Annotated in this window: 210 protein-coding genes, 14 tRNA genes and 1 other RNA gene (1 of these 225 only partly in view); 128 read left to right on the top strand and 97 right to left on the bottom strand. The window is 35.9% G+C overall.

Features of this window, described 5'->3' with window-relative positions; all coding sequences use genetic code 11:
• On the top strand, positions 1-603 hold the 3' end of the coding sequence (ahcY, locus tag A1D18_RS06075) for an adenosylhomocysteinase (protein ID WP_071662885.1). The gene continues 714 nt to the left of window position 1, outside the view; the window shows 603 of its 1,317 coding nt (coding positions 715-1,317); the start codon falls outside the window, past its left edge; its stop codon occupies positions 601-603.
• Positions 604-608: 5 nt separating this feature from the next.
• Here the strand turns inward: ahcY and rpiA are convergent, their stop codons facing one another.
• Both rpiA and A1D18_RS06065 read right to left on the bottom strand, forming a co-directional pair.
• Positions 609-1,307, bottom strand: a complete 699-nt coding sequence (gene rpiA / locus A1D18_RS06070; protein ID WP_071662884.1) for a ribose-5-phosphate isomerase RpiA — start codon at positions 1,305-1,307, stop codon at positions 609-611.
• 121 nt (positions 1,308-1,428) lie between these two features.
• Positions 1,429-1,635: a hypothetical protein gene (locus tag A1D18_RS06065; protein ID WP_071662883.1), complete on the bottom strand. Its 207-nt coding sequence runs from the start codon at positions 1,633-1,635 to the stop codon at positions 1,429-1,431.
• A 512-nt stretch (positions 1,636-2,147) separates the two neighbouring features.
• Between A1D18_RS06065 and A1D18_RS06060 the strand changes: the two genes are divergently transcribed.
• The 7 genes from A1D18_RS06060 (at position 2,148) to murA (ending at position 7,336) form a co-directional block, all read left to right on the top strand.
• Positions 2,148-2,834, top strand: a complete 687-nt coding sequence (locus tag A1D18_RS06060; protein WP_084028770.1) for a thiol:disulfide interchange protein DsbA/DsbL — start codon at positions 2,148-2,150, stop codon at positions 2,832-2,834.
• A gap of 1 nt (position 2,835) precedes the next feature.
• A complete protein-coding gene (locus A1D18_RS06055) occupies positions 2,836-3,627 on the top strand; it encodes an ATP-binding cassette domain-containing protein (RefSeq protein WP_071662882.1) in 792 nt (263 codons plus the stop codon).
• Positions 3,628-3,631: 4 nt separating this feature from the next.
• Positions 3,632-4,420, top strand: coding sequence for a lipid asymmetry maintenance ABC transporter permease subunit MlaE (gene mlaE / locus A1D18_RS06050; RefSeq protein ID WP_143750438.1), 789 nt, complete (start codon positions 3,632-3,634; stop codon positions 4,418-4,420).
• Positions 4,421-4,891: an outer membrane lipid asymmetry maintenance protein MlaD gene (mlaD, locus tag A1D18_RS06045; protein WP_071662881.1), complete on the top strand. Its 471-nt coding sequence runs from the start codon at positions 4,421-4,423 to the stop codon at positions 4,889-4,891.
• The gene (locus tag A1D18_RS06040) at positions 4,888-5,490 is read left to right on the top strand and encodes an MlaC/ttg2D family ABC transporter substrate-binding protein (RefSeq protein WP_245756789.1); all 603 of its coding nucleotides are present in this window, start codon (positions 4,888-4,890) and stop codon (positions 5,488-5,490) included. The genes mlaD and A1D18_RS06040 overlap by 4 nt, the downstream gene beginning before the upstream one ends.
• A gap of 5 nt (positions 5,491-5,495) precedes the next feature.
• Positions 5,496-5,807 (top strand): STAS domain-containing protein, encoded by a 312-nt coding sequence (locus tag A1D18_RS06035; RefSeq protein WP_071662880.1) that lies wholly within the window; start codon positions 5,496-5,498, stop codon positions 5,805-5,807.
• 251 nt (positions 5,808-6,058) lie between these two features.
• A complete protein-coding gene (gene murA, locus A1D18_RS06030; protein ID WP_071663036.1) occupies positions 6,059-7,336 on the top strand; it encodes a UDP-N-acetylglucosamine 1-carboxyvinyltransferase in 1,278 nt (425 codons plus the stop codon).
• Positions 7,337-7,521: 185 nt separating this feature from the next.
• On the opposite strand, the gene A1D18_RS06025 is transcribed toward murA, so the two are convergent.
• Positions 7,522-8,253: a CADD family putative folate metabolism protein gene (locus A1D18_RS06025; RefSeq protein ID WP_216095024.1), complete on the bottom strand. Its 732-nt coding sequence runs from the start codon at positions 8,251-8,253 to the stop codon at positions 7,522-7,524.
• A gap of 439 nt (positions 8,254-8,692) precedes the next feature.
• Positions 8,693-9,334: a bifunctional 4-hydroxy-2-oxoglutarate aldolase/2-dehydro-3-deoxy-phosphogluconate aldolase gene (gene eda, locus A1D18_RS06020; protein WP_071662879.1), complete on the bottom strand. Its 642-nt coding sequence runs from the start codon at positions 9,332-9,334 to the stop codon at positions 8,693-8,695.
• Between the two features lie 106 nt (positions 9,335-9,440).
• Here eda and A1D18_RS06015 point away from each other — a divergent pair, with 106 nt between their 5' ends.
• The 6 genes from A1D18_RS06015 (at position 9,441) to manD (ending at position 16,086) form a co-directional block, all read left to right on the top strand.
• Positions 9,441-10,376: a sugar kinase gene (locus A1D18_RS06015; protein WP_071662878.1), complete on the top strand. Its 936-nt coding sequence runs from the start codon at positions 9,441-9,443 to the stop codon at positions 10,374-10,376.
• A gap of 7 nt (positions 10,377-10,383) precedes the next feature.
• Positions 10,384-11,436 (top strand): aldose epimerase family protein, encoded by a 1,053-nt coding sequence (locus tag A1D18_RS06010; protein ID WP_071662877.1) that lies wholly within the window; start codon positions 10,384-10,386, stop codon positions 11,434-11,436.
• 5 nt (positions 11,437-11,441) lie between these two features.
• The gene (locus A1D18_RS06005; RefSeq protein WP_071662876.1) at positions 11,442-12,305 is read left to right on the top strand and encodes an SMP-30/gluconolactonase/LRE family protein; all 864 of its coding nucleotides are present in this window, start codon (positions 11,442-11,444) and stop codon (positions 12,303-12,305) included.
• Between the two features lie 142 nt (positions 12,306-12,447).
• Complete coding sequence (locus A1D18_RS06000; RefSeq protein WP_071662875.1) at positions 12,448-13,875, top strand: sugar porter family MFS transporter; 1,428 nt, start codon at positions 12,448-12,450, stop codon at positions 13,873-13,875.
• 25 nt (positions 13,876-13,900) lie between these two features.
• Positions 13,901-14,689 (top strand): SDR family oxidoreductase, encoded by a 789-nt coding sequence (locus A1D18_RS05995; protein ID WP_071662874.1) that lies wholly within the window; start codon positions 13,901-13,903, stop codon positions 14,687-14,689.
• Between the two features lie 191 nt (positions 14,690-14,880).
• The gene (gene manD / locus A1D18_RS05990; RefSeq protein ID WP_071663034.1) at positions 14,881-16,086 is read left to right on the top strand and encodes a D-mannonate dehydratase ManD; all 1,206 of its coding nucleotides are present in this window, start codon (positions 14,881-14,883) and stop codon (positions 16,084-16,086) included.
• A gap of 188 nt (positions 16,087-16,274) precedes the next feature.
• Here manD and htpG read toward each other — a convergent pair whose 3' ends face one another.
• The 5 genes from htpG to A1D18_RS05965 all read right to left on the bottom strand — a co-directional run bounded on the left by htpG (position 16,275) and on the right by A1D18_RS05965 (position 20,985).
• Positions 16,275-18,212, bottom strand: a complete 1,938-nt coding sequence (gene htpG, locus A1D18_RS05985) for a molecular chaperone HtpG (RefSeq protein WP_071662873.1) — start codon at positions 18,210-18,212, stop codon at positions 16,275-16,277.
• A 144-nt stretch (positions 18,213-18,356) separates the two neighbouring features.
• Positions 18,357-18,896, bottom strand: a complete 540-nt coding sequence (locus A1D18_RS05980) for a hypothetical protein (protein ID WP_071662872.1) — start codon at positions 18,894-18,896, stop codon at positions 18,357-18,359.
• A gap of 27 nt (positions 18,897-18,923) precedes the next feature.
• A complete protein-coding gene (locus tag A1D18_RS05975) occupies positions 18,924-19,646 on the bottom strand; it encodes a cupin domain-containing protein (RefSeq protein WP_071662871.1) in 723 nt (240 codons plus the stop codon).
• A 24-nt stretch (positions 19,647-19,670) separates the two neighbouring features.
• Positions 19,671-20,369: a queuosine precursor transporter gene (locus A1D18_RS05970; RefSeq protein ID WP_084028769.1), complete on the bottom strand. Its 699-nt coding sequence runs from the start codon at positions 20,367-20,369 to the stop codon at positions 19,671-19,673.
• Complete coding sequence (locus A1D18_RS05965) at positions 20,323-20,985, bottom strand: helix-turn-helix domain-containing protein (protein WP_071662869.1); 663 nt, start codon at positions 20,983-20,985, stop codon at positions 20,323-20,325. Before A1D18_RS05965 ends, A1D18_RS05970 begins: the two co-directional genes overlap by 47 nt.
• A 276-nt stretch (positions 20,986-21,261) precedes the next feature.
• Between A1D18_RS05965 and A1D18_RS05960 the strand changes: the two genes are divergently transcribed.
• Positions 21,262-21,648 (top strand): response regulator, encoded by a 387-nt coding sequence (locus A1D18_RS05960; RefSeq protein WP_071662868.1) that lies wholly within the window; start codon positions 21,262-21,264, stop codon positions 21,646-21,648.
• 141 nt (positions 21,649-21,789) lie between these two features.
• Here A1D18_RS05960 and A1D18_RS06885 read toward each other — a convergent pair whose 3' ends face one another.
• On the bottom strand, positions 21,790-21,960 hold the full coding sequence (locus tag A1D18_RS06885; RefSeq protein ID WP_171910827.1) for a hypothetical protein: 171 nt from the start codon (positions 21,958-21,960) through the stop codon (positions 21,790-21,792).
• Between the two features lie 266 nt (positions 21,961-22,226).
• Positions 22,227-23,438 (bottom strand): amino acid permease, encoded by a 1,212-nt coding sequence (locus A1D18_RS05955; RefSeq protein WP_071662867.1) that lies wholly within the window; start codon positions 23,436-23,438, stop codon positions 22,227-22,229.
• A 468-nt stretch (positions 23,439-23,906) separates the two neighbouring features.
• Here A1D18_RS05955 and A1D18_RS05950 point away from each other — a divergent pair, with 468 nt between their 5' ends.
• Genes A1D18_RS05950 through A1D18_RS05940 form a run of 3 tightly spaced genes read left to right on the top strand, consistent with a single transcriptional unit; the run spans position 23,907 to position 25,503 of the window.
• Positions 23,907-24,296 (top strand): HesB/IscA family protein, encoded by a 390-nt coding sequence (locus tag A1D18_RS05950; RefSeq protein WP_071663033.1) that lies wholly within the window; start codon positions 23,907-23,909, stop codon positions 24,294-24,296.
• Positions 24,297-24,316: 20 nt separating this feature from the next.
• Positions 24,317-24,586: an HPr family phosphocarrier protein gene (locus tag A1D18_RS05945; protein WP_071662866.1), complete on the top strand. Its 270-nt coding sequence runs from the start codon at positions 24,317-24,319 to the stop codon at positions 24,584-24,586.
• The gene (locus A1D18_RS05940) at positions 24,583-25,503 is read left to right on the top strand and encodes an N-acetylmuramoyl-L-alanine amidase-like domain-containing protein (RefSeq protein ID WP_084028766.1); all 921 of its coding nucleotides are present in this window, start codon (positions 24,583-24,585) and stop codon (positions 25,501-25,503) included. The genes A1D18_RS05945 and A1D18_RS05940 overlap by 4 nt, the downstream gene beginning before the upstream one ends.
• Positions 25,504-25,543: 40 nt before the next feature.
• On the opposite strand, the gene pmbA is transcribed toward A1D18_RS05940, so the two are convergent.
• On the bottom strand, positions 25,544-26,908 hold the full coding sequence (gene pmbA / locus A1D18_RS05935) for a metalloprotease PmbA (RefSeq protein WP_071662864.1): 1,365 nt from the start codon (positions 26,906-26,908) through the stop codon (positions 25,544-25,546).
• A gap of 107 nt (positions 26,909-27,015) precedes the next feature.
• On the opposite strand from pmbA, the gene A1D18_RS05930 reads away from it, so the two are divergent.
• The 5 genes from A1D18_RS05930 to A1D18_RS05910 all read left to right on the top strand — a co-directional run bounded on the left by A1D18_RS05930 (position 27,016) and on the right by A1D18_RS05910 (position 31,286).
• Positions 27,016-27,441 carry a rhodanese-like domain-containing protein gene (locus A1D18_RS05930; RefSeq protein WP_071662863.1) on the top strand — a complete coding sequence of 142 codons (426 nt, stop codon included), beginning with the start codon at positions 27,016-27,018 and terminating at the stop codon, positions 27,439-27,441.
• A 29-nt stretch (positions 27,442-27,470) separates the two neighbouring features.
• Positions 27,471-27,728 carry a glutaredoxin 3 gene (gene grxC / locus A1D18_RS05925; protein ID WP_071662862.1) on the top strand — a complete coding sequence of 86 codons (258 nt, stop codon included), beginning with the start codon at positions 27,471-27,473 and terminating at the stop codon, positions 27,726-27,728.
• A 3-nt stretch (positions 27,729-27,731) separates the two neighbouring features.
• On the top strand, positions 27,732-28,229 hold the full coding sequence (gene secB, locus A1D18_RS05920) for a protein-export chaperone SecB (protein WP_071662861.1): 498 nt from the start codon (positions 27,732-27,734) through the stop codon (positions 28,227-28,229).
• A gap of 11 nt (positions 28,230-28,240) precedes the next feature.
• A complete protein-coding gene (gene coaE, locus A1D18_RS05915; RefSeq protein ID WP_071662860.1) occupies positions 28,241-28,927 on the top strand; it encodes a dephospho-CoA kinase in 687 nt (228 codons plus the stop codon).
• 136 nt (positions 28,928-29,063) lie between these two features.
• The gene (locus A1D18_RS05910) at positions 29,064-31,286 is read left to right on the top strand and encodes a hypothetical protein (RefSeq protein ID WP_071662859.1); all 2,223 of its coding nucleotides are present in this window, start codon (positions 29,064-29,066) and stop codon (positions 31,284-31,286) included.
• Here the strand turns inward: A1D18_RS05910 and A1D18_RS05905 are convergent.
• Positions 31,283-32,650: a TolC family outer membrane protein gene (locus A1D18_RS05905; RefSeq protein ID WP_071662858.1), complete on the bottom strand. Its 1,368-nt coding sequence runs from the start codon at positions 32,648-32,650 to the stop codon at positions 31,283-31,285. The genes A1D18_RS05910 and A1D18_RS05905 overlap by 4 nt on opposite strands.
• An 89-nt stretch (positions 32,651-32,739) precedes the next feature.
• On the opposite strand from A1D18_RS05905, the gene A1D18_RS05900 reads away from it, so the two are divergent.
• Together A1D18_RS05900 and parE are read left to right on the top strand one after the other, a co-directional pair.
• Positions 32,740-33,363, top strand: coding sequence for an NUDIX domain-containing protein (locus A1D18_RS05900; RefSeq protein WP_071662857.1), 624 nt, complete (start codon positions 32,740-32,742; stop codon positions 33,361-33,363).
• A gap of 10 nt (positions 33,364-33,373) precedes the next feature.
• Positions 33,374-35,278 (top strand): DNA topoisomerase IV subunit B, encoded by a 1,905-nt coding sequence (parE, locus tag A1D18_RS05895; RefSeq protein ID WP_071662856.1) that lies wholly within the window; start codon positions 33,374-33,376, stop codon positions 35,276-35,278.
• Positions 35,279-35,301: 23 nt separating this feature from the next.
• Here the strand turns inward: parE and A1D18_RS05890 are convergent, their stop codons facing one another.
• The gene (locus A1D18_RS05890) at positions 35,302-35,964 is read right to left on the bottom strand and encodes a class I SAM-dependent methyltransferase (protein WP_071662855.1); all 663 of its coding nucleotides are present in this window, start codon (positions 35,962-35,964) and stop codon (positions 35,302-35,304) included.
• A gap of 137 nt (positions 35,965-36,101) precedes the next feature.
• Between A1D18_RS05890 and A1D18_RS05885 the strand changes: the two genes are divergently transcribed.
• A tRNA-Glu gene (locus A1D18_RS05885) sits at positions 36,102-36,177 on the top strand.
• 380 nt (positions 36,178-36,557) lie between these two features.
• Entirely contained in the window at positions 36,558-37,166 is a 609-nt protein-coding gene (locus A1D18_RS05880; protein ID WP_071662854.1) for a carbonic anhydrase, read from the top strand.
• Here A1D18_RS05880 and A1D18_RS05875 read toward each other — a convergent pair.
• Positions 37,163-37,819, bottom strand: a complete 657-nt coding sequence (locus A1D18_RS05875) for an RnfABCDGE type electron transport complex subunit B (protein ID WP_071662853.1) — start codon at positions 37,817-37,819, stop codon at positions 37,163-37,165. The genes A1D18_RS05880 and A1D18_RS05875 overlap by 4 nt on opposite strands.
• A gap of 53 nt (positions 37,820-37,872) precedes the next feature.
• Positions 37,873-39,534, bottom strand: a complete 1,662-nt coding sequence (metG, locus tag A1D18_RS05870) for a methionine--tRNA ligase (protein ID WP_071663032.1) — start codon at positions 39,532-39,534, stop codon at positions 37,873-37,875.
• A gap of 83 nt (positions 39,535-39,617) precedes the next feature.
• Between metG and apbC the strand changes: the two genes are divergently transcribed.
• Positions 39,618-40,439, top strand: a complete 822-nt coding sequence (apbC, locus tag A1D18_RS05865; protein WP_071662852.1) for an iron-sulfur cluster carrier protein ApbC — start codon at positions 39,618-39,620, stop codon at positions 40,437-40,439.
• A 16-nt stretch (positions 40,440-40,455) separates the two neighbouring features.
• Positions 40,456-41,022, top strand: coding sequence for a dCTP deaminase (gene dcd, locus A1D18_RS05860; protein WP_071662851.1), 567 nt, complete (start codon positions 40,456-40,458; stop codon positions 41,020-41,022).
• A 12-nt stretch (positions 41,023-41,034) separates the two neighbouring features.
• On the opposite strand, the gene trpS is transcribed toward dcd, so the two are convergent.
• Positions 41,035-42,129, bottom strand: coding sequence for a tryptophan--tRNA ligase (gene trpS / locus A1D18_RS05855; RefSeq protein ID WP_071663031.1), 1,095 nt, complete (start codon positions 42,127-42,129; stop codon positions 41,035-41,037).
• Positions 42,130-42,327: 198 nt separating this feature from the next.
• On the opposite strand from trpS, the gene A1D18_RS05850 reads away from it, so the two are divergent.
• Entirely contained in the window at positions 42,328-43,902 is a 1,575-nt protein-coding gene (locus A1D18_RS05850) for a phosphoenolpyruvate carboxykinase (RefSeq protein WP_071662850.1), read from the top strand.
• Positions 43,903-43,947: 45 nt separating this feature from the next.
• Here A1D18_RS05850 and proC read toward each other — a convergent pair whose 3' ends face one another.
• Genes proC through A1D18_RS05835 form a run of 3 tightly spaced genes read right to left on the bottom strand, consistent with a single transcriptional unit; the run spans position 43,948 to position 46,476 of the window.
• Positions 43,948-44,769, bottom strand: a complete 822-nt coding sequence (gene proC / locus A1D18_RS05845) for a pyrroline-5-carboxylate reductase (RefSeq protein ID WP_071662849.1) — start codon at positions 44,767-44,769, stop codon at positions 43,948-43,950.
• Positions 44,770-44,776: 7 nt separating this feature from the next.
• Positions 44,777-45,457 carry an N-acetylmuramate alpha-1-phosphate uridylyltransferase MurU gene (murU, locus tag A1D18_RS05840; RefSeq protein WP_071662848.1) on the bottom strand — a complete coding sequence of 227 codons (681 nt, stop codon included), beginning with the start codon at positions 45,455-45,457 and terminating at the stop codon, positions 44,777-44,779.
• Positions 45,454-46,476, bottom strand: a complete 1,023-nt coding sequence (locus A1D18_RS05835; protein WP_071662847.1) for an aminoglycoside phosphotransferase family protein — start codon at positions 46,474-46,476, stop codon at positions 45,454-45,456. The genes murU and A1D18_RS05835 overlap by 4 nt, the downstream gene beginning before the upstream one ends.
• A 455-nt stretch (positions 46,477-46,931) precedes the next feature.
• Here A1D18_RS05835 and dapA point away from each other — a divergent pair, with 455 nt between their 5' ends.
• Positions 46,932-47,819: a 4-hydroxy-tetrahydrodipicolinate synthase gene (dapA, locus tag A1D18_RS05825; protein WP_071662845.1), complete on the top strand. Its 888-nt coding sequence runs from the start codon at positions 46,932-46,934 to the stop codon at positions 47,817-47,819.
• 326 nt (positions 47,820-48,145) lie between these two features.
• A tRNA-Ser gene (locus A1D18_RS05815) sits at positions 48,146-48,237 on the top strand.
• Positions 48,238-48,292: 55 nt separating this feature from the next.
• Here A1D18_RS05815 and thpR read toward each other — a convergent pair.
• Positions 48,293-48,886, bottom strand: coding sequence for an RNA 2',3'-cyclic phosphodiesterase (gene thpR / locus A1D18_RS05810; RefSeq protein ID WP_071662843.1), 594 nt, complete (start codon positions 48,884-48,886; stop codon positions 48,293-48,295).
• Positions 48,887-49,255: 369 nt separating this feature from the next.
• Here thpR and A1D18_RS05805 point away from each other — a divergent pair, with 369 nt between their 5' ends.
• Together A1D18_RS05805 and cydB are read left to right on the top strand one after the other, a co-directional pair.
• Positions 49,256-50,638 (top strand): cytochrome ubiquinol oxidase subunit I, encoded by a 1,383-nt coding sequence (locus A1D18_RS05805; RefSeq protein WP_071662842.1) that lies wholly within the window; start codon positions 49,256-49,258, stop codon positions 50,636-50,638.
• Positions 50,639-51,631 (top strand): cytochrome d ubiquinol oxidase subunit II, encoded by a 993-nt coding sequence (gene cydB / locus A1D18_RS05800; protein ID WP_071662841.1) that lies wholly within the window; start codon positions 50,639-50,641, stop codon positions 51,629-51,631. It abuts the gene before it with no gap.
• A gap of 126 nt (positions 51,632-51,757) precedes the next feature.
• Here cydB and A1D18_RS05795 read toward each other — a convergent pair whose 3' ends face one another.
• Positions 51,758-52,792 carry a hypothetical protein gene (locus A1D18_RS05795; protein WP_071662840.1) on the bottom strand — a complete coding sequence of 345 codons (1,035 nt, stop codon included), beginning with the start codon at positions 52,790-52,792 and terminating at the stop codon, positions 51,758-51,760.
• Positions 52,793-53,202: 410 nt separating this feature from the next.
• On the opposite strand from A1D18_RS05795, the gene def reads away from it, so the two are divergent.
• Genes def through A1D18_RS05775 form a run of 4 tightly spaced genes read left to right on the top strand, consistent with a single transcriptional unit; the run spans position 53,203 to position 56,512 of the window.
• Complete coding sequence (gene def, locus A1D18_RS05790; protein WP_071662839.1) at positions 53,203-53,709, top strand: peptide deformylase; 507 nt, start codon at positions 53,203-53,205, stop codon at positions 53,707-53,709.
• Complete coding sequence (fmt, locus tag A1D18_RS05785; protein WP_071662838.1) at positions 53,706-54,653, top strand: methionyl-tRNA formyltransferase; 948 nt, start codon at positions 53,706-53,708, stop codon at positions 54,651-54,653. Before def ends, fmt begins: the two co-directional genes overlap by 4 nt.
• Positions 54,646-55,959 (top strand): 16S rRNA (cytosine(967)-C(5))-methyltransferase RsmB, encoded by a 1,314-nt coding sequence (gene rsmB / locus A1D18_RS05780; protein ID WP_071662837.1) that lies wholly within the window; start codon positions 54,646-54,648, stop codon positions 55,957-55,959. The genes fmt and rsmB overlap by 8 nt, the downstream gene beginning before the upstream one ends.
• Positions 55,960-55,990: 31 nt before the next feature.
• The gene (locus A1D18_RS05775) at positions 55,991-56,512 is read left to right on the top strand and encodes an OmpA family protein (protein WP_071662836.1); all 522 of its coding nucleotides are present in this window, start codon (positions 55,991-55,993) and stop codon (positions 56,510-56,512) included.
• A 21-nt stretch (positions 56,513-56,533) separates the two neighbouring features.
• Here the strand turns inward: A1D18_RS05775 and A1D18_RS05770 are convergent, their stop codons facing one another.
• Positions 56,534-57,433: a GIN domain-containing protein gene (locus A1D18_RS05770; protein WP_071662835.1), complete on the bottom strand. Its 900-nt coding sequence runs from the start codon at positions 57,431-57,433 to the stop codon at positions 56,534-56,536.
• Positions 57,434-57,653: 220 nt separating this feature from the next.
• Here A1D18_RS05770 and argS point away from each other — a divergent pair, with 220 nt between their 5' ends.
• The 5 genes from argS to A1D18_RS05745 all read left to right on the top strand — a co-directional run bounded on the left by argS (position 57,654) and on the right by A1D18_RS05745 (position 62,636).
• Positions 57,654-59,417: an arginine--tRNA ligase gene (argS, locus tag A1D18_RS05765; protein WP_071662834.1), complete on the top strand. Its 1,764-nt coding sequence runs from the start codon at positions 57,654-57,656 to the stop codon at positions 59,415-59,417.
• Positions 59,417-60,088 carry an SPOR domain-containing protein gene (locus A1D18_RS05760; protein ID WP_071662833.1) on the top strand — a complete coding sequence of 224 codons (672 nt, stop codon included), beginning with the start codon at positions 59,417-59,419 and terminating at the stop codon, positions 60,086-60,088. Before argS ends, A1D18_RS05760 begins: the two co-directional genes overlap by 1 nt.
• 106 nt (positions 60,089-60,194) lie before the next feature.
• Complete coding sequence (gene hslV / locus A1D18_RS05755; RefSeq protein WP_071662832.1) at positions 60,195-60,752, top strand: ATP-dependent protease subunit HslV; 558 nt, start codon at positions 60,195-60,197, stop codon at positions 60,750-60,752.
• A 188-nt stretch (positions 60,753-60,940) separates the two neighbouring features.
• Entirely contained in the window at positions 60,941-62,281 is a 1,341-nt protein-coding gene (gene hslU, locus A1D18_RS05750) for an ATP-dependent protease ATPase subunit HslU (protein ID WP_071663030.1), read from the top strand.
• Between the two features lies 1 nt (position 62,282).
• Positions 62,283-62,636: a gamma-butyrobetaine hydroxylase family protein gene (locus tag A1D18_RS05745; RefSeq protein ID WP_071662831.1), complete on the top strand. Its 354-nt coding sequence runs from the start codon at positions 62,283-62,285 to the stop codon at positions 62,634-62,636.
• Here A1D18_RS05745 and tyrS read toward each other — a convergent pair.
• Positions 62,633-63,841 carry a tyrosine--tRNA ligase gene (gene tyrS / locus A1D18_RS05740; protein WP_071662830.1) on the bottom strand — a complete coding sequence of 403 codons (1,209 nt, stop codon included), beginning with the start codon at positions 63,839-63,841 and terminating at the stop codon, positions 62,633-62,635. The two genes, A1D18_RS05745 and tyrS, sit on opposite strands and share 4 nt — an antisense overlap.
• Positions 63,834-64,682, bottom strand: a complete 849-nt coding sequence (rsmI, locus tag A1D18_RS05735) for a 16S rRNA (cytidine(1402)-2'-O)-methyltransferase (RefSeq protein ID WP_071662829.1) — start codon at positions 64,680-64,682, stop codon at positions 63,834-63,836. The genes tyrS and rsmI overlap by 8 nt, the downstream gene beginning before the upstream one ends.
• Positions 64,683-64,763: 81 nt before the next feature.
• Between rsmI and A1D18_RS05730 the strand changes: the two genes are divergently transcribed.
• Genes A1D18_RS05730 through A1D18_RS05720 form a run of 3 tightly spaced genes read left to right on the top strand, consistent with a single transcriptional unit; the run spans position 64,764 to position 70,233 of the window.
• Positions 64,764-66,122 carry an amino acid permease gene (locus A1D18_RS05730; RefSeq protein WP_071662828.1) on the top strand — a complete coding sequence of 453 codons (1,359 nt, stop codon included), beginning with the start codon at positions 64,764-64,766 and terminating at the stop codon, positions 66,120-66,122.
• A gap of 8 nt (positions 66,123-66,130) precedes the next feature.
• A complete protein-coding gene (locus tag A1D18_RS05725) occupies positions 66,131-69,139 on the top strand; it encodes a mechanosensitive ion channel family protein (protein WP_071662827.1) in 3,009 nt (1,002 codons plus the stop codon).
• An 8-nt stretch (positions 69,140-69,147) separates the two neighbouring features.
• On the top strand, positions 69,148-70,233 hold the full coding sequence (locus A1D18_RS05720; RefSeq protein WP_071662826.1) for an undecaprenyldiphospho-muramoylpentapeptide beta-N-acetylglucosaminyltransferase: 1,086 nt from the start codon (positions 69,148-69,150) through the stop codon (positions 70,231-70,233).
• Positions 70,234-70,247: 14 nt separating this feature from the next.
• Here A1D18_RS05720 and A1D18_RS05715 read toward each other — a convergent pair whose 3' ends face one another.
• The 3 genes from A1D18_RS05715 to A1D18_RS05705 form a co-directional block, all read right to left on the bottom strand.
• The gene (locus A1D18_RS05715) at positions 70,248-72,671 is read right to left on the bottom strand and encodes a translocation/assembly module TamB domain-containing protein (RefSeq protein ID WP_071662825.1); all 2,424 of its coding nucleotides are present in this window, start codon (positions 72,669-72,671) and stop codon (positions 70,248-70,250) included.
• Positions 72,668-74,398, bottom strand: coding sequence for an autotransporter assembly complex protein TamA (locus A1D18_RS05710; protein ID WP_071662824.1), 1,731 nt, complete (start codon positions 74,396-74,398; stop codon positions 72,668-72,670). The genes A1D18_RS05715 and A1D18_RS05710 overlap by 4 nt, the downstream gene beginning before the upstream one ends.
• A gap of 168 nt (positions 74,399-74,566) precedes the next feature.
• Positions 74,567-75,652 (bottom strand): hypothetical protein, encoded by a 1,086-nt coding sequence (locus A1D18_RS05705; protein WP_071662823.1) that lies wholly within the window; start codon positions 75,650-75,652, stop codon positions 74,567-74,569.
• Between the two features lie 292 nt (positions 75,653-75,944).
• Between A1D18_RS05705 and A1D18_RS05700 the strand changes: the two genes are divergently transcribed.
• The 3 genes from A1D18_RS05700 (at position 75,945) to hemC (ending at position 79,134) form a co-directional block, all read left to right on the top strand.
• A complete protein-coding gene (locus A1D18_RS05700; protein WP_071662822.1) occupies positions 75,945-77,138 on the top strand; it encodes a D-alanyl-D-alanine carboxypeptidase family protein in 1,194 nt (397 codons plus the stop codon).
• Between the two features lie 144 nt (positions 77,139-77,282).
• Positions 77,283-78,176, top strand: a complete 894-nt coding sequence (locus A1D18_RS05695) for an acyltransferase (RefSeq protein WP_071662821.1) — start codon at positions 77,283-77,285, stop codon at positions 78,174-78,176.
• A 16-nt stretch (positions 78,177-78,192) separates the two neighbouring features.
• Positions 78,193-79,134, top strand: a complete 942-nt coding sequence (gene hemC / locus A1D18_RS05690; protein WP_071662820.1) for a hydroxymethylbilane synthase — start codon at positions 78,193-78,195, stop codon at positions 79,132-79,134.
• Between the two features lie 36 nt (positions 79,135-79,170).
• Here hemC and nth read toward each other — a convergent pair whose 3' ends face one another.
• Complete coding sequence (nth, locus tag A1D18_RS05685; RefSeq protein ID WP_071662819.1) at positions 79,171-79,809, bottom strand: endonuclease III; 639 nt, start codon at positions 79,807-79,809, stop codon at positions 79,171-79,173.
• A 166-nt stretch (positions 79,810-79,975) separates the two neighbouring features.
• Entirely contained in the window at positions 79,976-80,626 is a 651-nt protein-coding gene (locus tag A1D18_RS05680) for a S24 family peptidase (protein WP_071662818.1), read from the bottom strand.
• A 466-nt stretch (positions 80,627-81,092) separates the two neighbouring features.
• Between A1D18_RS05680 and rpsO the strand changes: the two genes are divergently transcribed.
• The 10 genes from rpsO (at position 81,093) to A1D18_RS05630 (ending at position 92,352) form a co-directional block, all read left to right on the top strand.
• A complete protein-coding gene (gene rpsO, locus A1D18_RS05675) occupies positions 81,093-81,350 on the top strand; it encodes a 30S ribosomal protein S15 (RefSeq protein ID WP_071662817.1) in 258 nt (85 codons plus the stop codon).
• A 113-nt stretch (positions 81,351-81,463) separates the two neighbouring features.
• Positions 81,464-83,578 (top strand): polyribonucleotide nucleotidyltransferase, encoded by a 2,115-nt coding sequence (pnp, locus tag A1D18_RS05670; RefSeq protein WP_071663029.1) that lies wholly within the window; start codon positions 81,464-81,466, stop codon positions 83,576-83,578.
• Positions 83,578-83,964, top strand: a complete 387-nt coding sequence (locus A1D18_RS05665; protein ID WP_071663028.1) for a rhodanese-like domain-containing protein — start codon at positions 83,578-83,580, stop codon at positions 83,962-83,964. Before pnp ends, A1D18_RS05665 begins: the two co-directional genes overlap by 1 nt.
• Before the next feature lie 29 nt (positions 83,965-83,993).
• Positions 83,994-84,078: transfer RNA gene (locus tag A1D18_RS05660), tRNA-Leu, on the top strand.
• Between the two features lie 262 nt (positions 84,079-84,340).
• On the top strand, positions 84,341-85,420 hold the full coding sequence (locus A1D18_RS05655; RefSeq protein ID WP_071662816.1) for a tRNA-dihydrouridine synthase: 1,080 nt from the start codon (positions 84,341-84,343) through the stop codon (positions 85,418-85,420).
• A complete protein-coding gene (gene carA, locus A1D18_RS05650) occupies positions 85,417-86,469 on the top strand; it encodes a glutamine-hydrolyzing carbamoyl-phosphate synthase small subunit (RefSeq protein WP_084028761.1) in 1,053 nt (350 codons plus the stop codon). The genes A1D18_RS05655 and carA overlap by 4 nt, the downstream gene beginning before the upstream one ends.
• Positions 86,470-86,474: 5 nt before the next feature.
• Positions 86,475-89,672 (top strand): carbamoyl-phosphate synthase (glutamine-hydrolyzing) large subunit, encoded by a 3,198-nt coding sequence (carB, locus tag A1D18_RS05645; protein WP_071662815.1) that lies wholly within the window; start codon positions 86,475-86,477, stop codon positions 89,670-89,672.
• Between the two features lie 52 nt (positions 89,673-89,724).
• Complete coding sequence (gene pyrB, locus A1D18_RS05640) at positions 89,725-90,648, top strand: aspartate carbamoyltransferase (protein WP_071662814.1); 924 nt, start codon at positions 89,725-89,727, stop codon at positions 90,646-90,648.
• 22 nt (positions 90,649-90,670) lie between these two features.
• Positions 90,671-91,129, top strand: coding sequence for an aspartate carbamoyltransferase regulatory subunit (gene pyrI, locus A1D18_RS05635; RefSeq protein WP_071662813.1), 459 nt, complete (start codon positions 90,671-90,673; stop codon positions 91,127-91,129).
• On the top strand, positions 91,126-92,352 hold the full coding sequence (locus A1D18_RS05630) for a dihydroorotase (protein ID WP_071662812.1): 1,227 nt from the start codon (positions 91,126-91,128) through the stop codon (positions 92,350-92,352). Before pyrI ends, A1D18_RS05630 begins: the two co-directional genes overlap by 4 nt.
• Before the next feature lie 46 nt (positions 92,353-92,398).
• On the opposite strand, the gene A1D18_RS05625 is transcribed toward A1D18_RS05630, so the two are convergent.
• The 3 genes from A1D18_RS05625 to A1D18_RS05615 all read right to left on the bottom strand — a co-directional run bounded on the left by A1D18_RS05625 (position 92,399) and on the right by A1D18_RS05615 (position 95,233).
• Positions 92,399-93,289: a heme biosynthesis protein HemY gene (locus tag A1D18_RS05625; RefSeq protein WP_071662811.1), complete on the bottom strand. Its 891-nt coding sequence runs from the start codon at positions 93,287-93,289 to the stop codon at positions 92,399-92,401.
• Positions 93,289-94,344: a uroporphyrinogen-III C-methyltransferase gene (locus tag A1D18_RS05620; RefSeq protein ID WP_071662810.1), complete on the bottom strand. Its 1,056-nt coding sequence runs from the start codon at positions 94,342-94,344 to the stop codon at positions 93,289-93,291. The genes A1D18_RS05625 and A1D18_RS05620 overlap by 1 nt, the downstream gene beginning before the upstream one ends.
• 88 nt (positions 94,345-94,432) lie before the next feature.
• Positions 94,433-95,233, bottom strand: a complete 801-nt coding sequence (locus A1D18_RS05615; protein ID WP_071662809.1) for a uroporphyrinogen-III synthase — start codon at positions 95,231-95,233, stop codon at positions 94,433-94,435.
• A gap of 158 nt (positions 95,234-95,391) precedes the next feature.
• Between A1D18_RS05615 and A1D18_RS05610 the strand changes: the two genes are divergently transcribed.
• The 3 genes from A1D18_RS05610 to pyk all read left to right on the top strand — a co-directional run bounded on the left by A1D18_RS05610 (position 95,392) and on the right by pyk (position 98,643).
• Entirely contained in the window at positions 95,392-95,940 is a 549-nt protein-coding gene (locus A1D18_RS05610; protein ID WP_071662808.1) for a hypothetical protein, read from the top strand.
• Positions 95,941-96,026: 86 nt separating this feature from the next.
• Complete coding sequence (locus A1D18_RS05605) at positions 96,027-97,226, top strand: phosphoglycerate kinase (RefSeq protein ID WP_071662807.1); 1,200 nt, start codon at positions 96,027-96,029, stop codon at positions 97,224-97,226.
• On the top strand, positions 97,213-98,643 hold the full coding sequence (gene pyk, locus A1D18_RS05600) for a pyruvate kinase (protein ID WP_071662806.1): 1,431 nt from the start codon (positions 97,213-97,215) through the stop codon (positions 98,641-98,643). Before A1D18_RS05605 ends, pyk begins: the two co-directional genes overlap by 14 nt.
• A gap of 35 nt (positions 98,644-98,678) precedes the next feature.
• Here the strand turns inward: pyk and fur are convergent, their stop codons facing one another.
• Positions 98,679-99,101 (bottom strand): ferric iron uptake transcriptional regulator, encoded by a 423-nt coding sequence (gene fur / locus A1D18_RS05595; protein WP_071662805.1) that lies wholly within the window; start codon positions 99,099-99,101, stop codon positions 98,679-98,681.
• Positions 99,102-99,235: 134 nt separating this feature from the next.
• Between fur and A1D18_RS05590 the strand changes: the two genes are divergently transcribed.
• Entirely contained in the window at positions 99,236-99,544 is a 309-nt protein-coding gene (locus A1D18_RS05590; RefSeq protein ID WP_084028759.1) for an outer membrane protein assembly factor BamE, read from the top strand.
• 36 nt (positions 99,545-99,580) lie between these two features.
• Here A1D18_RS05590 and A1D18_RS05585 read toward each other — a convergent pair whose 3' ends face one another.
• On the bottom strand, positions 99,581-99,868 hold the full coding sequence (locus A1D18_RS05585) for an RnfH family protein (RefSeq protein WP_071662803.1): 288 nt from the start codon (positions 99,866-99,868) through the stop codon (positions 99,581-99,583).
• 2 nt (positions 99,869-99,870) lie between these two features.
• Entirely contained in the window at positions 99,871-100,341 is a 471-nt protein-coding gene (locus A1D18_RS05580; protein WP_071662802.1) for a type II toxin-antitoxin system RatA family toxin, read from the bottom strand.
• Positions 100,342-100,421: 80 nt separating this feature from the next.
• On the opposite strand from A1D18_RS05580, the gene smpB reads away from it, so the two are divergent.
• The 4 genes from smpB to A1D18_RS05560 all read left to right on the top strand — a co-directional run bounded on the left by smpB (position 100,422) and on the right by A1D18_RS05560 (position 102,580).
• Positions 100,422-100,898: an SsrA-binding protein SmpB gene (gene smpB / locus A1D18_RS05575; RefSeq protein ID WP_071662801.1), complete on the top strand. Its 477-nt coding sequence runs from the start codon at positions 100,422-100,424 to the stop codon at positions 100,896-100,898.
• An 84-nt stretch (positions 100,899-100,982) separates the two neighbouring features.
• Positions 100,983-101,390: a transfer-messenger RNA gene (gene ssrA / locus A1D18_RS05570) on the top strand.
• A 173-nt stretch (positions 101,391-101,563) separates the two neighbouring features.
• Entirely contained in the window at positions 101,564-102,085 is a 522-nt protein-coding gene (locus tag A1D18_RS05565; RefSeq protein ID WP_071662800.1) for a glycine cleavage system transcriptional repressor, read from the top strand.
• A gap of 30 nt (positions 102,086-102,115) precedes the next feature.
• Positions 102,116-102,580, top strand: coding sequence for a peroxiredoxin (locus tag A1D18_RS05560; protein ID WP_071662799.1), 465 nt, complete (start codon positions 102,116-102,118; stop codon positions 102,578-102,580).
• 7 nt (positions 102,581-102,587) lie between these two features.
• Here A1D18_RS05560 and A1D18_RS05555 read toward each other — a convergent pair whose 3' ends face one another.
• The 3 genes from A1D18_RS05555 to guaB form a co-directional block, all read right to left on the bottom strand.
• Positions 102,588-103,664, bottom strand: coding sequence for an AI-2E family transporter (locus tag A1D18_RS05555; RefSeq protein WP_071662798.1), 1,077 nt, complete (start codon positions 103,662-103,664; stop codon positions 102,588-102,590).
• A 142-nt stretch (positions 103,665-103,806) separates the two neighbouring features.
• Complete coding sequence (gene guaA / locus A1D18_RS05550) at positions 103,807-105,378, bottom strand: glutamine-hydrolyzing GMP synthase (protein ID WP_071662797.1); 1,572 nt, start codon at positions 105,376-105,378, stop codon at positions 103,807-103,809.
• Positions 105,379-105,466: 88 nt separating this feature from the next.
• Positions 105,467-106,927, bottom strand: a complete 1,461-nt coding sequence (guaB, locus tag A1D18_RS05545) for an IMP dehydrogenase (RefSeq protein WP_071662796.1) — start codon at positions 106,925-106,927, stop codon at positions 105,467-105,469.
• 200 nt (positions 106,928-107,127) lie between these two features.
• Between guaB and A1D18_RS05540 the strand changes: the two genes are divergently transcribed.
• Positions 107,128-107,796: a S24/S26 family peptidase gene (locus tag A1D18_RS05540; RefSeq protein WP_071662795.1), complete on the top strand. Its 669-nt coding sequence runs from the start codon at positions 107,128-107,130 to the stop codon at positions 107,794-107,796.
• A 20-nt stretch (positions 107,797-107,816) separates the two neighbouring features.
• Here A1D18_RS05540 and A1D18_RS05535 read toward each other — a convergent pair whose 3' ends face one another.
• Positions 107,817-108,311 (bottom strand): hypothetical protein, encoded by a 495-nt coding sequence (locus tag A1D18_RS05535; protein WP_071662794.1) that lies wholly within the window; start codon positions 108,309-108,311, stop codon positions 107,817-107,819.
• A 149-nt stretch (positions 108,312-108,460) separates the two neighbouring features.
• On the opposite strand from A1D18_RS05535, the gene A1D18_RS05530 reads away from it, so the two are divergent.
• From A1D18_RS05530 to der, 8 genes are all read left to right on the top strand, one after another.
• Entirely contained in the window at positions 108,461-109,240 is a 780-nt protein-coding gene (locus tag A1D18_RS05530) for a glycerophosphodiester phosphodiesterase family protein (protein WP_071662793.1), read from the top strand.
• Between the two features lie 220 nt (positions 109,241-109,460).
• A complete protein-coding gene (gene ndk / locus A1D18_RS05525) occupies positions 109,461-109,895 on the top strand; it encodes a nucleoside-diphosphate kinase (protein WP_071662792.1) in 435 nt (144 codons plus the stop codon).
• Positions 109,895-111,016: a dual-specificity RNA methyltransferase RlmN gene (gene rlmN, locus A1D18_RS05520; protein ID WP_071662791.1), complete on the top strand. Its 1,122-nt coding sequence runs from the start codon at positions 109,895-109,897 to the stop codon at positions 111,014-111,016. Before ndk ends, rlmN begins: the two co-directional genes overlap by 1 nt.
• Before the next feature lie 25 nt (positions 111,017-111,041).
• On the top strand, positions 111,042-111,839 hold the full coding sequence (gene pilW / locus A1D18_RS05515) for a type IV pilus biogenesis/stability protein PilW (RefSeq protein ID WP_071662790.1): 798 nt from the start codon (positions 111,042-111,044) through the stop codon (positions 111,837-111,839).
• A 2-nt stretch (positions 111,840-111,841) separates the two neighbouring features.
• Positions 111,842-113,125: a histidine--tRNA ligase gene (hisS, locus tag A1D18_RS05510; protein WP_071662789.1), complete on the top strand. Its 1,284-nt coding sequence runs from the start codon at positions 111,842-111,844 to the stop codon at positions 113,123-113,125.
• Positions 113,122-113,751 carry a YfgM family protein gene (locus tag A1D18_RS05505; RefSeq protein ID WP_071662788.1) on the top strand — a complete coding sequence of 210 codons (630 nt, stop codon included), beginning with the start codon at positions 113,122-113,124 and terminating at the stop codon, positions 113,749-113,751. Before hisS ends, A1D18_RS05505 begins: the two co-directional genes overlap by 4 nt.
• Before the next feature lie 11 nt (positions 113,752-113,762).
• Entirely contained in the window at positions 113,763-114,923 is a 1,161-nt protein-coding gene (gene bamB, locus A1D18_RS05500; RefSeq protein ID WP_171910824.1) for an outer membrane protein assembly factor BamB, read from the top strand.
• Positions 114,896-116,272 (top strand): ribosome biogenesis GTPase Der, encoded by a 1,377-nt coding sequence (der, locus tag A1D18_RS05495; RefSeq protein ID WP_071662786.1) that lies wholly within the window; start codon positions 114,896-114,898, stop codon positions 116,270-116,272. The genes bamB and der overlap by 28 nt, the downstream gene beginning before the upstream one ends.
• 29 nt (positions 116,273-116,301) lie before the next feature.
• Here der and A1D18_RS05490 read toward each other — a convergent pair whose 3' ends face one another.
• The gene (locus A1D18_RS05490; RefSeq protein ID WP_071662785.1) at positions 116,302-117,102 is read right to left on the bottom strand and encodes a Dam family site-specific DNA-(adenine-N6)-methyltransferase; all 801 of its coding nucleotides are present in this window, start codon (positions 117,100-117,102) and stop codon (positions 116,302-116,304) included.
• 175 nt (positions 117,103-117,277) lie between these two features.
• On the opposite strand from A1D18_RS05490, the gene A1D18_RS05485 reads away from it, so the two are divergent.
• Positions 117,278-119,551: a hypothetical protein gene (locus A1D18_RS05485; protein ID WP_071662784.1), complete on the top strand. Its 2,274-nt coding sequence runs from the start codon at positions 117,278-117,280 to the stop codon at positions 119,549-119,551.
• Here A1D18_RS05485 and A1D18_RS05480 read toward each other — a convergent pair.
• From A1D18_RS05480 to hisC, 3 genes are all read right to left on the bottom strand, one after another.
• On the bottom strand, positions 119,548-120,333 hold the full coding sequence (locus A1D18_RS05480; RefSeq protein WP_071662783.1) for a class I SAM-dependent methyltransferase: 786 nt from the start codon (positions 120,331-120,333) through the stop codon (positions 119,548-119,550). The genes A1D18_RS05485 and A1D18_RS05480 overlap by 4 nt on opposite strands.
• Positions 120,330-120,887 (bottom strand): class I SAM-dependent methyltransferase, encoded by a 558-nt coding sequence (locus A1D18_RS05475; RefSeq protein WP_071662782.1) that lies wholly within the window; start codon positions 120,885-120,887, stop codon positions 120,330-120,332. Before A1D18_RS05475 ends, A1D18_RS05480 begins: the two co-directional genes overlap by 4 nt.
• An 80-nt stretch (positions 120,888-120,967) precedes the next feature.
• On the bottom strand, positions 120,968-122,035 hold the full coding sequence (hisC, locus tag A1D18_RS05470) for a histidinol-phosphate transaminase (RefSeq protein ID WP_071662781.1): 1,068 nt from the start codon (positions 122,033-122,035) through the stop codon (positions 120,968-120,970).
• A gap of 58 nt (positions 122,036-122,093) precedes the next feature.
• Here hisC and A1D18_RS05465 point away from each other — a divergent pair, with 58 nt between their 5' ends.
• Positions 122,094-122,882 carry a type III pantothenate kinase gene (locus tag A1D18_RS05465; protein WP_071662780.1) on the top strand — a complete coding sequence of 263 codons (789 nt, stop codon included), beginning with the start codon at positions 122,094-122,096 and terminating at the stop codon, positions 122,880-122,882.
• Between the two features lie 24 nt (positions 122,883-122,906).
• Here the strand turns inward: A1D18_RS05465 and A1D18_RS05460 are convergent, their stop codons facing one another.
• The gene (locus A1D18_RS05460; RefSeq protein WP_071662779.1) at positions 122,907-123,647 is read right to left on the bottom strand and encodes a YdcF family protein; all 741 of its coding nucleotides are present in this window, start codon (positions 123,645-123,647) and stop codon (positions 122,907-122,909) included.
• Positions 123,648-123,817: 170 nt separating this feature from the next.
• On the opposite strand from A1D18_RS05460, the gene A1D18_RS05455 reads away from it, so the two are divergent.
• The 4 genes from A1D18_RS05455 (at position 123,818) to A1D18_RS05440 (ending at position 128,768) form a co-directional block, all read left to right on the top strand.
• On the top strand, positions 123,818-125,698 hold the full coding sequence (locus A1D18_RS05455; RefSeq protein WP_071662778.1) for an IucA/IucC family protein: 1,881 nt from the start codon (positions 123,818-123,820) through the stop codon (positions 125,696-125,698).
• Positions 125,699-125,701: 3 nt separating this feature from the next.
• Complete coding sequence (locus tag A1D18_RS05450) at positions 125,702-126,898, top strand: MFS transporter (protein WP_084028758.1); 1,197 nt, start codon at positions 125,702-125,704, stop codon at positions 126,896-126,898.
• Between the two features lie 74 nt (positions 126,899-126,972).
• Positions 126,973-128,364 (top strand): ArnT family glycosyltransferase, encoded by a 1,392-nt coding sequence (locus A1D18_RS05445; RefSeq protein ID WP_071662776.1) that lies wholly within the window; start codon positions 126,973-126,975, stop codon positions 128,362-128,364.
• A gap of 14 nt (positions 128,365-128,378) precedes the next feature.
• A complete protein-coding gene (locus tag A1D18_RS05440) occupies positions 128,379-128,768 on the top strand; it encodes a GtrA family protein (RefSeq protein ID WP_071662775.1) in 390 nt (129 codons plus the stop codon).
• 61 nt (positions 128,769-128,829) lie between these two features.
• On the opposite strand, the gene A1D18_RS06880 is transcribed toward A1D18_RS05440, so the two are convergent.
• The 5 genes from A1D18_RS06880 to A1D18_RS05420 all read right to left on the bottom strand — a co-directional run bounded on the left by A1D18_RS06880 (position 128,830) and on the right by A1D18_RS05420 (position 129,703).
• Positions 128,830-128,985 (bottom strand): hypothetical protein, encoded by a 156-nt coding sequence (locus tag A1D18_RS06880; protein ID WP_171910823.1) that lies wholly within the window; start codon positions 128,983-128,985, stop codon positions 128,830-128,832.
• 163 nt (positions 128,986-129,148) lie between these two features.
• Positions 129,149-129,224 (bottom strand) — tRNA-Lys (locus A1D18_RS05435).
• Positions 129,225-129,229: 5 nt separating this feature from the next.
• Positions 129,230-129,305: transfer RNA gene (locus tag A1D18_RS05430), tRNA-His, on the bottom strand.
• A gap of 29 nt (positions 129,306-129,334) precedes the next feature.
• Positions 129,335-129,411: transfer RNA gene (locus tag A1D18_RS05425), tRNA-Arg, on the bottom strand.
• A gap of 215 nt (positions 129,412-129,626) precedes the next feature.
• A tRNA-Pro gene (locus A1D18_RS05420) sits at positions 129,627-129,703 on the bottom strand.
• 312 nt (positions 129,704-130,015) lie between these two features.
• On the opposite strand from A1D18_RS05420, the gene A1D18_RS05415 reads away from it, so the two are divergent.
• Positions 130,016-133,447, top strand: a complete 3,432-nt coding sequence (locus A1D18_RS05415; RefSeq protein WP_084028757.1) for an acyl-[ACP]--phospholipid O-acyltransferase — start codon at positions 130,016-130,018, stop codon at positions 133,445-133,447.
• Positions 133,448-133,456: 9 nt separating this feature from the next.
• Here A1D18_RS05415 and A1D18_RS05410 read toward each other — a convergent pair whose 3' ends face one another.
• The 10 genes from A1D18_RS05410 to rplM all read right to left on the bottom strand — a co-directional run bounded on the left by A1D18_RS05410 (position 133,457) and on the right by rplM (position 140,876).
• A complete protein-coding gene (locus tag A1D18_RS05410) occupies positions 133,457-134,755 on the bottom strand; it encodes a replication-associated recombination protein A (protein WP_071662774.1) in 1,299 nt (432 codons plus the stop codon).
• Positions 134,756-134,810: 55 nt separating this feature from the next.
• The gene (rimK, locus tag A1D18_RS05405; RefSeq protein ID WP_071662773.1) at positions 134,811-135,692 is read right to left on the bottom strand and encodes a 30S ribosomal protein S6--L-glutamate ligase; all 882 of its coding nucleotides are present in this window, start codon (positions 135,690-135,692) and stop codon (positions 134,811-134,813) included.
• Positions 135,689-136,138, bottom strand: a complete 450-nt coding sequence (locus A1D18_RS05400; RefSeq protein ID WP_071662772.1) for an ATP-dependent zinc protease family protein — start codon at positions 136,136-136,138, stop codon at positions 135,689-135,691. The genes rimK and A1D18_RS05400 overlap by 4 nt, the downstream gene beginning before the upstream one ends.
• Before the next feature lies 1 nt (position 136,139).
• Positions 136,140-136,526 (bottom strand): ClpXP protease specificity-enhancing factor, encoded by a 387-nt coding sequence (locus tag A1D18_RS05395; RefSeq protein WP_071663025.1) that lies wholly within the window; start codon positions 136,524-136,526, stop codon positions 136,140-136,142.
• Between the two features lie 4 nt (positions 136,527-136,530).
• Positions 136,531-137,181, bottom strand: coding sequence for a glutathione S-transferase N-terminal domain-containing protein (locus tag A1D18_RS05390; RefSeq protein WP_071662771.1), 651 nt, complete (start codon positions 137,179-137,181; stop codon positions 136,531-136,533).
• A gap of 37 nt (positions 137,182-137,218) precedes the next feature.
• Entirely contained in the window at positions 137,219-138,010 is a 792-nt protein-coding gene (locus A1D18_RS05385) for a cytochrome c1 (protein WP_084028756.1), read from the bottom strand.
• Positions 137,998-139,242, bottom strand: a complete 1,245-nt coding sequence (locus A1D18_RS05380; protein WP_071662770.1) for a cytochrome b — start codon at positions 139,240-139,242, stop codon at positions 137,998-138,000. Before A1D18_RS05380 ends, A1D18_RS05385 begins: the two co-directional genes overlap by 13 nt.
• Positions 139,243-139,329: 87 nt before the next feature.
• Positions 139,330-139,905, bottom strand: coding sequence for a ubiquinol-cytochrome c reductase iron-sulfur subunit (petA, locus tag A1D18_RS05375; protein ID WP_071662769.1), 576 nt, complete (start codon positions 139,903-139,905; stop codon positions 139,330-139,332).
• 77 nt (positions 139,906-139,982) lie between these two features.
• Entirely contained in the window at positions 139,983-140,435 is a 453-nt protein-coding gene (gene rpsI / locus A1D18_RS05370) for a 30S ribosomal protein S9 (RefSeq protein WP_071662768.1), read from the bottom strand.
• A gap of 3 nt (positions 140,436-140,438) precedes the next feature.
• Positions 140,439-140,876 (bottom strand): 50S ribosomal protein L13, encoded by a 438-nt coding sequence (gene rplM / locus A1D18_RS05365; RefSeq protein WP_071663023.1) that lies wholly within the window; start codon positions 140,874-140,876, stop codon positions 140,439-140,441.
• A 173-nt stretch (positions 140,877-141,049) separates the two neighbouring features.
• On the opposite strand from rplM, the gene hemB reads away from it, so the two are divergent.
• From hemB to A1D18_RS05310, 10 genes are all read left to right on the top strand, one after another.
• The gene (gene hemB / locus A1D18_RS05360; RefSeq protein ID WP_071662767.1) at positions 141,050-142,051 is read left to right on the top strand and encodes a porphobilinogen synthase; all 1,002 of its coding nucleotides are present in this window, start codon (positions 141,050-141,052) and stop codon (positions 142,049-142,051) included.
• Positions 142,052-142,091: 40 nt separating this feature from the next.
• Positions 142,092-142,178, top strand: a tRNA-Leu gene (locus A1D18_RS05355).
• Positions 142,179-142,221: 43 nt separating this feature from the next.
• Complete coding sequence (gene tig, locus A1D18_RS05350; protein ID WP_071662766.1) at positions 142,222-143,550, top strand: trigger factor; 1,329 nt, start codon at positions 142,222-142,224, stop codon at positions 143,548-143,550.
• An 88-nt stretch (positions 143,551-143,638) separates the two neighbouring features.
• The gene (gene clpP / locus A1D18_RS05345; RefSeq protein WP_071662765.1) at positions 143,639-144,304 is read left to right on the top strand and encodes an ATP-dependent Clp endopeptidase proteolytic subunit ClpP; all 666 of its coding nucleotides are present in this window, start codon (positions 143,639-143,641) and stop codon (positions 144,302-144,304) included.
• 203 nt (positions 144,305-144,507) lie between these two features.
• Positions 144,508-145,827, top strand: a complete 1,320-nt coding sequence (clpX, locus tag A1D18_RS05335) for an ATP-dependent Clp protease ATP-binding subunit ClpX (RefSeq protein WP_071662763.1) — start codon at positions 144,508-144,510, stop codon at positions 145,825-145,827.
• 20 nt (positions 145,828-145,847) lie between these two features.
• Positions 145,848-148,337 (top strand): endopeptidase La, encoded by a 2,490-nt coding sequence (lon, locus tag A1D18_RS05330; RefSeq protein WP_071662762.1) that lies wholly within the window; start codon positions 145,848-145,850, stop codon positions 148,335-148,337.
• A gap of 249 nt (positions 148,338-148,586) precedes the next feature.
• Entirely contained in the window at positions 148,587-148,865 is a 279-nt protein-coding gene (locus A1D18_RS05325) for an HU family DNA-binding protein (protein ID WP_071662761.1), read from the top strand.
• A 42-nt stretch (positions 148,866-148,907) separates the two neighbouring features.
• Positions 148,908-148,983: transfer RNA gene (locus tag A1D18_RS05320), tRNA-Val, on the top strand.
• An 11-nt stretch (positions 148,984-148,994) separates the two neighbouring features.
• Positions 148,995-149,071: transfer RNA gene (locus A1D18_RS05315), tRNA-Asp, on the top strand.
• A gap of 125 nt (positions 149,072-149,196) precedes the next feature.
• The gene (locus A1D18_RS05310; protein WP_071662760.1) at positions 149,197-150,657 is read left to right on the top strand and encodes a peptidylprolyl isomerase; all 1,461 of its coding nucleotides are present in this window, start codon (positions 149,197-149,199) and stop codon (positions 150,655-150,657) included.
• Positions 150,658-150,684: 27 nt separating this feature from the next.
• Here the strand turns inward: A1D18_RS05310 and ispD are convergent, their stop codons facing one another.
• Positions 150,685-151,392 carry a 2-C-methyl-D-erythritol 4-phosphate cytidylyltransferase gene (gene ispD / locus A1D18_RS05305; protein WP_071662759.1) on the bottom strand — a complete coding sequence of 236 codons (708 nt, stop codon included), beginning with the start codon at positions 151,390-151,392 and terminating at the stop codon, positions 150,685-150,687.
• Between the two features lie 165 nt (positions 151,393-151,557).
• Between ispD and cysQ the strand changes: the two genes are divergently transcribed.
• Together cysQ and A1D18_RS05295 are read left to right on the top strand one after the other, a co-directional pair.
• Complete coding sequence (gene cysQ / locus A1D18_RS05300; protein ID WP_071662758.1) at positions 151,558-152,355, top strand: 3'(2'),5'-bisphosphate nucleotidase CysQ; 798 nt, start codon at positions 151,558-151,560, stop codon at positions 152,353-152,355.
• A gap of 36 nt (positions 152,356-152,391) precedes the next feature.
• Entirely contained in the window at positions 152,392-153,384 is a 993-nt protein-coding gene (locus A1D18_RS05295; protein ID WP_071662757.1) for a malate dehydrogenase, read from the top strand.
• A 400-nt stretch (positions 153,385-153,784) separates the two neighbouring features.
• Here the strand turns inward: A1D18_RS05295 and A1D18_RS05290 are convergent, their stop codons facing one another.
• On the bottom strand, positions 153,785-156,091 hold the full coding sequence (locus A1D18_RS05290; RefSeq protein WP_071662756.1) for a DNA translocase FtsK: 2,307 nt from the start codon (positions 156,089-156,091) through the stop codon (positions 153,785-153,787).
• Positions 156,092-156,374: 283 nt separating this feature from the next.
• Between A1D18_RS05290 and trxB the strand changes: the two genes are divergently transcribed.
• From trxB to A1D18_RS05270, 4 genes are all read left to right on the top strand, one after another.
• Positions 156,375-157,334, top strand: coding sequence for a thioredoxin-disulfide reductase (gene trxB, locus A1D18_RS05285; RefSeq protein ID WP_071662755.1), 960 nt, complete (start codon positions 156,375-156,377; stop codon positions 157,332-157,334).
• A 28-nt stretch (positions 157,335-157,362) separates the two neighbouring features.
• On the top strand, positions 157,363-158,094 hold the full coding sequence (locus tag A1D18_RS05280; RefSeq protein WP_071662754.1) for an MlaA family lipoprotein: 732 nt from the start codon (positions 157,363-157,365) through the stop codon (positions 158,092-158,094).
• 99 nt (positions 158,095-158,193) lie between these two features.
• Positions 158,194-158,673 (top strand): Dps family protein, encoded by a 480-nt coding sequence (locus A1D18_RS05275; protein ID WP_071662753.1) that lies wholly within the window; start codon positions 158,194-158,196, stop codon positions 158,671-158,673.
• A 155-nt stretch (positions 158,674-158,828) separates the two neighbouring features.
• Positions 158,829-159,233, top strand: coding sequence for an RNA recognition motif domain-containing protein (locus A1D18_RS05270; protein ID WP_071662752.1), 405 nt, complete (start codon positions 158,829-158,831; stop codon positions 159,231-159,233).
• Between the two features lie 36 nt (positions 159,234-159,269).
• On the opposite strand, the gene A1D18_RS05265 is transcribed toward A1D18_RS05270, so the two are convergent.
• Positions 159,270-160,004 (bottom strand): ComF family protein, encoded by a 735-nt coding sequence (locus tag A1D18_RS05265; RefSeq protein WP_071662751.1) that lies wholly within the window; start codon positions 160,002-160,004, stop codon positions 159,270-159,272.
• 277 nt (positions 160,005-160,281) lie between these two features.
• On the opposite strand from A1D18_RS05265, the gene glmS reads away from it, so the two are divergent.
• The gene (gene glmS, locus A1D18_RS05260) at positions 160,282-162,108 is read left to right on the top strand and encodes a glutamine--fructose-6-phosphate transaminase (isomerizing) (protein ID WP_071662750.1); all 1,827 of its coding nucleotides are present in this window, start codon (positions 160,282-160,284) and stop codon (positions 162,106-162,108) included.
• Between the two features lie 8 nt (positions 162,109-162,116).
• Here glmS and glmM read toward each other — a convergent pair whose 3' ends face one another.
• From glmM to A1D18_RS05235, 5 genes are all read right to left on the bottom strand, one after another.
• Positions 162,117-163,457 carry a phosphoglucosamine mutase gene (glmM, locus tag A1D18_RS05255; protein WP_071662749.1) on the bottom strand — a complete coding sequence of 447 codons (1,341 nt, stop codon included), beginning with the start codon at positions 163,455-163,457 and terminating at the stop codon, positions 162,117-162,119.
• A 28-nt stretch (positions 163,458-163,485) separates the two neighbouring features.
• Entirely contained in the window at positions 163,486-165,399 is a 1,914-nt protein-coding gene (ftsH, locus tag A1D18_RS05250) for an ATP-dependent zinc metalloprotease FtsH (protein ID WP_084028755.1), read from the bottom strand.
• Positions 165,400-165,538: 139 nt separating this feature from the next.
• A complete protein-coding gene (rlmE, locus tag A1D18_RS05245; RefSeq protein WP_071662747.1) occupies positions 165,539-166,165 on the bottom strand; it encodes a 23S rRNA (uridine(2552)-2'-O)-methyltransferase RlmE in 627 nt (208 codons plus the stop codon).
• The gene (locus A1D18_RS05240) at positions 166,152-167,471 is read right to left on the bottom strand and encodes an MFS transporter (RefSeq protein WP_071662746.1); all 1,320 of its coding nucleotides are present in this window, start codon (positions 167,469-167,471) and stop codon (positions 166,152-166,154) included. The genes rlmE and A1D18_RS05240 overlap by 14 nt, the downstream gene beginning before the upstream one ends.
• 35 nt (positions 167,472-167,506) lie before the next feature.
• A complete protein-coding gene (locus A1D18_RS05235; protein ID WP_071662745.1) occupies positions 167,507-168,844 on the bottom strand; it encodes an MFS transporter in 1,338 nt (445 codons plus the stop codon).
• A 343-nt stretch (positions 168,845-169,187) separates the two neighbouring features.
• Here A1D18_RS05235 and A1D18_RS05230 point away from each other — a divergent pair.
• Positions 169,188-169,274: transfer RNA gene (locus tag A1D18_RS05230), tRNA-Leu, on the top strand.
• Positions 169,275-169,281: 7 nt separating this feature from the next.
• On the opposite strand, the gene ispF is transcribed toward A1D18_RS05230, so the two are convergent.
• Positions 169,282-169,767, bottom strand: coding sequence for a 2-C-methyl-D-erythritol 2,4-cyclodiphosphate synthase (ispF, locus tag A1D18_RS05225; protein ID WP_071662744.1), 486 nt, complete (start codon positions 169,765-169,767; stop codon positions 169,282-169,284).
• A 150-nt stretch (positions 169,768-169,917) separates the two neighbouring features.
• On the opposite strand from ispF, the gene A1D18_RS05220 reads away from it, so the two are divergent.
• The 6 genes from A1D18_RS05220 to A1D18_RS05195 all read left to right on the top strand — a co-directional run bounded on the left by A1D18_RS05220 (position 169,918) and on the right by A1D18_RS05195 (position 176,051).
• Positions 169,918-170,544 carry a YqgE/AlgH family protein gene (locus A1D18_RS05220; RefSeq protein ID WP_245756785.1) on the top strand — a complete coding sequence of 209 codons (627 nt, stop codon included), beginning with the start codon at positions 169,918-169,920 and terminating at the stop codon, positions 170,542-170,544.
• Positions 170,537-170,956: a Holliday junction resolvase RuvX gene (gene ruvX / locus A1D18_RS05215; protein ID WP_071662743.1), complete on the top strand. Its 420-nt coding sequence runs from the start codon at positions 170,537-170,539 to the stop codon at positions 170,954-170,956. Before A1D18_RS05220 ends, ruvX begins: the two co-directional genes overlap by 8 nt.
• Positions 170,953-172,485 (top strand): murein biosynthesis integral membrane protein MurJ, encoded by a 1,533-nt coding sequence (gene murJ / locus A1D18_RS05210; RefSeq protein ID WP_071662742.1) that lies wholly within the window; start codon positions 170,953-170,955, stop codon positions 172,483-172,485. The genes ruvX and murJ overlap by 4 nt, the downstream gene beginning before the upstream one ends.
• Complete coding sequence (gene ribF / locus A1D18_RS05205; RefSeq protein WP_171910820.1) at positions 172,482-173,414, top strand: bifunctional riboflavin kinase/FAD synthetase; 933 nt, start codon at positions 172,482-172,484, stop codon at positions 173,412-173,414. Before murJ ends, ribF begins: the two co-directional genes overlap by 4 nt.
• A 95-nt stretch (positions 173,415-173,509) precedes the next feature.
• A complete protein-coding gene (locus tag A1D18_RS05200) occupies positions 173,510-175,207 on the top strand; it encodes an SGNH/GDSL hydrolase family protein (protein ID WP_071662741.1) in 1,698 nt (565 codons plus the stop codon).
• A gap of 100 nt (positions 175,208-175,307) precedes the next feature.
• A complete protein-coding gene (locus A1D18_RS05195; protein WP_071662740.1) occupies positions 175,308-176,051 on the top strand; it encodes a ferredoxin--NADP reductase in 744 nt (247 codons plus the stop codon).
• A 67-nt stretch (positions 176,052-176,118) separates the two neighbouring features.
• Here A1D18_RS05195 and ribH read toward each other — a convergent pair whose 3' ends face one another.
• The 4 genes from ribH to mpl all read right to left on the bottom strand — a co-directional run bounded on the left by ribH (position 176,119) and on the right by mpl (position 180,331).
• The gene (gene ribH, locus A1D18_RS05190; protein ID WP_084028754.1) at positions 176,119-176,616 is read right to left on the bottom strand and encodes a 6,7-dimethyl-8-ribityllumazine synthase; all 498 of its coding nucleotides are present in this window, start codon (positions 176,614-176,616) and stop codon (positions 176,119-176,121) included.
• Positions 176,617-176,629: 13 nt separating this feature from the next.
• Positions 176,630-177,781 (bottom strand): GTP cyclohydrolase II, encoded by a 1,152-nt coding sequence (gene ribA / locus A1D18_RS05185; RefSeq protein ID WP_425429440.1) that lies wholly within the window; start codon positions 177,779-177,781, stop codon positions 176,630-176,632.
• Between the two features lie 109 nt (positions 177,782-177,890).
• Entirely contained in the window at positions 177,891-178,973 is a 1,083-nt protein-coding gene (gene ribD, locus A1D18_RS05180) for a bifunctional diaminohydroxyphosphoribosylaminopyrimidine deaminase/5-amino-6-(5-phosphoribosylamino)uracil reductase RibD (protein WP_071662738.1), read from the bottom strand.
• Entirely contained in the window at positions 178,970-180,331 is a 1,362-nt protein-coding gene (gene mpl, locus A1D18_RS05175) for a UDP-N-acetylmuramate:L-alanyl-gamma-D-glutamyl-meso-diaminopimelate ligase (protein WP_071662737.1), read from the bottom strand. Before mpl ends, ribD begins: the two co-directional genes overlap by 4 nt.
• A 197-nt stretch (positions 180,332-180,528) precedes the next feature.
• Here mpl and A1D18_RS05170 point away from each other — a divergent pair, with 197 nt between their 5' ends.
• Both A1D18_RS05170 and A1D18_RS05165 read left to right on the top strand, forming a co-directional pair.
• Positions 180,529-181,797 (top strand): 6-phosphofructokinase, encoded by a 1,269-nt coding sequence (locus tag A1D18_RS05170; RefSeq protein WP_071662736.1) that lies wholly within the window; start codon positions 180,529-180,531, stop codon positions 181,795-181,797.
• Between the two features lie 134 nt (positions 181,798-181,931).
• A complete protein-coding gene (locus A1D18_RS05165) occupies positions 181,932-182,594 on the top strand; it encodes a LexA family protein (protein ID WP_071662735.1) in 663 nt (220 codons plus the stop codon).
• Positions 182,595-182,610: 16 nt separating this feature from the next.
• Here A1D18_RS05165 and A1D18_RS05160 read toward each other — a convergent pair whose 3' ends face one another.
• Entirely contained in the window at positions 182,611-183,333 is a 723-nt protein-coding gene (locus A1D18_RS05160) for a 4'-phosphopantetheinyl transferase family protein (protein ID WP_071662734.1), read from the bottom strand.
• A gap of 423 nt (positions 183,334-183,756) precedes the next feature.
• On the opposite strand from A1D18_RS05160, the gene A1D18_RS05155 reads away from it, so the two are divergent.
• From A1D18_RS05155 to A1D18_RS05140, 4 genes are all read left to right on the top strand, one after another.
• Positions 183,757-185,451, top strand: coding sequence for a GspE/PulE family protein (locus A1D18_RS05155; protein WP_084028753.1), 1,695 nt, complete (start codon positions 183,757-183,759; stop codon positions 185,449-185,451).
• A 9-nt stretch (positions 185,452-185,460) separates the two neighbouring features.
• Positions 185,461-186,663 carry a type II secretion system F family protein gene (locus tag A1D18_RS05150; RefSeq protein ID WP_071662733.1) on the top strand — a complete coding sequence of 401 codons (1,203 nt, stop codon included), beginning with the start codon at positions 185,461-185,463 and terminating at the stop codon, positions 186,661-186,663.
• Positions 186,664-187,482, top strand: a complete 819-nt coding sequence (locus A1D18_RS05145; protein ID WP_071662732.1) for a prepilin peptidase — start codon at positions 186,664-186,666, stop codon at positions 187,480-187,482.
• A 145-nt stretch (positions 187,483-187,627) separates the two neighbouring features.
• Positions 187,628-188,620 carry an NAD(P)H-dependent glycerol-3-phosphate dehydrogenase gene (locus tag A1D18_RS05140; RefSeq protein WP_071662731.1) on the top strand — a complete coding sequence of 331 codons (993 nt, stop codon included), beginning with the start codon at positions 187,628-187,630 and terminating at the stop codon, positions 188,618-188,620.
• Between the two features lie 5 nt (positions 188,621-188,625).
• Here A1D18_RS05140 and A1D18_RS05135 read toward each other — a convergent pair whose 3' ends face one another.
• Positions 188,626-190,557, bottom strand: coding sequence for an aconitate hydratase (locus A1D18_RS05135; protein ID WP_071662730.1), 1,932 nt, complete (start codon positions 190,555-190,557; stop codon positions 188,626-188,628).
• Between the two features lie 248 nt (positions 190,558-190,805).
• Between A1D18_RS05135 and A1D18_RS05130 the strand changes: the two genes are divergently transcribed.
• A complete protein-coding gene (locus A1D18_RS05130; RefSeq protein WP_071662729.1) occupies positions 190,806-191,324 on the top strand; it encodes a disulfide bond formation protein B in 519 nt (172 codons plus the stop codon).
• 4 nt (positions 191,325-191,328) lie between these two features.
• On the opposite strand, the gene A1D18_RS05125 is transcribed toward A1D18_RS05130, so the two are convergent.
• The 4 genes from A1D18_RS05125 to gyrB all read right to left on the bottom strand — a co-directional run bounded on the left by A1D18_RS05125 (position 191,329) and on the right by gyrB (position 196,989).
• Positions 191,329-192,633, bottom strand: coding sequence for a protein kinase domain-containing protein (locus A1D18_RS05125; protein WP_071662728.1), 1,305 nt, complete (start codon positions 192,631-192,633; stop codon positions 191,329-191,331).
• A 184-nt stretch (positions 192,634-192,817) separates the two neighbouring features.
• Positions 192,818-193,411: a YggT family protein gene (locus A1D18_RS05120; RefSeq protein ID WP_071662727.1), complete on the bottom strand. Its 594-nt coding sequence runs from the start codon at positions 193,409-193,411 to the stop codon at positions 192,818-192,820.
• A gap of 6 nt (positions 193,412-193,417) precedes the next feature.
• Positions 193,418-194,344: an LD-carboxypeptidase gene (locus A1D18_RS05115; RefSeq protein WP_071663018.1), complete on the bottom strand. Its 927-nt coding sequence runs from the start codon at positions 194,342-194,344 to the stop codon at positions 193,418-193,420.
• Positions 194,345-194,574: 230 nt separating this feature from the next.
• Entirely contained in the window at positions 194,575-196,989 is a 2,415-nt protein-coding gene (gene gyrB / locus A1D18_RS05110; RefSeq protein ID WP_071663017.1) for a DNA topoisomerase (ATP-hydrolyzing) subunit B, read from the bottom strand.
• A gap of 432 nt (positions 196,990-197,421) precedes the next feature.
• On the opposite strand from gyrB, the gene alaS reads away from it, so the two are divergent.
• The 5 genes from alaS (at position 197,422) to A1D18_RS05085 (ending at position 202,010) form a co-directional block, all read left to right on the top strand.
• On the top strand, positions 197,422-200,037 hold the full coding sequence (gene alaS, locus A1D18_RS05105; protein ID WP_071662726.1) for an alanine--tRNA ligase: 2,616 nt from the start codon (positions 197,422-197,424) through the stop codon (positions 200,035-200,037).
• 30 nt (positions 200,038-200,067) lie between these two features.
• The gene (locus A1D18_RS05100) at positions 200,068-201,291 is read left to right on the top strand and encodes an aspartate kinase (protein ID WP_071662725.1); all 1,224 of its coding nucleotides are present in this window, start codon (positions 200,068-200,070) and stop codon (positions 201,289-201,291) included.
• A 197-nt stretch (positions 201,292-201,488) separates the two neighbouring features.
• Positions 201,489-201,707 carry a carbon storage regulator CsrA gene (gene csrA, locus A1D18_RS05095; RefSeq protein WP_071662724.1) on the top strand — a complete coding sequence of 73 codons (219 nt, stop codon included), beginning with the start codon at positions 201,489-201,491 and terminating at the stop codon, positions 201,705-201,707.
• 52 nt (positions 201,708-201,759) lie between these two features.
• Positions 201,760-201,849: transfer RNA gene (locus A1D18_RS05090), tRNA-Ser, on the top strand.
• A gap of 84 nt (positions 201,850-201,933) precedes the next feature.
• A tRNA-Arg gene (locus A1D18_RS05085) sits at positions 201,934-202,010 on the top strand.
• A gap of 211 nt (positions 202,011-202,221) precedes the next feature.
• On the opposite strand, the gene A1D18_RS05080 is transcribed toward A1D18_RS05085, so the two are convergent.
• From A1D18_RS05080 to A1D18_RS05035, 10 genes are all read right to left on the bottom strand, one after another.
• Complete coding sequence (locus A1D18_RS05080; protein ID WP_071662723.1) at positions 202,222-202,662, bottom strand: GNAT family N-acetyltransferase; 441 nt, start codon at positions 202,660-202,662, stop codon at positions 202,222-202,224.
• Between the two features lie 257 nt (positions 202,663-202,919).
• A complete protein-coding gene (locus tag A1D18_RS05075) occupies positions 202,920-203,576 on the bottom strand; it encodes an ankyrin repeat domain-containing protein (RefSeq protein WP_071662722.1) in 657 nt (218 codons plus the stop codon).
• A gap of 227 nt (positions 203,577-203,803) precedes the next feature.
• Positions 203,804-205,813: a glycosyltransferase gene (locus tag A1D18_RS05070; RefSeq protein WP_071662721.1), complete on the bottom strand. Its 2,010-nt coding sequence runs from the start codon at positions 205,811-205,813 to the stop codon at positions 203,804-203,806.
• Positions 205,814-205,815: 2 nt separating this feature from the next.
• Positions 205,816-206,856 (bottom strand): UDP-glucose 4-epimerase GalE, encoded by a 1,041-nt coding sequence (gene galE / locus A1D18_RS05065; protein ID WP_071662720.1) that lies wholly within the window; start codon positions 206,854-206,856, stop codon positions 205,816-205,818.
• A gap of 77 nt (positions 206,857-206,933) precedes the next feature.
• Complete coding sequence (locus tag A1D18_RS05060) at positions 206,934-209,129, bottom strand: hypothetical protein (protein ID WP_071662719.1); 2,196 nt, start codon at positions 209,127-209,129, stop codon at positions 206,934-206,936.
• Positions 209,130-209,215: 86 nt separating this feature from the next.
• On the bottom strand, positions 209,216-209,851 hold the full coding sequence (locus A1D18_RS05055; protein ID WP_071662718.1) for a class I SAM-dependent methyltransferase: 636 nt from the start codon (positions 209,849-209,851) through the stop codon (positions 209,216-209,218).
• A 74-nt stretch (positions 209,852-209,925) separates the two neighbouring features.
• A complete protein-coding gene (locus A1D18_RS05050) occupies positions 209,926-210,873 on the bottom strand; it encodes a glycosyltransferase family 2 protein (protein ID WP_071662717.1) in 948 nt (315 codons plus the stop codon).
• On the bottom strand, positions 210,842-211,987 hold the full coding sequence (gene wecB / locus A1D18_RS05045) for a non-hydrolyzing UDP-N-acetylglucosamine 2-epimerase (protein ID WP_071662716.1): 1,146 nt from the start codon (positions 211,985-211,987) through the stop codon (positions 210,842-210,844). Before wecB ends, A1D18_RS05050 begins: the two co-directional genes overlap by 32 nt.
• Positions 211,984-213,213 carry a glycosyltransferase family 4 protein gene (locus tag A1D18_RS05040; RefSeq protein ID WP_071662715.1) on the bottom strand — a complete coding sequence of 410 codons (1,230 nt, stop codon included), beginning with the start codon at positions 213,211-213,213 and terminating at the stop codon, positions 211,984-211,986. The genes wecB and A1D18_RS05040 overlap by 4 nt, the downstream gene beginning before the upstream one ends.
• Positions 213,191-215,302 carry a glycosyltransferase family 4 protein gene (locus A1D18_RS05035; protein WP_071662714.1) on the bottom strand — a complete coding sequence of 704 codons (2,112 nt, stop codon included), beginning with the start codon at positions 215,300-215,302 and terminating at the stop codon, positions 213,191-213,193. The genes A1D18_RS05040 and A1D18_RS05035 overlap by 23 nt, the downstream gene beginning before the upstream one ends.
• A 587-nt stretch (positions 215,303-215,889) precedes the next feature.
• On the opposite strand from A1D18_RS05035, the gene ku reads away from it, so the two are divergent.
• The 4 genes from ku to hemW are packed head-to-tail and all read left to right on the top strand — an operon-like array spanning position 215,890 to position 220,371.
• Positions 215,890-216,702, top strand: coding sequence for a non-homologous end joining protein Ku (gene ku, locus A1D18_RS05030; RefSeq protein ID WP_071662713.1), 813 nt, complete (start codon positions 215,890-215,892; stop codon positions 216,700-216,702).
• A gap of 6 nt (positions 216,703-216,708) precedes the next feature.
• Positions 216,709-218,253: a non-homologous end-joining DNA ligase gene (gene ligD, locus A1D18_RS06720; protein ID WP_084028749.1), complete on the top strand. Its 1,545-nt coding sequence runs from the start codon at positions 216,709-216,711 to the stop codon at positions 218,251-218,253.
• A 10-nt stretch (positions 218,254-218,263) separates the two neighbouring features.
• Positions 218,264-219,175, top strand: a complete 912-nt coding sequence (gene ligD, locus A1D18_RS06715) for a non-homologous end-joining DNA ligase (protein ID WP_084028748.1) — start codon at positions 218,264-218,266, stop codon at positions 219,173-219,175.
• A gap of 50 nt (positions 219,176-219,225) precedes the next feature.
• On the top strand, positions 219,226-220,371 hold the full coding sequence (hemW, locus tag A1D18_RS05020; protein WP_071662712.1) for a radical SAM family heme chaperone HemW: 1,146 nt from the start codon (positions 219,226-219,228) through the stop codon (positions 220,369-220,371).
• 15 nt (positions 220,372-220,386) lie between these two features.
• Here hemW and trmB read toward each other — a convergent pair whose 3' ends face one another.
• Together trmB and elbB are read right to left on the bottom strand one after the other, a co-directional pair.
• Positions 220,387-221,055: a tRNA (guanosine(46)-N7)-methyltransferase TrmB gene (gene trmB, locus A1D18_RS05015; RefSeq protein WP_071662711.1), complete on the bottom strand. Its 669-nt coding sequence runs from the start codon at positions 221,053-221,055 to the stop codon at positions 220,387-220,389.
• Positions 221,056-221,067: 12 nt separating this feature from the next.
• The gene (gene elbB / locus A1D18_RS05010; protein ID WP_071662710.1) at positions 221,068-221,733 is read right to left on the bottom strand and encodes an isoprenoid biosynthesis glyoxalase ElbB; all 666 of its coding nucleotides are present in this window, start codon (positions 221,731-221,733) and stop codon (positions 221,068-221,070) included.
• 127 nt (positions 221,734-221,860) lie between these two features.
• On the opposite strand from elbB, the gene A1D18_RS05005 reads away from it, so the two are divergent.
• From A1D18_RS05005 to A1D18_RS04995, 3 genes are all read left to right on the top strand, one after another.
• A complete protein-coding gene (locus A1D18_RS05005; protein ID WP_071662709.1) occupies positions 221,861-223,639 on the top strand; it encodes a glycosyltransferase family 39 protein in 1,779 nt (592 codons plus the stop codon).
• A 4-nt stretch (positions 223,640-223,643) separates the two neighbouring features.
• Positions 223,644-224,585 carry a glycosyltransferase gene (locus A1D18_RS05000; protein ID WP_071662708.1) on the top strand — a complete coding sequence of 314 codons (942 nt, stop codon included), beginning with the start codon at positions 223,644-223,646 and terminating at the stop codon, positions 224,583-224,585.
• Positions 224,586-224,664: 79 nt separating this feature from the next.
• The gene (locus tag A1D18_RS04995) at positions 224,665-225,684 is read left to right on the top strand and encodes a bifunctional UDP-4-keto-pentose/UDP-xylose synthase (protein ID WP_071662707.1); all 1,020 of its coding nucleotides are present in this window, start codon (positions 224,665-224,667) and stop codon (positions 225,682-225,684) included.
• Here A1D18_RS04995 and lpxK read toward each other — a convergent pair.
• The 4 genes from lpxK to A1D18_RS04980 form a co-directional block, all read right to left on the bottom strand.
• Positions 225,644-226,606 carry a tetraacyldisaccharide 4'-kinase gene (gene lpxK, locus A1D18_RS04990; RefSeq protein ID WP_245756784.1) on the bottom strand — a complete coding sequence of 321 codons (963 nt, stop codon included), beginning with the start codon at positions 226,604-226,606 and terminating at the stop codon, positions 225,644-225,646. The genes A1D18_RS04995 and lpxK overlap by 41 nt on opposite strands.
• A 29-nt stretch (positions 226,607-226,635) precedes the next feature.
• Entirely contained in the window at positions 226,636-226,779 is a 144-nt protein-coding gene (gene ccmD / locus A1D18_RS06970; protein WP_071662705.1) for a heme exporter protein CcmD, read from the bottom strand.
• Position 226,780: 1 nt separating this feature from the next.
• On the bottom strand, positions 226,781-226,948 hold the full coding sequence (locus A1D18_RS06875) for a hypothetical protein (RefSeq protein WP_171910819.1): 168 nt from the start codon (positions 226,946-226,948) through the stop codon (positions 226,781-226,783).
• Positions 226,949-227,030: 82 nt separating this feature from the next.
• Positions 227,031-227,107: transfer RNA gene (locus A1D18_RS04980), tRNA-Arg, on the bottom strand.
• A gap of 229 nt (positions 227,108-227,336) precedes the next feature.
• Here A1D18_RS04980 and A1D18_RS04975 point away from each other — a divergent pair.
• Complete coding sequence (locus tag A1D18_RS04975; protein ID WP_071662704.1) at positions 227,337-228,611, top strand: MFS transporter; 1,275 nt, start codon at positions 227,337-227,339, stop codon at positions 228,609-228,611.
• 18 nt (positions 228,612-228,629) lie between these two features.
• Here A1D18_RS04975 and A1D18_RS04970 read toward each other — a convergent pair whose 3' ends face one another.
• Both A1D18_RS04970 and ygfZ read right to left on the bottom strand, forming a co-directional pair.
• Complete coding sequence (locus A1D18_RS04970) at positions 228,630-229,040, bottom strand: hypothetical protein (protein ID WP_071662703.1); 411 nt, start codon at positions 229,038-229,040, stop codon at positions 228,630-228,632.
• Positions 229,041-229,050: 10 nt separating this feature from the next.
• Positions 229,051-229,983 carry a CAF17-like 4Fe-4S cluster assembly/insertion protein YgfZ gene (gene ygfZ / locus A1D18_RS04965; protein ID WP_071662702.1) on the bottom strand — a complete coding sequence of 311 codons (933 nt, stop codon included), beginning with the start codon at positions 229,981-229,983 and terminating at the stop codon, positions 229,051-229,053.
• Between the two features lie 171 nt (positions 229,984-230,154).
• Here ygfZ and A1D18_RS04960 point away from each other — a divergent pair, with 171 nt between their 5' ends.
• Complete coding sequence (locus tag A1D18_RS04960) at positions 230,155-230,658, top strand: Csu type fimbrial protein (RefSeq protein WP_071662701.1); 504 nt, start codon at positions 230,155-230,157, stop codon at positions 230,656-230,658.
• The last annotated feature ends 28 nt before the right edge of the window (positions 230,659-230,686 follow it).

The raw sequence follows: 230,686 nt of genomic DNA, 5'->3' as shown, positions 1-230,686 counted from the left end.
CTCCGCGCCTATGGCGCCACAGTTTGGATTACCGAAATTGATCCCATTTGCGCATTACAAGCGGCCATGGAAGGCTATCGGGTAGTCACTATGGATGATGTGGCAAAACTAGGAGACATATTTGTAACGGCTACTGGAAACAAAGATGTTATCACTTTGTCACATATGAAACAGATGAAAGATTTGGCTATCGTTTGCAATATTGGCCATTTTGATTCTGAGATAGATGTGGCTGGATTACGCCAATTCATTTGGCTAAATATCAAGCCACAAGTTGATCAGATAAATTTTCCTGATAAAAAGCGTTTACTATTATTAGCAGAAGGTCGTCTAGTTAATTTAGGCTGTGCGACAGGACATCCAAGTTTTGTTATGTCTAATTCATTTGCTAATCAGGTTTTAGCACAGATTGAATTATGGCAATATAATGATCGCTATGAAAAAGGTAAGGTTTATATGTTACCTAAAGCACTTGATGAACAAGTGGCACGTTTACATTTAGAAAAAGTGGGTGCTAAATTAACTGAACTGACTCCCGCGCAAGCTGATTATATTGGTGTTAAGCCCCAAGGACCTTATAAATCAGATTATTATCGTTATTAATAAAATTATGATGTTTCAATTGTTTTAATGCCACCTTGATTTGCTATGAGTAATCTATTTGCAGGACGCTGGGCGAATAATCCATTACCCACTACACCCGGAATATTATTTAGTAAACGTTCGAGTTTAATAGGATCAGTAAAATCCCAATGTTGAGTGTCTAATATAATATTGTCATTGTCAGTAATAAATTTTTCTCTATAAACAGGAAAGCCTCCCAATTTTACTAATTCTCTCGCAACATAACTACGCCCCATAGGAATAACTTCCAGAGGTAGGTTTTTTTGTCCTAGCATTTTGACATACTTACTTTCATCAACAATACAAATAAAATTTCTGCTTGCAGCCGCAATAATTTTTTCACGTGTTAATGCCCCTCCGCCACCTTTTATAAGTTGCAGTTGGGGATTGACTTCATCAGCACCATCTATATAAAGTGCCAACTCTCCGACACTATTTAGATCTAAAACTGGAATATTAAGCTGCTTTAGCCGCTTTTCTGTTTCTATGGACGCTGGAACTACGCCTTCGATTTTATGTTTGATAGAGGCTAACGCAGTAATAAGATAATTTATTGTGCTACCACTCCCTATACCCAAAACGGAGCCTGCTTTGATGTAGTCTAATGCAGCCTCTGCCACCTTACTTTTTAATAGTTCTTGGTTTTGTGTTGCCACTAAGATCTCCTCTGGCCAGATTTTCATAAAGTTACTTTGACATAAGCTTAAACAGCATGCAATTTCTAGTTATTAAAAGTTATGCGATATCTCTAAAAAGTTAGTATTCTTAATTAACTAGAAATAAAAACCTATTTTTTATCGAAATTTAGACTTTATGATTTTCTGAACCTACTATATAGCCTATTAAAGCGGCATCTTCTTGTGAAAATCCACTCATTAGTGTGGGTGCAGTAAAAATTTGATTAGCTGAACGTATAAAATATAAGCCTTGACCTAGAATATTGACCAAAATGGTATTGTCTCGATATTGGGCAATTATTTGATAACGTATTTGTTCGGATATATTCCACATAGTGTATCTCCATAAAAAAATAGTTAAATAAGAACTATTAATATTTTTTAAATCCTTATCGTATTCTATGAAGAAAATATTTGTCTCTTTGATTATCAGATTTTTAGATTCAACTTAAATATCTAAAAATGACAAAATACTATCTCTTTAAAACTATACTATGCGTTTATCAACTAATTCAATGTGCAAAAAACTTTAAATGTAATTAGAAAAACCACGTTTTTTACCTACTTGGTAAATCGAAAAGTGTCGTTAACCCTCAAAATAGATTTTTTCTTTAAGTCATAGTATTTCTCACTTAACGTTTTTTGATAAGCTGTGTTATGCTTGGCCATTTTTATAGATGCTACAAAACCTATTAGATTAGTTTAGTTGTTATTGGTGGTCCTTAAGAAAAAAGATTTTGCCTGCTATATCTATAATCTATAAGAGGCCATTGACTGGAATAAGCCAAACTAATAGTTTTGACAGAGTTTTACTTGTTTTTTTGTATTTTATTGAAAGAGGGCTGTATGCTTAGATTGAGATTACGTAGCCTATTGTTTTTAGCATTATCAATTATTTTAACCTCTTGTGGGAAAATGAATAATAATTCTAAAACACCCCCGCCGATGAGTTTTAAAGCGGGAAAGGATTATGAAGTCATTTCTACATCGGAGATTATTCCTAAATTAACTCCAAAGACACAGGTGCGAGTGGTTGAATTCTTTAGTTATGCTTGTTCTGCTTGCTATCATTTTGAGCCAACATTGGACAAATGGCTTGCAAAGAAACCAGAATATGTAAAATTTGAGCGGGTACCGATAGTATTTCAGCCTAGTTGGCGCAGTTTAGCTCGAGCCTATTATATTGCAAAAATGTTGGGAGTCGAAAAAAAATTGACGCCCGCTATATTTAAAGCTATCCATGTTGAAGGACAAGATTTATCAAATCCTAAACTTCAAGAAGAGTTCTTTATAAAGCACGGCGTTAAGCAACATGAGTTTGAAAGTATTGCGAGTTTTTCCCCAGGTATTGATGCGCAATTGTTGAGAAGTGATACGTTGATGCAAGAGGACAAGATTCTTGCAGCGCCTACATTAGTTATTGATAATCGGTATAAAGTTGATCCCAGCATGACAGGGATAGCTGGAGACCCTACGCGTTTTCTGCAGGTTACTGATTATTTGATAGAAAAAGTGAGAAAAGGGGACGAGTAACTTGAGTGATTTCGTCAATATCCAAAACTTATATTTTAATCGGAATGGACGTACTGTTTTTTCAGGGATCGAACTGAATATTCCTCGAGGTAAAATAACGGCCATTATGGGTCCTAGTGGTTGTGGAAAGACGACACTATTACGTTTAATAGGCGGCCAGTTAAAACCTGAGCGTGGCAATATCCATGTTGATGGGAGGTTAATTAATAAACTACCTAGAGAACAATTGTATGACTTACGTCGCAAAATGGGTATTTTGTTTCAGAGCGGGGCGTTATTTACCAATCTAAGCGTGTACGAAAATGTTGCTTTTCCTCTAAGAGAACACACCGAGCTACCTGATTTTATGATTCGTGATATTGTATTGATGAAATTACAGTCCGTTGGCTTACGGGGTGCTAAAAATCTTATGCCTAATCAGCTTTCAGGGGGGATGGCACGGCGTGTCGCTTTAGCGAGAGCGATTGCTTTAGACCCAGAACTCATTATGTATGACGAACCTTTTACGGGTCTTGATCCTATTGCTTTGGGCGTGATCGTTAAACTCATTTCTGATCTAAATGCTGCCTTAGGTATTACAACAATTTTAGTATCTCATGATGTAAAAGAAGCGCTAAGTATTGCGGATTATATTTATGTGATTGCTAGTGGAAAAGTTATTGGTCATGGTACTCCCGAAAAAGTACATGCTGATAAAGATCCAGAGGTTCAACAGTTTTTACAAGGGTTACCGGATGGCGTGGTTCCATTTCATTATCCCGCTATCGACTATACCCAAGATTTGCTGCATTAATGCTATGTTAATATTAGAAAAGTTACAATTATTGGGTCAGTTTGGTCTACGTCTATTAATGAGTTTTGGCCGTTCGGGACTATTTTTAGTACATTTATTAATTCGTAAGCCACGTTTTAAAAAAAGTTTTCCTTTATTAATCGAACAACTATATTTTATTGGCGTATTATCCTTAGTCATTATTATCTTGTCAGGATTATTTATAGGCTTGGTAGTGGGATTGCAAGGCTATAATACTTTAAATAAATTTGGTGCAAGTCAACAATTAGGTCAATTAGTGGCTTTAAGTGTGGTGCGGGAATTAGGGCCAGTGGTAACGGCATTATTATTTGCAGGAAGAGCCGGTTCAGCATTGACCGCCGAGATTGGTTTAATGAAATCGACAGAACAACTTACAAGCATGGAAATGATGGGAGTCGATCCACTATGGCGCGTTATTTCACCTCGTTTTTGGGGTGGTTTCATCAGTATGCCCATATTAATGATCATTTTTAGTGCGGTTGCAGTTTGGGGTGGATATTTAGTGGGTGTTGTTTGGTTAGGTGTTGATAGTGGAATGTTCTGGAGCGCTATGCAATCGGCTGTTCATTTTCATGATGATATAGTGAATGGAATTATAAAAAGTATCGTTTTTGGCGGCGTTGTTACATGGATAGCTGTGTTTCAAGGATATGATACGGTTCCTACTGCTGAAGGAATTGGACGAGCGACAACGCGTACCGTTGTTTATTCTTCCCTGGCTGTACTAGGCTTGGATTTTGTATTAACTGCAGTGATGATGGGAGGTTGGTAAGTGCGCGAGAGAATAATAGAAATTTGGGTTGGTTTTTTTATGTTATTTGGAATACTTGCTTTATTAGTTTTGGCTTTTAAGGTAAGTGGGTTAAGTAGCTCTATTGGTAGAGACGGTTATAATATAACAGCGGCTTTTGACAATGTGGGTGGATTGAAAATACGTTCGCCAGTGTCTTTAGCAGGTGTGCACATTGGAGAAGTAAGTGCAATAAAGCTCGATAATGTTCAATTTAAAGCTATTGTGACGATGAAAATTGATTCCAAATATAAACAATTGCCAGTTGATACTTCCGCAAGTATTCTAACTCAAGGTTTATTAGGGGCAAACTATATTAGCCTAACCCCAGGATTTTCCCATACATTTTTGAATAATAACGGTATCGTACAAGATACGCATCCCGCATTAATTTTAGAAGATCTTATCGGCCAATTAATATTTAGCTTAAAGAATTCAGGGGGTAAGAAGTGAAAAAGATAATATTCGTATTTTTTGGGTTATTAATTTGTACAATGGCATGGGCTATTTCTTCACCTGTAGACTTACTACAAAGTACTTCTAATCAATTAATTTCAGCTCTGCAACGAAATCAAGCGACACTTAAAACAAAACCTCAGATTGTTTACGGAATAGTTAATCAAATTTTGCTGCCGCATGTCGATGTCATGAGTATGTCAAGTAAAGCTTTAGGTCGTGAAGCTTGGTTACGTGCTACGCCGATGCAAAGACAAGCTTTTGCGCAACAATTTGTTACTTTGCTTATACGTACTTATTCGAGTGCTCTGGCCCAATACACCAATGAAAGAGTAAATTTTTTACCACTAAGGGGAGATTATAATAGCGAATCTCGTGTACAGGTTAATAGCGTGATTGTTCGCGAAACAGGCCCTTCGATTAACCTTAGTTATCGACTGATGAGAGTGAATGGACAATGGATGCTTTATGATTTTAGTGTAGGTGGAGTGAGTATTATAGAAAGCTTCCGTTCTCAATTTGCGCAAGAGTTGCAAAATAACGGTATTGATGGCCTGATTAATAAACTTGCTCAACATAATAATCAAAATTACTAATACAAATGAAAAAGCCATCTTTGCAATTTAAGAAAGATCATTATGTATTAACGGGCGCATTAAATATCCATACGGTACCTGGCATATGGCAGTTCAGCCAGAATACCTTAAAAAAAGATAAAGCCTTGTTACTGACTTTTAATTTAGAACAGGTTACTCAAAGTGATAGTAGTGGAGTGGCATTATTGATCACTTGGACCCGAATGCTAAAACAACGGGATCAAAAAATTCGTTTTGTGGCTTTACCTACACAAATGCTTGCCATTATTAGAGTATCTAATTTGGAAAAAATATTGCCCATAAACCGCTCGTTATGATGTTCAAGCCTAAAGTAAAGAAATAAAAATGTTCGTCACCAAGATAAATTTCGTGCTTAAGACTATCAATTGGTCTTTTGAGCAAGGCGCTGAAAAAATGAAGCAGTTTAGAAAATATATATGAGGATTGCGGGGCTGCAACACAAAAAAATCAACTGCGAAGAGTATCTTGGAAATCCTGCACTAAAAAGTAAGTATTTAAAGAATCACTGGGCATCGTAAGGTATAAAAATAGAGTAGAGAGATAAATGGTGGATAAACTAATTATTAGAGGTGGCATCCCATTACAAGGCGAAGTTCGAATTTCTGGTGCAAAGAATGCAACCTTACCTATTTTAGCAGCTTGCCTATTATCAGAGGAGCCCATTACTTTATTTAATGTTCCTCACTTACAAGATGTTACTACTATGGTGGAGCTTTTAAGTGGCATGGGGGCACAATTTACCATAGGCGAACGCATGAGTTTAGAGGTGCGTTCACGTGATCTAATTGATTCCTACGCCCCTTATTCATTAGTACGTAAAATGCGTGCTTCTATTTTAGTTCTTGGCGCATTACTTGCTCGTTGTGGTGAAGCGATAGTCTCACTTCCTGGTGGTTGTGCAATTGGTACACGCCCAGTCAATTTGCACATACAAGGACTTGAAGCCATGGGCGCTAAAATTGAAATAGAAAATGGTTATATCAAAGCTAAAACCAAAGAACGTTTGCAGGGCGCATTGATTGAATTAGATACTATCACGGTCACTGGGACTGAAAATTTAATGATGGCCGCGACGCTGGCCAAAGGTAAAACAGTTATAAAAAATGCCGCACGTGAACCTGAAGTGGTTGATTTAGCTAATTTTTTAAACAGTATTGGTGCGAATATTAGTGATGCAGGAACAGATACGATTACCATCGAAGGTGTTGAGCAACTAACAGGCGGTTATTATCGAATTTTGCCGGATCGAATAGAAGCGGCGACGTATTTAATTGCGGTTGCTTGCACACGAGGTTTTATTCGCTTAAAAGATATTCAGGCAAACACTTTAGATGCCGTTATTTATACGTTGCGTCAAGCAGGTGCAGAAATTGCTATTGGCGATCATTGGATCGAACTGGATATGCGGAATAAACGTGCCAAAGCCGTTAATGTGAGTACTGCGCCCTATCCTGCTTTTCCGACCGATGCACAAGCACAAATTATGGCGCTTAATATTACTGCGGAAGGAACTGGAATTATTACCGAAACAGTGTTTGAGAATCGTTTTATGCATGTCCAAGAAATGCGCCGAATGGGAGCTGATATTACTTTAAAAGGTAATGTTGCTATTTGTAAAGGAGTCAATAAGTTAATGGGTGCAGAAGTTATGGCCACCGATTTACGAGCTTCGGCGAGTTTAGTACTGGCAGGCTTAACTGCTGAAGGTGAAACAACTGTGAATAGAATTTATCATATCGATCGTGGCTATGAATGCATTGAAGAGAAACTATCACAGTTAGGCGGAAAAATTCGCCGTGTGTCTGTTTCAGATGGGTTTAATTGAGGATTAGAAGTTTATCAATTCAAGCTACCCTTAAGCATTTGAATTTTTGTCCGCTGCCGATCCACTCGGAATTCTTATGTATATTAATACATTTCCGTTGCTTTACTGAACACCTTATCAAAAATCCAATTGCTGCGAGTATAAAAACCAATAAACTTTCTAATTAAACCTTGTATGGTCGATAATTAAACGACTGTCGCTTCACAAACATTAGTCATCGTTCGTGCTTGTATGCCGCTTAGCATATTCCAAATAGATTTGGCTATTTTTTTTGCAGCTTTTTCTGCGGCTATTTTTTCTTCCATAGGTAAATTTTTTATTAGTGTTTTAGTTGCCTCGGCATGTTCTACATCGGCTTCAAGATGGACTAAGAAAAATTTCAAAGTAGCTTCATCGACAATATCATAAAATTGTTTCAACCCAGTGATTTTACTGGCAGCTGTTTGTGGAATTTGACGTTCATAAGCATACAAAGCCCCTAAGCCTTCTGCATACGATGAGCGTGATAGAGTCAGAAATTCATCAATAAATTGTTTGGTTTCTGGAAAAAGTGCACTATTAGCCACTGCAGCTTCTGATAAACCCAACCCTTTGGTAAATTGTAACCATAAGACCGGATGACTATCGAGGCCATTCATCCCTTCTTCGTCGTTTAGATTGCCTAATAAAACTTTTCGTGCCTCAGAATGCTGGCAATTGCTATGAGTGGCACTAATATATCGCGGAAAAGCATCTACATGGTGATAATATTGACAAGCATAATCACGAAGATTATCTATTGACAATTTCCCAGCAGACCAAGCTTGATAAAAAGGGTGTTTCAATAAATGATTTTCATTTAGTTGTCTATCAAGTTGCTGCATATAATTACTCTGCAAAATATCATTAAGCGTATTATCCACGGTTTGCATAGTCATAGTGCCTTTCTCCTTATTTGGTTTAGAGTGAAACATTATACCGAATTTAGTCCCAGATCTAAAACCAAGAGTATGTCTTAAATATTACCAACTTTTAAGTGCTTATTGTTTTAAAGATTTACTTAATAGATTGTAATATTAAAAAACGCAAATTTTATTTAAAAACAATAAGATTTGATTTATCTTTGAATATAAAATTTACATAACGTAAAGAAGAAGCGTAAGCTTTTTCCATTATGGCTGCTTGCTATCTGCGTCTGAATCGGATTAATCATCGGTTTTGCCTCGATAATACCCAAATGCTAATGAGTAGCTGAATAAACTGGTCCTGGGCTCTTTCTGGATGTTATTGCCGAGTTTAAATCGGTTGAATATTTTCGTAAGATTAGCTTATCCATAAGAAAAAACTACGAAAAGTTGAGTAGACTTTGCGGATTAATCAATAGCCTTGGGTCTTGTTTTTTAGAATTTTCTGAACTTGATAGGCGTTAGTTGAGATTTCATTAAATGCACCTTTGGCAATAAGTTTACGGGGGGCTATCCAGGTTCCCCCCACACAAGCGACATACGCTAAATTTAGATAATTAAAAAAATTATCAGCATGCAGGCCGCCTGTAGGACAAAAATGTAAAGGTAAAATTTCAGCGATTGCTCGTAGTGTTTTAATGCCGCCCATGCTTTCAGCAGGGTAAAATTTAAGAGTTTTTAATTTGAGTTGATGAGCAAACAATGCCTCACTAACCGTAGCAATACCTGGCATATAAGGAATATTATTCTTTTCAGCTTCAAGCACTAAAGTTTTATTTAAACCCGGGCTAACGGCGAATTTTGCCCCCGCGGATTTTATCTGAGAAAATTGCCTAGGCTCGACAATAGTGCCTGCCCCGACTATAGCTTCTGGAAATGCTGTATTTATTTTCTCGATAGCCGCTAAGGCACAAGCAGTGCGTAAGGTGATCTCTAAAACCTTAAATCCAGATTTCAGGAGTATTTCAGCTAAAGGGATTGCATGTTCTACGTTATCGATTACAATAATCGGTATAATGCGACTCTGGCCTAGAATATCAATTAAAGTAAGCATCAATGTCCTATAAATTTATAGTACATAATACCTTCGTCTTTTTTGCTAAGCAAATATTAACAAAGCTACACTATAATAAAAAAACCCAATTTAAATAAAGCCGCTTATGTCTAAAATTAAGCATATTGGTGTGATCGGTGAAGCAATGTTGGAATTATCACACCAAACGTCGACTTCATTGTCTCTTTCATTTGCAGGAGACACATTAAATTTTGCGATTTATTTACGCCGATTATTGAGAAACCAAGCTTTTGATATTCATTATGTAACCGCCCTAGGTCACGATGCCTATAGCGATCAAATGTTATCCGATTGGCAAACTGAGGGTCTTAAAACGGATTTAATTCGTCGCATAGAGAATAAATTGCCTGGTCTTTACTTAATTCGTACCGATAGTAAAGGAGAAAGAACATTCTATTTTTATCGATCTAACTCTGCAGCACGAGATTTATTTAAAGGTGATAATCAAATTGATTTATCTAAGCAATTGATAGGAATGGATTATTTATATTTTTCAGGGATTAGCTTGGCCATACTTGATGAAGCGAGTCGAGGATATTTAGAGAGTATTTTACAAAAAGCTAAGCAAAAAGGCTCAAAAATTATTTTTGACATAAATTATCGCCCTTCTTTATGGATTAATTCGGACTCTGCAAGAAAAGCCATACAACCTTTTTTAAAATATGTTGATATTGCTTTACCTACTTTTATAGATGATCAATTAGTATTTGGTGATGCAACACCAGAAGCTTGTGTCCAACGATTACTCGAAAATGGAGTCACTGAAATAGTAGTTAAATGTGGTGCCGAACCCGCTTTAGTCGCTACGGTTAATTATCAACAACGAGTTCCAACCTGTTTGGTTGATAAGGTTATTGATACTACTGCAGCTGGGGATTCGTTTAATGGTGCTTATTTAGCGGCGCGACTATTAGGGTTTGATCCCATAAAGGCTAGCTTATATGGCCATGAGTTAGCTGCAAAGGTTATAAAGCAAGCAGGCGCTATTATTCCTCGAATCATAATGCCAAATTTATTTTGAGAATAATATGCAGAAAATTGTTTGTCAGTCGTCTGCATTTGGAAAATTGCCTGATGGACAACTTATAACTCAATATACATTGCGTAATCCAAGTGGAATGTCTATTAGTATTATAAATTATGGTGCCACATTAAGCTCAGTACAAGTTCCCAATTCACAAGGTAATATGCAGGAACTTACTTTAGGATTTGATCATCTTGATGCTTATTTAGCACATGAATTTTATTTCGGAGCCACTATAGGACGGGTCGCCAATCGTATTGCTAACGCACATTTTAATTATCAAAAAAAAGATTATTTTTTAAGTAAAAATAAAAATTTTGCTCATCATTTACATGGTGGAGAAAAAGGTTTAGATAAAGTGGTTTGGCAATGTGAAGTTGCAATTCAGGAAAATCAAGCAAGTGTCAATTTTTTTTATATGAGCCCTGATGGAGATCAAGGGTATCCTGGAAGCCTTGATATAAAAATCACCTATACCTTAACTCTAGACAACGAATTAAAGATTTCCTTTCAAGCAGAAACGGATCAAGCCACACCAGTTGATTTGACTAACCATGCTTATTGGAATTTGGCAGGAGCAGGATGTGGAACCATATTGGATCACGTATTGCAAATTTTTTCTGATCGTTATGTTGTCACGGATAAAGATCTGCTACCAACCGGCCAAATAGCAGATGTGAAAGGAACCCCATTTGATTTTCGTAAACCTCATTCGATTGGTGAACACATAAAAGATATAGCTATAAAAGGTTATGATCTTTGTTATTTATTACCTCCTATAATAAACCATCAGCCTCAGTTCATTGCGAAAATTAAAGAACCTATAAGTGGGCGCATATTAGAAGTGTATACTACACAACCAGGTTTACAATTCTATATAGGTAATAGTTTGAGAGATTATCCGATTGGTGCAGGCTTACGAACACAACGTTATGGTGCTTTTTGTATGGAAACACAAAATCTTCCTGGTGCTGTTAATTATCCCAAATTTCCATCGCCTTTTTTATTGCCGGGCGATCGTTATCAACATGAAAGCATCTATCGATTAATTTGGTAACAAGTATGAAGCTTAATGTGGTATGTCAACAAATTATGGTATTAGGAGAAGGGCCACTTTGGCACCCTATTGAAAAGTGTTTATATTGGGTAGACATCGTAGCTGCAACTTTATATCGCTTAAATAATGATAACAGCATTGATAAATTTACTATGCCTAGTGAAATAGGCTCAATCGCTTGGTGTGCTAAAGGAAATTTAATTGCCGCATTAAGGGATCGTTTTGTGACTATTGATACCATTACGGGTATGGCAAAAAACATTGCTTTACCACTACAAGGAATAAAAAATGTCATGTTTAATGATGGTAAATGTGATAGACAAGGACGATTTTGGGTAGGGACAAAAGATATCGCAGAACAAGAGCCTATTGGTGCATTATATTGTTTGAATAAAGGCAATGTCACAGAAATGCTTAATGGTTTTACCGTAAGTAATGGTGTTGCTTGGAATTTAGACAATAGCTTAATGTATATTTGCGACTCCCCTGCTCGTCAGATTTATCAGTATGAATTTGATCCTATTCATGGGAGTTTGGGGCAAATGGAAATATTTGCACAAGTTCCCAAAGAAGAAGGTTTTCCTGATGGGCTTACCGTCGATAGTCAAGGTTATCTTTGGAGTTGTCATTGGGATGGTTGGCAAATTACTCGCTATACTCCAACCGGTGAAATAGATAGTATTATTCCTATGCCAATACCCAGACCTACGAGTTGTTGTTTTGGGGGCCCAGAGTTAACAACTTTGTATGTTACATCGGCTTCAATAGATTTAAACGCAGCACAGCTCACTGACGCTCCTCAATCAGGAATGCTTTTTGCCATAGAAACGGATATTAAGGGATTACCTGAACCTTCTTATTTAGCCTAATGAAAAGCCTATAATTGAAAAATATTAGCCGTAAGTACTGACACTTTTTCAAATAAGTGGTTAGTTTTTTTAGGCTTTAACTTGCTTTTAGTTTTGATAGAGGTAAAGTAATTATTAAATAGCATAAAAGAGATTATTTTTTATGATAAAAGTATCAAACCCTAATTGGTTGATTTATACCATTTCTGGATTTGCGGCTTTAGCAGGGTTGTTGTTTGGTTATGATACTGGAATTATTTCTGGCGCTATTTTATTTATTAAAAAAGACTTTATCCTAACTAATTTTCAAGTTGAAATGGTGGTTAGCGCCGTTTTATTTGGTGCTTTAATAGGTTCTGGTGTAAGTGGCAGAGTAAGTGATTTATTTGGCCGACGTAAAGTACTGGTTTTTACCGCACTCACTTTTATTATAGGTTCTTTAGCTACGGCATTTTCACCTAATTTAATTTTCTTAATTACAGGTCGAATAATATTAGGTATAGCTATAGGTATAGGTTCTTTTACAGCACCCCTTTATCTCGCTGAGATTGCTCCAAAACGAATTCGCGGGATGTTAGTTTCTTTGAATCAGCTAGCCATCACCATAGGGATTGTTTTTTCTTATTTAATTAATTATTATTTTTCTAACACTGGACAATGGCCTTGGATGCTAGGTTTAGGCGTTGTTCCAGCGGTTATTTTATTGTTAGGGACTATTTATTTGCCAGAAAGCCCTCGATGGGTAATTTTAAAAGGTTGGGATCAGAAAGCCCGTACAATTTTACAGCGTATACGCCATGGCGAAAATATCAATAAAGAATTTGATGAAATCCGTCAAACAGTAGAAATTGAAAAGGGAACACATCGTCAATTATTGGCAAAATGGTTGCGCCCTATTCTCTTTATTAGTCTAGGCTTAAGTTTTTTCCAGCAAGTTACGGGGATAAATGCCATTATTTATTACGCGCCGACTATTTTACAGATAGCTGGGTTTCAATATGCAAGCAATGCTATTTTAGCAACCCTAGGTATTGGAATAATCAATGTATTATTTACTATTATTGCTTTGCCGCTTATAGATCGATGGGGTCGCCGTCCTTTGTTACTTTATGGCCTTTTAGGTATGTTTACTAGTTTAGTTATTTTGGGAACAGCTTTTTACTTTCCTGTATTTACGTCGTTACGTTGGATAGCTGTAGCGAGTATGGTTATTTATATTGCTAGTTTTGCAATGAGTTTAGGTCCTATTATGTGGTTAATTATTTCAGAAATTTTTCCATTAAATATTCGTGGTGTAGGCGCTAGCTTAGCCATTTCTGCGAGTTGGGGTTTTAATATGCTGGTATCATTGACATTTTTGACCTTAATTCAGTTTATAGGCACTAGCCACACATTTTGGTTATATTCATTTCTGTGCGTGTTGGGTTGGATTTTTGTTTACTTGGTTGTTCCAGAAACAAAAAATTGTTCTTTAGAACAAATTGAAAATAATTTGCGTTTGGGTCGGCCTAGCCGTGAACTCGGTATGACACCCCGTGTCTCTAGTGTATTTTCAATACTAAAAAGGCCTTTTGTTTTTTTCTTTAATTAAAATAAAGTATAGGCAGAAAATTTAAATGATGTTAAAAGATAAAGTTATTCTGATTACCGGATCCACTAATGGTATTGGCGCTGCAATCGCTCGGCGTTGTGTTGCGGAGGGTGCTAAAGTCATGATCCATGGCCGTAAAGAAGATTGTGCTAAAAAATTAATTCAAGAATTAGGTGAAGTTAGTAGTTATTTATTGGCTGATTTAATGGATGAAAAATCCTATGTGTATTTAATAAAAGAAACAGAAAAAAAATTTGGCCGCTTAGATGGTCTTGTTAATAATGCAGGTATTTATCCACGCAACAATATTGACTCAGCCAGTTTGGAAGCTTGCGAAACGATTATGCGAGTTAATTTCTATGCCCCTTTATTATTATGCAAAGCGGCAGTAGAAATTTTTCGAAAGCAGAAAGTAGGTGGAACTATTGTTAATATAGGCTCTATGAATGCTTACACAGGCCAGCCTGATCTTTTGATTTACTCTGCTTCTAAAGGAGCACTCATGACGTTGACACGTAATTTAGCAGATAGCTTAGGTCCAGAATTGATTCGAGTTAACCAATTAAATGTTGGATGGACACCTACGGAGAATGAGGTTTGTTTAAAAATGTCAGAAGGCCTTCCAAAAAATTGGCAAGAAAGAATACCCAAAATGTATGCGCCTAGCGGTCGTTTATTATCACCAGAGAATGTGGCAGCCCATGTAGTATTTTGGCTTGCTGATCAATCGGCACCCGTTAGTGGTGCTGTGTATGAAGTCGAACAGTATCCAATCATTGGGCGTAACCGTTTGAATGATCTAGTCATTCAATAATTTTTAAATTTGAACTACTGACATAATTTTAAAGAAATATATAGTCACAGCAATAAGATTTTTGGCAAGGTGCCGCGAGAATGAAGCAACCGGAGTGTATTAAGATACATGAGGATTGTGAATTGAGCGATAACACAGACAAAAATTCAAGTGCGAAGAATATAAAACTAGATCTCGTCGAGGTTCCCGATATGAAAATCCAAGATGCTAAGGTGTTTGTGACTTGTCCCGGCCGTAATTTTGTGACACTAAAAATAATCACTGACGAGGGTTTATATGGTTTAGGTGATGCCACCTTAAATGGGCGAGAATTGGCTGTTAAAGCTTATTTAGAAGATCTTATCCCTTGTTTGATTGGTCGAGATCCTGCACAAATTGAAGATATTTGGCAATTTTTTTATCGCGGTGCTTATTGGCGTCGTGGGCCTGTGACTATGGCAGCTATCGCTGCGATTGATATGGCTTTATGGGATATCAAAGGAAAGGTTTTAAATACACCGGTTTATAATTTATTGGGTGGAAAAAGCCGTCAAGGGGTGATGGTCTATGGTCATGCAAATGGCAAAGATATTTCCGATACTATCGATCAAGTTGGAAAATATATTGACCTAGGTTATTTAGCGATACGGGCACAGACTGGTGTGCCAGGCTTGCCTAATAGCTACGGTGTTTCTAAGGATAAAATGTATTATGAACCTGCCACTAAAGGTTTACCGCAAGAGTGTGTTTGGTCTACTGAAAAATATCTTAATTATATTCCTAAATTATTTAAAGAATTGCGTAAAACCTATGGCGACAATCCTCATTTTCTGCATGATGCTCACCATCGTTTGACACCTATCGAAGCGGCTCGTTTAGGAAAAGAATTAGAGGCCTATCATTTATTTTGGCTAGAAGATACAGTGCCTGCAGAGTTACAAGAAGGTTTTCGAATTATACGTCAGCATACAACGACTCCTCTCGCGGTGGGAGAAGTTTTTAGCACGATATGGGATACACATATTTTATTTACCGAGCAGCTGATTGATTATATTCGCATGTCCGTTGTGCATGGTGGAGGAATATCACACATGAAAAAAATTGCAGCGATGGCTGAAGTTTATCATGTGAAAACAGGATGTCATGGCCCAACCGACGTATCTCCTATCACAATGGCGGCGGCTTTACATTTTGGCATTTCTATTAATAATTTTGGGATACAGGAATATATGCATCATACCGAGAAGACTAATGACGTATTTCCACATCATTATAGCTTTTCTAAGGGTTATTTATACCCCAGTAATCAGCCAGGTTTAGGCGTAAATTTTAATGAGAAATTGGCGGAAAAATACCCTTATGAACGCGCTTATCTTCCCATTAATAGAAAATTAGATGGTACTTTATTTAATTGGTAAGGCATATTCTTCACACTTGAATTGTTGTCTGTGTTACCGATCAACTCGCAATCCTCATGTATCTTGAATACATCCCACTTATTCTATGATAATTTAGCAAAAAGTCTATAGATAGCTGAATAAACCATTTTGATGTGTATAAGTCTCACATCTCGAAGAGACTTATACACATGTTTTAAAAGATAAGGTTATTGTTTACTTGCTGCTAATAGGTTAGTTAATGTTCTTACAAATCCAGCAGGATCATCCAGTTGTTCTCCCTCAGCAAGTATGGATTGCCCTAAGAGTAAGTGTGACCATTCTACTAAGCGAGTATCATCTTGTTCATCTCTCAAATCTTGTATAAATTTATGTTTGGTATTTAGTTCAAGTATCGGCTTACTTTCTGGTATTTTTTGCCCAGTAGCTTCTAGCATACGTTTTAGTTGACTATTTAAGGCGTTTTGTTCTTTTACAATACAGGCAGGAGAACTGGTCAAGCGTTGCGAAATACGAACTTCTTTAACTTTATCCTTAAGTATTTCATGGATCTGTTTTAATAAAGATCCAAATTCATCCTCGTATTGTTTTTGTAATGCTTCACTTCTTACTTCAGCTATCTCTGATATATCTGAATCTTTAGCTACCGATTGTAAAGTTTTGCCATCAAATTCGGTTAAATGGGCAACTAACCATTCATCGATACGATCATGAAGAAGCAATACTTCAATTTCTTTCTCACGAAAAATTTCTAAATTAGGGCTATGACTAGCGGCTGAAAAGTTTTCTGCGGTGATATAGTAAATTTTATCTTGCTCTGGCTTCATGCGAGCTATATAGTCTTCAAAACTAATGGTTTGCTCGCTTTTATTTAAATGGGTAGAGCTAAATCTTAAAAGTTTAGCAAGCAAATCGCGATTTGCAAAATCTTCAGCAAAACCTTCTTTTAAAATATTGCCAAACTCCTTCCAAAATTGTAAATATTTATCAGTTTGCTCTTTAGAAAGGTAACTTAATGTTTCTAATATGCGTTTAGTTATAGCCGAACGTAGGTTATCAATTTGCTTATTATTCTGTAAAACTTCTCGAGAAATATTTAGCGGGAGATCATTGCTATCTACAATTCCTTTTACAAAACGTAAATAACGCGGTAAAAATTGCTCAGCATCATCCATAATGAACACACGTTTAACATATAGTTTTAAGCCGCGTGGTTTTTCGTGATTCCAAAAATCAAAGGGCCCTGCCTGCAAGGGGATATACAGTAAAGTAGTATATTCTTGACTCCCTTCTATTTTATTATGAATCCAAGTAAATGGATCATTTTGGTCATGTGTGAGATGTGTGTAAAATTTCTTATATTTCTCATCATTAATCTGATCTTTAGATAATGTCCATAGTGCTGTGGCATTATTTACTGTCTCCCAAGTAGAACCAGTTTCTTTTTCAACAACTTTGCTTTCCGTCGTATCGGAAGAGATTTCGTTTGTAATGTTCTTTTTCATACTAATAGGTAAAGTAATATGATCAGAATATTTAGTAATAATGCCTCGTAAACGCCAGTCTTCTAAAAATTCTTCTTCATCTTTCTTTAAATACAAAATGATCTCGGTCCCTCGTTCAGGCTTGGTTATATTTTCTATAGTATATCCGCCTTTAGATTCTCGGTTATATTCCCAACAGACACCTTTTTCTGGTGATTCGTTTGCTGCGCGAGTTTTAACAGTTACTTTGTTGGCGACCATGAAGGCAGCATAAAATCCAACACCAAATTGACCAATAAGTTGAGTGTCTTTGCTAATATCTCCGGTCAAAGAATCTAAGAATTCTTTGGTGCCTGATTTTGCGATGGTGCCAAGATTTGAAATAACTTCATCCAAAGTCATACCTATTCCATTATCAATTAATGTAATAGTACGGTTGTCTTTATCAATGACTAAAGCAATTTTGGGTTCAGCGTCTTCTTCATAAATTTGAGGATTTGATAAGGCTTTAAAACGCAATTTCTCTATGGCATCGTGAGCGTTGGAGATTAGTTCACGTAAAAAAATCTCTTTATTTTTATAGATTTTATCAATCATTAAGTCTAATAATTGTGCGCTTTCCGTTTTAAAGCCCAATGTTTGTTTTTCAACAGTTGTCGTCATAAATCCAATACCTCTTAGGATAGTCAATAGGTCAATATGAACAACATGAGGGCAGAATTTTCAATTTCAAGTAGAAATTTTATTAAAAATAAGGATTTTTTATGCTTGTGTTTTAGGGATATAATTCTATTTTTCCGAAGGTTTTTAAAGACGAGATAAATAAAGTATTTCTCTAAGTATGGTTTCTGAACCTACGGCATAGCCCAAATCATACGTCTCTTGTGGCGTAAGTTTTTCTAAAATTAAAGGATTATTTGCAATGTCCAGCGCCGTTAATTTTTTCTGAGTAATCTTATTTGCATGGGTGATTTCTAAGGTAAAAATAGTTTGTTGAAGAATATGATTATAATCTTTAGCAATTAGTTTGTAATAAGCTTGACAAGGAAAAAGAATAATATTCTCTTTCTTGCATAGAAATTTTTTATTCGAGGCGTTTAAAATTTTTAATAAATCTATAGGCGATAATGACTTTAATAATTTTTTATCATTAGTAATTTCTACCGTATAAAGTTTAGAAATTATATTTTTTCCGACTAATTGCAATGTGAATATCGTTTCGCCATTTTTGGTACAAACTTCCTCATCAATAATACGTAATGAAAAAGGATGAGCATTAGCTTTTTGTAAGGATTTATATTTTGCTTTAATTGTTAAAATATAATTTTCTACGTATTTAAAATTCAATCTATATCTCCAAGCATTTCAGTCTAATTACCGATTAGTTTGCGATGGGTTAATTAAAGGAGTTTGTTCTTCATTTTTTTTTACACCAATACAGCAGGTAAAAATTTGAAATATTGATTGAAAAATATTTTTGTTAGTAGTCGAGATTTTCGGAGTAAGTTCTTGAATAGTTTGATTTTCTTCGGGATAAGTTTTAAGAAGTGTATAAATTTCTTCTTTAGATGGGTTGCAATAATGTTTTGGAACGAAACCAGGTTTGCATAAACAGGTTACCAATGCATAATCATTATCATCTATTAGATTAGTTATTTTAGCCCCAAATAATGTATTTTTATCAATTGTGTGAAGAGGATTCTTTTCACTTAAAGTGATTTTCTCTAGCCCCTGTGCTTTAAAAATAAAAATAGAAATCTCTTTGCCGTCAAGCCAATGCCATGTTTCAGTAGTACCTAGACTATGTAAGCATGATACTTGCTTTCCTTTTAAGAGATAAAATATTTCAGTTTGACTTTCCCGTTCATTCTTAACAATTGTATTTACAAATTCTTTAAAATAACCATCTTCGTCAGTAACACCTTTAATAGTTTTTAGATCGAGATGCTTAATTAGCCTCTCAGCTGTTATTTCATCTAATGATTCGATACTTTTTATGATCTCTGCGAAGCAAGTTTTTTTTTCAGGTACTGAATTCACCTCTGATTCGAGATTTTGTCTCAGCCTGTCTAAAAAATCTGGTTTATTTGTGGGCATTTGTTTTTCCTATTTGAAAAAAATCTATCTAAAAGGGTTAAAATCAGTTTCAGTATCATAGACATCGAGTTGCTCTTCCATTTTTAAGAACCCGGTAATTAGTGAAGCGGGCCATACACCTAGCAAAGAATATAATATTTCGATTGAATAAACGGATAAAATCATATATCCCAATTGTGAAAAATGTATATGACCACTAAATCCAAATAATATAGTGATGAGAACTAAAATAAAACCACCAATAGCAGATGATCCTAAACTGCGTAGCCAAAAGTGTCTACCTTTCATTAATATTTTCCATTTTGAAATTATATAGATATTGATAAAACTGCTACTTATAACCGCCAATATACCTGCTAAAACAAACCTTAATATAGGATCTATTACTTGATTATAAGAAGGTTGATCGTGCCAAAAATTGGGTGAAGGTAAATGAATAATTAATTTTATTGCAATCGAAAAAAATAATTCACAGATTAACGTAACCCATATAATTTGTTTAGCCGCATTATAACCATAAACTTCTGCTACTATATCTCCAATAATATAAGTTAAAGGAAAAATCAGCGGTGCGCCAGGCACTAATGCCGGACCAAGAAATACTAATTTATAGGCTACAACGTCAGCTGCTAAACTAATCGTAATGTTTATCATCCCTAATATAAGGATATATTGATTAATATTTTTGGGCGCTGTTGCCTTTTTCATCCTCGAAATTAACATAAAATTTACTTTTTTTATAATTCATTCTTATTTGTATAACTACCCCTAAAATTTTGTAGCACTTCGAAAATTTAATAATTTCAGATTTAGCATTTAAATTTTTCAAATAGATTTTATTTTCATAAATAATTTTTTGTATAAGCTGTGGTTTACGCATGCCTTTTTTATGTACAATTATAAAATCTCGATTGCGACCTCTTAAACTAGGATCAATGACTAATAAAGATCCAGCCAAAAAATTAGTGGTATTATTATCTTTTATTACTAAAGCAAAACTGTTTTCACTTAAACTTATATCGCTTATTAATAATGATGAAAAGGCTAGGTGATATCTATTTTTAGGGGTATTAATGATATCTTTCCAGTGTATCAAAGGGATCTTCAGGCCATTTTTTTTGGGTAAAATTTCCCTTCCCGTTAACTGATCGAGTGATACTGAGAAATAGTTCGCGATGGGAGCCAAGGATGCTAGTGTAGGATTATTTTCTTTGTTTAGTATTAATCGCTTTAGCGTAGAAAGAGGAATACCAGTATGCTTATGGAGTTGATTAATATTTATCCCCCACTTTTTTATTAGATATTCTAAAGTATTATTTAGCGTGTGCTTAAAGGGCAATTGAAATAAACCTCTGCAAAGTCTCTTTTCTTAATTTAATTAAGCGGTAGCATTATTTCTATTTGATAAAAACAACACAGAGCAAAAAAATTAAATAAGATCTTTGTTAAATTATTTTTTTAAAACCTAAAAAATTATGCCAGTAATCTAACTTTAAATCAAACTGCTTGACGACTTACATTTTTATACTGTTGCATCATAGTCCATTTATGGACTATGATTTAATTTAAATTTTTTAACAAGGAGAAAACAAAAAGTGGATAAAAAAAAAGAATTTTGCTAGTTGAAGATCAGCTGATTATTCAACGCGTGCATAGTATTTTTTTGAAAAAAATGGGCTATCAGGTTGATATTGCCGAAAATGGAAAACAAACATTAAACATGTGTTTAGATAGTACTTATCATCTTATAATTCTCGACGCCGGGTTACCTGATATGCAAGGTGTTGAAGTAGGAAAAAGAATTCGTATACTAGAAAAAAATAATAAAACAAACCGAAAACCGATAATATTATTAAGTGCATATCCTGCTAATGACTTGAAAAAATGGTGCCAAGAAGCCGAAATTGATAGTTTTTCAACTAAACCTATTCCATATAAAGATTTGTATATTATGCTGAAAAATATTTTTAATCGGAAAGCAGTTAATAATGAAATTATTTAATAACTAATTTTAATTAATTTATATATTAAATGAAAAACCCCTGAAAACTATTGAAGAATCTCCAGAGGGTTTTTGGTATTTTGATAAATTTTTTTATGTTTAAAACTGTAAATATAGTAAGCAGAGCAATGAGCTTAAATTTTATTTTAAATTAGCTAGATTAGCGAAATTTGCTGAAAAAGTAAGAGGGGGTTCTTTTTCCTCCTTTTTTTCAGATGAAGGCTCATGATTAATTACGCAAGCCAATATCCAAGCTATACCTAATTCCAGTCCTGCTAATACGACTCCGACTAATACACCATCTATTATCATATTTGTCCCCCATTTAATTGTTGAAATTTCTTAGTTAATTTAGGAAAATCTTAGTTATTTTTTCTACTATAAAGAATTAAAAAACTTTAAAAATCATTATTTTTTGAAAATAAAAATCTAATTTCTATTGATTGATTCCCTATTAATATTGGACTTTTACTTGGAAAAGGGGTAGCGGGCCGAGATGAAAGGGTTGTAAGTGGTTGGATAAGAAAGATGCAATTCAATGCCTATAGCAATTAGCTTATGTATTTGTAAGCTAAATCTTAGGTTAATGCTATTTGAACTCCATTACTAATGAATAAAACACCCGCAATACCAAGTCCTAATAATAAGGGTCTTCCTCCTTTTACTCTAAACCCTTTAGCCAAAGGATTTTTTCTATATCGTCCACGCCAAACCATTAGAGAAGGGAGCAAAATAAAAAGTATTGCACAATAAATTCCGGCATAACTTAATGCGCCAATAAAGGCACCTGGATAAAATAATACTACTGTCAGAGGAGGTAGAAAGGTAGCTAAATAAACAATAAGCCCACCTTTTCCTCGTTTCGTAGTCCGTAGACCATCTGCTAAAAAATCAGATAAGCTTAGTCCACTAGCAAGAAATGAAGTTGCTAAACAAATAGAAGTAAAAATTCGTGCCATAAAAGTAATAAGGGGATTGTTTAACCTATTACTTAATTGCATAACAAATTCACTGGTTGAATGTTTGGAATGTAACATATTAATTAATCCATAATTTCCTTCTCGAGGGAGTACACCCATAATACATAAATTCCAAAATAAATAACAAAATAATGGGATTAAACTACCTATTAAAATGGCTTTTCGTAATTTGGGAATATCATCTTTAAAATAAGTTCGTAGGCTTGGTATGATGTTGGCAAAAGTAAATGAGGTTATCATCACTGTTGCTCCGCTTGTTAAGTAGAGTATATTTCCATCTTTTAATTTAGTGTCGGAGACAGATGGAATAATAAATAAAATAAGTAAAACATAAATGCTAAGTTTACTAAACATTAGACCACGATTTACGTAATCAACATAATGAATGCCTTGGTAAACTATATAACTTAAAATAGCTATGAATAGAAGAATAGATGCCCAGCTAGGTATTTTAACACCTAAATTAAGCAATAAGCCGCTGAGAAAATCTCCACCGCCAGCCATATAGGCAGCAAGGACAGAATAAAATAATAAAAGATAACTTATCCATGCGATAGATTCACCCCAGCGACCTAATAAAATTCGTGACATGGAAATAATATTAGTATTGGCAGGAAGCCATAGATTAACTTCAAGGACCAAAAAAGCGCTGACGGTCATGATGAACCAGCATAGAAATAAAAGAATCAAGGAGTTTGTAAATCCAGCTTCAGCGGTTGCAATAGGTAGTGCTAACATTCCTCCTCCTATTGCTGTGCCCACTATGAGTAGAATCCCCCCAAGAAGCTTAGTATCTAATTTATTAAACATATAAAAGAGTTAAAAATGCAAATTAAATATATTGTAATAGCTAAAGTTAACCGTACAACAAACACTTTTACGACACAAGTAAAAAGTTCTCCGTTGTAAATTAGGTTCCAGTTTTTAATTAATTCATTTTAGAAAATCATGGTGATGAAGTTTTAATTTGGATAGCTTTTTGATCTAGAGGAAAAGTCTTTAATGCTTAAATATCCTTTAGTACTTGAACGATTTATAACCGCCATTTTTTGACTGGATACACAGAATGTAAGCTAATGAGAAAGGTATTTTTATCTGTAAAATTAAACAAATATACTTAGAGGCTGAAATAGAAAGCTTTATAATTTTGATTAAAAAAAGCCCTTTTTGCTTATTTTGTAGGTAAAATAACTACAAAAATGAGGTATATTACTATAAAGTAAAAGGTCTTTGACCACTACTTTGTTACCTAACTTATTAAGTGGTAATATGGAATTTATGACACAAGTTAATGTTCCTATCTACGACCCTGCTAAAAGTACAAAAAAGGGCAGTCATCTTTACTTAACCCCTTCAGCGATTAAACATGTTAAAAAGATTCTTGCTAAGCATTTAGGCGAAAAATGTTTCCGCTTAAGTGTTAAGCGTTCCGGTTGTTCGGGTTTTACTTATGTAGTGGATTATGTAGATAGCTTCCATTCTGAAGATTTACAATTTTCTATTGATAGTGATTTAGTTGTTTTTGTTGAGCGTGCTAGTTTTCCTATGCTTAAGGGGATGTGTATTGATTATATACAAAATGGACTTAATGGGGCGCTGAAATTCATTAATCCAAATCAAACGGCCGCCTGTGGATGTGGCGAAAGTTTTAGTATAGAGGAAAAATAGAGGATTAGTTTCCTCACTGTATGATATGTAAAATTATTACGATAAATAACAAATTGGGATTACATGCGCGCGCTTCTATGAAGTGGGTCAAAATCGCAAGATGTTTTATTAGCCAAATTACGCTCAAATGTAATGGTAAACAAGTCGATGGAAAAAGTATTTTAGAAGTAATGGGTCTTACGGCTCGACAAGGTAGCCCTGTTGAAGTCATCGTTCAAGGAGAAGATGAAGCGGCTGCTTTAACGGTGCTAGAAAAATTAGTTACAGACAGGTTTGGTGAAGAAGGGTGATAATACCATGTCGATTTTTCTATGGCCTAGCCGTGCTTTGTTTTTTGTTTACTCCTTTGAGTTTTGCAGACACTCAAGCGAGTGATGAAATTGTTAAACAATTAATCTCTTTAAGCCAGAATGATCCAATTCAGCGACGAATTGAAATTCAAAGTGCTGCATTACTAAATTTACCGTATTTAGAAGGAGCACTTGGTGAAGGCACTAAGGGTAGATATGATCAAAATCCCTTGTATCGTTTTGATTATTTTGATTGTGAAACTTATGTTGATACGGTTATGGCATTAGCCTTAGCTAAAAATCTTCCTGATTTTAAAAGCAAAATCAATAAAATTCGTTACAAGCAGGGTAGTGTGAGTTTTACGCAACGTAATCATTTTCCTAGTGCTGATTGGATTCCCAATAATAAAAGAAATGGGTATATTCATGAGTTAAGTTATTTAATTGCAGGTCAAAAAACTAGAATGACTAAAACACAGATAAACCTGCGAAGTTGGTATCACAATTTAACTGCAGATAGAATTCGAATTCCTTATTTAAGTTTCCAAGAAAAAGAAGCACGATTATTTCAATTAAAAAAAGAAGGTGAGGCATTATATGGAAGTAAAAGAGTTAGTATATCTTATATTCCAGTCTTTGATTTGCTACAAAATTCTGTATTAAGGCAAAAAATACCGACAGGAAGTCTAATTTTTTTTGTCGGCCATGATTCTTATCTAAGTTCCCGGATAGGAACTCCTATGAATGTACTACATATGAGTTTTGCTATTTGGAATAACGGCCAGCTTTATTGTCGTATGGCCTCATCAAAAGCGGGAAGAGTGTTAGATGTTCTTTTTCCAGATTATTTAAAAACCTATTTATCTCTCGGTACTTTAGACGGTATCAGTGTATGGTCTATAACTGAGCAAGCTTAGATTATGGTACCGATTTAATCTAGTGATTTAAGTTTATTTTTTATAATGTTCCTGCGATCATCATTTTTTCTAAAAAAATTGAACCTGTTTGAATAGAACTCTTATTATTAATATCATTACCTATAGCTACGATATTTTGAAACATATCTTTTAGGTTGCCTGCTATGGTAATTTCTTCTACAGGATATTGTATTTCTCCGTTTTCTACCCAAAAGCCAGCCGCTCCTCGAGAATAATCACCCGTTACTAAATTTATACCTTGCCCCATAACTTCAGTGACTAGTAAGCCTTTTCCCATTTGTTTTATTAGATCATTAAGTTTAAATTGGCTCGTTTCGAGTAAAATATTATGAAACCCGCCTGCATTTCCAGTGGTTTGCAAGCCTAGTTTTCTTGCTGAATAGCTGTTTAGTAAATATCCGCATAAAACCCCCTCCTCAACTAAAATTCGATTACAGGTACGAACCCCTTCGTCATCAAAGGGTGCACTTCCTAAAGCGCTTAATAAATGAGGTTTTTCATAGATAGAAATTTTTTTATCAAATACAGATTTTCCAAGATAATTGACTAAGAAAGAAGCTTTGCGATAAATATTCCCCCCCGAGATTGCTTCAAGAAAAGTTCTAATTAAGCGAGGGGCAATTTCTGAATGAAAAATTACCGGAACCTGGCAAGTGCTTATACGTTTTGCACTAAGTCGTTTAACTGTATTATCAGCGGCTTCTTTAGCCAATTTTTCAATTGCTTGTAGTTGGTCAGGATTGCGACTTATTGTGTCGCTACCATCACGCTGCATACCCATTTTATCTTTGGCTATAAGATTACAAGAAATATGGTGCAGCGAGCTAGGATACGCGGCTAAAAATCCATTACTATTAGCATAAACATAAATAGCTTCTTGTGTAGATAAAATGACTCCTTCTGAAAAGGTTAGTCGATTATCTATAGCGAGAGCATTCGCTTCACACTCTTTACCTAATACGATTGCATTTTGCGGATCGATCGACCAAGGATGATAAAGGTCTAAATCTGACGGGGTTTTTTCTAAAAAATTGGATTCTGCTAGGCCACTAAAGGGATCCTCGGTAGTAAAGCGTGCTATATGGCAAGCTGCTTCTAAGGTATTTTTAAGCGCTTTAGGACAGAAATCCGAGGTGCTTGCAGAACCTTTTTGACGACCAAAATAGACATTTATTCCTAAGCTTTTATTCCGATTATGTTCGATAGTTTCAACTTCTTGATTGCGAACAGTGACTGAAAAACCAGTATCATGACTAATACTCGCTTCAGTTTGGGTAGCACCTTGTTTTTTTGCCATATCCATCAGTTCAGAGAGCAAAGTTTTATAATGTGCTTGCTTATTTGTTAGCTCTAGTGGATGCTGATGTTCTATTTGTGTAGACATAAAACCGGTTTCTCAATATTAAAAATGTAAGAGAGTATAGCGATGGGTGTTAAATTTCGCTAGACTAGCGTACCTGAGATAAGGCAAATCTACAAAGGTTAAAGAAAATGCAGCAGTTCATTGAATTTAGTTTACGACATTGGGAGCTGTGGCTGGCTTTTTTTATTATTTTGATTTTATTACTGACTTTTGAATTACATGCTAAGCTAACCGGCACATTGCCCTTAACTGTCCAAGAAGCTATTTTTAAGATTAATCGAGAAGACGCAATTTTTTTAGACGTTCGTGATGTTCTCAGTTTTAAAAAAGGACATATCGCAGAGTCCATTAATATCCCTGTTTCTGAACTTAAAACTAAGCTAAACGAGCTTGACTCATATCGAGAAAGGCCTATTATCATTAATTATAGTCACGGACAGTCACATCATAAAATTGGTAGGCTGTTAAAAAATGCAGGGTTTACAAAATGTTACCATCTTAAAGGTGGAATTGTGAGCTGGCAAAACGCAGCTTTGCCTGTCATTAAAAGCTAATTCTTCAAGTCATTATAAAAGGGGATTTTATGCCAAAAGTAGTGATATATACCACATTAGGGTGTCCTTACTGTGCGAATGCTAAAGAATTGTTGACAAAAAAAGGAGTAAAATACGAAGAAGTTCAAGTTGATAAAGATGCTAATAAATTAGCAGAAATGGTGAAATTAAGTAACCGACGTTCAGTACCACAAATATTTATTAATAATAAATCTATCGGAGGATTTGATGATTTATCAAAATTAGCTGCCTCTGGTGAATTAGATACCTTACTAAAAGACGAGTAATTTATGAACCAAGCCAGCAAACCTACCCAACAACCTGAATTTGTTATTCAACGTGTTTATGTTAAAGATTTATCACTAGAGACTCCTCATTCTCCCCAAGCTTTTCAAGAGGAATGGCAACCGGAGCTCAATTTGCAGTTTACTATGAATACTACAGACATAGGCTCTGACAATCATGAGGTCATTTTACAAATTACTGTGACAGCAAAATCGAAAGATAGGACTTTGTTCTTGGTTGAAGTAAAGCAAGCAGGTCTTTTTACATTAAAGGGATTCACCCAAGAACAAAATCATCAGGTGATGAGTATAACCTGCCCTACTATTTTATTTCCATATGCCAGGGAAGCAGTTTCAGATTTAGTTGGTCGTGCGGGTTTTCCACCTCTTTACTTAGCTCCAGTTAATTTTGAAGCTTTGTATGCTCAGCAAATGCAAGAACAGGATGATAAAAGTGGTAATGGGCAAAAAGAAAATTCTTCCAATTCAATTATTACACATTAATATTTCCTAAGGTGTTTACTGTAGCGTTAACAGGCGGAATAGCAAGTGGTAAATCTACAGTGGCTAGTTACTTTGCAGCGTTGGGCGTAAGTATTATCGATGCAGACCAAATTGGTCGTGAACTCATCAATAATTCTTCGGAGATTCGTAAGAAATTAGTTGCCCGTTTTGGCGTTGACCTATTAAAAAAAAGTAACGAAATTGATCGGAATAAATTAAGAGCCGCTATCTTTAACAATCCGAAGGATCGTGAATGGTTAGAAGGGCTATTGCATCCTTTAATTTACCAACAAATACAAGAGGCGATTAAAAAAGCTACAGGAATGTATTGTCTCTTAGTGATACCATTATTATTAGAAGGAAGAACTTCTAGTTTACATAAAAAAAAACCTTCCACGCCTAATTATATTAAATTAAATCGTATTTTGTTAGTGACTACTTCGCGAGAATTACAAATTCAACGCGCAGAGGAGCGAGATCTTCTGGAAAAAAACCAGATCGATGCCATTTTAGCTGCACAAATATCACCAATAGAAAGTATCAAACGAGCTGACGATATCATTCATAATGAATCCAATTTGCAAAGCTTATATCAATCGACTCAGACAATGCACGAAAAATACTTGTCATTATTACACGCGCCAAAAAATTTTCTTGATGATTCAGCCTTTCTTGGTTATTATCTCGCCTTCAAATAGGAATGATTCTTAATATCATTTAATAGATCCTTAAGCTAATGAGATTAAAATAATTAATAGAGTTTCTAGATAAACCCAATAGGACTAATCTTTGAGATTAGAATCTGAATATTTATTGTGAGAGTGAGAGATTGACATGCGTTTAAAAAAAACTAAAGCCTTACGTTATGTAGTGGCCACATTTTTGACAATGGGCACGATTCTATCTGTGGGGTTTTTAAGTTTTTCCGGTTTGTGGATTATTTACCCATATATTATTCCGGCTATATTAGCTTTTTTTCTTTCGGGAGCGATTGAAGGAAAAGTTTTTGGAATCAGTATTTTTAAAGGATTAGCAAGATTAAAGTTGCTTACCTCAAATGCCCAGAAACATTTACTTTTTTCAGAGTTAAATAAATTTTTAAGTAAAAAAGATGAGATTGAGATTGCCAGTCAATGTACATTCCTACAAGATTATTGGAACCAAAGAAAAAAATATAAAGCATTAAAAAATAATCCTTCTGCCAATGAAGAGGACATAAAAGAAGCTAAAAAAAGACTAGAGGAACTAAAAAATTATTTTTATCAGCAAATAAATATATCAAATGATGCTAATAATGAAAATCACTATATTAGTCAAGTAATAAAAGATGTTAGCTTAATTGAACTGAAATCAGCAAAACGCAGTGTATGGTTTTTACGTTTTTTCTGGATAATTAGTATTTTAGTAGGAATTGTATCCGGATTTGTTACTGCTTTTGCAGTACAAGAAGCAATAACGGTGGGTTTAGCGCTGTCATTATCTGTAACAACCATATCGGCCATAGTATGGCCAGTTGCTATATTTGCTGCGATAGGAGCAACATTTTTACTCTATTATGCGATTACCGATATTGTAAAAAATGATGCCATCGAAAAGGCTTTTAGTAAAACTTTACAACTATTTAAAAGAAAAGATATTGATAATCACAAAGAACCTTTAGGTACTTATTTGTTACGCTTATTATCTTTATCTATAGTGGTAGTTGGAATTACTAGCTTAACAGTATTTGCAACGGCGGCTTCTGGCGGTACTTGTTGGATAGTTATGCAGAATGGGATAAAATTATTAGCGCCTAAGTTGCCAATTTTTGTTGCTTACTGTGCAAGTGCTATTTTAATACCTATAAATTTTGTGACAGATTTAATTTATGGATTTAGTACCACTTTACAAACTATTGCTAATTGTAAAAGCATATTTATTGCAATATTTGAGGGAATTAAACATCCTATTAAAGCTTTTAAATCTTTTTATTCTAATATACTAAGTAATTTAAAGAAGGTTAAGCGAGAAGAAACTTGGGTACAATTCTTTAACCCTTTTCGTATTCTAGCCAAATTAATTATTTCACCTTTACAATCACTCGTTTTTATAGGTCATTTGATTAGTATCGGATTCACTACGGATCGCTTTTTAAATGTGCCTCCTCCATTAGTAGCCGGTGTATGTGCTGTGTCAGAAGGTTTACAGGATCTTAGTTTTTTAACGACAGAAGATGATCATCATCATACGCAACAGGATCATGAAGGAGAGGATGATCACGATCATGGAAATCTATTACAACTTCCTTTGCAAGTACTTCTTTCACCTCTCCTTTTGTCAGGCGGGATCTTTTATTGGTTTTGTAAAAAATTTGGAAATAATATTGGTTTCTTTGAAGCTTTAGAAAATACTTTTGAATTGCCGTTGTTAAATATAGTTTTTTTTCCTTTGCTACTGCCGAGTGCATTTTGGAATTGGACTTTTAAAAAAGCCGAAAATAATTTAACTTTTTTTGAATCGATCAAGAAAAGTTTCGATATACATGCTCATGAACATAACTCACCAGACCAACCAGAAACACCTAAGGAATTATCTGCAAAATGGCGAGAAGAAGAACGAGTAGACTGGATATTGACTACAGCTGAAAAACGTTTAAATGGAGTTTGGATCGATAAGAGTAATGCCACAGAAAAGCAAAACAAACTAAAGTTATTAACTTCACATAGAGAGAAGTTAATAAACTACTTTAAAGAAAAACAACAACAACAGTCTACTATAAGCTTTCAGGAAGCAATGGGAATGTATTTTAAAGAAAATACTTCAAAGGAAAGCCTTGGAAATGGATTGATCAAATTTTCAAATCGAACATCCAAATCCAAAGAGTTCATTAATAATAGATTAGAAAAAAAACAAGTAGAAAATGGTCATTGCAATGGAAATGTTCCTATACGACAAGATTCTGTTAGTACTATTTTTAATAATCCGAGGACAATCTTTTTCAAAGGTGAATCTAAAGAAACCACGACATCAAGAAGTGTTAGCGAGGCGTTTTGCTTAGTAAATGCTGCTGCGGGTTAAAACCATTGATTAATTTCCAGCAAATCATCTGGCTTTAAACTACCTGCGGCTTGCTTTAGTAATAAAGTATCCAATAGATAATTATACTGATCACTTGCTGCAGTACGTTTTACATCGTAAAGGCTTTTTTGCGCAATAAGGACATCCACGATAGTTCGTGTTCCAGCTTTATAGCTTTCTTCAGTGCTGTCCAATGACAGTTGTGCAGATTTGATTGCTTCTTGTTCAGCTTTGATTTTACTGACATCAGCAAGTACATCATTATATTTTTGTCGTGTATTAATGATAAGCCTACGATAGGTATTATCTAAATTAGCACTGGCCGTTTGAAAGTCATATTGGGCTTGGCGGGTTTTGGAAGAAACTGCACCACCTGCAAAGAGCGGAATATCTAATTCTAAGCCTAAAGTTCCGACACGTTTATTAAGTGAGTTAGGGACATTATTAAAGGTATCAGTGTTTCCATAGTTACCTATTAAGCTTAAGCTAGGTAAATGCCCGGAAGCTTGCATCTTTATTTTTTCTCGAGAGATTTCTACGCCATAGCGTGCAGCTATTAGCTTGAGGTTGTTCTGAGTGGCTGCATTAACCCAATCTTCAATATTGTTTGGCTGAGGGGTTTGTAAAGGTATTTTCTTTGCAAAACGGTTTATAGAAGAATAAGTCTGGCCTGTTAATTGGCGCAGTGCCTCTTGATTATTGCGTAAATTATTTTCAGCACTTATTTCCGTAGCTACGGATTTGTCATATGCCGCTTTGGCTTCATAAACACTGGTTAAGGCATCTAAACCAACTTGGACACGTTTCTGAGCTTGATTTAATTGCTTACTATCAGCGGTTTTTTCTGCTTGATAAAATCTAAGAGTGTCTTGGGCAGATAAAACATTAAAATATGTAGATGCTACGCGAAAAATCAGATCTTGTGCAGCGGCTGCCAAGGTTAGATCAGCTTGTTTGCCGATACTACTCGCTTGTTTTAGTGCTAGCCAAGCATTGACATTAATTAAAGGTTGTCTAATAGAAATATTGTATCCCTGAGACTGGAGGTTGCTGATTCCATTCGGTTGCTCCGGAGTAGGAGGCTGATTAATAGTTTGATAATTATTAGAAATATTAGCTTGAGCTGAGATATTAGGCAAAAGGACAGCTACACTCTGAGGTATTGCTTCTCGTTGTGATAGTCGAGTGGATACAGCTGCCTGATAGGTAGGGTCACTATTTAAGGCCGCTTTATAAATATCCATTAAATCTGCAGCAAAAGTAGGTGTAAAATATGCAAAAAATAAATAAATACCTAATGCTAATTTAGAGCAAATAGATAGTTTTTTAGCAGATTTATCGATAAAAAAGTCGTGTATAGTCATTATTTTTTTTATACTAAAAGAAGAAAAACCTAGATTTTTCTAAGTAAGTGCCCCTATTATGCCAAATTTCATAATTAAGATATAGCTCTATGAATTCCAAATTCGATCGTTCAGATGTTAGAATTTTGCAGAAAGAAATAGTTTATCAAGGACACTTTCAGCTAGAACAATGGAAAGTAAAATTTCGTCTATTTAGCGGAGGATGGAGTGCAACACAAATTCGAGAAGTCTTTGAAAGGGGCGAAGCGATAGGTATTTTATTGTTTGACACAAATAGTAATCAGTTAGTTTTAATCGAACAGTTTCGCGTAGGTATTGCTGATAAAGCAAAAAATCCGTGGTTAATTGAAATAGTCGCAGGCGTTATTAATAAAGGTGAAAGTTTAGAGCAAGTAGCACGACGTGAAACACAAGAAGAAACTGGCCTAGAAATAACGAATTTATTTCCCATTTGCCAATATTGGGTGAGTCCAGGAGGAAGTTCAGAGCGTATTTATCTTTTTTGCGGGCAAGTTGATGCTGAATTGGCAAAAGGAATTCATGGTGTAGCTGAGGAAGGGGAAGATATTCGTTTGCATGTTTTAAGCCTAAAAGTTGCGTATAATTTACTCAATCAAGGAAAATTTAATAATGCCTCGACTATTATTGCTTTACAATGGCTACAACAGAATGAACAAAAGGTTAGAGACGCCTTTTTGAAAAAAAGCGAGTAACTATTATTTTATGAACGCAAAATCTTCTTCATCAAAAAAATATACTGCTGAAGCGATTGAAGTTTTAAGCGGCCTTGATCCAGTAAAACGACGACCGGGTATGTATACCGATACCTCTCGTCCTAATCATTTGGCGCAAGAAGTTATTGATAACAGTGTTGACGAAGCTATCGTCGGTTATGCACGACATATTGATGTGGTGTTATATTCGGATAATTCTTTAGAAGTGAGTGATGATGGTCGTGGTATGCCTGTTGATATTCATCCCGAAGAAAAAGTGACAGGTGTAGAGCTTATTCTCACAAGACTCCATGCGGGTGGTAAATTTAATCATAAAAATTATCGTTATTCAGGGGGCTTGCATGGTGTCGGTGTATCTGTAGTCAACGCTTTATCGCGCCACTTGGAAGTTACCATTAAACGAGATGGTTTTATTTACCAAATTCAGTTTGAACATGGCAGTAAAAAATCTAATCTAAAGAAACTAGGCAAAGCTGATCACGCAGTATCAGGGACCTCGTTACGCTTTTGGCCGGATAAGCATTATTTTGATAATGAAAAATTTTCAGTTAGTCGTTTAAAACATAGTTTGCGAGCAAAAGCCGTCCTTTGTCCGGGCTTACACGTTAGTTTTACTGACAAGCAAAATAATAAAAAAGAAGAATGGTTTTATGAGGATGGTGTTGTTAGCTATCTAAAAGATAGTTTAAGTCAATATGAACGTTTACCTATAGAACCTTTTCATGGTCATTTTGCTGCTGAAACGGAGGAAGTTGATTGGGCATTATGCTGGCTTTTAGAGAGTGGTGATGGCTTAATGGAAAGCTACGTCAATTTAATTCCAACTATTCAGGGTGGAACGCATGTCAATGGTTTACGTACCGGCTTACTAGAAGCAATGAGAGAATTTTGCCAATTACGTGATTTGTTACCACGGGGCTTAAAATTAGCACCTGAAGATGTTTGGGAAGGATGCCATTATATATTGTCTGTAAAATTATTAGAACCTCAATTTTCAGGTCAAACTAAAGAAAGACTTACTTCACGTCAATCCGCAGCATTTGTTTCAGGTGTCATCAAGGATGCTTTTAGTTTATGGCTCAATCAGCATATTTCTGAGGCAGAAAATTTAGCTGAATTAATGATAGCCAATGCACAAAAACGTTTACGTGTTAGTAAGCAAATCGCACGTAAGAAAATTTTAAGTGGGGCAGTATTACCAGGAAAATTAGCTGACTGTACGCAAACTGATTTAAGCCGTACAGAATTATTTTTAGTTGAAGGTGATTCCGCAGGTGGCTCCGCAAAACAAGCACGAGATAGAGAATTTCAAGCGATTATGCCGTTGCGAGGAAAAATATTAAATTCTTGGGAAGTGGCTAGTAATCAAGTATTAGGTTCGCAAGAAATTCACGATATTGCCGTGGCTATGGGTGTTGATCCAGGGTCTAGTGATTTATCAGGGTTACGTTATGGTAAGATTTGTATTTTAGCCGATGCTGATTCGGATGGTTTGCATATTGCTACGTTATTATGCGGGTTATTTTTAAAACATTTTAGTTTGCTAATTGAAGCAGGACATATTTATATTGCTATGCCGCCACTTTATCGTATAGATATGGGCAAAGAAGTTTTTTATGCCTTAGACGATGAAGAAAAACAAGGTATTTTAGATCGATTAACAGCAGAGAATAAAAAAGGAAAAATCAGCATACAGCGATTTAAAGGCTTAGGTGAAATGAATCCCATGCAATTGCGAGAAACAACGATGGCACCCGATACCCGACGTCTGGTTCAGCTTACCATCGATAATGAACAAAAAACGCTTTCTTTAATGGATATGTTGTTAGCCAAAAAACGCTCCGGAGATCGAAAAATATGGTTAGAACAAAAAGGAGATATCGCTACGATATAAACTTTTGCTAAAAATAAAAACTACTAACGTTTTCTTATTAAAGTCAGGCCATCACCTATTGGGATTAAACACACACTAATGCGCTTATCTTGATAAATAGCTTGATTAAATGTACGAATGGCTAAAGTTTGTTTGTCGTGAGCCTGCGTGTCAGCGACTCGACCACTCCAAAGTACGTTATCGACAAGCATTAGGCCTCCTGGTCGGAGTAGTGTTAATGAACGTGCATAGTAATTTAAGTAATTTTGCTTATCTGCATCAATAAAGATAAAGTCAAAACTATTCGAATGGTCTTGTTTAATTAAATTATCTAGAGTTTCTAATGCAGGTGCTAATTTTAGATCTATTTTATGCGCTATGCCCGCTTTCCGCCAAAAATCGAGTGCTATAGAAGTTGTTTCTTTATTGATATCGCAAGCAATAATTTTTCCTATTTCAGGTAAGGCTAAAGCCACGACTAAAGCGCTATAACCGGTATAGACACCTATCTCCAATGTTTTTACAGCGCTAGTTAATTCAATCAAAAATCCCATCAATTGGCCTTGCTCAGGTGAAATTTGCATGCTATGGGATGATAATTGATGAGTTGTTTCTCGGAGTGACTTCAAAATAGCAGGTTCACGTAAGGAAATAGATAACATATATTGGTATAGCGTATCGCTTAGGTTTATGTTTTGATTCGACATAGTTATCCTATATAAATATTATTAAGCTTAAATATACAGCGTAAAAATGAATTTTGTAATAATAGATTTGCGGTAGTTATTTTAGACATTGACATTCTAGCCAAGCGCAGCCAAAATAGCGGACCTTACAACCGCAGGTCCCCATCGTCTAGAGGCCTAGGACACCGCCCTTTCACGGCGGTAACAGGGGTTCGACTCCCCTTGGGGACGCCATTCTCTAAGATTTTGTAGTCATAAATTCTTCCTCGTCAGAGAGGTTATCTCAGATTAATTCATAAAAATTTAAATTTTTTAAAAAATACGCATAGTAATAGGTAGTAGGTATAAATCGACCAACCTATTGTTGATAGTTTTGTCGACTTTACATGTTTTAATTGCCTTTTCTATGATATATTTTTATCGAATATTACTAAAGATAATTATAAGATTATTAATACTAATAGCTCAATTATAGGAGTGAAATATTTTTAGCTGATTTTTCGTTTACTATGGTCTTTAACCAAAGATGCTTAAAATCTTTAGTTAAATTTTATAATAATAAGCTAGTCTCAAATTAAATATTTATTTCAAATAAATATTGACCGGAGAGAAAAATGACTCATCTATTTAGTAAAATATTGCATGGCTACAGCATTTTTAGAAAAAAATATGCTGTCGGTGATAATGCAGTAATGCGATATTTAGCCGATTCTGGTCAAAAACCTCAAATAATGGTCGTTTCCTGTTGCGACTCCCGAGTAGATCCAGCATTAATATTACAATGTAATCCTGGCGATTTATTTGTAGTGCGTAATGTTGCGAATATAGTACCGCCCTATCAAAAGGACGAGGCTTTGCATGGGACGAGTGCAGCCTTAGAATTCGGAATTTGCCTTTTGAATATTAAGCATCTTATTTTACTAGGACACAGTCAGTGTGGTGGAATAGAGGCATTATTAAATAGTCAAAATTTATCGCAAAATGATTTTATAACCGAATGGGTTTCTTCAATTAAGATCGCTGGTAATCAGATAAAAAATCCAGATGAATATGCAAAATTAGCTTTAACTCGATCTTATGAAAACTGTATGACATTTCCTTGGATAAAAGAAAAAACAGAAACTCAAGCATTAACTATCCATCGTTGGTTTTTTGATATTAAAACGGGCCAAATTTTTACTTATTCAGAAAACTATAATATCTATCAAGCATTAGATGTTTAGTTTAACAGTTCGCTAACAGATGTTGTAGCTTCGATCTGTAAACGTTGTTTTTTTTCTTTTGCACGCTTAATTGCAGCTTGAATATAAGCAACCTCCTCGTTTGGCGGCGAAATATTTTTAATAAGCTTAGTGGACTCTTTCTTTAATTGAAGACGTTGCTTTTTTGCGTAGTAACGTTGTCGTGCTTGTTGAGTTTTATAGTTCGGCCGATTTAATGCCAACAGATCAATACAATCCACTGGGCAAGGTGCAAGGCAAAGTCCACAACCAGTACATTCTTGCGTGAATACAACATGTATCTGTTTCGCAGCCCCTATGATAGCATCAACCGGACAAGCTAGGATGCATTTTGTGCAACCTATGCATTCGGATTCGCGTATAAGAGCTGTCATGGCAGGTCTTTCTTGCTTCTGCAAGTCTTCCATAAACGGCGCGGGATTTTTTTCTAACAATTTTGCTAACGCTAGCAACGTTTTTATGCCGCCCGGAGGACAACGATTTATTTCCGCCCTTTCTGCTACAATCGCTTCGGCATAAGGTAAACAACCCGAATAACTACATTGCCCACATTGCGTTTGTGGTAGTAAGGCATCTATTGCATTAACCAGCGTTTTTGAATTTCTTGATGAAAGAGTTAATTTATTCGATTTCATTTTTTTGATGAAGATAATGTGATGTCAGCAAAATTAGCCTGCTGAAAAATATATTAACCTGTTGCGATAGAGTCTGTTTTTTGCATATTCTTGATAGTTTCTTCAGGAATGCGCTGTAATAAAGGCGAAAAAGTGTTAATAGTATGATCAAATAAAATTTTTGGTCGTTGTGCCCAAGTCATTGAAGGGATATTCAGGAAATGTTCTACTTTTTTAGCTGTGATAGGAAGTACTGGCTTTAAATAGATCATTAGAATTCTAAAAAGATTTAATCCTAAACTACATACATCATGAGCACGCTCAATTGAATCGGAGTTTTTTATCAAGAGCCAAGGTTTTTCAGCATCAATCATTTGATTTGCTTGATCGGCTAATTCCATAATGTTTTTCATTGCTCGATTGTAATCACGCGTTTCATAATTATTCGCAATTTCATCACCTTTATTGATAAATTCTTGAATTAGTTTTGGGTTAAATGAATTCGCTGATAATTTATTAGTAAATTTTTTGTTAATAAAGCTGGAGCAACGACTGGCAATATTAACTAGTTTTCCAATTAAATCCGAATTAATTTTTTGGATAAAATCTTTCAAATTAAAATCAATATCTTCTGTTTTTCGACTAAGTTTTGTAGCAAAATAATACCGTAAATATTCAGGATCTAAATGATTAAGATAATGTCGCGCAGAAATGTAGGTTCCTCGCGATTTTGACATTTTTTTACCGTTGACAGTTACATAGCCATGTACAAAAATTGCTGTAGGCGTACGAAAATCTGCACTTTTTAGTATAGCTGGCCAAAAGATAGCATGAAAATTAATGATATCTTTACCAATAAAGTGATAAAGCTCGGTATTTGATGGGCTGGACCAATACTCATCAAAATTAAGTTTATCACGCTGCAAGCAAAGATTTTTAAAGATAGCCATATAGCCTATAGGTGCATCTATCCAGACATAAAAAAATTTATTTTCTGTGTCGGGAATTTTAAATCCGAAATAAGGTGCATCACGTGAAATATCCAGATCATGCAAACCCTCTTTAAACCATTCTAGAAGTTTATTACTTATTTCTTCTGTTAGGTGATGATCCTGAGTGATCCACTGACGCAAAAAATCTGAGTGATTAGAAAGTCGAAAAAAATAATGATCAGATTCTTTTGCAATGGGCGTAGACCCTGAAATAGTGGATTTAGGATCAATGAGATCCAGTGGAGAGTAGGTAGAGCCACATACCTCGCAATTATCACCATACTGATCGGGAGTTTTACAACAAGGACATGCGCCTTTGACATAGCGATCCGGCAAAAACATTTGCGCTTTAGAATCATAAGCTTGTTGAATAATTTTGTTATAGACATCTCCTGTGTCTTTCATACGTTTATAAATGAGTGTTATTAATGCTTCATTTTCTGGAGAATGAGTGGTATAAAAATTATCAAAATCGATATAAAACGCAGAAAGATCGCGTTTATGCTCATCAGCTATTTGATTGACTAAAGTCTCAGGACTGATACTGCGCTGCTGAGCGGCTAACATCACAGGTGTGCCATGGGCGTCTTCACCCGATATAAAAATACAATCACGCCCCAGCATTTTTTGAAAACGAACCCAAATATCTGCTTGAATATGTTCTAATAAGTGGCCGATATGTAAAGAGCCATTGGCGTAAGGCAAAGCGCTAGTGACTAATAGTTTGCGATGTGTTTGCTGCATACTCATCTTTTGCGTATTATTGATTCATTCACAGATTCTGCCTTTTTGCTAGGAGTGACGTCAAGTTATAATTAAAAAATGCTATGTTAAACATTACTGATCGGGTCAAACACATTATTGCTATTGCTTCTGGAAAAGGAGGCGTTGGGAAATCAACCACTGCGGTTAATTTGGCCTTGGCCCTCGCAGAAAAAGAAGGTGTAAATGTGGGGATATTGGATGCGGATATCTATGGCCCTAATCAACCGCAGATGTTGGGAGTCACTGAGAAGCCTATCAGTAAGGATGGCAAAACCCTAGAGCCTGTGTATGCCCACGGCATACAATCTATGTCGATAGGTTATTTAATTGATGTGAATACGCCTATGATATGGCGCGGCCCAATGGCGACAGGCGCGTTACAACAATTATTAAATGATACTCACTGGGATAACTTAGATTATTTAATAGTAGATTTGCCTCCCGGGACGGGTGATATCCAATTGACCTTAACTCAAAAAATTCCTTTAGCCGGGGCAGTGATCGTAACGACTCCTCAAGATATTGCTTTGCTGGATGTGCGTAAAGCGATAGGCATGTTCAATAAGGTTAAAGTACCTTTATTGGGTCTAGTTGAGAATATGTGTACACATATATGTAGGAAATGTGGTCATGAGGAACCTATTTTTGGTGATGGTGGAGGCGAACGAATTGCCAAAGAATGTAATATTAGTCTATTAGGTGTTTTACCTTTAGATAGTCGAATTCGTAAACAAGCTGACTCGGGGAAACCTATTTTTCTGGCAGAACCGCATAGTGCTATTGCTGACGTTTATCGAGAAATAGCCAACAAAGTAGTTGGTCAGCTGAGTCAGTCAAAAACTAAAGCTTTTCGATTTCCGAAAATCGTCATAGAGAAAAAATAGTATTAGGAAAATTATTATGTCTATTAAATCCGATGCATGGATTTGCCGTATGGCAAAAAATTGCAATATGATAGAGCCATTTGAACCTAAGCAGGTGCGTCAAACAGCGGCTGGACGGATCATTTCCTACGGCGTTTCTAGTTATGGATACGATGTACGTTGTGCCAATGAATTTCGTGTTTTTACCAATATCAATTCTGCTATTGTTGATCCTAAAAGTTTTTCCCAAGGAAGTTTTGTCGATGTAAAAAATGATGTGTGTATCATTCCTCCCAATTCCTTTGCTTTAGCGCATACTGTTGAATACTTTCGAATTCCACGGAGTATTCTTACTATTTGTGTCGGAAAATCAACCTACGCACGTTGTGGAATTATTGTGAATGTCACCCCTTTAGAACCGGAATGGGAAGGTCAAGTTACGTTGGAATTTTCCAATACGACGCCCTTACCCGCGAAAATATATGCAAATGAGGGTGTGGCACAGATGTTATTTTTAGAATCAGATGAGATTTGCCAAGTCTCTTATCGGGATCGTCAAGGTAAATATCAGGGTCAGAGAGGAGTAACGTTGCCAGTAGCTTAAGTTTTCTTATCTCTATTCTGTGCTAAGCTTAACAATACGTTTAAAGTAATCTTGTTTCATAAAGGTTTTAGCTTTGATTAGAGTGTCTTCAGCAATTTTATTGGCTTGCTCCGTTCCTTGCTTTAAAATCCGTAAAACCTCGGCTGGATCTTTTTCATAGATTTTTCGACGCTCACGTATAGGTTGTGTTATTTCAACCAATATATCGATTAACTTATGTTTGCATTCCACATCTTTGATCTGACCTTTACGATACTTATCTTTTGCTTCAATAACCCATTCTTTGTCAGGATTGAATATGTCATGGAATATCCATAAAGGATTATTTTCAACAGTCCCAGGATCCGTTGCTCGCAATCGATTTGGATCAGTATACATGCCCATTACTTTTTTCTTGATTGTGTCAGCAGCATCACTAAGATAAATGGCATTGTTTAAAGATTTGCTCATTTTGGGTAATATCCCATCCGCATTAGGTGGTCCGGTTCCGATTAATCGACGCACTGGACTGAGTTTTGCTTGAATGATAGGGAATAATCCACCACTCGAGACGTAATCTTCCTCTTTTGTTTGTGGATCGACACCACAATAAACTTGGTTAAAGCGACGTGCACATTCGCGCGCTAACTCTAAGTGAGCTATTTGATCTTCGCCTACCGGTACAATTTCAGGACGAAAACTAAGTATATCTGCTACCTGACCGACTGGATACAATAAGAAGCCAAAGGGATAATTATCCCCCAGGTTTTTTTGGCGGATTTCATCTTTGATAGTCGGGTTACGCATAACTCTAGGAAAAGAAATCAACATACTGAAAAAGCAAGTAAGCTCAGCAATAGCCGGAATTTCAGATTGAACAAAAATATAACTTTGTTTAGGATCGATGCCTGCAGCGAGATAATCTAACGCAATCTCTAGAGTATTTTGGCGAATTTCTTCAGGAAATTCAGCGCGGGTAGTAAATGCATGGACATTCGCAATAATAAAGTAACATTCATAGTTTTTTTGTAAGGACACTCGTAAACCTAGAGAGCCTACCCAATGACCAAGATGGAGCTTTCCCGTCGGGGTATCACCTGTGAGTAAACGTGGTTTTGATAGTGTCATAATCATGTTTAATTTTAACTTAATGTTATTTTGCTAATTTAATACATTTAATTCAAGTCTTTTATTTTTTCTTTTCAAACAGCAGAAATAATGAAAGGGCTGGTACACATGTTTAATGTAAAAAGCCTTATGTGGAATGTTATTGCTATTTTATCTGTGTTAACATGCCGCCTTCTGCTAAGTTAAGGAGTGTAGGCTATGTCAGCCGTCCAATCCAAAAATTCATCGAAAATCTTTGTTGATTTGTCTGTTGAAGAGTTGCTCAACTTTGCTGTAGAACGAAAAGAAGGGGTTATTGCAGCTAATGGTGCTCTGTCAGTTTCTACTGGTAAGCGAACCGGACGTTCTCCTAAAGATAAATTTATTGTTGCAGAACCAAAGAGTGAAAAGGACATCGATTGGGATTCCATTAACCAAGCTCTTTCAGAAGAACGTTTTCATGCCTTATGGCAGCGTGCTGAACAATATGTCAAAGATGCCGATCTATTTATTTCTAACCTACAAGTTGGGGCGGATCCTACCTATTATCTACCGGTTAAGGTCATTACTGAATATGCTTGGCATAATTTATTTGCTCGCCAACTCTTCATTCGTCCTGACGATTTTTATGGAAAAGTCAGTAAGCCAGAATGGACTATTTTAAGTGTTCCAGGTTTAAAAACCGATCCTCAACGCGATGGAGTTAACAGTGATGCCACTTTAGTTATTCATCTTACCGAACGTAAGGTTTTATTATGTGGACATAGATATGCGGGCGAAATCAAAAAAGCCATGTTTTCGGTAATGAATTATTTATTACCCGCAGTCGATGTTTTGCCTATGCATTGTTCTGCTAATGTAGGAAAAGAAGGTGATGTTGCATTATTTTTTGGATTGTCGGGAACAGGTAAAACAACTTTATCTGCTGATCCTGATCGTTTTTTGATAGGTGACGATGAACATGCTTGGAGTGAAACAGGCGTTTTTAACTTTGAAGGGGGGTGCTACGCTAAATGTATTGATTTATCTAAAGAGCGTGAACCTTTGATTTGGAATGCTATCCGTCATGGTGCAGTAATGGAAAATGTAGTGTTAGATCCGGAAACTTTAGATCCAAATTACAAAGATGCACGTCTGACTCAGAATACCCGTGTAGCCTATCCTCTTAATTTTATTGAATCTCGTTTTCGTGCAAATCGCGTTGATCGTTTGCCGGATGCCGTCATTTTTCTTTGCTGTGATTTATATGGTGTACTACCACCGATTGCTTGTTTGAACCATGAACAAGCGGCTTATTATTTTTTAAGTGGTTATACCGCATTAGTAGGTAGCACGGAAGTGGGCCAAACTGAACCCATCAAAACCACATTTAGTACATGTTTTGGCGCGCCCTTTTTTCCGAGACCAGCAAAAGTCTATGCTGAGTTACTAATTAAACGTTTGAAAAACAGTCATGCTAAAGTATATCTGGTTAATACGGGTTGGACTGGCGGTGCCTATGGGGATGGAGGGCAGCGTTTTTCTATTCCTGCAACGCGCGCTGTTATTAAAGCTATTTTGAATGATGAAGTAGGTAAAGCAGAATCTGAATTGTTGTTGGGATTTAATTTTTCTATTCCTAAGCAGCTGCCGAATATAGAGAATCATTTATTAAATCCAAAAAAAACTTGGAAAAATCCGAAAGACTATGATGTTAAGGCACACGAATTAATCAATAAATTCATTAATAACTTTAAACAGTTTGATGTGAATCCAGTGATTCGAGACGCTGGACCAGTTAGCTACAAGGATTAAGGTTTATGGCTCTGGGCAGAAAGCTTTTCTAAATTACATTTGAGTTTATTTAAAATCCTTAGATAGCTTTTCTGCACGATTTTGAGCTTCTTTAAGAGCTTTTTTCACAATATCGGGTAAATGTGAAGTTTTTAAAAATTCTAAAGCCCTTTCAGTCGTGCCACCTGGCGAAGTGACCTGGTGTCTTAATTCAGCCAGAGATTTTTTACTTTCAATGGCCATTCGAGCAGATCCCAAAGCAGTTTGTAGGGTTAGTGAATTAGCAATTTCTTTAGATAAGCCTAATTCAACCGCTGCTTCTTCTAAGGCCTCAATGAATAGAAAGAAATAAGCTGGGCCACTGCCTGATAAAGCAGCGACTACCTCGATTTGTTCTTCTTTAGGTAGCCAAACGACAGTTCCCACACTACGAAAGATAGATTCAGCGGCATTTTTTTGAGGTATTGAACAATTCAGATTTGCAAATAAAGCGGTTGCTCCACAACCTATTAAAGCAGGGATATTAGGCATACAACGTATAACAGGTAAGGCCTTGCTTGATAGATAAAGTTCTAAGCTTTTTAAATTTATACCCACAGCAATTGAAATGACTAACGGTTTTTTTTCTTGAATGAGATCAGCGATTTCCAAAGTAACGTTTTTCAATATTTGCGGTTTTACAGTTAAAACAACAATGTTTGCCATTTGTGCTGCGTATCGGTTGTCAGTCGTTAAGTTGATATTTAGGTTTTTTAGCTTATTCAGCCGTTCTACATTAGTATTCGTTGCCCATATGTTTTTGGCAGGATAGTTTTTTTTCAATAATCCTTGAATTAAGCTAATTGCCATGTTACCGGCACCAATGAAACTGATAATTGAATTTTGCATAGATACTCTATTTACTTTTTTGTTTCAAATGCTCATCAAGACGTTCCAATTCTGTAGGCGTGCCTATGTTAAACCATAAACCTTGATAATATTCCCCAGTTATTTTCTTTTCAGCAATATATTCATACAGTAGGGATGACAATGGAAAAGCGCCTGATTTACGTCGAAATAAATTTGGATGATAAATTCCAAGGCTAGCAAATGTAAACTTGCTTGAAGTATTATCTAAACTTAATAAACCACTTTGAGTAAGATGAAAATCACCTTGTGGATGAAAGCTTGGGTTATCCACTAAAATCAGATGGGCTAATGCAAATGAATCTAATGAGTGAGATAATAGGCATTCTAAGGGAAAATCTGACCAGATGTCAGCACTTATAACAATGAATGGATCAGAGCCCAAAATGGGTAACGCTTGGCAAATCCCTCCTCCTGTTTCAAGCGCTGTAGGTTCAAAAGAGTAATCAATTTTGATGCCGTAAGTGCGACCATCGCCTAGCGTGTCGATAATTTGTTTAGCTTGATAGGAGACATTAATCACTATTTCTTTGATGCCAATTTTTGCTAATTTTAACACTTGATGCACAATAAGTGGTTGGTTAGCAACTAATATCAATGGTTTAGGTGTTTTATCCGTTAAAGGTCGCAAACGCAAACCACGTCCTGCAGCAAGTATCATCGCTTTCATTTTTTTTCTTTCTCATACAATTTTGATTGAATCTTGTTTTGCAATAGTTCTTTAAAATGGAAAAGTTCTGCGTAATCTTCGCAAGTGTTATTAATGTAATTTAATAAGCGAGTAGTCATGGGTAAATAATGTGGTTTGTTATCCCGATAATTAAGTCGTGAAAAAATACCAAGTATTTTTAAATGTCGTTGAAGGCTGATGAAATCAAACCAGCGAACAAATTTTTCTTGAGTATATTGATGACTTATATTGATCATATCGTAAAATTTTAAAATCCATTGATCGACTTGATTCTTTGGCCAATCAACATAAGCATCGCGCAATAATGAAGCAGCATCATAGGTAACAGGTCCATAAATAGCGTCTTGAAAATCTAAAACTCCTACACTTTTGTTTTCTAGCAAAAGTAAATTACGCGAATGATAATCACGATGCACACATACCTGTGGTTGCTCAAGAGCAGCATTGATCAGTATCTTGAAAGTATTTTCAAGTATGTTGTTAATCTCAGGAGTTATGGTTAGTTCTAAATGCTTTTTTAGAAACCAATCAATAAAGAGCCCTAATTCGAAACGTATATATTTTTCATTAAACAAATCTAAGGATTTATTGTCTGGAAGTTTAGGGTTGCAAACCTGAATTTGATAAATAACCGAAAGAGCTCGACTATATAAATCATCAACAGTATTAGGATTTAAGATATTCAGGTATAAGTCGTTTCCTAGATCACTTAACAGCATAAAACCTTGTTCAAGGTTATATGCGAGTATCTCAGGTGTATAAATTCCTTGACGCGAAAAATCCTTTGCAATCGCAATAAAGGCAATTATATTTTCTTTATCAGGAGGAGCAACCATGACTATATGGCTAAAGTTACTTAGTCGCAAGCGAAAATATTGACGCGAGCTTGCGTCGTTAATCAATGGCTGTAGTTCAAATCTTGAGCTTGGTAGCGAACAAGATTCTTTTAACCATTTTTTTAGTAATGTTAATTGTGATGTAGGCTCAAAAATAGACATAATCTAAACCCTATCTTACAGTCCAAAATTTTCTATAGTTCTAAAATGTTCCTGTTACATTCCTATATTATATTTCTCCAAAATATCTTACATAAAAGAAACCCTATATCCTTAGAGAGATAAGTCAACTTGTAGTTCAAGGCTATCTTACACTGGAACTAACTTGCTTATCTACCAGTTCCAACAGTAGTATAGGTGGTCAGTATCCTCTATACTTATGCACTTCGAAGAAGTGCTTTTAAATTTCATTTTTGTTTATATCATTGATATAAAAGCTACGGAGTTGGTTCATCATATTCAAGAGGAATTTAAAAAGGATAGCCCCGATTTTTTTATTTTAAAAGACGGTGTTGGCTTGTTCCAACCTTGCGATCGTATATACTGCTCGCGGACTACTAAAAAATCACCTTTTAAAGTACGCAGGCTGTTATCTTGATAATAAGAGGAAAGCAAAGATGTTTCATGGCAGTATAGTTGCATTATTAACACCTATGCGACAAAATGGAGCGGTAGATTATGTTTGTTTACGTAAACTAGTTGACTGGCATATTGCGCAAGGTACGGATGCTATTGTTGTTATAGGAACTACCGGGGAGGCGTCAACCCTTAGTATAGACGAGCAAAATAATGTAATTAAAACAGTCGTTGAGCAAACCAATCGACATGCCAATCGGCATATCCCAGTTATAGCTGGTACAGGGACCCAGTCTACGCAAAAAACCATTGATCAAACTCAGATAGCTATGGAAATAGGGGTAAATGCTTGTCTATTAGTAACTCCGTATTATAACTGTCCTACGCAAGAAGGACTTTACCAACATTATAGTTTGATAGCAGATAAAGTACCTATTCCAATGATCCTATATAATATACCTAAACGTACGGGAAGCGATTTATTGCCTGAAACAGTGTCTAAACTGGCGGGTATTCCGAATATAGTGGGTATAAAAGAGGGTCAATCAGAGCGCGCGAAAAGCATTTTAAAATTATGTGGTAAAAACCTCGATGTCTATAGTGGAGATGATAATACAGCTTTAGAAATTATGCGTATGGGTGGTAAAGGTGTTATTTCTGTAGCGGCAAATCTTGTGCCTCAGTATATGCATAATCTTTGTGAATTAGCCAGAAAAGGAGATTGGGAAGCCGCTGAAAAAATTGACCGGCAGCTTCATCCTTTATATCAAAATTTATTTATTGAAACTAACCCTATACCGGTTAAATGGTTGGCTGCTGAAAGAGGTTTAATTTCATTTCCCACTTTGCGTTTACCCTTGACAACATTATCAGCCAAACATCAAGTAGATTTGAAACCTATTATCGTTTTATTAGAGGCTCTGTCCTAAGATGCGAACTAAGCTATTTTATTTAATATTAATTTTTTTTATTGTAAACTTAGCGGCTTGCTCTTCAGTTAATAGATATATAAAAACACAACGTTCACAATATTTGTATAGTCAAGAGTTACCATTGTTGAAAACCCCAGCGGGTTTACAGATTCCTAGGGAAGAAAGATATATTATTCCCCATGCTAGCCGCAGACCTACGAAATTACCCGATTTACTACCACCTACTAACTAATTCACTTTGTGATGATTGTATAGTTTGGTAGATTTACTGAAATCTAATGATTAAAAAGAATTAAAAAAATTTAAGCGAGAATAAATTGATTGGAGAGGTACCAAAGCGGCCATAATGGCGCCGACTCGAAATCGGATGGGGATTTAAAGTCCCACGTGGGTTCGAATCCCACCCTCTCCGCCATTGCTTGTTTTAATAAAATAGCTTAGTTTCTTCAGTAGAATTTTATTGCTTCACTTTAAACTTCCGTACTACTGCTTATTTTATATTTTTGCAACGAAATATATTCAATTGGCGTATAATTCTGACTATATTCAGTTTTTTTACTATTAAATAAGACGATTTCATTGACTATCATAGGGCTGGTATTTAAATTCAACTCTTCGCGTAGATTGGGCGTATGATGGTGAATAATTCGACCTAAAGTTAAATGAGGTAAATAAGGTTTAGTTTCCGGAGTAAAGCCTAGGTTCGAAGCAACTTCCTCTAATGCATTAGCAAGTTCAAACAGTTCCGAAGTAGGAATGATATCTGCGGCTATGGCGCGCGGAGCAGTAGGAGATGGAAAAAAACGAATATTATGCAACTGAAGGGGGAAAGGTTCGATCTTATTAATTGCATTATGGGCATGTTTAGCTAATTCTGAAATTTTTTCAGGATTAGTCGTACCTAAAAAACGTAAGGTGACATGTAGATTTTCTGGGTGTACCCATCTTACTCGGTGTCCCCAAGGCTCTTGTTTAAGTTCATCAATAAGTTGAGATAAGGCTTGACGTAGTTCAGAATTTAGTTCAACAGCAAAAAATAGACGTAAAGGATCGTGAGTACTCAAGTGCAACTTCCTTATTAAAGACTATGAGATTCAGGACAGCACGTTATTTTAATGGAAAAATAGGCAAGTTTCTATCTATGCTAGAACATTTATTTTTTCCAAGAAGTTTTCGAGCTGTGACCACAAATATTTTCACAACCATTCATTATAATCTTTTTTATAAGTTGAATTTTATCAGTGATTGACGATTCAATGTGTAAACCTAAACCTAAATTGGTTTTTATTATAACTTAAATCAATTCGTATAATATTATTTTTTGATTAAAATCTTTTGCCGTATAAATTTTTAATACGCTAATTAATCAATGGATTCGTTTTTTTAGAAATTGGAGTATACTAAGTGACAATTTTTCAATTTTTAAATGCATTATGATTATCGATACTACACTGCTTTCTCGGATTCAGTTTGGGTTTACGATTGGTTTTCATATTTTGTTCCCAACACTTAATATTGGTCTAGCCGTTTTTTTATCGGTGATGGAAGGGATTTGGCTAAAAACGGGGAATCCTGTTTATTTAAGAATTTGTCAATTTTGGACAAAGATTTTTGCTCTTACGTTTGGGATGGGTGTAGTTTCAGGTATTGTTTTGGCTTATGAGCTAGGAACTAACTTTGGACCTTTCATAAGTACGGCAGGAGGGGTCATAGGTGCACTATTCGTCTATGAAGTACTTTCAGCGTTTTTTCTGGAGGCGGGTTTTCTCGGCGTAATGTTATTTGGTTGGGACAAAGTGGGTCCAAGATTACATTATTTAGCTACCTTGCTTGTTACTTTAGGTACCTTATTTTCGGCGTTAGGAATTTTGTCTGCAAATTCTTGGATGCAGACCCCTGCTGGTTTTCACATTGATGCTGGTAAATATATAGTAGATAACTGGTGGGCGGTAGTATTTAACCCATCAGCTATCCCTCGCTTTCTGCATATGGTTATGGCGTCATTACTGACGACTTGTTTTGTAATTGCAGGCGTATCAGCCTGGTATTTATTAAAGAAAAGGCATTTTGATATTGCTAAGCCCTGTTTTTCGTTTGTTTTTGGCGCAGCGATGGTGCTAGCTCCGCTGCAAATATTTTTAGGTGATATGGTCGGCTTAAAAGTTTTTGAATATCAACCACTAAAAACTGCAGCAATAGAAGGTAATTGGCAAACGCAAAATGGTGCCCCCTTACTGTTATTTGCTATACCAAATAGTAAACAAGAAAAAAATTATTATGAACTAAGCATCCCAAAACTGGCGAGCTTAATTAATACGCACCATTGGAATGGTAAGTTGATAGGTTTAAAAAGTGTTCCGCGCGCAGACAGGCCTGTAGTAGGATCTACGTTTTGGATGTTCCGAGTAATGGTAGGAATAGGTTTTTTATTCTTTTTTGTTGCACTTTATGCGCTTTGGCAGCGTTGGCGCGGGCAACTTTATAGCTCTGAGAGGTTTTATCGTTTATGTATAATGATAGCTCCTTTGGGTTTTTTGAGCACAATTGCAGGTTGGGTAACCGCAGAATCCGGCCGACAACCTTGGGTAGTGTATAATTTAATCACTACTTCCGAGGGTGCATCGATAGTTCCGCTTCACCAGGTAATTATTTCCTTGGCACTATTAGTGACTGTTTATGGGTTCATATTTAGTTTTTATTTATTTTATCTCTTTAAATTAATTCGCAAGGGGCCGATTGTCCCAGCTATAGGTGAATCAGCCGAAGAAGTGATAACAGAAACTCCCTTTAAATATTTAGCACCAGAGAGCCAATAAATGTTTTTAATTCTTACATGGGCTACGATTATTTCTTTAATTATCATGATGTATGTTTTGTTGGATGGCTTTGATCTAGGCGTAGGCATTTTATTTCCATGGGTTAAGCAGAGTGAATATAGAGATATTATGATGAGCACCGTAGTGCCTGTTTGGGATGGTAATGAAACTTGGTTGGTGTTTGGTGCCGCGGCATTATATGCAGCTTTTCCAATAGCATATGGCATTTTATTACCCACATTATATATGCCAATAATGATTTTACTGATCGCATTAATTTTTCGTGGAGTTGCTTTCGAATTTCGCTTTAAAGCGCATAAAAGTCGGTTTATTTGGGATATAGCTTTTGCAGCAGGGTCAATATTGGCGGCTTTTATTCAAGGCATTATTTTAGGAACTTTTGTAAAAGGGTATGGTTATCATATTCCTTTACCCCATTCGGCTTATCATTGGCTGACACCTTTTACTATCTTTACCGGGATTGCAGTGGTTTGCGGCTATGCGTTACTTGGGGCAACGTGGCTAATTATTAAAACAGAGAATGAGTTACAAGCAAAAATGTTTAAAGCAGCTAAGGTTTTACTAGGTGTAGTTGCTTTTTTCCTAGTCAGTATAAGTATCTGGACACCGATAATCGAACCACAAGTTATGCATCGTTGGTTTTCATTGCCTAATTTTTATTATTTGTCTCCTTTGCCTATTTTAACGATATTGATGGTGTTTTATAATTTTTCTTGTTTACATAAGAAAAAAGAACGACTACCTTTTATTTTAACGATAGGTTTGTTTGTTTTCTCTTATATAGGATTTTGCATTAGTGCTTGGCCCTATATTATTCCCCATGTCCTTCCGGTTTGGGAAGCAGCTGCCCCACCCTCTACTTTAAAATTTATATTAGTTGGTGCAGCAATTATATTGCCGATATTATTAATTTATACACTGTATTCATATCATGTTTTTAGAGGGAAGGTAAAAACAGCTATTCATTATTGATTATGAGAAAACGCTTACGACAATGGCTATGGTTTATTGGCTTATATATAGCCGGTGTGACAACTATTATTCTGGTTTCTAAATTATTACGTTGGTTTATTCCGCATTAATATTCAATTAATCTTTTTAAAGATTTGGCTGAATCGGTTGAATGATTTTTTCTAATTTTACTAATAATCTGTTTTGTGGTGTATATTGCTGGAAAAAACTGATTCTTGTATTTTTCGAAATGATCAAGTTGGGCATTAGCCTAGCTACGGTATTTAATATTTTATATAAAATATTAATGTGCTTTAAGCTCAAAGGATTGTTTTCTTTAAAATTTTTTATAGTTTTATTTATATCACTTTGAAAACTTGCTATTATTTGGCTAATTTTTTTAGCAGCAACCGAAGGGTCATCTAAATTAGAAATGTTAAGTAAAGTTTCCAAACAGTGATTGTTCAAAAGGCGTAGTTTTCCAGCTAAATAATTAGTTTCAGGATCATAATCTAACGCATTAATTAAATCATCAAGTTCAGTATGTTTTTTAGAAAAGGCAGCATTGTTTCCAAAAATAAAAATATTTTCAGTAGAATAACACCAGTTGATTAGTTCATTTCTTGCAGCAGCTAATAATGAATTAGCGTTAGGAAAAGAAATTGTTTTAAAATTGCTTTGTAGTAAGATTTGTTTTTTTAAAAATTTAAAAAAAATATTTATTTCGAGCTGTTTATTTTTATTATCAGGATGGTTTAAAGTAACGTTTTTTGTACTATTAATAGTTCCATTGATGCTTATTTGCTTGTTTTTATTATCATTTGTAATAATAAGATTAGTTAATGCGTCTTTTAGCTTTAAATTTGGGGAGTTTTTTTTACAATCAATAAGTGGATTAATGAGTTGGGTGTGATCGGTGATAGTGATACCCAATGAATTTAAATCTTTGTTAGTGAGCTTTTTATAAATTTGATTACTATTTCTTAACTTAATAATAAAATATTCAGTGTCCTTGAATTTTTCTGACTCAAAGTCTAGTTCGTTTAATTTTTCGTTTAAAGGACTGGGAAATTTTTTGAAAAATTTATCTAGAGAGAGTGGTTGTCTAATAAACTCTAGTAAGCGATCGATATCAGCGATGAGAGTTACGTCGGATATGAACGGAAAAATATTTTTCTTCATGACTATTTTAATTATAAAAACCTTCTTGCGAGCTTAGTCGAGATATTTAAGTAAAATAATAGAAAAATAGTTAAAATCAAGCCAAAGCCCACTTTTATTGCTCCTATCTATTATTCATCACAGCAAGGTAGCATAAATTGAGGTTTATGCCTATTCCGCCAGATGACTACAAGCAGTGTTGTTCTAAGTTTTACGCTATTTGAAGAGTTTTACTGTGAATCTTAGTCCCTTGCTTTCAAAAATTCTCAAAGATATAAATAAATACATTCTTTTTCAAAAAAGAAGATTGACTTAAGCAATTGAAGAAAGGAAAATTAGCTTTTAACCCGTCAGATGCTAGATTTAGTATAATATAAGGAAATATGTAATTTACTTTAGATTTTAATGAGAGAATAAAGAAGATAACACATATGGCTATATATCCTATTATCCAGCTCCCTGATGTACGTTTGCGCGCGCCTACAGCGCCAATTACTGTTTTTGACAAAGCTTTACAGCAATTAATTGATGATATGTTTGAGACGATGTATGTCGCCAAGGGTATAGGTTTAGCTGCCCCACAAATTGCTATTAGCAAAAAATTAGCGGTTATTGACGTTTCTAATAGTAAATCGAAAACCTGGTGTTTAATTAATCCAGTCATTGTTGAGAGAAAAGGTGAAGCATTAATGGAAGAAGGTTGCTTATCAGTGCCTGGGATTTATGATAAAACTCCTCGAGCGTTATGGGTTAAATTACAGGCGTTAGATAGGCATGGAAAGCCATATGAAATAGAAGCAGAAGATTTACTGGCGCATTGTATACAACATGAAATAGACCATCTTAATGGTACGTTATTTTTAGATCATTTATCTCCTCTAAAACGTCAATTAGCGCGTAAAAAACTAGATAAAATCAAAAAAAGGGGGAAGCCTTGAAGCTTATTTTTGCAGGGACGCCTGAATTCGCTTTGCCCAGTTTACAAGCTTTGTTGAGCTCTAGTCATAAGATATGTGCGGTTTATACCCAACCTGATCGCCCAGCAGGAAGAGGTCGAAAATTATTAATGAGTCCGGTTAAAAAATTGGCTTTAGAGAATAAACTTTCTGTTTATCAACCCATTAGTTTACGTAATGCTAAAGAGCAAAAAAAATTAGCTACCTTTCACGCAGATTTAATGGTGGTGGTGGCATATGGGCTTATTTTGCCACCAGCAATATTAACGATACCTCGCTTTGGGTGTATCAATGTCCATGCATCTTTATTACCACGTTGGCGAGGAGCCGCCCCTATTCAACGGGCGATTTTAGAAGGCGATCGAGAAACTGGTGTTACCATTATGCAAATGGATGAAGGTCTTGATACAGGTGAAATGATAAAAAAGTTTTCATGCACTATAGAACCCAACGATACGAATAAAACCTTACAAGATCGATTAGCTGATTTAGGTGCTCGAGCTTTATTAGAAAGTTTAAATGACATTGAAAGTGGTTCTTATCGTTCAGAACTACAGAATGAAAAAGACAGTACTTATGCAAAAAAAATTAATAAATTAGAAGCTGAGGTAGATTGGGAAAAGCCCGCAGTTTATTTAGATAGAATGGTACGCGCTTTTCATCCTAAGCCTATTGCTCGCGTTGTATTAGGAAAGTCTATACTGCGTATTTGTAAAGCCGAAGTACTTGATGAAACGACTTCTGAAAAGCCAGGGTTAATCTTAAAAGCTGATCGAGAAGGTATAGATGTGGCTACAGGAAAAGGTGTCTTACGTTTATTAGAAGTGCAATGGCCCGGAGGCAGATGCCTACCGATTTCAAGCTTTATCCATGGTAAATCGGAATTATTCCATGTAGGTGCGATTTTAGATCGAATGTATGTTTAATTCCCGGGCAATAGCTGCACAAATTATCTCTCGTGTTTTAAAAGAAAAAATATCGCTTACTGATGCCTTATCGGCGGGTGTAAATACTAACATTGACTCTCGTGACAGGGCATTTATTCAAGAATTATGTTATGGCGTGATACGTTGGTATTCTTCTTTGAGGCAACTTTGTTCTTATTTATTAAAAAAACCTCTAAACGCTACTGACCAAGATGTTTATGCATTATTGTTAATTGGTCTTTACCAACTTAACTATTTAAGGACGTCCCCGCATGCCGCAGTTCATGAAACAGTACAAGCGGCAAGAGAATTGCATAAGGTATGGGCAGTACCATTAATTAATGGAGTATTGCGCTCATTTCAACGACAAAAAGCGAGTTTATTAAAAAAATTACCTAAAGATAGTCATTTTGCGCACCCTGATTGGTTAATAAAAAAGTTACGCCAAGCATGGCCCAATGAATGGCAAGCTATTCTAGCTGCTAATAATCATTTACCTCCCATGAGTCTACGCGTTAATCTTTTGAAAATTACCCGAAGAGGTTATGTACAAAAATTAAAAGATAAAGATATCACTGGGAATTCAAGCGAATTGAGTCAAGTTGGAATTATACTCGACGAATCTTGTCCGGTGCTTAATTTACCAGGCTTTATGGAAGGAGAAGTTTCTATACAAGATACGGCGGCACAATTGGCCGCTTCTTTGCTGTTGTTAGAGCCTGGACAGCGAGTTTTAGATGCTTGTGCTGCGCCGGGGGGGAAAACAACGCATATTCTGGAAGCACAATCTGGTTTAGTGAGTTGCGTGGCTGTCGATCATGATGCTATCCGTTTAAATAAAGTTAAGGATAATCTGAATCGTTTAAGATTGGAAGATACTAAAGTGCAATTGCTCTGCGCGAAAGCACAGGATCTCAAAAATACTTGGAAGGGGGAATTATTCGATAGAATATTATTAGATGCCCCTTGTTCGGGGACTGGCGTTATTCGTAAACACCCGGACATTAAATTATTACGCAGAGAAGAAGATATTGCTAAATTAGCTGAACAACAATATCAACTAATATCGAGCCTTTGGGGATTATTAAAGCCAAATGGTATTTTATTATATGTGACTTGCTCTGTATTGCCAGAAGAAAATACGGAGGTTTTGTTACGTTTTTTATCTCACTACAAAAATGCAAAAGAAGAGATCATTGACGAAAAATGGGGGATAGTTTGCACAATAGGGAGGCAAATTCTTCCCCAAATTCATGGATCTGATGGTTTTTATTATGCTAGGTTACGAAAAGATCTTAGTCATTAGTTCTATTTTTCAAGAATAAGATGGGAAAATCATGAAAACAAGCTTGCTGTTTTTTTATTGCTTTTTAATTATAACTTTGTTTGCTTTGGTTGGGTGTGCTGCAAATCAATCGTTGGATAGGACCCCCATAGAGCAAGCAGCGAAGAACGCAAAGAAAAAAAACGTCTTACCGCACTCTTCCGTCATTCAAGTAATCCAAGCGGCGGATCAACTTAGAATTATTGTCTTTAGTGATGTTTGTTTCCGGTCAAATGGGAACTTGACCGTCAATTGTGCTCAACAGCTTAGTCAGACTATTAAACTTATAAAGTCTTATGGAGATGGCCTTATTCAAGTAGTAGGTTATAGTGATGATCTTTATGATCCACGAACGGCGACTGCAATTACACAAGATCAAGCAGAGGTAATAACAAGTTTCTTATGGTCGCATGGAATAGGAGCACAACGTCTGCGTACGATCGGATATGGCGGACATGATTTTATTGCGAGTAATCGAAATGTTAAAGCAAGTAGTTTTAATCGTAGAGTTGAGATAATCTTGGTAAAAAATTAAATTTAATTATATAAATTATAATTAGTTCTTATTAAGTACCAGGCCCTTGCCCTCAGAGTAACTGCTTATAAAATTTATGGGCGACAAATAATAAACCACACTATGACCCTTAGTAAATGCTCGCAGTGTATTTCTAATATTAACTATTGCTTGGGCTCGCTGTTCGGTTTTAATAAATCCTTCTTGGGCATGCAGTTGTTGAGCAAGAAGTTCAATATCTTGTGATATTTTGATATCTAGTGTTTTGGCGGTTCCAGCTAAACTAATTTTCCCCTTGCCGCTAGCGTTTATTATTAAATAAGGGCTATTAACCCAGTAGACTAACAAATTTCCATTTCCGGTACAATTGACCTTATTTAATGAAACGATGCCTTGAATAACAACATTATTGGAATTATGGGTTTCTATTTTAAGATTAGAGCTAAGTATATTATGAAAAATAACATTTTTATTACCACTACTATAAAGAGATTTTAGATTTAATTTGTTGGTGTAAAGATTGATCTGACCCGCCCCCTGTGCATGAAGCGATAAAGAGCCAGATAGACCTTTACCAAACAGACTCGCATTACTATTGAATTGTATTTGTTTTATTTGCCTAGGGAGCGTATTGAGTCGAATTGTCAATCTTTCGTTAGGTGCAGAATAATAAATGGGTTTTGTTCCAAGAGATAAAATATGGTTTTTTTCGGTGCAAGTAACCGCGTAGACTCTTTTTGGGTCGCCTACAATTTGTAAGGAAGTATGGTTTTGAGTGGCGTCAATGTATACATTGACTGGGCCTTGAATATCTAAACTATCGAAGTCATTAATAGCGATATTTTTAGTTATTACAGATTCTCTATGAAGAGGTAATTGGGCATGGCTTATTAGGCTAAAAAGGAGCAGGCTAATAAATAAACAATAGATAATGGTTTTCATGGATTTATGTCTTATTATTATTTTTGTGGAATATTAACCTTGTCAGAGGCTATTTACCAGATAAAGGTAATAGGCGCACAAAGGTTAAAAAAGCTATAGGAACTAAAAAAAGGCTTCATAGGCTTAAAAAGCTTAATTTATCAGCTTATTGGCTATATTTTTCCGGAAGGATATTGCGTTATAATCTCGCCCTTCCTTGGTCATCTATTGATTAATCCCTATGAAACGCATAGTGCAACAAGAAATCAAAAATGCTTTGTTAAGTATGGGCGACTTATCCTTACCTTCTTCACTGACTATTCAAGTTGATTATGCTAGGGAAAAATCACATGGTGATTTTTCTAGCAATATTGCTTTAGTTCTGGCTAAGAAATTACAGATTCCACCATTACAATTAGCAGAAAAAATAAAATCGACTATAGATTGCTGCTCAGAAAATTCTAAACTAGAAAAAATTGAAATTGCAGGACCAGGATTTATTAACTTCTTTTTAAAGAAATCTATTTGGTATGATGTTATCAATCAGATTTTAAGTCAAACAGAACAATTTGGGACTTCAAATCTAGGTAATAATGAACCTATTTTAGTTGAGTTCGTTTCTGCTAACCCCACAGGACCTTTGCATGTAGGCCATGGCCGAGGGGCTGCTTATGGTGATTCTATTGCAAGATTATTGAGAGCGGTAGGTTATCAAGTTTGTGCAGAATATTATATCAACGACGCCGGAAGGCAAATGGATATTTTGGCTACTAGTGTCTGGTTACGTTACTTAGAGATTTGTGGAGAAACATTTACTTTTCCTAGTAACGCCTATCGGGGAAATTATGTTAAAAAGATTGCTGAGCAACTTTTTTCTGAATATGACAAACATTTTTTCCAATCTGCTGAATTAGTATTTAAAGATGTTCCTATTGACGAACCACAAGGTGGGAATAAGGAACATCATATTGATGGTCTTATCGACAAAGCTAAAGCCTTATTAAGCCGAAGCAATTATGAAAAAATATTCGAGACAGGTTTAAACTCTATTTTAAGTGATATTAAAGAAGATCTGAGTGCATTTAGAGTAAATTTTGATGACTGGTTTTCAGAAAACAGCTTATTTAAAACAGGCTTTGTCGATAAAACTATAAAACGCTTAACAGAAAGTGGAAAAACCTATGAAGCTAATGGGGCTTTATGGTTCAAATCGACAGACTTCGGTGATGATAAAGATCGAGTATTACTACGCGAGAATGGTCAACCAACCTACTTTGCTGCCGATGCGGCCTATAGACTATGTATTTTAGAGAAACGAGAATTTAAAAAAATAATTAACGTATTAGGTTCAGATCATCATGGTTATGTGCCCAGAGTTCGCGCGGTTATTCAAGCCTTAGGGTTTTCAGCGGATAGTTTAAAAGCTTTATTAGTACAGTTTGCTATTCTTTATCGTGGGGATAAAAAAATCCAGATGTCGACTCGTAGCGGAGAGTTTATTACTTTGCGAGAGCTTAGAGAAGAAGTAGGTACTGATGCAACGCGGTTTTTTTATGTCCTACGACGTGCCGATCAGCATATGGACTTTGATCTTGAGCTTGCTAAGGAGCAATCGAACGCGAATCCCGTCTATTATGTACAATATGCCTATGCGCGAATAAGTAGTGTCATGCGTCAACTGGTTGCGAAACAAAAGGTTTGGGAAAAATCTTTAGGGATGAATGTGCTTAAAGAATTAAAGGAACCACAAGAACAGGATTTGTTAGTTTTGTTGAATCGATATCCTGAAATATTAGAATTGGCAGCTATTACTTATGAACCACATATTATTGCGCATTTCTTAAGAGATTTAGCGCAACTCTTTCATGTTTATTATAATTCATTTGTTTTTCTGATAGAGGATGATAATTTGCGAAATGCACGATTAAATTTAATTGCAGCAATTGCACAAGTAATTAAAAATGGCTTAAATCTATTAGGCGTAGAAACTTTGGAAGTAATGTAATGGCTAAAGATTATGCAAAGAAATATATAAAATATAAATATTTGACCCCTAGACGTAAAAATAATCGTTCGCTTTGGTTGATGCTAGGAATTTCAATCGGCTTATTTATTTTAGGTTTATTTTTTCTCAAACCTATTCATAAAGGAAAATCTATTCAGCCAGCTGAAAAAATAAGCAAGAACAAAAACATTAAAGTACCTACTCCTCAATCACCAGAACCAAAATTTGACTTCTATAATATATTACCTCAAGAAAATTTGAATTTATCATCCCATGTTGATTCTGCGATGAAGGAAATGCCTTTGTCGAATAATATAGCCTCTATTCACGCTTCTTTAGGACAGAGGCCTATCGATGCAATGCTCAGCCCAACGCCAGAACAAGTGGCTATAGCTGAGGCTAAAAAACAGTTAGAAGAAGAAATGGGGCAATTGAATCATGAAGCTTATGTTCTTGTCTTAGGCAATTTTACAGAGCGAGCTCGTGCAGAACAATTACAAGCTCAGGCTTTGCTGAAAGGGTTTCCTGTGCAAAAAAAAGTTAATTTATTTAATGGAAAGCCTGTGTATCAGATCTTTATGGGTCCTTCAGACTTAAATCAGCTTACACAGGAAAAAAAACGTTTAAATGCAGCCGGTTTAGCAGCTATTTTGGTTAAAATCACTTCATAAAGAGGAAAATTACATTCGTTTGGGTCCTTGTGGACCCTTGAAAATATTAAATAAGTCACCATAGTGATAGTTTAAATAGCCTATAAAATTTTAAAAAGGGTAAATAGTGCAATCATTACATGGTACAACAATACTGTTAGTTCGGCGTAACGATAAAGTTGTTATTGGTGGAGATGGCCAAGTGACTTTGGGTAATGCGATTGTTTTAAAGGGAAACGCGCGCAAGGTACGTAAATTATACGATGGTCAAGTATTAGTTGGATTTGCAGGAGCTACCGCAGACGCGTTTACACTAATAGAACGGTTTGAAAATAAACTAAAGGAATGTAATGGGCGACTAGATCGGGCTTCAGTTGAACTTGCAAAGGATTGGCGCTCTGATCGAGTTTTACGTCGGTTAGAAGCAATGCTTGCAGTTGCTGATAAAGAAAAGTCTTTTATGTTAAGTGGAAATGGCGATGTAATTGAGCCAGAACATGATTTAATTGCCATAGGTTCGGGTGGAGCTTATGCACAGTCAGCCGCATTAGCATTATTTCAAAATACTAAATTAAGTGCCCGTAGTATTGTTGAAAAAAGTTTAATTATCGCAGCGGACATCTGTGTTTTTACAAACCACCAACGTACGATTGAAGAAATTGATTCTGTGAACACTAAAAAATAATAATCTCTATCTAAACTAATTACTTATTTTAAATAATGAAAACTAACTCGTTCGATTTAATTGATATACCTTCTGATGAAACCAATCAAGTTTCTGAGCTAACCATGATGGATGCTAATTTTTCTGAAGATACAAATGAAGTCAACAATGATGCGAATTTGCCTACGGGCGTAGATTATTTAAGTAAAATTGATTTGACTCCTAAACAAATAGTGCAAGAACTCGATCGTTTTATCATAGGGCAAAATGAAGCTAAAAGAGCGATTGCAATCGCCTTACGTAATCGTAAACGTCGTATGTTACTTGAACTAGAATTAAGAGATGAGGTGACGCCCAAAAATATACTCATGATTGGTCCTTCCGGTGTAGGTAAAACTGAAATTGGTCGGCGCGCGGCTAAAATTACCGGTTGCCCCTTTTTAAAAATAGAAGCTACAAAGTTTACTGAGGTAGGTTATATTGGACGGGATGTTGATTCTATTCCTAGAGATTTAGTGGATTCTGCATTTAAATCTCTGCGTGAAGAAGAAATTACTCACCTTCAGCCTCAGGTCTTAGAAGCTGCAGAGAGTAAAATTATTGATAGCTTTGTTCCTCCTTCACGCCCACAGACCAAAACCGAAGCGGCAGATGAGCTTAAAAATAAAGAAAAATCGATAGCAAGAAATGTTTTTCGTAAGCAATTGCGGGCGGGACTTTTGGATGATAAAGAAATCGATGTAGAGTTAGCCGCTTTACCAGCGGGAGTCGAGATCATGGGTCCTCCAGGTATGGAAGATATGACTAACCAACTGCAAAATATGTTGCAAAATATTGGTACAGCACGTACCCGTACTCGTCGTATGAAGGTAAAAGATGCATTAGTAGTAATACAAAAAGAAGAAGCAGGGAAATTACTTGATGAAGAAGATTTGAAACGTAAAGCCATAGAGTGGGTTGAGCAATATGGGATAGTGTTTATCGATGAAATTGATAAGGTATGTCGTCGAGGAGAAACAAGTGGTGCTGATGTTTCTCGCGAGGGAGTGCAACGGGATTTATTGCCTTTAATTGAGGGTTGTACTGTTTCTACAAAATATGGCATGGTCCGAACAGATCATATTTTATTCATTGCTGCGGGTGCTTTTCATTTGTCAAAGCCGTCGGATTTAGTCCCTGAATTACAAGGTCGTTTGCCGATTCGAGTGGAATTAAAGGCGCTAACAGCCAAAGATTTTGAACGTATTTTAATCGAGCCGCAAGCGTCTTTAATTGTACAGTATCAGGCTTTGCTAGGTACGGAAGAACTTGTATTAAACTTTGATAAACTTGCTATTCAACGTATCGCTGAAATTGCTTATGATCTCAATGAAAAAACCGAGAATATTGGCGCACGTCGTTTATATACTGTGATGGAGCGATTGCTGGAAGAAATATCTTTTGAAGCAACAGATTATACGGATAAAAACGTAAACATTGACGTTAAGTATGTCGATAAACATCTAACACCCTTAGCGCAAGATCAAGATACCAGTCATTTTATTTTATAACATGGTTCCTACTCCTAGTGAGATAAAACTTCTACAGAAAACACGAATATTGGAAATTCTGTTTGATAATGAAGAAAAGTTTTGTTTATCCTGCGAATATTTAAGAGTTTTTTCTCCTTCTGCGGAAGTTAAAGGACATGGCCATAGCGAAGGAAAATTAGTTAGCGGCAAAAAAAATGTGAATATCATTAAAATAGAATCAGTTGGTCATTATGCTATCAGATTATTTTTTGATGATAATCATCAGTCAGGAATCTATAGTTGGGAAACACTCTATGAATTATCTAAGCATCATGATGAATATTGGAAGCGCTACCTACAGCGCCTAGAATCCGCTGGCGCAAGTCGAGGCTAGTTTTTTTTATTAATAGTGACTTTAGCAAAGCGTCTTTTTCCAACTTGATAAATATGAGTTGTACCGGGTTTAATTAACAGTTTCTTATCTTCAATTTTTAGTGAATCAATTTTAACTGCCCCTGCATCAATTGAACGCAATGCTTCTGAGGTACTAGTTACTAAACCTGCCTGCTTTAATAAGTTGGCAATCGATAAATTCTCACCAGGGATGCTTATACTCAGTTTTTTAATTTCTGAGGGGATGGCGCCATCTCTAAACCGATGTTGAAATTCCTGTAATGCTTTTTCAGCATCCGCTTTAGTATGAAAACGCTCAATAATTTCTAAGGCCAACTCAATTTTAAAATCACGTGGGTTGGCTATGCCCTCTGTAGTATCTTGCTGCATCGATTTAATGTCATATAAAGATTTTTTGAATGAAAGTAGCTCAAAATAGCGCCACATCAACTCGTCAGAAATCGACATAATTTTTCCAAACATATCGTTTGCCGGCTCATCGATAGCAATATAATTATTTAGTGATTTAGACATTTTTTGTACCCCATCTAAACCTTCTAACAAAGGCATGGTTAAAATTACTTGTGGGGTTTGCTTAAAATGTTTTTGTAATTCTCTTCCTAGCAATAAATTAAATTTTTGATCATTACCACCACATTCCATATCAGTTTTTAATGCGACAGAATCATAACCCTGAAGTAAAGGATATAAAAACTCATGGATTGCAATAGATTGATGTTGGCGATAACGCTGATGAAAATCATCTCTTTCTAGCATTCTGGCAACCGTGTAGGAGGAGGCTAATTTAATCAGGTCAGTAACTGATAATCTTCCTAACCATGCTGAATTAAATTGTAAGTTAGTTTTTTTAGGATCTAATATTTTATCAAATTGTTGTTGATAAGTTTTGGTATTGGCGGCAACTTCATTGACGCTTAAAGGAGGGCGAGTCACATTTTTACCAGATGGATCGCCAATAAGTGCAGTAAAGTCACCTATGATAATATCAATTTCATGACCTAAATCTTGTAATTGGCGAAGTTTGTTGATAAGTACAGTATGACCTAGATGTAGATCAGGAGCTGTTGGGTCAAAGCCTGCTTTGATGCGTAAAGGCCTATTTTCTTTTAATTTATGTTTTAATTCATCAGCAACAAGTATTTCAGTACTTCCTCGTTGAAAGGTTGCAAAAGTATTATCATTCATGTGATTTATCCGTTATAGCCAACGCCAATGCGTATAATTTATTTTTTTTCGCGTGAGTTATTTTAGCAGCAAGTGATGTAGCTTGTTTAATCGGCAATTCAGCTAATAAAATTCCTAAAATTCGCTGCCTATCTATTTCATAGGGGCTTAGATATTCGGCTCCTTCGACTAGGATGACGAATTCTCCTTTTTGTTGATTTTTATCTGAGTTTAGCCAAATGTTCAATTTTTCTAAATTATCCCCATGAATAGTTTCAAAAGCTTTTGTTAGCTCTCTAGCCAATACAACGTAACGTTTGGGTCCAAATACAGCAAGCATATCATCTATCAACTCTAAAATACGATGTGGCGCTTCATAAAAAATAATTGTCCGTGTTTCATACAAGAATTCCTGTAACTTTTTTAGTCGGGCACTATTTTTTCCAGGTAGGAACCCTTCAAAAATAAATCTATCACACGGTAAACCCGAAGCACATAAAGCAGTGATTAAAGCACAAGGACCAGGGATAGGAATAACGGGAATTCCATGTTGGTGGGCTAATTTAACTAAACGATAACCCGGATCATTAATCAGAGGAGTTCCCGCATCACTAATTAAGGCAATGGATCGATTTTTTTTTAGGCAATTTAAAAGAATTTTGCTGGAAATCGTTTCGTTATGTTCATGTAATGAAATTAACGGTGTAGTAATGCCAAAATACTTAAGTAATTTTTGACTATGGCGAGTATCTTCGGCAGCAATTTGATCAACAGTTTGTAAAATTTCTATTGCTCTCGTGCTAAAGTCTTCTAGATTGCCTATCGGTGTAGCAACGACATAAAGGCCAGGAATTTTTGACATAAAACTTTTCGCATTAAGATATGAGATGGGTATAATGGCACAGCGTTTTATTCTGCGCAAAACTCAGAGGTTAGATTCAAAATGTCCAAAAAGATGAAGCAACAAAAATTAGGGCTGTGGATGTTAACTGCGCTAGTTACAGGTAATATGATAGGTTCAGGGATTTTCTTATTACCAGCCTCCTTAGCCGCTTACGGAAGTATTAGTTTGCTCTCTTGGATCGCTACAGCGGCGGGCGCTTTGTTAATAGCATTAGTCTTTGCTAAGCTAGCTAATGTGATGCCACTCATAGGAGGGCCTTACGCTTATTGTCGAGAAGCATTTGGTGATTTTGTTGGATTTCAAATGGCTTATAATTACTGGATTGCACTTTGGGTAGGCAATGCGGCTATAGTCGTTGCTTTAACAGGGTATTTAAGCTTTTTTTGGCCACTATTAGCTAAAAATGCGCTATGGTCTTGTTTGGTTAGTATTAGTTTGGTTTGGTTAATGACATTTATCAATATTCTAGGTGTTCGGCATGCGGGTATTTTTCAGTTATTGACAACTATTTTAAAATTGATCCCATTATTACTTATTGCATTTGTTGGTATTTTTTATATTCATCCTCATTTTTTGAGCGCATTCAATTTATCCGGTAAATCTAACTTAAGTGCATTTAGTGGGGCAGCGACTTTAACTTTATGGTCTTTTATTGGTTTAGAATCAGCTTCCGTACCTGCGGACCATGTAGATAATCCTAATCATACTATTCCTAAAGCGACTATTTTGGGAGTCATTATAGCGACAGTTGTTTATATATTGAGTAGTATTACAGTGATGGGGGTTATGCCGTTAACGGAACTTGCGCATTCTAATGCTCCTTATGCTGATGCAGCAAGAGTGATATTTGGACCTATAGGGAGCACTGTAGTTGCTATTGGGGCAGTTATTTCTTGTGTAGGTGCCTTAAATGGTTGGATTTTACTTCAAGGTCAAATTCCATTAGCTGCAGCACAAGATAAACTTTTTCCTAGTATTTTTTTAAAAAAATCAGAAAATGGAACGCCAGTTGTTGGTTTAATAATTTCTAGTGTTTTAATTAGCTTACTATTATTGATGACTCTAAATCACAGTTTGGTTAAACAATTTACAATTATTATCTTATTAGCAACTTTAGCCTCGCTGATTCCTTATTTTTTAACTACGATGTCTGAGTTAGTTATTTTTTTAAAATATCCTGGGCTTTTTAAAAAAGGTAGAAAATTATTTGGTTCAGTGATTATTGCAGTTTTAGCTGGAATCTATTCCTTTTGGGTTATCATAGGTTCCGGTAAAGAAACTGTATTTTATGGGACATTGTTATTATTGAGTAGTGCCCCTGTATATGTATGGATGAAATGGCGTTCTTCCTCCAATATAGGCGTTATAAACGGAAAGCAACCTTTACCTTTACCCTGAGGCATAGTTTGTACAAACTATTTGTTTTATTATTTATTTTATTGGGAGGTTTTTATTCTCCAGCTTATGCTGAGCTTAATGAATCTCCTTTAGTGAGTTTAACTCAACAACAATTAGTTGCTGAGCAGACACGTAGTGATTTACTGAAAAAGAAATTTCAGGGGTGGCGTAATGAGCAAAAAATAGCATCACCCATCATTAGCAAACAATCCCTTGAGCATCTTGATTTAATGATTGCTATGGCAAAGGCTGATCTGGAAAGTATCAGCTTAAGTCTAAAAACAACCCAACAATCCACCGATTTAATTCAAGACTCTATTCGAAATGCACCTGAGCAATGGGAAGTTTCAATACCTCCGGGTTTATCTATTTCCCAAGAAGTTCAGCAACAACAGACACAACTACAACAAATTTTACAAGAACGAAGAAATTTATTCAATTTACAGCAAAAGCGTATTAAGGTTTTACAACGTTCGCGTGATACGGTACAACAAACTATTAATTTTGCTGAAGAATGGCGACAAAATTTACAGAGAAACTATCAATTACAGCAACAAGCTCATCGGCAAGAATCCCTAGATGTGTTAGCTGTGCGTTTACAACAAGATCAACAAAAATGGATGCAACGTCTAAATCAATGGAATGAAGAATTAAAAAAAGCCGAAGTAACAGGGTTTATCAATAATTATTCTTACGATCAAATAGAGTTTAATATATTTGAAGCAGAAGAAAAAAATAATTTACTCGAGACTGAACTAAATACGGAAAAAATATCTAATAAATTACAAGATCTAGCTTCCGCATTTAATCAAAAATTATCATTAAGTACGCTTAGTAATTTGCAGCATCAAATTGAAAATCTAAGTGAGCAAATCAATACTTCAATTGACTTATTTCACAATAAAATCAAATTTTTAAAAAATTATTGGATCTTAATCAATAAAGATCTGCAAGAAGGAGTGCCTAATTTTGCACATGCTCAGCTAAAAATAGCTCCATTAAAAGAAATTATGATCGGCTATCAAAATTTGTTTATAAAAATGCAACAATTGGCCAAAGAAGCGGATGCTCAACAAATTCTTATAGCAAAACAATTAAAACTTCAACTTGCCAATAGACAAGCTTTGCCAGGCTGGAATTTGAATGCTTGGATTGGTTTGGGAGAAACCATTATTCAAATTCCTACACTGACTATAGATAAATTAGCAGGGCTTTATGAACCTGTTTTTAACAAGTTGGAGTTAGTATCCAGCTGGCAATGGTTAATTGTTTTTTTTGGTATGCTGATATGGTTTGCTACTTGGTTAAAACTAAGACGATTTTTAGCTGTGGATAGAGTACGTTTACAGCAACGCAGCCGAGGTTTTTTTTCAGCACAAACAGTGATAGTGGTGTTGCAATTGCTGCAGCGTCATTTATCTGGAATTATGTTATTAGCAGGATTAATTGGACTATTGTTTTTATTAAATATACCTATCAAATTATTTTCTTTGATTATTAGTATGAGTGTTGTTTGTTTGATATTTAGTATAGTTATTCAGCTCGCTCATATTTTATTACTTGAAAATACTACGGATGAAAGTGGTCATGATGTCAAACTTTATTATCGCTTGCGAACAACCTTATTGATCGGTGGCATAGTGACGTTAGCGACTATTTTGGTTAACCAACTACCTGTCAATTATGAAGTTCAAGATTTATTTGGTCGTTTATTTATGTTGTTTTTGCTTATCGTGGCTTTAGTATTGATGAAAAGTTGGGAAGTTGTTCCCACCTTGCTAGAACCTTACATAGAAAACAAACATGCTTATTTAAAAAGGGTTATTCGCTGGTTAAGCTTTTTAATCCCATTCAGTTTATTAACCAATGCCTTAATAGGGTTAGTAGGCTATGTGGAACTGGCTTGGGCTATTGCACATTACCAAGGTTTATTTTTAGTGGCTTTGACAGCTTATTTATTGCTTAGAGGTCTTTTAGATGAGTTAGTTCGTTGGGCTTCTGAACAATGTATTCGCCATTTCAGAAATGGTTGGTTATGGAGCCAATCCTTATTAAAACCATTCCATCAAATTTTAAAATTATCATTATTGATTTTATCAATAATGGGCTTATTTGAACTTTATGGCTGGGGCGATCGTGTTCCGTTGTTGAATACTAGCCTTGCAAAATTACTCTCTATGAAATTATTTGTAATAGCTAGTACCGCAACGGTAACAGGCTTAACGATAGTACAGTTAGCGATATTAGTGGTGATTTTAATTTGGATAGCTCATTGGTCTCGAGAGTTTGCTTATCGTTGGCTGTTTTCACATACCAAGGATTTAGGTTTACGCAATAGTTTGGCAATTTTCACCCACTACACGCTCATTGCTATTGGAATTACGATTGGATTAAATATTTTAGGTTTAAATTGGGGGAATATTTCTGTAATTTTAGGTCTTTTTTCCTTGGGTGTGGGATTAGGGTTAAGGGACTTATTTAATAATTTCTTTACCGGAATTTTTTTACTACTTGAAAGGCCTGTTAAGGTGGGAGATTGGGTGACAGTGGGTAACTATGATGGACAAGTTTCACATATTGGAGCTCGTTCGATTACTGTAACAACCGATGATCGTCAAGAATTATTAGTTCCTAATGCGGATATTTTCAGTAAAAATTTTATTAATTGGACACATCGTGATAGCGTAGTACGTGCTTTAGTTACTATAAAAACCAATCGAAAGGATAATCCACAACGAATAAAAGATATTATTTTAGAAGTGTTGGCAACGATACCAAAAATTTTAACAAATCCTAAGCCAGAGGTTTATTTTAAAGAGATTGATAAAATTTTGTTAGAATTTAAAGTTGAATATTATGTTGATCTTAATCATATTAGCTCACGCTCGGGTGTTCGTTCGCAGTTTTTATTTAGCTTATGGGAGCGCTTTGCTGGCGAAGGTATTTTACCCCCAGAAGCCTCTCATGATGTGCACCTAGAAGGTAAATTAGAGCTAAATTCCAATCCAGCGGTTTAAGCTCGTGTATGACAAAAAAAATTAAAATTATTTTTACTGGTGGCGGCTCATCAGGGCATGTTACACCCAGTTTACCGTTAATATCCGCGTTAAGAAATAAGGGTATAGATATTTTTTATGTGGGTTCTAAAAAAGGCATAGAGCACTCACTTATTAAATCCTTAAACATTCCTTACTATGCTATTACGGTGGGTAAGTTGCATCGATATTGGACATGGAAAAACTTATTAACTCCTTTTCAGCTAGTGGTAGGTGTTATACAAAGCTTCCTAATTTGCCGAAAAATTAAACCCAATGTTATTTTTTCCAAAGGTGGTTTTGTTGCTTTGCCTATCGTTATCTCAGCTAAATTAAATGGAATTCCAGTTGTGATTCACGAATCTGATTTAACCCCTGGTTTAGCCAATCGTCTTAGCTTTCCTTTTGCAAAATTGATTTGTATTACATTTCCTGAAACTGCTAAGTATTTTAAGAATAAAAGTAAAGTATTATTGACAGGCATGCCTATTCGAGATTTTCTGAAACATGGAAATCCTGAAAAGGGTTTAAAGTTTTGTGGTTTTACCGATCAACAGAAACCGGTGTTATTAATTATGGCGGGTGGTTTAGGTTCGACTATTGTGAACGAATCCATACATCGTCTAATAGAACCGCTAACGAAAAAATTCCAAGTCATTCATATTTGCGGTAAAAATAAGTCCAATCCTGCGTTTGAAGGAATAAAAAATTATAAACAGTTCGAATATCTACAAGATGAATTTGCTGATGTTCTAGCAAGTGCAGATTTAGTGATTAGTCGAGCAGGTGCAACTTCTATTTATGAGTTATTAGCCTTAAACAAGCCACATATTTTGTTACCTTTATCAAAAAAAGCGAGCCGAGGAGATCAAATTGATAATGCAAAATATTTTGCTTACCTAGGTCTAAGTAAGGTTATCTACGGCGAAGAATTTTCAGACGAGAAACTATTCAAGACTTTGTCTGAAAGCTATGAAAATTTGGATCAGTTAAAAAATCAGTTAAGCCAGCTCAAGCAGATTAATGGAATACAAATTATTATTGAAAAGTTAATATACTTTTCATGTAATCAATAGAACCTATATGATCATTAATTTTTTTCCAATTTATAGAATAAGTCTAAGCCATTAGCAAAGTTGCTACTGGTGGTTTGTAAGGAAAAATTTTTATTTAAAAGGTAGTTTATTTCTAAAATACTGATCTGATCCAGCAAACCTAGACTATAAGAGATATTAAGTTTTGGCGAAAGATTTTTTCCAACTATTAACGAAGTATTTTGTTGTAATCTATTTGTAGTCGGATCAAAAATCGGTTTGCTTCCAATAGTCAATTGATCTAAACCCATTTTCTGTTGAACTTTACTAATAAGTTGACCAATATTATTTTTTTCACTTCCTAAATTGGTAGCAGCGTTTAATAATAATTGTGTACTTGCTGCGCTTAACTGATTACTGGGCTGGCCGGTAATTAAATAAGAAAGCATATCTAATTGCGATTTAATGATATTAGAAGGATTCGAAAATAAAATAATATAAGGGTTTTGTAATGTTCCTCTCACATAAAGTCCTATATTTACTGATATAGGCATAGATTGAGAAGAAAATAGTGCGGATTGAATAAAATTGTTAGAGCCAAGTTTAGATTTAACTTCATTAGAGATATCAGGAGTAGATAGTACAGGCAAGATTAAAATATTTCGACTAGCTGTAATGTTAATGGTAGGATTATTAATGGGAGTATTAGCAAAATTTAATGAAGAACTAGGTTTTAATTTTAAGCTTTGACCATAATAACTATATTCTCCGGAAAAAAGGTTTAGTTGCCCTGTTGCTAATACAGGATGATCCGAATCTTGTATTATCGTAAGTGAACCTTTTAATTTAGTGTTAAGCCCTTGATATTGCAACAGAATATCTTTACCTGCTTCTATTTTAATTTTACTTTTTAAAGAAAATGGTAAAATTAAAGCTTGTTTCTTTTTTCCTACAAACTCTATATCGTTAGATAATTCAATTAAATTATTATTTTTAGGATTAATTTTCATTCTAGCTTTTGGAAATACAATATAACCATCAGTTTCAATTTGTTGAGTATTTACTTTAATTTTTAATTTTGGAGAAGCGGTAATTTGATATTCTGGATTATTAATAATAGTGACATCTTTTCCTTGAAGATCTATTAATGTTGGTAAATTACGTGTTAATAAATTTGTTGAAGTATGGAATTTTAAGGATCCTTTTCCGGAGTCAATTTGCCCACTGCCGAGCAAAATATTTTTATCGGTATGCAACTGATATTTTATATTTTTTAAATTAAGGCCTAAAACAGGAATATAAGTACTAGCTTGTTGTAAATTAACGGTTAGATTAAATAGAGGCTTATTCAATAAGCCTGAAATTTTTAATTGGGCATTAAAGCTCCCTTTATTATTTTTAAGCTTAGGAAATAATTGTGTCAGAAAATTTAAATCTTTGAAGTTTAAATCAATGCTAGCATGTATGGGTTGTTTCGATTTTAACCATGAGTGTGCTTGATAATTGGATAGTAATAAGTAAGCAAATAATTGATTTCTATTTCCTTTAAAGGTTTGGAGCGATGTTTCTAATCCATATTTTGATAGGTAACTGTTAATTTGTGTATTAGGGATTATTATCTTGGTAAGTTGTCCGTCTTGAAATAATCTCTTTAATTTAAATTCAGATAAATTTCCTTGTAGAGAGAATGGTGCTAAAGATCCAGATAATTTTAATTGTAGTGGTGCAAGATTAAAGGTTTTATTATTGAGCTGAGTAGTCGCTAAATTAAAAAGCCATTTGTTGCTTTTAGTATCTATATTTAATGCGGCTTGAATTTGTTTGAATTGCCATTCTCTCCACTTCAGATTTGTTTTTTCAAGAATTAGGTTAAATTCAGGCTGCTGAAATATTCCGCTTATTGACCCTTGCAAAACTACTTTACCTTGTAAATTGGGAATAGAGCTTGTCGGTTTCTTAATAGTTAACTGCCAATTAATGTGCCATTGCGATTGAATGGAGCCTTTTAATTCTAAGCGTATGTTGTCGGCTTGAATATTCATTTGATGAATAACAACAGAATCAAAGTTTAAAAAATGAAAAATTTTTGGAATTTGAAAGGCTTTTTTCCGATAAGTTTTTGATTTTTTTTGACTAGATTTCTGTTTTATAAAAAGATTTAATTTATCAATAAATATTGGCCCTAAATTTAATTTTCCTTGTAATAAATTGCGCCAATGACCCTCCCACTTTATCTCAGAAATAGACAGGTTAATTTTACTATTTTGATAATTTAATTCTTTCAGCTGAATGGGACCTAACAGCCGGCCATGTATAACATTTATTTTTAGCTGACCTGGCAAGAATTGTTTTCCGACTAATATGACTGTTTCTAAGCCTCTTTCTGTGTTTAGAACGATATAGCTACTTAATAAAAAAACACCGATTAATAAACTTCTAAGCAACCATTTAACCCAAGATAATTTCTTGCTGTTTATCATAAGAAATCAAACCCCATCGTAAATTGGAATCTTATGGGGTGCCCAGGAAGATCCAAGGCTTTACCTACCGTAGCTTCCATAGGTCCTAAGGGGGATGCCCAAACTAAGCCAAGACCTGACCCTTTTTGCAAGTGCACGGGGAAATTATTAACGGCATTCCCAGCATCAAAGAAAATAGCACCATAAAAATTATTGATAAGTCGGTGTTGATACTCCACACTACCGGTCATTAAATAACGTCCGGGGCCAAGGGATTCATAGGCATAACCACGAACACTTTGGCTTCCTCCCGCATAAAAAAGCAACGAGGGAGGAAAGTTGGCTAAATTAGAGGCTACTGTATAGCCGATGTCACTACGAAACAGGAATCGACTGTTATCATTCCAACTTAATATGTATTTTCCTTGTAATTCTGTTTGTAAAAAGCTTGTATTGGATAATAAATTTTGATCGGCACCTTGTAATCTAAAATTTAACTGATAGCCATGCCGTGCAAAAAGCGGATTATCAAATTTACTGTAGGATAAATTTATACCTGGAGTTAATAGACGCGAGTTAGTCATTGGCCGATTAAGGTAATGAAAACGTTCAATTTGATAATTTAAAAATAAATTACGTTGCCAGCCTTTCCATTTATTCATGCTACCTATTCCTAATTGTTGTGTGGTAGTCGTTACTTGAGTTAGTTTTTTTCTGACGATAGCAAAATTAATATTATAATTATCAGTATTGGGATGTTTTCCAGGAATGGTATAAGTTGTTTGTAGGCTCTTTTGTATTTTAGATAATTGGCTAAAAATACTTAAGCGGTGGCCTTCCCTGTTTAGGTAACGAGATTCCCAGCCTAAGGTTCCACGCATACCCACATCTGTTCCATAGCCTATTCCTGCTGTATATTGTTGGGATGGACGTGGCGTCAATATAAAAGTAACGGGCAAATTTTTATTTAGTTTGCTTATCTGAGAATCACGAATCGATACGTTTTGAAAATATCCGCTTTTGTTTAAATTATCTTGTAGTTTTAAAAGTTGGATTGAAGAATAAGGGGTGCCGCCCCGCTTAAAAGGAATGTAACGCTCTAATAAACTATTGTTAAGTATGGATTGTTGGAAAGTGATAGGGCCGAAATAGTAACGTGGTCCCGTATTTAAAGTCAGAATGAGCTTAGCTGTATAAGCTTGACGATTAATTAAAATAGTATGTTTAGAAAAATAGGCAGAAAGATAGCCTTTGGCAACAAGCTTAGCGAGTAATTTTTGCTTGGCATTTTCATAGGCTTCACTTTGAAAAACATCACCTACATGCAGTGGAAAGTCATCAATTAATTTTGTTATTTTTGGGTCTTGTTTTGCTTCTTCATCTTCGACTGAAACTTGTAAAGTAGTAATTTTTAATGGAGGACCGACAGAAATTTGATAACTAGCGTCCCAGCTTGAATCAATTTTTTTAAATGTATGCTTAATAGAGGGTTTGAAATAACCATAGGCTTCCAAGGTTTGTTTGATGTTTGAGATAGACTGTCGATACCAGAACTGGATATCTTCAGTTGAAGGCTGTGTTAAAGTCTGTAAGCTTCGATCAAGCCGATGTTGAACAGGGCTCATAAGGTCTTGATTTAAGCCCTGTATTTGGTAAGCCACGTGAGGATATGCTGCATATCCAGAAGAAGCACAAAGGATGTTTAAAATAGCGAAACCAGCTATAGCCAATTTTATTTTTCTTATCATATTAGGTTTAATTAAATACCTAATATAAGTCCATAAGTAAAGGAAGTAGGCGTTAAAATGGCATATAAAACATTATTTTTAATGATTTTAATGATTTTTTCAGGAAAAATAGCTATTTTTAGGTGGAACGGAAGCGCGCGATCCATTTGTAATCAAAAGACTTACAAATTAGCTTGGATAGTATTTTTGAAAAAAAAGTTCTATAGCTTGGCCAATATCTTCGACATCTCCTACCGCTTTGAAAAAGGATTGAAATGCTTTATTTGAAGGATTAGGTTGGTTTTTTCTTAGTCCATGATCATCCGCATCTAATTCTTTTTTGAGGGATTCAAGATAACCTAGTTTAATCGTACGTTTTGATTTTTCTGACCAAATACATTTAAAAAAGTTAGTTTTAGAACTTTTTATTTGATAATTAAGACTTTGGATTTTATTTTCAATTTCTTCAAGAAGATAAACTCTATTTTCCTGTTGGTTATTAAATGATTTTTCAGAACGAAATTTGCGATGATAATAGTTAGAATTTTGTGTTTGTTGGGAAGACGATACTATTGCATCAGATAAGGTGAAAGTTAATGAAGCTGAATCGCCAAACGTTCCAGAGTTTTCATCCGCTAGGATTGGGTTGATGGTTGGATAGAGCGGAGGATTTTTAAAGTTCCTAAAAATTGCAAAAGCAGTCGTTAGCATGAGCATGCTAGCTATTGTTATACCTGCTACTGCTAAAATAGTAGCAGCTAAGTAGGGGGCTATTACCATTGTTAAAATAATACCCGCAATGACTATTCCCGCTATAGTAGTTGCAATAAAATTATTGATAGTATGATTTCTATGCAATGCGTTAGCGGGAGAATTTTTTTCTGATTTAAACCAATGATAGACATGAAAAATCGATAAGCCAAGATGGTAAATGACACTGGAGCCAACCGCAGTCAGAAATAAACTTTGTACAGAAATTAGACTAAGCCCAGCAAAAATGGCAGTGAAAACTAATACGCCTTTAATTGGAGCATGAATTAAGTCAAAGGTTTTACCTAAATTCTTATTTTTAGCGCGGACGAAATGATATATTGCAAACAAACTGCCTATAGCATCAGGTACAATAACAAGTGGAAATAAAATTGGGGCAAGAGTTTTTTCAAATATTGAACCTATTTGGTAAATGTTTGATTTAAATACAAAGATAGTACTGAGTACGGCATTTTGGAAAAAAGAATTAGCAGATTCTGATATTTTCAGATAGGGTTTACTCATGGCCTTATATTTTTTCCTACAAATTTTTTATTGAGGATAAATTTTTCCTTATAGGAAACCCAAAAGTACTTTATCTTAAAGTAGAATGAAAATAAAGTTTAGAATGAAAATTACACTCGTAAAGTATGGGGGTAATAAACGGTATTATCCTGTAAATAATCAAGTATTTGCAGTATATTATTAAACCATTAAAATGACTTGCATACTCTTTTTATCTGGACTTATATTAAAAGCTAATATTAGTATATAACCGAAACCGCATTAATTCTAAATTGTATAAGGCGTTTACATCATGTTTAAGCGATATTCACTATGTTTTACTTTATTATTTTTAGTGGCAGGGCTGTTGGGTTCAGTATGTAAAGCTGATCCAGTGATCCCTATAACAGCTCCCGCAGCGGCTCAACCCACATTGACACCGATAGCACCTAGCGTAAATGCTAAGGCTTACCTATTGATGGATGCCTATAGCGGTAAAATTCTAGCAAGTGAAAATATTGATGAGCGGGTGGCGCCGGCCAGCTTAACCAAAATGATGACATCGTATGTAGTGTCTATGGCTTTGCAGCAAGGTCAAATACATCCTACTGATTTAGTCACTATTAGTGAAGCAGCTTGGAAAACAGGCGGTTCTAAAATGTTTGTCAAGGTCGGTGATAAGGTTAGTGTGCAAGATTTGATGCAAGGAATGATAGTTGATTCGGGTAATGATGCCTGCGTCGCTATGGCAGAGTATGTCGCTGGAAGCCAGGAGGCTTTTGTTAATTTAATGAATCAGCAAGCGGCAAGACTGGGAATGAAAAATACACATTTTGTTGATGTCGATGGGTTACCGGATCCTAATCATTATTCCACTGCACGTGATATGTCAATTTTAGCCCGAGCATTAATTCTTGATTTCCCTGAAGACTATAAATGGTATTCACAAAAATGGTTTTCTTATAATGGGATTAAACAACCTAATCGCAATCGCTTATTATGGCGTGATCCTGATGTCGATGGCATTAAAACGGGACATACCGATGAAGCAGGTTTTTGTTTGGCTGCTTCAGGTCAAAAAAATGGTTTGCGTTTAATTACTATCGTTATGGGCGCGCCTTCGGATGAAATGCGCGCGCAAGATAGTCAAAAATTACTGACTTATGGGTTTCGTTTTTTTGAATCACGTAAGTTATATAATGCGGAGGTAAATTTAGCTACAATTAGAATTTGGTTTGGTCAACGCCCTCAAATTAAAGTGGGTTTGGCAAAAGCGCTCTATGCAACACTTCCTCTAGGATCAAATAAAAAACCTACTACGACGATGACTTTTGCTCCTCATTTAAAAGCACCGATTAAAAAAGGAGAGATCATTGGTCAAATCAATGTCGTATTAAATGATAAACCTATTGCATCAGCGCCGCTCATTGCATTAGAAAATTTATCAAAGGGTGGGATATGGCGTAGTTTAGTCGATCGTACTAATTTATTATTTAATAAGATTTAAGTTTTTGATAGATAAGGTAAAATTAATTCAAAAAGGTATTAATTTACTTTTTGTAAAAATTTATTCTTTACCTTCTTTTTAATTATTTGTAAGCCTCTTTTCTTTTATGCGCACTCATAATTAATCGGAATGTGCGAAACATTTATGAAACATTTATATAAGCTCTTAAGAGCAGGGCTCACGGCGACTTTATATCTCATTATTCTTACTGTCTGGTTTATACCATTAGCGAGTGTAGGTTTATTACGATTTATTATCCCTGTAAAAAAATGGCGACAACTGACCAAAAAATTAATGGAGTCTTTACATGTGGTTTGGTTACGCAGTAATTATTTTTTTTTAAAATGGATAACCCCCATTAAATGGGAGATAAAAGGATTAGATCAGTTACATTTTAAAGAATGGTATTTACTCATTTCTAACCATCAGTCCTGGGCAGATATACTTATTTTGCAGTATATTTTTAGCGGTAAAATTCCACCTTTGAAGTTTTTTCTTAAAAAGGAATTACTTTGGACTTTGCCAATAGCAAGTTGGGCATGCTGGTTATTAGATTTCCCATTTATGCATCGATATAGCAAAGCGAGACTAGCCAAACATCCAGAACTTAAAAATAAGGATATTGAAGAAACTAAAAAAGCAAGTGCTAAATTTAAGACTATACCAACTACTGTGGCAAATTTTGTTGAAGGCACGCGGTTTTCGCAAGGAAAACACGATTTACAAGCCTCTCCTTACCAGTATTTATTACGTCCAAAAGCAGCAGGTATGGCTTTTAGTCTTGCTATTTTGGGTGATTTCTTTCATAAAATTCTTAATGTCACGATTATTTATCCACCCCAGCAAATGAGCTTACTAGATTTTTTATCAGGAAACATACAAAAAATAATTATTGATATAGAGACAATACCTATTACTAAAGATTGGTTAGGTGATTACGAAAATGATCGGCAATACCGAATATACTTCCAGAAAAAACTGAACGAATTATGGGAAAGAAAAGATCAGCTTATCAAAACTCAACTGCAAAATTTTTAAAAAGTTGAGGTGAGTTTTGAATAAAAAAAAAATTCTACGTATAGCTACTCGAAAAAGTCCTTTAGCCTATTGGCAAGCCAATACCATTAAAGAACAATTAGAAAAACTTTTTCCATTTTTAACAATCACTCTACTTCCTTTGCTTACAGAAGGAGATAGGCAACAAAATAGTTCTTTAAGTAAACTAGGTGGTAAAGGTCTTTTTGTTAAGGAGTTAGAAGGAGCTTTACTTAACTACCAGGCAGATATAGCCGTTCATTCTATGAAAGATCTGCCTATGGATTTAGAAGAAGGTTTGACATTAGGTGCCATATGCAAACGTGATGATCCTCGCGATGTATTGATTTCGAGATCTGATCAAGCATTAACTCAGTTGTCACCTGAGTCTTGTGTGGGCACTTCAAGTTTACGTCGTCAATCGCAATTATTGGCTTTGCGCCCTGATTTACAAGTGAGTGTATTAAGAGGAAATATAGGAACTCGTATCGATAAATTGGCAGCAGGTGAATTCGACGCAATAATTTTGGCTGCTGCGGGCCTTATTCGTTTAAAAAAAACCGATTGTATCAGCGAGTATTTAGAAACCACTTGCTTTTTACCTGCGCCAGGCCAAGGCGCTTTAGGGATCGAATGCCGGGTAGATGATGGTGAAAGCTTGACCTATATTTCTAAATTGACTCATTCGGATACCTATTATTGTGTGTTAGCTGAACGAGCTTTAAGCCGAGAATTAGGAGGCAGTTGCCAAGTGCCTATAGCGGCTTATGCGACTATGCTGAGTCATGGTCAATTAAGTCTACAGGCTTTAGTTGGAAATTTAGATGGGACTAAACTTATAAAAGTTGAGAAACAAGGATCTATAGTTGAAGCAGAAAAAATTGGATTTTTAGCAGCGCAGAGTTTACGTGATTTTGGTGTTGAGGAAATTTTAAAGGAAATTTTAAATATAAATTCTTGAGCTCGACCATTTGATTAGAGTATCTAAGCGTTTTAATTATTTAAGTAGGGTTTTGTGAGGGTATTCACAAAGCTCTTGAATGATACACTCAGGACATTTGGGTTTACGGGCCAAACAAATATAACGCCCATGTAACACTAGCCAATGATGAGCGTTTTTTAAATAAATTTTAGGAACGACTTTTAGTAGCATTTTTTCAACGGCCAATGGTGTTTTTCCTGGGGCAAGACCAGTCCTATTACATACTCGAAAAATATGCGTATCGACGGCAATAGTGGGTTGATGAAAAACAGTATTAAGGATTACATTAGCTGTTTTACGTCCAACACCCGGTAGACTTTCCAGAGCTTCACGGTTATTAGGGACTTTCCCTTGATATTGCTCCAGCAAAATTTTACAGGTTTTTATGATATTTTTTGCCTTAGTATTATATAAACCAATAGTTTTTATATATTTTTTTAAACCAGGTAATCCCAATGAGGCTATTTTTTTAGGTGAATTTGCTTTAGTAAATAATATTTGGGTTGCTTTATTAACTGATTTATCGGTTGCTTGTGCAGAAAGAATTACTGCAATTAATAGTTCAAAAGGTGAAGAGTAAGTTAATTCTGTTGTTGGATGGGGATTATAAGCATGAAAACGCTGAAAAATAGCCCTACGTTTTTTTTGATTCATGTCTATATTTTTTAAGGATTAGATAATAACATTTTAGCGTAAAATATCGGATTTTAAAGGGTTTTATAACTTGCACCCGAGTCTTAAAAGGGTACATAATCAGCTTATTTTTAGTTATTCCCATCGGTAATGAAAAATACTAAGTCATGGATTTTTTATAAGAAGTTTATTTTTTCTTTTTAAAATCCATTCTTGATTGCACCATTACACCTAGAAATCGATGAGGTTTATCTAATAGCAAAGTTTTGAAATCAGTATTCAAAGGTTTAAGAATAGTATGTCCCCCATCAATCAAAATTTGTTTAAAATTAGGTAAATCATGCCCTTCTATGTGAATAATGGCAAAGTCGAGACTATTCGGTTTTAGATCGGGGTCTATAAGAAGTATAGTTCCTTCTGGAAAGCGAGGTTCCATCGTGGTATCTCTAGCAGAAACGGCATAAGCATGCTGGCTCATATTAATATCAGTAGAAATGGTCGGCAAAGGGGCTAATTTTTCAGGAAGATTAGGCCAATATAGCACTTGTGGCCAGGTGAGCAACGGTATTTGACGCCAGCCTTGAGCGTCAGGATTAAAAGTACCAGGAATGCGATCGGCGGATAAGGGTTCATCCCCAATGAGCTGACTAATAGAGATAGCAAAAAAATTGGCAATCGGGCTTAAAGTAGCGACTTTAGGATTATCAGTTTCTCCTGAGCAAATTCGATGTACTACTGGTTGGCCTACACCAGTGCGTCGTGCTAGTTCCGATTCATTAATTCCTAATTCAGCCATTAATCCTTTAAGAATTTTACTCATGCTACTAGTAGTTTTCATATCATTTTCACTTATTAATTAGCGGTAATTTTACCTGTCCATGCTGATAATTTCCAACGCTGACAAACGAGCCTAAATTAACCCTCAGCGGCGGGTGGGTATTCTAACATGACACAGCACTTATACTAAATAATGATGTGATTATGCGTTAGCTATAAATTTTTGTTAATAAGATAAAATCACACAGGAAGAGATTGGTTATTTTAGAGGAAATTGTAGCTTTAAAAAAACTTTAACCCTAAAAAACTAATATGAAAATCGAATATTCTAAATAACTTTTGAATGGTTAAAGATAAAGGCACTATTAGGTAAAAGTAAGCATTTTGCTGATGATTTACAAGTGAGACTCGCTAACGACAGATATCGATATTTAATGATTGGAAGCGTAAACTGAGAAGATATTCCTTGTCAGTTGCAGGGATTGTGCATAGAATAGCGGGTTCATTTATAAGAGGTAAAAGGTTTTATGTTGGCTAGAAATGAAATATTGGCTAAATATCAACGCTCTCCGGGTGATACGGGATCCCCAGAGGTTCAGATTGCGTTATTATCTGGGGAAATCGAACAGCTAAACGGCCATTTTCAAGTGCACAAGAAGGATAACCATTCACGACAAGGCTTATTAAAGAAAGTAGCTTTACGTCGAAAATTATTGAAGTATTTCAAAGCTGTCAATTTGCAGGGTTATTTAACACTAGTTAAGCAGCTCGGCTTGCGTGGTTAGATTTAGAGAGTTCATATTCTTCAACCAATTGTTGAAGACATTTTATTTGTACCAATGGGCGGTAACTTTCGCCCATTTGTTTTTTTTGAGGGAATGTAAGCGTGTCAACTTTAATTAATTCTATAAAGAAAGTCGTTCAGTTTGGTTTGCAAAAAATTATTTTAGAAACTGGAGCAATTGCACGTCAAGCTACAGCATCTGTTGTTGTGAGCTTAGGCGGTACAACTGTTTTAGTAACTGTAGTGGGCAATAAACGACAAGTAGGTGAGGAACGAGATTTTTTTCCATTGACGGTTCAATATCAAGAGCGAACTTATGCAGCTGGGCGAATTCCCGGTGGTTACTTTAAACGGGAGGGCCGCCCTTCTGAAAAGGAAATATTAACTTCGCGATTAATTGATAGACCGATTCGTCCTTTATTTCCAGAAGATTTTCATAATGAAGTACAAATTGTTGCGACTGTTTTATCCTCAGACCCAGATATTAACGCAGATATACCTGCTTTAATTGGTGCTTCTGCTGCTTTAGCTTTATCAGGTCTCCCTTTTAAAGGCCCAATAGCTGCAGTAAGAGTGGGTTATTCGGAAGGACAATACATTTTAAATCCAAGCTTTAAACAACTTGAAACATCAGATTTAGATTTGGTCGTTGCGGCTACTGAAAAAGCGGTATTAATGGTGGAATCTCAAGCGGCTGAACTTTCCGAAGAAATAATGTTAAATGCTATTTTATTTGGACATCAACAAATGCAAGGCGTCATTCAAGCTATAAAAGAGCTTGCGGCAGAAGCAGGCAAGCCGGCTTGGGATGTAAAATCTCCGGCATCTGAACTGGATGTCAGTGTTGAGCAAGAAATGATCCAATCTGTTGAAACGTCATTAATTGAAGCTTACCAAGTTCCAGAAAAGTTTGCGCGTAAAATGAGGTTAGAAGAAATACAAGAGAGTGCTATTGCACAGTGGTTAGATGAAGAAAAAGGAATTACTACTAAAGCTATTCAAATATTATTAGCAAATTTAGAAGAAAAAATAGTACGTGGTCGGATTTTATCGGGTGAAACACGCATTGATGGGCGTGACAAGAGAACCGTTCGTCCTATTACTATTCTACCAGGATTTTTACCGCGTACTCACGGTTCAGCTTTATTTACTAGAGGCGAAACGCAAGCATTAGTTGTGACTACCTTAGGTACAGATAGAGATGCACAAACGGTAGAGGCATTGGATGGTGAAGGACGAGAAACATTTATGCTTCATTATAATTTTCCTCCCTATAGCGTAGGTGAAACCGGACAAATGGGTAGCCCTAAACGACGTGAAATCGGGCATGGCAACTTAGCAAAACGCGCTTTACGTGCGGTATTACCGAGCGAGTCCGATTTTCCTTATGTATTACGTGTTGTTTCTGAAATTACCGAATCAAATGGTTCCAGTTCTATGGCAACCGTCTGTGGTGCGAGTATAGCCTTAATGGATGCTGGCGTCCCTTTAAAGAAACACGTAGCGGGTATTGCAATGGGCTTAATTAAAGAAGGTGAGCAATTCGCAGTATTAACTGATATTTTAGGTGATGAAGATCATTTGGGGGATATGGATTTTAAAGTTGCAGGTACGGTTGATGGTGTTACAGCATTGCAAATGGATATTAAAATTGAGGGTATTACCGAGGAAATTTTGCAAGCTGCATTAAATCAAGCAAAAGAAGGTCGTCTTCATATATTAAGTATCATGCAAGAAACTTTAGCTGAGCCACGTATAGAAGTTTCTCCTTATGCGCCACGTATAACCACTTTAAAAATAAATCCTGAAAAAATACGTGATTTAATTGGAAAAGGTGGAGCAACAATTCGATCTATTACTGAAGAGACAGGAACCTTAATCGATATTAGTGATGATGGAGTCGTTAGAATCTCGACATCTGATTTACAAGCTTGCCAAAATGCAATAGAGCGTATTAGAAAAGTGACGGCAGAAGTAGAAGTGGGTCGTACTTATGAAGGTGCAATTGTTAAACTGACTGATTTTGGTGCTTTTGTTAACGTATTACCTGGTCGTGACGGTTTAGTGCATATTTCACAAATTTCTAAGGAACGTGTTGAGCAAGTGAGTGATGTATTAAGCGAAGGCCAAATTGTCAAAGTCAAAGTACTGGAGATAGATAGACAAGGCCGAATTCGTTTAACCATGAAAGATATAGAAACAGAAATGGAGAATGAAATACATTCGTGATCAATCAAAAGCAACCTACATCAGGTTTTATAAAATTAGTTAATAGAATAAAACCTCATATAAAAGAGTTGACAGTGGTTGATTTAAATAAAAAAATTAACAATCAAGCTGCTTTTTATTTAATTGATGTACGTGAGCGAGATGAATTTCAACAAGGATCGATTGCTCATGCAATTCCTCTTAGTAAGGGAATCATTGAGCGTGATATTGAGAAATACATTTCAGATTTTGAAGCAGAGATTGTTGTTTATTGTAGCGGCGGTTTCCGATCTTGCTTGGTGGCAGATAATTTACAAAAAATGGGTTATTTCCAGGTTGCCTCTTTGCAAGGTGGCTTGCGAGCTTGGTTAGAAGCAGGTTATCCACTAAGCAAAATAAACGAATAAAATAAATAATACCCCTCTAGAAATAAATTGCCGAGGTGGTGAAATTGGTAGACACGCAAGTTTCAGGTACTTGTGGGGAAACCCTTGGAGGTTCGAGTCCTCTTCTCGGCACCATTGCGCTTCTTTCTTAAATGACTCTGTAAAGATTAACACGGAAGATTTTTCTAGCCCTAGTAGCATCTTAAGTCAAGAATTAGAATTCCTGGCTTCAAAGTTTAGTGATACTTTTCCTTTTGCTGAACAATTACTATCCTTTCAAAAATGCACACTAATAATCTGTCATAAATCGATTCCATAGATTAATTGGTTATATAAAAAACTTGGTATTTAGTGGAAAATCGGTTTAAATAGTCAAAACTATTTTTAGCTGTATCGCATGTTGCGCGTTTCATCGCCTCTCTATGACATTAATAAAACTTTTGAAGAAAACTTCAGCAATCCCTCTTTTCCATCAATAAGACCACCAACACGAATTTGGCCAGATAAAGCCCAATGGGTTTCTTTATTAGGCTATTCCTTAGCCTCAAAAATCGGTGCAGCGGCATGCGCGGTAACAACCGGTAAAGGGATTGCATTATTAGCTAAACTAGGTTTTGACGTATTAACTTATAAAACAATACGACGTCAAGCCTATCCTACGCATCCATTACCTAATATTGTGTATCTCGAATCTGAAAAATTATTTGATTGTTCTGATTTAAAAGAAGTTCTTTTTACCAAGGATGCACCTGAAAAAATAAGTCACAAAATTGCTATTAGTAATTCCTTTGGTAATGGATGCTTGAAACCCATAGTAGTTATGCAAGATATCGCTTTTGCAAAAAACTCTTTAGCAGAGGGTCAAGTGTTGATTGTGTCTGTTTACGGTGAAGGTGATTCACTGCAAGCGATGTCAAAAGATTTTACCGCAGCCGCGTTGATGGCTAAAGAAGCAGGCGCCGATATTATCGAGTTAAATTTTTCATGTCCCAATTTAATGAAATCAGGAGAACCTCTATATTGGAGTAATGAATATGTATCGCAAATAACCGCTTGTGTTGTGAAATGCGTACGCGATATTCCCATATTACTAAAATTAGGTTTGATTCATGAGCATCAGTTTCCCATTAATTTATTAACTTCCGCAGCACGTGCTGGCGCAAGTGGGATAAGTGCTATCAATTCCATTAGTATGCGTGTATTGAATAAAAATCATCACCCGGCATTTGGAAAAAGAATTTATAGTGGGGTTTCCGGTTATCCGATTCGTCGGTTAGCGTTGCAAGTTGTTAAAAAATTAGTTCAAATTAATCAAACTGAAAAATTAAATTTAGTTATTTTAGGTATGGGTGGAATTACTTTACCTGAACATTTTGATGAATTTTTTAATGTAGGAGCTGATATAGCTCTTTCAGCAACTGGAATGATGTGGAATCCTTATCTTGCTACCCAATTTCACCAACGAACGAGATCATGAAAAAATTAGCTTCAGCGCATTTAGTATTAAAAACAGGTGAAAGCTTTATGGGATATATTCCATCAAGCCAAACAGCTGAAGTTTCTGGTGAAGTTATATTTAATACAGGAATGTTAGGTTATGTTGAGTCTTTAACAGACCCTTCTTATGCAGGGCAGATATTATGTTTTACTTATCCTTTGATAGGAAATTATGGTGTTTCTGCACCGAATACTTGGGAATCTAACAAAATTCAAGTAAAAGGCGTGATTATTTCTGAACTAGCCGCATTTTATTCAAATCATACTGCACAACGTTCATTACTAAATTGGCTAGAAATTGAAAATATATCCTTTATTACGGGTGTGGATACGCGTGCTTTAACACATTGCTTAAGAGTCAATGGAGTAACGCCAGGAATTATTACTCAATTAAAAAAACCTGAAAAGGATTTTATTGAATTTGAATCTATCGATTGGGTAAAACAGGTAACAATTACTGAACCTCTTCATTATGGTAAAGGCAGAAAAAAAATAATTGTTGTGGATTGTGGCTTAAAAGAAAATAGTTTACGTTGTTTATTAAAATTTCCACTAAAAATTAAACGAGTTCCTTATGATTATGATTATAGTCAGGAAGATTATGATGGCGTTTTTATCTCCAATGGTCCCGGTGATCCGCAATTATGTAAAAAAACGGTAGCTATTTTAAAAAAGGCTTTAGCAAAAAAGAAGCCTTGTTTCGGTATTTGTTTAGGGACACAATTAATGGCTTTAGCAGTTGGTGCTAAAACCTATAAGTTAATTTTTGGTCATCGTTCTCAAAATCAACCCTGTATCTATTTGCCTACTCAGCAATGCTATTTGACTTCACAAAATCATGGTTATGCGGTGAACGAAAAAACATTGCCTAAGGATTGGCGGGTATTATTTCGAAATTTAAATGATGGAACGGTTGCAGGAATTGAGCATAAGAAAGATCCTTTTTTCTCTGTACAATTTCATCCTGAAGCCATGCCTGGGCCCATGGATACACAATGGTTATTTGAACGTTTTTATCGCATGTTATAAAAATTATGAAAATACAACGATACAAGGGTAAAAAAATTCTGATTTTAGGTTCTGGTGGTTTACGAATAGGCCAAGCGGGAGAGTTTGATTATTCCGGTTCACAAGCCATTAAAGCACTTAAAGAAGAAAAAATTAATTCGGTATTAATAAACCCGAACATAGCTACCATACAAACGGATGCAAATTTAGCGGATGAAATTTATTTGCAACCGCTAAATTTGGATACGGTGAAGCGAGTTATCATTAAAGAAAAACCAGATGGAATTTTACTGGGTTTTGGTGGCCAAACTGCGCTTAATTTAGGTTTAGATTTAGAGGAAAAAGGCATATTAAAAAAATACAAGGTGGCGGTATTAGGCACATCTATTGCATCGATACGTCAAACCGAAGACAGAGATCTTTTTAAAGCGGCTTTAGCGAAGATAAAAATTAAAACACCACTTAGTTTTGCAGTCAAAACAGTTGCGGGAGCATTGCAAGCAGGAGAGAAGATCGGTTATCCCATTATGTTGCGTTCAGGTTTTTCCTTAGGAGGATTAGGTTCTGGAAAAATTACACATCGAGAAATACTTGAACAGCGTGCCCAGGAAAGTTTAGCCACCGCACCACAAATTTTAATAGAAGAATATTTATTTGGATGGAAGGAATTTGAGTATGAAATTGTGCGCGATCAATGCGGAAATGGATTAACCATTTGTAACATGGAAAATATGGATGCAATGGGTATCCATACGGGAGAAAGTATCGTTGTAGCGCCAGCACAGACTTTAAGTAATGAGCAACATCAATTATTACGCAATATGGCTTTACAAGTTGCTGAACATTTTAACATTATTGGCGAATGTAATATCCAATTTGCGGTTAACCCAAAAAATGGTGATTACCGAGTTATAGAAATGAATGCGCGTTTATCGCGATCCAGTGCATTAGCGTCGAAAGCAACCGGCTATCCATTAGCTTTCATTGCCACTAAGTTAGCATTGGGTTATCAGTTATATGAAATAAAAAATAGTGTTACTCAGGTGACAAGTGCTTATTTTGAACCGGCATTGGACTATATCGTAGTAAAAATTCCACGTTGGGATACACATAAATTAAAAGCGGCTGAAAGAACGATTGGCACTGAAATGAAGAGTGTCGGCGAAGTGATGGCAATTGGTCGTTCTTTTCCGGAAGCATTACAAAAAGCAGTGGGAATGTTAAATAAAGGAGCTACTTGCTTAATGGATTATCCAGAAAAAATTGATAATCCGCGTAAAGAAATACAATTTGCCACCGATAGACGTTTATTTGCTTTATATCAATTTTTTAAAAATGGTGGTTCAATCTCACAAGCTGAACGTTTATCCCAGATTAATTTTTGGTTTTTGGCGCAGATACACCAGCTCACAGAATTAGAAAGACAATTAAATTTTCGTAAGTTGAATAAAAATCTTTTATGTCAATTAAAACAAGCAGGATTTTCAGATAGTTTTATTGCTAAAACAAAAAATAAGTCGATAAAACAAATTCGAGCTTTACGTTTAAGATATGGTATTACGCCTTTTGTGAAGCAAATAGATACATTAGCTGGGGAATTTGCCGCGCAAACGAATTATCTTTACCTAAGCTATCATGCGATTGAACATGATATTTCTCCTGCTAAGCGGCGACCTATCATTGTATTAGGTTCAGGGCCTTATTCGATAGGATCCTCTGTCGAGTTTGATTGGTGTGCAGTTAATACTTCGCAGACTTTACGTCGTTTAAATGAAACAGCCATTATTATTAACTCAAACCCTGAAACCGTTTCTACAGATTATGATGAATCGGATCGATTGTATTTTGAACAGCTTACTTTTGAGCGTGTACAAGATATTGTGGATTTTGAATCAGCAAAGGGTATTATTGTTTCAGTAGGAGGACAAATTGCTAATAATTTAGCTGTACCATTAGCTAAAGAGGGTTACCATTTATTGGGAACGGATCCGATCTTTATTGATTATGCTGAAAACCGAGAAAAATTTTCTGCCTTATTAAATACACTTAATGTTGATCAACCTTCTTGGGAAAGAATTACTAGTTTGAGTAAAGCAAAAAGCTTTGCAGCTAAAGTGGGTTATCCTGTATTAATTAGACCTTCTTATATTTTGTCTGGCTCTGCGATGAATGTGGTTTTTGATCCGGAATCTTTAGATCAGCATTTACAAGCAGCTGCGCATGTTTCACAAGATCATCCGGTGGTGATCTCTAAATTTGTTCAAGAAGCAAAAGAATTAGAAATAGACGGCGTTGCTAAACAAGGTAATATTGTTATTGAAGCCATTTCAGAGCATATCGAGAATGCGGGTGTCCATTCTGGAGATGCAACGGTTGTGTTGCCACCTCAGAAGTTGTATTTAGAAACCATACGCCGTACTAAAAGTATAGCTCGTAAAATTGTAAAGGCTTTACACATCACGGGGCCATTTAATATTCAATTTATTGCTAAAAATAATGATATTCAGGTTATTGAATGTAATTTGCGAGCATCGCGTTCTTTTCCTTTTGTTTCTAAAGTGACAGGCCATAATTTCATCCAAATAGCTACCGAAGTAATGCTGAATAAGCACCACGCAAAACATTACGAAACTTTAGAGCTGGATTATGTGGGTGTCAAAGCAGCACAATTTTCTTATAGTCGTTTAAAAGGTTCCAATCCTGTCGCTCAAGTTGAAATGGCATCTACGGGTGAAGTGGCATGTATTGCAGAGGATTTAGTAGAAGCTTTTTATAAGGCATGGTTAGCAACGGATCAAAATATCGCAGAAAAGAAATTGTTATTAAGTGTTGCAGATAGCTATAAGATCAAGCTTTTACCTTGGATCAAACAACTTGATGATCAAGGTTGGCTTATTTACAGTACAGAAGGAACGCATCAATTTTTATCTCAGCATGGTATAGCCTCATATTTTGTTAACAAGACTAGCGAAGCTAAAAAACCGAATATTAGAGATTTAATTACGCAACGTAAAGTATCCACAATTATCAATATACCCAGTTCTATGACAGGCTTACAGCAAACTGATGGTTTTTTAATTCGACGTTTAGCTATCGATCATCATATTCCTTTAATTACTAATGCTCAGATTGCACTGATAATCTTGCAATGTTTAGTCAGCTTGTGGGGAAAAGAGTTACCTGTTGAGTCTTGGCAAAGTTTGGTTCTAAAAAAGAATGGATAGATGAAAACAGAAATATCAGTCGGAGATATTATTAATTTGAATGTGGTGAATTATGCCTAAAATGTTAGATAAAAAAGATATTATATCAATTCGCGATCTTGCTTTAAGTGAAGTAAATAGTATATTAAATCTTGCTAAAAAATTTAAGAAAAGCTTATCTAAAAAATTTTTACTTGATAAAATAATTGCGCATTGTTTTTTTGAACCTTCAACGCGTACCCGTTTATCATTTGAGACAGCTACCTTACGTTTGGGAGGGCAAGTCATTGGGTTTTCGGGCAGTGAAAATACTTCTATCCAAAAAGGTGAAGATTTACAAGATACTATCAAAACGATTTCTTATTATGCGGACCTTATTATCATTCGACATCCACTCGAGGGATCGGCACGTTTAGCTGCAGAGGTTTCTAATAAAGCCGTAATAAATGCAGGAGATGGCGCAAATCAACATCCTACACAAGCCCTGGCCGATTTATTCACTATTCAAGAAATGCAAGGAAATTTGGAAGGATTATCGATTGCATTGGTAGGTGATTTAAAGTACGGACGTGCCGTACATTCTTTAGTGCAACTTTGCGCTTTATTTAACATGAGATTATTTCTAATTTCACCTTCGTTATTAACCTTGCCAGAAGTAATCTGCGATGAATTGAAACATAAAGGTATTCGATTTTCTTTTCACTCAAGCCTAGATGAAGTGATTTCTAAAATAGATATTTTATATATGACTCGGTTACAGCAAGAAAGGTTTACACAATCAGAACATCAGCTATTTGAAGATCAATACATTCTGACACCAGATAAGTTAAAAAAAGTTAAAACTAATTTGAATATTCTACATCCCTTACCCCGCGGGCGTGAGATTGATAAAGCTGTTGATGAAACACCTTACGCTTTATATTTTAAACAAGTTGTTAATGCAGTTTATATCAGACAAGCTGTTTTATCGCTACTACTTGATAAGGTAACGTTTTAAACGATTTTTTTGGATAAAATTTATGATCAAAACTCGTTCGGTTTCTGCGATTGATAATGGTATCGTCATCGACCATATTCCGGCGGGTCAGTCACTTAACATTATGCGTTTATTACACGTGGTTAATAGTAAACAACGGGTTACTTTAGGCTTAAATTTGCGAAGTACCTCTTTAAAATTGAAAGATTTAATTAAAATTGAAAATCGATTACTTACCCCACAGGAAATTGAGCATGTCGCAATCTTTGCTCCTGGCGCTACGATTAGCCGAATTGAAAATTTCAAAGTTAGCGAAAAGTTTAGCTGTGAATTACCTAAAACTATACGTGATGTATTGGTGTGCCCTAACCAAAACTGTATTAATCACATTGAATCAAAAGGTTATTTTAAATTAGAAGGATCTTCGACTCAAGTAAAGCTTCGTTGTTTTTATTGCGAGAAACAATTTGATCGCGATCAAGTTGAAGAAATTTGTTTATGATACAGATAAATAATATTCTGACTATAGAAAATCAACGCCAAAATATTACTATCGATAGTGAACAAGAAATAACTATTGCTGCGAGTCATTTATTATTATTACCAGGATTAATCGATCCCCATGTGCACTTTCGAACTCCTGGTTTGGAATACAAAGAAGATTGGAAAACTGCTGCTAAGGCTAGCATAAAAGGCGGTTATACGACTGTTTTTGATATGCCTAATACCTTGCCTCCCACGGTAACACAAGCTGCCTTACAAGAAAAAAAAATGCTGATTGATCAACAATTAAAAGAAGCAAAAATACCTTTACGTTACCATTTATTTTTTGGCGCTGATAAACATCATTTAAATGAGATAAAAAAAGTAAAAGATCAGGTAATTGGCATTAAAGTTTTTATGGGGTGTAGCACAGGAGGTCTAGTTATCGATGATGACGAGAGTTTACACGCTATTTTTAAAATAGCGGCTGAAGAAAATATGTTAGTTGCGGTTCATGCGGAAGATGAGCGGCGATTAAAAGAAAATGAAAAAAAATTTACTGGACTACAAAATTATTCGATACATTCAAAAATTCGCGATGAAACAGCGGCCATATTAGCGGTAAAAAAAGCCATTCAGCTAGTACGTGAATATGGGACGCGTTTATATATTTTACATATTAGTACGCGCCAAGAAATTGATTTAATTGCACACGCTAAAGAAGAAGGCCTTCCTGTTTTTGCTGAAACAACTCCGCATCACTTGTTTTTAAATTTGACAGGTTATATTAGCTTAAAGGGTAAAGCAGTGATGAATCCACCTTTGCGAACTTCTGATCATCAGAAGGCATTATTTACCGCAATAAAATCGGGGGTTATTGATACCATAGGTTCGGATCATGCCCCACATACCCTAGAAGAAAAAGCAAGATCTTATGGTATGTGCCCATCTGGCGTGCCGGGTATAGAAACTACTTTACCATTGTTACTGGAGGCGTATCATCGAGATTTACTTACTTTAAACAATATAGTCGAATTAACTTATCGTCGAGCAAAAAAAATATTCCATTTGCCAGATTATCCAGAGGATTGTGTGCTAGTTGATTTATCCTTAGCAAAGAGGGTCGAAGATAAACACCTTAGTACTAAATGCCAGTGGTCCCCTTTTTCAGGACGTGTTTTGAGAGGTTGGCCTGTTACTACTATATTAAAAAGATGTGTCTATGATCTGACAAAAATATAATTATATCTGTTTCATCTCAAGCGGTTGAATGGGAAAGATGCACACCTTAAGTGCGAGAGGTATATTTTGTTAATCCTTTTTTAAACCATGCTAAAGCTTGCAGTGGTTCCTCCAGACCTTCCAATAATTCACCTAATTCCAGATAAGCTTCTGAATTAGAAGAATCATAGATTAAACTTTTTTCTAAATAATCCCGAGCTTTCCCCCATAATTTTCTCTGCTTACAAAGACGACCTAAACTTAATAAAAGATAAGGATCATCAGGATGTTTTTTAAGCCATTTTTCTGCTATTGCTAGTTGGCGGGCAGGGTTGATGCTTTTAATAAGACTATAGGTTGAAACGAGGGGGCCGAACCATTGTCTTTTTAATTGCTTTATTATTAACGATTCAGCTTTCGTATCTTCATGATGTCTTATAAGACCTTGAATATAAAAATTTAAAAGCAAAGGATCTTTTTTTAATTTTGTTGGTAAATTGTCCCATAGGTTCTCAAGCGTTGATAAATTGCAGGTATATTTTTCTTCACTTAGTAAATTTTCATAACATTCTTGTTGTAATTGTTGCTTTTGTTCTTTAGATACCCAGGTTTTATTTTCTAATTGAGGCAGAATTTCTAAAATACGATGCCAGTTTTGTGGTTTTTGATAAATAGAAGAAAATAAGCGTTGATCATCTGATGCCATGGTTTTTTTGCAGCGTTTTATGTCTAAATTTTGACACCATTGTTTTGGGAGCATTAATAAATAGCTAATAAATCGAATTAAATAATAAATTAAAATAAAGCTAATGGTTAGAATTAAGATAGCTAGCCATAGTGGCATTTCTAAGGCAAGTTGATGCCAAGTAATCAAGATATAACCCGGATCGAGAGTGATTTTAACTCCGAGCCAAACTGAAAGAGCAAGAACCAATAAAAAGATAAAAAACCGATGCATCAAGAGGGTTCCTTTTGATTAGCGGTAACTACAGGAGTAACGTTAGTATTAGTGGGTGTCTTTTTGATAATTGAAATGGCCTCGAGTAGTGGATTTAAATCAAGAGACGGAGTTTGTAAATCGATTTGTTTTAATTGTTCAATATTTTGTATAGCTGTTTGTGTAATAGGTGAGCCAGATGCAAAATGATCTTTTATATTTTCTTGAATTTCTTGCAAACTGGATTGATAAATAGTTGCTTCATGATGTATTAATGCCCATTGAGCTTGTTGTAATAATAATAGCAGGTTGTGTTGCAAATATTGTTGTTCTTTTTCTGGTAATAAAGGTTCTATAGGTTTATTTAAGCGTCGAATAACGATTAGCTGTCGGAAGCTATTTAAGCTATTTTGCAGCATAAGTATCCATTTATTTTCCGAAGAGTTACTGGTTGTAACATCAGGTTTTGCTGTAGCAGAATTAGATATTGTCAATAAAGGCAATTGCGTAATTTGTGCTTTTAAAGTCTGTATCTGGCCTAAGGTAGTTGCCAAGTCAATGTGGGGCAAGGCTTTTAAGCGAGTTAAGTATTGAGTTAACAACTGGTGAAGATTTTCTAATCGAATATCCGGACTTATTATGGTACCTAATTGTTTATCAGCTAGCGTCAGTGCAGACAGAGCATTGTCAGTATCGTGAAAATAAACAAAATTATATTGGGCTAACTGTATCAGTTGCTTAACATTAGCAAGCAATATAGCATTATCGTTAGCTGAGAATTTTTGTTCTATAAAATTTTGTAATTGTGCGATGTGTTGCTGAAGATTTTTACCATCAGCTTGATTTTGGGAGATCTGTGTTTGTATGGTCGATAGTTGACGTTGATATTCGCTAAGTCGTTCTTTGTTTTTTAACCAAAAAAAACTTAATCCTAAAAATAAACCAACCCAGGTGATGAGCAACAATCCTATAGCGCACCAAGCAATGGAACAGCTTTTAGAACGTAAAGGTTTATTTTTTTGGGTTTTTGTTTTTATTTCTGTTTCTTCTAAGTTCGGTGTGGGCTGTGATTCCATAGTGATTGCTCCCGCCAGGAAAACAGAGTTTGTAAGGTAGACTCTTTGCACTTGAATTTTATTCTGCATTGCCGTTCAACCCGCAATCTCATGTATCTTGAATACATTCCGGTTGCTTCATTCTCGAGGCACCTTGCCAAAAATCCAATTGCTGGAGTATAGCCGCATTTGTTGCATTATCCGATATTAAGGGTGGTTTGACAAAACCTAGTTTCTTAGCACTATCAGCTAGTCGAGGACTAATGACGAGCAATTGTTTTTTAAATAAAATATCTTGCCAGTAAGGATACAATAAGCGAACTAGATTTTTTAATCCGCTATGACTCGTACAAATAATGACATCAATTGCGTCCTGATAGGGAATGTTGTTTTTATCAATTTTTGGTAGCTGTCGCCTGTAAACGTTTAAATTATCAATTTGAGCCCCTAAATCTTTTAAGCCTTTAGCTAGAACGGGTCGACCACCTTCTCCCTTAATGATTAGAATCTTTTTTTGTTTTATATTCTGTAAAGCAATAAGCTTTAATAAGCCTATACTATTAAAATCTTTTTCTGGATAGTTATCGCAAGGCAGATTATGCTGTTTTAAAGATAGGGCAGTTCCGGCACCTGTGGCGATAGTTTTGAGATTTTTAGGCCAAGATGGCCAAATATCGTGAATATAATCAGCTGCTTTGAAGACCGCATTTGGGCTGATAAAGATGACCAAATCGTATTGATTAAGTTTTCTTATACCTAATACCACTTTTTTTATGTTCTTAGGGCCGATAATGTCTAACGTTGGAAAATGGATGACACTACCCCCTGAGAATCGAGTTTGTACTGCCAAATCTTGTGCTTGATGAATCGGTCGGGTTATGAGCGTACGTAAGCCATGTAAAGATGTCATGTGCACAAAAATATCCTTAAATTTAAGGGGAGGCAATACTGATCTTCAAGAAAATATCTAAACGAAATTAACGTTAAGACTAAGCGTAGCCTCGCTTGGAAACAATCAATGATAATGTTAACATGAAGAGTGATTATATATAATAAAGAGAAGTCCATATGGTTGAACTATCAACTTCGGTTCAAGCACGTAAGCGCAAACTCGATGAAAAAAAGCATAGGGATAAGTTGGACGGATTAAAATTTGCCCCGCCAAGTGGTTCTAACCGATTAAACAAATTGATTGCTTATAGCGATTTGTTTTTTTCTCAGGGAGAATCTCCTAATCCTAAATATGTAGCTGCACAACTGCGTGAAGCGATACTTAAAGCTATAAATGAGTTGCATGAAGCAATTGCAAGTAATCCAGAAGAGCATTCTATGAAGTTGCAAGAGAGTTATGTGCTATTGAGAATGCAATCTCGCTCTGTTAATGAGTCGGACGATGAATTTCAAGACCGGCTTTTTCAGCATACTACTAAAGCCCTTCCAGCAGATAGTACTAAGAAAGAGAACCCATGGTTAAAATTTAGCAAAGATGGGTATATAGAAGATGCTTATATATATTTATCTAAATATGCTTTTTGTTCTAGAATTGATCCGATCCATGCTCCTCAAGATAATGGAAGTTTGGAAACCGAACATGCTTCAATGAGATTGGCTAAATAGAAAGGTGTATACCTTTAGTCTTACGAAGTAAGTTTTGGATTTTAATTACATTTTTTCTAGCTGAAGCGAAATATCTTTTGGTTTTTATGTATTTAACCCGTTTAGAAAATTTAGATTTACAAAACAAACGTGTTCTCATCAGAGAAGATTTTAATGTGCCCCTTAATAAGGGCATGATTATGAGTGATGCGCGTATAAAAGCGGCATTACCAACGATTCAATATGCCTTAAAAAAAGGTGCGGCTGTTATTTTACTTTCCCATCTAGATAGACCAGTAGAAGGTTATGTTACCCTTGAACTTTCTTTAGCCCCGATCGCAACACGATTAAAGAAGCTATTGGGACAGCCAGTTAGATTTGTTGCTAATTGGCTAGAAGGATTTGAGATTTCACCTGGGGAAGTTGTTCTATGTGAAAATGTTAGATTTCAAACGGGGGAAAAGAAAAACGATCCTATTTTAGCTAAAAAAATTTCAAAATTGGGTGATATTTTTGTCATGGATGCATTTGCTACAGCACATCGCAGTGAAGCATCTACTGTAGGAGTAGCACAGTTCTCACCACAAGTTTGTATAGGGTTATTACTAACATCAGAGTTAAAAGCATTGAGTGTAGCATTGGAAAATCCAGCTAGACCCTTATTAGCCATTGTCGGTGGTGCGAAGGTTTCTACTAAACTAATGCTATTAACGTCTTTACTTAATAAAGTGAATTTTTTGATTCTTGGTGGAGGAATTGCCAATACCTTTTTAGTTGCACAAGGTTATTTTGTAGGCCGATCCTTATATGAAGTTGAATTGGTTAAAGAGGCAAAAAAACTTTTAGATTTATCAAAGCAATTAAAAGTTGAGATTGTGCTCCCTTCAGATGTTATTGTGGCTAGCGAAATCTCTGATAATGCAAAAGCTACCGTTAAAAAGTTAACTAAAATAAAAAATGATGAAATGATTTTAGATGTTGGACCAGAGTCAATAAAACGCTATACCGAGTATGTACAGCGGGCAGCGAGTATTTTATGGAATGGTCCCCTTGGAGTTTTCGAGATGGTTCCTTTTGAACAAGGAACACGTGCCTTGAGTCATGCTATTGCCAATAGCCCTGCTTTTTCCATCGCAGGGGGTGGCGATACTTTAGCAGCCATCGAAAAATATGGTATTACCGATAAAATTTCTTATATTTCGACGGGTGGCGGGGCTTTTCTTGAATTTATACAAGGAAAAACTTTGCCTGCGCTAGTGATATTAGAAGAACGTAGCAGGAAGGATCATCATAATGAAACGATTTAAACGAACCAAGATTGTGGCTACGTTAGGTCCTGCAACCGATCAGGCAGGTGTATTACAAGCCATGATAGCGGCAGGTTTAGATGTCGTTAGATTGAATTTTTCGCACGGTAAAGCAGAAGATCATATTAAACGAGCTAATTATGTTCGAGAATGTGCAAAAGTAGCAGGTCGGGAAATTGCCATTATAGCAGATTTACAAGGGCCAAAAATCCGTATTGCGCGTTTTAAAACGGGTGCTATTTTTTTAAAAAAAGATGCGTTGTTTATTTTAGATGCTGATTTAGATAAAAATGGAGGAGATGAATTTGCAGTAGGCATTGATTATAAAGAATTACCACGAGATGTGCATCGGGGAGACTTATTACTGCTTGATGATGGACGTTTAGTATTCAAAGTTAAAAAAGTTCAGAAAAATAAAATATTTTGTAATGTAGAGGTAGGTGGGGCGCTATCCAATAATAAAGGAATTAATCGAAAAGGAGGAGGTATTTCAGCTGTAGCTTTAACTGAAAAAGATAAAAAAGATTTAAAAACCGCTGTGAAATTAGATGCTGATTATATTGCTATTTCTTTCCCACGCAGTGCAGCGGATATGAATTTAGCTCGAAATTTATTAAAGAGAGCTAAAGGCCATGCCGGTTTGATTGCAAAAATAGAACGTAGTGATGCCATTCCTGTTATTGATGAAATTATCCGTGCTTCCGATGCAGTAATGGTGGCTCGTGGTGATTTAGGTGTGGAAATTGGGGATGCTGAATTACCAGCGGTGCAAAAACATATCATCCAGCGGGCACGATCTTTAGATAAAGCAGTGATAACCGCAACCCAGATGATGGAATCAATGATTCATAATGCTATTCCCACGCGAGCAGAAGTTTTTGATGTCGCGAATGCGGTATTAGATGGTACCGACGCCGTTATGTTATCTGCGGAAACAGCTACAGGAGATCACCCTGCATTAGTGGTTACAGCTATGGCACGTATTTGTTTAGGCGCAGAAAAACAAGCTAAAACGCGTGTATCTGGGCATCGAGTAGAATGTCAATTCTACCGTCCTGATGAAGCGATTGCCATGGCCGCTATGTACACAGCCAATCATTATGATATTAAAGCTATCATTGCTTTAACTGAGTCAGGCGCTACACCTTTATGGATGTCTCGGATTCGTTCTGGAATACCTATCTATGGTTTAGCGCATAGTTTAAAAACGACACGCCGATTAGCATTATATCGCGGTGTATATCCCTTATATTTTAACATTGATAAAATGCATAAAGAAAATATCAGTCAATTAGCTATTAAGAAATTAAAGAAACATGAGGTTTTAAAAAAAGGAGAACAAGTTCTAATCACTTATGGGGATTTATTAAAAACTACCGGTGGTACTAATACGCTAAAGATTCTAGAAGTAGATTAGTAAGATTGTTACATTACTCGAAACTTTTAATTAATCTAAGCTTTTGTTTTTTTTGAGCACTTATTACAAACACCATAAATAATTAGACTATGGTCTGTCATTTGATAATTAGCTTGTTTTGCTACAATCTTTTGGCGTTGCTCGATAATTTTATCAACAAATTCATCAACTTTTCCGCACTTGATACAGACTAAATGATCATGATGGGGGCCCTGATTCAATTCAAATACCGAATAGGCATCTTCAAAGTTTTGACGCTTCACCAAACCTGCTCTTTCAAATTGAGTTAATACTCGATAGACTGTGGCTAACCCTATGTCTTCACCCGATTCCAATAAGGTTTTATAGATATCTTCAGCGCTTAAATGACGAGTTTTAGCTTGCTCAAGTAATTCAAGTATTTTTAATCTAGGACCAGTTACTTTTAAACCCGCTTGGCGTAGTTGTTGATTATCCATTAGACTATCTCTAAACTCCTCGATTAGTAATAAGTATTGGGTGATTTTAAGTTAATTAAACTTTTTTTCTTATTGTGTTTTTAAATTAATGTAGAGATTGTGGTTACGGCTTTATTTTTAGTGATGATATTTTTATGAAAAAGTTGTTTTTAAGTGTGTTGTTAACATTAGTGATTTCTGGTTGCCATATTGTCTATCGGCCAGATATCCAGCAAGGGAATATACTGCAGCAGTCTACCATAGATCAGCTAGAACTCGGTATGACCAAGGAACAAGTTCGTTATCTATTGGGTAGCTGCGTATTACAGGCACCTTTTCAACCGGATCGTCAAGATTATATTTATTTTTTCCAGCCAGGGCATAGTGAGCCTATTCAAAGGCGCGTTACACTTATATTTTCCAACGGACGATTACAACACATTGAAAAATCAGTTCTTAATTAAAATGTTTAAGGTGCTAATAAAATATTTATAAACGTATTAAGAAGTTTTTTGTTTTTTAGCACGATTAATTCTAATTTTTTTAGGATCTATTCGCAGCGACTGATAAATTTCTATTCTATCCCCAGCGGTTACTTTAGTATCCAAATTGCATAATTTTCCAAAAATACCCACCTTATTTTGGTTTAGATTAATATGAGGGAAATCTAATAAAATACCCGAAAGTTTTATGGCAGTTGATACGCAAGTAGCAGGAGGGACTGAGATTTGTATAATTTTTTGTTGCTGATGATCAGCAAATACGACTTCAACTGAAAAAAATGACATGTTTATACGTTGTCTTGTTGATGAATGTTATTTTCAAATTGGCGATCCCCATAAACCTGCTTGGCACGATTGGAAAAAGCTTCTACTAACGTATTAGCTACTCTCTCAAAAATAGGAGAAAAAGCAAGCGCGAGTAAACGCGTAGAAAATTCAAATTCCAAATTTAAATTGATTTTTGATCCACGTGGTGTCGTTTCAAATGACCAATAGCCTTCTAAATGTTTAAATGGACCGTTGATAAGGTTAATTTCAATCAATTTGTCTTTTTGCATGCGGTTAGATGTGGTGAAACTTTTAGATAGTCCCCCTCCAGTTAAAGTAAGACGAGCCTCTATATTATCTTCATCCTGACTGATAACTTTACTTTCGGTACACCAGGGAAGAAATTCACTGTATTTTTCAATGTGATTCACAAGATCATACATTTCTGACACATTGTAAGGTACTTCTAACGAATGTTGAATAATTGGCATAATTAAGGTTCAGGGCGACTATCGTTCCTAGGTTTGCTATGCTTGAGAGCTATGATTGCTAATAAGTTTGAGTATATCCCATGAATTCTAAGAAAGCATTGCAAGCCACAACGATTGCATTAAATAGACGCGCCCGCCATGATTATTTTATTGAGCAATCTATCGAGGCTGGGTTAGTTTTACAAGGCTGGGAAGTCAAAAGTCTTCGTAGTGGACGGGCTCAGTTGACAGAGAGCTATGTCGTATTAAAAAATGGCGAAGCATGGCTTTTAGGGTGTCATATTACTCCGCTCGCAACAGTGTCTACAAATCATAGCCGCCCGGATCCAACCCGTACGCGTAAGTTATTACTCAATGAACGAGAACTAAGCAAATTTTCCGGAAGCATTATGCGTAAAGGGTATACGCTAATCGCATTAAAGCTTTATTGGAAAAAGAATCGAGTTAAGCTAGAAGTAGGTTTAGCAAAGGGTAAACAAGAGCATGACAAGCGAGCTAGTATCAAGGAAAGAGACTGGCAGCGGGAAAAAATGCGTTTAGGACGTTATTCCAGGTAAGATTAATACCTACATTTAACTTTTTAGCTCTATTTTTCAGGCTTAACAAGAAAGCATGCTATAAATGAGGTATAATAAACACTTGGGGGCGATCTGGCTTCGACGTCGGTTACAAACCCTAAGGTGCATGTCGAGGACGCAACTTTGCCTCGTTAATCATGTTGTAAATCTATAGTTGCAAACGATGCTAACTATAACGCTAAAGACGTTGCTATTGCTGCCTAATCGGTAGTTAATTTAGTAACGTTAGCGCTGCCTAAACAGCAGCCGGCGCCATGAACTCCATAGGCTTGTATGTGGAGGTAGTGGTCATAACTGACAAGCTCGTAGTCTAGCCCCTTCTGAGGCGAAAACTACTAAAATCAAACAGAATCGTCGGTCAATTCCCTGTCAATCGGAGATGGATCGATTAAACTTAAAGATTGTACTAAACATGTAGTGCCAAAGGCAGCGGGCTTGCGGACGTGGGTTCGATTCCCACCGCCTCCACCAGTTTTAAAAACGTTCTCTTAAGGATTTTGAGTTATCATTGAGGATATATAGATTTACGTAAACCTGAATCTAATATGAAAGTGAAGCCCAGCTAGGTCAATCTGATCCCCTAGTGACAACCTGCTTAAAAAAGAATAGACTACCGGCTCGTTAGAAAAACATGATTAATATTTATGGAAAACCTGGTTGTTGTTGTCCTAGGCCTTAATGAAAATCAGCTTACTGATCAAGTATTTCGAATGGTTGCTCATAGCGGTTGCCATATTGTTGATGCGCGTGTAAATACCACAGCAAAGCATGTGACTATGACCTTGCTGATTGGGGGAGCCTGGAATACCATTGCTAGATTTGAAACGCTCATAAAAAAATTCGAAGGTCATGTTTTAGTTGAGCGTACGCAAGTTCGTAGTGCACAACCGGATAATTTCCCTTATTCATCTTATATTGTTGCTCCCGATATACCTAATGTTTTAGCTAAGATTACTCATTTTTTATCAGAACAACAGGTAACATTGTATAATCTTCATATAGAATCCTATAAAGCCCCGATAACTGAAGCAGCAATGTTGGGAATTTCATTGTCTTTTGGTTTTCCGGCGCAACCGCCGCATTTAGTTGCAGATTTTCGCGAACATTTTATCGTATTTTGTGATGAACACAATTTTGATGTGGCTATGGAACCTCAAAAAAATTAAATCTATTTTCCTTTAATATGATTTGCCAATATGTTAGTTATAAATAAACCTGCACCTGATTTTAGTTTACCCGCTACTAGCGGTAAAATGATAGATTTAAAGAGTTTACTGGGTAAGAATGTGGTTTTGTATTTTTATCCTAAAGATTGCACCTCAGGATGTACGCAGGAAGGAAAAGATTTTTCAGAAAATTATAAAAAATTTGCTTCTTTAAATACAATAATTTTAGGAGTATCACGAGATAGCTTGAAGCTTCATAAAAAATTCAAGACAGAACAGCAATTTCCTTTTGAATTATTATCCGATGTTGATGAAAAAGTATGTCACTTATATAGCGTATTAAAAGAAAAAATGATGTATGGCAAAAAAACTCGCGGAATAGAGAGAAGTACTTTTTTGATTGATAAACAAGGTATTTTGTGTCAGGAGTGGAGACAGGTAAAAGTACCTGGTCATGTAGTAGCAGTTTTACAAGCAGTTGCTGAATTAAGTTAATAGGCCATTAACATAGTTTATTTTTATGTGTATGTATTTTTTTGTAAGAAATAGCATTTAGAATAGCTTTTACCACACTAGCTAGAGGTATAGCAAAAAATACTCCCCAGAATCCTAGTAAACCTCCGAAGATAAGTACAGCAATAATGATAGTTACTGGATGCAAATCAACTGCTTCAGAAAATAAAAAGGGTACTAATACATTAGCGTCTAATGTGATAATTAAAGTGTAAACTGCAACTAGATAGGCAAAATGCGCTGTCCATCCCCATTCTAAAAATCCGATAATAAGAACAGGAATAGTTACCATAACTGCTCCTATGTAAGGAATAATCACTGAGATCCCAACTAATACACTGAGTAATATCGCGTACTGGAGACCAAGTATTGCAAATGAAAGATAAGTAACTATCCAGACTATCAGCATCTCTAAAGCTTTCCCTCTGACATAATTACCTGTTTGGGCAAGAACTTCTGTCCAGACTTGAGAAATTAATCGACGCTTTTCAGGTAAATACTGAGTCAGCCAGGTGATTATTTTTTTTTCATCGAGTAAGAAAAAATAGACTAGCAAAGGGACTAATACAAAATAAATGGTAAAGGCAATAATATTGGGAATATAACCTAGTGAAGCAGATAATATTCCTTGTCCAGAATGGGTTAATTCAGCCTTAAACTGAGTAATCCATTCTTGAATTTGACTGGCAGATGTATAGCCTGGGTAACGAGTGGGGAGATACAAAAGTAGCGCTTGGCCTTTTGCAGCCATGGCAGGGAGTTCAGCAATTAAGTTACTTAATTGGCGAAATAATAACGGTAACAAACCCACAATTGCCAGGATAACTAAGCCCACAAAACTAATATACACTCCTAAAACCGCAGCGATTCGTGGTAAACGGAGCTTTTCTAAGGAGCTAATAGGCCATTGTAATAAATAAGCCATAACGACACTGACAAACACAGGAGCTAAAATTTTTCCTAAAGAGGAAAAAACGATAATAATAAATAATAGGAATAACCATAAAATAGCCAATTCTGGGTCAAGAAAGTATCGTGTAAACCAGTTTTTAATAAGTTGCAGCATAGTTTAAGTCGCTACTTCTATGAAGTGTGAATAAGTGAAGTCTATTGAACAGATAAGTTAAAGTCAAAGTATACTCTGTCAAAAATCTAATTGCTGTGAATATATAGCTTGCTTTTACCTTTGGTGTAGGATAGAAGCGCTTTTACTCCCATTCTATGGTCGCAGGAGGTTTTCCCGAAATATCATAAACTACCCTGGAAATTCCACGCACCTCATTAATAATTCGATTTGATACAGTCTCGAGTAATTGATAAGGCAGATTAGCCCATCGAGCAGTCATAAAATCTATAGTCTCAATAGCACGGATTGCAATAATTGGAGCATATTGACGAGCATCTCCAATAACCCCAACAGAATTAATCGGTAAGAAAACACAAAAAGCCTGGCTTGTTTTATGATAATAATTTTGTCTACGAAGTTCTTCAATTAAGATAAGATCAGCTTTACGCAATAAGTCTACTTTTTCTTGAGTTACTTCGCCTAATATTCGAATTGCTAATCCAGGACCTGGGAAAGGATGTTTGTATACTAGGTCGGGCGGCAAACCTAATTCTATACCCAATTCACACACTTCATCCTTAAATAGCTCACGTAAGGGTTCCAATAACTTAAGTTTAAGTGTATCTGGAAGCCCACCTACATTATGATGAGATTTAATAGCATGCGCTTTTTGAGTGCTTGTCCCAGCAGACTCAATGACGTCAGAATAGATGGTGCCTTGTGCTAACCAAGCGATATCTGAATGTTTACTGGCTTCAGTTTCGAATATTTCAACAAATAAATTACCAATAGCTTTACGTTTTTCCTCGGGATCAATTATCCCTTTTAAAACGTCTATAAAGCGCGCAGAAGCGTCGATTTTTACAACTGAAATATGCATATCATCTGCTAAAGCCTGTATCGCAGAGTCTTTATCAGTAATGCGCAGTAAGCCAGTATTAACAAAAACACATAGTAATTGCTTGCCAATCGCTTTATGTAATAATGCAGCTAATACAGTAGAATCGACACCACCTGATAGCGCAAGTAATACCTTTTCATTACCTACCTTCTTTTTTATTTCAGCAATCTCATGCTCTAAAATTTTAGGTGCTGTCCAGCTTGCTTGGCAATGGCAAATTTTTTCTACAAAGCGTGCTAATATTTTTTTCCCTTGGCGGGTATGTGTTACTTCTGGGTGAAATTGCAAGCCGTAGAAATCACGTGTGGGATCAGCCATGCCAGCAATTGGCGTATTAGGAGTATTTAATATAAGAACAAAACCAGGAGGAAGTTGTTCAACATGATCTCCATGACTCATCCAGACATCTAACAATACATCTTTTTCATTTTGGGGATTATCTCGGATATGAGTTAATAGTTCAGTTTCAGCAGCCACTAGAGCAGGCGCATATCCGAATTCACGGTTGGCGCAGGACACGACTTTACCCCCAAGTTGCTCAGCCATAGTTTGCATTCCATAGCAAATCCCTAAAATTGGACAGCCTAAGCTAAATACTATTTTTGGAGCTCGAGGAGTGGTATCTGAAGTAACGGTTTCAGGACCACCTGATAAAATAATTCCTTTCGGCGCAAAAGCTAAAATTTCAGATTCTGAGATATCGTAAGGATAGATTTCACAATAAACATGCAATTCACGAATGCGTCGCGCAATTAACGGCGTATACTGTGAGCCAAAATCGAGAATTAATATGCGTTCTTTTGGGATTGTCATCTTAAGGTACACTCCGTTTTTATTCGATATTTAATTTTAAGGTTCATAAAAAAAGCTAGAAATTATTTTGAGAGTGGATATGAAATATTCAATCTTCTCGGTAATAATTAGGAGCTTCTTTAGTAATTGCCACATTATGAACATGACTTTCTCTTATGCCGGCAGCGGTAAGTTTTATAAATTGCGCTTTTTTATGGAGATCGGCAAGATCGACACTTCCTGTATAACCCATGCCAGCCTTAACTCCACCTAATAAATGTTGAATAACTGTTTGTAAAGGGCCCTTATAAGGTATTCTTCCTTCTATGCCTTCAGGAACTAGCTTATTTACTTCTAAAGTTTCTTGAAAATAACGATCCGATGATCCTTGTTGCATAGCTCCTAAAGAGCCCATACCACGATAGGCTTTGTAAGGTTGACTTTGATAAAGTTCAATTTCTCCGGGTGCTTCTTCGGTGCCTGCGAACAAGCTGCCTATCATGACTGCGTGTGCGCCAGCGGCCAACGCTTTACAAAGATCGCCTGAATAACGAATCCCACCATCAGCAATAAGAGTTACGGGTTTTCCTTTTAAGGCTGCAGAAACGTTCATGATAGCGGTAATTTGAGGGACACCGACACCCGTTACTATTCGAGTTGTACAAATAGAACCTGGCCCTACGCCTACTTTTATAACCTCTGCACCTGCAGCTGCTAAAGCTTGTGCCGCATCGGCAGTAGCAATATTTCCGGCTATGAGGGAAACGTCTGGATAGGCAGTTTTTAACCATTTGACCATATCAATAACGCTTTGGGCATGACCGTGTGCGGTATCAATACAGATTATATCTGCGCCAGTTTCAATTAATGATGTTGCACGCTCCTTAGCATTAATACCTATGCCTACAGCTGCACCTACGCATAACTGACCGCGTTGATCCTTAGTTGCGAAGGGTTTTTCTTTGGTTTTCTGCAAATCTTTTGCTGTCATCAATCCTCGGCAACGAAATTGTTCGTCGACAATCAATATTTTTTCTAAACGATGACGATTCAGTAAACCTATTATTTCTTCAGGTGCCGCTTGTTCTTTAGCTGTAATAAGTCTTTCTTTAGGCGTCATAACTTGAGAAGCGGGTTTCTCTAAGTTTTCTTCGTAACGTATATCTCTATGTGTGACTATACCTACTAATTGGTCCTTTTCGATAACGGGTATCCCTGAAATCGAGTAAGTTGCCATCAGCTTGAGTAATTCGCGTAAAGTTGTTTCCGGTGCAATAGTGATAGGGTTTCTTACCATTCCATTTTCAAAGTTTTTTACCTTTCTAATTTGTTGAATTTGAGCTTCTATGGACATATTTTTATGAATAATGCCTAACCCCCCTTCTTGAGCGAGTGCTATAGCAAGCTTAGCTTCTGTAACGGTATCCATGGCTGCAGAAATTAATGGGATTTTTAAATTTATTTTAGAAGTTAATTGTATTTCCAGGGATACATCTTTAGGTAAAACCTTTGAGTGGTTGGGAAGTAATAGAATGTCGTCAAACGTTAACCCTTCTTGAATCATTTTCATAATATAAGTAAATAATAAAAACTAAATAAAATTGCGTAGAAGGTACCTTATACCCCCCCTTGAAGTCTAGTGGCCGAAAAATAAAAAACCATATTTAGTCCAGAATAGGCTGGCTTTTATTATCTATTTTTAGTTAACTACTTGAGTTAAAATAAGTTTTTTAAGCTTAATAAATATCTCTTACAAGGAGACTGACCATTATGTCCCAGGCATTACTTCAACGTAATTTAGATACTCCCGGTGCAAGACTTAAATATTTACGCTCAATTTTACGGCTTACTAGAGCATATATAGAAAAAAAATATAAATTGCCTGAAATTACTTTGAAATCTTGGGAGAATAGTATGATAAAGATTTCAAAAAATGGCATTAAACGTTGTGTAGCAGTTTATAAAAATGAAGGTTTAATAGTTGATGAGTCTTGGATAGCTGACGGCAAAGGATTAGATCCTACCGTTAGGCTTTCATTAGGTCATTATTTTGCTATGCCTAGTGAAATTGTCAATTTACCTATTGATGCAGATGATGAGGTTGCAATGATGCGAGATGCCCAAGAGTTTCGAGATCGTTATGCGAATGCGGTAGTCATGATTGTTTCTAATGATGAAATGAGTCCTCAATATAGAGCGGGAGATTATGTGGGCGGGAGATTAAGATACAGCAATGAATTTGACAAAATAGTGAATAAGGACTGTATTATTTACTTGAAAGATGGGGGCCAATATTTTCGGCGGCTGTTTAAAGATTCTTTAGGTCGGTTTAATCTGGCCTGTTTAAACCCTATGGGAAGAACGGCAGAGCCTATCATTTTTGATGCAGATATAGAGTCTGCCGCAGCAGTTATATGGGTCCGGAGAAAAGATGAATAATGGTAATAGAGAAATAAACTTCAGTTCAAAATATAGTTAATTTCTCTTTCAATAATTTTGCTAAGGTCATTTTTAAGTCTTATAAGTTGAGTATAGTATTTGGTGAGAAAACTAAAGTGATTAAATTTAGAAACTCCAGTGGCAAGTACAATCATGTAGTTTATATGATGTTGTTTATGTATAAGCATTAAGCCATTTTTCATGCCATGTAATGATCGTTGTCTCATGACTTCTTTCCCAAACGAATCGATATAGTCTATTTCTGAAAAAGGTATAATTTTTCTTTGAGATAATTTTTTAGCCTTTATTAAAGGGTCATTATTAGTTATTTGATTTTTATCGAAATAAATTTGCCATTCTAGCCTTGAAATAAGGGAAGTGATTTTTTTTTGGCCATAATCTTCTATGCCAACAGAAAAATAATCGATGGGGGGGAGGTTAACGTTATTAATATAATCAAAAAAGGTAGATCGTGTAGACTCCGTAGATATAGGAGTATAATGATATTCCTTCATGGAAAAAAGACCTCATTGGACAAAGATGCAGGTAAGCTTTAACCTAGTATGAGTTAGTATTTTAAGGCTTTACATGCTATAAATGAGGAATATTTTATCATATTTCTTTATCAAACAAAGATATTTATACTTAGTATTATGGAATTTGTATGTTTCCACTTTATCAGGTTAATGCAAAACCGCTTGTTATTGCTCATCGTGGAGGAGCGGGATTATGGCCTGAAAATACCTTATTTGCATTACAGGAGGCAGCAAAACTAGGAGCAGATTTAAGTGAAATTGATATTCATATGACTAGGGATGGTGTTTTAGTCGCTATTCATGATGAATCAGTCGATCGTACAACGAATGCTAAGGGATTAGTACAAGATTTCACATTAGCAGAATTGAAAAAATTAGATGCAGGTTATCGTTGGACTAATGATGAAGGTCATACTTTTCCTTTTCGAGATCAAGGAATTAAAATTCCAAGTTTAAATGAAATCTTTACTGCTTTTCCAAAACAAGTTATTAATATAGAGATAAAGCAGAATGATCCACCTATTGTGGCTGCATTAAGAGAACTTATAAATCAGCATAACAAAACTAAACAGATATTAGTGTCTGCTTTTAATTCGCGTACCATGAAAGTGATGCGTAGACTTTGTCCTAAGATTGCTACAGCGGGGACACAAGCTGAGGTGGATCGCTTTTCAAAATTGAGCAAGCTGTTTTTAACGCGCCCTTTTTTATTGTCTGCTACAGCCCTAGAAGTCCCTTATGAGATAGTAACTGCACATTTTGTAAAGGCAGCACATAAAAAAAATATACGGGTGGACGTTTGGACTGTCAACGAAGTCGAAGAAATGGAAAGGGTATTAGCTTTAGAAGTAGATGGTGTATTAACAGATTTTCCGGATAGGTTGCTTAATTTGGTTCGCAAGGCTTAAGTTAGCTTGGGTTAGGTAGATGATATTCAAAAGAAGCGTCTAACCTAATTTTGAAATGCGATCGGGTTAGAAGCTTCTAGGATATTCCCCAAAAACCTCAAAACTCCCATTAAAAAGCAATAGACATATAAAAGCCTATATGTGCCTGGCTATTAAGTCTGTATAATACTTTCTATCCTTAAAAATAGATAATTTGTTAGAACAAAAGTAAGAGGCATTTATGAGCATTCAAAAAACCCTTTCTATTATCAAGCCTGATGCGGTTAGAAAAAATTGTATTGGCGAGATTACTAAAAGATTTGAAGATTCGGGGTTAAAAATTATTGCAGCTAGGATGGATCATTTAAAGAAAGATCAAGCTGGGAAATTTTATGAAATCCATAAAGACAGGCCTTTTTTTAATGAATTGGTTGAGTTTATGTGTTCAGGGCCCGTGATGATACAGGTTTTAGAAGGGCCTAATGCGATTCTAAAAAATCGTGAATTGATGGGTGCTACAGATCCTAAACAAGCATCTACAGGTACAATTCGGGCTGATTTTGGAGAAAGTGTAGGCCAGAATGCAGTTCATGGATCCGATAGTATTGATACGGCTAGGCAAGAAATAGCTTTCTTTTTTACATCCGATCAATGTTTTGGCGAAGGTTCTGAATAATGAATGCACCACTTAAAAATTTACTCGATTTTGATCGAGAAGAAATGCAACTTTTTTTTCAAGGATTAGGAGAAAAACCTTATCGAGCACAACAGGTTTTAAAATGGATTCATCAAATAGGTATCAAAGATATCGAAATGATGAGTAATTTAAGTAAGCTATTGCGTAACCAACTAAAATTGATAGCACAAATCGATTTACCGGAAACTGTTTTTGAACAGAAGTCGGAAGATGGGACTAGAAAATGGTTATTGCGACTTAGTGATGGTAACTGTATCGAAACAGTTTTTATACCTGAGGTCAGTAGAGGAACTTTATGCGTTTCATCACAAGTAGGTTGTGCATTAAATTGTAGTTTTTGTTCAACTGCGCAACAAGGATTTAGTCGTAATTTAACCGTAGCTGAAATAATAGGACAAGTATGGTTGGCAGTGCGGAGTTTATCTGATGAATCTTTACGCCACGATCATACGGTGAGTAATATTGTGATGATGGGGATGGGTGAACCTTTATTAAATTTTGATAATGTCGTTAAAGCAATGAATCTTATGATGGATGATTTTGCTTATGGTTTTTCTAAGCGACGGGTTACTTTAAGTACTTCTGGTGTAGTTCCCGCATTGCGACGCTTATCAGAAATAAGTGAAGTGGCACTTGCGGTATCCTTACATGCGCCTAATGATGAACTAAGAAATCGTCTAGTCCCTATCAATAAAAAATATCCTCTTTCAGAGTTGTTAGAGGTTTGTCGGAATTATTTTAAAGGAGATAGTCGAAGACGTATCACTATGGAGTATGTCATGTTAGAAGGAGTTAATGATCAACCCGAACATGCACGGCAGCTAATTAAAATTTTAGAAGGTATACCAGTTAAAGTAAATTTAATTCCCTTTAACCCGTTTCCTAATACGATTTATCGTCGCTCTTCTTTGGCGGTAATTGAAAATTTTAAAAGTATTTTAATGAGGGCCGGACTGAATACGATAACGCGAAAAACTAGAGGGGAGGATATTGATGCCGCATGTGGTCAATTAGTAGGTCGCGTTCAAGATCGGAGTTACCATAGCAGGCAACATCAAAAAGTGATTCCTATTTTACTTAAATCATTAGCTGCAATTTAATGGAATTAAAAATAACGGAGGATAAATGGTATCGATATTAAAGCAATTCATCATCATTTTTTTTATAATTACGTTGACGGCCTGTAGTATTTTTTCTAAATCAAAAACTCAGCTATCGGGTTCTCAAGCGTCCGATGTTAATGTACAGCTAGGTCTAGCTTATTTACAAAATGGTGATGTGCAACGCGCACATCAAAAATTATTGCTTGCTGAACAGCAAGCACCTGGATCCTTGCAGGCACAAGGTGCCATGGGCTATTTTCTAGAAACTACAGGAAATCTTTCTTCTGCAGATGCTTACTATCGTAGGGCGATAGCACTTAATCCAAAATCCGGTGCCGCACAAAATAATTATGGTACTTTTTTGTGTCGCCGCGGTCGTTATTCTGAAGCAGATCAGCATTTTTTATTGGCATTACAGGACCCGACTTACCTTAACACAGCGCAAGTCTATGAAAACGCAGGTTTATGTGCTATGCAGATACCGGATGCTAGAAAAGCAATGGGTTATTTTACTCAAGCTATTACTCAAGATCCTAAACGTGCGTTGTCTTGGTTGGAATTAGGAAGAATAAGTTATCAAACAAAAAGCTATCAACAAGCTCAGCAATATTTAGATCATTATATGCAGCTCGTTAAAGAGCCTACAGCCAATGCTTTATGGTTGGGTGCTGTTTTAGCCAGAGCTTTAGGGAATCCAATAGCAGCAGGTAGTTACACACTAATGTTACAAACAAGATTTCCTAATTCTGATGCCTATAGGGCATTAATACGAACACCTAAACCAAAACCCAAACAAAAAAGCAAACAACTTTATTATTAATTATGGTAGAGAAAATACAAGCAATACGGGGTATGAATGATATTCTGCCCATGCAAATTTTTATTTGGCAGAAAGTTGAAAGTATATTGCGTAAACTGACCAAGCAATATGGATATCAAGAAGTTCGTTTACCTATAGTTGAAAAAACGGAATTGTTTAAACGTTGTATTGGCAATGTAACTGACATTGTTGAAAAGGAGATGTACACTTTTATTGATCGTAATGGAGATAGTTTATCGTTAAGACCTGAAGGGACTGCAGGTTGTGTTCGTGCCGGTATAGAACAAGGTTTACTTTATAATCAAATTCAACGCTGGTGGTATTTGGGCCCTATGTTTCGGCATGAGCGACCGCAAAAAGGGCGATACAGACAGTTTCATCAATTTGGTGTCGAAGTGTTTGGTATAGCTCAGCCATATATCGATGTGGAATTAATTTTAATGACAGCGCGGCTTTGGGATGAATTAGGTTTAAACCATCAATTAAGCTTGCAAATAAATTCGCTGGGGTCATCGGCAGCACGCAAGGCACATAAAGAGAGTTTAGTAGATTATTTTACACAACATCTAAAGTATTTAGATGAAGACTCTCATCGTCGATTACAGACCAATCCATTACGTATATTAGATAGTAAAAATCCTGATATGCAGGAGCTTATTGAAAAGGCCCCTCAGTTACTTGATTATCTTGATTCCGAATCTCACCAAGACTTTTGTATTTTACAAGAAATACTCATTAATGCAGATATATGTTTCAGCATTAATCCTCGTTTAGTCAGAGGATTAGATTATTACAATAAAACAGTTTTTGAATGGGTGATTGCCGGTGAACGGCAAGCTGCGCAAAATACAGTTTGTGCAGGAGGACGTTATGATAACCTGGTAGAACAATTGGGTGGGCATGCAACTCCAGCAGTGGGTTTTGCCATAGGTTTAGAACGCTTAATTAACTTATTACCTAAATTAAATTCGGGGACATTTCTCCCAATACCAGATTTATACTTTATTACGATTGGCGATATTGCTATACAAAAAGGATTGATTTTAGCAGAATATTTACGTAAAAAGTTAACAGCTATCAATTTGATACTTGATGTGACTGGAGATGGAATTAAATCTCAGTTTAAACGTGCCGATAAAAGTGGAGCGCGTTTTGCTTTAATTTTAGGAGACGATGAAGTAAAGTCTGACACTTTCATTATTAAAAACTTAAGGGAAAAAAGCCCGCAAGAAATCATACCTCAAGATCAAGTGATACAAAAATTGCAGGATTATTTAAGTCTATGAATGAATTAGTCGCAATAGAACAAGCTGAATATGTAAAAAAATGGTGTCGTGAATACTGTTTTGGAATTTTAATAGGCATTATTTTTGCTGTTTTTATTAGTTGGGGTTGGAATTATTGGCGTCAAGCAAAAGAAAATAATTTACTTAAAGCATCGATGCAATATGAACGCCTAATAGCAGCGATAACCACGAGTGAAAATACAGTTATATTAAATAAGTTGGCAGAGGGATTGTTAAAAAATTATCCATATACGCCGTATGCTTCCTTAGCGGCTTTACAGTTAGCCAAACTAGCAATTAATCAAAATAATTTATCTGATGCTGAAAATAGATTACTTTGGGTTATCGATCATGGTCACAATCACGCTTTACAATCTATCGCACGTTTACGGTTAGTGAGAATTTTATTAGCGCAAAACCAGGCAAAAGAAGCCTTAAGTATACTAGCTAAAAATGAAGATAAGAATTATTTGCCAATCTTTTTGGAAGAAAAGGGAGACATTCTTAATAATTTAGGGCATAGCAAAGAAGCATTGCAAAGTTATTTAGCGGCTAAACGAGCTTTTGGAAATACTATTGGGCGACCTCTGTTAGAAATGAAAATTAATAATTTGGCTTACGTTTGATGAGAACTCTAATGACTAAAATTTATGTTCATTGCAGTATTTTTTTGTGCTTGTTATTTTTAACAGGTTGTGCGGGTTTAGGTGATGATAATACCCCTGTTCCAGCACCTTTGACTGCTTACCCTTTTCAATTTCAACCCGTATTATTATGGTCTATAGCAACAGGCAGGGGTATGGGTGAAGATTATCTACGGTTAGGTCCTGTTATTAAAGGAGATCAAATTTTTGTTGCGAGTAAATCTGGTCTTGTTACTGCTTTAGAATTAACTCATGGCCATAAATTATGGCAAAAAAATATTAAACAAATTATAACGAGTGGTCCAGCAGTCGGTGAAGGGGTAGTGATCGTTGTTACCAAGCAGCCGCAAGTAATTGCTTTAGCAGCGAATTCAGGAGATATTTTATGGCGAGCAATATTGCCAAATCAAGTATTAGCCCCTCCCACAATCGAAAAAGGTCGAATTATTTTTAAAACGGTAGATGGGCAAGTAATCGCATTAGAGTTACAAAACGGTGAGTCACTATGGGCTTACGAGCATGGTTCACCACAGTTAATTCTAAGGCCGAGTAGTGCACCACAAATTATAGGTAATAAAGTTGTGGTGGGTTTTTCTGATGGTAAATTAGCTGCGCTGAACCTAAGAAATGGTAGTTTATTGTGGGAACGAACGATTGCATTTCCACAGGGAGTGACTGCCGCTGATCAATTAATTGATATAGCGGCAGATCCTTTATCATCTTGTGATGTAATTTATGTGGTTACTTATCAAGGTCAGCTAGCGGCTATTTCTTTAAGATCCGGTCGAATTTTATGGCAACGAAATTTCTCAAGTTATTCGGGTCTTACTGTTGGCAATAATTTATATATAACTGATACCAAAGGCGACGTCTGGGCCTTTGATCGTTCTACAGGTGAGTTGATTTGGCGACAACAGTTTTTAAGACATCGTGGTTTAACTGCGCCAGTTATTTTTGGAAATAGTTTAATTATAGGAGATCAAGAAGGCTATATTCATTGGTTAGCTCAATCTGATGGACATCCATTGGCAAGAGATCTTGTTCATGATAATGCTAGTATCATAGCTAATCCAGTTGTGGATTATCCGATAGTATGTATCTTAACCAGAGAAGGTGGTTTATCTGCGTGGACTCACGCTACTTTACCTGTATGACCACTTCTTCTTTGCCAAGTATTGTTCTTGTAGGCCGACCTAATGTAGGAAAGTCGAGCTTATTTAATCGCTTGACGAAAACTCGGCACGCTTTAGTGGGAGATATTCCCGGTTTAACTCGGGATCGACTTTATGGAAAAGGAGTCGTAGGAAATCGACCTTATATAGTGGTAGATACCGGAGGATTAACTGGGAGTAAAGAAAAAAATATCGCTTTTCTAATGGAACAGCAAACCCAACGTGCCATCAGAGAGGCTGATCATGTTTTATTTTTAGTCAGTGCAAGGGAAGGTCTGTCCACATTGGATCAGCAATTAGCACAATTATTACGTCGACTCAGTAAAAAAATTACATTGGTTATTAATAAAGGTGAAGATTTAGAGCCGGCTTTATTACAAAGTGAGTTTTCGCTATTAGGTTTTGATGCAGCATCACTTTCTATTATTTCCGCAATTCATGGCTACGGTATTCAAGAATTAATGGAAAAAGTATTAGGTTATTTTCCTAATATTGAAACCTCAACCACTGAACCAGCATTGACAGAAGAAGCTGTTATTTCAAGAATAAAAGTATCGATTATAGGGAAACCAAATGTAGGTAAATCAACCTTGTTAAATAGAATTTTAGGTGAAGATCGAGCCATTGTTTTTGATCAACCAGGGACCACGCGTGATAGTATTGCAAATGATGTTGAGTATAGGGGAAAATTATATACCTTCATTGACACAGCGGGAATTCGTCGAAAATCAAAAACAGTACAAGATATCGAAAAATTTTCTGTCATTAAAAGTTTGCAGGCTATTGAGGCAAGTAACGTTGTGTTATTGATAATTGATGCACAGGAAGGTATTAGTGAGCAAGACTTACATCTTCTAGGTTTTATTTTAGAAAGTGGAAAAGCACTCATCATTGCTGTAAACAAATGGGATGGTTTATCAAAAGAGCAAAGAGCTCAAGTCAAAAAAGAGTTGGATCGACGCTTACAATTTGTACCATTTGCTAAACTTATTTTTATTTCCGCACTTCATGGAACGGGTGTTGGTAATTTATTTACATTCATTCAACAGGCTTATCGATCGGCAACACAGAGTTTATCTACTTCACAGTTAACGCGCTTATTAGAGCAAGCAGTTAATGCACACCAACCGCCTTTGAGTCGTGGGCATACTGTTAAGCTACGTTATGCTCATCCCGGAGGATATAATCCTCCAATAATTCTTATTCATGGCCAATATGCTAGTTTTTTACCTGAATCTTATCGTCGCTATCTAGAAAATTTCTATCGCAAGTCACTGAAAATTATTGGGAGTCCAATTCGGATTGAGTTTAGGGATAAAATGAGTTCGTAATTTTATTCTTAAAAGCCATAATATCTCTTTTAGGAGAAAATTGCTAAGAGCTCCTTAGCTTTTTTTCGTTCTGACCCTTTACTACTAATGTTACGTTGCACTATTAATGAAACAATAGTTGCACTTTTATAAATATCGCGCGTAAATTCTGTATCATGATTAGAAATTATTACCTGAATGCCTTGTGAGGCTAAATGTTTTGCAGTGTTTGCTAAGAGCACTTGTTGTGTGTGACTAAATCCTTCTGATGTATATTGAGTAAAATTTGCGGTTTTAGATAACCCGACATAAGGAGGGTCACAATAAACTACATCTCCTTGCTTAACGTACTCCAGAGTAGATAAAAAATCTCCATGGATGAATTTTGCTTTTCTTGCATGCACATAGAAATATTGCATTTCTTTCTCAGGAAAATAGGGAGTTTTGTAGTAGCTAAAAGGAGTATTAAATTCACCTTTTCGATTAAACCGAGCTAAGCCATTGAAGCAGTGTTTATTTAAATATAATAATAAAGCAGCTCTTTTGCGACGTTCTTTACTATCATTAAATAAACGACGTAAGCGATAGAATTCATCAGCATTATTTAAATTTTCATGAAAAAAAAGACGACAATAATCGATAAAAAACTGACCTTCTTGCTGAAGATATTTATATAATTGGATTAAATCAAGATTGTTATCACTTAATAGATAGGCTGGATAAGACGTATTAAGAAAAACAGTGGCTGATCCTAAAAAAGGCTCTATTAAACGATCTTTTTTAGGTAAATAGGGTTTTAATTTATCGAGAATTCGATGTTTATTTCCTGCCCATTTCAAAAAAGATTTCATACTAAACAGAGTCTAAACGAAATAAATTATAAAAAAAAGCTTTAAATTTATTTAATAATAATTAAAAATTATTAATTATGATAATTAAATTTACAAAAAATTAATATATACTAATGATAAAAAATTATAGATAAAAAACTGGTATTATAATTTGCCAATTCCAAAAGGAGCTCATATGGACGAACAAGTTTCCATTGAAAGAAAAGAACCTCGGGAAGTAGGAGTGACATTCGAAATTGGTAGAACCAGTTCTTCTTCTAGAAGCTTAGTAAGACAAATAAGTTTATCAGGGCCAGGTTCAGAAGGTGAAAAATCACTGCTAAAAAAGAATCCAGTTTGGTTCGTAAGTTCTAAAGCAAAAACTCCAGTTTTTAATGCTTGTCTTAGTTCTTTAGACGAAGTAGTGGCTACACCTTCTTTCAATGTAAGTGTGATTGAAAGTGCATGTGATCAAGACTGTAAATTTTTTGATGATATTAATAAAAGTAAATATGTCGGATATATCGATGCTGGATTGGCAAGTCTTGGTTTGTTTGCTGTTTCGATAGGTATTTATGTTATTAAATATTGTAAATTACGTGAAATAGAGCGAACGAGTCATTATTTTTATTTTAGCCGATTATTTAAAGCAGATGAAGAAGCTATTAAAAAGAAAATGGGTGAAATTGTTCAGGAAAGTAATGAAATAAAAAAATGTATCACATACGAGCATTTATGTGCCGCAGCTTACTTTTATCCACCAGATATCCCAAAAATTGCATGCTGGAGACGTCGTTTTTTTGCTTTTGGGAAAGAAAAAAAGCAACTGAAAGCATTAAATAATTTTTTGAAAGAAAATTCCAAAAAAGAAATGCTTGATATGCTACACAAAAAAATCACAGAAAAAGTATGTCAATTATTGAACAAATCCCAAGCAAATAAATTTAAAATAAGTTTATATAAAAATAATTGGATTATTAGCTTGACGAATGGTTATGCTGGTAATTTTTTTAAACATGTAGAATCTTTAATCAATCATAATTCAAGAACAACTCTAGAAAAAAATAAAGCTAAAAAAAATAAAAAATTTATTCCTCCTATTTTGGCTGCGTTGGGACAGGCTAGTTTTATTTATTGGATTTTAATGTTTATTTTTTGCTTTATTCCTGCTGCTCCCGTTATAACCACTGCGTTGATTTCGATCCTCCCTTTGATTTTTGCTTTATGCACTGCTTTACCGCTACTGTTATTTTTAAATATAAAAAATGTTCTCGAGATAAATAATACTAATAAAAACATGACAGAGGCTGCTATAAATGAGCAAGATAAACACATGATTGAAAAGAAATTAGTGGACTTAAATAAACAAACCATATTTTTAAAATATTTGGAAAATAAAGAGGCTAACTCGACTATAGAATTAAAAAACTCCCCTTTAATGACTGATTTAAAAACAGTACTTAAAAATCGTCGTTTTAATAAATATCATGCCAGATGTGTGGCTTTTCTTGACGGTTGTTTTTTACCTTTGTTTGCGGGCTGGTTATTCCTAGACGGAACTAAAGTTATACTGACTTATGCCCTTTGTCCTGCAGCAGTTCCATTAGCAAGCTTTACACCCATAGGCCTTCTAGCAACTGCAATCATAGCCGGAGTAATTCTTATAATGGGTATCAGTTATGGTATTTATTCAGCGTATAAGGCGAATCAAGTCCATGAAGTTAGATTTAATGACTTACAAGTTAAGATTAAAGCATTACAAGATAAGGTACCTACTAAAAAGATATTAAATAAATCATTAAGAGATTATGATCGTGTATTACGTCGTTTCAGCGATGAGCAACCCCTTTGGACCAACCTTAAGAAAGGTTTAAGTCGATTCATAATAATCATCAAACGTTTAGGTACTGGAAGTTTGGTTTTTCGTCTCGTTATATGGAGTCCTATAACGGCAGCAGTTGCAGCCTCTACTATGGTACTGCCCACTTTTTTCCCTATCATTTTAATGATAGGAACAGCGATAGGGGCATGTGCTCTAGCATCTTGGTATTTATATGCTTACAACCTTGAAAGTAAAGCCGCTCAAGCAGGAAGAATAGTCGAGCATTTAGTGCAAAGTGAACAACTAGCTTGGATTGACAAACAATTACCAGCGATACTATCTGAAGAATGTTTAAATTTACATGAGTCAAACTCAAAAAACTTAACAGTAGCACCCGAGAAAATAGTTAACTGTAAAAAAGAGGATATGCTCACAGAATGTTTACAAGATAATATTTCTTCTACTGCTGAAAGTATTAACTCAGCTGGGGTTAATGCAATGACAACTCAAACCGAAACGGCTATACAAAAAAATAATAGTAATTCAAGTTTGCACGGAGGATTATTTGCTAATATTTCTCCCTATATAGAGAATAGGAATCAGAATAGCGATATAGAGCCTGATTTAAGCCGCATAGTTTGTTCCTAACTATTAAAAAAATGAGTTAAATAGACGTCTAAACGATGTTGTTTCCCGAGTAGACTATGATGAGGTTTTATATCTGCTAAATAACCAGACAAACGTGGTCTTTTTACTACGACCCGTTGTTTTGCATAGGTGATTGCTAATTTTAATAAGCTAGAGGCATCATTATCATCACCAACAAGGAGTCGAAGAAAACGTATTTCCTTTTTAGCTAATGCAGATTTATTAGAATGAGGATACATAGGATCGAGGTAAATAATTTCAGGCGATGGGTGCATGCAGAGGCTTATTTGTTTTAAATAAATAAGCGCATCAATTTTTATTAGTTTAATTGATAAGGGTAAAAATTTTGGGTGATTTAAGGCGCGTTTTAAAGCATCTTCCAATAAAAGAAAAATTGTCGATGACCGTTCCAATAAAGTGACGGGGCAACCTAATTGGGCTAAAACAAAACTATCGCATCCAAAACCTGCTGTCGCATCTAAAACGACAGGTTTAAAATTGGGTTTTAATCCAATTGCCTTCGCCAATAGTTGCTTTTGATTTTGAAGATAGCGTAACCGGTAAGCTAGTTTTCCCTGAAGAAAATCGATTTTTAACGAACCCAGTCCTTTTTTGACATCCTCTAAGTATAAACCTGTTGAGCGTAAAGCTAGGACATAATCAAAGTTTTCTTTTTCAAAATAATTTATATAAGGTAAAGCGTTTTTTTTTGCTAACTCGAGTGCGGTAGATAATAAAGAAATTTCAAGGCTAGTTACTGCAATAGAAAAAGGAATATTCATTCGTGACGAAATACATCAATACGAGCAGGAGGTAAATTTTGCCATACCCATTGTTGGTGGATCAATTTTAGTTGTGGGGAAGGGTATAAAGGCTTCCCCCATAAACTATAGGTATACTGAATATATAAACCGTCTTTTATTAAAACCCGATTAATCTCAGTACCAATTTTATTTACAATAGAAGGAGATAAGGTGCGTAAAGGTAAACTAGAAACGATAGCTTGTATTGGGGTAGAGGTAGATTGATTAATTAGTTTATGTAACTGGCGGGCATCTCCTTGGATAATGCTTAATTCAGGAAAGCGCTGCGTTAAATGATTAGAAAGTTTTTCCGATCGCTCAATAACGATAAGTTGATGAAAAAGGTTTTTTTGATTAATTAGAGCAGCTGTAATAGCACCTGTTCCGGCCCCCAATTCAACGACCACCCCAGGCGGATTAGCTGATATTTGTTGGGTTAAGCTATAAGCAAGTCTTTTCGAGCTGGGAAATAATGCTCCCACCATACTAGGATGCATGACAGCTTCGAAAAGAAATAGAGTAAAGGCCCTCATTATTTTTTATCCTGATGAAGTCTATTGTTTTAATTATTCAAAGGCTTATTTTAAATGAAAAGCCCTTATCTAGATAGCATTTACCTTAATTGAAGACTCGATTTGACTAATATTTTTTCTAATATGCTTAAAAAGCATTGATTTTGCTTCAGGGTACCGATAGAAACCCGTAAAAAGTTACATAATCCATAGTCAAGTAAAGGCCTAACGGATATACCAGATAATAAAAGTTGCTGATAGATAGGCCAACTAGGTGACTTTAAATCTATACATAAAAAGTTAGTATAAGAAGGCAATGTTTCTAAGCCTAAATTTTGTAAGCCTTTGGAGAGTTGGGAGTGTCCTTGTCGATTCAATGAACGGACTAAATTAATATGCTCTTGATCTTCGAGGCTAGCTTCTGCTGCGGCTAGTGCAACAGCGTTAATCCTAAAAGGTAAGGAGCTAGCATTTAAGAGAGAGGCTATTTTAGACCCACTAATGGCATACCCTAGTCTCAATCCTGCTAAACCGTAGAGCTTGGAAAAGGTCTTAAGGATGATTAAATTGGAATACTGCCTTAACAATTGGATGCTATTTGGGTAATCATTTGTTTCAACATATTCAGCATAGGCCTCATCTATTACTACTAATATATTTTTGGAGATATGCTTCAATAGATATAACAACTCTAATTTATTCATATAATTGCCAGTAGGGTTGTTTGGATTAACAATAAAGATAATTTTGGTCGTAGGCTCTATTGCTTCTAGTAAGCTTAGTGCTGAGATATGGGACAGTGAATTTTTAGCTATTTTAATCTTTATATTAGCTTTTTTTAAGATTTTTGAAATCCCTGTAAAGCAAAAATTTGGAATAACAGCTGAATTTAATGGGCCTAAAGTATTATTGACAATAAGTTCTAATAAACTTTCTGAGCCATTGCCTAGAGTAATATTTTCAGGGAGAATATTTAAATGTGTCGCTAGAGATTTTTTTAAAGAGAGCCCATGGCTATCTGGATAACGATGGCAGTTAAGCAGGGCCTTCTGACCCGCAGCTATCGCAAGGGGGCTTGCACCTAAGGGATTTTCATTAAGATCGAGCTTTATAATTCCAATGGATTTTATTGGACTAAAATTAGAGTTTTTCTTTGATGAGATTGTCATTGGGAAGATACTTTAAGTATAGTGGTTTAGTTATTTTATACTCTTTTAGGTTTAATTTATGCTGTTATGTTTGGATGTAGGCAATACGCACATGTTATGTGGTGTATTCAGTAAAGAAAAACTTATTTTACGTTTTCGCTATGCGACCCCTTTATTGGGAACAGCCGATCAATTCGGAATTTTTTTAATAAATATACTTAAACATAATAAACTGGACCCTCTGAAAATTAAGGCGGTTGCTATCTCTTCTGTAGTTCCAAATTACGATTATACGTTGCGACATAGTTTTTTCCAGTATTTTAAAGATGCTGATTATTTTATCTTACAGCCGGGCGTTAAAACGGGCTTAAATATCCGCTGTAAAAATCCAAACGAAGTAGGAGCTGACAGGATTGCGAATGCCATAGGAGCAATAGCTTCTTTTCCTGAACAGGCACTGATTGTTATTGATATGGGGACGGCTACGACCTTATGTGCTATTACAAAGGATCGAAATTATTTGGGCGGTGCTATTTTGCCAGGGTTACGACTTTGTATGGAAGCCTTAAGAAATAATACCGCTAAGTTGATGACTGTGGACATAGAAATGCCCAGCAGTTATATGGGTAGAACAACACGTGAAAGTATACAAAGTGGTCTTTATTATGGGCATTTAGGAGCACTTAAAGAAATTATTTTAGGGTTTAAAAAAGAAGTTTTTCATGGTGAAGCTGTCAAAGTCATTGGTACAGGTGGCTTTGCGCAGCTTTATGAAGAAACCTGTTTATTCGATACACTTATTTCAGATTTAGTTTTACAAGGCTTGCGTAAGGCATATGCATACAGCCAAATAGAAAAAAATAATTAAATTAATCAGGTGATTTATCTGAAATTATTTTTTGCTCCATCCCAAAAAATTATAAATATAAAAACGGAGTATTCCTATATTTTCATGAATTGCAAAATCATTCATGGCAAAGTTGTAACCTAATGGGAATTTAGAAATTGGGATAGTAATAAAATCTGAAGGAATAGGTTTTGGGTAAAGATTAAAAAAAGAAAAGTATAAAAGTGCACGTTTTAGAGCTAATGCAGAATTAACTAATAACAGTTGTTCGCTAAATTGTCTCTTTAAAAGACGACTAGAAAATTTAGCGTTTTGATAAGTATTTTTACTTTGAGTCTCCAATTGAATATCTTTGGAATCAACACCTAAAGATACTAAGCTTTCTTGATAGGTTTTTGCTTCTGATTTTCCATGATGTAATGGGTCACCACCGCTAACTAGAATATAACAACTTGCCTTAGCTTTTTTACATTCCTGATAAATTATTGCAGTTTGTACAATTCTTGAAAATGCCAATATGCTGGGTTTTATTTCATTAGATCTTGGGTCTTTACTGGTGCCTCCCCCTAATAAAATAATGGTGTTAGTTTTTTTCCATTTGATAGGAGTAAATTGATTATAGGGTGATTGTAAATTGTGTAATAGATAAGCAGGGAAAAAGCCGTCACCTATAACGAGATAACTTACAACTAAAATTGATCCAGTTATTAAACTCGTTTTTTTATAATTAAACAGACTTAATAAAATACATATTAGTAATAAGATAAATATAAAAAATGTTGACATACTTAATTTTTTCTTAACTAGAAATTAATTTAAAGCATATATTAAAAAAGAAAAAAACAAAATAGTTCAATTGGAATTCTTGACTCAATACTAAAATTATGAATAATAGCGACTATAGTAAACGGGCTATATCTTAAATATTGTTATTCAAATCGAACAGGGATGTTAATATGAATCTAGTAGAAGAAAGTTTCAAAAAAAGGAACTTTATCGAAAAAAATAAGAATTATCTCAATAAAAATAATTTTTCTTCAAGATGTTACCTTTCGGAAGTTAACAGACAATCCTTACGCCAGCTTTTGATTGCTTTTTTGCGCGAACGCGTTTTAGAACATTATTACCAAATTGAAAATCTAATTTTTAAGCTTCCTCGCTTAAATAGTTCTATATGTGTAAGCCAAGTAAAGTTAAACTCCTTGTTACGTTTTACAGAATTTGAAAAGGTTTTTTTAATTGACAGAAAAAAAAATATTACGGAATTAATTACTGATCCTATCAATTTACTTGAAATAGTTAAAACAGAGTTGGGCACAATTTTTGATAGAGAACAATGGGAAAAAGTTATCAGAGAAGTAAGTAATCATATTCAAAATACAATATTAATTACTCGGCAAAAAGATAAATTAAAAACCGAATTATTTCTGTTCTACTCAGAAAAGAATAAAAATTATTTTTCTGAATTCCACAAAAAAAATAAAAATTTATTAGATTATTCTTTTAAATTTGAACAATTATCTTTTAGTGGTCATCCGTATCATCCTTTTGCTAAAACTAAAGTAGGATTTTCTACCGAGGATATTTTTAGATACACAACTGAATTTAGACCAAAAGTATTTATTTTATTAGCTGCCGTACGTAAAAAATCCATGTGTATGGAAACAACGCAATCAAACTTTGAATTTTCTGATTGGTTTTCTAAGCATTATCCCAGTGCATGGAAAATATGGGTTAATGAATTAGAAAAGAAAAATTTTAATCAAAAAGATTATATTCCTTTCCCAGTACATCCTTGGCAGGCTGCTAATATTGTAAGAAATTTATTTGCAGAACATATTAAGGCTAATGATATTATTTTGTTTGACAACGTAGGAATAGGTGCAAGCCCGACTTCTTCTTTTCGTACTTTGGCTCCGATTGAAAATTGGTATGCGCCTTATATCAAATTGCCAATTGGAATATACGCGAGTGGTGTATTTAGGGCACTATCAGTTAACTCTATTAAAAATACGCCAAAAATTACGCATGTTATGAAAAATATTTTAATTAAGGAAAATTCTATATCAGAAAGGCTTGCTATTTTACCGGAAGTTTGCGGACTTTATTTAAAAGCGGTTGAAGATGATAAGGCAAGGCATTTCACAGTAATTTTTCGAGAAAATATTGTTAATTATCTTTCTAATGAAGAAATTGCGGTTGTAGTTTCTGCTCTATTTGAAAAGTCATTGGAAAGTAATACTAATTTGTTTATTGAACTTATACAATTAGCAGGATGTTTGAACTATCAAGATGCAATAAATTATTTTAATCAATATGTCGATCTAGTACTTGGAAGCTATTTAGATCTTTATTTAATATATGGTATAGCCTTAGAGGGGCATCAGCAAAATACTTTAGCCATTTTTCAAAATGGAAACATTAAACGGTTTATTGCAAGAGACTTTGATGGAATAGAAATATACGCAGATAGCTTAAACTCCCATGCCCTCACGTTGACGGATCTTTTATCTCCTCCTTTTGTAACCCATGATAAGATAACAGTAAGAAATCAATTATTACATTCAGTCTATCAGCTTCATTTAGGTGAATTAGTATTGTTATTAGCTACGCATTTTAAATGTAAAGAAAAAAATTTTTGGACAATAATTCGAAATAAAACTGAAGAAAGATTTAATGCTTTAAAAAAACAAGTTGATTTAGTTCGATGGGAAGACGAATATCATGCTATTTTAAAAGCAGATTGGCCAGTGAAAGCATTATTCCGTATGCGTTTAGAAAAGCAATATGTTCGTGAAGGTATATTTTCTTATATATCGAACCCTTTAGTTATTTAAGTAATGCAAGTCACAAAAATGACTTGGTGCGTACAAACACGCTTAGTTATTTTTGCACAATTTATAATTATTTTAGCTCTTGATATGAGCGATCCATATTGGCCGCTCATTATATCTTCAACACATGTATTTAATCCTCGAGCATTGCAATATTGGAGCGGCATTATTTACATGGCACCATTGCTAACGATGATTTTTACGACAGTACTGTGGATAAAAATAGGTGAACGAGTAGGTTATAAAATAATGCTATTACGTGCCGGATTGGCTTTAGCAGCTACACAATGGAGTTTGTTTTTTTTTTCTAACCTTTGGGTAATTCTTACTATCCGATTGTTACAAGGTGGTTTAGCAGGATTTTCAACCGCTGCTCAAGCATGGTCACTTGCAATAACTCCGATTAATACTCATGGTCAAATAGTGGGACGGTTACAAGCTGCTACAGCTATGGGGAGTATTGTGGGTCCGATATGTGGCGGAATTATTTCTCATTACTATGGATATTTATCAATTTTTATTACTGCGGGTTGCTTGTGTTTATTTCTTTCACTTATTTTAGCTAATTTCCTTCAAGAAAACCCTATACAATCAATATCACCTATAGTAAAAAAAACACAAAAAAAATTTTTTCTTGAGGAATCCAGTAAAAACCTATTACTCTTATTAATAGTTAGTACACAAGTTGCTCGTTGGATGTCAACGCCTTTCTTTGCTTTATATGTAGCACAACAGTTACATGCTGATAATTTAACATTAGGATTAATTTATGCGATCATGGCTTTATCGATGTCCTTAATGACTTCAGTTTTAGGAAAAACTATCGACAAACAACCAAATCATGCATGGGCAAAGTTTTTACTTATTATGGCTTTGCTAGTAAGTGGTTTATCACAATGGGGATTTGCTTTTATTAGTAAATCTTATATTGCTTTTGCCCTGAGTATACTTTGGGGGTTAAGTTTAGGAAGTATAGCAGTAATTCTATTTAGCTTTTTATTAAAAAATATTAGTGATAGTAATAGAGCAAAAGCAGTAGGGCTTGGGAACACAGCTTTAAAATTTGGTAATCTTATCGGTATTATAGCAGGTACTTTGATACAAGCCGAAGAAATACAATTAGAGGGGCAATTTATGGTAAGTTTTATAGTTATAGGGTCTTTTTATTTTTTCTTGGCAGTTTTGTCGTTGCGCTATAATTAAGCTTATTTGTCATTAACAATATTTTAGAAGAATTTTTTCTTAGTCTAAGAGAAAATACATAATGGATATCGAATATGCCTATTAAGGATTTTTCAATTATTCTAAAATGCTTGCTTGTTCTAGCTATTGCAAGTTTTTTTCTAAGTTTGTTTTTTCCTTATATGGGTGAAGAAGCGGTGTATACTATTTCATCTTATGAAATGTGGTATCAGCATCACTATCTTTATCCAACAACTTATGGATTACCTTATTGGCGACCGCCACTTTTTAATTGGTTGATCATTTGTTTTGCCAGTTTGATAGGCTGGAAGCATATGTTAGTTGCTTCTCGTTTAGTTGCAGTGTTAGCAACGATAGCGACAAGTTTTATGCTAATCTGGTTGGCAAATCGTTTATTTAAAACACCTTATTTTGGACTATTTGCCGCATTAGTGTATCTCACTAGCGATGCCTTATTTTATCATGGCTGGCTTGCTTACTCGGATCCATTATTTGCTTTTTTTGTAGTGAGTGCAATTTCCTTTTTATGGATAGCAAATTTAGAGCAGCGATATACCTTTGTATGGCTATCTGTAATTGCCTTAATTGCCGCTTTTATGACGAAAGCATTAACAGCCTATGTATTTTATATAGTTTCGTTTATTTTAATTGTTTATTATGATGGAAAAATTAAAGCGTTTCTTTTAAAGCCTCTCAATTTCTTACCTTATTTTTTTTCCATTTTTTTTTATTTTTTTTGGAATATAGCCTCGCATAAAATAACCGAAATAGGTATGTGGACTGATATTTTTAGCAAGTTTCATACTGTTTATTGGCGTGGATATATTCAGCAGCTGGTAATTTTTCCCTTGGAAGCTTTCTGTCGTTTTTTGCCCGCATCAGGGCTTGCCGTTTATTATTTTTTCAAGAAAAAAATTGTAAAAATAAAGTTTAATCTATATCTAATACAAATACTATTAGGGGTAATTTTAGTTAATTTTATCCCCTACTGGTTGGCCCCGCATGCCAGTATTCGATATATACTACCACTGTATCCGTTTATTGCTTTATTATTGGCGATAGGGCTTTGGCATTTGCCTATAAGACAAATAAAAACAGTCATTTTTTGGTTAGCATTCGCTATTTTAGTTAAGTATGTTGCATTAGCGCTAATATATTATTATCAGCTTTATTATAGAGGAGATTATACGGTCGCTGCTAAGCAAGTTATACTACTAACAGAAAGGTTTCCAGTCTATTCAAATGATTCTGTGGCTACAGGATTAAGTATCACAGCTGAAATTGATAGATTAATTTATCCTAGCCCTCCTTTAAGAGATGCTCAATTTGCGAAGGAAAAAAATTATTTTGTCATTAATGATAAAATAGATTCTAAATTGGGGAAATTGTACAAGCATTTTAAGTTAGGTCAGCAAGGGACGGCTATTTATTTATTATGTCAAGGCAATGCGTGTTATTCCCACTAGGCACCATAACTTTTATGAAAGCGATTACAAAACAATTTTCACATTTTTTTATAGTAGGTGCGCTATCCGCATTAATTCAGTTTTCAATTTTAATAAGTTTTGTTGAATTTCTCTTTATAAAACCTATTTTGGCTTCTACTGTGGGTTATATTGCTGGAGCTTTGCTTAATTATACTTTAAATCATTACTTTACTTTTAAAAGTAGTCTATCGCATAAAAAATCATTAGTAAGATTTACAATAAATTCCTTGTTTGGACTTTTTCTTAATTTTTCATTAATGAAAATTTTTCTTGTTTATTATACCTATATTATAAGTCAAATCTTAGTATCAAGTGTTATTTTATTCTGGAATTTCTTGATACATCGATATTGGACCTTTGGTCCTAACAAACATTCTTTATGAAAGCAGGCCATTTATTTTACAAAGAATTATTTTCCAAATAATTTTGATGTTTAAAAAATAACTATTTGTTTCTTTTGATTGTCTTGGGTTTTTTTCTTGCCATACTATAAGCAATAGCAACGGCTTGTTTTTGAGGCTTTCCAGATTTAATTTCCTGTTTCACATTGGCTGAAAATCCTTTGCGAGTTTTGGCGGCTTTTCCTTTAACAAGAGGCATATTGATTTCTCTAGATAAAATTAACGATACACTTTCAGCTTAGTGAAAAAAATTGCAATATACCAATTATCTAGTTTAAATAGTATGCATGAGGATCCCTTCGTAAATAATTAAAATTATTAAGTTATTTGCGTAAGTTTTTTTATTAATTAAAAATATCTTTTGGTGGGCCGTGATGGGATCGAACCATCGACCAATAAATTAAGAGTCTACTGCTCTACCAGCTGAGCTAACGGCCCAAAAATGGGGTGAACGATGGGGATCGAACCCACGACAACCGGAATCACAATCCGGGGCTCTACCAACTGAGCTACGTCCACCATTGAAAGTGTGAAGTCTGCTAGGATATTGGTGCGCCTGGCAGGACTCGAACCTGCTACCCTCGGCTTAGAAGGCCGATGCTCTATCCAGATGAGCTACAGGCGCTTTCCTGAAAAATTATCATCTTACTAAAAGTTTAAATAACAGGGTTTGTTTCCTAAGTCTAAAGCTAATTTCTACAATATTTTTCTTTAAATGATTATCCTTGAATGCTAACAAGACTAAAAATAGTACTAGTATACCTTGTTTTACTTAATTATCTTGATATAGTTAATTGACTCGATTTTACTGATTAAAATTTAAGTATCAATACCAAAATTTGGTCGGGGTAGAGGGATTCGAACCCCCGACATCCTGCTCCCAAAGCAGGCGCGCTACCAGACTGCGCTATACCCCGTAATTCACCAAACTAACGTTAGAGTTGGCTAATGAAGTCCCTTTAATGAGCAAAAACTTGTGCCAACTGCGGGTAAGGATAATACCTGCGCAATCGATTAATATCAACTGGTCTATCTATCATATCTTTGCTTGGTGTCTAATAAGCATCTAAAATATTTATTCAATTTTTTTAATCCACTTAATTTTACTAACTCGAATTAAAATTTCTATCAGAATTTAAAAAAATAGGTTCTAAAGCGAGTGTTTTTCATATGATATACTAGTAAAAATTTTTTAGAGGAGGCTAAGTGCGCCTCATTAAAGAGGGTTTATGCCCGGATTTACGCAATTTTCTTTGCTAAAGAATCGACGATTTGTGCCCTTATTGTTAGTTCAATTCTTGGGTGCATTTAATGATAATGTTTTTAAAAATGCTTTAATCATTTTAATTACTTATCAGTTCATCACACAATCCCTATTACTGCAGCAGCTTTCAGTCACTTTCGCGGCTGGATTGTTTATTTTACCCTTTTTTCTTTTTTCAGCATTTGCGGGACAGTTAGCCGATAAGCTAAGCCGAAGATATTTGACAATGATTATCAAAGGATTCGAATGCATTTTTATGTTGTTGGCAAGCTTAGGTTTTTATCTTCACTCAGTTAGTTTATTGATGTTAGTTTTATTTTTTATGGGTATGCATTCAAGTTTTTTTGGCCCTATTAAATACGCTATTTTACCTGATTTGTTAGAAAAAAATGAATTAATTGCAGGCAATGCATTAGTGGAGGCGAGCACATTTATTGCTATTTTGATAGGAACCATCTTAGGTGGATTATTAATCGCTAATCATACGGATTTAAGATGGATTTCAACCATAATAATTTCTATCGCAGGCCTGGGATTATTCGCTAGTTTTTATATTCCAGCAACTACTAAAGCAAACCCTAATTTAAAATTAAATTTACATTTTATTAAGTCTTCAGTAAAAATAATTCAGAAAGTAAAAGCTGAAAAAAGGGTTTTTTTAGCGATACTTGCTATTTCTTGGTTTTGGTTAATAGGCGCTACGTTTTTAACGCAATTTCCTAGTTTTACTAAAAATATTTTGTTTGCAGATGCGAGCGTGGTGACACTTTTTTTAGTTATTTTTACAATAGGAGTTGCTTGTGGGTCATTAGTTTGTAATCGATTATTAAAGCATAGAATAAGTATGAAATGGATACCCATTAGCCTTTGGTTGATGAGTATTTTTATGACTGATCTTTATTTTGCTTCCAACCATTTAATCCATAATACGGAAAAACTGACTAATTTCGCTGGCTTTTTTCATTCGATAACACATTGGCGAATTTGTATAGATTTATTAGGTTTATCAGTTAGTGGTGGTATTTATGCGGTGCCTCTGTATACCTTAATTCAAACAGATACGGCTACCGAACATCGTGCTAGAACTATAGCGGCTAATAATATTATTAACTCTTTATTTATAGTCATTGCTAGTATCATTATCGTTTTTTTACTTAAAATTGATTTAAATGTTACACAGATTTTTTTATTATTAGGAGTTATTAATACAGGATTGGCCATATATGCAACACGATTAATACCCCAAGGATTGATTAAGCCATTTTTACGAAAAATATTAAGGTGTCTTTATGATGTTAAGTTAAGTGGTTTTGAGAATTATAAAGGCGCAGGTGAAAGTGTAGTTATTGTAGCCAACCATACATCTTTTCTAGATGTTGTCTTAATTTATGCATTTTTGCCTGATGAACTTTTATTTGCGATTAACAGTTTTACATCACGTATTTGGTGGATACGGCCTTTTCTATATTTTTCTAAAGTTTTTGAGTTAGATCCTTTAAATCCTTTAGCTATTAAAACTTTAATTAAAGAGGTAAAGAAAGGACAAAAATGTGTAATTTTTCCTGAAGGAAGGATTACTACAACCGGCGCGCTGATGAAACTTTATGAAGGACCAGGATTAATAGCAGATCATGCTAAAGTTAATTTGCTGCCTATTCGTTTACAGGGTGCCCAATATACTCCTTTTTCCCGCTTACGAGGTAAAGTTCAAATACGTTGGTTTCCAAAAATTTATATTTCAATTTTACCACCCAGGAAGTTTATTGTTGATCCTACTATGAGCAGTCGAAAAAGAAGGCAGGTTATTAGTAATCAGCTTTATGACATGATGGTGGAGATGTTATTTCGAAGCACAGATTACAATAAAACCTTGTTTCAATCTTTATTAGAAGCGAAGTCAATTCATAAGGGGCCTACAAAAATATTAGAAGATATTACTCGAGTAGCGATTAACTATAATCAACTAATAACGCGCTGTTTTATTTTAGGTCCTTATATTTGTCGTTATATTAAATATCAAGAAACAGTAGGGCTTTTGTTGCCTAATATGACGAGTGCAGTCGTTAGTTTTTTTGCATTACAAGCCTATGGAAGGATACCCGCTTTACTAAATTACACAGCAGGTTCTGCACAAATAGAAACAGCGTGTCATGTTGCACAAATTCATAGCATACTTACTTCCAGAAAATTTATTGAGGTAGCTAATTTATTCGAACTCATTAACCGCTTGAACGAAAAATCTATTCAAATTATTTATTTAGAGGATTTAAAGGAAGAGATTACTTGGAAAGACAAATTAAAAGCGAGTTTACTCAGCCGATTCCCTCAGTATTACTATTATAAAAAATTAAAAAAAATAACCAATCCACAAGATCCAGCAGTGATTTTATTTACTTCTGGGTCAGAAGGTGACCCTAAAGGAGTGGTTCTTAGTCATAAAAATATACAAGCTAATCTTGCGCAAATGACTACACAGGTCGATTTTAATCAACGAGATATTTTCTTTAGTTCATTACCACTATTTCATGCTTTTGGATTAACCGCTTGTATCATTTTACCTATCTATCATGGAATAAAAACATTTATTTATCCATCCCCCTTACATTATCGTAAAGTCCCTAATATGATTTATGAATGTAATGCAACGATTATGTTTGGAGCGGATACCTTTTTAGCAGGTTATGGTCGTTATGCCCATCCCTATGATTTTTACAGCATTCGGTATGTTTTCGCGGGCGCAGAAAAATTAAAGGAAAAAACCCGTAAACTATGGATGGAAAAATTTGGAATTCGTATTTTTGAAGGTTATGGCGTAACGGAAGCGTCTCCAGTTATTAGTGTTAATACACCGATGCAAAATAAACCGGGTACCGTAGGGAATTTTTTGCCAGGTATTCGCTATGAGATTGAATCTGTTCCTGAAATTAAGCAGGGAGGGCGTTTATTAATATCTGGTCCTAATGTAATGTTAGGTTACTTAAGCAAGGAACAAATTGGCGAAATTATTCCCCCCAGCCATGGTTGGTATGATACGGGAGATATTGTGGAGGTAGATGCCGAAGGATATCTGACTATAAAAGACAGAGCCAAACGCTTTGCAAAAATTAGTGGGGAAATGGTTTCTTTAACAGCAATAGAGAATATAATTTATGACTTATGGCCAGATAAACATCATGCAATATTAAGTGTCCCAGATGCTAAAAAAGGAGAACAACTTGTTTTAGTCACGGATTATAAACTTGCAACTCGGCCTATGCTTATTAAAGCATTCAAAGAAAAGGGATTACCTGAATTAAGTTTACCGCGAAGATTATATTTTATTGATAGCATGCCATTATTAGGTAGCGGTAAGGTAAATTATATGGCGGTTAAAATTTGGCTAGAAGAACAAAATTAAAAGCATTTTTTATATTTTTTCTGATTTTTTTAAACGTGCAAGTTTTTCTGCGATTTTAAGTTCCAAACCGCGTGGGACGGGAAAATAATATTGCCGATCCTTTAATTCTTTAGGGAAGTAGTGTTCTCCATCCGCATAAGAGTTAGGTTCGTCATGAGCGTAACGGTAGTTTTTTCCATAGTCTAATTTGCGCATTAATTGAGTAGGGGCATTCCGCAGATGTAAAGGGACTTCCATCGTACCGTTTTCTTGTGCATCTTTCATCGCCGCATTAAATGCGGTATAAACAGCATTACTTTTTGCAGTACAGGACAAATAAACTATAGCCTGAGCTAAGGCAAGCTCACCTTCAGGACTACCTAAACGTTCTTGTGCCATCCAAGCATCTAAAGCAATTTGTAAACCACGCGGATCCGCATTGCCAATGTCTTCACTAGCCATTCTGACAACTCGCCTTGCAATATATAATGGATCGCATCCGCCGTCCAGCATACGTGCTAACCAATAAAGGGCAGCATCTGGATCGGTTCCGCGTACTGATTTATGTAATGCAGAAATTTGATCATAAAAGAACTCTCCATTTTTATCAAAACGCCGTAAATTAGTTTGAGTGATCGCTCTTAAAGTATTTTCGTCAATAATGTTATTTTCTGCTAAGTCTGCGGAAATTTCCAGAAGGTTTAAAACCTGACGGGCATCTCCGTCAGCAATATACGCTAATTGTTTTTTTACAGAAGATTTCATCATTAAATTTTTACTACCTAATCCATTTTTAGTATCACTTAAAGCTCGATCAATGATCTGAAGGATTTCTTCTACACGCAATTTTTTTAGTACATAGATGCGAGTTCGTGAAAGTAAAGCATTATTAATTTCAAAAGAGGGGTTTTCTGTCGTAGCGCCAATTAATATGAAGAGTCCGGATTCAACAAAAGGTAAAAGTGAGTCTTGTTGAGATTTGTTGAAACGATGAATTTCATCAATAAAACATATCGTTTTTTTGGGTGATGTCGTATTGAGTTGAACTTTTGTATGCTCTGCAAGTTTTCTTATTTCTTTAACGCCTGATTGTAATGCGGATAAAGAGACAAATCTGGCTTGAATGTGATTTGCTATTAATGAAGCTAAAGTTGTTTTTCCTGTTCCCGGAGGTCCCCATAAGATCATTGAGTGTAATTGACCGCTCAATAGGGTTAGCCGCAATGCTTTTTGGGGTCCCAATAAATGAGTTTGACCAAAAAATTCATCTAAATGTTGGGGGCGTAATCGCGCTGCCAAGGGTGAAAATGGGTATATATTCGTTATCATCTCTTGATTTATACGATGACAGCATTATAGAGTCAACAGTTATGCTAATTAAGGATTAATGCTTGTTGGATCTTTTTTCGATAGATTTAATAATAATTTCAGCAACATTTTTTTGTGTGGCTTTTTCTATTCCTTCTAATCCAGGAGATGAATTTACTTCCATTACTAAAGGACCTCTGTTGGATCGTAATAAATCAACGCCTGCAATATTGAGACCAATAACCTTAGCCGCTCGAACTGCTGTTGCACGCTCTTCAGAGGTTATTTTAGCAAGCCGCACAGTACCTCCGCGGTGAATATTAGAGCGAAATTCTCCTAATTTAGCTTGGCGTTCCATTGCAGCAATAACTTTACCATTGACTACAAAACAACGAATATCTGCCGCTTTAGCTTCTTTAATATATTCTTGGACCATAATATGGGCTTGTAAATCTAAAAAGGCTTCAATAACACTAATAGCAGCTTGTTGAGTTTCAGCAAGTACTACACCAATACCTTGTGTCCCTTCTAAAATTTTAATGACTAAAGGGGGACCACCTACCATGCTGATTAGATCCTGAATGTCATCAGGAGAATAAGCAAACCCGGTAATAGGTAAACCTACTCCTTTTCGAGATAGAATTTGTAAGGAACGCAGTTTATCTTGAGCTCTGGTGATAGAAATTGAGTTATTTGCAACAAATACGCCCATCATTTCAAATTGTCTGACCAATGCGGCGCCGTAAAAAGTGATTGAAGCTCCAATCCTTGGAATAATGGCATCGAATTTATCCAAAATCTTACCCTTATAGTGAATATATGGATTTTGTGTCGTGATATTCATGTAGCATCGGAGGGTATCTATAATTTTAACTTGATGCCCTCTTTTCTTAGCTTCTTCTTCTAAACGACGCGTTGAATACAGTTTTGGACGGCGAGATAAAATTGCAATTTTCATGGGATTATAGTTCTTTTGCTGTATAAATAAGAATGAGTGGGATTAACAATAAAGCGGTGCTTTAATGCAGTTCGGCCTAATAACATTCTAAAACGCATGTTATCTCGGCTTGTTAAAGTAATTTCGATGGGCCAGCATTGTGTGCCGAGAACGATAGAGGTTTGGATAACACATCGATTTTCTTTATGGCCACCAGAATCGGTAACTTCACGTATATCGATTAAATCAGCAACACAGCTAATTGATTTTTCTGGGAAACGTCGTGGTTGAGGATGTATGATAAAGCATACTTTCTTTTGATGGGGAGTTCTTTCAATAATTTCTACGCGGCAGGCATGTAAAGCTGAGGTTCGTGCGCCAGTATCTACCTTTGTTTTCAGACGAGGTATCCCTAATTCAGGTAAAGAGACCCATTCCCTCCACCCAATTATGATTGGCGATGACATTTTATTTAACAATAGAGAGTTTAGGTTTTGTACCTGGTCTAACTCTAGGAGGGGGATTATTTCCACCCTCATCACTGCTTTCTTCTTCTGTAAATACCATACCTTGACCATTTTCTCGCGTATAGATGGCCAATACCGCTTGAATAGGTGCGTAAATAAGCATCGATTGTCCATTAAAACTCGCTTCAAATTGTATCGCTTGAGTATCTATTTTTAAATTTAATATAGCGTCAGTAGATATATTTAAAGTAATTTTACCATCTTTAATACATTGCTTTGGTACTTCTACATGAGGTAGTTCAGCATCTAAAAGAATATACGGGGTTAATTGATTATCAATAATCCAATCATAAAATGCACGTAATAAATAGGAACGATTTGAGGTCATCATTTTAAATTTTCACTCCAAATTCGACCTCATTTAAAGTTGCTTTAAATGAGGGGCGTTTAAATAAGCGCTCTTCGTATTCTTTGATAGCACTTGGCATAGGTGCTAGTTTAATATTTAAACGATGTAAACGCCATAATAACGGCGCCATACAACAATCTACTAAAGTAAATTCGTCACTCAAGAAAAATGATTTACCAGCAAATATAGGTGCTAGACTAGCCAAACTACCTTCTAATTTCTTTTGAGCAGCATGCATAGACTCTGTAGGCTTGGTTGTTTTAGTATTATTTAATGTACTTTCTATTTGTTGTAATAGAGGATACCAATCACGCTCAATTCGATAAATCATCTGTCGACTTTTGGCACGAGCTACTGGATAAACGGGTAATAAAGGAGGATGAGGAAAACGCTCATCCAAATATTCGGTAATAATATTTGTTTCGTAAAGGACGAGATCTCGATCAATAATAGTAGGGACAGTACCATAAGGGTTGTGTTGTAACAAACCTTCAGGTAATTCTGTAGGCGATACCTCTATAATTTCCGCACTAATCCCTTTTTCCGCCAAAACAATACGTACCCTATGACTATAAGGGTCATTGATATTTGCATATAAACACATAGTTGAACGTTTACCGGCAGGTTGTGCCATATAAAAGGTTCTCCATATTAATAATTTAAAATACTTTTCATGGATTATGAAAAATGTTTATTTTTTCTATATTTCCCCAGATTTTCTTTTTTAAAAGATAAACAAAATAGGTTAATAACAACAAAAATCCGCATACTTTTTTACCCAATGATTGGCGATTATTTTTTGTAGGTTCAGCTGTATAAGCTAAAAAATTCACTAAATCAATCACTATTCCTTCTAACATAGGAGCTTTTAATCTACTTTTATTAGAATGTGAGTAGGTACGATTGATAATTTTTAGGGATGATCTATCGTTAATATTAGTATGATAGGTATTGGTATCCATACGTATTATCGCTAATGGATCCGGCATCGCGGTGTTTTTAATGAAACTATTGTTAACTCCAAAAGGCCTCGTATCATCCAAGTAAAAGCTAAGTAAGTAATTATACACCCAATCAGCACTTCTTGCCCGAATACTCAAAGAAAGGTCTGGAGGAGGCTTTCCAAACCATAATAAGCTTTCTTTTTTATGTAAGCTTGATTTTATTGTATCGCTAGTTTTAGCCTGAGTAAAAACAAGATTATCTTTTAACCGTTGTTGAGGGGCTGAATTGAATGGATCATCAATGTTCAGATCAACTCCAAGTCGATTATAACGCATATAGTGTAGCGAATGACACCCTGAACAATAATTCATAAAATATTTTGCTCCACGTTGTACTGAAGCAAGATTAGATGGTGGAATTGAGAATTTTACTCGTTTATTTTCAAAAGGATTTGCTATCCTAAAAAATAAAAATATAAAGATAAATAGAAAAAAAACACTAACTATTATTTTCCGCATAGGGGTCTTGGTAATAGTTTATTTTTTTCATATTTTGTATAGAAGGGCATCAGTAAAAAAAAAAGAAAATAGTTGAGCAGTAAGATCTGTATAAAAAGTGTCTTATCTGGTGTCAGTAGGGTTGTACTCATATAGGTAAGTAAACCAAAACTGAGTATAAAAATTGCTAAAGCGAAGCGAGAATAACAACCACGATATCGCATCGATCGAACTGGGCTGCGATCGAGCCAGGGCAACATAAATAGCATGAAAAGAAAAGCCCCCATAATTAAAATACCTAATGATTTATTAGGAATAACACATAACACACCATAAAAAGGTGCTAAATACCATAGTGGTTTAATATGGCTAGGAGTTAATAAAGGGTCTGCTGGAATGAAATTATTTGCTTCAAGGAAATATCCATTCATTTCAGGAACAAAAAATACAATAATGGAAAAAATAAACAAAAAAATTAGTAAAGCATACAATTCTTTGACCGTGTAATAAGGGTGAAAAGGGACTCTAGAGAATGTTTTATTAGGTAAGATTGATTTTGTTGATATAGAAATTCCTTCTGGATTATTACAGCCAACTTTATGTAAAGCAATAAGGTGTAGTCGAATTAAAAATACCAATGATAAAGGCATAGCTATCACATGGAGTGCAAAAAAACGATGTAAAGTTTCTTCTGATACGATCGTATTACCGCGAATCCAAAGTGTTAGCGTTTCGCCAACCTTAGGAATTGATTCGAGCAATGAAGTGCCAATTTGGCTTGCCCAATAGGATGTTTGCCCCCAAGGAAGTAAATATCCGAGAAATGCTTCGAGTAACAAAATAATGTAAAGGCATACGCCTAACAACCAAACCAACTCCCTAGGTTTTTTATAGGATCCATATAAAAGGCTTCGAAAAATGTGTGCGTAAATTAGGATAAAAAAAACTGAAGCACCAGTAGAATGTAGATAGCGTAATAGCCACCCATAAGGTACTTCTCGCATCATTATTTCGATGGAATTAAATGCCTCTGCAGGTGTAGGGGTATAAAATAGGGTTAGCCATATACCCGTTAAAATTTGTAAAAAAAAAGTAAATAGACTTAAAGAACCAAAGAAATACCAAAAATTAAGATTTTTAGGTAGATAATATTGTGTTAAATGTTGGTGAATATACTCATTAATTGGTAAACGTTCGGATAACCAATTGAATATACTGTTTTTACGGGAATTTTTGTCTGTGTTTCCGTTCAACTCGTAATCCCCATGGTTATATGCACTCCTTGCTTAACTTGCGTATTGTCAAAAATTCAATTGCTGCAAGTATAGTGATATTTGCATTTATACTAACCTTGGGTTTTCACCTATGACAACAGTATGTTCATTTGTAAACCGATAAGGAGGAATTTTGAGATTAGTTGGAGCAGGAACATTTTTCATAACCCGCCCAGCAAGATCAAACTTAGAGCCATGACATGGACAATAGAGTCCTCCAGGCCATTTGCGATTTAATTCTCCTTGCTTGGGTTTAAATTGTGGGGAACATCCTAAATGTGTACATAAGCCGATAAGTATTAAATATTCTGGATTAAGTGAACGGTATTCATTACGCGCGTAAGAAGGCTGCTGTTCAGTTAAAGAATCTGGGTCGCGTAATAAGGGGTGAATGTTCAGAAGATTATCTAACATCGCTTGGGTTCGTCGGATTATCCAAATAGGCTTATTTTGCCAAGCAACCACCATGGATTCCCCTGGCGCTAAATGACTTAAATCAACTTCAATAGAAGCAGTAGCTACGAGAGTTTCTGCGCTTGGCTGTAATGATGCTAAAAATGGGATACTGCTAGCAGTAGCTATACCAAATCCAGCCATGATAGCTATTATAATAACTAGTAATTGGCGACGATCTTCTTCCATTTCTTTCGTCGTTGAAAAATATATAATTATTTATAAATACACTTAGGTCCAAAACATTCCAATAAATAATACGATGATTATCGTTTTGAATATTGAGTTCCTTTACGGGCTTTGTGTCGACCTACTTTTTTCCGCTCAACTTTTCTTGCGTCGCGAGTAACTAAGCCAGCGTGCCGCAATAATCGACGAAATGACCTATCATTACTAGCTTCACCGCTATGAGTATCGCCATCGTTAATATCGGTTGTAGTTACTTCATCATAATTGATTAGAGCTCGGCTGATCCCATGTCGAACTGCGCCAGCTTGACCACTGCTTCCCCCGCCAGAAACTGTCACTGTGATATCAAATCTACCCATCTGGTCAACAACTTCTAGAGGTTGATTAACAACCATCTGAGCGGTTTCACGGCCAAAATAATTTTCTAAAGTACGACCATTTACTTTGATAATACCAGTTCCTTTTCTGAGGAATACTCGAGCAGTCGCTGTTTTGCGACGACCCGTACCATAATTCTGTTCTAGTGCCATAATTTATAACCTATCAATACTAATTGGTTCAGGGTTTTGAGCGCTATGAGGATGTATAGAGCCAGCATAGACTTTTAGCTTACTTATCATGGCATAACCTAAAGGATTTTTAGGTAGCATGCCCTTAACAGCTTTTTCAATAATTCGAGTAGGAAAACTTTTTTGTAACTTTTCAAAAGTAATGGATTTTAACCCGCCAGGATAACCTGTATAGCGCTCATATAATTTATTTTTAGCTTTTGCGCCCGTTACAGTTACTTTTTCTGCATTAATAACGACGATATAATCCCCAGTATCAACGTGAGGCGTGAATTCTGGCTTATGCTTTCCCCGTAGAATATGAGCTATTCTAGTAGCCAGATGACCTAAGGTTTTTCCTGAGGCATCAATCAAAAGCCATTTTTGTTCAATAAGGCCAGGTTTGGCCATCAATGTTTTCATAACTGGGAAGCTCCGAAGCTCTCTAAAAATGCAATTAGCTACTTTATGAGTAGAGGCGGTGATTCTAACAAAAATAAAACAAACAATACAAGTATAGCGTGAAGTATTGTTTGTATATGTGATTTTATAAGTTAAAGTACTCCAAAACATAGAATAAGTTAAAGGGGTACTCTATGCGCCAGTTTCCTCATACGCGATTACGTCGTTTAAGAGAAAATCGATTTAGTCGGCGCTTAATGCGTGAAACTAGACTGAGCTGTGATGATTTAATTTATCCAGTATTTTTGCTTCCGGGGGATAATAAAAGACAGAAGATAGCCACTATGCCTGGGATAGAGCGATTTTCTTTAGACTATTTGTTGGATGAAGTGGCTGTTTTACAACAGTTGCGAATTCCTGCTATTGCGCTATTTCCAGTTATACCTATAAAAGATAAAAGCTGGAATGCTTGTCAAGCCTATAATCCAGAAGGTTTAATTCCCCATGCAGCAAGGGAATTAAAAAAAAATTTTCCAGAAATGGGAATAATCACAGATATTGCTCTTGACCCTTATACAACACATGGTCATGATGGTCTTTTATCTAAACAGGGAGTTATTTTAAATGATGAGTCGATAGAAATTTTGGTTAAACAAGCGCTTTGTTATGCACAAGCGGGTGTGGATGCTTTAGCTCCTTCTGATATGATGGATGGTCGAATTGGTTGGATTCGTAAATCTTTAGAGGAGAAGCGTTATACAAATACCCAAATCATTGCCTACTCCGCCAAATACGCCTCCCATTTTTACGGACCTTTTCGTGATGCAATAGGAACTTCTGGGCAGTTAAATGGAGGGGATAAAAAAACCTACCAAATGGATCCAGCCAATAGTAATGAGGCTTTACAAGAGGTAGCATTGGATCTTGCTGAAGGAGCAGATATAGTCATGGTAAAGCCAGGAATGCCCTATTTGGATATTCTTTATCGTATTAAGCAACAATTCGGTATACCTACTTTTATTTACCAAGTAAGCGGCGAATATGCGATGCAAAAAGTAGCTATTATGCAGGGCTATTTAAATGAGCGTGAAAGTATTTTGGAAGGCTTATTGGCTATGAAACGGGCTGGAGCTGATGGTATTTTGACCTATTTTGCCAAGCAAGCAGCTAGTTGGCTGACAAATTCACTAGATTGATTTTTTTCATGATAAGATACCTGTATAATTAACGACCTTTGCGAAAGTGGCGAAATTGGTAGACGCGCTGGATTTAGGTTCCAGTGGGTTTAAACCCTTGAGAGTTCGAGTCTCTCCTTTCGCACCAGCATTGCCCAAGGATTTTTACAACGATAAGAGCCTTAAAATTTATGAATGAAATACAAGTTTCGGTAGAAAGTGTCGATGACTTTACTCGACGTCTAAAGGTCATAGTGCCTATTAGCCAGTTAGAAGAGAGAAAGAAGCGACACCTTCTTGAATTGGCAAAGAAGACTCGTTTAGATGGATTCCGACCCGGAAAAGTGCCAGCTAGCCATATTGAGAAGCTCTATGGAACTAGCATATGGCAAGAGGTCATAGAAAAGTCTTTACAAATGAGTTTATCCAATGCTTTAGAGCAAAAAACTTTAAATCCAGTAGGTCAGCCCCATATTGACTCCATAAAAGCGGAGCCGGGTACAGATCTTACTTATACAGCTAGTTTTGAAGTTTATCCGCAGGTAGAAGTGCCTACATTAAAAGGTGTTAGTTTAGAAAGACTTCAAGTTAATATAACCGCAGAAGATATTGATAAGGTATTAGAGCAAATGCGTAAGCAATATGCTGAGTGGGTTGAAGTACCTGATAAAGCTTCTTACGGGGATCAGATTAGTTTTGATATGGTTTTTCCTGATGCAGAAGAAAAAACACGTAGAGATTTACAATGGGTTCTCGAGGAAGATAAAATTCCTGAGGGATTTTCAGTACTTCTATCGAGTGTAGCGGGGGACATTTTATCGATTTCACTCCCGAAAGAGCGTGGATCTGAACAAGTTTACTCGGCAACAATAAAAGTAAAAAAGGTCGCTAAAGCTAAACTACCCAAATTAGATAATGCTTTTGCAAAAAAGCTTGATATTAAAGAAGGAACTATCGAAGCCCTAAAAAGTCAAGTTAAAGAACATATGCAGATAGAATTAGATAGAAAGTTGCGTGAAAAATTAAAAACTCAGGCTATAGATAAATTGGTTACCCTACACGCTATTAATCAATTACCACAGGGAGCGCTTAATCAAGAATATCAACGTTTAGAACAAGATATTTTTAGGCAACGGAAACAACAAGATAAGGATAAAATAGGCTTATCTGAAATTCAAAAAGCAGATTTAATGCAAATGGCGCGCCGTCGAGTTACGCTCGGGTTATTATTTAATGCACTGATTGAAAAGCATCACTTGCATGTTGACGAATTACGAGTTCAACAACATATTGATAAATTAGTGGGAGCATTTCAATTTGATCAAATGGTGCGGGATAAGCTGTATAAAGATAAGAATATGATGATGAACATTCGTTCTTCAGTTTTAGAAGAGCAAGTCATTGATAAGTTGCTAGAAGAAGTAGAATATATTGAAAAAGCAACTGAATATTCGGAGGTCATGGATCTCACAGGGAAAAATCGTGTGGGGGAGAGTATTGAAGTGAGGAATAACAGCTAATTGGTTAATGATATTAGCTTTGTTAAATAGCAGATATGTTATATCTTAGTAGTAGCAATCAATTTATTTTTATCTTTAGAGAGTAACTATGTATTTACGCAGTTTACCAAAGGAAATAACGAACTCATTATTAGTCCCTATGGTCGTTGAGCAAACCGGTCGAGGAGAAAGGGCTTATGATATTTATTCTCGTTTATTAAAGGATCGTATTATCTTTGTTGTGGGTCCCATTGAAGACCATATGGCAAATTTAATTATTGCGCAAATGCTTTTTTTAGAATCTGAAAATCCTGATAAAGATATTTCACTTTATATTAATTCACCGGGCGGTGTGGTGACTTCTGGTTTAGCTATTTACGATACCATGCAATTTGTCAAGCCCGATGTAAGTACGATGTGTATCGGTCAAGCGGCTAGCGCAGCGGCTTTATTACTTTGTGGCGGGACGAAAGGAAAGCGCCATTGTTTACCCCATGCGCGGATGATGATCCACCAACCATTAGGGGGCTATCAGGGGCAAGCAACGGATATTGAAATCCATACTCGTGAGATGCTGTTAGTTAGAGAAAGGATTAATAATATAATGGCTAAACATACAGGAAAAAATACGGAACAAATTTTGCGTGATACCGATCGTGATAACTTTATGGGAGCTCATGAAGCCATAAAATATGGCTTAATTGATGCGGTTTTAACAATACGTACAGAAGCTGGGAAAACTAAAGAGTTTTTAGCTACTTCATCAGTTGATTAAGTAGGTTTTTATTCGAAAGTATTTTAAAAATTTGTTTAAATACAGTCACAGCAATTGAGTTTTTGGCAAGGCGCCGTGAGAATGAAGTAACCGGAGTGTATTCAAGATACATGAGGATTTCGAGTTGAGCGGCAACGCAGACAAAAAATTCAAGTGCGAAGAATATATCAATATATGAATAATAGTTTGTTGAGGTAATAAATATGAGTAGTTCCATAAACGATAAAACCTCGGGGCCTCTTCACTGTTCATTTTGCGGTAAAAGTCAGGATGAAGTGCCAAAATTAATTGCAGGTCCTTCTATTTTTATTTGTAATGAGTGTGTGCAGCTATGTAGTGATATTTTGCAAGAAGAGTTTCAGCAGGAAGTTCCGCGTCAGGAAGGGTGCATATCGATCCCCAAGCCATCAGAGATCCATGAAGTATTTAACGAATTTGTCATAGGCCAAGAATTTGCCAAGAAAATATTATCTGTAGCCGCTTACAACCACTATAAGCGGCTAGAATTAATTAAAAAAGCACGCCTTCATCCGCTAAATGTAAAAGACGATACGGAACTTAGTAAGAGTAACGTATTGCTTATAGGTCCTACCGGAAGCGGTAAAACTTTACTCGCAAAAACTTTAGCGCGGGTTTTTAATTTACCTTTTGCTATCGCCGATGCAACGACCTTAACTGAAGCGGGTTATGTGGGTGATGACGTAGAAAATATTTTACAAAAATTATTACAAGCGGCCAATGGAAACATTGAAAAGGCTCAGCTAGGAATTATTTACATAGATGAAATTGATAAAATTAGCCGTCGTGCTGAAAATCCATCGATTACTCGAGATGTCTCAGGTGAAGGTGTTCAGCAAGGGTTACTCAAATTACTTGAAGGGACTGTTGCTTCAGTACCTTTACAAGGTGGGCGTAAGCACCCTAATCAAGAAACAGTACAGATAGATACGACTAATATTTTATTTATTTGTGGTGGTACTTTCTCTGGTTTAGAAAAAATTATTCGTGAACGTACCGAGAAAACAGGAATTGGATTTTCTGCTGATGTGCGTAGCAAAGGTGATAAGAGAAGTTTAACAACTTTGTTAAATCGACTTGAGTCAGAAGATTTGATTAAGTATGGAATTATACCCGAGTTAATAGGGCGTTTACCTGTCATTGCAACTTTAGAAGAACTTGATGAAAAAATGCTGATTCAAATCTTAAAGGAACCCAAGAACGCTTTGATCAAACAATATTTCAAATTATTTAAAATGGACAATGTCGATTTAGAATTCCGTGAAGATGCTTTGCAAATGGTGGCGAGAAAAGCTTTAGAGCGCAAAACAGGCGCAAGAGGTTTGCGTGCAATCTTGGAAAGTGTTTTATTAGATACGATGTATGAATTGCCTTCTATGCAGAACGTAAATAAAATTGTTATTGAAGCAAGCACCGTCAGCAAGGGAGTAAAACCCTTGGTGATTTACAAGCAAGAAAAAGAAATTGAAGTAGATAATAAAGAAATAGCGGCGGGTAGCGAGTAAATCTTTCAAAGGTTGAATTTATGGCAAAGCAACTAACAAGCGGCGGGGCAACGACTTCTAAACTTTCAGAGAAGCTTCCTCTACTCCCTCTACGGGACGTCGTAGTTTATCCTCATATGGTGATACCACTATTTGTAGGTCGAAAACAATCGATAAAAGCTTTGGAAACTGCCATGACTGAATCCAGCACTGAGAAAAAGGTTTTACTCATTGCGCAAAAGAATCCTGCTGAAGATAGCCCTACTATCGAAGGTTTTTATCAAGTTGGAACAATCGCTACCATTTTACAATTGTTAGAATTGAAAGATGGTACTGTTAAAGTGTTGGTTGAGGGTTCCCAACGAGGTAAGGTTAAACAGTTTTTCCAAGAGAAGGATTATATAGCTGCAGAGATCGAAGTCGTAGGTATACCCCCTGTTGAGCCTGATCAAGAGATTGAGGTTTTGACACGAACAATTCTGAGTCAATTTGAGCAATACGTTAAATTAAATAAAAAAATTCCCTTAGAGATTTTAAGCACTTTATCGAGTATTGATAATCCAGGTCGGTTGGCTGATATGATCGCAGCACATTTGACGCTTAGAATTCAAGAGAAACAAGAGATACTTGAGATTTTTCCATTAAAAAAACGTCTAGAACGCTTATTAGCTTTTCTTGAAAGTGAAATTGATTTGCTGCAAATACAAAAGCGAATTCGTGGGCGCGTTAAAAAGCAGATGGAAAGAAGCCAGCGCGAATATTATTTAAATGAGCAGGTAAAAGCGATTCAAAAGGAATTGGGTGAGTCTCAAGGCGTTACGAATGAACTTGATGATCTCGCAAAGCGTATCGAAAAGGCAAAAATGCCTAAAGAGGTAAAGGATAAGTCAATCTCTGAATTGAATAAATTAAAATCTATGTCGCCTATGGCCGCAGAGGCGACTGTGAGTCGAAATTATTTAGATTGGATTTTATCTCTTCCTTGGAATAAGCGGAGTAAGGTTCGTTACGATTTAGACAAAGCACAAAAAGTTTTGCAAGAAGCGCATTACGGATTAGAAAAAGTCAAAGAACGTATTATTGAGTTTTTGGCAGTTCATCAACGTGTTAAAAAATTAAAAGGCCCTATTTTATGTTTGGTAGGACCACCAGGAGTCGGAAAAACATCTTTAGGGCAATCGATTGCTGAGGCTATAGGGCGCGAATTTGTGCGTATGTCTTTAGGTGGTGTGCGTGACGAAGCAGAAATTAGAGGACATCGACGTACTTATATCGGTTCTATGCCCGGTCGAATTATGCAAAAAATGGCTAAAGTGGGAGTCAAAAACCCACTATTTATGCTTGATGAAATCGATAAAATGGCGATGGATTTTAGGGGCGATCCTGCAGCGGCATTGCTAGAAGTATTAGATCCTGAACAAAATCATGCTTTTGATGATCATTATCTAGAAGTAAGCTATGACTTATCTGAAGTTTTATTTATTGCTACGGCGAATACGTTGAATATTCCGCCGGCATTATTGGATCGTATGGAAGTTATTCGTATACCTGGATATACTGAAGATGAAAAAATTAATATTGCTAAACAACATTTATTACCTAAACAACTTAGCCAAAACGGTTTAAAAATTACGTCAAAAAACAAAGAATTAATTTTGGCGGAAAGCGCATTGCAAGATATTATTCGTTATTATACTCGTGAAGCGGGTGTTCGTAGCCTTGAGCGCGAAATTGCTAAAACTTGCCGGAAGGTTGTTACAGAAATAGCGCGTAAACCTAGTGTGAAATCAATTACCGTGACTAGTCATAACTTAGAAAAATATCTTGGTGTAAGACGTTATCGTTATGGATTAGTTGAGCAACATGACCAAGTAGGACAGGTAAGTGGTTTAGCTTGGACAGAAGTCGGCGGTGATTTATTAACTATCGAAGCCGCAGTTGTTCCTGGAAAAGGGAAAACAAGTTATACAGGTCATTTGGGCGAGGTGATGCAAGAGTCAATACAGGCGGCATTAACAGTGGTTCGAAGTCGAGCTGAAGTATTAGGCATCCCTATTCATTTTTATGAGAAAAAAGATATACACGTGCACGTTCCTGAAGGCGCAACACCTAAAGATGGACCTAGTGCAGGGATAGGTATGTGTACTGCATTGGTTTCTGCGATCACTAAAGTACCTGTACGGGCTGATGTCGCGATGACAGGAGAAATAACTTTACGCGGTGAAGTTTTGCCGATTGGTGGTTTAAAAGAAAAATTACTAGCAGCGCATCGTGGAGGCATACGTGAAGTTATTATTCCAGAAGAAAATAAACGGGATCTGAAAGAAATTCCTAAAAATATTAAAGAAGGCTTAATTATTCACCCTGTTCGTTGGATAGATCAAGTTTTGGATATCGCTTTACAACATGCAGAAAAAGCTTCAGTTAAGTCTAATGCTAGAAAGAAGGGTGAAAAAAAAATGACTGTACCTATCAAGCTGGTTGATAAAAAAAATCAAGCGAAAATTAATCCTACGACAAATACTCGTTAGCATGCTCACAGCAATTGGATTTTTGGCAAGGCGCCCGAGAATGAGCAACCGGAGTGTATTCAAGATACATGAGGATTGCGAGTTGAGTGGCAACACAGACAAAAATACAAGTGCGAAGAGTATATAACTCTTATTCCCTTGACAGAGGATTCACGCTATTGATATAAACAGTTCCACTTATAATCTATAGCAAGACGCTTAAAATTAATTTAAAGGGTTGGGTCTTAATTTCTACCGTTGTGAGGGTATATGAATAAATCAGATTTAGTTGATGTTATTGTGGAAGCAGCGCAAGTTCCAAAAAATGTTGCTGGAAAGACTTTAGAAAAAATTCTAGATTCTATTACTAAAGCGTTATGTAAAGGAGAAGATGTTAGTTTAGTTGGGTTTGCTACACTTTGTGTTCGTCATCGAAAAGCACGTACTGGACGTAATCCTAAGACTGGAGAATCTTTACATATTAAGGCAAGTAATGTTGTAGCATTTAAAGCAGGAAAGGCACTAAAAGATGCTGTGCAAAAAGAGTAGCAATATCTTGTAAATAAGTTTAGAATGACGTCCCTTTCGACAGGGTGCTTAGCTCAGTTGGTAGAGCATCGCCCTTACAAGGCGAGGGTCGTAGGTTCGATCCCTACAGCACCCACCATATATATTGCGGGAGTGGTAGTTCAGTTGGTTAGAATACCGGCCTGTCACGCCGGGGGTCGCGGGTTCGAGTCCCGTCCACTCCGCCAGTTCTCTAAAATTTTAAATATAAATGTAAACAAGGTTAAAGTCAGAATAATAAAATGTTCTTACTAGAGTTTAGATAGTATTATATTTCTTAAATCTCTTTTAGATTAACTAAAGTTTCTTTACTATGTTGCAATCCATTCGTGATAGAACACAAGGTTGGATAACCAATACCGTAATTGGATTATTAATTATTGTTTTTACTCTATGGGGTATCCATGGCTATTTAGAGCTTAATGCAGGAAGAAATAATAAGGTAGTCGCTAAGATCGCTGGCCAAACATTACTTCAGAGTGATTTTGATAAGGCGTATCAACGTGCCTATCAGCAAACACGGGATCGTTTCGGTGAAAAATTTTCTAATGATGGAAAAATGGCGAAGGAATTAAGACGGCAAATTTTGCGGGAATGGGAAACAACACAAGTTTTATTTCAGGCTGCTTTACAATCCAAATACCGCATTAGTCAGTCTTTAATAGATTCTGTTTTATTGCAAATTCCAGCATTTCAATCTGAAGGTCGTTTTTCTATTGAAAAATTTTACGATGTATTACATGCCCTCAATTATACTAAGCTTGAATTTCTAGGTGATATAAAAAAAACCTTGCTTATTAATCAGGTCAAGCAAGGAATAACACAAAGCGAATTTGCGTTACCTCAGGATATTAGTAACTACATAAAATATAGAGATCAAAAAAGAGATTTTGCTTATCTTATTATTCCTCATTCAAGATTTTCAGAACAGAAAAACCTCCCTGACTTCAAAATTTTTGCATATTATCAGAAAAATAAGCTGAGTTTTAGTCAGCCAGAGCAGGCTAGCATTGAATATATCGAACTTTCCTTCCAAGATGAAAAAAAATTTCTAGAAAATAGAGCTAAATTAGCTAATTTAACTTATATGCACCCTGATTCTTTAGCCATCGCAGCAAATAAATTGGGTTTGGAGATACATTCCACCGCTTTTTTTGATAAAGCAGGTGGAAAAAAGGGCTTGAGTAAAAATTCAAAAATACTTGCTGCCACATTTAGTCAGGATGTTTTACAAGGAAATAATAGTCCTGTGATTGATATTAATTCAAATACCGCCATCGTTTTACGAATTAAAAAATACCAGCCTGCGGGTATACAGCCCTTTAATAACGAGGTGCGAGAAAAGATCAAGGTAATCTTGAATAAACAACTAGCTATATCTAAAGCGCGGCAATTTGGAGAAAATTTACTCAGAAACTTGGAAAAAATGAGTTCTACGCCTATTAATTTAGAAAGCAAAAAATTAAAATGGAAGTTTATTAAGCAGGCAAATCGGTATGATAAGAAATTAAATAAGGAAGTTATAAATACGGTATTTACTTTAACTCCACCTAATAAGCATATTCTTGCTTTGTTATCAATGAAAGGTTTTAGTTTGGAAAATGGAGATTATGTATTGGTCAGACTAATGGCTGTTTACGATGAAGCTCCTCCACCGCTACTAAATAATTCAACAAAAAAGCTTTATCGTGAAGAAATAGCTAAGAATTTGGGCCAGTTAGATTATACTCTTTACACAAATAACTTATTGAAAAAAGTAAAATTAATTCCATAGTTGTTGATAAGCACTTTAAATTTTAACTTAAGAAGGGCAGAGGTCTGGTCGAATAGAAAGATAATAATTAAGTAAATTTAAGTCTTCCTTATGGGTTACTTTAATATTATCTGTACGTCCTTCTACCATTTTAGGTTGCTGGCCGATTAACTCGATGGCATTAGCTTCATCCGTAGTGAATTGGTTTTTTTTGATAGCAAAACCAAGCGCGTTAACCAGCCAATGGTAGCGAAACATTTGTGGAGTTAAGGCTGCCCATAATTTTTTTCTATCCAATGTTTCAAATCGCTGATTATCTATATATTTAACGGTATTTTTTATCGGATGCCCCAATAACCCACCTACAGGATGATCGTCTAAATGAGCAATAAGTTTATCAATATCGCTTGGATGTAAAAGTGGTCGAACTGCGTCATGTACCAATATCCAATCATTTTTTTTTGCAAAGTTTTTTAAAGCCAATAAGCCAAAAAATACCGAATGAGAGCGTTCTTCGCCTCCTAATACGGTGAGTAGATGAGGGGAACTAAATTGTAGATCTGACCAATAGTTATCATTTTTATTGATTACTACAACACATTTTTTAAATTGGGGATAGTTTAGTAGAGTGGTTAATGTGTATTCAAGTATTTTTTTTCCATTAATAGATATATATTGTTTAGGTAAATCTATTTGCATGCGATTTCCCGCACCTGCGGCTGGGACTATTGCAAAATAATTAATTAGGTTTTTCATTATAATATATCAGTAGAGTATCTTCGAATAGGATAATAATTATCAGCCAGTTTATGGGAGGCTAATAAAGCATCAATTGGGTGGGATCCCTTGTTTATTTTACTCCCGTCTCTAACCAGGTTTAATATTTTCGTATTTTCTTAATGAGCTGTATACTGCCAACTTATGAATTCTTTGCTTAATGAAGTAGTTTCTCTCGCTAAAAAAGCCGGAAATCAAGTTCTTAATATTTACCAAAATGATTTTAAGGTTGAATATAAAATAGATAAATCCCCTATAACTGTTGCTGATTTAGCCTCTCATCATTGTATTTGTCAAGGATTACGCCGATTAACGCCTGATTTACCTATTATTTCTGAAGAATCAAAACCTATTGTTTATCAAAAAAGACAGACTTGGGAGAAGTATTGGTTAATTGATCCTTTGGATGGAACAAAAGAATTTTTGGAAAAAAATGGCGAATTTACTATTAATATTGCTTTAATTGAACAAAATAAGCCAAGCTTAGGCGTTATATTTGTTCCATATACGAATATTTGTTATTTTGCCAGAAAAGGTTCGGGAGCCTATAAGCAAATAGGTCAAACCCAACCAAAAATTATCCGTAGCCGAGTTTGGAAAGAAAAGCAGCTTATCACTGCGGTAGTGAGTCGACGGCATGGCCGGGAGGAGCTAAAGAATTTTTTAGCTCAGTTTTCTAGTTTAAATTTATTGTTTTGTGGAAGTGCGTTAAAATTTTGTTGGGTTGCTGAAGGTTTAGCCGATATATATCCGCGTTTTTCATCTACGTTTGAATGGGATACAGCAGCAGGTCAATGCATACTTAATGAGTCGGGAGGTCTAGTTATAGATAATACGGGTCAGGAATTGCAATATAACCTGTCAATTTCTTTACAGAAAGCTAATTTTTTAGCTGTAGGGGATAAAAGACATCCTTGGTTACATTATCTTAAGTCCAGATAAAAAAATTAACTACATATTAGTCTTATAGGAATCTGTATGAATAAAAAACCAATTAAAGTAGCCGTTTCCGGAGCAGCTGGCCAAATAGGTTATGCTTTATTATTTCGTATCGCTTCAGGCCAAATGTTTGGCCCTGATCAACCCGTGATACTCCATTTATTAGAACTGGATAGAAGCCTTCCTGCTTTACATGGAACCGCTATGGAGCTTGATGATTGTGCTTTTCCGTTGTTAAAAAATATTATTTGTACCAGTGAGCTAAAGGAATCGATGAGGGATATCAATTGGGCTATTTTAGTGGGCTCTATGCCACGTAAAGAGGGCATGGAACGTGCGGATTTGTTAAAGATAAATGGCAGCATATTTGCCCCACAAGGAAAGGCGATCAATGCCTATGCTGCTGCGGATGTAAAGATCTTTGTGGTAGGTAACCCCTGTAACACCAATTGTTTAATTGCCATGCACCATGCACCCGATATTCCCAAGACCCGTTTTTTTGCTATGACTTTATTAGATGAAAATCGGGCTAGTGCACAATTGGCAAAAAAAGCGGTAGTTTCAGTTGAAGAAGTGACCCAAATGGCAATTTGGGGAAATCACTCATCAACACAATATCCTGATTATTATAATGCTAAAATTTCGGGAAAACCTCTCATGGAAGTTATTCGTGATGAACAATGGCTAAAAGATGATTTTATCTCAATAGTGCAGACTCGAGGAGCCGCTGTCATTAAAGCTAGAGGGGCTTCTTCTGCTGCTTCTGCTGCCAATGGGATAGTGGAAAGTATCTATCATTTAACACATGATACTAAAAATGATGATTTTTTTTCTGTTGCTTCATGTTCGAGAGGTCAATATGGAGTGGATGAGGGATTAATATTTTCTTTCCCTAGCCGGATTGAAAATGGTCAGTTTAGTATAGTAACGGATATTCAGCATAATTCATTTGGAGAGGAAAAAATTAAACTGAGCTTAAATGAATTACGTGCTGAAAAAAATGAAGTAAAGGAAATGGATTTAATTAACTGAGGCATTTAAGTGAAAAAAAATTGTACGGTGGATTTATTTTAATTGAAGTATCTTCCCGTACAATTACAAAATATTTTTTTCTTTTGCAAAGAAGCCGAAAATTATTATTTTTATGCTCTAATTTTAATTATTTGTAGAACCTTTTTAACAATTAAAAAATAATACCGAATTATATTCTAATTGTCTAAATAAAAAAGTTTTTATAGAAATAGTTTTCTAATAAAATATTATCTTTTGATTTAAAATTGATTTATAAATAAACTTAAAAGTATTTATACAGAAAAGATGAGCTTTTTGAGACACTAAAAATACTATTTTTTCATCAGAGTTAGAAAAAATTTTTGGGTTGGTAGCCTCTCTAAGAAATCTAATAATTTATATGGAATAAACTATGTGAAGTTTATTCATTTAATCTATCAGGGATGAGGATGTCGCGATTTCCATTACTTTCCATAGCGCTAACTAAGCCTGCTTTCTCCATATCTTCCATTAACCGTGCTGCACGGTTGTAGCCAATTTTTAGTCGTCGCTGAATGCTAGAAATAGAAGCTCGGCGCGTTTCTATAACAATTTGTACGGCTTGATCATACAGCGCATCTTTTTCACTTGAAGTATTATCTAAAAAATCTAAATCTCCGCCTTCATTAAGGTTAGTTTGAGTGAGATCAAGTCTATATTCTGGAGCAGCAGATTTTTTTAATGCACTGACAACGTGATGGACTTCCTGATCAGCTACAAAAGCACCATGCACTCGAATAGGAACACCAGTCCCTGGTGCTAAATACAACATATCTCCATGACCTAATAATTGTTCAGCGCCTTGTTGATCCAGAATAGTGCGTGAATCAATTTTCGATGAGACCTGAAATGAGATACGTGTGGGAATGTTTGCTTTGATTAAGCCAGTGATAACATCGACAGAGGGTCTTTGCGTGGCTAAAATCAAATGGATGCCTGCCGCTCTGGCTTTTTGCGCGATTCTTGCAATTAACTCTTCAACTTTCTTGCCAACCACCATCATCATGTCAGCAAATTCATCGATTAATACGATAATATAGGGAAGATGTTCTAAAATTTCTGCTTTGTCACTTTGTTCTGGCTTCCAAAATGGATCATTAAGTGGTTGTCTTTTATCAGTAGCTTCTTGTATTTTTTGATTATATCCTGCTAAGTTTCGTACTCCTAAATGTGCCATCAATTTATAACGGCGTTCCATTTCTGCCACACACCAGCGTAAGGCATTCGCTGCTTCTTTCATATCGGTAACAACAGGGGCTAAAAGATGAGGAATGCCTTCATAAATAGCTAGCTCTAACATTTTTGGGTCTATCATGATGAGCCTAACTTGCTGAGGTGTTACTTTATATAGAATGCTCAGCAGCATGGCATTGAGACCGACCGATTTTCCTGAGCCTGTTGTTCCAGCAACCAGTAAGTGTGGCATTTTCCCTAGATCAACGATGACTGGATGGCCGGCTATATCTTTGCCTAAGGCCAGCGAGAGCGGTGATCGTGCTTGTTGGTAAGCGGTTGAACTTAATATTTCACTGAGCCGAACAATTTCTCGGTGTTTGTTAGGGACTTCGAGTCCAACGACGGACTTACCAGGAATAACTTCCACAATACGTACACTTACTACAGATAATGAACGAGCTAAATCTTTAGCGAGCCCTGTGATACGGCTTACTTTAATTCCTGCGGCGGGTTGCATTTCAAAACGAGTGACTACGGGTCCCGGGTGTACGGCTACAACTTGTACTTGTATCCCAAAGTCTTTTAAACGCAGCTCAACATCTCTTGATAGCTGTTCTAGTTCATCGCGTGTGTATCCTTCTTTACTCAATTTTTCAGCGGGATCTAAAAGAGTTAATGAGGGAAGAGAAGATTTAATAACATTTTTTTTATTCGAAACTAAGGTGGTAGGTGATGAATAAGGCTTAATAGAAAGTGGATTATGATGAACTTCTTCTGAGCTAGGTATAGGGGAATTAATTATGGGATTAAATTGAGATGAAGGTTGCCTGTTAGAAGTGTTTGATGTATCGGATTTATACAAAGTACTTACACGAGGCTTAATTTTTTCAGCCCCTCTTTTTTTTATTACATAAAGGGTGATTTTTTTTAATTTTTCTACGATTTTTCCTGGCATTACCATAATGTAGCTGCTTATTTTATCGATAATACTTAACCAAGAAAAACCGGTTGCAAGCGTAGTGCTGGCTAATAAAAGCGCTAATAGAAATAATGTACTGCCCACCACATTAAATTGGACAACAAAACTTTTTGTAACGATATTTCCTAATTGTCCACCTGGAGTGTAGCCGTGTGTAGTCTGTGTACTGTGCAAAGCAGCGAGTCCACAAGCTGCAATGAAAATAGTAATAAAACCTAATAGACGTAAAGCTAAAAAAGGATAACTAAAAGATAAACTGGAAAAACGACCTTTAAAACATTGCCATCCTCCATACAATAATAATGCAGGAAATAAATAAGCTAAGGAGCCAAAACTATTAAAAAAGAAATGGGCTAGTTGATCTCCTAAACGGCCTGCTATGTTCATTGAGGTTTTAATAGATAGCACAGGATGATAAGTCCATAAAGCTAAAAATAAAAAAAGAGCCAAGGCTCCACTCACGATGAGTAGACCTTCTAGTAGACGTTGTTTAAGACTTAACTGTAAAAATTCTTCAGTTCTGGTTTTTTTCAAGAGTGCTCCTTATTTAGGTCATACATAAGCATACAGTCTTTTTGGAATATACTCTTCGCACTTGTGAATTTTTGTCTGCGTTGCCGTTCAACTCGCAATCCTCATGGTTATTATATACACTCCAGTTGCTTTATTTCATGGCGCCTTGCCAAAAAAACCAATTGCTGTGAGTATACTTATAGGGGTATAGGTACTATTTATAGCGTTCTTTGTTATACTTTGTTAGCAAATTTAATTATAACAATTTTTTTCTTATCTGGGTTTTCATCCTAAAGTGGGGATTATGAATAAGGCTCAAAATCATCGATTAATTATTTTAGGTTCCGGGCCTGCAGGATATACAGCGGCACTTTATGCAGCAAGGGCAAATCTTGAGCCAGTCATTATTACTGGATTGCAAAAGGGCGGTCAATTAATGACCACTACGGATGTTGATAATTGGCCAGGTGATATAGAGGGGCTGCAAGGACCCGTTTTGATGGAACGTATGCATCAACATGTGCAGCGATTTAATAGCAATATTATTTTTGACCATATCAATAAAGTTGATCTATCCCTAAGGCCTTTTGTCTTAAAAGGGGATGAGAAAATTTATTACTGCGAGGCATTGATCGTAGCTACCGGTGCATCAGCTAAGTATTTAGGTTTACCTTCTGAAAAAGAATTCATGGGTAAAGGGGTTTCAGCGTGTGCTACCTGCGATGGTTTTTTTTATAAGGGCCAAAAAGTAGCAGTCGTGGGAGGCGGTAATACCGCTGTAGAAGAAGCCTTATATATGGCTAATATTGCCGATCATGTTTTTCTTATTTATAGGGGCAGTGAGTTTTTTCGTCCTGAAAAAATTTTGTTGGATAAATTAATGGCAAAAGTGGAAACTGGAAAGATAGCTTTAGTGTTAGAGACTGAAGTGGATAGTATTTTAGGAGATGAAAAAGGAGTTAATAGTTTAAAACTTATTAATAATAAAACAAAGGCTATTAGTCAATTAGACGTTCAAGGTGTTTTTATCGCTATTGGCCATACGCCCAACACAGCGATATTCAAAAATCAAGTAGATATGGAGAATAACTATATTTTAGTCAGAGGAGGAAGTAAGGGCTTTGCAACAGCAACTAGTGTAAAAGGAGTCTTTGCCTGTGGTGATGTCATTGATTCTGTTTACCGTCAAGCTATTACATCCGCTGGGACAGGCTGTATGGCGGCACTGGATGCTGAGAAGTATTTAAGTGAAAGTTCTAATTAAAATTAGAAATTAATATGAGGCATCGGGAATGCATAACAGATTATTAGGATTTTACCTATTGTTATTGGTGGCATCACCCGTTTTAGCTGTTGATTTGGATAGTGATTTAAATAACGATCCTTATGAAAATTATAATCGGCATGCTTTTAAACTTAATCAGACTTTAGATAAAATTTTTTTTAAACCGATAGCTACAGTTTATAAAACAATTTTACCGTGGCCTATTACTAAAGGTATCAGTAATTTTTTTAGCAATTTAGAACAAGTTCCTACTATTATTAATGACTTACTACAAGGTGAGTTTTATGATGCAACTTCCGATACATGGCGCTTATTAATAAATAGTACGATAGGGGTTGCAGGATTTATTGATGTGGCTACTCGAATTGGATTACCTGATCATCATCAGGACTTTGGTCTTACTTTAGCTAAATGGGGTTATACCTCTTCAGCTTATCTAGTCGTCCCTATTTTAGGTCCGCGAACTATACGAGATACCATTTCTTGGGGGATGGATTATGGTGTTTTTTCTATTTATCCTTATATAAATGATGTCCCCTGGCGAAATGGTTTAATATATGGGAGTTTCATTAATGCCAGGGCGCAATTGTTGGATTTCGATCAGGCGATAAAACAAGCCTCTTTTGACCCCTATGTATTCCAACGCAATGCCTATTTACAACGCAGAAATTATTTAATTCGTGAGCGCAATAATTTAATAACGGATGAAGATGATGAAGAGGATGATGTGACTGAATAGTTTTTATAAGTCTTTCCCAATGCGTCATTTATAATTGCATTGATAGTTTGGTTTGAAAAAAAGCAGTCTAAAAATATAAATTTTGATTTTGGAGGTTTTATGAAAGAGGCACTTAATGTTGGATTGACTGAAGCTAAACGAAAAAAAGTCGCTGAAGGTTTGATTATATTATTAGCAAATAATTATGTATTATATTTAAAAACCCATAATTTCCATTGGAATGTTGTAGGCCCTATGTTTCAACCCTTACATAGTGTATTTGAAGGGCAATATATTGATCTTTGGAATGCAGGTGATACTATCGCTGAGCGTGTTCGGGCATTAGGGTTTCCTGTGCCTGCTAGTTATGCCGATTTTGCAAAATTAAGCAAAATTAAGGAAGCTGTTGGGACACGCACGGTAAAAGCTAAAGATATGATTAGCCAGCTAGTCCATGATCAGGAAGTCATGATTCGTTTAGCGCGTGAATTATTACCAGAAACCGAAGAGGCGGATGATCAAGTGTCTGTGGATTTACTTTCTGACCGTATGGAAGTTCATGAAAAAAATGCCTGGATGTTACGTAGCTTTTTAGAATAGAGAAGTTTTAAGCAACTTTACGGCCCCATATACCCTAGAGGATTGTCCTGTGTTACTATGATTGCGTTTAGTTTATCTCTGCCATCGCCGGATAGGAAGCGTGAAAGCGATTAATATCCTGGAAATGGCTTTTTTTAGCCTTTTGGAGGTTTTGCGTGAATAAAAGATTGTATGTGGGTGGTTTAAGCTATAGCGTCGATGACGATGGACTAAGAGAGCTTTTTACCCCTTTTGGGACAGTAAACTTCGTTAAAGTTATCCGAGACTTCCATAGTGGCCGTAGCAAGGGCTTTGGTTTTGTTGAAATGTCTACACCTGAAGAAGCAAAAGAAGCGATTGAAGCGCTTCATGGCAGTATCCATGAAAGACGTACCATTACAGTTTCTGAGGCTAATCCACCAGATTCTAATGCAGGTGGTACAGGCGGCGGACGTCGTACTGGCGGTGCTGGTGGTGGTCGTCGTACCGGCGGCGGCGGGCGTGGAGGCATGGGCGGTTCTGGCGGTGGCAATGGTGGTGGTTATCATCGTGGCCGTGAGCAACGTGAAGAGCAGTATTAAGAGATTTAGTACCTTAGTATATAATAGAAGGTAGGTTTAATTCCCGTCTAAGTAAGTGCGGGCACAACACCATACATCTATTCTTTTTACACCCACATCGTATAAAGCGCGACTTATCTCGATGAACGTATGGCCAGTGGTCATTACATCATCGAGTAGCGCTATATACTGCTGAGCAAGATCCTGATGCGCAACAAACGCATTTTTCACGTTATTTGAACGTTGATTTGAAGGTAACTTACTTTGAGAGGCCGTATTTATTACTCTTTGGCATTTTTTATACTCAATAGGTATATTTAATTTTTTAGAAATAGGTCGGGCTAATTCTATCGCTTGATTAAAACCGCGTTCATATAGCCTTTTTTTATGTAAAGGGACTGGAATAATTCTATCTGGCAGCTGCTCACTTTGGTACCGTGAACTGATTTTTTCAGCTAATAGAGTGCCAAAAATTTTTGCATAAACTAATTGTTGCTGGAACTTAAGGCCAATAACCCATTTTTTTATTATTTCTGTGTAAGAAAAAAAAACACATAACTTATGAAAAGGTAAGGGGGTTTTTAAACAAGCGCCGCAAACAGATTGTCCTTGAAAAGCTAAAGGGATCGCACAAGAAGTACAGGCATTTTTTAACCAAGGTAAAAATGTCTCGCATTCCATACATAAATCAAGTTCCCTATTCGCCTTATCGTTACAAATAATGCAATGATAAGGAAAGAAGCCATGAGTGATACCTGTATTTAATTTTTTTAGTAATATACTGATATTCATTATATAAAATCCTTGTTAACCTAATTGAAAGAGGGATAGAAAAGACTAATTAATCCATAATAAACTTTTTTCATCATCATGATGAATCAAACAATTTAAATTTCGCATTTGATTAACAAGCCTAGACTTAAACAGTTATACTCATAACAATTGGATTTTTGGCAAGGTACCGTGAAAATGGAGCAACTGGAGTGTATTTAAGGTACATGAGGATTGCGAGTTGGGCGGCAACACAGACAAAAATTCAAGTGCGAAGAGTATATAAAGGTATATAAGTATGTGTGGAATAGTAGCGGGAATAGCACAACGTAATATAGTCCCTATTCTTATGGAAGGTTTGAAAAGGCTAGAATATCGTGGATATGATTCGGCTGGAATCGCCATTTTGGATTCAAAGCATCATTTAGTACGCCGACGTACTGTAGGTAAAGTTGAAGCTTTAGATAAAGCAATAATGCCTGAAGCCTTATCAGCTACCATTGGCGTTGCACACACGCGTTGGGCGACTCATGGGAAACCGAGTGAATCTAATGCGCATCCACATATATCAGACAATATTGCCTTAGTTCACAATGGCATTATTGAAAATTATTTGCCTTTAAGACAAGAATTGATAAAAGTAGGTTATTCCTTTGAATCTGAAACGGATACCGAAGTTATTGCGCATTTATTAAATCAAGCGCTGAAAAAAAATAATAATTTCTTGCTTGCTGTTCAGAAAACAGTAGCACGTTTAGAAGGTACTTACGCCATAGTTTTTCTTTATCAAGATGATCCTAAATCTTTAATAGCTGTTCGTAAAGGGAGCCCTTTAATGGTGGGGCTTGGATATGGTGAAAATTTTATTGCATCAGATCATTTAGCATTATTATCGGTTACGCAACAATTTATTTATTTACAAGAAGGTGATATTGCTGAGGTCACCGCTGAAACAGTTAGTATCTATGATAATAACGGGAAGAAAGTTCATCATCCTAGGCATTTAATTGATTTACCAACAGAAGTGGTGAGTAAAGGGAAGTACCGTCATTTTATGGAAAAGGAGATTTTTGAGCAGCCCAATGCAGTTAATACTGCGCTTGAAGGTCGTCTTGTGAACCCATCAGAAGTCTGGGATGAAGTTTTCGGACCTAATTCTATACAGCGTTTTGCTCAAATTAAACACGTACAAATAGTTGCTTGTGGTACTAGTTACCATGCAGGCTTGATTGCGGCGCAGTGGTTAGAACGATGGGTAGGTATTTCTTGTCAGGTAGATGTTGCCAGTGAGTTTCGATATCGACCGCATATTATTCAGCCAGAGACATTATTTATTGCCTTATCTCAATCAGGAGAAACAGCAGATACATTAGAGGCATTAAGGCAAGCTAAAACTGAAAACTATGTAGCTACATTAACAATTTGTAATGTTCCTGGAAGTACTATGGTACGAGAATCTGATTTTGTATTACTAACTCGAGCCGGTCCTGAAATTGGTGTGGCATCGACTAAAGCATTTACCACTCAATTAACCGTTTTATTATTATTAACCTCTTTTTTAGGCCTAGCCCATGGTTGGGATGAAAAACAAGAAACGACCTGTTTGTCTGCATTAAGAAGCTTACCTAAGCTTCTAGAACAAACATTAAAATTAGATCCTGCGATAAAAAAATTAGCTAAATTATTTGCCGATAAAGAACATGCCTTATTTATTGCCCGAGGAATTCATTTTCCAGTAGCGCTAGAAGGGGCTCTTAAACTTAAAGAAATTTCTTACATCCAAGCCGAAGCTTATCCGGCTGGGGAGTTAAAACATGGACCGCTTGCTTTAGTCGATAGTAATATGCCAGTAGTTGTTTTAGTCCCATCCAATGCGTTGCTAGAAAAACTTAAGTCAAATATCCAAGAAGTGCGTGCCCGGAATGGTCAACTTATTTTGTTTGTACAAGAAGAGTTAGATAGTCATGATGATAGCAAGAGTATTCTACTTCCCAAAGCAGACGATGTGATTAGTCCGCTAATTTTTGCAATCCCACTACAACTTTTAGCTTATCATGTAGCGATTTTAAAAGGTACTAATGTAGATCAACCGCGAAATTTAGCAAAATCAGTCACTGTCGAATAAAAGAAGATTTATTTTACTGAAATTTTAACAGTTTCAGCTAATTTATTTGCAATAGATTGTACTTCCGATAATTTGTTACCTTCAACCATGACACGAACTACAGACTCTGTTCCCGAGGGTCGTAATAATACACGTCCTCGATTTTTTAATAGAAGCTCTGCTTCTTGTACTGCTTTTTTTATGTTAGGTGCGCTCATGGTCGCTAAAGGATTTTCAGTCGGAATGTTGATTAATATTTGAGGAATTTTTTTCATTCCTTTTTTGGCAATATGTAACGATAGGCCCGATGATTGGACAGCCTCTAATACTTGTAGGGCAATAATGATTCCATCTCCAGTTTTAGTTAATCGACGAGAAATAATGTGCCCAGAAGATTCTCCACCTAACTGCCATTTTTTGGTTTGTAACGCATCATTAACATATCGGTCTCCCACGGAGGTGCGAATAAAATTGAGACCTAATTCTTTTATAGCTAATTCTAAGCCGAGGTTACTCATAGCAGTGCCAACAATGCCACCTTTAATGTAACCTTTTTTAAAACCATGTTGGGCTAATAGAAATAGTAATTCATCTCCGTCAACAATCTCACCTAAATGATCTACCATTAATACTCGGTCACCATCACCATCGAATGCAATGCCTAAATCTGCTTTTTGCGATAAAACAGTTTTTTGCAAATGTTCTAAATGAGTAGACCCACAGTCTTTGTTGATATTTAAACCATTTGGTTTTGCACCTAGCACAGTTAAGTCTGCACCTAATTCAGAAAATAATGATGGGGCAATATGGTAAGTAGCACCATTTGCGCAATCGATAACGATTTTTAGGCCGTTTAATTGAAAAGAATGTGGAATGGTTGATTTACAAAAATTAACGTAACGAACTTTTGCATCTTCTACTCGAATTGCTTTTCCTAATTTAGCAGAATCAACAGTATAAATAGGTTGGGCAAGATGGGCTTCGATTTGCAATTCAATGCTATCAGCTAATTTAGTTCCCTCATGCGAAAAAAATTTAATTCCATTATCATAGTAAGGGTTGTGCGATGCGCTAATTACAATTCCTGCTTGTGCGCCTAAGTCAGAGGTTAAAAAAGCAATAGCAGGTGTTGGGATAGGACCTAAAAGGTGGACATCGACTCCAGCAGCAGATAAACCCGCTTCCAAGGCAGATTCAAGCATATAACCAGAAATACGAGTGTCCTTACCAATTAAAACTTTGTTTCGACCATTCGCTAAAACTTTCCCTACAGCCCAACCTAATTTTAAAATAAATTCTGGAGTAATAGGTTTTGTACCTACCTTGCCGCGAATCCCATCTGTCCCAAAATATTTGTGGGCTTTTGTCATGGCGAATCCAAAAAATTATTTCGATCAATTACAGGCTATCTGCAGCTGGATCGTTGCTAGTTACTGTTGAGTCTTTTTTCGAAGGTGATTTTTTTTCAGAAGGGTGACTATCTTTTTTACTTCCGTTACTCCATCCCTTGGGTTCTCTAGGAAGTTTGCCTTCCATAATGTCATTTATTTGGCTGGAATCAATCGTTTCATATTTTATTAGAGCTTCTGCCATGAGATGTAATTTTTCAATGTTGTCTTTTAATAATGTTTCAGCAAGCTTGTAATTACGATCAATAATATTACGGCTTTCTTCATCTATTAATTGAGCAGTGTCATCAGAAAATTTATTATTTTTAGTTATTTGGTGACCCAAAAATACTTCTTCATTTTCTTGATTATAGGTTAAAGGACCAAGGCGTTCGGATAAACCCCATTTAGTTATCATGTTCCGAGCAATTTCAGTGGCTCGTTGTATATCGTTTGATGCACCTGTAGTGATTTGTTCGGGCCCAAAAATCAGGTACTCGGCAATACGCCCACCAAATAAACTGGCTATCTGGCTCTCTAAACGCTGTTTGGTATAGCTATAACGATCTTCTTCCGGTAAGAACATAGTGACGCCTAAGGCTTTACCACGTGGAATAATAGTCACTTTATAAACAGGATCATGGTCTGGGACTAAACGTCCCACAATGGCATGTCCGGCTTCATGGTAAGCCGTTAATTTTTTCTCTTTTTCATTCATTACCATGGAGCGTCTTTCACTACCCATCATGACTTTATCTTTGGCTTTTTCTAGATCAATCATATCAACGGTAGATTTATTTTCTCGTGCTGCAAATAAAGCGGCTTCATTAACTAGGTTAGCTAAATCTGCGCCAGAGAAACCAGGCGTGCCTCTAGCAATAATGCCTGGCTTAACATCTTTTCCATAAGGAACCTTCCTAAGATGAACTTTTAGAATTTGTTCTCTACCACGGATATCAGGCAGCCCAACAATCACTTGTCGGTCAAAACGACCGGGGCGCAATAAGGCAGGGTCTAAAACATCGGGCCGATTAGTAGCCGCCATAACGATAACGCCTTCATTACCTTCAAAGCCGTCCATTTCAACTAATAATTGATTCAATGTTTGTTCACGTTCGTCATGTCCGCCACCTAAACCAGCTCCACGATGACGCCCAACGGCATCGATTTCGTCGATAAAAATAATACAGGGGGCTTGCTTTTTAGCTTGCTCAAACATATCCCTTACGCGAGACGCACCTACGCCTACAAACATCTCAACAAAATCAGAACCAGAAATAGTAAAGAAAGGAACTTTTGCTTCACCTGCGACAGCACGAGCTAAAAGCGTCTTACCAGTTCCGGGAGGTCCCATTAATAAAACGCCGCGTGGAATTTTTCCACCTAACTTTTGAAATTTAGCCGGATCCTTTAAAAAATCAACTAATTCATTGACTTCTTCTTTTGCTTCTTCAGCACCAGCCACATCGGCAAAGGTAACCTTAACTTGATCTTCACCTAATAAGCGAGCACGGCTACGACCAAATGATAAAGCACCTTTTCCTCCAGCGCCGCCCATTTGTCGCATGAAAAATATCCATACTCCAATGAGCAATAACATAGGAAACCAATTAATGAAAATCCGCATCAAGAAACTTTCTTGTTGTGGTGGTTCGCCTTTTACATTGACATTCTTTTTTAATAATTCAGGGAGTAAATACTGATCAGGAATAGGCATGTAACTGGTGAAAGATTTATCACTATGTAACTGACCTTTTATAACTTGGTTGCTTATTGTTACAGATTGCACATTACCTTGCTGAACGTCTTTCAAAAACTCAGAATAGGTTAAGCGTTCTCCACCGTTATTACGAGGTTCGAGATTATTAAATACGGAGATAAGTATGACAGCAATAATTAGCCATAAAAATAGATTTTTCAGCATGTCGTTCAAGCTAGACTACCTCGCAATTCTCACAAAGAGGGCATTATATACTAATTTTTGTGGGTTTCGATTATTTTAAGCTCTTTTTTTAGTGCTCTAGGCTTAAACGGGAGAATAAATTAAAAATAAATACAAAAATTTATTTTCCCTTATGATAGCCTACGGCCACTAAATAAACCTCTGCAGAGCTTCCTCTGGAAGCGGAAGGTTTTCGAATAGTTACTTTTGCAAATAAGCTTCTTAAGTCTTTGAGGAAAGCTTCAAACCCTTCACCTTGAAAAGTTTTTACTATAAGACAACCTTTTGGCTTTAATACTTTCTGAGCAAAATCTAAGGCTAATTCAGCTAAATACATGGATCTGGGTTGGTCAACACTCCGCATCCCACTAAAGTTGGGGGCCATATCAGAAATTACAAGATCTATGGGTTTAGATTGTACACGTTGCAAGAATTGTTGCATAATGGATTCTTCTCGAAAGTCTCCTTTGAGAAATTCTACATGGCTTAATGTTTCCATCGGCAAAATATCTAAGGCATAAACTTTTCCTGTTGTACCTACAATTCCAGAGGCTAGTTGAGACCATCCCCCGGGCGAAGCCCCGAGATCTACAATATTCATACCAGACTTAATCAGCTTGGTTTTTTCTTGAATCTCTAATAACTTATAAGCCGAACGTGAGCGTAAGCCTTCTTTTTGAGCGCGTTTTACGTACGGATCATTAAAATGCTGCTTTAACCAGCGGTGACTACTTTTACTCTTGGACATCGGGTTGTTGCTGGCAGTGGGTTTCTCGTATTAGGAATTTCCCAATTAAAAAGGCTATCAGGTAGCAAAAAGGTAAGATGATAAAGGCTTTTCGGTAATCTTCAACGCTATAAAAAGGGCTGCCATTATGATACGTTCCATTCCAGTTAAAATGTAAAAATATACCAATCACCGGTTGAAATAAAGCTCCACCGGCCACAGTAGCCATATTATTAATACCCATAGCTGTTCCTGCAACACTGGAGTGATTATTATCTTTCACAACTCCGAATGCAAGTGATTGTCCTGAAGAGGCAAGACCAAATAAAAATAAACAAATATAAAGCCAAAATAAGGGCAGATGTGGGATATAAATAACCGGAATTAATCCAACTATACCTAAACAAGCAGCAAACTTTAAGGGCATGCCACGTAAGTTGACCTTATCAGACCACCAACCTAATAATGGACAGCCTATGCCTATCGCTAACCAAATCATAGTACAAGCAGTAGAGGCTGCTTTAGTGCTGATACCATAGGCGACAACGAGAAAGGGTACACCCCATAACGCTGCAAAAGCAGTAATAGGTGCCCATACCATAAATGAATACAGCGCTATAAACCATGTTTGGTTATTTGCAGCAACTTGATGAAAGCTTTGGAGTATGCTTTTTTTTGAAGTACGTTGAAACTTGTGTCCTTTTGAGACAACTTCGGGACTATCTCGTACTATCAACCAGATTAATAGGGCCAAAACTACACCTATAATACCTAAGATGGTGATAGTTTGTCGCCAGCCCCAATGACCTACGGCAATGGTTAATGGTGTTTCGCCTACAATAGCTCCTACACAGCTCATTAATTCGACTAAACCTGTTAAGAAAGCAAAGTATCGAGAAGGAAACCAGCGGGAAATCAGAACTAAAGTTCCTATAAATGCAAAAGCTGAACCCGTTCCCATCATAAATCGGCCCGCAGAAGCAGTGGCCACATTGCTGGTTGAGCCAAACAAGAACGCACCCATTGCGCAGGTAAGAACGGCTATAGTTAATAAGCGTCGAGGGCCAAACCGATCAAATAAAAACCCTGCTGGAAGCTGCATGGGAGTATAAGAATAATAATAAAACGCAGCCATTGTTCCTAATGTTATAGCATTAAGTCCTAAGTCATTAATTAATTGATTTGTCATCACCGCAGGTGAAACTTGCAATATGAATTCGTACATGTAAAAACAAGAGGCAAGAATACAGATAATAGCGGCAAGTAAAGTCGGTTTTTGCTTTGCTGAAGAAAGCGATGATAAATCGTTATTATTATTTTCAGACATAAGATTTGATTAAAGTAGTAATGCGAATAAAAAACTTAAATTGCATTAGCTGTTTCATTGGAATATTGCGGTTTGCAATGAGTTTCTCGAAGCAAAAAATGGCTTACAAAAAACGCAATGATATAGCATAAAGGTAATACCAAAAGTGCCTTCTGGTAATCTACTATATCATAAAAGGGGGTGCCATTATGCATGATGCCTCCCCAATTGATATAAAGCAAAACTCCTATTAAGGGCTGAAAGAGAGCTCCTCCTGCGACAACGGCCATATTATTAAAGCCGATTGCGGTACCCACTACACAAGAAGTATTATTATCTTTGACAACTCCAAAGGCTAAGGATTGTCCTGATGCAGCTAAACCAAAAGCAAATAAAATAAAGTATAGCCAAGGTAATGGTAATGGCGGGCAATATATAATAGTCGTAAGACTAATTACCCCTAATAAAGCAGAAAAGCTAAGTGGCTTGGATCGCGAATTAATTTTGTCAGAGAACCAACCAATTAAGGGACTACCTACACCAATACCTAGCCAAATCATTGCGCTCGCTTCAGAAGCAGCTTCTGTAGTAAGAGAGTAACTAGCTACCAGAAAAGGGATGCCCCATAAGGCAGCAAATGCAGTGATAGGTGCCCAAATAGAAAAAGAATACAAAGCAATTAACCAAGTTTGTCTATTGCTACAGACTTGCTGTAATCTTTTCAATTCACTTTTTTTAGGAGGAGGTTGAAATTTATACCCTTTTGAAACTGTCTCGGGGCTATCTCGAACCACCATCCATACTAGTAAGGCAAGCAAACAACCGACCATAGATAAAGAGATAATTGTTAATCGCCAACCCCAATGGTTGACAGCGGTGACTAAAGGAACTTGACCAGCTATTGCTCCGACTGAACTCATTAATTGCACGAGGCCGGTGAGTAAAGCAAAATATTGAGGAGGAAACCAGCGTGAAACAAGAAGTAAAGCACCTATAAATGAAAAGGAAGATCCTATGCCCATCAAGAACCTGCCAAATGAAGCGGCGATCGCATCGGGTGTAATGCTAAATAAAAAGGCCCCTAAGGCGCATACTAAAATAGCTAAGGTAATTAAACGGCGCGGACCAAAGCGGTCAAAGAGCAAACCTGCGGGTAACTGCATGGGCGTATAAGAATAAAAATAAAAAGCGGCCATGGTTCCTAAACTTGCTGCATTAAGACCTAAATCACGCATCAATTCATTGGTCATAACGGCGGGAGATACTTGCAATGTATATTCATACATATAAAACATGGCAGCAAGTATGCAAATAACTGAAGCGAGGAATAATTGTTTTTTGCTGGTTAAAGAGTGTGGCACATCTTGTGATATTATCGCTTCATTATTGTACATTTTTACCTCTTAAAATCCTATTCCATTATGACCTTATTGTTGATAGCTTCTTTTAAAAGATCAAGTTGTAAACTTTGCGTATTTTAATTGTGGGATATTAAATCCTTGTTTAGAAAACAATAAGTGATTGAGATTTTGATTGCAAGCCCATTAAATTTTCAGAGTTATATATAGTTTAATATGGAAGTAATGGTAGGTAGTTCTTTTTAAAAAATGAGATAAAAGAGTTCTATCCCAATATTGAAAATAACTATAATATTGGTAAGGTAAAGTTTTCGCTAGAGCGCCTTTTAACAATAAAGATTGATTCAAAAAAATACTTTGTTATACTTGGGCGGCTGTTGCCGGGATGGCGGAATTGGTAGACGCGCCGGATTCAAAATCCGGTGATGGTGACATCGTGTGGGTTCGAGTCCCACTCTCGGTACCATTAAAAATTATTTAGTCTGAACAAGAGCGATTGCAGTGGCTGCAATTCCTTCATGGCGCCCAATAAAACCTAGTTTTTCTGTAGTAGTTGCTTTTACATTGATCTGATTCAGATCAATTTTCATGTCTTGTGCTAAATTAAATCGTATCGCTGCAAAATAATCTTTAAGTTTGGGCGCTTCTGCGATGATCGTAATATCTGCGTTATTTATGGACCAATTTTTTTCATTCAACATCTGGACGGTAGTTTGTAGAAATATTCGACTGTCTTTATTTCTCCAGCGCTCATCAGTGTCAGGAAAATGGTGACCTATATCACCTAAAGCGCTGGCTCCTAATAGTGCATCCACTAAGGCATGAATGACAACGTCACCATCTGAGTGGGCTTTAAGTCCCAGTCGATAAGGGATTTTGACGCCTCCTAAGATTATATGTTCTCCTATTTTAAAGGCATGCACATCATAGCCATAACCTACACGAAAATTAATGTTCATAAACTTCTCTTTTTCATTGCAAATTTTTGTTTAACGCGATAACGCTTAGTATCGTATCATGATGGACAATATTTCTCAGATCTTAACGTTAGGAATAAGGAGGGTTATCATTCTAACTTAAAGACTAGGTTGGACACGAAAGCAGATGCTATGATTAGCGAGCAGATTTTAGTCGAGAAAGGGTTAATGATAGAGACGACACATTATTTTACAAATTATTTTTTAGTGGCTATGCCTATTTTAACAGATGCCTATTTCAATCGTTCTGTGGTGTATGTATGCGAGCATACTGAAAAGGGGGCAGTGGGGATAGTGATTAATCTACCTTTACAATCCTTGCGAGTTAATCTTTCAGAAATATTACAAGACATCACGAATAGTAAGACAGAGGAGCCAGCTAAGAACATTGCAGGAGAAGATTTTCCGATCCTATGTGGAGGGCCTGTTCATCCTGAACGTGGTTTTGTGATACATGCACCTGTGGGTGAGTGGCAATCTAGCCTTAAAATGAGCAGTGAAATTTCTGTTACGACATCTAAGGATATTTTGCTCGCGATTGCTAAACAGCAGGGGCCTGATAAGTTTATTTTTTCATTAGGTTATGCAAATTGGATAGCCGGTCAAATGGAACAAGAAATTGTTAATAATTTTTGGTTAACTTTGCCGGCAAATCCTAATATATTGTTTGATATTCCCTTCGAACAACGATGGTTAAAAGCGATGAATTATTTAGGTGTTGATGTTACTAAACTAGCTTATATGGGTGGTCATGCCTGAGATTAAGACAGTTATAGGATTTGATTTTGGATCTAAATATATTGGTGTGGCGCTAGGGCAAACCTTGCCATCTTTAGCACAACCTTTGACAAGTTTAAGTGTAAAAAAAGGGAATCTACCTTGGAAAGAAATTGCTCAGTTATTGCAGGTTTGGTCTCCTGATGTGTTAGTAGTGGGCATTCCTTTAAATATGGACGGAACAGAACAACCGATAACACATTTAGCACGAGATTTTTTGATGGAGCTAAAAAATCGTTTTCAAATACCGGTGTTCCCTATTGATGAAAGGCTGACTACCGTTGAAGCGCGTTCACGACTTTTTGCTGTGGGTGGATATAAGGCCTTGAGAAAAAAATCTATTGATAGTATTGCGGCGCAATTAATCGTTGAAATGTGGTTAGAAAACCGATGAGTAAGGCACTTTTTAAGTCAACTTCCGTTGTTGCTTCCATGACATTGATTTCGCGAATTTTAGGATTTGTTCGCGATATGGTGGCGGCTAGAATTTTTGGTGCTACGGCAGCCGTTGATGCTTTTTACATTGCTTTTAAAATTCCTAATTTCATGCGCGGATTATTTGCGGAAGGATCTTTCTCAATGGCTTTTATTCCCACTTTATCTGAATATAAGCAAACTCGTTCACAAGAAGAAGTGCAAAAATTTATTGCGTATATTGCAGGGACATTAGGAGTAATTTTATTAGGAATTTGTATTCTAGGTGTTCTAGGAAGTAAAGGTTTGGTTAGTTTATTTGCGCCAGGCTTAGATCCTTATCGCTTTCAATTAGCGATAGATATGTTAAGGATAACCTTTCCCTATTTGATGTTGATCTCTTTAACGGCTTTAGTCGGCGCGACTTTAAATTGTTACGGGCAATTTTGGGTGCCTGCTTTTACGCCGGCATTATTAAATATCTCCTTAATCATGACTGCGTTTAGCGTGACGCGTTTTTTTAAAGTACCTGTTGAAGCTCAAGCATGGGGTGTGCTATTAGCAGGATTTCTACAATTAGGTTTTCAATTACCTTTTCTCCATCGACTAAAATTATTAAAAAAGCCGCGTTTTAAATGGCGGGATCCGGGTGTACAAAAAGTATTAAAGCTTATGTTGCCAGCTTTATTTGGTTCCTCTATAGGGCAGATCAGTTTATTACTTAATACAATTTTTGCTTCATTTTTAGTTGCAGGTAGTGTGACTTGGCTTTATTACTCCGATAGACTTGCTTATTTTCCTCTAGGTGTGTTTGGTGTGGCGTTAATGACGGTGATTTTGCCGCATCTTTCTCGTCAGCATGCAGCAAAATCTCCTGAATTGTTTGCCAGTACCTTAAACTGGGGTTTACGTTGTAATTTATTGATCGGTGTTCCTGCTTCGTTAACCATGTTGATCTTATCAGGGCCGCTTATTGTTACACTTTTTCATTATGGGAAATTTACTATTCATGATGTCTTTATGACCCAGCGTAGTGTGATTGCTTATTCCGTAGGTTTGCAAGCTTTCATGTTGATTAAGGTATTAGCAGCAGCTTTTTATGCGCAACAAAACATAAGAACGCCAGTGAGGATAGGTATTATTGCGCTAATTGCAAATATGATTTTTAATGCTTTATTGATCTTTCCACTAAAGCATGCTGGTTTAGCATTGGCAAGTTCGTTGTCGGCTTGGTTAAATGCAGGTTTGTTACTATGGGGTTTACAAGCCCGTCAAGTTTTTCAATGGCAATCGGGTTGGTTAAAGTTTGTATTGCGATTATTATTTGCTAATAGCGCACTGGGTTTATTTTTGTACTGGGCGGCAGCCGCTATTCCTGTTTGGATAAATTGGGGCTGGCAACAACGTTTTTCACATATTTTCTTGCTGGGTATTACTTCTGTTATTATTTATATTACTATGCTATGGCTTGGTGGTTTGCGTTACCATGATTTAAAAGCCCAGTCATGATAGAGTTCATTTGCAATAGCCATAATATAAAACCTAGACATAAAACTTGTGTCGCGACTATTGGTAATTTTGATGGATTACATCAAGGGCATCAGAAGGTTATTCAAGCTTTAATTAAATTAGGTAAGCAGCTAGATCTACCTATTTGCGTGATACTGTTTGAACCTCACCCGCAAGAATTTTTTTATCGAGATCAAGCACCCGCACGCTTAATGCGGTTAAGGGAAAAAATTAAATTTTTACAATTTTTAACTATCGATCGCGTCCTTTGTTTACGTTTTAATAAACGTTTAGCGGAATGCAGCGCAGAAGAGTTTGTTAAAAAAATTTTGATCGATAAATTGGGTGTAAAAGGCTTAATCATCGGTGATGATTTTCGTTTTGGAAGAGGACGTCAGGGAGATTTTTCTTTTCTGCAGAAATTAGGGCAGGAGTATGGATTCAAAGTTTTTTCTACGCCAACGGTATTATTTGAAAATGAGCGCATAGGTAGTTCACGCGTAAGAAGGGCTGTAAAGCAAGCTGATTTTAAATTAGCGTCATTGCTATTAGGCCGTTCCTTTAAACTCAGTGGCCGTGTTATCTATGGCGATCAACGCGGACGGTTAATCGGTTTTCCTACGGCTAATATTGGATTGCATCGCCAGATCCTGCCTTTACAAGGTGTGTTTATTGTCAACGTATATGGTTTAGCATCAACCCCACTAGCCGGAGTTGCTAATATAGGTAAACGTCCAACCGTAAATGGTTTGAGAAATTTATTAGAAGTTTATTTATTTGATTTTGATCAAAATATCTACGGCCGGTTTATTGAAGTAGAATTTTTAAAAAAAATACGCGATGAAAAAAAATTCGATAATTTAACAGCACTTAAACATCAAATTACTAAAGATGTGACTCACGCTAAAAATTATTTTATGAATAATTAGCCTATTAATTTTCATTATTTAATAAATCTTTAATCTCTTTTCATTATACTTTCTTATCAGAAATTCATCCCGTTTTAAAAATAATAAGAGTCAGTATGTTAAATACACCATCGATAGATAAATTTGTAATAACTGGGGCTATTGCTCTGGGAGATAGCTTATCGGATGAAGAGAAAAAATATAATGAAACTATATGCGGATGTTTTCCTTTTAAATGGTTTTTGTATCACTCAGATTACAATAATTTCACCAATGGTCATACTTGGGCTTACCTATTTGGAAACATTTTTAATAGTATTTTAAAAGAAAAAGCAACTTGGTCTGCCCAAGAAAAAGCTACCTATTTTAAAAATGTAGCAGAAGGAGGAGCAACTACGTATGACTACAGAAATATAACAAGTTTTTTTAAATATTTTAAAGGTTTTATCTTAAGTTTTTTTCTTGGAAACATTCAGAAACAAGCTGAGAAAATCATAAATATAATTAATTCTAGTATGCTGGGAGTTATTTTTGCAGGGGCTAATGATCTGGTGACGCTTGGATACTATGATGCAGAAGGAGTGGAAAGGGCAGTTCAGGGAATTATTAATACTATCGCAATCTTAACCAATAGAAATGAGAAAACAGGTTCTAACTATTTAAAGCATTTGTTACTTATTGGTTTGCCGGATATTAGTGAAACACCTCGTTTTTCACACAAGTCAGCAAAAGAAAAATCAAAAATGAAATTAGCTTGCCGGCTATATAATCAGAGATTACAAGAACTTGCTAATCAGTGCCAATATGTTAATTTTGATTGTTGTACTGTTTATCAATTTAAAGATAAAAATTGTTTAGACTCTGAAACTATAAAAAATATAGAAAAAGCTATTGTGATTGTTGGCGAAAATAAAGAAAGAACCATTTATTTTAAAAATAATAGGGAATTTATAATTAATAAATCCGATGAGAAATTTAAAAAAGCGAATATTACTCTGACTAAAGAAGAATTAGCAATTTTTTCTAAGGAGGGAGAAGTTAGTAGGAGCCAAGTAGATGAAAGTAAATTAGATGAATTTGTTAATAAAGTAACGAAACAAGCCAAATTAAATATCGATATAAAAATGATAAATATTGAAGCTATTCTGGATGAAATTTTGAAAAATCCGGAAGCTCATGGTTTTACCGCTGGCTGCGCTGTTTACTATTTACCTGAAAGTGAAGGTCAAGAAAGCGACTTATTGTCATTAGGAAATATCACTGCTGGAAATGCAGTTATTATCAAAAAGGCCGACAATCGATTTTTTAGTTATATCATAAAAGATGGTCAATTAATTAAAAATGACTCTAAACCTGTGTTACAAAAATTTGATCTTTCAAAGGAGACTTTAGATCAATTAAATGAAAAAATTAAAAAATTTCCTTCTGAAAGTAAAATAATAACCTTGGCTTACAAGGACGATATACACAATTTTTGGATTATTAATATTATTAAGTCTGTTGTGGATCACTATAAAAAATCATTTAATAAAGAAATTATACTTACTTCTATTAATAATTCAGTATTAGGAGCTATTAAAAAAGACTACTTAAATAGAAATACTATCTTTTGGGATGACTTACATCCAGCGAGAAGGTTACATGAACTATTAGCAGTAAAAATTACTGAATATATTAAAGCTAATTATTTAATAAAGAATCAGACACAATTTAAGGATGACTCAACAATCGGTGTTAAGCCTAAGCTAAATTCAGATGAATTTGAAGAATCTCCCGGTTCTTTAGATTCCGGACCTTCTTTACTGTATCCATAATACGTTTAGCGAGTAAATTTGCTTTTTGGCGGATATCAAAGCTCGTTTTAGCATAAAATATTTTGACGAAACCTACCTAGCTGATTAGACTACGCGGACTATGTCACGAAAAGAATTTCATTTAACCCTCGAGGCCAGTGAGCAGATTGCTCCAGACGTCAAGCATTTCATTTTTCGCTATGAAGAGGGTGAGAGCTTTGAGTTTATTCCAGGACAATTTATTACCTTGCATATTCCTACCGCAGAAAAAACACTGCGCCGTAGTTATAGTATCGCTAATAAAACCCATCAGGCGACTAATAAAATTGAATTTGCCGCCTCTTATGTCCCTGCAGGTATTGCGAGTGAGCTGTTATTTACATTAAAACCCGGAGATAGAGTCACGGCGACTGGTCCTTTTGGCCGACTCATTTTGCGAGAGGAGATGCCGGAGCGTTATGTGTTGGTAGCAACGGGTACTGGCGTTACACCCTATCGGACGATGTTAGCAGAATTAGAACACCGCTTTAAATTACGTCCCTGCTTTAAGGTCATTTTGTTATTTGGTGTGCGTAGACCGGAAGATTTATTATATCGCAATGAATTTATTGCATTTTCAGAAAAAAATGCTTGGTTTGAATTTCACGCTTATTATAGTCGGGTTAAATTAAAAGAGGCTTTGAGTTACGAGCATACCGGCTATGTGTTGAATGCCTTTAGTGAAATAAAACCGAATGCTAAACAAGATATTGTGTATTTGTGCGGTAACCCCAACATGGTAGATGAGGTTTTTACACTTTTAGTTAAAAGTTATGCTTTTCCTACGGATATTATTCGACGTGAAAAATATATTTCCTCTAATTGATTAGGTAACAGTAGCTATAAATAGTTGCTTAAAACATAGGCAAAAATTTAAGTGCGAAGAGTCCTATTTAGTCTACCTCGATTTGTTCTAAAACCGAGATCATTTCCATTGCTGAATCTACTGCAGCACGGCCTTTGTGACATCGGGTTCCATCTATACGTGCTAGTGCTTGTTCTTCGCTGTCAGTGGTTAGCACGCCAAAAATAATCGGTATAGATTCTTGTAAAGCAATTTTTTGGCAAGCATAACTTACTTGCTGACAAACATAGTCATAATGATCGGTTTCACCCCGGATAACCGCGCCCAAACAAATAATAGCTAAACAATTTTCATCAGAAATAGCTATTTGCTGAGCTGCAAGACCGATTTCTACTGCCCCAGGAACCCTGACAATAGTGATGCATGGTTCAGGAAAATTTAATTCTTTTAATCGTTGTAAGGCACCATTCAGTAATTCTTCAGTGATACTTTGATTGAAGCGACTGACTACAATAGTAATATTAAACTCATCAATTGGTTGATTGAAATATAAAGGTTTAGCAATGATTTCTTTTATTTTTTGCATAGGTAGCTCCTTTTTATAAATTGAGTAGATGTCCGAGCTTGGTTTGCTTAGTTTTTAAATAGGCATGATTCGTTGAGTTAGGTGTGGCAATTAATGGAATGCGTTCAACGACTTCAATTCCGTATTGTTCTAAGTCAATGATTTTTTGGGGATTATTGGTTAATAATTTTATCTGCAATATTTTCAAGTTTTGCAGCATTTGCGCGCCTATCCAATAATTCCGATCATCACTGCCAAAACCTAATTCTTGGTTTGCTTCGACGGTATCAAGGCCTTGATCTTGTAAAGCATACGCTTTAAGTTTATTCAATAAACCAATACCTCGGCCCTCTTGACGTAAGTACAGTAAAATACCGCCTTGTTGACTAATTTGAGCTAAAGATTCATGTAATTGCCAACCACAATCACAGCGGGTAGAGCCAAAGAGATCGCCGGTAAAACATTCTGAATGGATACGTACTAAAGTGGGTTGATAGGCTGCTACCGACTTTTCTTTAATAATCGCTAAATGGTGATGCTTGTCCATACAACTTTCAAACAATTTGATAGTCAAATCACCATAATCTTCGGTGGGTAAGCGAATAGAAGCGATTTCTTTGACTAAAGATTCAGTTTGTAAACGGTATTGGATTAACTCTCGTACTGATAATAAGCTGAGTTGATGTTGCTTGGCGAATCTCTCTAAGTCAGGGAGTCGCGCCATACTGCCATCAGGATTCATAATTTCACAGATAACTGCTGCAGACTTTAATCCAGCTAAACGGGTTAAGTCAGTGCTTCCTTCCGTTTGTCCCATACGCTCTAAAACACCACCTTTTCGAGCACGTAAAGGGAAAATATGTCCTGGCATGACGATGTCTTTTGGTTCACTGTCAGGGTTGATAGCGACTTGAATGGTATGAGCTCGGTCTGCGGCAGAGATGCCAGTCGTGACTCCTTTTGCAGCCTCGATAGACACAGTAAAGGCCGTATTAAAAGGGTTGGTAGAGTGTTCTACCATCATAGGGATTTGCAAACGCTTAATATCTTGTTCAACTAAGGCTAAGCAGATTAAACCACGTGCATATTGAGCCATAAAATTAATGGCTTCAGGCGTCACTTTTTCAGCAGCAAGGACTAAGTCACCTTCATTTTCTCGGTTCTCATGATCAAATAAAACAATCATTTTACCTAGACGCAGGTCTTTTAAAGCACGGTCGATATTTGGGAATGTAGAGGCTTTTATCATTTGTATGTATTTTGTTATATTGCTTAATTGAAACAGTAGTATACGCTTATTTTTCCTCCCATTTAAACTCAAAACAAGTATCTTTACCTAAAATAATCGAATTAATCGATATGGCTGCTTTTAAAGGATGAGATAAAGTAAAAGCTATTTGGGCATTTTCTCCCAACCATAGGGGTGCCACGTAAATAAAAGCACGCTGCAATAAGTTATTTTGGACGAAAGATTGAAAAATTTTGCCCCCAGCTTCTATCCAAAGGTCTATTTTTCCATCTTTGCCAATTCGCTTCAGTATCTCAAGTAAATCTAGGCCATTTTTATCACTTTTTATAGGAATTAAACGTATGTCATGTTGTTGTAGTCTTTGCTGATATTGTTTGCTTAAATTAACGTCATGGAAAATAGTAATGGGTTCTGCAGAACTAAAAATTTTTGCTGAAATCGGTATGCTCAGATGAGTATCTAAAATATAAAGCGGTTTTTTATAGTCTCCATCCTCTAAACGGCTATTTAACAAGGGGTTGTCTAAGCAAATTGTTTTTGCCGTTGTTAAAATGGCGTCAGCTTGTTTACGTCGTTGATGTGTAAACTCTTGCGCTGCATCGCCTGTTAATTGAATACGCTTTCCATTTTTACCGGCAATTTTCCCATCTAAGCTCATAGCTAATTTTGCGGTAGTAAATGGTCTTTTATATTTCCACCAGTACTCATAGCTTGCATAAAAATTATCGATAGCAGTGACAGAATGCTGAATACATTCAATTCCCGCATGTTGTAATATTTTGTCAGTCTGGTTGTTTACAGCAGGGTTAGGATCTCGAAAACCATAAATGACTTTCACTATACCGCTTTTTATAATCATCTCAGTGCAAGGAGGAGTTTTTTTAGCGGTATGACAACAAGGTTGTAAAGTGACATACAATGTGGCACCTTGGGCGAGAGAAGGGTCAGCTTTATTGATGGCATCCACTTCAGCATGAGCAGAGCCACTTTTCTGGTGATATCCCGTAGCAATAACCTGTGTGTTTTTAATTAATATAGCGCCCACACAAGGATTTGGCGCACAAAAACCGCGGCGGATCTCTGCTAATGATAAAGCTAATTTGAGATAATGATCTGCAGTATTATTCATGCGTCTAAAGTCTGAGCTAACTTTTCATGTAGGTTATCAAAAGAAGAGTTACTCATAATCACAATATGATCAGCAGTATGCGCTTCTTTAGCTACTTTTTTAATGATATCAGCGACTGAATCACAAATAAAAATAGGAACGGATGTCGTTTGCAACACATTATCAATACCCCAATCTTGTTTTGGTCGCATTAACCATACCTTATCTGCCTCTTGTAAAGAGGGGCCTAAAGTTTGTTGATGTATTCCCGAACGCATGGTGTGTGTTCCGGATTCTAAAATAACTAAGATGCGCTTATTTCCAATTTTTTTTCGTAAACCAGCAAGGGTTGCAGCAATGGCAGTAGGATGATGGGCAAAATCGTCGTAAAGAGTGATGCCATTGATTTTTTTATAGATTTCTAAGCGGCGTTTGATACCTTGAAATTGATTCAATGCAGCAATCGCTTTTTTTGGATTAACACCGACATGATGTGCAGCAGCTACTGCAATAATAGCATTTGCTGCATTATGATCACCTATTAGTGACCAATTTACTTCGCCTTGGAGTATGTTTTTATAATGAATAGTAAATTGACTAGCATCCGCTTTTAACAAGTTAGTGTGCCAAATTACATCCTTATTTTCTTCATTTCCTGTGTATTCAATAGGGGTCCAACATCCCCATGAGATTACATTTTGTAAATTTTTATCACTTTTTGGATAGATAATTAATCCCTGACTGGGTACTGTACGCAGTAAATAAGAAAATTGAATTTTAATCGCATTCAAGTTTGGAAAAATATCAGCATGATCAAATTCAAGATTATTTAAAATCAAAGTTTGAGGATGGTAATGGATAAATTTCGAGCGTTTGTCAAAAAATGCCGTATCATATTCATCTGCTTCAATGACAAAAAAATCTTCTTTTCCTAAACGGGCAGAACTATCAAAATTTTTAGAGATACCACCAATTAAAAATCCAGGATTTAAGCCAGCATATTCTAATATCCAACTTAATAAACTCGATACCGTGGTTTTCCCATGTGTACCCGAAACAGCTAAAACATGATATTTGTGTAAAACATTTTCCGCTAGCCATTGCGGACCAGAAATATAAGGGATATTTTGATTTAAAACATATTCCACACACGGGTTTCCACGGGTCATGGCATTTCCCATGATGACTAAATTAGGGTGAGGTAACAGATTTTTTTCATTATAGCCTTCAAAAACTGTAATTTTATGTTCCGCCAAATGAATACTCATCGGAGGATAGATATTCGCATCAGAGCCGGTTACGTCCAAATTTTTTTGCTTGGCTATTAAAGCGATGCCTGCCATAAATGTACCGCAGATGCCTAAAATATGAAGTCGCATGATGTGAGTCTAGAAAAAGTGTGAATGTTTCAAGTATATTATACTCTTTGCACTTGAATTTTTGTCTGTGTTGCCGCTCAACTCGCAATCCTCATGTATATGTTATACCACATAGATTGCTGCACGAGCGCGGCACTTGCCAAAAATCCAATTGCTGTGAGTATATTTAACTTTAAGTTACCTGGAGAATACGCAGGATGTCAAAGAAAAATGTGTTTTATGCTCAATCAGGCGGTGTAACGGCAGTTATTAATGCAACAGCCAGTGGGGTGATTGAAACTGCTAGGCATTATAAAAATAAAATTGGAAAGGTTTATGCGGGATGTAATGGAATTATAGGCGCTTTAACTGAAGATTTAATTGATACCAGCAAAGAAAGCAGCAAAGCGATTGCTGGATTACGTTATACACCCGGGGGAGCATTTGGCTCTTGTCGTTATAAATTAAAAAGTTTAGAGAATAATCGTGCGGAATATGAACGCTTATTGGAGGTTTTTAAAGCGCATGATATTGGTTATTTTTTTTATAATGGAGGCGGGGATTCACAGGATACAGCGCATAAAGTTTATTTGCTCAGCCAAACGCTAGGTTACCCCCTAAGTTGCATAGGTATCCCCAAAACGGTGGATAATGATCTTCCTATTACCGATAACTGCCCTGGTTTTGGTTCTGTTGCAAAATATATCGCTATTTCTACGCTAGAAGCGGGTTTAGATGTTGCTTCGATGTACGCAACATCGACTAAAGTGTTCATTATGGAAGTAATGGGCCGACATACCGGTTGGATAGCGGCAGCAAGTGGGCTGGCTATGCAAAAAAAAGGAGATGTGCCGCATATTATTTTATTTCCTGAAATAATCTTTAACGAATCTTTATTTTTACAGAAAGTAGATAAAACAGTAAAAAAATGGGGTTTTTGTGTTATTGTTTTGGCAGAAGGGATTAAGGATTCTACACAAAAATTTTTAGCTGAAATAGGTACGACTGATGCATTTGGCCATAAGCAGCTTGGTGGCGCGGCTCCAGTTATTGCGCAATTAGTTAAAACTAAGTTAGGGTATAAATATCATTGGGCGCTACCTGACTATTTGCAGCGTTCGGCACGACATATTGCTGCTGGAGTTGATGTTAAACAGGCCTATGCTTTAGGCAAAGCCGCTGTTGAATTGGCTATTAAAGGAAAAAATGCGGTCATGCCTACTATTGTTAGAGGGCCAAGCAAGCGTTATCAATGGAGCATTGGAGAGGCAAAATTAGCTGCGGTTGCTAATAAGGAAAGAAAATTACCTCGTGCGTATATCACTAAAGAGGGTTTCCATATTACACAACGCTGTCGTGATTATCTGTTGCCATTAATTCAGGAGGAGGATTATCCTCCGTATCAAAAAGGTTTACCAAATTATATACAGCTGAAAAAGATAAAAGTTAAGAAAAAACTAGGTAGTTTTGTTGTTAAGTTAAAATAATTTATGCCGCTACTTATCTAAAAAGGTAATATGTATTACCATACATATTACTTTTTTTGACATTTATAGGACTTTAAACAAAGTATAAGTTTACTCTATGGGTCATAACAATAAAACTTTAATAAAGCTATGGCATGAATATAAAAGATATTAGACGGAAAAATTTACGGAAATTAGCTCGCTTAGTAGGTGGGATCACTGATTTATCTGATCATTTGGATCGTTCGCAAAGCCAAATTAGTCATTTAATAGGCAATAGCCCGATTAAAAATATAGGTGATCGATTGGCTAGCCATATTGAGAAAGTTTTTAATAAACCTCATGGATGGCTCGATCATGAGCATGCAGCTGAAGAAGCTGAAGGGGCTTATCACTATGAAAATAATCAGCCTTACTATCAGGTGCCCTTATTGACACCCCAAGAGGCAAAAGAACGTTTTCTGCATTTTATAAAAATCTCACCTAAAACCTATTCAAAGTATTTAAGCACCAATATTCCCCTTAGTTCGGATGCATTTGCACTTCGTGTAGAAAATGATTGCATGGAAACCGCTCAAGGTCCAAGTTTTCCAAAAAATTGTATTATCGTATTAGATACCGACTGTGTTGCACACAATGCGGCTTTTATCTTAGCTAAAATAAAGCAAGATCCTGGAAGTACACTACTTTTTAGACAATTAGTGATTGATGGCAATCGCCGTTATCTGAAAGCTCTCAACCAGCATTATCCTTTAACAGAAATGCAACCTGATGATACGACATGTGGTGTAGTGCGTTTTATGCTCATGGAATTTTAATAAAGAGTAATCAATATTATTTACTTTTAACGCGAGCAAACATTGTTTTGGTATATTTTTTAATAACGATAGGTTTTCTATCGCCCTTTACAGCAACAGCCGTTGCAAAATTAGGATAAAGGGATAAATTATAAAAAGTATAAAGAGAATCTATACTCTTTTTTATGTCTATTAAAGGATTTAATTGAGGATCTAAGGATAGTTTGTATCGAGAATAGGGATGAGTCTGTAAGGTTTTACCCATGGCTTTTATTAACACTTCGGTTTTTACCCATGCATTAAAAAATGCCTTTAATTTTTTTTTACCTTCTAATAATTTTAATCGATCATATTCATCCGCAGGGAAGAAACGATAGGCGATTTTGTCGAGATTCGTTCTGTGACTTATATATTCAATATCAATACCCACAGGCGCGTCAATCGTAAAAGCATAAGCCAAGATATTTTTTGAATGAGAAAGGTTAAACTCTATGGGTTGCTCAGGATTTATTAATAAGGGCTTACCAGAAAGTGAATAGCTTAATTTCAGCTCCTGGGGGGGGTAATTAGAATAATAGGCTAATAAATCACGTAGCACCCCTCTTGAAATAATAAAGTTTTGTCGATAAGGGGTAGCTAGCTTTTCAGCCCGTATTTTTTCCTCGGAAGAAAGCCAGCTTTGAAAGAGCGTATATTTTTTTGCATGGACTTCAAGCCTAGTATGCCAAATATAAATAATAGGTGGGTTTAATCCGCCCATAAGTATCAGATCCTGGTTTTTATTGAATTAGTTTATTTTTTTAATATATCTCAGGGATTTAAAAATGTGAAATTTTAGCCAGAGTGAGGTAAAAAAAGATTCCATTCAAGCTAAAAATAAGAAACCTTGCTGGATTTCCTACTTCCTACATTATAAAACTTAGAGAATATATCAACGCAATAATATAAATTTTGCATTTAATTAATTCCTAAGCATTAGCTATAAGAAAATAAGTAAGTTCCTAAAAATAGAAATTATTATTTTTTTTAAATATTTCTATTGTTAACCTCTAGAACTTCTACCAGCAAGGTATTCATTAACTTAGTAGTATCCATATAAACATTAAAAAAATAATGTGTCAATACATTTAACCTTTAATTTGCGTTATACTAAATAAAGGTTGGATTGCATGTAGATAATAAAATGGAAAAGTTTGTCATCAATAATTTTTTAAAACATTTAATACTCGATTGTGGTTTAAAAAAAGAATTTATTGAAGAAATGATTGCTTATGCCAAGCAGCAGCAAGTTTCTTTTATAACTTATTTAATTCAAACAAAAAAGATAGATTCTTCCTGTTTAGCTCAGCTTTTAGCAAAAGAATTTTTTCTAGAATATATTGACTTAGATACTATCGATGTATTGCAAATACCCAGTTGTTTAATCGATAAAAATTTACAACAAAAATATCAAATATTACCTTTATGGCAAGATAAACAAAAATTGGGTTTAGTTTTGGTTGATCCTACACAGCAATTAGTTTTTGATACTATTCGATTTACTACCGGCTTAATGTTGGAATATAAGATTGCAGATGAAAAAAAATTAGTAGCGCTATTAAAAAAAGTCATTTCTTTAAAAAAACAAACCATTAGTAGTGTTATAGGTGTAAATCCTGATAAAGAAGCGCAATTAAAGGAGATTAATAATCTTGACTCATCGTTTAATAATTCTAGCAGTGATGATTTAACAATTATAAATTATGTCTATAAATTTTTGATCGATGCGATTACACGCAATGCTTCCGATATTCATATAGAACCTTATCAAGAACAATTAGAAATACGTTTTCGTATCGATGGTTTATTATATTCAATAGTTGTTTTACCTAAACATTTAATACCACGAGTTATTACCCGTTTAAAAATCATGTCTCAGTTAGATATTGCTGAGCGAAGAATTCCACAAGATGGTCGTTTTCAGGTAAAAGATAGGTATGGTCGAAATGTAGATTGCCGATTAAGTACCTGCCCCACTATTCACGGAGAAAAATTAGTTATTAGAATTTTGGATAGTAACAAAATGTTGCTAGAAATAGATAAATTAGGAATGAATAGAAAACAAATAGGGGAATTTATAACAGCCCTAAAAAGTCCTCATGGTATGATTTTAGTGACTGGACCTACTGGCAGCGGGAAAACTATTACGCTTTACACAGCATTAAGTTTTTTAAAAAAACCAACAGTTAATATCTCTACTGTTGAAAATCCTATAGAAATTATTTTGCCGGGAATCAATCAGGTTAACATAAATCCAGCCATAGGTTTAAATTTTGCTTGTGTGCTAAGAGCATTTTTACGTCAAGATCCGGATATTATCATGGTTGGCGAAATGCGTGATCAGGAAACAGCTGAAATAGGGATAAAGGCAGCACAAACAGGCCATCTCGTTTTATCAACTTTACATACTAACAGCGCGATTGAGAGTTTGATCCGTTTAGAGAATATGAATATACCTACTTACAACATTGTTGCTTCTGTCAATTTAATTATTGCACAGCGATTAGTAAGACGGTTATGTACACAATGCAAAATTGAAGAGCAATTACCGGAAAAATTTTTGTTTAAGTTGAATTTAATACCAGATCCTAATATTAAAATTTTCACTGCAAGAGGATGTTCGCAATGCACAGACGGATATAAAGGTCGTACAGGTATTTTTGAAATTTTAACGCTTACGGAGGAAATGAAAAAAATAATTTTACAAAAAAATAACGCATTAGAAATAAAAGAATTTGCACAAAAACAAGGAATGCAAACTTTGTATTTATCAGCTTTAGAAAAGCTTAAACAAGGTGAGATAAGTTTGTTAGAAATGAAACGAATAATAAAAGATTAAAAATACATTATGTTAAGTATTGTTAAAATATATATTTGGAAAGGGATTACTAAAAAAAGAAAACCATGCAAAGGTAAAGAATTTTTCCGAAGTAAAGCTCAATTACGTTTAGAATTGCAAGAGCAAGGTATTTTTATCAGCTATATTCATACGCGTTGGACTATTCGATTTATTAGATCTGTCAAGGTGCAGGAGATTTTTGTTTTTACTCATCAGATAGCGCGTTTATTAAAAGCGGGAATTCCATTGTTGCAAATTTTGCAATTACTAGAAACCACAACCAGCAATACGGCACTACATGAATATTTACAAAAATTAATCGCTGACTTAGAAAACGGTTTTTCTTTAAGTGAAGCGTTGCAAGGAAATAAATTTTATTTTAGTGAATTCCATTGTAGCTTAATTGCATTAGGAGAAAAAACTGCTACTTTAGGATTAATGTTTGATCGCATCGCCGATTATCAAGAAAAAAGCATGAAACAAAAAGCAAAAATAATTAATGCCTTAGTCTATCCTCTTGTAGTTTTAATAGTGGCAATTTTTATTTTTATTGCTTTATTGGTGGGCATAGTTCCTCAGTTTGAACAATTTTTTTCAGACGTAGGGGCACAATTACCATTAATAACGCGCATTGTTGTATATTTATCAAAACATATAGGATTTATTAGTATCTATTGCGGATTATCGTTATTGATATCAGGTAGTTTTTTCTTTTTTTTAAAGAAAAAATACTCGATTATCGATAATAAAATAGATAGCTATTATTTAAAAATTCCTATTGTTAATAAAATTCTCTCAGAAATTATAATAGCTCGAATTACACGTGCATTATCTACTGCGCTTGCAGCGGGTTTGCCATTAATCGATGCTCTGCAACTTATTGCTGAAATATCGGGTAATTTTGTTTATAAAACGGCTATTTTAATCAGCTGTGAACATATACGTGAGGGTGAATGTTTTTATCAAGCCTTTTCACAACAAAAATTGTTTCCATTAGATCTGTTGCAACTTATTAAAATTGGAGAAATGGCTAATTGTCTAAGTGAAATATTAAATAATACGGCCGATCTATATGAAGAAAAAATAAATTTTTTTTCAGAAAACTTATCCGTATTATTGGAGCCAGTATTAATTATTATTTTAGGTTTAATGGTCGCTTGTTTAGTTATAGCTATGTATTTGCCTATCTTCAAATTAGGAAGTGTTATTTAAATGGAATATTTTTTAATAGGTATTTTTGTTTTTTTTAGTGTTTTGTTAGGTAGTTTCTTTACCGTATTGATATATCGTTTGCCATTGATTTTAAAAAAACAATGGGAGAAAGATTCGCAAGCGTTCTTAAATCAAGAAAATTTGACTCATTTAAATGAAGAAGATTTTAATATATTTTTACCTTTTTCGCATTGCCCGAGTTGTCGTGAATGTTTAACTGTGTTACAAAAAATTCCCATACTAAGTTATTTCTTTCTAAAAAGAAGATGTGCCTACTGTCAGGTAAGAATTTCTTTTTGCTATCCGCTTATCGAGATTTTAACTTTAGTGGCCTCATTTATAGTCATTGAACGATTTGGAATAAGCTTACAAACCTTTGCAGCGTTAATTTTAACCTGGGGGTTATTAATTTTAGCGTTTATTGATTTTGAACATAACATATTACCAGACATTATAACGTTTCCTTTATTGTGGTGTGGGTTACTTTCAAGCATAAAGCAGCTTTTTGTTTCCCCAGAAGTTGCTATTTTAGGTGCTTGTTTTGCTTATCTTTTTCTTTACCTACTCGCTAAATGCTATCAATGGCTGATTAAAATTGAGCCTATGGGGGAAGGGGATTTTAAATGTTTTGCCTTATTAGGTGCTTGGTTAGGCATAAAAGCTTTACCTTATATTCTGTTTATAGCGGCTGTTGCAGCGTCATTGGTCGGCGTTGTGCTATATCTATGCAATAAAGATAGCTTGCGAAAAGGAATAGCTTTTGGCCCTTATTTAGCTTTATCGGGTTGGCTAGTTCTATTATACCAACCCTATCTATAAAGGGGAGCATTTTGCCAGTTTGCTTGATAATATTTAATACTATTTAAACTAAATACTTGCTTTTTATCTTTCTTATTTCATCGTATTATGAAGCTATGTAGAGTAAGAATTAATATTTAAAAACTTGGGAATAAATGAAAAACATATGTCTATAAAATCATCGGGCCTTTTTCCATCCATTGCTATTATTGGCGCAGGTGCTTGGGGAAGTGCTCTAGCTATACACTTAGCTCGTAAAGGTCAAGCAGTTCGTTTATGGGCTTATGAAAAACAACAAGTTGCGGAAATAAATACTAAAAAAACTAACGAGCGTTATTTGCCGGATATTATTTTTCCTTCTAATATTACTTGTTCGGATGATTACCAAACGGTTCTGTCCGAAACGCAAGATATTTTAATTGTTGTGCCAAGTGCCGCTTTTCATACAACTTTAAAGAAAATGCAGCCTTATTTGCAGACTAATCAGCGCTTGTTATGGGCAAGTAAAGGTTTAGATTCTGAAAAACATCAATTATTAAATGAAGTGGTTCAAGAGGTACTGGGAGATATAGAAATGGCAGTGCTATCAGGCCCTAGCTTTGCGAAGGAAGTTGCTATGGGCTTGCCTACGGCTGTCTGCATTGCGTCGGAAAATTATGATTTTGCAAAGGACTTATTACTAAGATTTCAGACTAAAAATTTTCGTGTGGAAATGACACAAGATATTATGGGTGTAGAACTTGGTGGTGCGATGAAAAATATATTGGCTATTGCTGTCGGCATAACAGAGGGCTTAGGGTTTGGCGCTAATGCAAAAGCGGCGGTGATTACTTCCGGATTATCAGAAATGATTGAACTAGGTTTAACATTAGGTGCAAAGCAGGATACTTTCTTAGGGCTGTCGGGGCTTGGAGATCTGGTATTAACCTGCACGGATAATCAATCTCGCAATCGCCGTTTAGGTTTAGCTTTGGGACAAGGAGAAAGCTTGGAGGAAATTAAAAAATTAATTGGCACTACGGAAGGTTATGATACCGCAAAAAATATTTTCTTTTTAATAAAAAAATATGGTGTTAAAGCGCCGTTTTGTGAAGGCGTGTATCATATTTTGTATGAAAAAAAATCACCGAAAACACTTTTTAAAGATTATTTCCAGTAAAACCTTTATTGTTTTATCCAATTAATGAGACCGCCGGCTAATAATACTTTTAATTCTCGTGAAGTTAAAGGGTGAGTAACTGTGTAATTTTTATTTTTAGTTTTATTATGAACGATCAGTTTCTCAGATTTCTGAATAGTTTCACGGATATCTTTAATTAATAAAACATCACCTTGGTCAATTGTGTCATAATCAACAGAGTTGCTGAAAATCAGAGGTAAGATTCCAAAGTTAACTAGATTTTGTCTATGAATGCGCGCAAATTGTTTCACTAGCACTGCTTGCACACCCAAATAACGGGGTGCAATAGCAGCATGTTCCCGACTGGAACCTTGTCCATAGTTTTCACCGCCAACAATAATTGATCCGGTCTTCTGATATTCTAAAGCTCTTTTTGGATAAGAGGGATCAATTTGATCAAAAACAAACTGACTAATTCCAGGGATATTGCTCCGAAAAGGAAGTACTTTAGCACCCGCCGGTAGAATTGTGTCGGTAGAAATATCATCACCCACTTTAATTAAAACCGGCCCTTCAATGTTATCGGCTAAAGGAGGAAGGATAGGCAACGGTTGGATATTAGGACCTTTAGTCAATTTTACTTCGTTAGGATTTTTAGAAGGTGGCACTAACATCATTGTATTAATAATAATTTTTTGCGGCTCTTTAAAACGGGGATAAGCTTTATTTTTTAAAGAACGAGGATCGGTGATAACTCCGGTTAAAGCTGACACTGCGGCAATTTCTGGACTACAGAGATAGACTTGGTCTTCTTTTGTTCCCGATCGACCCGGAAAATTTCTTGGTACGGTACGTAAACTTATTTTTCCAGAAGCAGGTGCCTGACCCATTCCGATACATCCATTACATCCTGCTTGATGAATACGGCCGCCAGCTCGAATTAATTTTTCTAAAATGCCTAGTTCAACCATATTTTCTAAAATTTGGCGCGAAGTTGGGTTTATATCAAACGAAACCCCCGGTGCTATTTGTCTTCCAGCGACAATTTCTGCTGCAACAGCAAAATCTCTTAGTCCAGGATTGGCGGATGAACCGATCATTGTTTGGTAGATAGGACGTCCGACAACTTCTTGGATAGGAACTACTTTTCCTGGGCTAGAAGGTAATGCAATTAAAGGCTCAAGCTGGGAAAGATCGATTTCATCCTGTTCATCATAACTTGCATTTTTGTCGGCAATAATTTCTTGCCAATCCGATTCACGTTGTTGTAATTTCAGGAATTCCCGTGTCATTGCATCCGATGGAAATACACTGGTCGTTGCACCGAGTTCCGCGCCCATGTTGGCAATGACATGACGATCCATCGCAGATAAATGTTTCAGTCCAGGACCATAATATTCAATAATTTTCCCTATTCCACCATCCACATCATGGCGACGTAATAATTCGAGAATGATATCTTTAGCGCTGATCCAGTCCGGGAGTGAATTGGTTAATTTTACGCCCCAAACTTTCGGCATGGCGACGTGAAAGGGTTGTCCTGCAATAGCCATGGCAACTTCTAATCCACCTGCCCCAATGGCTAGCATGCCCAAAGATCCTGCCGCACAGGTATGGCTATCTGAGCCCAGTAAGGTTTTTCCTGGTTTTCCAAAACGTTCCATATGCACAGGATGGCTAACACCATTACCTGGGCCGCTGTAATAAAGACCAAATTTTTTACAAGCGCTAAGTAAAAATAAATGGTCATCTGCATTTTTAAAGTCTGTTTGTAATAGGTTATGATCAATGTATTGTACTGAAATTTCTGCTTTAGTCTGATTTAATCCCATTGCTTCACATTCGAGCATCACCATCGTTCCTGTGGCATCTTGGCACAATGTTTGGTCTATTTTTAAGGCAATTTCTGTACCCGGTTGCATTTCACCTTCGACCTTATGTAAGTTAATTAATTTTTGCGTTACATTTTGTGCCATACTAGAATTCCTAATTAATGGGCCGAGTTTGATTTGGGGATAGGATTCCTATCGCTCTAACAAGTTTTAAACTAAGGAAACGATTTAACGAGTTTTTAACTGACAGGCGCATAAATAATTTCCTATAGGAAAACAAATTATAATACGATAGAAATAATAAAAGCCTCATGATGTTGAACTTTGTACAGTTTGCTAGATGAGGTATAGTAGTTTACAGCAAGCCTCAACCTAACGGTAGGGATTAGAATATGCATTTACCCGTTACTCGCTGGATCGATTTATTGACATTTTTTCTTTGCGCCTTAGTATTAGCGATTGCGGCCTATTTGCAATATAAAGTTGGGATTATTCCTTGTCCACTCTGTATTATTCAACGATTTTTAATTACGCTGTTAGGCCTTTTATTTCTAATGGGTGGATTGTTTAATTTTGAACCCGTAACGCGTTGCTTTCTACATACCTTAACTTTTTTATTTGCAGTAGCGGGTGCCGTGGTAGCAAGCCGGCAACTCTGGTTAGAACATTTTCCTTCGGACCAGTTAATCAGTTGCCAAGCGACAATTGCGCAATATAGTACCTCTATTTATTTTCACAAGATTATTGCATTGTTTTTTCAAGGGACCAGCAATTGTGGTAGCGGAACTTGGCGTTTTTTAAACTTAAGCATGCCAGGATGGACATTAATAATTTTTATTGTACTGGCGGCTATTTCATTACGTCAGGTATATATAAACCGACGCAAACATAAACAGCATTTTTTATCTTAGAATATTATCTAGGCATGTTCATATTTAAATCTGAAATAGATACATAACCGTTTGTTAGTTTGGAACAAGCAGTATTAACGTTACTACTATTTCGATTTAATAACTGCGAAATAAAAATTTCTGGCTCTCCATCAATAATAAAATCGAGTTTATCCAATATAATTTTTAATTCGTTAGCACTCGGCCTAACCTCAATAGGGGCTTGCATTAACAGTGCCAAATTATTTAATATCAATTTTTTATTAATTGTATCAATGGAATGTAATTTAAGGTTTATATTTTCTTTTAACAAACTAACAATGTCTTTTTCTGAACTAAAGTTTTTCACAGAGGTAAAAATTTTAGCTATAAGACTTTTCCATTGTTGAGAGTAATTTTTTGCCCATTCTTGATATCTCAAAATTTTATCTAATTCAGAAAGTTTTTCTAAAGAAGGAGCCATTAATTCATTAGATAATAGGTACATCAAGCTTGCACCGAGAGACCATATATCTGATTTATCACTATTTAGGATAACTTGTTGACAAAAGTTTTCATTCGTCCAAAGTTCGGGAGCTGAGAATAAAAATGTGGCATATTGTGGGGCTGAGGTATTTTTAAAATAAGCGCAACCAAAATCGGCTAATTCGATACTTCTAATTTTAAGAAAAATATTATCGGGCTTAATATCGTTATGGACAATACCTTGGTGAATATTGCCTTCTTCATCCTTAAAATCTGAGTTATGTAATGCATCCAGAGCTATGGTAAGTTGATGAAATACCTGAAAAATATAGCTAAAAGCTGAACTATCTTCTAATTGGAGCTTTTGTTGAATATATCCAATGTTAGTTTGAAGATCACCAAGGGCTCTGTAACAGGTATAAAGAGTATTTGTTATTTGGCTTGATTCTTGATGAATAGGTAATGCAAATAAATGATAGGGAAAATTTGAAGAAGTTGTGGTTTTAATGGCATTAGTGATCTTAATTTCACGATTGACACTGGAACCCCCTTGTTTTTCAACCAACGTACGAGTTTCATTTTTTAGAGAGAGTGATAAGGTAACTGTTTTAACAATTCCATTTTGACCATTCTTTATTGGCTTTTTACTATTATAAGTTATTAGATTTTTAATGTTATCTAAACTTGATGTGGCTAGAAAAGCTTTTACTTTAGGTGTAGTGCAAGTTGATATGGTATCAGGAAGAGAAGGTGCTTCTGAGAAGTTAATAGAGGTAGATGAGTTGTTTCTGGGCGTAAGATTTAAGTTAGGAGGGCGTTTTTTATTAAAAAAATTCGGTAAAGGAAGCGGTGTGTGGTTAGGCATAATCATCTCGTATTTAATATTCGATTGATTTATCCTTTTGACTCAGTCAATTTCTTCGCCAATTATTGTATCGATTAAAGATTAAAGAACTATTAAACCCATTGATAAAAACGATGAGTAATTTTTGCCAGAAATGAACTAATTTGAAGTTGTATGGGCAGGAAAAAAAGAAAGCAATTAAATTTTAATTGCTTAAATGACCTAAAGCCAAACTTGCACCAATTTGTGTCAGTGGTTGTACTAAGAGAATAGTTAATAATTTTAAGCCGATAATTAAAATTAGCGGTGAAAAATCTAATCCTGAAATACTGGGTAAGATGCCACGAACGGGCCTAATTAGAGGCTCACTGACACGTACCAAAATTTCAATGAGTGGACCATGTGCTAAAGGACTAACCCAGCTTAGAATAGTTAACGCAATAATGGCGTAAAAGAAAATATTAATTAATTGATGCAGGAGTTCGGCAAACCCAAGTACAACTAATCCAATTAAATGAGGTGTGGCATTAACTTGTAGCCAGACCAGAAGTGCAATTTTAATCATTTCTAAGCCTAGTAATAATAAGATGGCTGCTAAATCGATACCATGTAGGCTTGGAATGACGCGACAAATAGGGCGTAGCGGAGGATTAGTTAATTTCGCTATTAATACAAACAAAGGGTTGTGACTATCCGTGTTAACCCATTGCAGAACAATGCGCAGCAGTAAAATAAAAATATAGAGATCAAAAATGGATTGGAGCAGGAACATGCCTGCAGTACTGAAGGAATTAAGCATAAAAAGTTAACCTGTTATTTTAATCGTGAGCTGATTTTTATTAAAGTCTAATAATGCAGGGGTTCCAAAAGGTAGACTACGATTTTTTTTCCCATGGCCAATATTGGGGCAGCATAATACGGGAAGATTTTGTTCCTTGGCGAAGCGTTCTAGCACTGCTTGAATTTTTTTTTCCTCTTCTAATTTTGTGGGAAAAGTAAAATCACCCAATAAGATAGCTTTTACATGACTTAATATTCCTGATTGTTGTAAGTGCTGTAGCATTCTGTCGATACGATAAGCAACTTCATTGACATCTTCTAAAAATAAAATTTTATCTTTAGTTTCAATTTGCCAATCGGTGCCGAGGCTTGTTTGCACCAAGCTAAGACTACCGCCCGTTATCGGAGCGGAGATAAAATCTAAGGAATTAATAGGCTTATGGTATGGGTGTAATAAATAGTCCAATTGTTGTATTTGGCCAAAAATAATTTCTTTTAACTCATTACTATTTTCTTCTTCAATTAAGTGGTGGGCCACTTGATTCAGTGAAGGACCATGCAGCGTTTGCCAATGCCATTTTTGTTGTAGAAATAGGTGTAAGGCTGTGATATCACTAAAACCAATAAACAATTTACATTTTTCAGGAGCAATTAATTCTAATAAATAGGGGATCAAGCGCGTACAACCATAGCCTCCGCGTAGACACCAAATAGCTTGGGAATCAGTGTTAAATAGAGCGTCTTTTAGTTGTTGAAACCGTTTTTCATCGCTATTTGCACAAAGCAGATCAGGACCCAACAAATCAGGAAAAATTCTTGGAATTAATTGCCAACTTTGCAATAAATTTTTTAACTTTTCTATAATTGATGTCTCTGCAATACCGCCGGCGGGGGCAATAATATCAACGATAGAATTTTTCTTTAAAGTTTGCCAAGGTTTAAAGTTATCCATTTTTTTTCTGAACGCTAAGTGCATAATAATCCACTTGGTTAGGCGATGAAACTATACTCGTCGCATTTGTTTGTTTGTGTTGCCACTCAATTCACATCTTCATTACTAATACACTCGGGTTACTTTTTTTCGCCTTGCAAAAAAAGCGAATTGCTATAAGTATAACTATCTTTTAGTTTTTGAACTTATGCTATTTCTAGCTTAACTTTATATTTTTAACAGGATTTATTTTAAATATCTAAGTTATCAACTTCTAGCGCATTCTGTTGAATAAAATCACGACGAGGTTCTACTTGGTCACCCATTAAGGTAGTAAAAATTTGATCCGTTGCGATAGCATCTTCTACTGTGACACGTAATAAACGTCGGGTATTCGGATCCATGGTTGTTTCCCATAATTGATCAGGATTCATTTCTCCTAAGCCTTTATAGCGTTGTATCGCTTGTCCTCGACGTGCCTCAGTTAATAGCCATTCATAGACTTCTTTGAAATTTTTCACGGATTGTTTTTTGTTATCTCGTTGGACATAAGCGCCTAGTCTAATTAAGCCATATAACTGCTTAGTCATATCGAATAAACACTGATATTCGAGTGTCTTAAAAAACTCGTAAGAGATTTTATAAGTTGTTTCTAAACCATGTGTACTGATCGTTATTTCCGGTAAAAATACATGTCGTTCCGTATTTTCATAAATAGTGACTTGATAGCGAATAGCTTCATTATTGGTAGTTTGTTGCAATTGAGTTTGCCAGTTTTTCGTCCATTCCAACATTTTTGAGGAATTAGTTAATTCGTCAGAAGATAAAGGAGGGAGATCAAGAATGGCTTGCAAAGCATCGATTGGATAGCGTCGTGATAAGTGTTGGATCATCATTTGTGTTTTACGGTAATCCATCACTAGTTTTTCCAAACCGATACCTTGAATAGAAAAGCCTTCGGTATGGGGATAGAGGGCTGCATCATGGAGTGCGGTTTGTGTAAGATAAGCCTGTAATGCGGCATCATCTTTTAAGTATTGCTCTTGCTTACCTTTTTTAATTTTATACAAAGGAGGTTGGGCAATATAAATAGTGCCACGTTGCAGCAATTCTGGCATTTGACGGTAGAAAAATGTCAATAATAAGGTACGAATATGCGAACCATCGACGTCTGCATCGGTCATGATGATAATTCGATGGTAACGTAATTTATCTGGATTGTATTCTTCTTTACCTATGCCACAGCCGAGTGCAGTGATTAGTGTTCCTACCGCTTCCGAAGATAACATCTTATCAAAGCGGGCTTTTTCTACATTAAGGATTTTACCTGTAAGAGGTAAAATCGCTTGATAGCGGCGATTGCGACCTTGTTTAGCAGAACCGCCCGCTGAGTCTCCTTCCACAATAAATAATTCACAAAGAGCAGGATCTGTTTCTTGGCAATCCGCTAATTTTCCAGGTAAATCAGCAATATCTAATGCAGTTTTTCGTCGGGTCATTTCACGTGCTTTACGTGCTGCTTCACGTGCTCGCGCGGCATCGATGATCTTCATCATGATGGCACGCGCATCTTGTGGTGTTTCTAATAAAAACTCCTCAAGCTTTTCTGAGGTTAAGGCTTCAACAATTCCCTTAACTTCTGAAGAAACCAATTTATCTTTGGTTTGTGATGAGAATTTAGGGTCAGGGACTTTGACCGATAAAACAGCGGTTAACCCTTCACGTGTGTCATCTCCCGTGGTAGTAATTTTTAGCTTTTTGCTAGTTGCTTCGCGATCGATGTAAGTGTTTAGTGTTCGAGTTAAAGCCGCACGAAAACCAGCCAGATGGGTTCCTCCATCACGCTGAGAAATATTATTAGTAAAACATAAGATATTTTCTTGAAAGCTATCATTCCATTGTAAGGCGACTTCAACAGTTATTTCATCGCGTTCAGCAGTAAAATAAAAAGGCTGCTTGTGAATCAAAGTTTTGTTTTGATTGAGGTACTCGACAAATGCCTTGATTCCTCCTACATATTTAAGTTGAGTTTCTTCGTTGCTCCTTTCATCGATAAGATTAATCGCTACACCGGAATTTAAAAAGGATAACTCACGCAGACGCTTTAACAGGATATCGTAATGGAATTCATTGTTATGTTGAAAAATGAGCTTGCTGGGGTAAAAGCGAATTTCAGTGCCTCTTTCTTGCGTTTCTCCAGTGGCTTGTAATGGTGCAGCGGGCTCTCCTAGCAAATAGGTTTGCTCATAGACCTTATTATTACGTCGGATAGTGAGCTGCAATTTTTCTGATAAGGCGTTAACCACGGAAACCCCCACACCATGCAAGCCGCCTGAGACTTTATACGAATTACTGTCAAATTTTCCGCCGGCATGTAAGACGGTCATGATGACTTCGGCAGCCGATCGGCCTTCTTCACTATGGATATCAACCGGAATACCCCGGCCATTATCTTTAACGGTGACTGAGTCATCGCTATGCAGCGTAATATCAATCTGAGTGCAATAGCCTGCTAAGGACTCGTCTATGGAGTTGTCCACGACTTCAAAGACCATATGGTGCAGACCGGTCCCATCATCTGTATCACCGATATACATACCAGGACGTTTCCGGACAGCGTCAAGACCTTTTAAGACTTTTATGTTTGAAGAGTCATACTTCGGCATACCTAGTCTACCTTGTTGGCTAGCATTGTCATCCTTAAGGTCAATTTCTGGCTCAAGAGAGCTTTCCGTGTGTGGGACAATAGGCTCACACTCCGTTACGGATAGGGTTTTTCCCGCCAAAATCTCATTTTTAATCGACATACGTGATAAGGGTTAAAACTGAAAATTATACCATAAATTGACCTCTAAATTCGAATATTAATAAGAAAATACAAAGGCTTAAAGCAGCTAAAATGGTTTGCTGTTTTAGAGATTTGAACGTTAATAAGAATTAGAGATAAGGTTTTTAAACGGGATAAAATTAAACATAAAGCGAATCATAGAGAGATTGAACGACAAATTGCTGCTAAATTGGCTAAGTGCTTCTTAACTTATTGACACAAAAATCACTTGCCGTGATACTCTTCGCTTTTGCATTGAAGAGCCTCCGATATGAATAGCAATGCCCTACGCGAACTATTTCTTAACTATTTTAAAAGTCAGGGTCATACTATTGTTCCCTCCGCTTCATTAATTCCAGCACATGATCCTAGTTTATTATTTACTAACGCGGGGATGGTGCCCTTTAAGGATGTTTTCTTAGGCCTAGAAAAGAGACCTTATTCTCGAGCAGCGAGTATACAGCGATGTATACGTGCTGGCGGTAAACATAATGACCTTGAAAATGTAGGTTATACCGCTAGGCATCATACTTTTTTTGAGATGCTGGGAAATTTCAGTTTCGATGATTATTTTAAGCGCGAGGCTATCCACTATAGCTGGAAGTTTTTGACTGAGAAGTTAAATCTTCCTCCGGAAAAGCTATGGGTTACCGTATTTACCGAAGATGAAGAAGCTGCAGCGATTTGGTTAAATGAGATTCAAGTTGATCCTCAACGCTTTTCGCGTTGTGATAAACAAGATAATTTTTGGTCTATGGGTGATACGGGTCCTTGTGGCCCATGTTCTGAAATCTTTTATGACCATGGACCTAGCATACCTGGGGGCCCACCTGGTACATCCGCTGTAGATGGGGATAGATATGTTGAAATTTGGAATTTAGTCTTTATGCAATTTCAGCGCTCCTTAGATGGAGAGTTGACGTTTTTACCAAAACCTTCGGTAGATACAGGTATGGGTTTAGAACGGCTCGCGGCTGTTATGCAGGGAGTCACTAATAATTATGATACCGATCTGTTTCAACCTTTAATTAAAGCCGCTGCTAAAGAAGCATCAATAACTGATTTGACGAATACTTCTTTACGCGTTATTGCTGATCATATTCGTGCTTGTGCGTTCTTAATCAGCGATGAAGTTCATCCTGGTAATGAAGGACGTTCTTATGTATTGCGTCGAATCATTCGCCGTGCTATTCGACATGGTCATAAAATAGGTTTAGATCGGCCTTTTTTCTATCGACTGGTAAAGCCTTTAGCTATGCAAATGCGGGAAGCTTATCCGCAATTAGCAAAAAAACAAAAATCCATTGAGAAGATTTTGCACGATGAAGAACAGCAATTTGCTCGAACATTAAACCAAGGCCTTAAACTGTTTGAACAAGAATTAACCAAATTGAAAGGTGAAAAACAATTTCCAGGATCGGCACTTTTTCGTTTGTATGACACTTATGGATTCCCCGTGGATTTAACAGCCGATATGGCCCGAGAACGTGGCTTAACCCTAGATATAGTAGGTTTTAATAAGGAAATGGATCGTCAAAAAAATCAATCTAAGTCAGCAAGTCTTTTTGTTAGTGCACCGAGTTTACAATTGGCTGAAAAAAAACCTACTGAATTTGTGGGCTATAAGTCTTTAAAACAAGCGGCTGTGCCTATTTTGGATTTATTTGATGGTAAGCAATCTATAGAAGAATTATCTGTAGATGAAGAAGGTTTTGTTATCTTATCTAAAACCCCCTTTTATGCGGAGGGTGGAGGTCAAGTAGGCGATACAGGATATTTAGTGAATGCAACGAGTCGTTTTTTAGTGACTGAAACGTTTAAAGAAGGAGCATTAATTCTTCATAAAGGTAAGTTAACTAAAGGCCATTTAAAAAAGGGTGATAAATTGAAGGCAGAAGTCGATGCTGAAAAACGTCGTGCTGTTACCTTAAATCATTCTGCCACTCATCTATTGCATGCCGCGTTACGGGAAGTTTTAGGAGCGCAGGTGATGCAGAAAGGTTCTTTAGTAGAAGCTGAGCGTTTACGTTTTGATTTTTCGCATATCAGCCCATTAAACGTAGAACAACTGAAGTTGGTTGAAGATCGCGTTAACCAACAAATTCGCGCTAATTTACCTATTGTTACCGAAATGATGTCGATTGAAGAGGCAAAAAACGCAGGTGCGTTAGCGATGTTTGGGGAGAAATACGGAGATAAGGTACGCGTATTGACAATGGGTTCTTTTTCCAAGGAGTTATGTGGAGGTACACATGTTTCGCGTACCGGTGATATTGGCCTATTTAAAATAACTGCAGAAATAGGCATTTCGGCAGGAATACGTCGCATTCAAGCCGTGACTGGACAGCATGCATTAGATTGGATTACCGCCTTAGAGGATCGAATCAATCAACTTGCCAAGCTTTTTAAAACCTCTAAAGATAATTTACTAGAAAAAGCGCGTATGGATATGGGAGCTAAACAAGCCTTGCAAAAACAGATTGGCGCTTTACAACAATCTATTGTTGCGATGATGGGAGAAGAGCTCATTTCTCAAGCGATTGAACTACAAGGAATTAAATTATTAATCAGTGAAATTAATGGGATTGATGGGGCAGGATTACGTCATTTACTCGACCAACTGAAAAATAAGTTAAAACCAGCAGTGATTGTTTTGGCGAGTATCGAACAGCAACGGGTCCAATTAGTAGTAGGAGTGACCAAAGAGCTAACTGAAAAAATAAGAGCAGATGAACTGGCCAATAGTATAGCGCTAGCGATTGGAGGAAGTGGCGGCGGACGGTCGGATTTTGCTCAAGCAGGAGGAGGGAAGCCGGAAGCCTTAGATGCGGCCTTAAAAAATGTAAAACATTGGGTTGAGACCCGCTTAAATGGCAACTATGCTTAGAATTGAATAATTAATTAATAGATCATTACAATGGCTTTAATTGTACAAAAATTTGGCGGCAGCTCAGTTGGAAGTATCGATAAAATTCAACAAGTTGCAAATAAAATTATTGAAACCCGTGCATATGGGCATCAATTGGTGGTCGTTGTTTCAGCGATGGAAGGTGAAACCAATCGTTTGATTTCCTTAGCTAAAATACTGAATGAAGAACCTGATTCTAGAGAGTATGATTTGTTGTTAGCCACCGGAGAGCAAGCAGCTACTGCTTTATTAGCAATGGCTTTGTTGGCACAAGGGTGTCCAGCGCGATCATATAATAGTTTTCATGTTCCCATTTATACGGATAGTCACCATAAAAAAGCGCGTATTTTAAGTATTAAAGAAGAAGTGTTACGTAATGATATTGATACGGGTAGAGTACCTATAGTGGCTGGGTTTCAAGGAATCTCAGACTCAGGCGATATGACTACTTTAGGACGCGGAGGATCCGATACCACCGCAGCGGCTTTGGCCGCCGTCTTAAAAGCCGACGAATGCCAAATTTATACCGATGTCGATGGTATATATACTGCCGATCCTCACCTTGTTCCCCAGGCTAAGCGCTTAGATCAAATTGGCTTCATCGAAATGACAGAATTTGCTCGTGCCGGAGCGAAAGTTGTACAACATCGAGCGGTTGAGCTGGCGAATAAATATCGTATTCCATTACGTGTGTTATCAAGTTCTCAAAAAGGTTCAGGGACTTTAATCCAAGCCGACAAAGAAGAATCGGCAGTAGAAGGGGCAAAGATTACCGGAGTGACTGCTAGCCATCACGAAGCAAAATTGACTATACATGGTTTAACCGCTGAAAAAGAAGCTATGTCGCAATTTTTTTCTCTGCTCAATGAGGCGCGTATTGAAATTGATATGTTAACCCAACAACAAATCTCTCCAAGACAAATGGATATAACATTTACGCTAGCAAGAGCAGATTATCATCAAGCCGAACAAATCCTCCAAACCTTAATAAAGAAGAAATATGCAGTATCCATAGTTGGCGATAATAAACTGGCAAAGCTTTCTGTGGTAGGAACCGGCCTGCATTCCCACCCGGGTATCATTCATGCCTTGTTTCAAGCGCTGGAATCAGCAGGCATTAATGTTATTTTAACGTTATCTTCGGCATTAAGAGTCTCTCTGATGGTCAGCGATGCTCAAATAGTGCGAGGCGTTCAGATTTTGCATCATGTTTTTGGCTTAGGCGAAGAATAATTAGCTTTGCTAGCTTATTTTTTATGGAATTTTACGTACTTTTTATAGTATTAAGCTTTCCTTAAGGTTTTGTTAGTAGACTAATTCCGCAAAATGTCTGTATGTGAGTTTTTATATCTTTTTTTGTTAATAGATAGAAATTGATTAAGGTGTTGCATATGGTCGATTAATGAGTCAACTAAAGGAGAATCATAAAGATGCTTATTTTGACACGGCGTATTGCAGAAACACTTATTATTGGTGACGATGTTACAGTGACTGTACTGGGCATTAAAGGACATCAAGTAAGATTAGGTATTAACGCACCTAAAGAAGTTTCTGTTCATCGAGAAGAAATTTATCAGCGAATTCAACAAGAAAAACAAAAACAGGAAGGACGCTCTGACGATGAAGAGTCAGAAGACAGTGAAGATTAATCAACTATTTTATAAAGCTTAAGGTAGTGCTATACTCGCCAACCTCAGCGTCGGAGAGGTGGCCGAGAGGCTGAAGGCGCTCCCCTGCTAAGGGAGTATGGCGTAAAAACCATCGAGGGTTCGAATCCCTCTCTCTCCGCCATGTCCTTTTTAAAATGATAAACATTTTTATGAAGGCTAGCTGGATGAAACATAAACTGATAGAATGCCCGACTCTTTCGAAATTGCGCCCGTAGCTCAGCTGGATAGAGTACCAGGCTACGAACTTGGTGGTCGGGAGTTCGAATCTCTCCGGGCGCACCAGTAGCATTATTTTTTCAATAAATTATCTAATTGTGCATTGCCATGTAGCAATTTTGTACCAGACACATGTTCAGCAGCTTCTTGAAGTTGTTGATTACTGAGATATGCGTAACGTTGTACTGTTTCGTAGAAAAACTCACCTATTTATAATCTATTCAAACTAATCGATATTTAATTATCTTGACTAGGTAAATTTATATTTTTTTATAAATTAAATAATTTTTTTCATATAAAAATCTATGTATTTTTTTTCTTTATCTCTATTTTCTGGATAAATTTCTAGCTCAGCAAATACTGTATATCCAAAGTGTTCATAAAATTCTCGTGACTTCTGAAAACTACCTGTATTTAATTTAAAATTTTTAATATTAAATTTATTAACAGCTATATTTTCAAGTTTACTTAAAAGGAGGGCCCCATTACCCATTTTTCTGAATTTAGGTTCAATCCATAATAAATTAATATGCAACCAACCTAATTTAATTAGTGCATATCCACCTCCTATAAATATATCACCATCATGTAAGCTAATTAAAAGGTCCTGTGTCCTATAAGATCCAATTAATTGAAAATTATAACCTCTAAGAAGAGTTGCAATTTGCTCAATGTCATTTTTAGTAGGCGTTAAATTCTTTTTAATCGATATAGACATTCTAAATTTTTACAAGCTCAGCGTCAGTTAGTATTTAGTTAGGACAGTTATAGATGAGGGTTCAACTGATGCAGTTTTTAGTTTGGAAGAATCCTGAGAAGTTAAATAATTTGTAACTGGGCTATTAAAAAAAGGCAAAGCTTTAGCTGATGCATTAAGTAATGTATTTTTTTTAAGTCTAATTTTATCTAAAACAGTTGCGAGCATTACTTTACTTATGCCCTCATTTGAAAAGTGCCAAACTAGTTTCTCTTTTATTACTTGTTCATCCCAATAATTGGATATCTCTGAATGCGGTTGTATGCAGCTAGGTTTTTTTCTTCTAGATTTTTCACCAGCACAGCATCAATAACTAGCTTAGCTGATTCAATATTGCATTCTCTAGATAAATCACGCCATAATTCTTCATTATCGTCAGATGCAAAAATCTTAGCCCCATTCTTTTTTAGCAAATCTACTATCTCAGTTTTGCCGTGAAATACTGCTAAAAGTAAGGGTAATACTTTAAAATTGTTAGGTTTATTAAGATCAGCCTTATTCTCACTCAGTAAATCCGCTATCTCAGTATAGCCTTTTTTACAAACTAAATGCAGTGGGGTCGCTCCATTACGGTCAGTTGCATTAACGTCAGCACCATGCTCTATAAGTATTTTCGCTATTTCAATCTGTCCTTTCCTACAAGCTTGATGTAATGGTGTGTATCCATATCCACAGTGATCAACGACATTAATGTTAGCATTATTTTTTATTAGTAATTTTACTATTTCAACATGTCCCTTAGCAGATGCGAAATTCAGTGGTGGATGGTAGTTGCAATCTTCAATAACCGCATCAACATCAGCTCCCTCTTCAATTAGGAAATTAACAAGATAAAAATCCCCATTTTTAATAGCAGTATAAAGTTTTAATGGCATATTAATACACCTTATTTGTAGTAAAAAATAGTTTAGATTAAAATATTAAATAAAAACTACCCGATAGTCTATCTTGCCTTTTTTGATAAAGAAATTATACATTGCCTACATTAGAATTTTTCTGACACTCTTCAGCCCTTTCTTTTGAGTAGCCTCGATAGATGGGAAAGTTTTGTGCTTATCAGGTTATTTTAATGTTGAAATTAGTTTTCTGTAGGCTATTAAATTTACAAAGAATCCAATTGTGGGGAGTATAATTCACCTTTTGCGCAGTTGAAGTCATATAAAATAGATTCCAATCTCTGTACAGCAGAGCAGGAATCGTCTACTGAAAATAACGTAATACATTTCTCATCAAGGCAAATATTAAAGTTAAGTGCTACATCGCGACAAACGGTTTTTGAAGAAGCTAAAATGTGATTTGCTTGTTGCAGTGCCTGTGCTCCTGCATAAGTTATTTGAGCGGCATACTTTGGATAGTCTAAGATTCTTTCTTGCCATGCTGCGGTATCTTGCAAGCAAAGATACAGAACAACAGGATACTGATGGGATGCTATTACTGCCGCAAGACTAAGGTTCCAATTACTTCCGATTACATAATCAATTTGGCGACGTTCATTGATGCGATCTAATTCAGCTAATACTCGTCCCGCTGTATGACGAAATGCATCAGGTAGACCAGAAGGCATACCTTTAGGGAAGGTCGCTGCCATAGAAGTATCATTGGGTAATCGGTGAATCCAGAGACTCGTTTCAAAATTTACTGTATGTTGATTTGTTTCAGTTTGTGTAAGCACTGTAACTTCATGCCCAGCAGCAGCTAAGTCTTGTGCAAGATGATAAATAGATAGTTCAACATTATCATCTGTATTGGGTGGGTATTCTTCTAAAATAAATGCAAGCCGTAAACATTGTGGGGCAGCGAGCAAACGAGGAAAGTCTTGCCACTGCGCCTGTTGAGTTAGATCATTTTTCATCAATTGACGACATGGAAAAGCCAATGCGTCAGTAATCCCTTGCCGAGAAAACTGATCAATCTCTGTCATTAACCGATCAAAATCGGTATGGTTAATTCTATTGGTAGCTAATCGATAACGCGTATTCTGCCGAAGATCTGCTTTTCGTTCTTCAATCTGTTCCAAACAACGTCGGAAAGACGTAGCGGGGGCCGCATTTTTGATACAAAAATAAGCAATACTTGTCATAATTTGTGACCAGGAACAAAAATTGTCTGGCTGAGATCGATTTGGGCTTGATGCAAGACAATGATGTACTTCAGCCGTAGGAACCGTTCGAACTTCATAACCTGCATCTAGTAGACGAAGCACCACATCTGCATCATCAACACAATAGGCATATTCTTCATCAAACCCACCTATGTCTAGCAACACGGAACGACGAAAAGAAGAATTTACTCCTATAACTCCAGGAAATTTTTCAGCATGGGGGTTATAGGGTTGGGTTTGAAGTGTGTCTGAAATATCACTCTCACATATCGAATTTCGATTATATACCGTGTAATGGGTTTGAAAGCCTACGCCAGTACGGTCTCGTGTCCAACCTCCCACTGCAGCCACTTTGCTGTTGTCCTGGTAAGCTGAGACTAACTCATCTATCCAGTCTGCTTCCGGTACGGCATCATCATCAATAAAACAAACAACATCACCCGAAGCCTTCATAATCCCGATATTGCGTGATTTTGATAAATTAGCTACGTTACAGGTATAAATCTTTATTTTATTTGCCCAAACTGTTTGCAAATAATCACGTGTACCGTCGGTACTAGGCCCATCCACTACAATCACTTCAAGATGAGGGTAGCGCAAATAACTCAATGAATTTAACGTATTGGGTAGCGTATGTAATCGATTATAGGTATTAATAACGAGAGATACTTTGATAGCTAGATTAGGTGTAGGGTTAGAGTGATGTAATATGGGTGTACTTTCTGATAGAACTGCACTGTTAACAACTTCGATTTGTTCTTTTAAATGCTTATTGTTGGCAACAAACTGTTGTAATTGATTTTGCAAGGAGTTCAGTGATGTTTCATGACGATGAAGTGCTTTCTCCAAGCCTCGAATAGCATGTCCATAGTTATCCAGTATGCCTTCCTGTTGCTCAGCAATTTCTTTGTAATATAAGCGACAGACAAACAAAATTAGCCGGCGAATATAAGTCATTTGGACAAATTTAGTTATAAACCTAACCAGTTGTTTTTTAATAAATTTCTTCATGTTTAATTTATCTCTTCAAAATGTAATAAAGAATAGCCATTGGGATTAGTTTTCTGGAAACGCCAACTATCATTGCATATTTGAGTCATGTTACGCTTCGCCTGCCAGCACAGAATTTGTTGAGCAAAACTTGAATCCGCCCAACATTCCGCAATATCACCTGGTCGTCTGTCTAAAATACAGTAAGCTATTGTACATTGACTCGCTTTTGTAAAAGCGTGTAATACCCCGAGTACAGACACGCCTTTTCCTGTGCTAAGATTTACTGTCACCAATCCCTGTTTACAATTAATATAGTTCAATGCAGCGATATGCCCTTCGGCTAGATCCATGACGTGAATATAATCACGTATTGCAGTACCATCTGTCGTTGGGTAATCGCCACCAAAAATGGTAAGCTCTTTACGTCGACCTATAGCGACTTGTGTTAAATAGGGCATAAGATTATATGGAAATATTTTAGGGTCTTCACCTATAAGTCCGCTTTCATGTGCACCTACAGGGTTGAAGTAACGTAAACAGGCAATATGCCAATCGGATTCTGCTTTATGTAAATCAGCTAATATATTTTCAATCATCAACTTGGATCGAGCATAAGGATTTTTAGGAGAGAGAGAGAAATCTTCCCGAATAGGTACATTTACAGGTTGACCATAAACAGCCGCTGATGAAGAAAAAACAAGTTTTTTCACATTAGCTTTACGCATAGCACTAATTAGCTTAAGTGTACCTTCTACATTATTATTATAATATTTCAAAGGATTTTTTATTGATTCACTGACCGCTTTCAAGCCTGCAAGATGTATGACTGCTGAAATGTTATTTTCAAAAAAAATATCATCAAGCAAGTTTGAATCAAGAATGTCACCTTCTATGAATTTTAATCGAAATTTGCAAATACATTCCAAGCGATCAACAACTTCAGAATAGCTATTGCTTAAATTATCAAGGATAACAATATCATACCCTGCATTTATAAGTGCTACACAAACGTGCGAACCAATAAATCCAGTTCCACCAGTAACTAAAATAATTTGCTGCATAGATAAGTTATTTCTATTTTAAGTAAAATATTGCTGAACAACGTTAATAAAATCATGTTAAGCATTAAAAATTTTATTTAAATCGAAGAAGTTACGGGATCCATTCGGATAAGTTCATAGCCTTTGATTTGCATGTTTGTTTTCTTTGTTACAAGAACTTGTATCTCTAATTCAGTTACAGATTTTTTAATTGTAAAGTCGTAGGATGTTAGTATCCCTTTTGTATTTTTTATTTTCTGAAAGGAAGATTGGGCTAAGATGACCCTGTTAGACTCTACATAATTTATATGAATCCATGCTCCCGATAGATTTTTTGCTGAACCATACAGCACAAAACGATAATGACCTTTTGTCATGGTGGTATAGGGACCTTGTAGCAAAATACCAGCCTGACCAGTTGTATATATTTGTTGATTTTTAATCAAACCTACTTCTGTCAATGCACTTCCTGGAAAACCTTGTTCTTTTAAAGCGACCGCTAAAGAAAAAGGATGTCGTTGAAGATAACGAAGTAATTTCTTTTTGTGCAAAAAGAAAATCGGTTTAAGTTTCACGACAGCGTAATATTTTCTCTTTTGCACATCGACCCAAGGTAGTTTCTCGAGGGATTCAATCACAGGTTCCACAGCGCCGCGAAAGACAAGGGAGGACCATTCCTCCGCACCCCAGAACATACTTGTATAAGGTAAAACAATGGCATCAGCTTGCCCTGTGGCTAATAACAACAAAATACGATACGTAGCAAACGGATCAACATAGTTTGAGCTGAAGTGTTGCATAAGGCTAGGCCAATACTGACGGGCCTCAGCTAGATTTTTATCACCACCAATATTGTAAGCACGTATTTTTAAGGCTGCAGAGAGATAGTTAAGTAAATAATCGTTTCGATAAGGTACAAAAGCCACTCTATCTCCTTTAGTCAGATCAAATGATAAAGGCCTTATCAATTCCTGATTGATTTGACAAAAACTTTTTTGATACTGCGAATAATGATGCCAGGTAGCACGTAGGTGCGGCAGGTTAGTTAGGATCAATGCGACCAGTATAATTACTATCCAACTGCTACGATAACGTAAGCTCTTTTGAGTTTGTGCCAAAAAAATTAACTGTAATATCCATAAACCCAATAAACTTAACGCCATCCAGCGATAAGGCTCACGCATTTCCTGAAATCCTGGAAGGTATTTGGAAAGTGAGGCATTTCCTGTTGGCATGAGGGCGTATTCATGAGGCATCTCCCTTGACATAGAATAAGGTTTTGTGGAATTGATTTTTATCGAAGGACCCATCGCCATCCACAATCCAAAAAAGCTCATCAATAATAGGCCCGTTGCCAAGACATTTTTTTTTCTAGTTTTCCACCAAGATAGTCCCCCTAACAGTATAAAAGGCAAACTAAATGTTGTTGTCCATAGTATTTCGCTACCAAAAAATTGATTACTCGATCGGTTAACACTGAGATGCAAGCTATCCCACAACCAGAAAACTCCTTGGGTTGGTCTCAGTAAAAAACTGAGATCAATTCCATAGGCTCGAAAATAATCAAATGATGAAAGAGGATAGCTAAATCTACCAATATACAAAATATACAACAAAACAGCTAAACCAAACGCAAGAAAATGAAGAGGAAATGCAAACTTTAAAAAATAAGCGCGTTTCTCTTTAACACGAAAAAAAAGATAAGTGGCTAATATCGAAGAGCCAACAGCAAACATCATAAAGCTGTAGCCATCCATGAATACCGCAATTAAACAAGTTAAACTATATCCAAGTGCGGTGTAAAAAAGACTTTGTAATAACTTAGTTTGTGGTAGGTAAAAAAGTCGGATCGACATCCAAAAATAAAAAGGTAATAACGCAATGCCGAGTGCCAACATCGAATAAGTGTTATGCAAATAAACAATAGGTAGGCTTAACCACAGAACGGTTGTCAACAACGAGCCCATTTCGGTTAGTCCTAAGCTTAGACCTAGGCGATAAGCCCCCCAAAAAGCAAGCGCCAGCCAAACGACAAACATCATGGAATAAGCATCCCCTGCCGGAAATCCCAACGCCATTAATAAAGCACAAGGGTATGCACCGGCTAAACCAAACGCTATTGCCGCCGGATGAGGAAAACCAAAGTTGTTAGCATAAATACTCAGTAAAGACTGATTCAAAAAGGATTGAGAAAAACCTATTGTCCAAACCGCGGTTGATAAGGTAGGCATCATGAGAAAAGGGATAGCCCCATAGAGTGAAAGTACTAGCGCAAAAAAAACTAACCCCCACAATCTGATTTTCCATTTGCGTCTTGATGCTGTGTTTTTCGTAGGAGTTGTTTGCATAGTTTAGTGTGAAGTTTGAGTTACAAAACTTTTTATTTACGCTGGCATAGCAACATAGTCCATGGAAAAGGTGTTTTTACCTCAAGGATATCAAAATATGTCGAGATCTGTGTCACAAAGCGCCGTTTACTCCAATGCTGAAGGTGTCCGGGTGTATTACCAAAAGCTGAGCAGTATTTGCCACGTAGCATATTCAATAATCGCCAGATAGGCTCACGCGGGACACTGAGAATTAAGTACTTCTTGACAATTTTTTGTAATACACGCAGACCTTTGTTGGGATCAGCAAGATGTTCAAGTACTTCGCAACAAACAATCAAATCGGCTGCATTATTTTCATCGCATTCATAGAGATCCTTGACAGTAAAAAGTTGATTGGGCAGATGACTATCACATGCATTCGCTTGCGCTATCTTAATGACTTGTGACGATACATCGCATCCGCGTGCAGCAAGTCCGAGCTTATTCCAATGTAAAACCCAATAACCTTCACCGCATCCTATTTCATAGATGCTACTTGGATTAACTTTATTGACCAGCAGTGACAGAGAGGATGCAAAACCCTGCATGAGTCTGCGTATAATATAATTTTTTGCATCATATTTATTAAATACATTTCCTGCCACCACGCCATTTTCGCTGAGCCCGCCGGCTATTTTAAATTTCATCTATGCAACCCCTATTTCTGTTAGTTAAACTATAAAAAACTATTTTGTCACACGCCAAATCGACTAATTAAACGTTATTTTTTCTTATTAAGTTGTATATCTTTCAGATTACATCGTACATCTTCTAATAGTTTTCTATTAGCACCAATGATGTCGGCTAAAAAAGCTGTTAAGCAAGCCTGAAAGCTCATCACACACAGTGCGGAAGCTAGGATCAGTGACTGAATATGTCCTTTACCTTCACCTGCAAAATAATAATATAAAAAGCGCAAGCCAATAAAAACACCTATGCTAGCTAACACTGCTGCAATAAAACCAAAGAATCGAAACGGACGGTAAACCACAAAAATACGTAATATCGTCATGATCGATCGTTTGATATAGGAGGGGATACTTTTTACCAAACGAGAAGGTCGTAAATCTCTATTGACACGGATGGGAACAGAGATAAGCATCATATTTTTTTGCTTAGCCTGAATAATAGTTTCTAAGGTATAGGTATACTCGCTGAATAGGATCAAGCGTTTCGCTGCTGAACGACTGATTGCACGAAAACCACTAGGGGCATCTGGAATATCCGTTCTGCTCACGACACGGACTACCCAGCTACCGAGTTTTTGCAGATTTTTCTTTATTTTTGAAAAATGCTCAATGTTGTTAATCGGGCGCGTGCCAATTACGATATCCGCTTTACCGTCAATAATAGCAGCAAGCAGTAACGGAATATCCTGAGCATTATATTGATTATCTGCATCGGTATTGACAATCACATCCGCATCTAAACTTAAACATGCATTGATCCCTGTCATAAAGGTATGTGCTAAACCCTTATTACAAGTATGCCGAATAACATGATTAACACCCAGTTTTTGTGCTACGTCTACGGTATTATCTGTACTACCATCATCGATAATGAGCCACTCGACTTGAGTGAATCCTGACACTTCACGGGGAAGTGCCGCGAGTGTAATAGGTAAAGTTGTTGCTTCGTTATAACAGGGAATTTGAATGATCAATTTCATAGCGAGCTTGATTAACCCTACCTTGCGTTAAAAGTTTTGTAATAATGTCGACAATACGTCCTGCCGCGTGACCATCACCATAAGGCGATCCAGTTTGGCACATACGCTGATAACTGTTTTTATCGGTTAAAAGCCGTTCTACATGATAAATAATCGTGTTCACATCATGCCCTACTAACAGAGCAGCACCGCAGGCCACGCTTTCTGTACGTTCTGTTTCATTTCTCAATATCAATACAGGTTTATTCAGCGCGGGTGCTTCTTCTTGTAAACCACCTGAATCGGTTAATACTAAATAGGCACTTAATATAAGACGGATTAATTGCTCATAGTTTAATGATTGACTGAGTATGATATTTGGAATAGGCGATAACTGTTTTTCTACGACAGTTTGCACGTTCCTATTCGGATGTATCAGGAAAAAGAATTTAATTGTTGGATTTTGTTCAGCTAATTTGCGTAATGCGGAAGTAATGCAGAACAACGGCTTTCCAAAATTTTCTCGGCGATGGCAGGTCACTAAAATTATTTTTTCGTCCGTTGGTTTCTGCACACCTATTTTTTTTCTATAGTGATATAAGGTATCAATAATCGTGTTACCTGTGATAAATACATTCGTGTGAATACCTTCTTTTGACAAATTATTAGCGGATTGTTGTGTCGGGCAAAAATGCAAATTGGCTAACATAGAAATAGTTCTACGATTCAACTCTTCTGGAAAGGGGCGATGAATTGTAGTCGTTCTGAGGCCTGCCTCAATATGTGCAAAAGGAATTTTTCGATAAAAAGCAGATAAACCGGCCATAAAAGTACTATGGGTATCACCTTGTGCAATCACTAAATCGCAGTGATTTTCAGAGAAAAAACGATCAAAATGGCTTAATAGTTTAGCACTTAATGAATTCAGGCTTTGATCAGGACGCATTACCGAAAAATTAATTGCTGAATTAATGTGAAATTCTTGTAGAATCGGTTCTAATAACTCTCTGTGTTGACCTGTAATAACGGTCTCTACAAAAAATCGTCCATCGGACTCCAACGCTTCGATCACCGGAATCATTTTCAATGCATCCGGTCTGGTACCAATGACACAAACAATCGTTCTTTTTTTCATTTTGCAGCTTCATAAACTGTTTTTAAGTGTGCCAATAAATCACCCGCTTGTTGCTCCCGGGTAAACTGGCTGGCGACGTTAAGAGCTTGCTTTTTTTTATGCGAAATAAGTGTATTCTGCATAAAAAGTTCTACGCATCGTTTTTCTAATGCGATCAAATCTCCTACGGAGACATACCACCCTGCTTGTGTTTCTGCTAAGAATTTTTTGGCCTCACCTTCGGGTGCATATAAAACAATAGGTATTCCCATGCCTAAAGCTTCCAAAATTTTAGAAGGTAACACGGTTGTATTAGTCTGTGTGTTGGCAAGCGGCACAATGGCTATGTCGATAACAGACCAGTAGTCAGGGATGCGATCTGCCGAAAAAGGACCATCAATATCCACATTATCCAAACCACGATCCTTTTTTTGTTGCGACAACTCAGCACGTTTTACTCCATCGCCTAAAATAAGAAAATGGAATGGGAAAGAGCTCGTGTTGCGTAGTGATTCCGCAAGTAACAGGATATCATGATGACTATGGGAAATGCCCAAACTACCAATATAACCTATAACAAATTTACCTGTTAAATTATAATGTGTGAGTATAATGGGATTTTTGGGTCGTGGATAAAATTGCTTGCTGACACCTGAAATAGATGTGAAAATTTTGTTATCCGTAATACCGGCTTGATGTAAATTTTTTCTAAACGACCTTGATAGAATTACTATCGAGGCTGCTTTATGATACATCCAATATTCAATCTTTTTAAGTACTCTATAAAGCCAATTTTTTTTCATAACATCGTTAGCTACAATAGAATCAGGCCACAAATCGCATAGAATCATGACGAAGGGTCTTTTTTTGATTAACGCCAAATAACACGCGGATAAGGCAGAAAAAAATTGCGGCGTGACGCCGATGACTATATCCACGTTTTTTTGGAATAAACCTGCGAAAAAAGAAACGAATCCAAACGAAAAAAAGTCCAAACTTCTTCTGACAAATCCAGTGTTAGGATGCATATAGGTTTTTAAGCGAATAATTTCTACCCCTTTAAGGGTTGTTTTTTGTCGCCACTGGTTTTTGTGAGTATTGAAGATTCTGCCTCTTGGAAAATTAGGGTGGCAGGTTAGCACGGTAACAGGATGAGTTTGCGCCCAATGTTCAAGGAGTTCGGATATGATTCGGGCATTTGCATTCATTTCTGGTGGATAATTATCACTCAATACTAAAATGTTCATAAATAGCTTCTATTAAACAGTTTGCACGTACTTGCCAAGTATTTTCTTTAGCTTCTTTTTTCATGATTTTAAAATAGGTGTCTTCTTTGGGCAGATTCAGTGAACGTCGTACTAATGCGAGAAACTCATCATGACTTTTTGCAATCTGTGCAGATTGGTATTGTCTGCATTCAGGTATATCGCTCGATACTATAGGCATTCCCACATTCATGTATTCATACAATTTAACCTGTGAAGAAGCTTGAGTTACTTTGTGCTGATCAACATGCGGTATGATACCGACATCAAAATAATGGGCATAATTTGCCAGATCCGTATATTTTTTTAAGCCCAGGTAGAATAAATTACTATGTTTTTCTAATAGGGAAGACAGTTGTTTATATTCAGAATAGTTTTCACGACAGGGTCCAATGAGCAGCAACTGACAGGTGGGAAAATCAAGACATAATTTATCGAGTAATGAAAAATCAAACCATTCCGCAAGTGCACCATAATAACCTATAGTTTTATTCGCGTAACGTGGAAAATCGATTGGCTTACATGCATTACCGCTAATCCAATCACTTGGTGTTGCCGCATTGGGAATATACTTGATTATTTTTTCAGAAAACTTATGACGATACTGTTGATAAAGTAACTGGCTGCTCGTTAAAATCATATCAGCAGCGACTAACATAGAGTCATGGTTTTTCAAATAATCAGAACAATTATGTATAGTCGGCGTATCGAGCACATCATAGATTAGCCACTGTGGTTTGTTGTTTTTTATATGCGCATAGTTTGATGCAAAATAAGTGTAGGCAATCATACCCGAAAAATCGACATGGGCTTCACGTCCACTGATAATAAGATTTTTATTAACCATATGCTGCTGATCACCAGGCTTATCTTCTAAGAAAAAACATTTTGCACCTAACAAGGACAACGCTTTAAAGAGTTGTTGCGGACGCTGCACCATCATATCAAATGTGATGCCTAGCGTATGCATATGAACTAATGAAAGTTCAGATATCCTGCGGGATATAGGGTTTAATTTTGTTTTACGCTCATTTAATAGTGGGCCAAGAACACGCAGCCATTTTTCTTTCCACAAAGAAATATCGAACGCCAAGGATTTTTCGTAGGCATTTTTTGCCATCTCATCGCGCAAGTCTTTATTAATAATGAACGCTTTAATTGCTTGATATAATTCTTCTTTGTTGCCCGGATAAACCATCAGACCATTAAAACGGTCGCTGATTAAATCAGTCAAGCCTCCCACATACGTGGCAATAATCGCTTTCTTTGAAGCCATGGCCTCAATTAAACTCATTGAGGTTCCTTCTGAATGCAGAGTGGGAATCAGCACGATATCAGCTTGGCGATATACAGCGCCCATCGCATCAGGTGAACAAACACGATGTTTCACTTTATCCCCATAGCGTTGTATCAACACTTTTATCGCTTTCATTTCTGTGTTTTCTGCTTTGCCGCAAAATAAAAAACTGATGTCATCGAATTCATGGAGTAGTTTTGGGATTAATGTCCGTACCAGCCAAAATCCTCTGGGTGTATAAAGCCTTCTTGGGTATAAAATAACGAGTCTTTCATTTTTACTTATGTATTTAGCGGGGAAAAACTTTTTACGATCAACATAGTTAGGAATAAAAACGACTTTATTTAAATTCTTGATTTGCTGGCTTCTAATAACATTCAGTGTGGCCGTATCAACAGTAACTAATCTATCTAAGGGGTTAATTGATTGGAGAATGTTCGTCGCTTGTTCATTTAGAGTAGGATGATCCCAAAAAATACCGTGGCTAATTCCTATAATTTTCTTTGCGTTTTCCTTCGTAACGAGATTAAAAGGTGAGCTAATAACAAGTGCTACGCCTTGCGTTAGCTGTGACACACACCATCTAAATAATATTGGTTTGGCAATACTCGGTAATCCAATAATAGTAAGTCCGTAATAATTTCTAATCCAAGGGCGATCCAGCGCATATTGTACACAATAAACAGTATAGCCTTGCTCAAGTAAGAGTTTAGCGAGATCCAACATATAGCGTTCAGCCCCACCATTATAGAATTCAGTTCCTAAATAATTCATGATGGTTGATTGCACTAGAAAAACAGAGTTGTCTCTATCAACAAAGGAGGCTATTTGGTTGATAAAATCGATTATATTCCGACTTGTAACATCTGCTGGTAATTGATCTGAGGTAAAGTATCTATTTCTCAGTTTTTTCACTATTGTTTTCAAACAACGTGGCAACTTTACATAGCACTTTAAATAAAAGTTTACATAACAACGATACGCAAAATGAGTGAAGTAATTTCTTAATGTATTCATTATTTTTACAAAACTAAAACCGAGTTTGTAGGATAGCATAACCAGCTATAAACCCATTAAATAAAAATTCGTCATATCTTTTCTTTCATGTGCAATTGTTTCGGATTATAGCGTCTACGCGCCGCACGGAGCAGCTTGTTCGCTGCCAGTGTCGCAAACAACGCATTTAACGTTATTCTAGCGTTTGTGCTTATTATTTAAAACAATAAAAAAACCGAAAAATGACTGTCTTGGGGAATTAAATGACTGCTCGAAAAATAGTCAGTTTAAAATTTCCGATCATTAAATAGCTGCTAGATATATAATATAAAAGGGTTTTTAACTTGAAATAAAGGAAGACTTAAATGGTAAGGCCTATTTGGAAAGGATATATTACGTTTGGTTTAGTCAACATACCGGTTATTTTATATCCAGCTGAAAAAAAATTTGATATACAATTTAAATTAATCGATAGCCGTGATAAAGCAAGAATTCGCTATATGCGTATCAATGAACATACCGGTGAAGAAGTGCCTTGGACGGATATTGCTAAGGGATACGAATATGATGATAATAATTACTGGGTGTTAAAACAGTCTGACATTAAAGCTATTTCAGGCGAACATTCGAAGACGATTGATATTGTTACGTTTGTTAATAAAAATAGCATTAGTACGATGGATTTTGAAAAACCTTATTATTTAGTGCCGGATAAGAAAGGTCAAAAGGCTTATGTTTTACTGCGTGAAATCTTAAAAGATACTAAAAAAGTCGGAATTTCTAAAGTTATTATTCATACCCGCGAGTACTTAGCAGCACTTATCCCTTATGAGAACGCGCTTGTACTGAATCTGCTTAGATATCACCAAGAACTTAGAAAAGTAGCGGATTTTGAATTTCCCTCGGCTAATGTAAAGGCCTACAAAATTTCAGCTAAAGAAATCGAGATTGCTAAACAATTGGTGAATGGTATGACCACCAAATGGAATCCGAAAGACTATCATGATGTATTTAGAGAAACTTTATCAAAATGGGTAGAAGCTAAGATTCATCATAAAAAAGTTTCTGCAAAGAGAATAAAAACCAAGCTTAAGAAAAGCAATGTCATTGATTTTGTGGATTTATTGAAAAAAAGCTTAGAAAAAAATAAGCAGAAAACATCTAAAAAACGTGGATAGATAGCTATGTCTTTAGAAAAATACCGCAAAAAAAGAGATTTTAAGCGTAGTTCTGAACCCTATGGCAGCATTAAAAAAAACAAACAATTAATTTATATTATTCAAAAACATGCCGCTAGTCATTTGCATTATGATCTACGTTTGGAATTAAATGGCGTTTTAAAAAGTTGGGCGATACCTAAAGGGCCTAGCTTAGATAATTCAATTAAGCGCTTAGCGGTACAGGTAGAAGATCATCCCATTGAATATGCAAAATTTGAAGGCATCATTCCCAAAGGTGAATATGGTGGGGGCACGGTGATGCTTTGGGATGTTGGTACTTGGGTATTCGAAACGGCAGATGCTAATTTTGCTTATAAAAAAGGACATTTAAGTTTTATTTTAAAAGGGAAAAAATTAAAAGGGGCTTGGCATTTAGTTCGAATTAAAAATAATCCAAAAAATTGGTTATTTATTAAGGTAAAAGATAAGTTTGCACGATCAGAAAAACAGTATGATATTACACAAGCGAAACCTAATAGTGTGATTAGCAGGCGATCTTTGGAGGGAATAGCAAAAAAATCCCATACAGATTTACCCGATAAACCTAAAACTATTACGCTAAGCAAAGCCAGAAAAAAACACATGTCTCATTCGATGCAGCCGGAATTAGCAACATTGGTCGAAAAACCACCTACCGGAGATGATTGGCTACATGAGGTAAAATTTGATGGTTATCGTCTACTTTGCTTTATTAAAGATAAAAAAATAAAGTTTCTGACTCGAAATCAAAAGGACTGGACAGAAAAATTTAAAGAATTACAGCTGGAAGTTCAAAAGCTAAATCTAAAATCAGCTATTCTAGATGGAGAAGTCATTGCGATAAATAATAAAAAACAATCTGATTTCCAATTGCTATCTAATTCAATTAATAAAAAAGAAAAATCAATATTAAGTTATATTGTCTTTGATTTGATTTATTATCAAGGTATGGATTTAAGTTTATGTGCTTTACAGGAGCGTAAGCAATTATTACAAAAATTAATTCCATTAAATAATAATAAGCTTATTTTTAGCGCGCATATTGATGGAAGAGAGGGCGATATTTTTTTTAAAAAAGCGTGTAAAAAAGGCTTAGAAGGAATAATCTCAAAAAAGAAACTAAGTCCTTATTTACCAGGAAGAAATCGAAATTGGCTTAAAAGTAAATGTAGCAAACGACAAGAATTTTTAGTGGTAGGATTTACACTAGGAAAGGGAAATCGACATTATTTTGCTTCATTATTATTAGCGGTGCATGGTAAAAGAAAGGAATTGCTTTATTGTGGCAAAGTTGGAACTGGCTTTAATGAAAATTCTTTAAAAAAGATTAGAAAACTACTTAATAAATATAAAACGGATAAAATACCTTTTAAGGATGTCCCTGCAGCAATAGGCGATGTGTCTTGGGTTATTCCAAAAATTATCGTTGAAGTAGAATTTACTGAGTGGACGCGAGCAGGTGTGCTACGCCATCCCAGCTTTAAAGGATTACGCAGCGATAAAAGGCCGAAAGAAATTATCAAGGAGTAGTTCTAAAGAAATGCGTCAGCTCAATAGGAGAAAATTAGCTAAAAATAGCAGGGCATTAATAAACTTTCATTTATCTCACCCCGATAAATTATTATATCCCGGAGTAAACCTCACTAAATTAGATTTAGCCAATTATTATAATACCGTAGCAAATTGGATATTGCCTTATATTTTAAAACGGCCATTAACATTGTTGCGGTGTCCCAACGGCCAAAAGAAAAATTGTTTTTATCAAAGACATTTAACGACAGCAACGCAGGATCTGTATGCGGTAACTTTGCCAGATAAAACCGATAAATCGGAGCCATATCTTTATATTAAGGATAAGTCTGGTTTAATGGCTTTAATACAATTAGGGGTTTTAGAAATTCATCCTTGGGCTAGTCAAATTGATAAAATAGAAAAACCCGATTTTATTACATTCGATCTTGATCCGGGATTGCAAGTCGAATGGAAAAGCGTTATTGAAACTGCTTTTTTAGTCAAAGATCATTTACAGAAGCTTAACTTGAAAAGTTTTGTTAAAACAACCGGTAGTAAAGGACTACATGTTGTAGTGCCTATTAAACGATTGTATAGTTGGGATAAAATAAAAGTATTTTCCCATACGTTTGTAAAGTATTTGTCTATACAGAATCCACAACTTATTGTTGCGAATATGAGCAAAACAAAGCGTAGAGGAAAGATTTTTGTGGATTATCTTCGAAATCAACGCGGTGCTAGCAGCATTGCGCCTTATTCAACTCGTATTAAGGAAAATGCCACCGTAGCTACTCCTTTGGCTTGGGAGGAATTAAATGCTCGAATTAAATCGGATAGCTTCACCGTAAAAAACTTGCCTCAGCGATTAGCTCAGCTTAAACATGACCCTTGGACAGATTTTTATCAATTAAAGCAAAAATTGAGCTTGCCCATGGTATAATCATGCCGCTATTTTAGTAAAATTTGTATTATTCTCATACCTCAAGATGTATGCTAACTTTACCGCCTTTGTCGCTCTATATTCATTTTCCCTGGTGTATTCGAAAATGTCCTTATTGTGATTTTAACTCACATACTTTGTTATCAGAGTTACCAGAAAAAAATTATATCAATGCATTGATTGCAGATTTAGAGCAAGATCTTGAAAAGTTGCCCGATCGACCCATCACCAGTATTTTTATGGGTGGAGGTACTCCTAGTTTATTTTCACCCGACACACTTAACTATTTGTTAGTAGCACTTGCTAAACGTTTAAAGTTTTCTGATGTTATCGAAATAACGTTAGAAGCAAATCCAGGAACGGTAGAATATCAGCGGTTCTATGCTTATCGTGAAGCAGGTATCAATCGACTTTCATTAGGTATTCAAAGTTTTTCAACTGAAAAACTAAAGCGCCTTGGTCGTATTCACGATGGAGATGAAGCGATTCAAGCCGTCATTGCAGCTAAAAAAGCAGGATTTACTAATATTAATCTCGATCTTATGCATGGTTTGCCGGAACAAAGTATCATGGAAGGCTTAAAAGATTTGCAGATTGCCTTTTCATTGGAACCCACACATATCTCTTGGTATCAATTGACGATTGAACCAAATACTGAGTTTTATCAAAGGCCGCCGCAATTACCATTAGAAGAAACGATGGGGGAGTTACAAGAACGAGGCGAAGAAATTTTTAGTCAAAAAGCTTATGAGCACTATGAAATTTCTGCTTTTAGTAAAGAGGGATACCATTGCAATCATAATCGTAATTATTGGCAATTTGGTGATTATATAGGCATCGGTGCAGGTGCGCACAGTAAACTAACCGATAATAAAAAAATGACTATTAAGCGTGCTTGGAAACAAAAAAATCCAAAAACTTACTTATCACAGAAGAATCATTTTTTAGCGGAAGAAAAATTTATTCTAGCCAAAGAATTGCCTTTTGAATTTATGTTAAACGCGTTAAGGCTTTTTCAAAAGATCCCAGCAGAATTATTTCAGCAACGAACAGGATTATCTTTTTCAAGTATTCAGCCTATTTTACACAAAGCGAAGCAACAAGGGTTGCTTACCTATGATACATTTGCAATGGAAACGACAGAATTTGGCAAACGCTTTTATAATAATTTACTCGCTATGTTTATGAGTGATTAACATAATAAAAAAAGATTAAAGTGTAATAAAAACGAGATCCCAGATAGCATGACCTAGTTGTTGTCCTCGTTTTTCAAATTTAGTCATCGGCCTTGTAGGGGGTCTGGGTGTAAACTGATTTTTCTCAGCAGTGTTTTGCCATTGTGGTGTATTTTCCATAATTTTTAACATATGTTGAGCGTAATTTTGCCAATCCGTGGCGAGATGTAATTTTCCATTTAATTTAAGCTTTTCATGTAATAATTCAATAAATTTTGCTTGTACCAATCGTCGTTTATGGTGCCGGGTTTTTGGCCAGGGATCAGGGAAAAAAATTTGTACTACATCTAAACTATAGTTAGGGATGGAGTGAGCTAAAATTTCTGTGGCATCTGCATAAATAACTTTAATATTTTTCAGCTTAAATTTTTCGATTTGTGTTAAGAGTAATGCGATTCCGGGCCGATGAACTTCTATCCCTAGATAATTATTTTCTGGGTGTTGTAGCGCTTGCTCCAATAAACTATTACCCATCCCAAAACCAATTTCTAATATAATGCATGCTTCGCGTTCGAATAAGCGTTTAAAATCTATGGGGGTTGGTAAGTTGTTTTGATCAGATAAGGCAGAAAAAACGAGCTGCTGGTGTTGACTTAGTTTTTTTTGACGATGTACAAAACTGCGTATCGGTCTAAATCGGTTCATTGGTAAAAGAGATTATGTATTCAACAATAGAGAGAGTTCTTTTACTAAACATTCAATACCCATCGCTATTTCTTTAATTGAGCGAGCTAACATATAGGCTGGCGTGGTAACTAATTTATGAGTTTTATCCACGACACAGTCTGTGGCGGCACATGGAATAGGTTGGGCACCTAGTTTTTCTAATATCTCTGCAATGGCCTTATCATTTCCTATGGTTATTTTGATACCGGCTGGATAAAGCTTCGGCGCTAAAACCGGTGCAATACAAATAAATCCGGCAGGTTTTTTTGCTTCTACCATGGCTTTAGCAAATTTAAAAACATTCGCTTGTAAGGAATAATTTTCTTTATTCAAACCAAAGTTACACAAGTTTAATGCGGCGCCGAAACCACCCGGAAAGATCATTGCGGTATAGTCATCGGCATTAGCTAAGGCAATGTCCTTAATTTTTCCACGTGCAATACGAGCGGATTCTTCCAGTATATTTCTTTTCACATGCTCTTGAGTTTTACCATCAATCATATTGACTACTCGGGTCTGAGATAGATTAGGAGCTAAACATTGATAGGCTAATTCAGCACGATCTAAAGCTAGCAAAGTCAGTACGGACTCATGAATTTCACTGCCATCTAAGGCCCCGCATCCCGACAAAACTACGGCGATATGTTGATTTTTCATTGCTTTTCCTCTCTAGAACCGTTATAAATTTTCCCTATTATATTCATTGTGCTTCAAGATGGGAATCGACATCTTGCAAGTACTTTTAGCTTTATTAACCCCTATCCACAATAGGCAGTAGTAAAAAATGTCGATCATTCAAGCTAAACTCAGTAAAGGAAGCTGGTATTTTGATTTAATCTTACTAGCAGTGGGTATTACTTTAGCATTCGGTTTATTTTTAGGAACTAGGCCACTGAGTGTGCCGGATGAAGGGAGGTATGCTGAAATTCCGCGAGAAATGTTGGTTCTGCATGATTTTGTCACACCGCATCTGAATGGAGTTAAATATTTTGAAAAGCCTCCCTTGTTTTACTGGTTACAAGCGGGCGCGATTAAAATCTTTAACCCACTGATTGTCCAAACAGAACAAGCATTGAATAAGCCTAAAAGAAGTCGCTATTTGCCGTCTATTAGTGAATGGACGGTTCGTTTACCTAACGCTATTGTGGCATTATTAGGTTGCTTATTCGTTTATGCATCGGGTCGAATTCTTTTTGAAAGACGAGCCGGATTATTAAGTGCCATTATCCTTGCTTCCAGTCTGCTCTATTTTGCATTAGCGCGGATGGTAACACTCGATATGACTTTATCGACCTGTTTATCAGGAAGTTTGTTAGCTTTTTTACTTGCCGCCAATCAGCCGCCAAGCTTAAGTCGTCGATGGTTATTTTATAGTGCTTATCTGTTTGCAGGCTTAGCTGTGCTCACAAAAGGACTAGTCGGCATAGTATTTCCAACTATGATTATTGGATTTTGGATATTATTGTTTAATCAGTGGCGTTTATTGAAGCAATGTTATCTTCCTAGTGGAATTTTATTATTTTTATTACTAGTTTTACCTTGGCATATTTTGGTTCAGGCAAGAAATCCTGAGTTTTTTCAATTCTATTTTATTGACCAGCAATTTTTGCGTTATTCCACTTTAATTGCACAGCGTTATCAACCCAATTGGTATTTTATTCCAATTTTTATCGCCGGGTTTTTACCTTGGATATGTTTTTTACCTCAAGCTATACTGAATCACTTTCCTCGAAATTGGCAACAATTTAAGGAAAAAAATAATTATATTTTTCTTTTACTCTGGATAGGTATCATTTTTACTTTCTTTTCCTTTTCACATTCTAAATTAATACCCTATATTTTACCTATTTTTCCTGCACTGGCATTATTAGTGGGTCATTATCTTTCTACTCACTGGCAACGAAGTTGGAATAATATATGGGGCTATATCGCTGTACCTTTAGTTTGGCTAGGTTTAGGAGGAATGGGTATTTTCTGTTTAATAAACGATGCTTCTATTAAGTTGTCACAAAGCACAAGACTTTTTTTGATAACAAGTTATAGTGTTTTTCTATTAGCCAGTATAGTAGCAAGCTTATTTGCTATTCGGAAAAAATCTAGTATGGCATTTACAAGCTTGGCAATAGGCAGTGTGGTTAGTTTTATGGTTGTTTCTGTTAGTATTCCTCAGTTTGATACTCGCTCTATAAAGCCTTTAGTCGCAGTGCTCAAGCCTTTATTAAAACCTAATGATAAAATAGTGGCCTACCATGATTATTATCAAGATTTGCCTTTTTATTTGAATCAACGAGTATTTACAGTCAATGTGGATGGGGAATTAGCTTTTGGGATGCAACACCAAGATACTAGCCAGTGGATGCTAAAAGATGCTAATTTCTGGCCTGCATGGAATAGTTCGCAGCGTATTTATATGATAACTAGCAAAGAAGTTTATCAACAGATTAATAAACAAAAAAAATATCGAATTTATTTGCTTGCAAAGACACCACAAAATGTTTTATTAAGCAATTATCCTATCGAAAAAAAGAAAATAAAAAATAGTATTAATGATAAAGAGGATTAGCAAAATGAATAAACCCTATATCAGTGTGGTTATACCTGTTTATAATGAGTCCGAAAACTTGGAACAACTGTATCAGCGGGTGATTGCGGCATTAGACAAGTCAGATAAACCCTACGAGATTATCCTTGTTAATGATGGAAGTCAGGATGATTCCTACGATCAATTGAATGAACTACAAAAAAGGCGCCCGGAACAAATCCGTATTATTCATTTTAATGGTAATTTTGGCCAACATATGGCCTTGATGGCAGGTTTTGAACGTGTAAGAGGAGAAATTATTATTACTTTAGATGCGGATCTACAAAATCCACCTGAGGAAATTTATCGGTTAGTTAATCTCATGGAAGAAGGGCATGATTATGTGGGAGGTATACGAAAAAATCGACAAGATACTTTTTTTCGGCGTTATGCCTCTATCATAAACAATTGGTTGCGCTATAAGATGACTAAGATTCGTTTGAGTGATCAAGGCTGTATGTTAAGAGCCTATCGACGTGCACTGATTGATTTAATGATAGCGAGTAAGGAAACTTCTTTATTCATTCCAGCACAAGCCTATAGGCTTTCGATATCTCCTGCTGAAATTGAAGTTGCGCACGATGCGCGTAAATCAGGTGAGTCCAAATATAATCTTTATCGTTTGTTACGTTTGAATTTTGATTGGATGACGAGTTTTACTTTATTGCCATTACAGATTTTTACCATGCTAGGATTATTTATTTCAATGTTAAGTAGCTTTTTTGTTGTCTATTTGTTTTTACGACGGATTATTATTGGGCCCGAAGTGGAAGGCGTGTTTACGTTGTTTGCAATAGTTTTTTTCTTAATGGGAATAATGTTAATGGGTTTAGGTATTATGGGTGAATATATTGGACGTATTTACCAAGAGGTGCGTCATCGACCCCGTTATGTTATTAGAAAAATTATTGATGATACGAATGAATAGGTTTGTTGAGCAGCATCGTGCAATTGAAGACTCTCTCTATTGCGTTTTTAAAAATATAACTAAGTTTAAGTAGTAAAATATGAGTTTAAAAATATTAATTCTGGGGATCAATGGCTTTATTGGTAGTAGCCTGCTAGAGCATTGTATAGAGAAAACAGATTGGCATCTGATCGGTTTGGATTTAACCGATAACAAAATCAGAGAGTTTCTTAAGCACCCGCGTCTTACCTTTAAAAAAGGCGACATGAAACATGAAGTCGAATGGATAGAACAACAGATTCAAAATTGTGATGTTGTCTTACCTTTGGTTGCTATTGCTACTCCGGCAAGCTATGTAAAAAATCCCTTAAGTATCTTTGAGCTTGATTTTGAAGCTAATTTAAAAATAGTTCGTTTGTGTGTTAAACATAAAAAACGTATTGTTTTTCCTTCTACTTCTGAAGTTTACGGAATGTGCACAGATGAAATATTTGATGAAGAGACCAGTAATTTTGTGCTAGGACCTATCAATAAACCTCGTTGGATATATTCCTGTAGTAAACAACTGCTAGATAGAGTGATTCATGCTTACGGTTTAAAAAACGAATTATGTTATACGCTTTTTAGACCATTCAATTGGTTAGGACCCAAGCTCGATGATCCGCACAATCCTAAACCAGGGAGCTCTCGAGTTGTCAGTCAATTTATCGGAAATATATTAAGGAGTGAAGCGATTCAACTGGTAAATGGAGGGCAACAAAGACGTAGCTTTATTGATATTGACGATGGTATAGCTTGTTTATTAAAAATCATTGCGAATGAAAATGGATGTGCTGATCAAGCTATTTTTAATATTGGTAATCCGAGGAACGATATTTCAATTTGCGAATTAGCCGAATTATTATTAGAGCTAATTAAAACCTACCCAAATTATGCTGGCTATGCAAAAAAAGTTCAATTACAAACAATAAATTCAGATAAGTATTATGGGGAGGGTTATCAAGATATAGCACGTCGTATACCATCGATTAAACGAGCTGAACAGCAACTTGATTGGCAGCCGTATATTGATATTAAAACTAGTTTAAAGAAGATTTTAGATTTTTATCTATTGCAGTAATTCGATTCAATAGGGCATTTAGAAATTGGTTGTCTAACTCTGTTTTTGTTCTTAAGCACCAAAGCCTGGCATCAACAAAACCTACACATTTTACGGCATCTTTTTCAGTCATTATTATAATGGCATCCTTACCGTAGTTAAAATCGCGAGGCTTAAATAAGTAATGGTCCGGGAAAGGGTGTTCAATGATCTGAAGGCCTAGTTTACGTAATGAGTTAAAGAATTGACTAGGATTACCAATTCCAGCTACGGCATGTATTTTTTTATTTTGAAAATGCGCTGCGGTATAGTTATTTTTAGGTTGAATAAGCGGATAAAAATAATCGGGAATTAAGGACAGTTTAAATTCATTAACTCGTGCGGTTCCTTTGCTGACGATGAAATCGACCGAATTCAAACGCGAAGCAGGTTCACGTAGTGGTCCTGCAGGCAAACAAAAATTATTTCCAAAACGTCTTTCACCATCGACGACAATAATTTCTATATTTCTACCTAAGCTTAAGTGTTGTAAGCCATCATCACTAATGACAATATTGCAATTTGAACGCTTTAGTAAATTTTTAGCGCCGCGGCTACGATTCGGATCGATAATGGTTGGACAGGCAGTGTGTTGTGCAATCAATAAAGGTTCATCACCTACTTCACGGGCATTACTATTTTGATGTACTAAACAAGGAAAATGCTGCGTGTTACCGCCATAGCCGCGACTGATAATCCCTGGTCGCCAGCCTTTTTCTTTTAAAAACCGAGCGAGTCGTATTACAACGGGTGTTTTACCTGTTCCTCCAATAGTAATATTTCCGACGACGATGACGGGGACCGAGAGATAATTTATTTTTAAAAAATGCATCTGATAAAGTTTACGGCGTAAATAAATAAAAATGCCGTAAACAAATGATAATGGCCATAGTAAATAAGCCAAAAAGTTTTTTTTCCGCCAAATTTTTAACATTATTTTTTGGGAATTAACGACGTAATACGACGCTTTTTCTTAAATAATTTATAATACCGAATCAGGGAAGTTAACAGATTAATTAAGAGAATAGCGGCTGTCGAGAGGTAAGCTATCCATAAGTAGAAGCGATAATCTTTCATTTTAACTTCCTGTTATTTTATCTAACCGTAGCATAACATAATCTGGAGCGGGTTGTTTATAATCATTACCAATTTTTAATTCGCGATGATTTGCAGCATGAGTGGCTTGAATAACGAATTGTTTGCCCACAAAACTCAAAATTTGTAATGCAGCTGTTTTATTCAACATAGCCATAACTTACGTAGGATTGTATCAATAGCAGTAGACCTCTTTAGAAGCGAGTCATTTTTTTTATGGCCTTGCAAAAAATTGGTGCCCCAGGCCGGATTCGAACCGGCGACCTGTCCCTTAGGAGGGGACTGCGCTATCCAACTGTGCCACCGGGGCAGAAATAAGTCGCATTATACGCCTTCATTTTCCAGGAAGTGAAAAACAAAAAATATTGATTAAAATCGAAGAAATGCTTCCACATAAATTATCAACTCTAAAAGAATGATCATGAGGGCTTGATGCGGGAGCAATTCAATTTTTTTGGGTTGTCAATTGATAAGAAGTGCAAAATTTGACTAATAATGACATAATGCTCCGCTAAATGAAATTTAAGGTTTAGTGTGTTATGCAGAGCGAGAAAAAACATTTTACTGCCCATCATTGGTATCCCTGGTTAGTGATTGCACTAGCAGCCGCTTTTTTATTTTATAAATATATATTGCAAGTTTCTCCTAGTATCATGACTGAAGAATTGATGCATATATTTCAAATACAAGGAACCGGATTAGGTAATTTGGCGGCTAGTTTTTTTTATTCATTTTTGTTAGCTCAACTTTTTGTAGGTGTTTTATTAGATCGTTATAGTCCACGTCTATTAACTACTCTCGCTATCCTTTTATGTGCCACAGGTATTTATATTTTTTCTAAGGCACATAGTTTAAATATAGCGACTTGGTCTAGGGTGTTAATCGGTGTCGGTGCAGCTTTTGCTACTGTTAGTTATATGAAAATGACCAGTTTATGGTTTAAGCCAAATCAATTTGCCTTTGTGGGTGGATTATTGGCTACGGCAGCTATGCTAGGTGCCATTGCAGGTGAGGTCCCTTTATCTTTTGCGGTTAACACCTTCGGTTGGCGACAAAGTTTATATTTGTGTGCCGTGAGTGGATTAATTTTAGCCGGTTTATATTATTTTATTGTTCGTGATAAACCGGCTGGAGTACTAGGTGAAACAGGAACAGTAGAAAAATTTTCATTTCATGATGTCTGGATGGTGTTGAATAATAAACAAAATTGGCTTATCACACTCTATAGTGGATTGGCTTTTTCACCCATTGATGCTTTTGCTGGTCTTTGGTGTATTCCTTTTTTAAAAGTAAGCTATCACGCTACGCACACGCAAGCGGCTGTATTGACCTCTTTAATTTTTTTAGGTTTGGCCTTTGGTAGCCCATTATTAGGCTTATGGTCGGATCGATTAAATAAACGTGTTCCAGTGATGTTGATTAATGCTTTTGTAGCCTTAGTAACCATTACACTGATTATTTATGTGAATTATTTGCCTCTTTGGTTATTGGGGACGTTGTTATTTATATTTGGTTTTAGTACAGGTGCATTTATGCTTGGTTTTGCGTTGGGTAGAGAATTAAATAAAATAACCGTTGCGGCGACGATAATCGCTTTAATAAATACAGGCGATATTATTTTTAGCGCGTTAACCCAACCATTGATAGGAAAATTATTAGATGCAAATTGGCATGGCAAGTTGCTAGCAGATGTGCATTATTTTTCAGCGATAGATTATCGTCATGCATTAAGCATTTTACCGGTCTATATTTTATTATCTTTAATCTTATTATTTTTTATTCGTGACTCGAATCCACAACAGTTAGAAGTTTAAACTATTTGCTTTCAGATTCTAAGGGCTAAGTTGATTGATAACCTTAGTTTTGTAGTCAGATTTCATGATGGGTAAGTTTTGAAAATCTTGTAAAACCTTCATGCAAGGGATAGTCTGGCTTTTTCTCTCAGCCATTTGCGCTTCTTGGCTAATACGTTGATAGACCAGAGCAGCTGCCGCTTGATCAGCGGGGCCACTAGATAACTTATTAATCGCTTCGGTAATTCTTGCAGAAAACTCTCCTAGATTCTGGCCACAAGCCTGTGCGACACCTGCGATTGATCCTGCTTGTTTAGCAAATTCAATGGCTTTGCTTTCTGAATTGTTAAGCTTGGAAGGGAAGGTATTGTTAGAAGGAGTACCGGCCAACACATTACTCATCCCCAATAATAGAATTAAACCCAATATTTTTTTGTGCGTTGTAAGCATATTATTAGTTCTAGTTAGTAGAATAGGGCAGTTCTAAAAATTTTATTACTGGACCTTCAAGGCTCTCTATTCTGATACTATGGGAAATCGCTTGAGTTTGCAAACAGACTAAGGCCTGGTAGCGATTACTCAGTTCTTTTGCACACATAATCAGAGTGCCTTTTTTGATCTTTTGATCACTATCAAATAGTGGGGTTCCTGGCAGGATGGAGCTATTGGTTTCAAAACTCACTCGATAAAGTCGACTTTTTGATTTTCCCAAATAATGAGTGCGAGCAATAATTTCCTGACCAATATAACAGCCTTTGTTAAAACTAACGCCACCTAGCTCAGGCAGGTTCAATTGATGGGGTGTAAATTGACTACTTGTTTCAGGATAAATAATGGGTATTCCAGCCATTATGTCTAATAAGTGCCAATGATTAACACTTTGCTGAAAAAATTTTCTATCGATAAAACGGAGAGAGTCAGTAATAGGATTTAGTAAAACGGTGCGGGGCACAGGTCCTGGAATAGATAAGCTTAACTTATGATCAGGTTCTGCCATTCCATTTTCTTTGCTTGAGTATAATTTCTGTTCATTGAGAAAGTTCTTTATAGAAGGACCATAAAGGCCGATTTTTTGCCAATCTTGACTGACGTCCGTTAATGTTACTTTTGAGAAGACAGCATATTTTTGTAAAGAAGCGAGTAATAGCGGCAACGTACTTTTTTGTAACAAAAAATAATAATCATTTTGGTAAAAAAATAACCGAAAAAGCGCAATTATTCGTCCTTTGCCATCACAGTGTGCCCCTAATTGGCTCTGTTTTGCATTAATTTCTTCGACATCGCACGTCAATTGACCTTGTAAGAAGGGTTTCGCGTCTTTACCGCTAACTTGAATGAGACCCAAATCGATCAGATCGATAGCAGATGTCGGATTCACCATTTCTTCAAGCATAAAACCAGCCTTATTCGTTAAATCGGCAAATATTCACTAGAATAAATTAACGATTATAAATTATTCCGCATATTTATATAAGCGACCTAAAAACAGCTGATTTAATAAAAAACTAATTATCAAACAAATCTATAAAAAACTATAAAAGCTTTAGGTCTCATTGGGGGTATTATGCTTTCTTCTTTGATCAAGTTTGCAATCGGGTTTTTGCTTTTTTTAGTTCTTCAAGATGCGATGTGTGTAACTATTAACAATACACTAGCGGTGATGGCTACCGTAGGTGGTGGAGCGAATTGTACATTTGATTCAACAACAAACCTGAAATTCCCTAATTATTATCCACTAACTTCTAATCCAGACTATGTTATCGGCACTATTACGGTAACCTGCTTACAAAATCTTGCTTATGATATAGGTATAGGTAAAGGGCAAGGTGTAGGTGCATCAGAAACCCATCGAGCATTAACTAAACAAGGAGGAAGTGAACAACTCAATTACAATCTTTTTCAAGATGCAAGCCATCAACATATGTGTGGAGCGATTGGCCAAAATACTTTGCATCAAATAGCAACTGGATCTGCCGAAGTGATTACTATTTATGGAGAAATTCCTAGCAATCAAGTGGTAAGTGCAGGTACCTATTTAGATCGAGTGACCCTTTTTGTAATATTTTAATATAAGTGACTATCAGATTATTTTATAG

The organism is Candidatus Rickettsiella isopodorum (assembly GCF_001881495.1).
GTDB lineage: Bacteria > Pseudomonadota > Gammaproteobacteria > Diplorickettsiales > Diplorickettsiaceae > Aquirickettsiella > Aquirickettsiella isopodorum.
Note: the sequence above shows the minus strand (reverse complement) of the source record. Positions and strands in the feature narration are given on the sequence as shown.

Bases quoted from the DNA above. Each gene is read 5' to 3' on its own strand.
- guaB (WP_071662796.1), bottom strand. From the start codon at position 106,927: ATGAAAATGATTCAAGAAGGGTTAACGTTTGACGACATTCTATTACTT.
- A1D18_RS06025 (WP_216095024.1), bottom strand. From the start codon at position 8,253: ATGACTATGCAAACCGTGGATAATACGCTTAATGATATTTTGCAGAGT.
- A1D18_RS05280 (WP_071662754.1), top strand. From the start codon at position 157,363: ATGCATAACAGATTATTAGGATTTTACCTATTGTTATTGGTGGCATCA.
- A1D18_RS05875 (WP_071662853.1), bottom strand. From the start codon at position 37,819: ATGAAATCGAATAAATTAACTCTTTCATCAAGAAATTCAAAAACGCTG.
- mlaE (WP_143750438.1), top strand. From the start codon at position 3,632: ATGTTAATATTAGAAAAGTTACAATTATTGGGTCAGTTTGGTCTACGT.
- A1D18_RS05395 (WP_071663025.1), bottom strand. From the start codon at position 136,526: ATGACCTCAAATCGTTCCTATTTATTACGTGCATTTTATGATTGGATT.
- wecB (WP_071662716.1), bottom strand. From the start codon at position 211,987: ATGAAAAAAAGAACGATTGTTTGTGTCATTGGTACCAGACCGGATGCA.
- A1D18_RS05655 (WP_071662816.1), top strand. From the start codon at position 84,341: ATGTTGCGCGTTTCATCGCCTCTCTATGACATTAATAAAACTTTTGAA.
- A1D18_RS05415 (WP_084028757.1), top strand. From the start codon at position 130,016: ATGCCCGGATTTACGCAATTTTCTTTGCTAAAGAATCGACGATTTGTG.
- A1D18_RS05880 (WP_071662854.1), top strand. From the start codon at position 36,558: ATGACTCATCTATTTAGTAAAATATTGCATGGCTACAGCATTTTTAGA.
- argS (WP_071662834.1), top strand. From the start codon at position 57,654: ATGAAACGCATAGTGCAACAAGAAATCAAAAATGCTTTGTTAAGTATG.
- guaA (WP_071662797.1), bottom strand. From the start codon at position 105,378: ATGACAATCCCAAAAGAACGCATATTAATTCTCGATTTTGGCTCACAG.
- A1D18_RS05555 (WP_071662798.1), bottom strand. From the start codon at position 103,664: ATGCTGCAACTTATTAAAAACTGGTTTACACGATACTTTCTTGACCCA.
- galE (WP_071662720.1), bottom strand. From the start codon at position 206,856: ATGCAGCAAATTATTTTAGTTACTGGTGGAACTGGATTTATTGGTTCG.
- A1D18_RS05970 (WP_084028769.1), bottom strand. From the start codon at position 20,369: ATGTTAATTTCGAGGATGAAAAAGGCAACAGCGCCCAAAAATATTAAT.
- A1D18_RS05560 (WP_071662799.1), top strand. From the start codon at position 102,116: ATGTTAGTTATAAATAAACCTGCACCTGATTTTAGTTTACCCGCTACT.
- tyrS (WP_071662830.1), bottom strand. From the start codon at position 63,841: ATGAATGATAATACTTTTGCAACCTTTCAACGAGGAAGTACTGAAATA.
- rpsI (WP_071662768.1), bottom strand. From the start codon at position 140,435: ATGGCACTAGAACAGAATTATGGTACGGGTCGTCGCAAAACAGCGACT.
- A1D18_RS05950 (WP_071663033.1), top strand. From the start codon at position 23,907: ATGACACAAGTTAATGTTCCTATCTACGACCCTGCTAAAAGTACAAAA.
- A1D18_RS05505 (WP_071662788.1), top strand. From the start codon at position 113,122: ATGAATGAATTAGTCGCAATAGAACAAGCTGAATATGTAAAAAAATGG.
- mpl (WP_071662737.1), bottom strand. From the start codon at position 180,331: ATGCGACTTCATATTTTAGGCATCTGCGGTACATTTATGGCAGGCATC.
- A1D18_RS05480 (WP_071662783.1), bottom strand. From the start codon at position 120,333: ATGAATATTCCTTTTTCTATTGCAGTAACTAGCCTTGAAATTTCTTTA.
- A1D18_RS05910 (WP_071662859.1), top strand. From the start codon at position 29,064: ATGCGTTTAAAAAAAACTAAAGCCTTACGTTATGTAGTGGCCACATTT.
- A1D18_RS05160 (WP_071662734.1), bottom strand. From the start codon at position 183,333: ATGGGCGGATTAAACCCACCTATTATTTATATTTGGCATACTAGGCTT.
- A1D18_RS05115 (WP_071663018.1), bottom strand. From the start codon at position 194,344: ATGGATAACTTTAAACCTTGGCAAACTTTAAAGAAAAATTCTATCGTT.
- A1D18_RS05170 (WP_071662736.1), top strand. From the start codon at position 180,529: ATGTCAAAGAAAAATGTGTTTTATGCTCAATCAGGCGGTGTAACGGCA.
- A1D18_RS05710 (WP_071662824.1), bottom strand. From the start codon at position 74,398: ATGATAAGAAAAATAAAATTGGCTATAGCTGGTTTCGCTATTTTAAAC.
- nth (WP_071662819.1), bottom strand. From the start codon at position 79,809: ATGAATCAAAAAAAACGTAGGGCTATTTTTCAGCGTTTTCATGCTTAT.
- pmbA (WP_071662864.1), bottom strand. From the start codon at position 26,908: ATGTCTACACAAATAGAACATCAGCATCCACTAGAGCTAACAAATAAG.
- A1D18_RS05730 (WP_071662828.1), top strand. From the start codon at position 64,764: ATGTCCAAAAAGATGAAGCAACAAAAATTAGGGCTGTGGATGTTAACT.
- A1D18_RS05275 (WP_071662753.1), top strand. From the start codon at position 158,194: ATGAAAGAGGCACTTAATGTTGGATTGACTGAAGCTAAACGAAAAAAA.
- ligD (WP_084028748.1), top strand. From the start codon at position 218,264: ATGCGTCAGCTCAATAGGAGAAAATTAGCTAAAAATAGCAGGGCATTA.
- ndk (WP_071662792.1), top strand. From the start codon at position 109,461: ATGAGCATTCAAAAAACCCTTTCTATTATCAAGCCTGATGCGGTTAGA.
- pilW (WP_071662790.1), top strand. From the start codon at position 111,042: ATGGTATCGATATTAAAGCAATTCATCATCATTTTTTTTATAATTACG.
- A1D18_RS05475 (WP_071662782.1), bottom strand. From the start codon at position 120,887: ATGAGGGCCTTTACTCTATTTCTTTTCGAAGCTGTCATGCATCCTAGT.
- A1D18_RS06875 (WP_171910819.1), bottom strand. From the start codon at position 226,948: ATGTTGAATAAAACAGCTGCATTACAAATTTTGAGTTTTGTGGGCAAA.
- A1D18_RS05900 (WP_071662857.1), top strand. From the start codon at position 32,740: ATGAATTCCAAATTCGATCGTTCAGATGTTAGAATTTTGCAGAAAGAA.
- A1D18_RS05005 (WP_071662709.1), top strand. From the start codon at position 221,861: ATGTCGATCATTCAAGCTAAACTCAGTAAAGGAAGCTGGTATTTTGAT.
- hemB (WP_071662767.1), top strand. From the start codon at position 141,050: ATGCGCCAGTTTCCTCATACGCGATTACGTCGTTTAAGAGAAAATCGA.
- A1D18_RS05760 (WP_071662833.1), top strand. From the start codon at position 59,417: ATGGCTAAAGATTATGCAAAGAAATATATAAAATATAAATATTTGACC.
- A1D18_RS05715 (WP_071662825.1), bottom strand. From the start codon at position 72,671: ATGATAAACAGCAAGAAATTATCTTGGGTTAAATGGTTGCTTAGAAGT.
- A1D18_RS05590 (WP_084028759.1), top strand. From the start codon at position 99,236: ATGAAAAAGTTGTTTTTAAGTGTGTTGTTAACATTAGTGATTTCTGGT.
- eda (WP_071662879.1), bottom strand. From the start codon at position 9,334: ATGCTTACTTTAATTGATATTCTAGGCCAGAGTCGCATTATACCGATT.
- A1D18_RS05775 (WP_071662836.1), top strand. From the start codon at position 55,991: ATGAAAACAAGCTTGCTGTTTTTTTATTGCTTTTTAATTATAACTTTG.
- ispF (WP_071662744.1), bottom strand. From the start codon at position 169,767: ATGAACATTAATTTTCGTGTAGGTTATGGCTATGATGTGCATGCCTTT.
- lon (WP_071662762.1), top strand. From the start codon at position 145,848: ATGGCAAAGCAACTAACAAGCGGCGGGGCAACGACTTCTAAACTTTCA.
- cydB (WP_071662841.1), top strand. From the start codon at position 50,639: ATGTTTTTAATTCTTACATGGGCTACGATTATTTCTTTAATTATCATG.
- A1D18_RS05530 (WP_071662793.1), top strand. From the start codon at position 108,461: ATGTTTCCACTTTATCAGGTTAATGCAAAACCGCTTGTTATTGCTCAT.
- A1D18_RS05585 (WP_071662803.1), bottom strand. From the start codon at position 99,868: ATGTCATTTTTTTCAGTTGAAGTCGTATTTGCTGATCATCAGCAACAA.
- A1D18_RS05080 (WP_071662723.1), bottom strand. From the start codon at position 202,662: ATGTCTATATCGATTAAAAAGAATTTAACGCCTACTAAAAATGACATT.
- rpiA (WP_071662884.1), bottom strand. From the start codon at position 1,307: ATGAAAATCTGGCCAGAGGAGATCTTAGTGGCAACACAAAACCAAGAA.
- A1D18_RS05615 (WP_071662809.1), bottom strand. From the start codon at position 95,233: ATGACATCTTTACATGGCTTACGTACGCTCATAACCCGACCGATTCAT.
- A1D18_RS05055 (WP_071662718.1), bottom strand. From the start codon at position 209,851: ATGAAATTTAAAATAGCCGGCGGGCTCAGCGAAAATGGCGTGGTGGCA.
- pyrI (WP_071662813.1), top strand. From the start codon at position 90,671: ATGATCAAAACTCGTTCGGTTTCTGCGATTGATAATGGTATCGTCATC.
- A1D18_RS05995 (WP_071662874.1), top strand. From the start codon at position 13,901: ATGATGTTAAAAGATAAAGTTATTCTGATTACCGGATCCACTAATGGT.
- ku (WP_071662713.1), top strand. From the start codon at position 215,890: ATGGTAAGGCCTATTTGGAAAGGATATATTACGTTTGGTTTAGTCAAC.
- fur (WP_071662805.1), bottom strand. From the start codon at position 99,101: ATGGATAATCAACAACTACGCCAAGCGGGTTTAAAAGTAACTGGTCCT.
- A1D18_RS05070 (WP_071662721.1), bottom strand. From the start codon at position 205,813: ATGAAGAAATTTATTAAAAAACAACTGGTTAGGTTTATAACTAAATTT.
- ygfZ (WP_071662702.1), bottom strand. From the start codon at position 229,983: ATGCTTGAAGAAATGGTGAATCCGACATCTGCTATCGATCTGATCGAT.
- A1D18_RS05450 (WP_084028758.1), top strand. From the start codon at position 125,702: ATGCAAGTCACAAAAATGACTTGGTGCGTACAAACACGCTTAGTTATT.
- A1D18_RS05605 (WP_071662807.1), top strand. From the start codon at position 96,027: ATGTATTTAACCCGTTTAGAAAATTTAGATTTACAAAACAAACGTGTT.
- tig (WP_071662766.1), top strand. From the start codon at position 142,222: ATGAATGAAATACAAGTTTCGGTAGAAAGTGTCGATGACTTTACTCGA.
- A1D18_RS05155 (WP_084028753.1), top strand. From the start codon at position 183,757: ATGGAAAAGTTTGTCATCAATAATTTTTTAAAACATTTAATACTCGAT.
- rlmE (WP_071662747.1), bottom strand. From the start codon at position 166,165: ATGTCCAAGAGTAAAAGTAGTCACCGCTGGTTAAAGCAGCATTTTAAT.
- clpX (WP_071662763.1), top strand. From the start codon at position 144,508: ATGAGTAGTTCCATAAACGATAAAACCTCGGGGCCTCTTCACTGTTCA.
- A1D18_RS05075 (WP_071662722.1), bottom strand. From the start codon at position 203,576: ATGCCATTAAAACTTTATACTGCTATTAAAAATGGGGATTTTTATCTT.
- A1D18_RS05125 (WP_071662728.1), bottom strand. From the start codon at position 192,633: ATGCCTAACCACACACCGCTTCCTTTACCGAATTTTTTTAATAAAAAA.
- A1D18_RS05535 (WP_071662794.1), bottom strand. From the start codon at position 108,311: ATGAAGGAATATCATTATACTCCTATATCTACGGAGTCTACACGATCT.
- A1D18_RS05975 (WP_071662871.1), bottom strand. From the start codon at position 19,646: ATGCCCACAAATAAACCAGATTTTTTAGACAGGCTGAGACAAAATCTC.
- A1D18_RS05955 (WP_071662867.1), bottom strand. From the start codon at position 23,438: ATGTTTAATAAATTAGATACTAAGCTTCTTGGGGGGATTCTACTCATA.
- clpP (WP_071662765.1), top strand. From the start codon at position 143,639: ATGTATTTACGCAGTTTACCAAAGGAAATAACGAACTCATTATTAGTC.
- A1D18_RS05720 (WP_071662826.1), top strand. From the start codon at position 69,148: ATGACAAAAAAAATTAAAATTATTTTTACTGGTGGCGGCTCATCAGGG.
- elbB (WP_071662710.1), bottom strand. From the start codon at position 221,733: ATGAAAAATCAACATATCGCCGTAGTTTTGTCGGGATGCGGGGCCTTA.
- A1D18_RS05580 (WP_071662802.1), bottom strand. From the start codon at position 100,341: ATGCCAATTATTCAACATTCGTTAGAAGTACCTTACAATGTGTCAGAA.
- hemW (WP_071662712.1), top strand. From the start codon at position 219,226: ATGCTAACTTTACCGCCTTTGTCGCTCTATATTCATTTTCCCTGGTGT.
- A1D18_RS05145 (WP_071662732.1), top strand. From the start codon at position 186,664: ATGGAATATTTTTTAATAGGTATTTTTGTTTTTTTTAGTGTTTTGTTA.
- A1D18_RS05945 (WP_071662866.1), top strand. From the start codon at position 24,317: ATGATATGTAAAATTATTACGATAAATAACAAATTGGGATTACATGCG.
- hisC (WP_071662781.1), bottom strand. From the start codon at position 122,035: ATGACAATCTCATCAAAGAAAAACTCTAATTTTAGTCCAATAAAATCC.
- A1D18_RS05140 (WP_071662731.1), top strand. From the start codon at position 187,628: ATGTCTATAAAATCATCGGGCCTTTTTCCATCCATTGCTATTATTGGC.
- A1D18_RS05040 (WP_071662715.1), bottom strand. From the start codon at position 213,213: ATGAACATTTTAGTATTGAGTGATAATTATCCACCAGAAATGAATGCA.
- metG (WP_071663032.1), bottom strand. From the start codon at position 39,534: ATGCAGCAAACACATCGCAAACTATTAGTCACTAGCGCTTTGCCTTAC.
- A1D18_RS05265 (WP_071662751.1), bottom strand. From the start codon at position 160,004: ATGAATATCAGTATATTACTAAAAAAATTAAATACAGGTATCACTCAT.
- A1D18_RS05310 (WP_071662760.1), top strand. From the start codon at position 149,197: ATGTTGCAATCCATTCGTGATAGAACACAAGGTTGGATAACCAATACC.
- A1D18_RS05135 (WP_071662730.1), bottom strand. From the start codon at position 190,557: ATGGCACAAAATGTAACGCAAAAATTAATTAACTTACATAAGGTCGAA.
- A1D18_RS06885 (WP_171910827.1), bottom strand. From the start codon at position 21,960: ATGATAATAGATGGTGTATTAGTCGGAGTCGTATTAGCAGGACTGGAA.
- trmB (WP_071662711.1), bottom strand. From the start codon at position 221,055: ATGAACCGATTTAGACCGATACGCAGTTTTGTACATCGTCAAAAAAAA.
- A1D18_RS05410 (WP_071662774.1), bottom strand. From the start codon at position 134,755: ATGATAACGAATATATACCCATTTTCACCCTTGGCAGCGCGATTACGC.
- htpG (WP_071662873.1), bottom strand. From the start codon at position 18,212: ATGACGACAACTGTTGAAAAACAAACATTGGGCTTTAAAACGGAAAGC.
- A1D18_RS05455 (WP_071662778.1), top strand. From the start codon at position 123,818: ATGAATCTAGTAGAAGAAAGTTTCAAAAAAAGGAACTTTATCGAAAAA.
- A1D18_RS04995 (WP_071662707.1), top strand. From the start codon at position 224,665: ATGAGTTTAAAAATATTAATTCTGGGGATCAATGGCTTTATTGGTAGT.
- murJ (WP_071662742.1), top strand. From the start codon at position 170,953: ATGAGTAAGGCACTTTTTAAGTCAACTTCCGTTGTTGCTTCCATGACA.
- A1D18_RS05000 (WP_071662708.1), top strand. From the start codon at position 223,644: ATGAATAAACCCTATATCAGTGTGGTTATACCTGTTTATAATGAGTCC.
- A1D18_RS05890 (WP_071662855.1), bottom strand. From the start codon at position 35,964: ATGTCGAATCAAAACATAAACCTAAGCGATACGCTATACCAATATATG.
- A1D18_RS05850 (WP_071662850.1), top strand. From the start codon at position 42,328: ATGTCAGCCGTCCAATCCAAAAATTCATCGAAAATCTTTGTTGATTTG.
- A1D18_RS05835 (WP_071662847.1), bottom strand. From the start codon at position 46,476: ATGTCTATTTTTGAGCCTACATCACAATTAACATTACTAAAAAAATGG.
- A1D18_RS05625 (WP_071662811.1), bottom strand. From the start codon at position 93,289: ATGCATCGGTTTTTTATCTTTTTATTGGTTCTTGCTCTTTCAGTTTGG.
- A1D18_RS05120 (WP_071662727.1), bottom strand. From the start codon at position 193,411: ATGCTTAATTCCTTCAGTACTGCAGGCATGTTCCTGCTCCAATCCATT.
- A1D18_RS05485 (WP_071662784.1), top strand. From the start codon at position 117,278: ATGGACGAACAAGTTTCCATTGAAAGAAAAGAACCTCGGGAAGTAGGA.
- A1D18_RS06010 (WP_071662877.1), top strand. From the start codon at position 10,384: ATGCAGAAAATTGTTTGTCAGTCGTCTGCATTTGGAAAATTGCCTGAT.
- trxB (WP_071662755.1), top strand. From the start codon at position 156,375: ATGAATAAGGCTCAAAATCATCGATTAATTATTTTAGGTTCCGGGCCT.
- manD (WP_071663034.1), top strand. From the start codon at position 14,881: ATGAAAATCCAAGATGCTAAGGTGTTTGTGACTTGTCCCGGCCGTAAT.
- ccmD (WP_071662705.1), bottom strand. From the start codon at position 226,779: ATGAAAGATTATCGCTTCTACTTATGGATAGCTTACCTCTCGACAGCC.
- A1D18_RS04970 (WP_071662703.1), bottom strand. From the start codon at position 229,040: ATGCTTACAACGCACAAAAAAATATTGGGTTTAATTCTATTATTGGGG.
- ribA (WP_425429440.1), bottom strand. From the start codon at position 177,781: ATGATTGTTTTATTTGATCATGAGAACCGAGAAAATGAAGGTGACTTA.
- A1D18_RS05325 (WP_071662761.1), top strand. From the start codon at position 148,587: ATGAATAAATCAGATTTAGTTGATGTTATTGTGGAAGCAGCGCAAGTT.
- hisS (WP_071662789.1), top strand. From the start codon at position 111,842: ATGGTAGAGAAAATACAAGCAATACGGGGTATGAATGATATTCTGCCC.
- A1D18_RS05630 (WP_071662812.1), top strand. From the start codon at position 91,126: ATGATACAGATAAATAATATTCTGACTATAGAAAATCAACGCCAAAAT.
- A1D18_RS05795 (WP_071662840.1), bottom strand. From the start codon at position 52,792: ATGAAGAAAAATATTTTTCCGTTCATATCCGACGTAACTCTCATCGCT.
- parE (WP_071662856.1), top strand. From the start codon at position 33,374: ATGAACGCAAAATCTTCTTCATCAAAAAAATATACTGCTGAAGCGATT.
- proC (WP_071662849.1), bottom strand. From the start codon at position 44,769: ATGCAAAATTCAATTATCAGTTTCATTGGTGCCGGTAACATGGCAATT.
- pyk (WP_071662806.1), top strand. From the start codon at position 97,213: ATGAAACGATTTAAACGAACCAAGATTGTGGCTACGTTAGGTCCTGCA.
- ribD (WP_071662738.1), bottom strand. From the start codon at position 178,973: ATGAATAATACTGCAGATCATTATCTCAAATTAGCTTTATCATTAGCA.
- A1D18_RS06880 (WP_171910823.1), bottom strand. From the start codon at position 128,985: ATGCCTCTTGTTAAAGGAAAAGCCGCCAAAACTCGCAAAGGATTTTCA.
- ligD (WP_084028749.1), top strand. From the start codon at position 216,709: ATGTCTTTAGAAAAATACCGCAAAAAAAGAGATTTTAAGCGTAGTTCT.
- trpS (WP_071663031.1), bottom strand. From the start codon at position 42,129: ATGACACTATCAAAACCACGTTTACTCACAGGTGATACCCCGACGGGA.
- A1D18_RS05165 (WP_071662735.1), top strand. From the start codon at position 181,932: ATGAATATAAAAGATATTAGACGGAAAAATTTACGGAAATTAGCTCGC.
- A1D18_RS05695 (WP_071662821.1), top strand. From the start codon at position 77,283: ATGAAACATTTATATAAGCTCTTAAGAGCAGGGCTCACGGCGACTTTA.
- A1D18_RS05565 (WP_071662800.1), top strand. From the start codon at position 101,564: ATGGAAAACCTGGTTGTTGTTGTCCTAGGCCTTAATGAAAATCAGCTT.
- def (WP_071662839.1), top strand. From the start codon at position 53,203: ATGGCTATATATCCTATTATCCAGCTCCCTGATGTACGTTTGCGCGCG.
- ispD (WP_071662759.1), bottom strand. From the start codon at position 151,392: ATGAAAAACCTAATTAATTATTTTGCAATAGTCCCAGCCGCAGGTGCG.
- rimK (WP_071662773.1), bottom strand. From the start codon at position 135,692: ATGAAAATTGCAATTTTATCTCGCCGTCCAAAACTGTATTCAACGCGT.
- A1D18_RS05240 (WP_071662746.1), bottom strand. From the start codon at position 167,471: ATGTCTGAAAATAATAATAACGATTTATCATCGCTTTCTTCAGCAAAG.
- glmM (WP_071662749.1), bottom strand. From the start codon at position 163,457: ATGACAAAAGCCCACAAATATTTTGGGACAGATGGGATTCGCGGCAAG.
- rlmN (WP_071662791.1), top strand. From the start codon at position 109,895: ATGAATGCACCACTTAAAAATTTACTCGATTTTGATCGAGAAGAAATG.
- murU (WP_071662848.1), bottom strand. From the start codon at position 45,457: ATGAAAGCGATGATACTTGCTGCAGGACGTGGTTTGCGTTTGCGACCT.
- A1D18_RS06035 (WP_071662880.1), top strand. From the start codon at position 5,496: ATGAAAAAGCCATCTTTGCAATTTAAGAAAGATCATTATGTATTAACG.
- A1D18_RS05805 (WP_071662842.1), top strand. From the start codon at position 49,256: ATGATTATCGATACTACACTGCTTTCTCGGATTCAGTTTGGGTTTACG.
- ruvX (WP_071662743.1), top strand. From the start codon at position 170,537: ATGCCTGAGATTAAGACAGTTATAGGATTTGATTTTGGATCTAAATAT.
- ribH (WP_084028754.1), bottom strand. From the start codon at position 176,616: ATGCAAAAAATAAAAGAAATCATTGCTAAACCTTTATATTTCAATCAA.
- carA (WP_084028761.1), top strand. From the start codon at position 85,417: ATGAAAAAATTAGCTTCAGCGCATTTAGTATTAAAAACAGGTGAAAGC.
- A1D18_RS05200 (WP_071662741.1), top strand. From the start codon at position 173,510: ATGTTAAATACACCATCGATAGATAAATTTGTAATAACTGGGGCTATT.
- A1D18_RS05295 (WP_071662757.1), top strand. From the start codon at position 152,392: ATGAATAAAAAACCAATTAAAGTAGCCGTTTCCGGAGCAGCTGGCCAA.
- A1D18_RS05745 (WP_071662831.1), top strand. From the start codon at position 62,283: ATGGTTCCTACTCCTAGTGAGATAAAACTTCTACAGAAAACACGAATA.
- A1D18_RS05905 (WP_071662858.1), bottom strand. From the start codon at position 32,650: ATGACTATACACGACTTTTTTATCGATAAATCTGCTAAAAAACTATCT.
- grxC (WP_071662862.1), top strand. From the start codon at position 27,471: ATGCCAAAAGTAGTGATATATACCACATTAGGGTGTCCTTACTGTGCG.
- gyrB (WP_071663017.1), bottom strand. From the start codon at position 196,989: ATGCCGAAGTATGACTCTTCAAACATAAAAGTCTTAAAAGGTCTTGAC.
- A1D18_RS06000 (WP_071662875.1), top strand. From the start codon at position 12,448: ATGATAAAAGTATCAAACCCTAATTGGTTGATTTATACCATTTCTGGA.
- cysQ (WP_071662758.1), top strand. From the start codon at position 151,558: ATGAATTCTTTGCTTAATGAAGTAGTTTCTCTCGCTAAAAAAGCCGGA.
- ftsH (WP_084028755.1), bottom strand. From the start codon at position 165,399: ATGCTGAAAAATCTATTTTTATGGCTAATTATTGCTGTCATACTTATC.
- pyrB (WP_071662814.1), top strand. From the start codon at position 89,725: ATGCCTAAAATGTTAGATAAAAAAGATATTATATCAATTCGCGATCTT.
- A1D18_RS05220 (WP_245756785.1), top strand. From the start codon at position 169,918: ATGATTAGCGAGCAGATTTTAGTCGAGAAAGGGTTAATGATAGAGACG.
- A1D18_RS05490 (WP_071662785.1), bottom strand. From the start codon at position 117,102: ATGAAATCTTTTTTGAAATGGGCAGGAAATAAACATCGAATTCTCGAT.
- A1D18_RS06005 (WP_071662876.1), top strand. From the start codon at position 11,442: ATGAAGCTTAATGTGGTATGTCAACAAATTATGGTATTAGGAGAAGGG.
- carB (WP_071662815.1), top strand. From the start codon at position 86,475: ATGAAAATACAACGATACAAGGGTAAAAAAATTCTGATTTTAGGTTCT.
- A1D18_RS04960 (WP_071662701.1), top strand. From the start codon at position 230,155: ATGCTTTCTTCTTTGATCAAGTTTGCAATCGGGTTTTTGCTTTTTTTA.
- rplM (WP_071663023.1), bottom strand. From the start codon at position 140,876: ATGAAAACATTGATGGCCAAACCTGGCCTTATTGAACAAAAATGGCTT.
- A1D18_RS05680 (WP_071662818.1), bottom strand. From the start codon at position 80,626: ATGAAAACTACTAGTAGCATGAGTAAAATTCTTAAAGGATTAATGGCT.
- A1D18_RS05035 (WP_071662714.1), bottom strand. From the start codon at position 215,302: ATGAATTATTTAGGAACTGAATTCTATAATGGTGGGGCTGAACGCTAT.
- A1D18_RS05705 (WP_071662823.1), bottom strand. From the start codon at position 75,652: ATGAGTAAACCCTATCTGAAAATATCAGAATCTGCTAATTCTTTTTTC.
- A1D18_RS05540 (WP_071662795.1), top strand. From the start codon at position 107,128: ATGTCCCAGGCATTACTTCAACGTAATTTAGATACTCCCGGTGCAAGA.
- A1D18_RS05445 (WP_071662776.1), top strand. From the start codon at position 126,973: ATGCCTATTAAGGATTTTTCAATTATTCTAAAATGCTTGCTTGTTCTA.
- A1D18_RS05235 (WP_071662745.1), bottom strand. From the start codon at position 168,844: ATGTACAATAATGAAGCGATAATATCACAAGATGTGCCACACTCTTTA.
- A1D18_RS06065 (WP_071662883.1), bottom strand. From the start codon at position 1,635: ATGTGGAATATATCCGAACAAATACGTTATCAAATAATTGCCCAATAT.
- A1D18_RS06015 (WP_071662878.1), top strand. From the start codon at position 9,441: ATGTCTAAAATTAAGCATATTGGTGTGATCGGTGAAGCAATGTTGGAA.
- glmS (WP_071662750.1), top strand. From the start codon at position 160,282: ATGTGTGGAATAGTAGCGGGAATAGCACAACGTAATATAGTCCCTATT.
- A1D18_RS05100 (WP_071662725.1), top strand. From the start codon at position 200,068: ATGGCTTTAATTGTACAAAAATTTGGCGGCAGCTCAGTTGGAAGTATC.
- dapA (WP_071662845.1), top strand. From the start codon at position 46,932: ATGTTTCATGGCAGTATAGTTGCATTATTAACACCTATGCGACAAAAT.
- A1D18_RS05390 (WP_071662771.1), bottom strand. From the start codon at position 137,181: ATGGCACAACCTGCCGGTAAACGTTCAACTATGTGTTTATATGCAAAT.
- alaS (WP_071662726.1), top strand. From the start codon at position 197,422: ATGAATAGCAATGCCCTACGCGAACTATTTCTTAACTATTTTAAAAGT.
- A1D18_RS05465 (WP_071662780.1), top strand. From the start codon at position 122,094: ATGCTGTTATGTTTGGATGTAGGCAATACGCACATGTTATGTGGTGTA.
- apbC (WP_071662852.1), top strand. From the start codon at position 39,618: ATGTTAAACATTACTGATCGGGTCAAACACATTATTGCTATTGCTTCT.
- dcd (WP_071662851.1), top strand. From the start codon at position 40,456: ATGTCTATTAAATCCGATGCATGGATTTGCCGTATGGCAAAAAATTGC.
- A1D18_RS05460 (WP_071662779.1), bottom strand. From the start codon at position 123,647: ATGTCAACATTTTTTATATTTATCTTATTACTAATATGTATTTTATTA.
- A1D18_RS05130 (WP_071662729.1), top strand. From the start codon at position 190,806: ATGCATTTACCCGTTACTCGCTGGATCGATTTATTGACATTTTTTCTT.
- rsmI (WP_071662829.1), bottom strand. From the start codon at position 64,682: ATGTCAAAAATTCCTGGCCTTTATGTCGTTGCTACACCGATAGGCAAT.
- A1D18_RS04975 (WP_071662704.1), top strand. From the start codon at position 227,337: ATGCAGAGCGAGAAAAAACATTTTACTGCCCATCATTGGTATCCCTGG.
- rsmB (WP_071662837.1), top strand. From the start codon at position 54,646: ATGTTTAATTCCCGGGCAATAGCTGCACAAATTATCTCTCGTGTTTTA.
- rpsO (WP_071662817.1), top strand. From the start codon at position 81,093: ATGTTGGCTAGAAATGAAATATTGGCTAAATATCAACGCTCTCCGGGT.
- A1D18_RS05700 (WP_071662822.1), top strand. From the start codon at position 75,945: ATGTTTAAGCGATATTCACTATGTTTTACTTTATTATTTTTAGTGGCA.
- secB (WP_071662861.1), top strand. From the start codon at position 27,732: ATGAACCAAGCCAGCAAACCTACCCAACAACCTGAATTTGTTATTCAA.
- A1D18_RS06060 (WP_084028770.1), top strand. From the start codon at position 2,148: ATGCTTAGATTGAGATTACGTAGCCTATTGTTTTTAGCATTATCAATT.
- A1D18_RS05930 (WP_071662863.1), top strand. From the start codon at position 27,016: ATGCAGCAGTTCATTGAATTTAGTTTACGACATTGGGAGCTGTGGCTG.
- A1D18_RS05620 (WP_071662810.1), bottom strand. From the start codon at position 94,344: ATGGAATCACAGCCCACACCGAACTTAGAAGAAACAGAAATAAAAACA.
- A1D18_RS05150 (WP_071662733.1), top strand. From the start codon at position 185,461: ATGTTAAGTATTGTTAAAATATATATTTGGAAAGGGATTACTAAAAAA.
- petA (WP_071662769.1), bottom strand. From the start codon at position 139,905: ATGGAAGAAGATCGTCGCCAATTACTAGTTATTATAATAGCTATCATG.
- A1D18_RS05610 (WP_071662808.1), top strand. From the start codon at position 95,392: ATGGTTGAACTATCAACTTCGGTTCAAGCACGTAAGCGCAAACTCGAT.
- A1D18_RS05050 (WP_071662717.1), bottom strand. From the start codon at position 210,873: ATGAAATTGATCATTCAAATTCCCTGTTATAACGAAGCAACAACTTTA.
- ribF (WP_171910820.1), top strand. From the start codon at position 172,482: ATGATAGAGTTCATTTGCAATAGCCATAATATAAAACCTAGACATAAA.
- A1D18_RS05385 (WP_084028756.1), bottom strand. From the start codon at position 138,010: ATGCGGAAAATAATAGTTAGTGTTTTTTTTCTATTTATCTTTATATTT.
- bamB (WP_171910824.1), top strand. From the start codon at position 113,763: ATGACTAAAATTTATGTTCATTGCAGTATTTTTTTGTGCTTGTTATTT.
- A1D18_RS05770 (WP_071662835.1), bottom strand. From the start codon at position 57,433: ATGAAAACCATTATCTATTGTTTATTTATTAGCCTGCTCCTTTTTAGC.
- smpB (WP_071662801.1), top strand. From the start codon at position 100,422: ATGAATTCTAAGAAAGCATTGCAAGCCACAACGATTGCATTAAATAGA.
- csrA (WP_071662724.1), top strand. From the start codon at position 201,489: ATGCTTATTTTGACACGGCGTATTGCAGAAACACTTATTATTGGTGAC.
- A1D18_RS05440 (WP_071662775.1), top strand. From the start codon at position 128,379: ATGAAAGCGATTACAAAACAATTTTCACATTTTTTTATAGTAGGTGCG.
- A1D18_RS05195 (WP_071662740.1), top strand. From the start codon at position 175,308: ATGTCACGAAAAGAATTTCATTTAACCCTCGAGGCCAGTGAGCAGATT.
- A1D18_RS05400 (WP_071662772.1), bottom strand. From the start codon at position 136,138: ATGTCATCGCCAATCATAATTGGGTGGAGGGAATGGGTCTCTTTACCT.